This is a genomic window from Vibrio hippocampi (assembly GCF_921292975.1).
Lineage (GTDB): Bacteria > Pseudomonadota > Gammaproteobacteria > Enterobacterales > Vibrionaceae > Vibrio > Vibrio hippocampi.
This window is the reverse complement of sequence record NZ_CAKLCM010000003.1, coordinates 288,357-519,042: the sequence shown is the minus strand read 5'-3', so window position 1 is coordinate 519,042 and position 230,686 is coordinate 288,357. Positions and strand designations below refer to the sequence as shown.

Annotated in this window: 219 protein-coding genes, 4 tRNA genes and 1 pseudogene (2 of these 224 only partly in view); 108 read left to right on the top strand and 116 right to left on the bottom strand. The window is 45.7% G+C overall.

The window, feature by feature from the left end; all coding sequences use genetic code 11:
* A protein-coding gene (locus L9Q39_RS15445; protein WP_237485997.1) for a DMT family transporter crosses the window boundary here: on the bottom strand, nucleotides 1-803 show its 5' portion. The gene continues 85 nt to the left of window position 1, outside the view; only the first 803 of its 888 coding nucleotides appear in the window; the start codon lies at nucleotides 801-803; its stop codon lies off the left edge, out of view.
* A 105-nt stretch (nucleotides 804-908) separates the two neighbouring features.
* On the opposite strand from L9Q39_RS15445, the gene L9Q39_RS15440 reads away from it, so the two are divergent.
* Nucleotides 909-1,493, top strand: a complete 585-nt coding sequence (locus tag L9Q39_RS15440; protein WP_237485996.1) for a TetR/AcrR family transcriptional regulator — start codon at nucleotides 909-911, stop codon at nucleotides 1,491-1,493.
* Nucleotides 1,494-1,609: 116 nt separating this feature from the next.
* Here the strand turns inward: L9Q39_RS15440 and L9Q39_RS15435 are convergent, their stop codons facing one another.
* Nucleotides 1,610-2,836, bottom strand: a complete 1,227-nt coding sequence (locus tag L9Q39_RS15435) for a DEAD/DEAH box helicase (RefSeq protein ID WP_237485995.1) — start codon at nucleotides 2,834-2,836, stop codon at nucleotides 1,610-1,612.
* Nucleotides 2,837-3,154: 318 nt separating this feature from the next.
* Here L9Q39_RS15435 and L9Q39_RS15430 point away from each other — a divergent pair, with 318 nt between their 5' ends.
* Both L9Q39_RS15430 and L9Q39_RS15425 read left to right on the top strand, forming a co-directional pair.
* Entirely contained in the window at nucleotides 3,155-4,153 is a 999-nt protein-coding gene (locus L9Q39_RS15430) for a cytochrome-c peroxidase (protein WP_237485994.1), read from the top strand.
* A gap of 169 nt (nucleotides 4,154-4,322) precedes the next feature.
* Nucleotides 4,323-4,664 carry a DMT family transporter gene (locus L9Q39_RS15425; RefSeq protein ID WP_237485993.1) on the top strand — a complete coding sequence of 114 codons (342 nt, stop codon included), beginning with the start codon at nucleotides 4,323-4,325 and terminating at the stop codon, nucleotides 4,662-4,664.
* A 130-nt stretch (nucleotides 4,665-4,794) separates the two neighbouring features.
* Here the strand turns inward: L9Q39_RS15425 and L9Q39_RS15420 are convergent, their stop codons facing one another.
* Nucleotides 4,795-5,244: a hypothetical protein gene (locus tag L9Q39_RS15420; RefSeq protein ID WP_237485992.1), complete on the bottom strand. Its 450-nt coding sequence runs from the start codon at nucleotides 5,242-5,244 to the stop codon at nucleotides 4,795-4,797.
* A complete protein-coding gene (locus tag L9Q39_RS20705) occupies nucleotides 5,196-5,594 on the bottom strand; it encodes a nucleotidyltransferase domain-containing protein (protein WP_354004656.1) in 399 nt (132 codons plus the stop codon). The genes L9Q39_RS15420 and L9Q39_RS20705 overlap by 49 nt, the downstream gene beginning before the upstream one ends.
* Before the next feature lie 319 nt (nucleotides 5,595-5,913).
* Between L9Q39_RS20705 and L9Q39_RS15415 the strand changes: the two genes are divergently transcribed.
* From L9Q39_RS15415 to L9Q39_RS15405, 3 genes are all read left to right on the top strand, one after another.
* Nucleotides 5,914-7,449, top strand: coding sequence for an inorganic diphosphatase (locus tag L9Q39_RS15415; RefSeq protein ID WP_237485991.1), 1,536 nt, complete (start codon nucleotides 5,914-5,916; stop codon nucleotides 7,447-7,449).
* Nucleotides 7,450-7,693: 244 nt separating this feature from the next.
* Nucleotides 7,694-8,008: a N(4)-acetylcytidine aminohydrolase gene (gene yqfB / locus L9Q39_RS15410; RefSeq protein WP_237485990.1), complete on the top strand. Its 315-nt coding sequence runs from the start codon at nucleotides 7,694-7,696 to the stop codon at nucleotides 8,006-8,008.
* A 239-nt stretch (nucleotides 8,009-8,247) separates the two neighbouring features.
* Nucleotides 8,248-8,778, top strand: coding sequence for a DUF6515 family protein (locus L9Q39_RS15405; RefSeq protein ID WP_237485989.1), 531 nt, complete (start codon nucleotides 8,248-8,250; stop codon nucleotides 8,776-8,778).
* A gap of 102 nt (nucleotides 8,779-8,880) precedes the next feature.
* Here the strand turns inward: L9Q39_RS15405 and fdxB are convergent, their stop codons facing one another.
* The 10 genes from fdxB to L9Q39_RS15355 form a co-directional block, all read right to left on the bottom strand.
* Nucleotides 8,881-9,138, bottom strand: coding sequence for a ferredoxin III, nif-specific (fdxB, locus tag L9Q39_RS15400; protein ID WP_237485988.1), 258 nt, complete (start codon nucleotides 9,136-9,138; stop codon nucleotides 8,881-8,883).
* 20 nt (nucleotides 9,139-9,158) lie between these two features.
* The gene (locus L9Q39_RS15395) at nucleotides 9,159-9,641 is read right to left on the bottom strand and encodes a NifB/NifX family molybdenum-iron cluster-binding protein (RefSeq protein WP_237485987.1); all 483 of its coding nucleotides are present in this window, start codon (nucleotides 9,639-9,641) and stop codon (nucleotides 9,159-9,161) included.
* Nucleotides 9,628-11,088 carry a nitrogenase iron-molybdenum cofactor biosynthesis protein NifN gene (nifN, locus tag L9Q39_RS15390; RefSeq protein ID WP_237485986.1) on the bottom strand — a complete coding sequence of 487 codons (1,461 nt, stop codon included), beginning with the start codon at nucleotides 11,086-11,088 and terminating at the stop codon, nucleotides 9,628-9,630. The genes L9Q39_RS15395 and nifN overlap by 14 nt, the downstream gene beginning before the upstream one ends.
* Nucleotides 11,085-12,569: a nitrogenase iron-molybdenum cofactor biosynthesis protein NifE gene (gene nifE / locus L9Q39_RS15385; RefSeq protein ID WP_237485985.1), complete on the bottom strand. Its 1,485-nt coding sequence runs from the start codon at nucleotides 12,567-12,569 to the stop codon at nucleotides 11,085-11,087. The genes nifN and nifE overlap by 4 nt, the downstream gene beginning before the upstream one ends.
* Nucleotides 12,570-13,020: 451 nt before the next feature.
* A complete protein-coding gene (locus tag L9Q39_RS15380) occupies nucleotides 13,021-13,707 on the bottom strand; it encodes a dinitrogenase iron-molybdenum cofactor biosynthesis protein (RefSeq protein WP_237485984.1) in 687 nt (228 codons plus the stop codon).
* A gap of 10 nt (nucleotides 13,708-13,717) precedes the next feature.
* Nucleotides 13,718-13,939 (bottom strand): putative nitrogen fixation protein NifT, encoded by a 222-nt coding sequence (gene nifT, locus L9Q39_RS15375; protein WP_237485983.1) that lies wholly within the window; start codon nucleotides 13,937-13,939, stop codon nucleotides 13,718-13,720.
* Between the two features lie 105 nt (nucleotides 13,940-14,044).
* Nucleotides 14,045-15,616 carry a nitrogenase molybdenum-iron protein subunit beta gene (nifK, locus tag L9Q39_RS15370; RefSeq protein WP_237485982.1) on the bottom strand — a complete coding sequence of 524 codons (1,572 nt, stop codon included), beginning with the start codon at nucleotides 15,614-15,616 and terminating at the stop codon, nucleotides 14,045-14,047.
* A gap of 82 nt (nucleotides 15,617-15,698) precedes the next feature.
* Nucleotides 15,699-17,165: a nitrogenase molybdenum-iron protein alpha chain gene (gene nifD, locus L9Q39_RS15365; protein ID WP_237485981.1), complete on the bottom strand. Its 1,467-nt coding sequence runs from the start codon at nucleotides 17,163-17,165 to the stop codon at nucleotides 15,699-15,701.
* 55 nt (nucleotides 17,166-17,220) lie between these two features.
* Nucleotides 17,221-18,102 (bottom strand): nitrogenase iron protein, encoded by an 882-nt coding sequence (nifH, locus tag L9Q39_RS15360; protein WP_237485980.1) that lies wholly within the window; start codon nucleotides 18,100-18,102, stop codon nucleotides 17,221-17,223.
* Nucleotides 18,103-18,323: 221 nt separating this feature from the next.
* Nucleotides 18,324-18,965, bottom strand: coding sequence for a DUF2959 domain-containing protein (locus tag L9Q39_RS15355; protein ID WP_237485979.1), 642 nt, complete (start codon nucleotides 18,963-18,965; stop codon nucleotides 18,324-18,326).
* Between the two features lie 293 nt (nucleotides 18,966-19,258).
* Here L9Q39_RS15355 and catB point away from each other — a divergent pair, with 293 nt between their 5' ends.
* Nucleotides 19,259-19,891, top strand: a complete 633-nt coding sequence (gene catB, locus L9Q39_RS15350) for a type B chloramphenicol O-acetyltransferase (protein WP_435532844.1) — start codon at nucleotides 19,259-19,261, stop codon at nucleotides 19,889-19,891.
* A 143-nt stretch (nucleotides 19,892-20,034) separates the two neighbouring features.
* On the opposite strand, the gene L9Q39_RS15345 is transcribed toward catB, so the two are convergent.
* The 13 genes from L9Q39_RS15345 to L9Q39_RS15285 form a co-directional block, all read right to left on the bottom strand.
* Nucleotides 20,035-20,562, bottom strand: coding sequence for a chromate transporter (locus L9Q39_RS15345; protein WP_237485978.1), 528 nt, complete (start codon nucleotides 20,560-20,562; stop codon nucleotides 20,035-20,037).
* Nucleotides 20,563-20,564: 2 nt separating this feature from the next.
* Nucleotides 20,565-21,191: a chromate transporter gene (locus L9Q39_RS15340; protein ID WP_237485977.1), complete on the bottom strand. Its 627-nt coding sequence runs from the start codon at nucleotides 21,189-21,191 to the stop codon at nucleotides 20,565-20,567.
* 36 nt (nucleotides 21,192-21,227) lie between these two features.
* Entirely contained in the window at nucleotides 21,228-22,082 is an 855-nt protein-coding gene (locus L9Q39_RS15335; protein WP_237485976.1) for a DUF5718 family protein, read from the bottom strand.
* Complete coding sequence (locus L9Q39_RS15330) at nucleotides 22,072-23,316, bottom strand: allantoate amidohydrolase (protein WP_237485975.1); 1,245 nt, start codon at nucleotides 23,314-23,316, stop codon at nucleotides 22,072-22,074. Before L9Q39_RS15330 ends, L9Q39_RS15335 begins: the two co-directional genes overlap by 11 nt.
* Nucleotides 23,317-23,340: 24 nt before the next feature.
* A complete protein-coding gene (locus L9Q39_RS15325; RefSeq protein ID WP_237485974.1) occupies nucleotides 23,341-24,570 on the bottom strand; it encodes a pyridoxal-phosphate-dependent aminotransferase family protein in 1,230 nt (409 codons plus the stop codon).
* Nucleotides 24,567-26,138: a gamma-glutamyltransferase family protein gene (locus L9Q39_RS15320; protein WP_237485973.1), complete on the bottom strand. Its 1,572-nt coding sequence runs from the start codon at nucleotides 26,136-26,138 to the stop codon at nucleotides 24,567-24,569. Before L9Q39_RS15320 ends, L9Q39_RS15325 begins: the two co-directional genes overlap by 4 nt.
* A complete protein-coding gene (locus tag L9Q39_RS15315; protein ID WP_237485972.1) occupies nucleotides 26,138-27,319 on the bottom strand; it encodes an amidase in 1,182 nt (393 codons plus the stop codon). The genes L9Q39_RS15320 and L9Q39_RS15315 overlap by 1 nt, the downstream gene beginning before the upstream one ends.
* Before the next feature lie 36 nt (nucleotides 27,320-27,355).
* The gene (locus L9Q39_RS15310; protein ID WP_237485971.1) at nucleotides 27,356-28,162 is read right to left on the bottom strand and encodes a MurR/RpiR family transcriptional regulator; all 807 of its coding nucleotides are present in this window, start codon (nucleotides 28,160-28,162) and stop codon (nucleotides 27,356-27,358) included.
* A 38-nt stretch (nucleotides 28,163-28,200) separates the two neighbouring features.
* Complete coding sequence (locus L9Q39_RS15305) at nucleotides 28,201-28,929, bottom strand: amino acid ABC transporter ATP-binding protein (RefSeq protein WP_237485970.1); 729 nt, start codon at nucleotides 28,927-28,929, stop codon at nucleotides 28,201-28,203.
* Entirely contained in the window at nucleotides 28,916-29,566 is a 651-nt protein-coding gene (locus tag L9Q39_RS15300; protein ID WP_237485969.1) for an amino acid ABC transporter permease, read from the bottom strand. Before L9Q39_RS15300 ends, L9Q39_RS15305 begins: the two co-directional genes overlap by 14 nt.
* A gap of 12 nt (nucleotides 29,567-29,578) precedes the next feature.
* The gene (locus L9Q39_RS15295; protein WP_237485968.1) at nucleotides 29,579-30,247 is read right to left on the bottom strand and encodes an amino acid ABC transporter permease; all 669 of its coding nucleotides are present in this window, start codon (nucleotides 30,245-30,247) and stop codon (nucleotides 29,579-29,581) included.
* A gap of 15 nt (nucleotides 30,248-30,262) precedes the next feature.
* Nucleotides 30,263-31,054 carry a transporter substrate-binding domain-containing protein gene (locus L9Q39_RS15290; RefSeq protein ID WP_237485967.1) on the bottom strand — a complete coding sequence of 264 codons (792 nt, stop codon included), beginning with the start codon at nucleotides 31,052-31,054 and terminating at the stop codon, nucleotides 30,263-30,265.
* Between the two features lie 311 nt (nucleotides 31,055-31,365).
* Nucleotides 31,366-32,805: an NCS1 family nucleobase:cation symporter-1 gene (locus tag L9Q39_RS15285; protein ID WP_237485966.1), complete on the bottom strand. Its 1,440-nt coding sequence runs from the start codon at nucleotides 32,803-32,805 to the stop codon at nucleotides 31,366-31,368.
* Nucleotides 32,806-33,166: 361 nt separating this feature from the next.
* Between L9Q39_RS15285 and L9Q39_RS15280 the strand changes: the two genes are divergently transcribed.
* The 8 genes from L9Q39_RS15280 to L9Q39_RS15245 all read left to right on the top strand — a co-directional run bounded on the left by L9Q39_RS15280 (nucleotide 33,167) and on the right by L9Q39_RS15245 (nucleotide 40,088).
* Nucleotides 33,167-33,844, top strand: a complete 678-nt coding sequence (locus tag L9Q39_RS15280) for a GntR family transcriptional regulator (protein ID WP_237485965.1) — start codon at nucleotides 33,167-33,169, stop codon at nucleotides 33,842-33,844.
* A gap of 3 nt (nucleotides 33,845-33,847) precedes the next feature.
* The gene (locus L9Q39_RS15275) at nucleotides 33,848-34,585 is read left to right on the top strand and encodes an aspartate/glutamate racemase family protein (protein ID WP_237485964.1); all 738 of its coding nucleotides are present in this window, start codon (nucleotides 33,848-33,850) and stop codon (nucleotides 34,583-34,585) included.
* 48 nt (nucleotides 34,586-34,633) lie between these two features.
* On the top strand, nucleotides 34,634-35,575 hold the full coding sequence (puuE, locus tag L9Q39_RS15270; protein ID WP_237485963.1) for an allantoinase PuuE: 942 nt from the start codon (nucleotides 34,634-34,636) through the stop codon (nucleotides 35,573-35,575).
* Nucleotides 35,576-35,970: 395 nt separating this feature from the next.
* The gene (locus L9Q39_RS15265) at nucleotides 35,971-36,681 is read left to right on the top strand and encodes a spondin domain-containing protein (RefSeq protein WP_237485962.1); all 711 of its coding nucleotides are present in this window, start codon (nucleotides 35,971-35,973) and stop codon (nucleotides 36,679-36,681) included.
* Nucleotides 36,682-36,690: 9 nt separating this feature from the next.
* Nucleotides 36,691-37,389, top strand: coding sequence for a spondin domain-containing protein (locus L9Q39_RS15260; RefSeq protein ID WP_237485961.1), 699 nt, complete (start codon nucleotides 36,691-36,693; stop codon nucleotides 37,387-37,389).
* A 195-nt stretch (nucleotides 37,390-37,584) separates the two neighbouring features.
* Complete coding sequence (locus L9Q39_RS15255) at nucleotides 37,585-38,319, top strand: response regulator transcription factor (RefSeq protein WP_237485960.1); 735 nt, start codon at nucleotides 37,585-37,587, stop codon at nucleotides 38,317-38,319.
* Nucleotides 38,320-38,334: 15 nt separating this feature from the next.
* Nucleotides 38,335-39,720: a sensor histidine kinase gene (locus L9Q39_RS15250; RefSeq protein ID WP_237485959.1), complete on the top strand. Its 1,386-nt coding sequence runs from the start codon at nucleotides 38,335-38,337 to the stop codon at nucleotides 39,718-39,720.
* A gap of 47 nt (nucleotides 39,721-39,767) precedes the next feature.
* A complete protein-coding gene (locus L9Q39_RS15245) occupies nucleotides 39,768-40,088 on the top strand; it encodes a YqfO family protein (RefSeq protein ID WP_237485958.1) in 321 nt (106 codons plus the stop codon).
* A 143-nt stretch (nucleotides 40,089-40,231) separates the two neighbouring features.
* On the opposite strand, the gene L9Q39_RS15240 is transcribed toward L9Q39_RS15245, so the two are convergent.
* Together L9Q39_RS15240 and L9Q39_RS15235 are read right to left on the bottom strand one after the other, a co-directional pair.
* Entirely contained in the window at nucleotides 40,232-41,164 is a 933-nt protein-coding gene (locus L9Q39_RS15240) for a sodium-dependent bicarbonate transport family permease (RefSeq protein WP_237485957.1), read from the bottom strand.
* On the bottom strand, nucleotides 41,158-41,394 hold the full coding sequence (locus L9Q39_RS15235; RefSeq protein ID WP_237485956.1) for a hypothetical protein: 237 nt from the start codon (nucleotides 41,392-41,394) through the stop codon (nucleotides 41,158-41,160). Before L9Q39_RS15235 ends, L9Q39_RS15240 begins: the two co-directional genes overlap by 7 nt.
* Nucleotides 41,395-41,974: 580 nt before the next feature.
* On the opposite strand from L9Q39_RS15235, the gene L9Q39_RS15230 reads away from it, so the two are divergent.
* On the top strand, nucleotides 41,975-42,421 hold the full coding sequence (locus L9Q39_RS15230) for a hypothetical protein (RefSeq protein ID WP_237485955.1): 447 nt from the start codon (nucleotides 41,975-41,977) through the stop codon (nucleotides 42,419-42,421).
* Nucleotides 42,422-42,424: 3 nt separating this feature from the next.
* The gene (locus tag L9Q39_RS15225) at nucleotides 42,425-42,967 is read left to right on the top strand and encodes a coiled-coil domain-containing protein (protein ID WP_237485954.1); all 543 of its coding nucleotides are present in this window, start codon (nucleotides 42,425-42,427) and stop codon (nucleotides 42,965-42,967) included.
* A gap of 210 nt (nucleotides 42,968-43,177) precedes the next feature.
* Here L9Q39_RS15225 and L9Q39_RS15220 read toward each other — a convergent pair whose 3' ends face one another.
* The gene (locus L9Q39_RS15220) at nucleotides 43,178-43,462 is read right to left on the bottom strand and encodes a hypothetical protein (RefSeq protein ID WP_237485953.1); all 285 of its coding nucleotides are present in this window, start codon (nucleotides 43,460-43,462) and stop codon (nucleotides 43,178-43,180) included.
* 378 nt (nucleotides 43,463-43,840) lie between these two features.
* On the opposite strand from L9Q39_RS15220, the gene L9Q39_RS15215 reads away from it, so the two are divergent.
* Complete coding sequence (locus L9Q39_RS15215; RefSeq protein WP_237485952.1) at nucleotides 43,841-44,773, top strand: LysR family transcriptional regulator; 933 nt, start codon at nucleotides 43,841-43,843, stop codon at nucleotides 44,771-44,773.
* On the opposite strand, the gene L9Q39_RS15210 is transcribed toward L9Q39_RS15215, so the two are convergent.
* A complete protein-coding gene (locus tag L9Q39_RS15210) occupies nucleotides 44,768-45,319 on the bottom strand; it encodes a sugar O-acetyltransferase (RefSeq protein WP_237485951.1) in 552 nt (183 codons plus the stop codon). The genes L9Q39_RS15215 and L9Q39_RS15210 overlap by 6 nt on opposite strands.
* A gap of 209 nt (nucleotides 45,320-45,528) precedes the next feature.
* Complete coding sequence (locus L9Q39_RS15205) at nucleotides 45,529-45,822, bottom strand: hypothetical protein (protein WP_237485950.1); 294 nt, start codon at nucleotides 45,820-45,822, stop codon at nucleotides 45,529-45,531.
* A gap of 225 nt (nucleotides 45,823-46,047) precedes the next feature.
* Here L9Q39_RS15205 and L9Q39_RS15200 point away from each other — a divergent pair, with 225 nt between their 5' ends.
* Nucleotides 46,048-46,413, top strand: coding sequence for a hypothetical protein (locus tag L9Q39_RS15200; protein WP_237485949.1), 366 nt, complete (start codon nucleotides 46,048-46,050; stop codon nucleotides 46,411-46,413).
* Nucleotides 46,414-46,602: 189 nt separating this feature from the next.
* On the top strand, nucleotides 46,603-48,066 hold the full coding sequence (locus L9Q39_RS15195) for a coniferyl aldehyde dehydrogenase (protein ID WP_237485948.1): 1,464 nt from the start codon (nucleotides 46,603-46,605) through the stop codon (nucleotides 48,064-48,066).
* A gap of 89 nt (nucleotides 48,067-48,155) precedes the next feature.
* On the opposite strand, the gene L9Q39_RS15190 is transcribed toward L9Q39_RS15195, so the two are convergent.
* On the bottom strand, nucleotides 48,156-49,220 hold the full coding sequence (locus L9Q39_RS15190) for a methyltransferase (protein ID WP_237485947.1): 1,065 nt from the start codon (nucleotides 49,218-49,220) through the stop codon (nucleotides 48,156-48,158).
* A 176-nt stretch (nucleotides 49,221-49,396) separates the two neighbouring features.
* On the opposite strand from L9Q39_RS15190, the gene L9Q39_RS15185 reads away from it, so the two are divergent.
* The 18 genes from L9Q39_RS15185 to L9Q39_RS15100 all read left to right on the top strand — a co-directional run bounded on the left by L9Q39_RS15185 (nucleotide 49,397) and on the right by L9Q39_RS15100 (nucleotide 66,137).
* Entirely contained in the window at nucleotides 49,397-50,116 is a 720-nt protein-coding gene (locus L9Q39_RS15185) for a beta-ketoacyl synthase chain length factor (protein ID WP_237485946.1), read from the top strand.
* Nucleotides 50,116-50,883 carry a lysophospholipid acyltransferase family protein gene (locus tag L9Q39_RS15180; RefSeq protein WP_237485945.1) on the top strand — a complete coding sequence of 256 codons (768 nt, stop codon included), beginning with the start codon at nucleotides 50,116-50,118 and terminating at the stop codon, nucleotides 50,881-50,883. The genes L9Q39_RS15185 and L9Q39_RS15180 overlap by 1 nt, the downstream gene beginning before the upstream one ends.
* Nucleotides 50,884-50,932: 49 nt before the next feature.
* Entirely contained in the window at nucleotides 50,933-51,199 is a 267-nt protein-coding gene (locus L9Q39_RS15175; RefSeq protein ID WP_237485944.1) for a phosphopantetheine-binding protein, read from the top strand.
* A gap of 17 nt (nucleotides 51,200-51,216) precedes the next feature.
* Nucleotides 51,217-51,474, top strand: a complete 258-nt coding sequence (locus L9Q39_RS15170) for an acyl carrier protein (RefSeq protein WP_237485943.1) — start codon at nucleotides 51,217-51,219, stop codon at nucleotides 51,472-51,474.
* Complete coding sequence (locus tag L9Q39_RS15165) at nucleotides 51,474-52,064, top strand: COG4648 family protein (protein WP_237485942.1); 591 nt, start codon at nucleotides 51,474-51,476, stop codon at nucleotides 52,062-52,064. The genes L9Q39_RS15170 and L9Q39_RS15165 overlap by 1 nt, the downstream gene beginning before the upstream one ends.
* Before the next feature lie 5 nt (nucleotides 52,065-52,069).
* Complete coding sequence (locus L9Q39_RS15160; protein ID WP_237485941.1) at nucleotides 52,070-53,464, top strand: AMP-binding protein; 1,395 nt, start codon at nucleotides 52,070-52,072, stop codon at nucleotides 53,462-53,464.
* Nucleotides 53,465-53,469: 5 nt separating this feature from the next.
* The gene (locus L9Q39_RS15155; RefSeq protein ID WP_237485940.1) at nucleotides 53,470-53,844 is read left to right on the top strand and encodes an ApeI family dehydratase; all 375 of its coding nucleotides are present in this window, start codon (nucleotides 53,470-53,472) and stop codon (nucleotides 53,842-53,844) included.
* A gap of 4 nt (nucleotides 53,845-53,848) precedes the next feature.
* On the top strand, nucleotides 53,849-55,597 hold the full coding sequence (locus L9Q39_RS15150) for a glycosyltransferase family 2 protein (RefSeq protein WP_237485939.1): 1,749 nt from the start codon (nucleotides 53,849-53,851) through the stop codon (nucleotides 55,595-55,597).
* A complete protein-coding gene (locus tag L9Q39_RS15145; protein WP_237485938.1) occupies nucleotides 55,578-57,131 on the top strand; it encodes an HAL/PAL/TAL family ammonia-lyase in 1,554 nt (517 codons plus the stop codon). Before L9Q39_RS15150 ends, L9Q39_RS15145 begins: the two co-directional genes overlap by 20 nt.
* Nucleotides 57,131-57,583: an acyl-CoA thioesterase gene (locus L9Q39_RS15140; RefSeq protein WP_237485937.1), complete on the top strand. Its 453-nt coding sequence runs from the start codon at nucleotides 57,131-57,133 to the stop codon at nucleotides 57,581-57,583. The genes L9Q39_RS15145 and L9Q39_RS15140 overlap by 1 nt, the downstream gene beginning before the upstream one ends.
* Nucleotides 57,583-58,224: an outer membrane lipoprotein carrier protein LolA gene (locus tag L9Q39_RS15135; protein ID WP_237485936.1), complete on the top strand. Its 642-nt coding sequence runs from the start codon at nucleotides 57,583-57,585 to the stop codon at nucleotides 58,222-58,224. Before L9Q39_RS15140 ends, L9Q39_RS15135 begins: the two co-directional genes overlap by 1 nt.
* 69 nt (nucleotides 58,225-58,293) lie before the next feature.
* On the top strand, nucleotides 58,294-60,627 hold the full coding sequence (locus L9Q39_RS15130) for an MMPL family transporter (RefSeq protein WP_237485935.1): 2,334 nt from the start codon (nucleotides 58,294-58,296) through the stop codon (nucleotides 60,625-60,627).
* 40 nt (nucleotides 60,628-60,667) lie between these two features.
* Nucleotides 60,668-61,282 carry a DUF3261 domain-containing protein gene (locus L9Q39_RS15125; RefSeq protein WP_237485934.1) on the top strand — a complete coding sequence of 205 codons (615 nt, stop codon included), beginning with the start codon at nucleotides 60,668-60,670 and terminating at the stop codon, nucleotides 61,280-61,282.
* Between the two features lie 47 nt (nucleotides 61,283-61,329).
* A complete protein-coding gene (locus tag L9Q39_RS15120) occupies nucleotides 61,330-62,517 on the top strand; it encodes a beta-ketoacyl-[acyl-carrier-protein] synthase family protein (protein ID WP_237485933.1) in 1,188 nt (395 codons plus the stop codon).
* Nucleotides 62,510-62,974 (top strand): hotdog family protein, encoded by a 465-nt coding sequence (locus tag L9Q39_RS15115; protein WP_237485932.1) that lies wholly within the window; start codon nucleotides 62,510-62,512, stop codon nucleotides 62,972-62,974. Before L9Q39_RS15120 ends, L9Q39_RS15115 begins: the two co-directional genes overlap by 8 nt.
* On the top strand, nucleotides 62,971-63,696 hold the full coding sequence (fabG, locus tag L9Q39_RS15110) for a 3-oxoacyl-ACP reductase FabG (RefSeq protein WP_237485931.1): 726 nt from the start codon (nucleotides 62,971-62,973) through the stop codon (nucleotides 63,694-63,696). The genes L9Q39_RS15115 and fabG overlap by 4 nt, the downstream gene beginning before the upstream one ends.
* Nucleotides 63,693-64,922, top strand: a complete 1,230-nt coding sequence (locus tag L9Q39_RS15105) for a beta-ketoacyl-ACP synthase (protein ID WP_237485930.1) — start codon at nucleotides 63,693-63,695, stop codon at nucleotides 64,920-64,922. The genes fabG and L9Q39_RS15105 overlap by 4 nt, the downstream gene beginning before the upstream one ends.
* Nucleotides 64,923-65,177: 255 nt before the next feature.
* The gene (locus tag L9Q39_RS15100; protein WP_237485929.1) at nucleotides 65,178-66,137 is read left to right on the top strand and encodes a transposase; all 960 of its coding nucleotides are present in this window, start codon (nucleotides 65,178-65,180) and stop codon (nucleotides 66,135-66,137) included.
* A gap of 242 nt (nucleotides 66,138-66,379) precedes the next feature.
* Here the strand turns inward: L9Q39_RS15100 and L9Q39_RS15095 are convergent, their stop codons facing one another.
* From L9Q39_RS15095 to L9Q39_RS15040, 12 genes are all read right to left on the bottom strand, one after another.
* The gene (locus L9Q39_RS15095; protein ID WP_237485928.1) at nucleotides 66,380-67,321 is read right to left on the bottom strand and encodes an esterase/lipase family protein; all 942 of its coding nucleotides are present in this window, start codon (nucleotides 67,319-67,321) and stop codon (nucleotides 66,380-66,382) included.
* 291 nt (nucleotides 67,322-67,612) lie between these two features.
* Nucleotides 67,613-69,181, bottom strand: coding sequence for a protein adenylyltransferase SelO (locus L9Q39_RS15090; protein ID WP_237485927.1), 1,569 nt, complete (start codon nucleotides 69,179-69,181; stop codon nucleotides 67,613-67,615).
* 182 nt (nucleotides 69,182-69,363) lie between these two features.
* Nucleotides 69,364-69,969 (bottom strand): sulfotransferase family protein, encoded by a 606-nt coding sequence (locus tag L9Q39_RS15085; protein ID WP_237485926.1) that lies wholly within the window; start codon nucleotides 69,967-69,969, stop codon nucleotides 69,364-69,366.
* A 363-nt stretch (nucleotides 69,970-70,332) separates the two neighbouring features.
* Nucleotides 70,333-71,340: a TIGR03842 family LLM class F420-dependent oxidoreductase gene (locus L9Q39_RS15080; RefSeq protein ID WP_237485925.1), complete on the bottom strand. Its 1,008-nt coding sequence runs from the start codon at nucleotides 71,338-71,340 to the stop codon at nucleotides 70,333-70,335.
* Nucleotides 71,341-71,363: 23 nt separating this feature from the next.
* Nucleotides 71,364-72,044 (bottom strand): NADPH-dependent F420 reductase, encoded by a 681-nt coding sequence (npdG, locus tag L9Q39_RS15075; protein ID WP_237485924.1) that lies wholly within the window; start codon nucleotides 72,042-72,044, stop codon nucleotides 71,364-71,366.
* Nucleotides 72,041-72,988, bottom strand: coding sequence for a coenzyme F420-0:L-glutamate ligase (gene cofE / locus L9Q39_RS15070; RefSeq protein WP_237485923.1), 948 nt, complete (start codon nucleotides 72,986-72,988; stop codon nucleotides 72,041-72,043). Before cofE ends, npdG begins: the two co-directional genes overlap by 4 nt.
* A complete protein-coding gene (gene cofC, locus L9Q39_RS15065) occupies nucleotides 72,981-73,604 on the bottom strand; it encodes a 2-phospho-L-lactate guanylyltransferase (RefSeq protein WP_237485922.1) in 624 nt (207 codons plus the stop codon). Before cofC ends, cofE begins: the two co-directional genes overlap by 8 nt.
* Nucleotides 73,604-74,563, bottom strand: a complete 960-nt coding sequence (locus L9Q39_RS15060; protein WP_237485921.1) for a 2-phospho-L-lactate transferase CofD family protein — start codon at nucleotides 74,561-74,563, stop codon at nucleotides 73,604-73,606. Before L9Q39_RS15060 ends, cofC begins: the two co-directional genes overlap by 1 nt.
* Entirely contained in the window at nucleotides 74,560-75,789 is a 1,230-nt protein-coding gene (gene cofH, locus L9Q39_RS15055; RefSeq protein ID WP_237485920.1) for a 5-amino-6-(D-ribitylamino)uracil--L-tyrosine 4-hydroxyphenyl transferase CofH, read from the bottom strand. The genes L9Q39_RS15060 and cofH overlap by 4 nt, the downstream gene beginning before the upstream one ends.
* A 16-nt stretch (nucleotides 75,790-75,805) precedes the next feature.
* Nucleotides 75,806-76,939, bottom strand: a complete 1,134-nt coding sequence (gene cofG / locus L9Q39_RS15050; protein ID WP_237485919.1) for a 7,8-didemethyl-8-hydroxy-5-deazariboflavin synthase CofG — start codon at nucleotides 76,937-76,939, stop codon at nucleotides 75,806-75,808.
* Between the two features lie 357 nt (nucleotides 76,940-77,296).
* Nucleotides 77,297-77,959 (bottom strand): TetR family transcriptional regulator C-terminal domain-containing protein, encoded by a 663-nt coding sequence (locus L9Q39_RS15045; protein WP_237485918.1) that lies wholly within the window; start codon nucleotides 77,957-77,959, stop codon nucleotides 77,297-77,299.
* Nucleotides 77,960-78,095: 136 nt separating this feature from the next.
* Nucleotides 78,096-79,082 (bottom strand): LysR family transcriptional regulator, encoded by a 987-nt coding sequence (locus L9Q39_RS15040; protein ID WP_237485917.1) that lies wholly within the window; start codon nucleotides 79,080-79,082, stop codon nucleotides 78,096-78,098.
* A 132-nt stretch (nucleotides 79,083-79,214) separates the two neighbouring features.
* Here L9Q39_RS15040 and aptA point away from each other — a divergent pair, with 132 nt between their 5' ends.
* From aptA to L9Q39_RS14980, 12 genes and pseudogenes are all read left to right on the top strand, one after another.
* The gene (gene aptA, locus L9Q39_RS15035) at nucleotides 79,215-80,537 is read left to right on the top strand and encodes an omega-aminotransferase AptA (protein ID WP_237485916.1); all 1,323 of its coding nucleotides are present in this window, start codon (nucleotides 79,215-79,217) and stop codon (nucleotides 80,535-80,537) included.
* A 19-nt stretch (nucleotides 80,538-80,556) separates the two neighbouring features.
* Nucleotides 80,557-82,053, top strand: coding sequence for a CoA-acylating methylmalonate-semialdehyde dehydrogenase (locus L9Q39_RS15030; protein WP_237485915.1), 1,497 nt, complete (start codon nucleotides 80,557-80,559; stop codon nucleotides 82,051-82,053).
* A gap of 227 nt (nucleotides 82,054-82,280) precedes the next feature.
* On the top strand, nucleotides 82,281-83,591 hold the full coding sequence (locus tag L9Q39_RS15025) for a Zn-dependent hydrolase (RefSeq protein ID WP_237485914.1): 1,311 nt from the start codon (nucleotides 82,281-82,283) through the stop codon (nucleotides 83,589-83,591).
* Between the two features lie 43 nt (nucleotides 83,592-83,634).
* Complete coding sequence (locus tag L9Q39_RS15020) at nucleotides 83,635-85,119, top strand: NCS1 family nucleobase:cation symporter-1 (RefSeq protein WP_237485913.1); 1,485 nt, start codon at nucleotides 83,635-83,637, stop codon at nucleotides 85,117-85,119.
* Between the two features lie 61 nt (nucleotides 85,120-85,180).
* Entirely contained in the window at nucleotides 85,181-86,620 is a 1,440-nt protein-coding gene (gene hydA, locus L9Q39_RS15015; RefSeq protein WP_237485912.1) for a dihydropyrimidinase, read from the top strand.
* A 153-nt stretch (nucleotides 86,621-86,773) separates the two neighbouring features.
* Nucleotides 86,774-86,890, top strand: a pseudogene (locus L9Q39_RS15010) (ABC transporter ATP-binding protein); the annotation flags it as partial.
* A 226-nt stretch (nucleotides 86,891-87,116) separates the two neighbouring features.
* The gene (locus tag L9Q39_RS15005; RefSeq protein WP_237485911.1) at nucleotides 87,117-87,884 is read left to right on the top strand and encodes a DUF3450 domain-containing protein; all 768 of its coding nucleotides are present in this window, start codon (nucleotides 87,117-87,119) and stop codon (nucleotides 87,882-87,884) included.
* Nucleotide 87,885: 1 nt separating this feature from the next.
* Complete coding sequence (locus tag L9Q39_RS15000; RefSeq protein WP_237485910.1) at nucleotides 87,886-89,274, top strand: MotA/TolQ/ExbB proton channel family protein; 1,389 nt, start codon at nucleotides 87,886-87,888, stop codon at nucleotides 89,272-89,274.
* Nucleotides 89,274-89,831 carry a MotA/TolQ/ExbB proton channel family protein gene (locus L9Q39_RS14995; protein ID WP_237485909.1) on the top strand — a complete coding sequence of 186 codons (558 nt, stop codon included), beginning with the start codon at nucleotides 89,274-89,276 and terminating at the stop codon, nucleotides 89,829-89,831. The genes L9Q39_RS15000 and L9Q39_RS14995 overlap by 1 nt, the downstream gene beginning before the upstream one ends.
* Complete coding sequence (locus tag L9Q39_RS14990) at nucleotides 89,828-90,232, top strand: ExbD/TolR family protein (RefSeq protein WP_237485908.1); 405 nt, start codon at nucleotides 89,828-89,830, stop codon at nucleotides 90,230-90,232. The genes L9Q39_RS14995 and L9Q39_RS14990 overlap by 4 nt, the downstream gene beginning before the upstream one ends.
* Nucleotides 90,232-90,870 (top strand): energy transducer TonB, encoded by a 639-nt coding sequence (locus L9Q39_RS14985; protein ID WP_237485907.1) that lies wholly within the window; start codon nucleotides 90,232-90,234, stop codon nucleotides 90,868-90,870. Before L9Q39_RS14990 ends, L9Q39_RS14985 begins: the two co-directional genes overlap by 1 nt.
* The gene (locus L9Q39_RS14980; protein ID WP_237485906.1) at nucleotides 90,867-92,048 is read left to right on the top strand and encodes a tetratricopeptide repeat protein; all 1,182 of its coding nucleotides are present in this window, start codon (nucleotides 90,867-90,869) and stop codon (nucleotides 92,046-92,048) included. The genes L9Q39_RS14985 and L9Q39_RS14980 overlap by 4 nt, the downstream gene beginning before the upstream one ends.
* Before the next feature lie 162 nt (nucleotides 92,049-92,210).
* Here the strand turns inward: L9Q39_RS14980 and L9Q39_RS14975 are convergent, their stop codons facing one another.
* The gene (locus tag L9Q39_RS14975; RefSeq protein WP_237485905.1) at nucleotides 92,211-93,056 is read right to left on the bottom strand and encodes a DUF3037 domain-containing protein; all 846 of its coding nucleotides are present in this window, start codon (nucleotides 93,054-93,056) and stop codon (nucleotides 92,211-92,213) included.
* The gene (locus L9Q39_RS14970; RefSeq protein ID WP_354004655.1) at nucleotides 93,053-93,769 is read right to left on the bottom strand and encodes a HipA family kinase; all 717 of its coding nucleotides are present in this window, start codon (nucleotides 93,767-93,769) and stop codon (nucleotides 93,053-93,055) included. The genes L9Q39_RS14975 and L9Q39_RS14970 overlap by 4 nt, the downstream gene beginning before the upstream one ends.
* 74 nt (nucleotides 93,770-93,843) lie before the next feature.
* Here L9Q39_RS14970 and L9Q39_RS14965 point away from each other — a divergent pair, with 74 nt between their 5' ends.
* From L9Q39_RS14965 to L9Q39_RS14945, 5 genes are all read left to right on the top strand, one after another.
* Nucleotides 93,844-94,056 carry a hypothetical protein gene (locus tag L9Q39_RS14965; RefSeq protein WP_237485903.1) on the top strand — a complete coding sequence of 71 codons (213 nt, stop codon included), beginning with the start codon at nucleotides 93,844-93,846 and terminating at the stop codon, nucleotides 94,054-94,056.
* A gap of 190 nt (nucleotides 94,057-94,246) precedes the next feature.
* A complete protein-coding gene (locus tag L9Q39_RS14960; RefSeq protein WP_237485902.1) occupies nucleotides 94,247-94,684 on the top strand; it encodes a hypothetical protein in 438 nt (145 codons plus the stop codon).
* Nucleotides 94,685-94,894: 210 nt separating this feature from the next.
* On the top strand, nucleotides 94,895-95,599 hold the full coding sequence (locus L9Q39_RS14955) for an HNH endonuclease (protein WP_237485901.1): 705 nt from the start codon (nucleotides 94,895-94,897) through the stop codon (nucleotides 95,597-95,599).
* Nucleotides 95,600-95,761: 162 nt separating this feature from the next.
* A complete protein-coding gene (locus L9Q39_RS14950) occupies nucleotides 95,762-96,127 on the top strand; it encodes a hypothetical protein (protein ID WP_237485900.1) in 366 nt (121 codons plus the stop codon).
* 55 nt (nucleotides 96,128-96,182) lie between these two features.
* The gene (locus L9Q39_RS14945) at nucleotides 96,183-96,848 is read left to right on the top strand and encodes a hypothetical protein (RefSeq protein ID WP_237485899.1); all 666 of its coding nucleotides are present in this window, start codon (nucleotides 96,183-96,185) and stop codon (nucleotides 96,846-96,848) included.
* Between the two features lie 117 nt (nucleotides 96,849-96,965).
* On the opposite strand, the gene L9Q39_RS14940 is transcribed toward L9Q39_RS14945, so the two are convergent.
* On the bottom strand, nucleotides 96,966-97,262 hold the full coding sequence (locus L9Q39_RS14940) for a HigA family addiction module antitoxin (protein WP_237485898.1): 297 nt from the start codon (nucleotides 97,260-97,262) through the stop codon (nucleotides 96,966-96,968).
* Nucleotides 97,262-97,381, bottom strand: coding sequence for a type II toxin-antitoxin system RelE/ParE family toxin (locus tag L9Q39_RS14935; protein ID WP_290369177.1), 120 nt, complete (start codon nucleotides 97,379-97,381; stop codon nucleotides 97,262-97,264). Before L9Q39_RS14935 ends, L9Q39_RS14940 begins: the two co-directional genes overlap by 1 nt.
* Nucleotides 97,382-97,727: 346 nt before the next feature.
* On the opposite strand from L9Q39_RS14935, the gene L9Q39_RS14930 reads away from it, so the two are divergent.
* From L9Q39_RS14930 to ylqF, 3 genes are all read left to right on the top strand, one after another.
* Nucleotides 97,728-98,585 carry a LysR family transcriptional regulator gene (locus tag L9Q39_RS14930; protein ID WP_237485897.1) on the top strand — a complete coding sequence of 286 codons (858 nt, stop codon included), beginning with the start codon at nucleotides 97,728-97,730 and terminating at the stop codon, nucleotides 98,583-98,585.
* A gap of 103 nt (nucleotides 98,586-98,688) precedes the next feature.
* Complete coding sequence (locus tag L9Q39_RS14925; RefSeq protein ID WP_237485896.1) at nucleotides 98,689-99,408, top strand: hypothetical protein; 720 nt, start codon at nucleotides 98,689-98,691, stop codon at nucleotides 99,406-99,408.
* A 271-nt stretch (nucleotides 99,409-99,679) separates the two neighbouring features.
* Complete coding sequence (gene ylqF, locus L9Q39_RS14920; RefSeq protein WP_237485895.1) at nucleotides 99,680-100,627, top strand: ribosome biogenesis GTPase YlqF; 948 nt, start codon at nucleotides 99,680-99,682, stop codon at nucleotides 100,625-100,627.
* Nucleotides 100,628-101,552: 925 nt separating this feature from the next.
* On the opposite strand, the gene L9Q39_RS14915 is transcribed toward ylqF, so the two are convergent.
* A tRNA-Gly gene (locus L9Q39_RS14915) sits at nucleotides 101,553-101,627 on the bottom strand.
* Between the two features lie 212 nt (nucleotides 101,628-101,839).
* Nucleotides 101,840-103,264, bottom strand: coding sequence for an oligosaccharide flippase family protein (locus tag L9Q39_RS14910; RefSeq protein ID WP_237485894.1), 1,425 nt, complete (start codon nucleotides 103,262-103,264; stop codon nucleotides 101,840-101,842).
* Nucleotides 103,265-104,045: 781 nt separating this feature from the next.
* Here L9Q39_RS14910 and L9Q39_RS14905 point away from each other — a divergent pair.
* From L9Q39_RS14905 to L9Q39_RS14880, 6 genes are all read left to right on the top strand, one after another.
* The gene (locus tag L9Q39_RS14905) at nucleotides 104,046-105,011 is read left to right on the top strand and encodes a glycosyltransferase family 2 protein (protein WP_237485893.1); all 966 of its coding nucleotides are present in this window, start codon (nucleotides 104,046-104,048) and stop codon (nucleotides 105,009-105,011) included.
* 357 nt (nucleotides 105,012-105,368) lie between these two features.
* Complete coding sequence (locus tag L9Q39_RS14900; RefSeq protein ID WP_237485892.1) at nucleotides 105,369-106,316, top strand: polysaccharide pyruvyl transferase family protein; 948 nt, start codon at nucleotides 105,369-105,371, stop codon at nucleotides 106,314-106,316.
* 381 nt (nucleotides 106,317-106,697) lie between these two features.
* On the top strand, nucleotides 106,698-107,057 hold the full coding sequence (locus tag L9Q39_RS14895; RefSeq protein WP_237485891.1) for a glutaredoxin family protein: 360 nt from the start codon (nucleotides 106,698-106,700) through the stop codon (nucleotides 107,055-107,057).
* A gap of 298 nt (nucleotides 107,058-107,355) precedes the next feature.
* The gene (locus L9Q39_RS14890; protein WP_237485890.1) at nucleotides 107,356-108,390 is read left to right on the top strand and encodes a hypothetical protein; all 1,035 of its coding nucleotides are present in this window, start codon (nucleotides 107,356-107,358) and stop codon (nucleotides 108,388-108,390) included.
* A 271-nt stretch (nucleotides 108,391-108,661) separates the two neighbouring features.
* The gene (locus tag L9Q39_RS14885) at nucleotides 108,662-111,727 is read left to right on the top strand and encodes a hypothetical protein (RefSeq protein WP_237485889.1); all 3,066 of its coding nucleotides are present in this window, start codon (nucleotides 108,662-108,664) and stop codon (nucleotides 111,725-111,727) included.
* 161 nt (nucleotides 111,728-111,888) lie between these two features.
* Nucleotides 111,889-113,901 (top strand): hypothetical protein, encoded by a 2,013-nt coding sequence (locus L9Q39_RS14880; protein ID WP_237485888.1) that lies wholly within the window; start codon nucleotides 111,889-111,891, stop codon nucleotides 113,899-113,901.
* A gap of 79 nt (nucleotides 113,902-113,980) precedes the next feature.
* Here the strand turns inward: L9Q39_RS14880 and L9Q39_RS14875 are convergent, their stop codons facing one another.
* The 10 genes from L9Q39_RS14875 to L9Q39_RS14830 form a co-directional block, all read right to left on the bottom strand.
* Complete coding sequence (locus L9Q39_RS14875; protein WP_237485887.1) at nucleotides 113,981-114,955, bottom strand: glycosyltransferase family 2 protein; 975 nt, start codon at nucleotides 114,953-114,955, stop codon at nucleotides 113,981-113,983.
* The gene (locus L9Q39_RS14870) at nucleotides 114,948-115,904 is read right to left on the bottom strand and encodes a glycosyltransferase family 2 protein (RefSeq protein ID WP_237485886.1); all 957 of its coding nucleotides are present in this window, start codon (nucleotides 115,902-115,904) and stop codon (nucleotides 114,948-114,950) included. The genes L9Q39_RS14875 and L9Q39_RS14870 overlap by 8 nt, the downstream gene beginning before the upstream one ends.
* Nucleotides 115,905-115,977: 73 nt before the next feature.
* On the bottom strand, nucleotides 115,978-116,670 hold the full coding sequence (locus L9Q39_RS14865) for a sulfotransferase family 2 domain-containing protein (protein ID WP_237485885.1): 693 nt from the start codon (nucleotides 116,668-116,670) through the stop codon (nucleotides 115,978-115,980).
* 14 nt (nucleotides 116,671-116,684) lie between these two features.
* The gene (locus L9Q39_RS14860; protein WP_237485884.1) at nucleotides 116,685-117,212 is read right to left on the bottom strand and encodes a serine O-acetyltransferase; all 528 of its coding nucleotides are present in this window, start codon (nucleotides 117,210-117,212) and stop codon (nucleotides 116,685-116,687) included.
* On the bottom strand, nucleotides 117,160-118,467 hold the full coding sequence (locus L9Q39_RS14855; protein WP_237485883.1) for an O-antigen ligase family protein: 1,308 nt from the start codon (nucleotides 118,465-118,467) through the stop codon (nucleotides 117,160-117,162). The genes L9Q39_RS14860 and L9Q39_RS14855 overlap by 53 nt, the downstream gene beginning before the upstream one ends.
* A 3-nt stretch (nucleotides 118,468-118,470) precedes the next feature.
* A complete protein-coding gene (locus tag L9Q39_RS14850; protein ID WP_237485882.1) occupies nucleotides 118,471-119,589 on the bottom strand; it encodes a glycosyltransferase in 1,119 nt (372 codons plus the stop codon).
* Nucleotides 119,590-119,593: 4 nt separating this feature from the next.
* Nucleotides 119,594-120,676 (bottom strand): glycosyltransferase, encoded by a 1,083-nt coding sequence (locus tag L9Q39_RS14845; RefSeq protein WP_237485881.1) that lies wholly within the window; start codon nucleotides 120,674-120,676, stop codon nucleotides 119,594-119,596.
* A gap of 25 nt (nucleotides 120,677-120,701) precedes the next feature.
* Nucleotides 120,702-121,472, bottom strand: coding sequence for a WecB/TagA/CpsF family glycosyltransferase (locus tag L9Q39_RS14840; RefSeq protein WP_237485880.1), 771 nt, complete (start codon nucleotides 121,470-121,472; stop codon nucleotides 120,702-120,704).
* Entirely contained in the window at nucleotides 121,469-122,491 is a 1,023-nt protein-coding gene (locus L9Q39_RS14835; RefSeq protein WP_237485879.1) for an NAD-dependent epimerase, read from the bottom strand. The genes L9Q39_RS14840 and L9Q39_RS14835 overlap by 4 nt, the downstream gene beginning before the upstream one ends.
* 27 nt (nucleotides 122,492-122,518) lie before the next feature.
* Nucleotides 122,519-124,777, bottom strand: coding sequence for a GumC family protein (locus L9Q39_RS14830; RefSeq protein ID WP_237485878.1), 2,259 nt, complete (start codon nucleotides 124,775-124,777; stop codon nucleotides 122,519-122,521).
* Between the two features lie 639 nt (nucleotides 124,778-125,416).
* Here L9Q39_RS14830 and L9Q39_RS14825 point away from each other — a divergent pair.
* The 5 genes from L9Q39_RS14825 (at nucleotide 125,417) to L9Q39_RS14805 (ending at nucleotide 129,420) form a co-directional block, all read left to right on the top strand.
* On the top strand, nucleotides 125,417-126,148 hold the full coding sequence (locus L9Q39_RS14825; RefSeq protein WP_237485877.1) for a glycerophosphodiester phosphodiesterase family protein: 732 nt from the start codon (nucleotides 125,417-125,419) through the stop codon (nucleotides 126,146-126,148).
* 74 nt (nucleotides 126,149-126,222) lie between these two features.
* Nucleotides 126,223-127,386: a threonine/serine exporter family protein gene (locus tag L9Q39_RS14820; RefSeq protein WP_237485876.1), complete on the top strand. Its 1,164-nt coding sequence runs from the start codon at nucleotides 126,223-126,225 to the stop codon at nucleotides 127,384-127,386.
* A 433-nt stretch (nucleotides 127,387-127,819) separates the two neighbouring features.
* Nucleotides 127,820-128,029 (top strand): cold-shock protein, encoded by a 210-nt coding sequence (locus L9Q39_RS14815; protein ID WP_237485875.1) that lies wholly within the window; start codon nucleotides 127,820-127,822, stop codon nucleotides 128,027-128,029.
* A gap of 318 nt (nucleotides 128,030-128,347) precedes the next feature.
* Nucleotides 128,348-128,884, top strand: a complete 537-nt coding sequence (locus tag L9Q39_RS14810; protein ID WP_237485874.1) for a YaeQ family protein — start codon at nucleotides 128,348-128,350, stop codon at nucleotides 128,882-128,884.
* Nucleotides 128,881-129,420: a hypothetical protein gene (locus L9Q39_RS14805; RefSeq protein ID WP_237485873.1), complete on the top strand. Its 540-nt coding sequence runs from the start codon at nucleotides 128,881-128,883 to the stop codon at nucleotides 129,418-129,420. The genes L9Q39_RS14810 and L9Q39_RS14805 overlap by 4 nt, the downstream gene beginning before the upstream one ends.
* A gap of 87 nt (nucleotides 129,421-129,507) precedes the next feature.
* On the opposite strand, the gene L9Q39_RS14800 is transcribed toward L9Q39_RS14805, so the two are convergent.
* The 3 genes from L9Q39_RS14800 to L9Q39_RS14790 form a co-directional block, all read right to left on the bottom strand.
* Nucleotides 129,508-130,521: an acyltransferase gene (locus L9Q39_RS14800; RefSeq protein ID WP_237485872.1), complete on the bottom strand. Its 1,014-nt coding sequence runs from the start codon at nucleotides 130,519-130,521 to the stop codon at nucleotides 129,508-129,510.
* A gap of 279 nt (nucleotides 130,522-130,800) precedes the next feature.
* Entirely contained in the window at nucleotides 130,801-132,879 is a 2,079-nt protein-coding gene (locus tag L9Q39_RS14795) for a DUF4962 domain-containing protein (protein WP_237485871.1), read from the bottom strand.
* Nucleotides 132,880-133,070: 191 nt separating this feature from the next.
* Nucleotides 133,071-133,814 carry an AraC family transcriptional regulator gene (locus L9Q39_RS14790; RefSeq protein ID WP_435532859.1) on the bottom strand — a complete coding sequence of 248 codons (744 nt, stop codon included), beginning with the start codon at nucleotides 133,812-133,814 and terminating at the stop codon, nucleotides 133,071-133,073.
* Between the two features lie 409 nt (nucleotides 133,815-134,223).
* Between L9Q39_RS14790 and L9Q39_RS14785 the strand changes: the two genes are divergently transcribed.
* The 3 genes from L9Q39_RS14785 to L9Q39_RS14775 all read left to right on the top strand — a co-directional run bounded on the left by L9Q39_RS14785 (nucleotide 134,224) and on the right by L9Q39_RS14775 (nucleotide 136,226).
* Nucleotides 134,224-135,117 (top strand): DMT family transporter, encoded by an 894-nt coding sequence (locus L9Q39_RS14785; RefSeq protein ID WP_237485869.1) that lies wholly within the window; start codon nucleotides 134,224-134,226, stop codon nucleotides 135,115-135,117.
* 122 nt (nucleotides 135,118-135,239) lie between these two features.
* The gene (locus L9Q39_RS14780; RefSeq protein WP_237485868.1) at nucleotides 135,240-135,746 is read left to right on the top strand and encodes an acyl-CoA thioesterase; all 507 of its coding nucleotides are present in this window, start codon (nucleotides 135,240-135,242) and stop codon (nucleotides 135,744-135,746) included.
* Between the two features lie 231 nt (nucleotides 135,747-135,977).
* Nucleotides 135,978-136,226: a hypothetical protein gene (locus L9Q39_RS14775; protein ID WP_237485867.1), complete on the top strand. Its 249-nt coding sequence runs from the start codon at nucleotides 135,978-135,980 to the stop codon at nucleotides 136,224-136,226.
* Nucleotides 136,227-136,252: 26 nt separating this feature from the next.
* On the opposite strand, the gene L9Q39_RS14770 is transcribed toward L9Q39_RS14775, so the two are convergent.
* The 3 genes from L9Q39_RS14770 to L9Q39_RS14760 form a co-directional block, all read right to left on the bottom strand.
* The gene (locus L9Q39_RS14770) at nucleotides 136,253-136,930 is read right to left on the bottom strand and encodes a LuxR C-terminal-related transcriptional regulator (protein WP_237485866.1); all 678 of its coding nucleotides are present in this window, start codon (nucleotides 136,928-136,930) and stop codon (nucleotides 136,253-136,255) included.
* Between the two features lie 363 nt (nucleotides 136,931-137,293).
* Complete coding sequence (locus L9Q39_RS14765) at nucleotides 137,294-137,788, bottom strand: fasciclin domain-containing protein (RefSeq protein WP_237485865.1); 495 nt, start codon at nucleotides 137,786-137,788, stop codon at nucleotides 137,294-137,296.
* A gap of 206 nt (nucleotides 137,789-137,994) precedes the next feature.
* Complete coding sequence (locus L9Q39_RS14760) at nucleotides 137,995-138,195, bottom strand: restriction endonuclease subunit S (protein ID WP_237485864.1); 201 nt, start codon at nucleotides 138,193-138,195, stop codon at nucleotides 137,995-137,997.
* A gap of 484 nt (nucleotides 138,196-138,679) precedes the next feature.
* Here L9Q39_RS14760 and L9Q39_RS14755 point away from each other — a divergent pair, with 484 nt between their 5' ends.
* The 7 genes from L9Q39_RS14755 (at nucleotide 138,680) to L9Q39_RS14725 (ending at nucleotide 146,268) form a co-directional block, all read left to right on the top strand.
* A complete protein-coding gene (locus L9Q39_RS14755) occupies nucleotides 138,680-139,636 on the top strand; it encodes an AAA family ATPase (protein ID WP_237485863.1) in 957 nt (318 codons plus the stop codon).
* Between the two features lie 15 nt (nucleotides 139,637-139,651).
* Nucleotides 139,652-140,650 (top strand): DUF58 domain-containing protein, encoded by a 999-nt coding sequence (locus L9Q39_RS14750; RefSeq protein WP_237485862.1) that lies wholly within the window; start codon nucleotides 139,652-139,654, stop codon nucleotides 140,648-140,650.
* Nucleotides 140,647-141,141 carry a DUF4381 domain-containing protein gene (locus tag L9Q39_RS14745; RefSeq protein ID WP_237485861.1) on the top strand — a complete coding sequence of 165 codons (495 nt, stop codon included), beginning with the start codon at nucleotides 140,647-140,649 and terminating at the stop codon, nucleotides 141,139-141,141. The genes L9Q39_RS14750 and L9Q39_RS14745 overlap by 4 nt, the downstream gene beginning before the upstream one ends.
* The gene (locus L9Q39_RS14740; RefSeq protein WP_237485860.1) at nucleotides 141,138-142,103 is read left to right on the top strand and encodes a vWA domain-containing protein; all 966 of its coding nucleotides are present in this window, start codon (nucleotides 141,138-141,140) and stop codon (nucleotides 142,101-142,103) included. Before L9Q39_RS14745 ends, L9Q39_RS14740 begins: the two co-directional genes overlap by 4 nt.
* A complete protein-coding gene (locus L9Q39_RS14735) occupies nucleotides 142,096-144,012 on the top strand; it encodes a VWA domain-containing protein (RefSeq protein WP_237485859.1) in 1,917 nt (638 codons plus the stop codon). The genes L9Q39_RS14740 and L9Q39_RS14735 overlap by 8 nt, the downstream gene beginning before the upstream one ends.
* Before the next feature lie 8 nt (nucleotides 144,013-144,020).
* Nucleotides 144,021-145,640, top strand: coding sequence for a BatD family protein (locus L9Q39_RS14730; protein ID WP_237485858.1), 1,620 nt, complete (start codon nucleotides 144,021-144,023; stop codon nucleotides 145,638-145,640).
* A gap of 160 nt (nucleotides 145,641-145,800) precedes the next feature.
* Nucleotides 145,801-146,268, top strand: coding sequence for a type II secretion system protein (locus L9Q39_RS14725; RefSeq protein WP_237485857.1), 468 nt, complete (start codon nucleotides 145,801-145,803; stop codon nucleotides 146,266-146,268).
* Between the two features lie 29 nt (nucleotides 146,269-146,297).
* Here L9Q39_RS14725 and L9Q39_RS14720 read toward each other — a convergent pair whose 3' ends face one another.
* From L9Q39_RS14720 to L9Q39_RS14700, 5 genes are all read right to left on the bottom strand, one after another.
* Nucleotides 146,298-147,815 (bottom strand): efflux transporter outer membrane subunit, encoded by a 1,518-nt coding sequence (locus L9Q39_RS14720; RefSeq protein ID WP_237485856.1) that lies wholly within the window; start codon nucleotides 147,813-147,815, stop codon nucleotides 146,298-146,300.
* Nucleotides 147,816-147,827: 12 nt separating this feature from the next.
* Complete coding sequence (locus tag L9Q39_RS14715; RefSeq protein ID WP_237487035.1) at nucleotides 147,828-150,899, bottom strand: efflux RND transporter permease subunit; 3,072 nt, start codon at nucleotides 150,897-150,899, stop codon at nucleotides 147,828-147,830.
* 9 nt (nucleotides 150,900-150,908) lie between these two features.
* Nucleotides 150,909-151,997: an efflux RND transporter periplasmic adaptor subunit gene (locus L9Q39_RS14710; RefSeq protein WP_237485855.1), complete on the bottom strand. Its 1,089-nt coding sequence runs from the start codon at nucleotides 151,995-151,997 to the stop codon at nucleotides 150,909-150,911.
* Nucleotides 151,998-152,092: 95 nt separating this feature from the next.
* The gene (locus tag L9Q39_RS14705) at nucleotides 152,093-152,977 is read right to left on the bottom strand and encodes a LysR family transcriptional regulator (protein WP_237485854.1); all 885 of its coding nucleotides are present in this window, start codon (nucleotides 152,975-152,977) and stop codon (nucleotides 152,093-152,095) included.
* Between the two features lie 105 nt (nucleotides 152,978-153,082).
* Complete coding sequence (locus L9Q39_RS14700; protein ID WP_237485853.1) at nucleotides 153,083-154,120, bottom strand: porin; 1,038 nt, start codon at nucleotides 154,118-154,120, stop codon at nucleotides 153,083-153,085.
* A gap of 726 nt (nucleotides 154,121-154,846) precedes the next feature.
* Here L9Q39_RS14700 and L9Q39_RS14695 point away from each other — a divergent pair.
* The gene (locus tag L9Q39_RS14695) at nucleotides 154,847-155,863 is read left to right on the top strand and encodes a porin (RefSeq protein ID WP_237485852.1); all 1,017 of its coding nucleotides are present in this window, start codon (nucleotides 154,847-154,849) and stop codon (nucleotides 155,861-155,863) included.
* A gap of 113 nt (nucleotides 155,864-155,976) precedes the next feature.
* Here L9Q39_RS14695 and L9Q39_RS14690 read toward each other — a convergent pair whose 3' ends face one another.
* Genes L9Q39_RS14690 through L9Q39_RS14680 form a run of 3 tightly spaced genes read right to left on the bottom strand, consistent with a single transcriptional unit; the run spans nucleotide 155,977 to nucleotide 159,959 of the window.
* Nucleotides 155,977-157,539: a hydantoinase/oxoprolinase family protein gene (locus L9Q39_RS14690; protein ID WP_237485851.1), complete on the bottom strand. Its 1,563-nt coding sequence runs from the start codon at nucleotides 157,537-157,539 to the stop codon at nucleotides 155,977-155,979.
* Between the two features lies 1 nt (nucleotide 157,540).
* A complete protein-coding gene (locus L9Q39_RS14685) occupies nucleotides 157,541-158,674 on the bottom strand; it encodes an S-methyl thiohydantoin desulfurase family protein (RefSeq protein WP_237485850.1) in 1,134 nt (377 codons plus the stop codon).
* The gene (locus tag L9Q39_RS14680) at nucleotides 158,664-159,959 is read right to left on the bottom strand and encodes a cytosine permease (protein ID WP_237485849.1); all 1,296 of its coding nucleotides are present in this window, start codon (nucleotides 159,957-159,959) and stop codon (nucleotides 158,664-158,666) included. Before L9Q39_RS14680 ends, L9Q39_RS14685 begins: the two co-directional genes overlap by 11 nt.
* 111 nt (nucleotides 159,960-160,070) lie before the next feature.
* On the opposite strand from L9Q39_RS14680, the gene L9Q39_RS14675 reads away from it, so the two are divergent.
* The 3 genes from L9Q39_RS14675 (at nucleotide 160,071) to L9Q39_RS14665 (ending at nucleotide 163,516) form a co-directional block, all read left to right on the top strand.
* Nucleotides 160,071-161,057: a LysR family transcriptional regulator gene (locus tag L9Q39_RS14675; protein ID WP_237485848.1), complete on the top strand. Its 987-nt coding sequence runs from the start codon at nucleotides 160,071-160,073 to the stop codon at nucleotides 161,055-161,057.
* 374 nt (nucleotides 161,058-161,431) lie between these two features.
* Entirely contained in the window at nucleotides 161,432-162,376 is a 945-nt protein-coding gene (locus L9Q39_RS14670) for a porin (RefSeq protein WP_237485847.1), read from the top strand.
* A gap of 537 nt (nucleotides 162,377-162,913) precedes the next feature.
* Nucleotides 162,914-163,516, top strand: a complete 603-nt coding sequence (locus tag L9Q39_RS14665; protein ID WP_237485846.1) for a glutaredoxin — start codon at nucleotides 162,914-162,916, stop codon at nucleotides 163,514-163,516.
* 71 nt (nucleotides 163,517-163,587) lie between these two features.
* Here L9Q39_RS14665 and L9Q39_RS20675 read toward each other — a convergent pair whose 3' ends face one another.
* On the bottom strand, nucleotides 163,588-163,719 hold the full coding sequence (locus L9Q39_RS20675; RefSeq protein ID WP_290369164.1) for a hypothetical protein: 132 nt from the start codon (nucleotides 163,717-163,719) through the stop codon (nucleotides 163,588-163,590).
* Between the two features lie 422 nt (nucleotides 163,720-164,141).
* On the bottom strand, nucleotides 164,142-165,524 hold the full coding sequence (locus L9Q39_RS14660; RefSeq protein ID WP_237485845.1) for a GGDEF domain-containing protein: 1,383 nt from the start codon (nucleotides 165,522-165,524) through the stop codon (nucleotides 164,142-164,144).
* 382 nt (nucleotides 165,525-165,906) lie between these two features.
* Between L9Q39_RS14660 and L9Q39_RS14655 the strand changes: the two genes are divergently transcribed.
* A complete protein-coding gene (locus L9Q39_RS14655; RefSeq protein ID WP_237485844.1) occupies nucleotides 165,907-166,647 on the top strand; it encodes a dienelactone hydrolase family protein in 741 nt (246 codons plus the stop codon).
* Between the two features lie 200 nt (nucleotides 166,648-166,847).
* Here L9Q39_RS14655 and L9Q39_RS14650 read toward each other — a convergent pair whose 3' ends face one another.
* Entirely contained in the window at nucleotides 166,848-167,801 is a 954-nt protein-coding gene (locus L9Q39_RS14650; protein ID WP_237485843.1) for a GGDEF domain-containing protein, read from the bottom strand.
* Nucleotides 167,802-168,452: 651 nt separating this feature from the next.
* On the opposite strand from L9Q39_RS14650, the gene L9Q39_RS14645 reads away from it, so the two are divergent.
* Nucleotides 168,453-168,671, top strand: coding sequence for an FxsA family protein (locus L9Q39_RS14645; protein ID WP_237485842.1), 219 nt, complete (start codon nucleotides 168,453-168,455; stop codon nucleotides 168,669-168,671).
* A 200-nt stretch (nucleotides 168,672-168,871) separates the two neighbouring features.
* Here the strand turns inward: L9Q39_RS14645 and L9Q39_RS14640 are convergent, their stop codons facing one another.
* The 3 genes from L9Q39_RS14640 to L9Q39_RS14630 form a co-directional block, all read right to left on the bottom strand.
* Nucleotides 168,872-169,903: a glycosyltransferase family 9 protein gene (locus L9Q39_RS14640; RefSeq protein ID WP_237485841.1), complete on the bottom strand. Its 1,032-nt coding sequence runs from the start codon at nucleotides 169,901-169,903 to the stop codon at nucleotides 168,872-168,874.
* Nucleotides 169,903-171,012, bottom strand: a complete 1,110-nt coding sequence (locus L9Q39_RS14635) for a glycosyltransferase family 9 protein (protein WP_237485840.1) — start codon at nucleotides 171,010-171,012, stop codon at nucleotides 169,903-169,905. The genes L9Q39_RS14640 and L9Q39_RS14635 overlap by 1 nt, the downstream gene beginning before the upstream one ends.
* Before the next feature lie 221 nt (nucleotides 171,013-171,233).
* Entirely contained in the window at nucleotides 171,234-172,244 is a 1,011-nt protein-coding gene (locus L9Q39_RS14630; protein WP_237485839.1) for an AraC family transcriptional regulator, read from the bottom strand.
* Between the two features lie 122 nt (nucleotides 172,245-172,366).
* Here L9Q39_RS14630 and L9Q39_RS14625 point away from each other — a divergent pair, with 122 nt between their 5' ends.
* The 8 genes from L9Q39_RS14625 (at nucleotide 172,367) to L9Q39_RS14585 (ending at nucleotide 181,344) form a co-directional block, all read left to right on the top strand.
* Nucleotides 172,367-172,687: an MFS transporter gene (locus L9Q39_RS14625; protein ID WP_237485838.1), complete on the top strand. Its 321-nt coding sequence runs from the start codon at nucleotides 172,367-172,369 to the stop codon at nucleotides 172,685-172,687.
* Nucleotides 172,681-173,904: an HlyD family secretion protein gene (locus L9Q39_RS14620; RefSeq protein WP_237485837.1), complete on the top strand. Its 1,224-nt coding sequence runs from the start codon at nucleotides 172,681-172,683 to the stop codon at nucleotides 173,902-173,904. Before L9Q39_RS14625 ends, L9Q39_RS14620 begins: the two co-directional genes overlap by 7 nt.
* Before the next feature lie 513 nt (nucleotides 173,905-174,417).
* The gene (locus L9Q39_RS14610; protein WP_237485836.1) at nucleotides 174,418-175,806 is read left to right on the top strand and encodes an ATP-binding protein; all 1,389 of its coding nucleotides are present in this window, start codon (nucleotides 174,418-174,420) and stop codon (nucleotides 175,804-175,806) included.
* 391 nt (nucleotides 175,807-176,197) lie between these two features.
* Nucleotides 176,198-177,637 (top strand): hypothetical protein, encoded by a 1,440-nt coding sequence (locus tag L9Q39_RS14605; protein WP_237485835.1) that lies wholly within the window; start codon nucleotides 176,198-176,200, stop codon nucleotides 177,635-177,637.
* A gap of 363 nt (nucleotides 177,638-178,000) precedes the next feature.
* Nucleotides 178,001-178,723, top strand: coding sequence for an amino acid ABC transporter ATP-binding protein (locus L9Q39_RS14600; RefSeq protein ID WP_290369163.1), 723 nt, complete (start codon nucleotides 178,001-178,003; stop codon nucleotides 178,721-178,723).
* The gene (locus L9Q39_RS14595) at nucleotides 178,723-179,514 is read left to right on the top strand and encodes an amino acid ABC transporter permease (protein WP_237485834.1); all 792 of its coding nucleotides are present in this window, start codon (nucleotides 178,723-178,725) and stop codon (nucleotides 179,512-179,514) included. Before L9Q39_RS14600 ends, L9Q39_RS14595 begins: the two co-directional genes overlap by 1 nt.
* Before the next feature lie 28 nt (nucleotides 179,515-179,542).
* Entirely contained in the window at nucleotides 179,543-180,397 is an 855-nt protein-coding gene (locus tag L9Q39_RS14590) for a transporter substrate-binding domain-containing protein (protein ID WP_237485833.1), read from the top strand.
* Nucleotides 180,398-180,432: 35 nt separating this feature from the next.
* Entirely contained in the window at nucleotides 180,433-181,344 is a 912-nt protein-coding gene (locus L9Q39_RS14585; RefSeq protein ID WP_237487033.1) for an amino acid ABC transporter permease, read from the top strand.
* Between the two features lie 31 nt (nucleotides 181,345-181,375).
* On the opposite strand, the gene cyoE is transcribed toward L9Q39_RS14585, so the two are convergent.
* The 4 genes from cyoE to L9Q39_RS14565 form a co-directional block, all read right to left on the bottom strand.
* Nucleotides 181,376-182,344, bottom strand: coding sequence for a heme o synthase (gene cyoE / locus L9Q39_RS14580; RefSeq protein ID WP_237485832.1), 969 nt, complete (start codon nucleotides 182,342-182,344; stop codon nucleotides 181,376-181,378).
* Nucleotides 182,341-183,510 (bottom strand): COX15/CtaA family protein, encoded by a 1,170-nt coding sequence (locus tag L9Q39_RS14575; protein ID WP_237485831.1) that lies wholly within the window; start codon nucleotides 183,508-183,510, stop codon nucleotides 182,341-182,343. Before L9Q39_RS14575 ends, cyoE begins: the two co-directional genes overlap by 4 nt.
* Before the next feature lie 70 nt (nucleotides 183,511-183,580).
* The gene (locus L9Q39_RS14570; RefSeq protein ID WP_237485830.1) at nucleotides 183,581-184,162 is read right to left on the bottom strand and encodes a redox-active disulfide-containing membrane protein; all 582 of its coding nucleotides are present in this window, start codon (nucleotides 184,160-184,162) and stop codon (nucleotides 183,581-183,583) included.
* The gene (locus L9Q39_RS14565) at nucleotides 184,159-185,034 is read right to left on the bottom strand and encodes an SURF1 family protein (RefSeq protein WP_237485829.1); all 876 of its coding nucleotides are present in this window, start codon (nucleotides 185,032-185,034) and stop codon (nucleotides 184,159-184,161) included. Before L9Q39_RS14565 ends, L9Q39_RS14570 begins: the two co-directional genes overlap by 4 nt.
* 25 nt (nucleotides 185,035-185,059) lie before the next feature.
* Between L9Q39_RS14565 and L9Q39_RS14560 the strand changes: the two genes are divergently transcribed.
* Complete coding sequence (locus L9Q39_RS14560) at nucleotides 185,060-185,284, top strand: DUF2909 domain-containing protein (RefSeq protein WP_237485828.1); 225 nt, start codon at nucleotides 185,060-185,062, stop codon at nucleotides 185,282-185,284.
* Nucleotides 185,285-185,306: 22 nt separating this feature from the next.
* On the opposite strand, the gene L9Q39_RS14555 is transcribed toward L9Q39_RS14560, so the two are convergent.
* The 6 genes from L9Q39_RS14555 to L9Q39_RS14530 all read right to left on the bottom strand — a co-directional run bounded on the left by L9Q39_RS14555 (nucleotide 185,307) and on the right by L9Q39_RS14530 (nucleotide 191,891).
* Complete coding sequence (locus L9Q39_RS14555) at nucleotides 185,307-186,188, bottom strand: cytochrome c oxidase subunit 3 (protein ID WP_237485827.1); 882 nt, start codon at nucleotides 186,186-186,188, stop codon at nucleotides 185,307-185,309.
* A complete protein-coding gene (locus L9Q39_RS14550; protein ID WP_290369162.1) occupies nucleotides 186,181-186,810 on the bottom strand; it encodes a cytochrome c oxidase assembly protein in 630 nt (209 codons plus the stop codon). Before L9Q39_RS14550 ends, L9Q39_RS14555 begins: the two co-directional genes overlap by 8 nt.
* 10 nt (nucleotides 186,811-186,820) lie before the next feature.
* A complete protein-coding gene (ctaD, locus tag L9Q39_RS14545) occupies nucleotides 186,821-188,461 on the bottom strand; it encodes a cytochrome c oxidase subunit I (RefSeq protein WP_237487031.1) in 1,641 nt (546 codons plus the stop codon).
* Nucleotides 188,462-188,463: 2 nt separating this feature from the next.
* Nucleotides 188,464-189,648 (bottom strand): cytochrome c oxidase subunit II, encoded by a 1,185-nt coding sequence (coxB, locus tag L9Q39_RS14540; protein ID WP_435532843.1) that lies wholly within the window; start codon nucleotides 189,646-189,648, stop codon nucleotides 188,464-188,466.
* Nucleotides 189,649-190,271: 623 nt separating this feature from the next.
* A complete protein-coding gene (locus L9Q39_RS14535; RefSeq protein WP_237485826.1) occupies nucleotides 190,272-190,889 on the bottom strand; it encodes a fumarylacetoacetate hydrolase family protein in 618 nt (205 codons plus the stop codon).
* Nucleotides 190,890-191,141: 252 nt separating this feature from the next.
* Nucleotides 191,142-191,891 (bottom strand): TrmH family RNA methyltransferase, encoded by a 750-nt coding sequence (locus tag L9Q39_RS14530; protein WP_237485825.1) that lies wholly within the window; start codon nucleotides 191,889-191,891, stop codon nucleotides 191,142-191,144.
* Between the two features lie 466 nt (nucleotides 191,892-192,357).
* On the opposite strand from L9Q39_RS14530, the gene L9Q39_RS14525 reads away from it, so the two are divergent.
* Together L9Q39_RS14525 and speB are read left to right on the top strand one after the other, a co-directional pair.
* On the top strand, nucleotides 192,358-192,567 hold the full coding sequence (locus L9Q39_RS14525; RefSeq protein WP_237485824.1) for a cold-shock protein: 210 nt from the start codon (nucleotides 192,358-192,360) through the stop codon (nucleotides 192,565-192,567).
* A 259-nt stretch (nucleotides 192,568-192,826) separates the two neighbouring features.
* The gene (gene speB / locus L9Q39_RS14520; protein ID WP_237485823.1) at nucleotides 192,827-193,753 is read left to right on the top strand and encodes an agmatinase; all 927 of its coding nucleotides are present in this window, start codon (nucleotides 192,827-192,829) and stop codon (nucleotides 193,751-193,753) included.
* 70 nt (nucleotides 193,754-193,823) lie between these two features.
* On the opposite strand, the gene L9Q39_RS14515 is transcribed toward speB, so the two are convergent.
* Nucleotides 193,824-193,991 (bottom strand): hypothetical protein, encoded by a 168-nt coding sequence (locus tag L9Q39_RS14515; RefSeq protein WP_237485822.1) that lies wholly within the window; start codon nucleotides 193,989-193,991, stop codon nucleotides 193,824-193,826.
* A 246-nt stretch (nucleotides 193,992-194,237) separates the two neighbouring features.
* Between L9Q39_RS14515 and L9Q39_RS14510 the strand changes: the two genes are divergently transcribed.
* From L9Q39_RS14510 to L9Q39_RS14480, 7 genes are all read left to right on the top strand, one after another.
* Entirely contained in the window at nucleotides 194,238-194,972 is a 735-nt protein-coding gene (locus L9Q39_RS14510) for an IclR family transcriptional regulator (RefSeq protein ID WP_237485821.1), read from the top strand.
* Nucleotides 194,973-194,979: 7 nt separating this feature from the next.
* Entirely contained in the window at nucleotides 194,980-195,840 is an 861-nt protein-coding gene (locus L9Q39_RS14505; protein ID WP_237485820.1) for an arginase family protein, read from the top strand.
* A gap of 212 nt (nucleotides 195,841-196,052) precedes the next feature.
* Nucleotides 196,053-196,781 (top strand): arginine ABC transporter ATP-binding protein ArtP, encoded by a 729-nt coding sequence (gene artP / locus L9Q39_RS14500; RefSeq protein WP_290369161.1) that lies wholly within the window; start codon nucleotides 196,053-196,055, stop codon nucleotides 196,779-196,781.
* 62 nt (nucleotides 196,782-196,843) lie between these two features.
* On the top strand, nucleotides 196,844-197,575 hold the full coding sequence (locus L9Q39_RS14495) for an arginine ABC transporter substrate-binding protein (protein ID WP_237485818.1): 732 nt from the start codon (nucleotides 196,844-196,846) through the stop codon (nucleotides 197,573-197,575).
* A gap of 1 nt (nucleotide 197,576) precedes the next feature.
* Nucleotides 197,577-198,269: an arginine ABC transporter permease ArtQ gene (gene artQ / locus L9Q39_RS14490; RefSeq protein WP_237485817.1), complete on the top strand. Its 693-nt coding sequence runs from the start codon at nucleotides 197,577-197,579 to the stop codon at nucleotides 198,267-198,269.
* Nucleotides 198,266-198,937 carry an arginine ABC transporter permease ArtM gene (artM, locus tag L9Q39_RS14485; RefSeq protein WP_237485816.1) on the top strand — a complete coding sequence of 224 codons (672 nt, stop codon included), beginning with the start codon at nucleotides 198,266-198,268 and terminating at the stop codon, nucleotides 198,935-198,937. The genes artQ and artM overlap by 4 nt, the downstream gene beginning before the upstream one ends.
* A gap of 317 nt (nucleotides 198,938-199,254) precedes the next feature.
* Nucleotides 199,255-200,493: a cyclic di-GMP phosphodiesterase gene (locus tag L9Q39_RS14480; protein ID WP_237485815.1), complete on the top strand. Its 1,239-nt coding sequence runs from the start codon at nucleotides 199,255-199,257 to the stop codon at nucleotides 200,491-200,493.
* 37 nt (nucleotides 200,494-200,530) lie between these two features.
* Here L9Q39_RS14480 and L9Q39_RS14475 read toward each other — a convergent pair whose 3' ends face one another.
* From L9Q39_RS14475 to L9Q39_RS14425, 11 genes are all read right to left on the bottom strand, one after another.
* The gene (locus L9Q39_RS14475) at nucleotides 200,531-201,019 is read right to left on the bottom strand and encodes a GNAT family N-acetyltransferase (protein ID WP_237485814.1); all 489 of its coding nucleotides are present in this window, start codon (nucleotides 201,017-201,019) and stop codon (nucleotides 200,531-200,533) included.
* A 63-nt stretch (nucleotides 201,020-201,082) separates the two neighbouring features.
* Complete coding sequence (locus L9Q39_RS14470) at nucleotides 201,083-201,943, bottom strand: hypothetical protein (RefSeq protein ID WP_237485813.1); 861 nt, start codon at nucleotides 201,941-201,943, stop codon at nucleotides 201,083-201,085.
* Nucleotides 201,943-203,049, bottom strand: a complete 1,107-nt coding sequence (locus L9Q39_RS14465) for a methyl-accepting chemotaxis protein (protein ID WP_237485812.1) — start codon at nucleotides 203,047-203,049, stop codon at nucleotides 201,943-201,945. Before L9Q39_RS14465 ends, L9Q39_RS14470 begins: the two co-directional genes overlap by 1 nt.
* A 397-nt stretch (nucleotides 203,050-203,446) precedes the next feature.
* Nucleotides 203,447-203,653, bottom strand: coding sequence for a hypothetical protein (locus L9Q39_RS14460; protein ID WP_237485811.1), 207 nt, complete (start codon nucleotides 203,651-203,653; stop codon nucleotides 203,447-203,449).
* 2 nt (nucleotides 203,654-203,655) lie between these two features.
* On the bottom strand, nucleotides 203,656-204,378 hold the full coding sequence (locus L9Q39_RS14455; protein ID WP_237485810.1) for a hypothetical protein: 723 nt from the start codon (nucleotides 204,376-204,378) through the stop codon (nucleotides 203,656-203,658).
* A gap of 66 nt (nucleotides 204,379-204,444) precedes the next feature.
* A complete protein-coding gene (locus L9Q39_RS14450) occupies nucleotides 204,445-205,317 on the bottom strand; it encodes an IucA/IucC family C-terminal-domain containing protein (protein WP_237485809.1) in 873 nt (290 codons plus the stop codon).
* 77 nt (nucleotides 205,318-205,394) lie between these two features.
* Nucleotides 205,395-206,315 (bottom strand): energy transducer TonB, encoded by a 921-nt coding sequence (locus L9Q39_RS14445; RefSeq protein WP_237485808.1) that lies wholly within the window; start codon nucleotides 206,313-206,315, stop codon nucleotides 205,395-205,397.
* A gap of 11 nt (nucleotides 206,316-206,326) precedes the next feature.
* Nucleotides 206,327-206,743 (bottom strand): ExbD/TolR family protein, encoded by a 417-nt coding sequence (locus tag L9Q39_RS14440; RefSeq protein ID WP_237485807.1) that lies wholly within the window; start codon nucleotides 206,741-206,743, stop codon nucleotides 206,327-206,329.
* Complete coding sequence (locus L9Q39_RS14435; protein WP_237485806.1) at nucleotides 206,736-207,356, bottom strand: MotA/TolQ/ExbB proton channel family protein; 621 nt, start codon at nucleotides 207,354-207,356, stop codon at nucleotides 206,736-206,738. The genes L9Q39_RS14440 and L9Q39_RS14435 overlap by 8 nt, the downstream gene beginning before the upstream one ends.
* Entirely contained in the window at nucleotides 207,346-208,350 is a 1,005-nt protein-coding gene (locus L9Q39_RS14430) for a putative transporter (RefSeq protein WP_237485805.1), read from the bottom strand. The genes L9Q39_RS14435 and L9Q39_RS14430 overlap by 11 nt, the downstream gene beginning before the upstream one ends.
* A gap of 3 nt (nucleotides 208,351-208,353) precedes the next feature.
* Nucleotides 208,354-211,140, bottom strand: a complete 2,787-nt coding sequence (locus L9Q39_RS14425; protein ID WP_237485804.1) for a M16 family metallopeptidase — start codon at nucleotides 211,138-211,140, stop codon at nucleotides 208,354-208,356.
* A gap of 180 nt (nucleotides 211,141-211,320) precedes the next feature.
* Between L9Q39_RS14425 and L9Q39_RS14420 the strand changes: the two genes are divergently transcribed.
* Both L9Q39_RS14420 and L9Q39_RS14415 read left to right on the top strand, forming a co-directional pair.
* Nucleotides 211,321-213,789, top strand: coding sequence for a TonB-dependent receptor plug domain-containing protein (locus tag L9Q39_RS14420; RefSeq protein ID WP_237485803.1), 2,469 nt, complete (start codon nucleotides 211,321-211,323; stop codon nucleotides 213,787-213,789).
* Nucleotides 213,790-213,957: 168 nt separating this feature from the next.
* Nucleotides 213,958-214,278 carry a heavy metal-binding domain-containing protein gene (locus L9Q39_RS14415; protein ID WP_237485802.1) on the top strand — a complete coding sequence of 107 codons (321 nt, stop codon included), beginning with the start codon at nucleotides 213,958-213,960 and terminating at the stop codon, nucleotides 214,276-214,278.
* Between the two features lie 227 nt (nucleotides 214,279-214,505).
* On the opposite strand, the gene L9Q39_RS14410 is transcribed toward L9Q39_RS14415, so the two are convergent.
* The 11 genes from L9Q39_RS14410 to viaA all read right to left on the bottom strand — a co-directional run bounded on the left by L9Q39_RS14410 (nucleotide 214,506) and on the right by viaA (nucleotide 226,266).
* Nucleotides 214,506-216,722 (bottom strand): transporter substrate-binding domain-containing diguanylate cyclase, encoded by a 2,217-nt coding sequence (locus L9Q39_RS14410; RefSeq protein ID WP_237485801.1) that lies wholly within the window; start codon nucleotides 216,720-216,722, stop codon nucleotides 214,506-214,508.
* Between the two features lie 480 nt (nucleotides 216,723-217,202).
* Entirely contained in the window at nucleotides 217,203-217,640 is a 438-nt protein-coding gene (locus tag L9Q39_RS14405; RefSeq protein WP_237485800.1) for an RDD family protein, read from the bottom strand.
* Nucleotides 217,641-217,825: 185 nt separating this feature from the next.
* Complete coding sequence (locus tag L9Q39_RS14400; protein ID WP_290369160.1) at nucleotides 217,826-218,470, bottom strand: class I SAM-dependent DNA methyltransferase; 645 nt, start codon at nucleotides 218,468-218,470, stop codon at nucleotides 217,826-217,828.
* A 351-nt stretch (nucleotides 218,471-218,821) separates the two neighbouring features.
* A complete protein-coding gene (locus L9Q39_RS14395; RefSeq protein WP_237485798.1) occupies nucleotides 218,822-219,664 on the bottom strand; it encodes an ABC transporter ATP-binding protein in 843 nt (280 codons plus the stop codon).
* 10 nt (nucleotides 219,665-219,674) lie between these two features.
* Nucleotides 219,675-220,643 carry an ABC transporter permease gene (locus L9Q39_RS14390; RefSeq protein ID WP_237485797.1) on the bottom strand — a complete coding sequence of 323 codons (969 nt, stop codon included), beginning with the start codon at nucleotides 220,641-220,643 and terminating at the stop codon, nucleotides 219,675-219,677.
* A gap of 63 nt (nucleotides 220,644-220,706) precedes the next feature.
* Nucleotides 220,707-222,080, bottom strand: coding sequence for a CmpA/NrtA family ABC transporter substrate-binding protein (locus tag L9Q39_RS14385; protein ID WP_237485796.1), 1,374 nt, complete (start codon nucleotides 222,078-222,080; stop codon nucleotides 220,707-220,709).
* A 463-nt stretch (nucleotides 222,081-222,543) separates the two neighbouring features.
* Nucleotides 222,544-222,630 (bottom strand) — tRNA-Leu (locus L9Q39_RS14380).
* A 62-nt stretch (nucleotides 222,631-222,692) separates the two neighbouring features.
* Nucleotides 222,693-222,782, bottom strand: a tRNA-Gly gene (locus tag L9Q39_RS14375).
* Nucleotides 222,783-222,800: 18 nt separating this feature from the next.
* Nucleotides 222,801-222,874 (bottom strand) — tRNA-Cys (locus L9Q39_RS14370).
* A 174-nt stretch (nucleotides 222,875-223,048) separates the two neighbouring features.
* Nucleotides 223,049-224,704 (bottom strand): ATPase RavA domain-containing protein, encoded by a 1,656-nt coding sequence (locus L9Q39_RS14365; protein WP_237485795.1) that lies wholly within the window; start codon nucleotides 224,702-224,704, stop codon nucleotides 223,049-223,051.
* A 68-nt stretch (nucleotides 224,705-224,772) separates the two neighbouring features.
* Entirely contained in the window at nucleotides 224,773-226,266 is a 1,494-nt protein-coding gene (viaA, locus tag L9Q39_RS14360) for an ATPase RavA stimulator ViaA (RefSeq protein ID WP_237485794.1), read from the bottom strand.
* Between the two features lie 366 nt (nucleotides 226,267-226,632).
* Between viaA and L9Q39_RS14355 the strand changes: the two genes are divergently transcribed.
* A complete protein-coding gene (locus L9Q39_RS14355) occupies nucleotides 226,633-227,151 on the top strand; it encodes an NUDIX hydrolase (protein ID WP_237485793.1) in 519 nt (172 codons plus the stop codon).
* A gap of 13 nt (nucleotides 227,152-227,164) precedes the next feature.
* Nucleotides 227,165-228,172, top strand: coding sequence for a low-specificity L-threonine aldolase (gene ltaE / locus L9Q39_RS14350; RefSeq protein ID WP_237485792.1), 1,008 nt, complete (start codon nucleotides 227,165-227,167; stop codon nucleotides 228,170-228,172).
* A 70-nt stretch (nucleotides 228,173-228,242) separates the two neighbouring features.
* Here the strand turns inward: ltaE and L9Q39_RS14345 are convergent, their stop codons facing one another.
* Entirely contained in the window at nucleotides 228,243-229,532 is a 1,290-nt protein-coding gene (locus L9Q39_RS14345) for a DEAD/DEAH box helicase (RefSeq protein WP_237485791.1), read from the bottom strand.
* A gap of 78 nt (nucleotides 229,533-229,610) precedes the next feature.
* On the bottom strand, nucleotides 229,611-230,231 hold the full coding sequence (locus L9Q39_RS14340; RefSeq protein WP_237485790.1) for an acyl carrier protein phosphodiesterase: 621 nt from the start codon (nucleotides 230,229-230,231) through the stop codon (nucleotides 229,611-229,613).
* A 324-nt stretch (nucleotides 230,232-230,555) separates the two neighbouring features.
* On the opposite strand from L9Q39_RS14340, the gene L9Q39_RS14335 reads away from it, so the two are divergent.
* Nucleotides 230,556-230,686, top strand: the beginning of a protein-coding gene (locus tag L9Q39_RS14335) for a YitT family protein (RefSeq protein ID WP_237485789.1). The gene runs 475 nt beyond the window's last position; the window shows 131 of its 606 coding nt (coding positions 1-131); its start codon is at nucleotides 230,556-230,558; its stop codon lies off the right edge, out of view.

The window sequence follows — 230,686 nt, the reverse complement described above, 5'->3', positions numbered from 1 at the left end:
GGTATCTCGGCGAAGAATAAAAATCCCCACACTGGTGCCAGCACCGTTTCCAGCATCAACGTCATCGACACCTCTGCAGCGGTGATATAACGGGTCGCTACCATCGACATCACTCTGCCTAATGGCGCGGTAAACAGCCCCATCGCAGCCATAATCAGCCAAGTATTGACACTGTAATTGATCGGCTCTGCGAAAAACGACATCACAACTGCGAGTAGTAAACCGCCTAAGGCAACGCTCGCCAATCTGCTGACATCCTGATATTTGCGCAGCAAGGTAAACATCAACGACAAACAGATGACCGAGAACACAGCCAAAGCATCACCAAGCCCATTCCCTGAGCTAAAAGAGCCTGACACAACAACGCCAATACCAATCATCACGGTAATGATTGCGATCACCGTTAAACGGCTGGTTTTCTCACGCAGTAATAACCAACTAAAAATCGCAGCCACGGCTGGTGAGGCGCTCAGAATAATGAAGGTATTGGCAATCGAGGTATTCTTGATGCTAAACACCAACCCCGTCGCACTACCAAGCATCAATATCCCAGCGAACATTAGCGGCCAACCACTCTGAATGACGGACTTTGTTATGCCCCGTTTGTCGGTCACTTTGAGCAAAATCGGCATTGAAATCGCACTAAACAAACCGAAAAGAAAGGCGGTATCGAAGCCACTAACCCCAGCAAAACGGATAAATATCGGGTCGATACTCATCAATGCAGCCCCCAGAAGCGCGACCACAAAACCCGTAGTGCGGCTGTTGTTTACTGCCAAAGAAGAGAGTGTAAAAGCAGTCATAATCTATCCTTATTAAAAATCATACTGGCGAGTATGATTTTTAAGTGTTATCGTGTCAACATAAATCATACCGGATAGTGTGATTTTTATTTTCTGAGGAATGCAATGAGTAAAATTGAACAAAACAGAGAAAAGAAAAAACAAGCGATTCTGGCGGCTGCCAAATCGGTCTTTTTATCTGAGGGATACACATCGGCTAGAATGGATGGTGTTGCTGCACAGGCGAAGCTAACAAAGCAGACGCTATATCGATACTTCCCGTCCAAAATCGAACTTTTCCAAGCAACTTTGCAACAGATAGGTGAAAGTTATCACGACCGATATTCACAACATCTTGCGTTAGACAATACTCGAGACGCATTGATTGCGTTTGCCACTGAGTTTATGCGATTTCATTTATCGCCAGAACATATTGCAACACAGCGACTATTAATTACCGAAGCGACCCAAGCACCTGAAATCGTCGAGACCTTTATGGGTATTGGTCCCAACGACACCAACCGAGCTTTGAACCTGTTTTTTGCTGAGCGGTTTGATGTACCGCAGCCAAATACCAAAATTGAACTTTGGCTCGGCATGCTACTGGCACCACGCTCTGGGGCACTTTTAGGAATAGCCGCCCTCACTGACCAACAGATCGAACAGCATGCCATTGAAGCAACCGACTTGTTGCTTTGCGGGATTCAATAGAGCGCATGTCGGTCATGTATAAGAAGCGATTGCGTATAGGGAGCGATTGTGTGGGAGATACTTTGTAAAAGAGAACCGACTATCGCCCCCTTGTCTGCAACAAGATTGAGAGGGACTTAACGCTTGGTTTTACCCTGAAATTGTTTGATGCTTTTCTTCTTATTCGTTCTGCGATTGGCTTGTTTATCCCTCGGAGCCCGTTTACTTTCACCCGTAGAGGGTTTGTCGGTTACAGGAAAGCCGTCCAGTTCCTTTAGGGGAAGTTCACGTTGGGTGGTCTTTCTGATAGCGGTCAGATAATCTGTCTCACCATGACAAACCAGAGAAACGGCGACGCCTTTTTCACCAGCCCTTGCGGTGCGACCAACTCGATGAACATAGGTCTCCGCATTTGATGGCAGTTCAAAGTTTATCACCACAGGTAAACTGTCCACATGAATACCACGAGCCAGTAGATCCGTGGCGATAAGCACATTCACTTGTTGCTGTTTAAATCGATCGAGCGTGGCTTCTCTCTCCGCCTGATCTTTGTTTCCATGCAATGCTGCAGTGGACAGTCCCGCCTTGCTCAGCTTCTTACATAATGCATCGGCGTTATCTTTGGCTCCGATGAAGACCAATACCTGACGCCAGTCGTTGCGGGTTATTTGATCAATCAACGCTTTGGTTTTGCTCCCTTTATTGACCAAATACAGCGTCTCTTCGATCGCTTCTGCTGTATCTGCCGCTTGTTTTGCCTGAATCATTAACGGGGAAGTCAGTAACGTTTTCGCTTTTTGTTCCAACGGCTCAGGGAATGTCGCCGAAAACATCAACGTCTGGCGTTGCTCTGGTAGCATTTGAATGATGCGCTGAACGTCTGTCCAAAAACCCATCTCTAACATTCGATCAGCTTCGTCGAGCACCAAGGTACTGATATTACTCGCATCGAATGCGTTTTCACCTAAGAACTCAAGAAGTCGACCGGGTGTCGCGACAATCACTTCACAGCCGGTAGCAAGCTCGTCTTTCTGCTGTTGTTTATCAACACCACCACAAAGACACAGTGACCTAATATTGGTGTTTTTCGCAACCAACTTCAGCGCGTCATTCACTTGTGTCGCAAGCTCGCGAGTAGGCACAAGGATCAGAGCTTTGAAATGCGATGGCTTTGCTATGATCTGCTCTAAGACTGGTAATCCATATGCCAATGTTTTACCACTACCCGTCTGAGCGATTGCCAACACATCGCTCTGATTTAAAATCGCAGGAATAACGAGCGTCTGGATTTCGGTAGGCGCACTGAACGAAACAGGCAGCGCAGCAACCAATTTTTGATTTAGGGATAGCTTAGTAAACGGCATAGTTGATGTCTTAATCTTTGTTGTTTTTAATGCGAGAGTACGCTTTATATTGACCTAACCACTTCAGCTCATATCAAGAGTGGTAGAGTCAAGGCAGTTAACTGCCCAGTTGTTGGGTTGCACCTTACCACAGATGAGCATGAATTTATCCGACAAACCCGAGACTGGCATAATAAAATCAAGAGCGTGTAATTGTCGGAATGGAGTAACCTTAGATACGCTTATTGATCACGATCATCTAACGTAAATTTAACCCTTGGTAATCTTTTGTTTGCATGAGCAATCGAATAGAACAACAATAAATATAAGGGGCGTTATATGAGATCAACAAAAACACTCTTGTTAACTTTACTGCTACCAAGTTTGGTATTCGCAGCCAGTTCCGACCGACAGTCTGTAGAGCCAGTTAAAATCATCGAGCAAGCCAGTAACATAAATGAAGTTCAAGCTGAGTTAGGAAAAATGCTCTTTTTTGACCCTCGTTTATCGAGTTCAAATTACATTAGCTGTAATTCTTGTCACAACCTTGCGACTGGCGGGGTTGATAATCTGAAATCAAGTGTTGGGCACAAGTGGGTACTTGGACCAATCAATTCGCCAACCGTACTTAACTCCGAACTGAATTTTGTTCAATTTTGGGATGGCAGAGCGAAAGATCTTCAAGAGCAGGCCGCTGGTCCTATCGAGAATCCAAAAGAGATGGCTTTTACGCACAACCTCGCCGTGGACACCATTTCGACGATTCCTCAGTACCGAGCTAAGTTTAAACAAGCATATGGTAGTGAAACAATTACGATGACCGAACTAACCCATGCCATTGCTGAATTTGAAAAAACTCTCCGCACCCCAAACTCTCGATTCGATCAATGGTTAATGGGGGATGATTCGGCGATCACCAGTACTGAGTTAGCCGGTTACAACACCTTTAAAGCGAAAGGATGCACAGCTTGTCATAATGGTAGCCTCTTAGGTGGCAATATGTATCAAAAGATGGGGATAGTTAAAAAATATATTACTGATAACGAAGAAGTTGGTCGCTATGCTGTCACGAAGAATGAATCTGATAAGTTTGTTTTTAAAGTGCCGACGTTAAGAAACATTGAACTGACCTATCCCTATTTCCATGACGGTGCAGAGTGGGATTTGACGCAAGCTGTAATTACAATGTCAGACATCCAACTTGGACTGCCTATAACGCAAGAGGAAGCGGAAAGCATCACTGCATTTCTAAAAACGCTTACCGGAGAGATACCACAAGTTACACTGCCACACCTACCTCCTTCAACTATAGAAACACCAAGACCGACGGTTAATTGATTTTTACTAAACGTTCTGCGTTATCCGTAGACATCCTTTCACTATTCTGGATGTCTACGCTTTACTGGTGAAAGAACTAGTTTTCCCCATTAGCATTTTTTGCACATTCCTTAATATGATTGTCATTTAGGGAGAAGAAAATGTATCTTTTGTTACTTTTAAGGCATACATGTTTTCCCTACCTCCTTTTGTCACACTATCTCTAGCCATTATTTTTGAAGTCTTTGCCACTTCTTACCTGCCAAAAACCAATCAATTTACAGCACCGATTCCAACCTTGGTGGTCTTAGTTAGCTATGGATTGGCATTTTATTTGCTGTCGATCGCAGTTCAAAGCATGTCTCTTGGCGTGGCCTATGCAATTTGGTGTGGCGTCGGTGTGGTCTTCGTCGCTTCGATCTCGTGGTTGCTTTACGGGCAGAAGTTGGATATCTATGCGATTGCTGGAATTAGCCTAATTTTAATCGGAACAGTGATCATAAATTTGTTTTCAACGTCTGTTAGTCATTGATCTGCAACATAACTTTATTAACACTGAAAAGATAGCATAAAAGGACAGGCAAATTAAAAAGTAGCGCTCACTTACTCCCAATTTCGTGCGTTGCGCAATTTTTTGTCTGTTGATTAAGACGCATACCTAATCAGTTTTTCATAGTTGGGCTGAGCGTATGCGTACCTGTTTTAATAGAAAAAAGTAGACTGGAAACGGTTTTCCCATAATCCTCAATTAGGTTAGTGACTTGAGAGAAGCTATCTATCTTGCCCTGTGAGATCTGCAAAGCTTCCTTTATACATGCAGATTGATATGGCTCAAAGGATATTAAGACTTCAGCTATTTTATAAAGATCTGAGTAAAAACTATTGTCTATCTGGCAATATAAAGAATAGTGAGTTCTCAGTATTTTCTTTGCTATAGATTTGCCTTTCGCAACATAGTTCTCACGTGTAAGTCCATTGCTGCGCAGATCAATCCACTCTTCAATATCTTTGTTCATCTCTAGACCAACATTGATTGAGGGACGATACGGTTTAATAGTAGATCTTAGGTCTTTTCCCCAAACACACACATGTGCTTCAGCCAGAAACGCCATTCAAAATCGTTCTGAATGTATGATTCCTCGAATGTACCAATGTCAAACTCAAGTTTAGAGATCGCGTCAAGTTCACTGCACAGTTCCACTTCTAGTTTTTGAAAGGAGTCTTTCTGACGCTCTGTTAGGGGTTTAAAAACTATTACGCTCAAGTCCAGATCTGATACAGCATAAACTGCTGTTCCGCGACCAACGCTCCCGTATAAATAAATCGAGTGTATGAGACTTCCTAAAGACTCGGTAATTCGCTGGATTACTATATCTAGAGTAGACTTAAACCTTAAATTTACATTGCTAATCGAAATATCGCATGAGATAAACCCAGATTCGTCTATATTTCGTCCATTCACGTTTGTATTTCCATTTAGATTGAGAGTAGAACCTATAAGAAGATAAGTTCGTAGTGTACCTAAGAATATTAGTGCTCACTGACTTAATCAAGATGAATCATATGGTTAGATTGTTGTTGAGTTGAACCTGTCTTACAGTCGTATGCCTGTCCTTTTGGTTTTCGCTAGATTAGGGTGCTCGGCTCCCCGCTAAGATCGACCACAAGCAATCCTCTATTTAATGTAACCAATTGTTAAATCGTACATTTTGTAATATTTCCATCATCATTTTTTCCTACTAATAGACATCACTTCTCTTGATAGATTTAATGGAATAACAATGAACAAAGTCTACCTATTACCTTGGGCAATGGTCTTGTCTATGCCGACCTTTGCTTACCAAGTCGGCGATGTTGTCAATCTGCCTCTTGCAGACCTCAAGCCAACTCAACCTTCTATCGGTTACGACCAAGTCATGTATAAGCTAGGACGCTACCAGTTCGATCAGAAAAAGCAATTCGATGAGATTTGCGAAGCCTCTGGTCAAAAAGGACTAAAGCACTATTCTGACACCTCGGTTCCCGGTGTGCCGAGCTCGTTTGAATGTGAACAAGAGGTTGGCGCGAACAAAAAAGACATGAAAACCGTGGTATTGGCACCCAATGGCGATGTCTATCTTACCGATGGTCACCACACCTTCAACACATTTACCCATATGCAAGGGGGCGGTCTAAACTATCGCGTCAATGTCTTGGTGGATAAAGACTACCGTGACTTAGACAATATGCCGCAGTTTTGGGATGCGATGATTAAGGACGGCAATACGTGGCAGTATGATCTTAACGGCGAGCCTATCACGCCCGCTGATCTGCCGACTCGTCTTGGCATGAGCAATTTTGACAACGACTTGTATCGCTCGCTGATGTACTTCTCTCGCGATGTCAGTTGGAATAAACCGAAAAATCCCGTTCCCTTCCTTGAGTTCTATTGCTCAAAGGAACTGCGCCAACTGACCGATGCGAGCCAATATGACCTAGCTTCATTAACGGGTTATCAATTTGCGATTGAGGACGTCGCCAAACACCTATTGTCCATTGATAGCGATAACATTGGTGGCTCGGGCAAATCTGCCTCTGAAATGGGGCTATTTAAACAATTTAGCGACAAAGGGCTGAAAAAACTCTCTAAATCAAAAGGGAAGCTCGACTATATGTTGCGCTACAAAACAGTCCAATCCGGTCATGGACTGGCGTATGATGCCACCACCATCACTCCTGCGAGCTTGAGTCTGGTTGATAGCTTTACTTTACAGCAGAAACGTAGCTTTAATGATTATCCGGTTGTCAGCGCTGACGGTTCAATTAATGCCATTGTCGAGATCCCAACAGGCACCTCAGCCAAGTGGGAACTGAATAAAGACAACGACAAACAGATTATTTGGGAACTTAAAAATGATGCGCCGCGCATTGTGAACTATCTAGGCTATCCGGGTAACTACGGCACGCTGCCGCAGACCGCGCTACCCAAAGAGCTTGGTGGCGATGGTGACCCGCTGGATGTATTGGTGTTAGGGCAAGCAATCCCTCGAGGTCAGGTGGTGAATGTTCGTCTTATCGGTATTCTGAAAATGCTTGATGATGGCGAGCAAGACGATAAGTTGATCGCCGTGCTGACCCAAGATTCACCGTTCTCTGAGATCCAAACCATCGCTCAACTGAATCAAGAGTTTATTGGCGTGAGTGATATTGTCAAAATCTGGTTCGAGAGCTACAAAGGCAAAGACGGCGGTATGCAAGTGACTGGCTGGGGCGAAGCAGATCAAGCGATGCAGGTGTTGCAACAAGCGAAAGCGAGCTACGCCACTTTAGCGCAATAGGCGATTACTGTGCTTTCTGTTGCCGTATTGTCTGCTGCTGTACTGTCTTTCACTGCACTATCTTTTACTGCACAGCCCTTTGCTGCAATGTGCTGTGATCGAGGGCGGTGAAAGCGACGGCTACATTTCTAATGGGATAAACAATAAGGACGAGCCCGCTCGTCCTTATTAATTTCTTGGTTGATTCCTTAACAAACAGCCACTACTATCCGCTCACTATTCTCTATTGAGCCGAACCAAAGCGATGTCATTAACCAAAATCACCTTCTTCCAACGCTTCGAGACCGATATTCTGTCTGGAAAAAAGACCATTACTATCCGCGATAGCAGCGAAAGAGATTTTGCCATCGGCAGTGTGGTGCAGGTTTCGACCTATGAAGACGACCGCTGGTTTTGTCAGTTCACCATTACCGATGTCCAAGCCATTACTCTAGATCAACTATCTGAAGAACATGCGCGACAAGAAAATATGACGCTAGAGCAGTTAATTGCTGTGATTCAAGAGATTTACCCAGACCAACAGCAATTCTACGTCATATCTTTTGATGTTAGGTTTTAGAATCTAGATTTTAGGTTCTAGGTTCTAGACTCTACCCCTAGTTCCTAGCCTCTACTTCCTAGTCTCTACCCCCTACTTCCTATTTCCTAACTCATTAATGAGAACCAACGCATCGCAGGTATTCAAGTCGGCATAAAGCAACTACAGTTTACGGAGACACATTTTAAGCCTATGTGTCTTTATCGCGCGCAACTTGGCAGCGCGGTAGTCCTTAGAGTTTGAAAACAAGGTGACCTGAGATGAATTATTCGCTGTCGATGAAAACACTCGCTATGTGCGCGTTACTAGGGATGGTTGCCCCTACCATCAACGCTAAACCGCCGGCACAGCCGATTCCGAATTCGGGTTCAGGATCCGGTTCGGGTGCCAAACCCAATAACCCCGGAGGTAACTCTGGTCGGTCTCCTGTCGTGGTGGTTAAGCCTGGATACAAGCCCAGCAATAAATCCCCCTCGAAAACGGTTTACAAAAAAAGCAATCTTCCCGAAACCGCTGCATTCGCGATTATTGCTGGTATAACCTATGCCATTGTTGACAATGCTTACTACCGACAAGATCAAGATACTTACACCTATGAAGCGTCACCACCCGTGGAGAATCAGAACATCAGCAACTCATCGCAGATGTCGAAAGGCGATATTGTTGAGTTTGTGCCTTCTAACGCCACCACAGTAACCGTGAATGGTGCGACGTTTTACGTTATTGGCAAGAGTTGGTATGCGCCTATTTCTGGCACCAATCAGTTTGTCGTTGTTGATCCTCAGCTGTAAACGCTATTGGATTTTATGTAGTGAAGAGAGCACACTCTTCACTACTTCACCATTTCACTAGTCACAAGCGCAGTAGAGTTCCTATCTGCACCGTACAGTCAACTACGCCGCGAACGTGTGGCAGCGTTTACTGCACACCTTGCTGCATGATTGGCAACCAATACAGTCGCTGTCGTCTTTTATCTTCATCACCATCATCACTTGGTCATCGCCATAATCGTCTTCAAACTCGGCTTCTTCCAAGTCGAAAACATCGCGTGAACAGACCTTAAAACAGCGACCACAACCAATACAGGTGGTTTGATCTAAGCTCTGTATAAACATCGGTGCCCAAGTTGCACCTCCTTTTGTTAATCCCATTGCGTTCCCTCTTGTGAATATTATTCGGTTTGATTCCAAGGCTCATCAAGTAACAAGTCCAAGTCTGATCTCGACTCACTCTTGACGGCTGATTTTTTATTGGAAGATTTTATCCAACGCACACTGCCCATTGATAATTCATGGTGTAGCGTCGCTAAACAAACTTTGATTGCCATGCCCTGCTCGACTTTGATCGGATAGGTATCCTGAGCCAATAACTGCCGTAAAGCAGAGACGCCACAGGCGTTGCAATACACCGCATCACAATCTTCCAGCATCTTGATCTTATCCGCTAAATGTTGATGTCCCCGCTGCTCACCAGAGACAAAGTCGATAGCATCGACCAAATGATGACTCTCTTTGTTTACTTCATAGATCACCAAGCTCTTAGTCTGACCAAAATGTTGATCAACATGCACTCTATCCGCGGTAGCAAACGCGACACGCGCGATTGCCGTAAATTGGTTATCATCGCTTTCTACATGCAATTTACGCACGACCATTCCACACTACCTCCTGCGCACTAAACGCATAACGACTGACATGGGGCGTCACTTCTTCTTTATGATGACGCAAGCATAAATTCGCCATTTCAAATAGGCAGGCTCGTGCCCCTTCGTAGCCTAAATAGAGCCGGTCGCTGTTGCCGAATTGGTCATAACATGGAAAGCCAATACGCATATGAGCCAAGTCGTGAGGAACAAAATCTGCCAGATGAGAGTTGCCAAGTACTAGGTCTAAATGGTGATACTCTTGATCCAATTCCGCCATATCGCCAATCACCACTTGGAACGGCGTGTCAGCACACCACGCGCCCTGTTTGGTGGTTACCATATGCACATATCCCGCGCCAATTTCTTGTAGCAAGCGAGAAAAACCGGCTGCCTGATCCGATTCCGCAGCGACCCCATAATGCGCATCAGAAAGAACAAAGTGGCTATCGAGCATCGCATCCAATAGACGCTGACGGCTGCGCTCGATCCATTTGGGGACGGGTTTCTTGCTGTAAATCGTGAGGTGGTGGATCAGCTCGTCGCACGATTCCAATCCCATCGATAGGGAGAGCATCGGAATAGCAAATCGCTGATTTAACCATTTCGCCAGTGGCAACATCGACTCACCCAAACACAGGGTTAAGCCACTCGCCGACACAGTGGCAAGCTGTTCAATAGTGGTGCCACCGGTTGAGGTTTGCGACAGGTCGTCGCTTTGCAGATGACCATCTAATGACTGTGAAATGTCCGGCAGAAAAAGCCCTTCAAGACCAAATGCCTCTAAATACCGGCTAATCAGCTCAATATCCGCCGGCGTTGTCGTGACCGAACACAGCACATTGACTTGCTGCTTAAGTATTTTTGTCGGCATCGGATCGGCACATTGCTTGACCACCGCGCTGACCATTGCAGCAAAGCCTGACTCCATCGACCCCTTAAAGTCTGGGGTTGAAACTGGCACCACCTCTATCTGGGCATGTTGGGGGAAATCTCGCTTAAAATTCTTTATCGTTAGCCAGATATCGCTGCCCTGCATCTCCGTCAAACCCGTAGTTAATACCGCAATGCATTGCGGTTGATGTTTCTCACACAGATTATTCAACGCCACGATAAGGTTCTCTTCCGACCCCATCACCGCCGCCACTTGGTCAATGGCGCTATTTTGAATTGGAAACGGCTCGCGAAAGTGCGAAATCAAGTAAACCTTACTAAAGGCGCTGCATCCCTGAGAGCCATGAATCAGCGGAATACTGCCCGCAAACCCCATGGTCGCCAGCGCAGCACCGGTGGATTGACTGGTTTTTAACGGTTTGGTCACCAACGCATTCTGATGATTCGTCACATGACTGATGACAGGCTTTTTCGTTAACTTTTTATTAGCTAAACCTTTATTGGCTAACTCTTTATTAGTTCGATCTTTATTGGTTAGATCTTTACTCGTTATAAACTTGCTCATTCCATCTCCTCCGTCGTGGTTTGGCTCGGCTGCAACGCGACACAAGACGATGACTGAGTGTCAGCACTATGCAGAGTCAGCGTTGGCGTCGAATCGGCTAACGGCTCTCGCTGCCAAGGGGCAACGCTTCGCCCATGCTTCCAAACCGGACTTTCGATGGTGCGCAGCAACTCTTTCGCTAGGGTTAACATGCCCTGATAACCGGCGTAGGCGTGTTCACGCTCTTGGTTAATATCGAGGAAAGGGATCTTGGCTTTTATCGCGGTGTACATATTTCGACCGCCAGCAATCATGATATCGGCGTGGTATTGATAACAGGTGTCCAATAGCAGCCTTGCGCCGCCCTCCTCGAGCATTAAGGCGTCTTCACCCATAATATTGTGAATACGTGCCTTGTCAGCCAGAGTCGATTTCTTGGTGCCAGTCGCAATGACCTGTATCCCCAACTCTTGCAGAGCGGCGACCACCGACCAAGACTTCACCCCTCCGGTATAGAGCAATGCGCGCTTACCGCTGAGTTTGTCTTTATAGGGTTTCAGTTGCGCGCGAATCGCCTGCTCTTCTTCGGCGATCAGCTGTTCGGTTTCTTGGGTTAGCTTGTCGTCACCCAGTAGCGAGGCAAACTGACGCAACGCATTCGAGGTATCTTCAATGCCATAAAAGCTGCCCTCAAACCACGGGATCTGCCATTTTTCTTCCAGACGTCTTGCGACATTAATTTGCGCCCGCGAGCAGACCACCATTGCGGCGTCAGCTCTATGCATGGTCGGAATTTGATGAAACTGAGTGTCCCCCGCTAAACAGCAAAGCATGCGGATACCTAAGCGTTCAAACAGTGGCGTTACATGCCAAATTTCACCCGCAATATTGTATTCACCAATCATCACGATATCGTGAACCAAGCGCGTTTCATCATGCAACATGGCTGGCTTCGGTGGCGGCTCGGCTCGACCTACCACCTTATCAACAATCACCTCACCAGCGATTCGGTTACCCAAGTTTTTGCTGCCATAAAACCCTGCGGCATCGACACAAATCACCGGGACTGACCACTTATCTTCCGCCAGCTTACAAATGGCTTCCACATCATTGCCCTCTAATGAAGGCACACACGTGATATAGACAAATACCGCCGGCGGGTCGTAACGCTCTATCAGGTCTTTGATTGCGTGGAGCAGGCGTTTTTCTGCCCGCCCCATAATGACATCTTGCTCGTCGAGGTCGGTGGTGAATCCATAGCGAAACAGATTTGAGCCAACCGCTTTGGTGCCACGATTGTTCCAACTGTTTCCGGCACATCCGATGGGACCATGCACAATGTGGGCGGCGTCAGCAATTGGAAATAGACTGATTTGTGCGCCATCTAAGCTGCATCCGCCCGCCGTCGCACCCGGTGTGGGTCGTGAACAGCCCGATTTTTCTCCGCTGTTATGCTCGCAAGCTGGCTCATCCTGCAGCTCGGCTATTCTCTTCGCATCCATTGCAAACCTCTAAATTTTGCTGTTGATGCGTTAAGCATTGCAAGCTTTGAACCAAACTCGATCCCTTGTTAATCGAGGCTTGATCGCTATGCGTCGCTGTCAATTCGTTACAAATTGTCGGGTTTGTGACAATTTATTCGACTCGTGTTGTATTGCTAGGTTACTGATCTATTTAGGGGCTAGGCTCTAGGTTCTAGGTTCTAGGGGGCTAGGGATGGTGATTAAAGTTTATCCTTGGATTGATCTCGCTTTTTGGCGTAAAAGGCTATCGATAGGATCCACGCTTCAATGGCTTTGAAATGGTTATCGGGAATAAAGCTATTTTTGTAGATCTGCAAGATGGTGGGGATTTTTTGGGGAAACAAAAACAACAAAACCCAAGTTACCTCAAGGTGCTGGGTTTACTGCCACTTGAGGTAATTTGGGCTTTCTAACTGCTGGGGCTTAATGATTATTTGAGTCGGTTCACCATCCATTTGGGGGCACCGCTACTCAGCGTTTGTTGTAGGCGGGTGAGTTGTTCTTGTGCCAGTTGCGGTGTTGGTACTTTAACCGGATGAATATTGGCGCGTGTGACTTTGGCAGCGGCGGGACCACCGATAGAAAGGGTAAAGAGAATGTCACAGCCTTCGAGCAAAGACACTAGGTAAACCGTTCTTAACTCGCCTTTTGCTTCGCTGTCCACGGTGCGAACGTCCACCAAGCGATGCTCTTTATGATTGACCTCATAAACCAAGATTCTGAGACAAGAACCGAAATGTCCATCCAGCCATTGAGAGGCATTGGACGTCACCGCGACGCGCAATTTTAGGGTATCGAGTGGCGGTTGCAGCGTCAGGTCGGAAGTCTCGTCTTCCACCAGCACCGAGCTAAAGGTCGCATAGGCATTATCAGCCTGCTGGCGAGTGTAGCTTTGCGGCAGTTTCGCTAACATACCGCGCCATCGCTTTGGACTCAGTGCCGCCAGCTTTTGCTCCGTCAAAGGCAGCCCGAGGTTGGTGATCAACAGATCCACCACTTCACGGGGCTGAGTCTCCGGCAATGCGCTGACCGCTTTTGCTAATCGTTGTGCAACATTTGGCGCAATATCAACCTGTGACGTTGTCGGATTATTGTGCTCAAGCGTATCCTCTGTCATCTGTGCCTCCTTACGCCGCTTTGAGTCGGCGAGCCCGCACAGAGATGGGTAACTTGGGCTTATTGCCGAAAGGTTCGATAAAATAAACCGCGCCATTGGCTAGCTCAAGCTCTCCTCCCCATTTGCTGTCGCTATCAAATTCAATTGATGTGATGTGTTCTTCGAGATCTTTTTTTGCAAGATACAGAGACAATTGACCTTGTTCAGTATATTGGATCATTACATTTGCCATTTCGATTCCTTACTTTCTGTCCATCCTTGGGGCGCTGATCGGTGGTGATCAGTCATATCGCAATCAATCATGGCGCTATCCAGTAGCGCCATGATTGGACTTGGGTTAACGGACTAAATCAAAGCCGTAATCGGTAACACCAAGTTGATTAGTGTCGCGGTCTAGTTTGCTTAAGACTTCGTTCACTAATGTGGTCAACATCTGCATACCGCCTTCATAACCCAAGGTGGTGTTGCGATGTAGATGGTGACGGTCGAAGATTGGGAAACCAATGCGCACAAGTGGCACCTCAAACTCTGCACCTTTGGCAAGGGTGTCGCGCTCAATAAACTTACCGTAAGAGTTACCAATCATTAGATCCGGTTTCTCGGTAAACATTAATGAACGGAAATGCCATAAGTCTTTACCGACAAATACCTTCGCCTCTGCGGAATATGGAGACTGAGCACACAATGCCTCCATCTTTTTACGCCAGCGTTTGGTCGCGTTATGACAAAGCACATGCTTGATTTCACAACCTAGCTCAGTTAAGAACTTCACCATCCCCATCAAGTAATCTGGATCACCATAAAGTGAGAGGGTTACGCCATGCAGCCAAGTATGAGAATCTTGCATCATGTCGACCAAGCGACCACGCTCTTTCGCTAACTCTTCTGGGATGGCTTGTCCGGTGATTTCCGAGACTTTCATTAAGAACTCATCAGTCCAATCAAGACCCATTGGCAGATTGATCTCTGGTGCGTCTTGCTCCCAAACCGTCTTAACAAACTTACGGCTTTTCACCGCATGTTCCCCTTGCAGGAACAGCGTCGCTTTGGCATTCGGTGCCGATTTCACATCAGAAACAGGAGTACCACCAGCGTACATGCGATATTCACCATCGGCAGGCGTATCTAACACCTCAGATGGATCACTCAGCATGGTGTAATCAACGCCCATCTGCTCAAGCATACGCTTGATAACACGGTAGTTACCCAGATAGGTTTCAAAACCCGGTACGATGTTGACCTTATTTTCACTCGCGACTTGGTAGTTACCTTTCTCAGCTTTAGTAAAGTAGCTCAACATACCTTCAAGCATCGCGTCCCAACCGGTTAAGTGGCTACCCACAAAGCTTGGCGTGTGCGCAAAAGGCGTCGGCACATCTTTAGGGATAAACTCTTTCTCTTTGGCGTTACCAATAAAGGCATTTAAGTCATCACCAATGACCTCCGCCATACAAGTGGTCGAAACGGCAATCACTTCTGGCTTATACAAGGCGTAAGCATTTTGCAGTCCGTAGAAGATATTATCCTGACCACCAAATACCGCCGCGTCTTCGGTCATCGAGTCCGAGACACAAGCCACGGGCTCTTTAAAGTGACGGTTAAAATAGGTTCTAAAATACGCCACACAGCCTTGTGAACCATGCACATAAGGCAAGGTATTCTCAAAACCAAGGGCACAAAGCACACTACCAAGAGGCTGACACGCTTTAGCGGGGTCAATCGTGATGTGCTTACGCTCAAAGTTAAGGTCAGCGTATTCTTGGGTTGTGGTCCAGTCAAAGACTTCGCGGACTTTGGCTGTGTCGACCGATTGTTCGAAATTAGCCTGCTTATTGGCTAACATCTCCTGATATTCCGGCTCGCTAAACAGCGGAAAGCCGGGTTTTATTGCATCTACATTCTGAGGCATACTCATCTCCTACCACGCCACTCATCCGTGAACTGTGGTTCGGTTAATTTTGCTTCACTCATCTGTACCTTAACGGTGCAGATTACGCGCTTTTCGCTAACTCTTGGGTGTCATCTTCCGTTTTCATCCAAGGCGGCTCTAGCTTGTCCCAGCAAGGGTTGTTTAGGGTGAGATCCATATCTCGGGCAAAGATCGCAAAACCATCAACACCGTGATAAGGACCGGAGTAGTCCCAGCTGTGCATCTGACGGAATGGGAAGCCCATTTTTTGGAATACATACTTCTCTTTGACACCAGAACCAATCAGATCAGGATTCAGCTTTTTCACCATCTCTTCTAATTCATAGCTGCTTGCATCATCCACCAGCAATGTGGCTTCTTGCATGTCTGGAATGGTTTTGACATAGTCATCGTTGTGAGCAAATTCATAACCCGCACCGACAATCTCCATGCCCAAATCTTCATAAGCACCGATAATGTGTCTTGGACGTAAGCCACCGACATACAGCATCACGGTTTTACCCTCAAGGCGAGGACGATACTTATCGATCACCGCTTGCCATTCTTGACGATAGCGCTCAATCACTTGCTCGGTTTGTGCTTGGATCTTTTCGTCGAACATAGCCGCAATCTTGCGCATCGACTCTTCGATCTTAGTTGGTCCAAACAGGTTGTACTCTACCCAAGGCACGCCGTGTTTCTCTTCCATATAACGAACGATATAGTTCATTGAACGGTAGCAGTGAACCAGATTCAGCTTCACTTTTGGCGTGTTTTCCATTTCCGATAACGTACCGTCACCAGACCATTGCGCCACAACTCGCAGACCCATATCTTCTAGGATAATGCGCGAAGACCAAGCATCACCACCGATGTTGTAGTCACCAATAATAGCGACGTCATAGTCTGTGGTTTCAAACTCAATCTCATCCGCTTTATCCAGTACATGGTCACGAATGGTATCGTTAGCGATATGGTGACCCAGAGATTGAGACACACCACGGAAACCCTCACAACGCACAGGCACAATTGTTTTGCCCAGTGCCTCGCTTTGCGTTTTCGCGACCGCTTCAATGTCATCACCAATCAAGCCCACGGGACACTCAGATTGCACTGAGTAACCTTTGGCTAACGGGAACAGCGCATCAATTTCTTGCAGTGCTGCGGTCAGCTTGTTATCACCACCAAAGACGATGTCGCGCTCTTGGAAATCTGTAGTGAAGTTCATGGTGCCGAAGCTATCTACACCTGTGGTACCTGTGTAGTAATTTCGACGACCCGCACGGGAGTATTGACCGCACCCAACCGGACCATGCGAGATATGAATCATATCTTTCACCGGTCCCCACACTACCCCTTTCGAGCCTGCGTAAGCACAACCACGAACCGTCATAACACCGGGTAGTGACTTACGGTTTGAGGTAATACATTTCGAGCTCTCGGCAGCAGGATCGTTTACAGCTAAGTGCTTTTTACGATCTTCCCTTGCCACCTCGGGATAGACTTCCAAGATCTCATCGATAATGGCTTGCGTATCTTGTTTATTCATCGACATCCTTGCCTCCAGATTGTCGTTGTTGCCTGTGTTTCCCTACTCGGGGCAATTATGCTGCTGCTTCTTGGCTTGCAGTTTTACCGATGATGGTTTCATCTTCTTCATCAATGATGCCGAATTCCATCAACAGATCTTCCAGCCCGTCCATAGACACTGGAGTTGGAACCACAAACAGCTCGTTGGCAATGATCTTCTGAGCTAGCGTGCGATATTCATCCGCTTGGTTACAAGTTGGATCATACTCAATCACGGTCATACGACGGATCTCAGCACGTTGTACGATGTTGTCACGAGGTACAAAGTGAATCATTTGCGTACCGATCTTGGCAGCCAGTGCTTCAATCAACTCATCTTCACGGTCAGTATTACGTGAGTTACAGATAAGACCTGCAAGACGAACGCTACCGGAAGTGGCGTATTTACAGATACCTTTAGAGATGTTGTTGGCAGCGTACATCGCCATCATCTCACCAGAACATACGATGTAGATTTCTTGTGCCTTGTTTTCGCGGATTGGCATAGCGAAACCACCACATACCACGTCACCAAGAACGTCATAGAACACAAAGTCGAGGTCTTCTTCATAAGCACCCTCTTCTTCAAGGAAGTTGATAGCGGTAATAACACCACGACCCGCACAACCAACACCTGGCTCAGGACCGCCAGACTCAACACAACGAACATCACCGTAACCGACCTTGAGTACATCTTCTAACTCAATGTCTTCTACCGAACCTTGTTCAGCCGCCGCTTCCATAATGGTGCTTTGCGCTTTAGAGTGAAGAATAAGTCGAGTTGAATCGGCTTTTGGGTCACAACCGATGATCATGACTTTTTTGCCTGCTTCAGCGAGTGCTGCAACTAAGTTTTGCGTAGTGGTGGATTTACCGATACCACCTTTTCCGTAAATTGCACATTGACGAATTGCCATGGTCTATCTCCTTTAAATGTTTAGACTCATGGCTTACATTGCGAGAACCATACCAAGCCGACAAAGCATTTAAATTCAATAACTTATCATTCCACCAACACAAAAAAAGCGGACAATTGTTGATTTATTGTCCGCTTTATTACATACAAAATGAGCGATTTTGAGGTAAGCCTATGTCGTGAATTGTGTGGTTGTTGTTATTGTTACTGCTACTGCTGCTGTTATTGCTGATTAAGTTGACTTAAAAATTTATCCGACTCCGCAATGGCGTCGTTCATCTGCTGAATCGCATATTCAATGTCTTGCTCTAGGTTGGCAAACTCGCCCTGTAGCGACCCGATGGCGCTGGCATTGAGGTTGTGTTTTAGATAAAGCGTATTGTCGCGCAAGGTGTCTAACACCGGTTGCATCTTCTGTTCGGCTTTTTTCATGGTCGTCAGCATGGTGTTGTACGACGCCTTGGTGTCACGAAGCTTCTGTTCACTGGAGCGACGTAGATTGCCACTTGAATAGAGCTCTAGCTCTTGTTGCCATTCATCAAACAAGGCATCCGAGACACTTTCAATCGCCTCGATACGATCCGCGACCTCTTGCGCCGCGTCTTCACTGGCTTCATATTTGGCGTTAATGTTGTTGTAAATGGTTTCTAACTCACCGCCATTAAAATTGGTCACCGCCGATAACGCCTCCAAGGCGCTGGTAAACTCTTGCTGAGCGTCTTGTTGTGACTCTTTGGCGTCTTCAACCCTATCCACCATAATATCTCGTTTATGGTATCCCACCTGTTCCATCGCCGAATAGTAGGTGGACTCACAACCCACCAAGGTGACGATAGACAAAACAGTGGCTAATAAATATCGCATTCCTATTCCCTCATGCGCAATGTGTAACGACAGCACTCAGCCAACGGATTTATTAGCGAGCTGAGTCGCTCTATGTCCCCAATGGATTCAAATTACCTCAAAATGCCATATTTTGAAGTTATCGGGGTATATACAAATGTAGACGATAGTGACAGATTAAGCGGTTAACAGTGAGTAATGGGCGTCACTTTGATACCATTGAGACCCGCTGCGACATTACTTGTCAGTCGTCCAAATATTCAGGAGCTTACCATAGTGTTTATAAGCGTTATGTTGTTTGCAAGAAAATTGAAATGATGAATTATTTTGAATCGCCTTTTTCGGGAGTACCGCTCCTAGAACAAGTCACCAACCCCAACATTATCGTTGGTAAACACAGCTACTATTCCGGCTATTATCATGGTCACGGCTTTGATGAATGTGCGCGTTATCTCAACCCGGACAGGGATGATGTCGATAAGTTAATCATTGGCAGTTACTGCTCCATTGGTTCTGGTGCTGTGTTTATGATGGCAGGCAACCAAGGTCACCGAAACGATTGGATTAGTACCTTTCCATTTTTCTATCAAGACCATGCGGACTTTGCTGAAGCGCAAGATGGCTTTTTGCGTGCAGGTGACACCGTGATCGGCAACGATGTCTGGATTGGCTCAGAAGCGATGATTATGTCTGGCGTCAACGTAGGACATGGCGCCATTATTGCCAGTCGTGCCGTGGTCACTAAGGATGTCGCGCCTTATGAAGTGGTGGGTTCTAATCCGGCGAAACACATTAAATATCGATTTACCGAAACGGAAATCGCCATGCTGCTAGAGATGGAATGGTGGCACTGGTCAGAATCCACTCTCAAGCACGCGATGAAACATCTTTGCTCCAGTGATATTGCAGGTTTGTATCAATATTGGCAGTCGGAAGTGCGTATATAAGCCTACCTTTGGTCACGCTGCGGTATGAAAAATGGCACATATTTATACTACTTCCTTGCGCCCTTTCCATCAAAAAGCCCATTACATACAAGCCCATTACACATAAGCGCAATGGGCTGTTCATTCACGTTGTTTTGCAACCACTAAAGCAGAATCGCCCCATAGGCTAAACTGGCGCATATCACATAGGTTGGATGAACCTTTAGCTTTTCCAAACAGATGCCAGCGACAACAAACAGCAGCACAAAATGTCCCCAACCTGCTTGTGTGCCTGACAACACCAGTTTGTAGCTCAGCAGTGCCATTAGGGTAAAAATAATCGGCAGAACCCAAGCACTTAACGCTTTGACTTTTGGCGAGTTGCGGTATTTGTACAGCACACCCATCGCGACCAGCATGATGATAATGGTCGGTGCCACCGTGGCAAAAATGGCGATGCATGCCCCTAAAGTCCCGCCCATTTCATAGCCAATATAGCCCGCCATTTTAGTTGCGATAGGTGAAGGTAGTGCGTTACCCAGCGCTAATACTTCAGCAAATTGTGCCGCGTCCATCCACGCATAATGCCCCACCACTTGCGCCTCAATCAGTGGAATGATCGCAGGACCGCCACCGTAACCGACGATGTTGGGAATAAAGAAGGCAAGAAAGATATCAAGATAGATCTGCATAGTTATCCCTTATTGTCTTCTGTGTTTAACTTTTGAGTTGTTTCTGGCTCAAGCTTAGCTTCTTGTTTGGGCTCAGATTCTGGCTTGGGCTTAGACTGGCTTGGCTTGCATAGAACGGCAACGATGACCGCGCCCACCACCAATCCGGGATGAACATTAAGCCAAGCGATCAGCGCTATCGACGCCACGACGCCAAAAGCCATCGCGACCATGCCAAGCGCTTTATGACCTTTTAACAAAAAGTCATAGCTCAGCTTGACCATCATCCAAGTCACTACAGGAATCACCCCTTGCGCCATCCCCGCAACCCAAGGCTTATCACGATATTCGTTAAGCAAACCTAAGCCCGCAATCATCACGATGATAATAGGAATAATGGTCGCAATCACGGCATTAATGCAGCCGATGGTGCCGCCTACTTTATAGCCAATATAGCCTGCCATCTTCGTCGCGATAGGACCCGGCAGCGTATTACCAATGGCGAGAACGTTGGAGAATTCATCATCCGACATCCACTTATAATTATCGACCACTTCCTTATGAACAAGCGGGATCATGGTCGGTCCCCCACCAAACCCAAATATGCCGATGCGGAAAAACGCCGCGGCGAGGTCTTTTTGTTTTTGCATTATATCCTCATACTTCTTAACGCACTGATAAATAAGTTACTTCACTGATTCTTGATCGCTGATCACGCGCTGTCGCAACACTAACTTATGCTGGCAATCGACACTATCTAGCTCGGGTTCTGTTATCTGCGTCTGTATTTCATCAAATTGGTAACGGCGCTGATCATAAAGACAGACGACCATCTCATCACCGTGTTGCAGTTGATGGTCACGGCACGCTTCGGTGTAACTGGGCGCACCAATGGCGACCGTAATAGAACGAGGGCAACCGGCTTGCACCAAGAGTTGACCGATATCATCCAGTACCGATTCATCGCGCTGCTGCGCAATACGCTGAACCAACCAGTCGCACAGTGCCTGAGAAAACACGGTATATTGTGACACCGAGACATCCTCACTGCATTGATGCCACTGCCCTTCGCGCCCCAGAAAACCGCAAATCCGATAGTGTTCCATGCCCTCAATTTGCAGCGAATCAATCGCTATTTGCTGTTCAAGTGCGCCTTTAGACTGTGGTCCCCAATTTTTCTTTTGTGCTAACTTGGTCACGACACGGTTTCTATGGGTTGCGTCGTTAATCAAGCTCAGCGCAAAGGGGCGCAGCTCAGCAACGTCTCCCGCTTGACCATACTCTACCTTAAATCGTACCGCCAACTCAGGTTCCATTTGCGTTACCGCCTCTCGCGACGCAGGCAAACGTAGTTGAACTTGGCAAAAAGGCGCGGTGCCCAGAAAGCTATCATGCCCTTTCACATAAATAGGAAACAGGGCTTTGGGTCCATGCTGTTGCCGTTGATTGGCGCTAAATGCCTTAATCTCACCTGTTTGCGCCAAATAGCCGGGAGAGTTGCCAGCGATCCCCAACACCAAATCGTCACTGCTATTGATCACTTTGGTCACCATAAGCCCTTAACTGAGCCAATAACATCTGCTTGGTACATTCCAGAGCAACCGCCACATCTTCTTGCATCACCGACTCTAACGGGTGATGGCTGATGCCTTTTTCGCAGCGTACAAACAACATACCGACTTCGGTTAAATGCGCCATCGCCAAAGCGTCATGACCCGCACCGCTTGGCAAGAAAGTGACCGATTTATCGGTGACTTTTGCCACCACATCACCCCAAGCTTGCTGCAAACGTTCGCTGCACGGTACGGCTTGCGCCTGATAAAACAGTTGATGGGCAAACGTCAGTCCTCGTTGCTCAGCAATCACACTTAACTCAGTAAGCAGGTCGTCGCACGCTTTCTCAAGGCTATCTTGCTCTAAGCTACGAATATCGAGGGTAAAATTGACCTCGCCGGGGATCACATTGACAGAACCCGACACCACATCGCATTTACCCACCGTCGCCACCAAATTGTGTTGCTTGGCATACGCCTCAATCGCCGAGGTCATCTGCGCAGCGCCACACATGGCATCGGCGCGCATACCAATCGGCACCGTGCCAGCATGTCCCGCCATACCTTTAACGCTCAATTGATAACGCTTCGCCCCAGCAATGCCCGTGACCACACCGACGGCGCGATCAGCGGCTTCCAATACCGGTCCTTGTTCAATATGAACCTCAAGATACGCCAATACCTTTTCGCAGGCTAAGCGATCTTTGCCTGCCTGTTGCGGATCAAGACCAAAGGTTTGCATCGCTTGCGCCATAGAGATCTGTTCGCCATCTTCAATCGCTAACCAGCGCGGGTCGAATATACCCGCCACGGCGCTTGAGCCAATCAAGGTGGTGTCAAATCGTGTGCCTTCTTCATCGGCAAAAGCAACCACATCAATATGAAACGGAAACTCAACGTCTTGCAGCTGTTCCAGCGCCGATATCGCCAATAGAACCCCAAGATTACCGTCGTATTTTCCGGCATCCGCGACCGTGTCGCTGTGAGAGCCGAGGATCAAAATCGGCGCGTCTAGATTGCTGGCGGCTTTGCGTCCCCACTGATTGCCGACGCTATCTTGCCACGTGGTTAAACCTGCGGACGTCATCCAATTCGCCAACTGCTGATGCGCTTGCTTATGTTGCGCGGACAAGTAGGTGCGAGTTAATCCCCCTTGCATAGAGGTAAACTCGGCTAACTTGTCGGCTTGCTGCATAATCCTAAATGCCTTGCTATGATCCATCCGTGTTGTACTCCTTGGCGAGTGTTAAGCGTAATATTCCATCGCTGCAATCACAGCTTGTCCCTGAATGATTTTCGCTTTGTTGCGCACTAGGATGGCTTCCAGCGCCGCTAATGTGGTTAACACCGCTTCTTGACGAGCGTTGTAGCCCATAGTGCCAATGCGCCAGATCTTGCCGTGTAGCGGACCAAACGAGGTGCCGATTTCGATACCAAAGCTGTTCAGTAGCTCTTGACGAACCTTGTCACCGTCCACTTGTTGCGGAATATAAACGCCAACCACGTTATTCATTTTGTAATTTGGGTTACCAAACAGCTCAAGTCCCATAGCTTGCAGACCTCTTGCCATCGCATCACCCGCCGTCTTATGGCGAGAAATCACCTCATCCGCTCCCTCTTCAAGGAACAGTCTGGCGCACTCGCGCGCGGCATATAACATACTGGTCGCTTCGGTGTGATGGTTAAGGCGCTCGGGACCCCAGTAATCCATAATCATGGCAAGGTCGAAATAGTTAGAACGAATAATTTCATCGCTGCCATTTTGGTGATGGTCGGCTTTGATGCCAGCTTCAACGTGCTTGCGGCGATTAATCACTTCAGCACAGTGATCGCTTAACGTGATTGGCGCACTGCCCGATGGCCCACCTAAACACTTTTGTAGCCCTGCCGATACCGCATCAAGATGCCATTCATCGACTTTTAATTCGTTGCCAGCAATAGACGCCGTTGCATCACAGTAGAACAGCACATCGTATTTTTGACATAGCTCGCCAAACTCTTTAAGCGGCTGATTCATGGTGGTTGAGGTGTCGCCCTGTACCGTCGCCAGCAGTTTAGGACCAAAGGCTTTGATCTCTTTTTCGACTAACTCAGCCGGACACACTTCGCCCCACTCAATCTCAATCGTTCGTACCACGGCACCGACACGCTCGGCAATCTCACACAATAGATGCCCAAAGCGACCAATGATCGGGATCAGCACTTTGTCACCGGGTTTCAGCACCGAAACCAGTACCGCTTCAATACCCGAACGCGCCGTTCCATCCACTAGCATGGTTTGTTGATTCTCGGTATGGAACACACCGCGATATAGAGACTGAACTTGAGTCATATAACCCGTCATCACCGGATCGTACTGACCAATCAAAGATTGCGAGATCGCTTGATGAACCCTTGGGTAAGCGTTGATTGGACCCGGTCCCATGAGTAAACGCTGCGGTGGGTTAAGGGTTTCAAACAGTGTATGGGTGGTCATTCTTCTTCTCCTACAAAACTTTCGCCATCGCTGCGTGGATCGCTAGTTGCGGTGGCTTTTCCATGTTTATCGACAGCAATCGCGCCAGCGTGCCCCATTAATTCATTTAAACTGTCGACCTGAGACACTTCGTGTCCCAGGTCAGTCAGTGGTGTTGCGTAGACCGAATAAAGGTCCTCTTCCAAACGCAAATTGTTGCTGCTATCGCCCCATGTTCTGCCCAATAGCCAGCGCGGCAACGAGACCGCTTGCGACAGGGGCATGTTTTGATACAGATGACGACTAAACAGACAAGCTTGCGTCTGTGGTTGCCCCTCGCCTCCCATGGTGCCGTAGACCATGCGCGTGCCATCATTAAGCTCAGCGTAAGCGGGGTTTAGGGTATGAAACGGTTTCTTATTGGCGGCAAGAACGTTGTGGTGCTCCGGATGCAGAGAAAAACTCTTGCCACGCACATTCCACAAAATACCGCTAGAAGGCAGTACCACACCGGAACCAAATTCCCAGTAGATACTTTGAATAAAACTGACCATGGTGCCGTATTGATCGCTCGCCCCCATCCAGACGGTGTCGCCGGGTTTGGCGTGATGTGGCCAAGGCAGTGCTTGCGTCATCGACACTTGATCTGCACAACCACGAATCACCTCTGGCGTCAGATACGTGTCGAGAGGTTGCGACAAATGATCTGGGTCAGTGATCACCTGATCACGAATAATAAACGCTTGTTTGGTTGCTTCGACCAATAGATGAATATGATCGAGTTCGCTGTCGGCTTGCTCGGCCAGTTGATCGTAGATGGCAATAATCAGCAGCGACGCTAAGCCTTGTGTCGGTGCGCCAAGGTTATAAAGCTGTCCCTTTGAGGTTGATACCGTCAATGGCTCTGTAACTACCGCATCGTGCTGATGAAAATCCTCAAGAGTTAATGGACTGCCGAGTTGCGCCAATTCTTGCGCCGCTTGCTGGGCGATCTCGCCGCGGTAGAAGTCATCTAAGCCAACCTGAGCCAAGCGACTCAAGGTGTTTGCCAACGCGACATTACACACCGTATCGCCGACTTTCAGCGGCTGTCCCTCGTTAAGAAACAGTTTGGCAAACTCAGGAAGATGCTGTAATCGCATCAAGGTTTTCTTACTGGCATCAGCCAAGCTTTGCGTGACCTCAATACCTTCTCGCGCCGCTTCAATGGCAGGCGCAAGCAGATCGTGCAGTGACGCAACACCCGCATTAAGTTGCAACGCTTTTTGCCAACCCGAAATGGTGCCAGCCATGGTAATTGAAGCTTCACCGCCACTTTCTGGCAGTTCATCGCCCCGTGTTCGATAGTCATCGACGTCCAGTTGTGACGCCGAACGCCCGCAGGCATCAATCGCCACCGGCGCTTGTCCTTGACGACAAATAAGCCAAAAACCATCACCGCCAATACCGTTCATATGCGGATATTGCACCGCAACCATCGCCGCCGCCGCAACCATGGCTTCACTCGCCGTTCCGCCCTGATCCAGAATGCGCTGACCGACTTGAGCCGCCTCATAATGCGGCGCAGTAAAAGAGGTTTGAAACGTCATTATGCGTCTCCTGTGATTAAGCGGCTTGCCGTGGCAATCAGCGATACTTCACTGTTTGCCGAACCCAGCAGTGAAAATCCTGCCGGACCTTGTGCCAAGCTGTGCAAAGGAATATGTAATTGAGGTAAGCCTGCAAGTCCCGCCAAACTCGTTAATCCCATCAGATCGGAGCGATACTGCGCAAGCTCTGCCTCTGGCATGGTAAGTTTAGGTGGTGCGCCCGGTGTCGTGGGCAACAATAACTGAGCATTTTCATCCGCCAATACGCCTGTCAGCCATTGGGTAAACTCGGCTTGCTGCTTTTGAGCACCAAGGTAATCGTCACGGGTTAATTGGCGTGACCAAGCCACACGCTCTTGAATGGGTGCTGCCAGCGTATGTTGCCACTGTTGCAACCACGCTTCATGGCGTTGGATGATTTCGTAGCCTTGGATGGTTCTAAACATAAAGCTTAATTGCTCCAAACCGTAATCCGCTTCAGCCAACAGCTCTTTCTCTACAAGCTGGATATCCGCCTTGTCCAGCAGATAACTCAGACGCGCTAATCTTTCCGGTCCCATCAATGACTTCATGCGAGTATCGAGCAGTACTCTCGATGCGGCGGAACCTGCTGCTGATTCGCCTCGCAACGTCTGGAATACTTGACTCAAAATCGTCAGTTCACGACTGAAGATGCCCGCGGTATCGAAGCTTTGTGACAAGGTAAAGCTATGCTCAAGAGACAAGCCGCCCAAAGTGGGGCGTAAACCATATAAACCACAATAACTGGCAGGCACGCGAACCGAGCCTCCGGTGTCTGTCCCAATAGCAAAATCCACATCGCCACTCGCCACCGCGACCGCGCTGCCACTTGATGAACCTCCGGGTAACGAATCGGGAGCGACGGGGTTAATAGGCGTACCATAATGGACGTTAATCCCGTTTAAGCTGTAGGCGAGTTCATCCGTCTGAACTCGCCCTTGGCAAAGTGCTCCGTCTGACAGCAGATCTAAAATCAATGGCGTGGTGGATTGGGCGTGATCGTGGCTATCAAGCCATGCCGGATTGCCAGCACCCGTCACATAGCCTTCTACATCAAACAGGTCTTTAAACACAAAACTCAACCCATCCAAGCGACCAGATTGAAGCGGCTCCAGCCGTTCTGGACCTTGTGTGCAATAGACTCGGCGATCCCTTTCCATATTATTGATTCCTTTGTATAGCCAACGTGTTGTTAATTATTCTAATTCGTTCAAAACTGAGTAGGTTTGACTGACCGACTCACTGACCTTTGTCGCTTTGCGTCCCAATTTGTCGTAAACACGGTTGCTCAAATAAGAGATGAGCGCCATCGGTGCGGCATAGCTATCCAGTGGTCGGTCGTTGCCCATTGGGCAAACTAAGGTGCAGGCAGCCTGTGATTGGTAATGAATGCCAGTTTGGTCGGTAATCAACAGCGTTTGATGGCTCGGTAATCGTTCAATCAACTCGGCAAAGCCATGGACACGACGGCGAATACCAATTAATACGATGAAATCTTGCTCATCAATTGAGGCTATATCTTCGCCGATGGTTTGTCCCGGCAATGGCAAGAGATCCACCTGCTGGCGACACTGCAACAGTTGTTGCCTAAAGTGCATAGCGACCGGATAGCTATTGCGATAACCAATCAGTTTGATTCTTTTGCTGTTCATCAAAGCGTCAATGATAGGCTCAAGATCGATGCTTTCAATTTGTGCCCACATGCTTTCTAACGCGGCGAGTTCGGCGTTAAAACCGGTGGCATCCGATAACGTGGCCATCGGTGTGCCTTTATCACGCTCATCGAGCAATTCAGTTCGCAAACAGCCATGATCTTGATAGCCCAATTTACGGATAAAACGACTGACACTCGCCTTGGAGACCGAACACTCTTGAGCAATTTCATTGGTCGACAACATCAAGATCTTTTCTGGATTCACCAGCAAATAGTCGGCGATGCGACGACTATTTTGCGTCAAATCGGCATAATGTTGTGCAATGCGTTCGGTCATAGGGTTGGTCATAAGGTCGCTTTCTCCGTCGGTTTACTTTTTATCTGTCATTAACGAACCGCAGACAGGAACGCTTGTAACTCTGCAGTTTGTGGATCAGCAAATACCGCTTGGCTATCGCCACTTTCCCACACCTTTCCTTGGTTCATAAACACCACGCGATCACCCACATCTCGGGCAAAATTCATTTCGTGGGTCACCAAAATCAGCGTCATGCCCTCGGCTTTTAATTGTTCAAGTACGCGCAGCACTTCACCGACCAATTCGGGATCCAGTGCGGAGGTGATCTCATCACACAGTAATACTTTAGGTGACATCGCCAGAGAGCGAGCAATCGCCACGCGCTGCTGTTGTCCACCGGATAAGTTGCTTGGGTAAGCATCAAACTTGTCGGCTAGACCCACTTTTTCGAGCAGTTCTTGAGCCAGCACTTTGGCTTCTTCACGACTCTTTTTCAGCACCAGCATCGGCGCTAGCATGATATTTTCCCCTGCGGTCTTGTGGGGAAAGAGATTAAAGCTTTGAAACACCATTCCGACGCTGCGACTAAGGATTCGCAACTTGTAGTCATCATCTTCCACTGCCTGACGGTCAACGACGATGGCGCCCTCTTCATAGCTTTCTAAACCATTCAAACAGCGCAGCAAGGTGCTTTTACCAGAACCGCTTCGACCTATAATAGACACCACTTCTCCAGCCTTAACCTTTAGGTCAACGCCTTTCAATACGTGGTTTTCGCCATAATATTTATGGACTTGATCGATACTAACGAGTGACATGGTTTTTATTCTCCAAATAACGAGCGTAAACAGACAGCGGAAAGCACATCATGAAGTAGAGCAACGCGACAAAAGCGAACACTTTAAAAGGTTGAAACGTGGCGTTATTGAGCATCGTGCCCGCTTTGGTGAGCTCGACAAATCCGATAATGGACGCCAACGCGGTTCCTTTAACGATCTGTACCGAAAAGCCAACGGTGGGAGCGATAGAAATCTTAAACGCTTGCGGTGCAATCACATGCTTCATGGTATTAAAATACGTCAATCCCAAGGTCTTTGATGCTTCCCATTGACCTTTAGGTAACGCTTCAATACAGCCGCGCCAGATATCATGGAAGTAGGCGCTGCTAAATAGCGTCAGTGACAAAATTGCCGCCGTCCACGGGCTGACCTCAATACCGATAAGCGATAGCCCGAAAAAGGTCAAAAACAGCTGCATTAATAGCGGAGTGCCTTGAAATAGCTCCACATAAACCTTAATCAACGCAGTGAAAAATGTGTTTTTGGTGCTGTGCAAAAAAGTCAATAACGCCCCTAATGCCCCACCAAAAAGAAACGCCAACAGCGACAGCAATAGTGTCCACCTTGCTGCTAGCAATAAGTTACGTAAAATATCCCAATCAGAAAATTCGACCATGGTATAAACCTCTTACAACGATGGGTTTTTAAAGCTAACTTGCTTAATGGTGGAAAACACAAACCGCATCGCCACTGCGAGCAACAAGTAGATGGCGGCCGTTAACATATAGGATTCAAAGCTCAAAAAGCTTCGAGACTGGGCAAAGTTGGCGGCAAAGGTCAGTTCTTCAAGCGAGATTTGTGATACCACCGCCGAACCCAACATAACGATAATGCACTGACTAACAAGCGCGGGATAAACCCTCTGATAAGCAGGCGACAGCACGATATGGATCAAGGTCTGAGTTTTGGTAAGACCGAGCGCCTTACCCGCTTCCCACTGCCCTTTCGGCGTAGCGTCGATACCCGCTCGAATGATCTCTGCACTGTATGCACCAAGATTTAACACCATGGCCAATACGCCTGCTTCCCACGCATTAAGGCGTAAGCCGAGTGCCGGTAATCCAAAAAAGATAAAAAACAGCTGAACAATAAATGGGGTATTACGCACCAACTCAATGTAGCTCGAACACAGCACTTTGAGCCATTTTGCTCGGCTAGTGCGACCCGCCGCACATAACGTACCGAGCAAAAGCCCTACAACTGTGGACAATACCGTGAGTTTAATCGTGGTCCAGACACCTGCCGCAAACTGCGGCAGGTAAGGAATAAGCCCAGCAAAATCCAATGAATAATTCATACCGAGGTTCCTAACTTAAGCACCTAAATCTGCTGGGAATGAAGCCTTAAGCCATTTCTGAGAAATTGATTCTAGTTTGCCGTCTGATTTTGCTTTGCTGATCAACTCATTGATCGCTTGCTGCAATTCAGTATCGCCTTTCATCACACCGATGTAGCATGGCGAGTTTTTCAGCATAAATTTCACTTCTGGCGCTTTGCTTGGATAACGGTTGGCAATTTCTGTTACCACTAAGTTACCTGTCGCGATAAGGCTAACCTGACCCGAAAGATACGCAGACAGTGTCGCGTTGTTATCTTCATAGCGCTTCAATACTGTGTCACCGGATACCAACTTGCTTAGCTCGATATCTTCAACAGAACCTCTTGTTACGCCAACGGTTTTGCCTTTTAGCTCCGCAGCAGAAGCCACGTTTTCACTACCCTGACCAAAGACACCGAGGAAAAATGGCGCGTAAGGCGCAGTAAAATCGATCGCTTTTTCACGTTCAGCATTTTTACCTAGACTTGAAATCACCAAGTCCACTTTGCGAGTTTGCAGATAAGGAATACGGTTAGCACTGGTTACAGGCACTAAGTCCAACTTAACGCCTAGTTCATCCGCGAGATATTGCGCCATGTCGATATCATAACCTTGCGGTTTGAGGTCGATACCGACAGAGCCAAACGGAGGAAAGTCTTGTGGTACCGCCACTTTAAGGACGCCTTGCTGCTTAATTACATCAAGCTGAGAGGCATTCGCGACCCATGAAGTCACGGCAACAGTACAGGTTAGAGCAACACCCATGATTAATTTGAGTACTTTCATACTTTAAGTCCTTTAATTTATGAAACGATTGAAACATCTAAATTAGATAGTGCAACGAATGTGCCAAAATAAAGTAAATTAAAAGAACCCAGTGTTTATAGGGATTTAGTGCCGACATGAAACAAAATATGTCCAAATTCAGTTAGATAACATGGTCTAATATGGTGCTTCTGCACCAAGTTTGTACAAATACAGCGCTATTCCCTAATCGTGCAATCTCGCCCTATTTAGAAAAATATCCATATGACTTTGATGAATAAAAAAAACAGGTCAGAGCACCAAAGCACTGACCTGTTTTGAAGGGGAAAGGTTTATTGTTGTTTGGCTAGCGAAGACTGTGATGCCCACGCAAGGCGTTTTTCCATGAGAATACGATATACCAAGGCAGAGACAAAGCCACCGATAAATAATGCGTAATTCGCTAATTCAACCACGAAGAAGGTCGCAATAATCGCTACCGCACTGGCGACTAATAACGCATAAACACTGTTCATATTGATGCCGTTTTTATACCAATACTGACCGTTTGGTGATTCCGTATAGAGCGACGGTACGTGAATCTGACTTTTCTTAATAATATAGTAATCAACAATAATAATGCCGTACAGGGGACCAATCATCGCCGCTAATACATCCACGGTATAGTGAATCACTTCTGGATTATTAAATAGATTCCAAGGCGTTAATAACACCGAACCAAAGGCAGCAATAAAACCGCCCATTTTAAAGCTAATTTTTTGCGGCGAGACATTCGAGAAATCAAACGCTGGCGCAACAAAGTTAGCGACAATATTGATGCCTACTGTGGCGAAAATAAAGGTGAGCGCTCCTAATACCGTGATCATCCCTGAATCAAGGCGTTTTACGGTTTCAACCGGATCAACAATCATTTCACCAAACACAGGAATCGACGCGGAAACGATGATGACACTAAATAGAGAAAACAGAATAAAGTTAACCGGTAGACCAAGAATGTTACCAATTTTCAGCTCTTTATAGCTCACACAGTAGCGAGAAAAGTCACTGAAGTTAAGCGTGGGACCCGCAAAGTAACCCGCCACTAAAGCGGTGGCAATCAACATCTGCACAATCGCATCCGAGCCTACTAGGCTTTGTTTGCCAAGGTTGAAACTGATGTTTTCCCAACCCGCGAGGTTAATCATATAGCCACACAGTGCAAACATCGCCAGATAAATCGCCGGACCCGACCAGTCAATGACCTTGCGAATCACGTCCATACCGAACATAAACACAACGGCTTGCAGTATCCACATCGAGGTAAAGCCAACCCAACCAAGGTATGACAAACCAAGGAATGAGTGCTGAGCTAATTGCTCGGTCGACGGAAAGAAGTACAGCAACAAAATAATAAACGAACTCGATGCCAGATAGGTTTGAATACCGTACCAAACCACCGCTATCAAGCCACGGATCACCGCGGGTATATTAGCGCCAAAAACACCAAACGACATACGAGCCACAACCGGAAACGGAACACCCGCTTTCTGACCGGGTTTACCCATTAAATTAGCAAACACCAAAACAATTGAAATACCGGCTAATAAACTAATAAATACCTGAATGCCATTTAAACCTAATGCAAATAAGCTCGCGGCAAATACATAACCACCGACGCTGTGAACATCAGACATCCAGAAAGCAAATATGCTGTACCAACCCCATTTTTGTTTTTGCTCTGGTGCCAGATCTTCATTACTGAGTCTGGGACTTACTGGTAATTCCTTTTCCATCTCTATGTCTCCATTCATAATTGTATACAATCATAAATACAATTAGCATGCCATAATGTTAATCCCTTATTTAATAAGGGTTAAACAATTCTACTGATATAAATAAACCATATAGCTCGCACTGTCGTGACGCAAAGCGCCTCATTCTGGTGCTTAGAAATATAACTTCAACGGTATTTTATCCATAACTAACGATGCGCACCGATAACCAACACGCCAATGACTACAATGACTGAAAATATTGTATACAATTAACCCTTAAGATTGGCTATATTTGGTATACAACTTGCTTTATCCATCTCTATAAAGAAAAAGAAATAACGGGCAGCCCTACCATGTCGAGTGATGAGAATATCGAGTGATGAAAATGTCGAGTGATGAAAAAATCTACCAGCAAATATTAAAAGCCATTGTGGAACATAAATTAGAGCCGGGCGTACGCTTACCGGAAGATAAATTGTCGGAAGCATTTGGCATTAGTCGAACCGGTATTCGAAAAGTTCTACAGCGTTTAGCCCTTGAACGATTCGTTGTGATTCAGCCAAACAAAGGCGCACATGTTAACAACCCGAGTAAGCAAGAAGCAGAAGAGGTTTTAGACAGTCGCATCCTGCTCGAACCACTGATGATTAGCGATATTTTGCGTCATTGGAGCAAAGAAGCTTCTAATCACTTTCGCGATATGGTGAAGGAAGAAAAACAAGCGGATGAAAACGGTGACTTGGCAGCCTCGATACAGCTCACTGCTCGCTTCCACTTTGAGCTCGCGAAACTGGCGAATAACTCGGTATTAGCCGAATTTATCGAACAACTGTGCTATCGCTCGTCACTGATTATTGCTGCTTATGGTTCAAAACACAGCGTGAGTTGCGATTGCGGCGATCACTCGCAACTGCTTGATCTTCTCGATGACAATCAAGCCGACAAAGCCCAGCACTGGATGCAGCATCACTTACAGATGATTAAGTCCTCGCTGCAACTGGATGAAGAACCCGACCCAGAAATTAACTTTCAAACCCTTTTTGCCCAAGTGAATTAAACCATGAAAATCAATCTAGTAAATCCCAATACCTGCCAAGGGATGACCGACAAGATCGCCCTTAGTGCGGCGCAGATCGCTCAGCCTGGCACCGAGATCCGCGCCATCTCACCCGAACATGGTCCCGAAAGTATCGAGTGTGCTTTTGACGAAACCATCGCTGCGGCAGCGCTATTAGAAGAGATCCGTAAAGGCGAACAGCTGGGCGTTGATGCGCATATCATCGCCTGTTTTGGTGATCCCGCGCTGGATGCCGCAAGAGAGATCGCCACTAAGCCGGTGATTGGGATTGCGGGCGCCGCCTTTCAGCTCGCTAGCCTTGTGAGCTACCGATTTGGCGTGGTCACCACCATGACTCGCACCCTGCCAGCCAGCGAACATCTGTTGCAACGTTACGGTTACCAGCATTTGTGCAGCGGTGTGCGTGCCACGGATATTGCGGTTCTCGATCTCGAATCCATTGATCGCGATACCTATAACCAGCTCAAGCATGAGTGTGAACTGGCGATTCAACAAGATGGCGCTGAAGCGATTGTTTTGGGCTGTGCGGGGATGTCCGATCTCGCCAATGAGTTATCCGAGCAGCTCAATGTGCCTGTTATTGATGGCGTGGTCGCGGCCGTCAAATTGGCGGAATCACTCCACCAATTGAATCTCACCACGTCTAAATCGGGTCAATATGCCTCGCCGCTCGCCAAAAAATTTACTGGTCAATATCAACACTGGACTCGACTTGCCTAAGCGCAAGAGTCAGCTTAAAAAAGCATTAAGGAAGATAAGGTTAGCTTTATGGAACAAAACAACCCAAGAGATTATGTCGGTTACGGACGCAATAACGTCCCAGATGCCAATTGGCCCAATAAGGCAAAAGTGGCGGTGCAGTTTGTGCTCAACTACGAAGAAGGTGGAGAAAACTGTGTGCTGCATGGCGACTCGCACTCGGAAACCTTTTTATCTGAAATCGCCAATGCCGACGCCTATCAAGACCGCCATATGAGCATGGAGTCGATGTACGAATATGGCTCAAGAGCGGGCGTCTGGCGTATCCTGAATGAATTTAAACGCCGCGAATTACCCCTCACCGTTTTTGCCGTCGCGACCGCATTGCAACGTAACCCAGAGGTAACGCAAGCCATTGTCGAAGAGGGTCATGAAATCGCCTGTCATGGATTAAAGTGGATTCACTACCAACATATGCCGATAGAGCAAGAACGTGAGCATATGATCCAAGCGCTCGATATTATAGAAAGCCTGACAGGCAAGCGTCCTATTGGCTGGTACACGGGGCGCGATTCTCCCAATACCCGTGCGCTGGTCGCAGAGCAAGATGGGCTGCTTTATGACTCCGATTATTATGGTGACGACCTGCCATTTTGGACACCATTACCCAGCGGTGTCGATAGCGCTGGACAAGCGGTCAATCGCTCACATTTGGTGATTCCTTACACCCTCGATACCAACGATATGCGCTTTTCTTCTCCGTTTGGATTTAGTCACGGCGATGAGTTCTTTCACTATCTTAAAGACCATTTCGATTGTTTATATAGTGAAGGCGCAGATAAACCAAAGATGATGTCAATTGGTCTGCATTGCCGAATCATTGGCAAACCGAGTCGCTTTATGGCGCTGAAACGCTTCTTAGATTATGTGCAAAGCCATGAACATGTTTGGGTGGCGACCCGAGAGCAGATCGCCAATCATTGGATTGAGCAACACCCGCCAAGCAACTAATTTCAACCTGCAATCCTTGGAGGTGGGAGGGATTCTGTCCACCTCCAGTTGGTGATTCCCAGTCTCTCACTTGAACAATTGTCGCTGAGCGTTCATCCTTAACCAGTCATCCTTGACAGATCATCCATCCTTGACACTCTTCCTTAACTAATTTTCCTGTTTATCAACTAAAAATCAACACGTTACAAAAAGACGAAATCCTTTGAGAATTTTGTGAGAATTTCGTGACCCTGCTAATAGATTCAAGCTTCATCATTAATCACATCGACACCAACAACCCGTTATGAACGCTCGTTTATGACCGTTCATTTATAAAAAGCAAAACCACCAAGATGGATTGGGTGCAGTATGCCAAAAAACTTGGGATCACAACTCGCAAATAGGATGGATTCAAGATGAAACAATGTAAGTCGCTAAACTCACGACACCTCGGAAAGAAATTAGGGCTAGTCGCCACCTCGACCGCACTGCTTTTGGGCGCAAGCCAACTGCACGCCGCCGAACTCGAAGTCACCATAACCAACGCCACGAAGGGCATCTACTTTACTCCGCTTATCGTCGCGGCTCACGACTCGGATCTCTATATGTTCCGCACTGGTGAGCAAGCCTCTAGCGAACTGCAATCCATGGCGGAAGGCGGGGATATTTCGGGATTATCCAGCGTAATTAGCAATGCTGGCGGTGTGGTGGTTGAAAACCCCGCCTCTGGTCCATTAGATCCCGGTGCGACCACCACCTTTTCTATTGATAGCGGCGAGTTTGGCTATCTCTCCCTCAGCGCGATGTTGCTGCCAACCAATGATGGTTTTGTCGGCTTAGACAGCTGGGCAATTCCAGAGCAAGCCGGCACCTACACCACGACACTGCGCGGCTATGATGCCGGCACCGAAGCCAATGACGAACTGGCGTCAAGCATTCCTAACCCGCCATTTCTGACCTTTGGCGCTAATGGCACTGGGGTCGAAACCAGCATCAGCAATGACAAGGTTCACGTCCATCCGGGTAATATTGGCGATGCTGACGCAACCGCCGGTATCAGTGACTTGGACAACGCAAGCCATCGCTGGTTAAACCCAGTGGCGACCATCACCATCGTGGTTAAATAGGAGGTCGTGATGAAATTACCCATCTTAACCGCAGCGATAGCCGCAGCTCTGCTCGTCGGTTGTAGCGATGACGACAATGACAGCAGTTCAACACGCAGCAGCGATGAGGCTCAATATCGAATCTCGTTTATTAATCTGACTCCTAACCAGCCAATGTCGCCATTAGCCATTGTCACCCATAACGAAGATTTCTCTCTGTTTACCGTCGGTTCCAGTGCCTCAGTAGAGTTGGAACACCTTGCCGAAGGGGGCAGTAATGCTGAGGTCATCGCCTTGATGAACAGTGATAGCAATGTCGATTTCGCCGTCTCAGGAAACGGTCTGGTGATGCCTGGCGCGAGTGATGAAGTAACCGTTACCGTCAGTTCCGGTTATCTATCGCTGGCCTCGATGTTGGTCAATACCAATGACGCGTTCGTGGGGGAAACCGGACTGTCTTTGATGTCTCTTTCGGTTGGTGAAAGCTACCAAATGACCATGAATGTGTGGGATTCCGGAACGGAGCTAAATGATGAGCTGGCTTCCACCATTCCCGGTCCAGCAGGTGGCGGAGAAGGCTTTAATTCGGCTCGCAATGACACTAGTGACATTGTCACCTTTCATTCCGGCGTCATTTCTGCCGATGATGGACTCGCGAGCTCAGCACTTAGCGCCAACCACCGATTTGTTAACCCCGGTGCGCAAATCACCATTACTCGTCTCGATTAAAACCCGTTGCGATGTAATCGACAGCTAAGGTAATCGACCGTCAAGTGAATCGAAAGCTAACGTTGACGCAGTAAGTGACCCAATACTCTGCCCTTGTATTGGGTCACTTTGTCAATAATTGCTCGCGATTTGAAACTAATTTCTGTTTGCTCCGGTCTTGTGTTCAGTGTGGCTCTAATCACAAGGACAATTACCATGACAATGCAAGCAGCCAATTCCATGGCGCACATCTTGTTGGTTGAAGATGATGACGATCTGGCAGAGCTTATTCAGATGCAATTAAAGTTTCAGGGTCACCAAGTGGTAAGAGTGACGAATATTCGCGATGCCGAGAGCGAATTTAGCCAACAACCATTTGATATTGTGGTATTAGATCGCGGTCTTCCTGATGGCGATGGGCTGACGTTTTGCCAGCAATTACGCCAGCATCAACATTGGCAACCCGTGCTTATGCTGACCGCAAGAGATTGCGAAATGGATAAAGTCGCTGGCTTAGAAGCGGGGGTCGATGATTACATGACCAAGCCGTTTAGCGTGCTTGAGTTTCAGGCAAGGGTTCGCAATGTGCTGCGTCGCGTTGCCCAACTCTCCTCCCTTGACGAGCCCCAAGCCGAGCAAGAGAACCGCATGGTATTTGGTCCTTTGCAGATTGTTCCTGAGCGACATCAAGTCTCGCTCCAAGATCGACAGATCACCCTGACCGCCACCGAGTTTACGCTACTGCGATTTTTAGCCTCGCGACCGGGACGCGTTTACAGCAAGGACGAACTGTTAGACCACGTCTGGCAAACCAATCATAGCGGCTATCATCATACGGTTTGTAGCACCATCAATCGCTTACGTGGCAAGTTGACATTGGAACAAAGCGAGCATCATTTTATTCAAACTGTCTGGGGAGTGGGCTATAAATTTCAGCCCCTTCCTCATTAACTTAAGGTGAGGCTTATGGCTAAAACCACCAGCTTTAAATTTCGCTTAGTCATGTTTACCAGCGTCTGGTTTCTGGTTGCAGTGATTGCTATCGCCCTGACCTACAACTGGCAAAAACAGACCATTGAACAGCGAACTAAACAGAGCCTGCACCAATATCTTGCCAGCCATATGCGCGATGATAATCCGCTGATGATTGGCACCGACTATAACCCTAAAGCGCTGAAATCCATATTCCACACTCTGATGCTGATGGGGCCGGATTTTGAAATCTATTTTCTCGATAGCCAAGGGAAAATCACCACCCACGCAGCGCCCGACGATGCGCCGATGATGGATCATGTCGATCTGGCACCGATTCATCAGTTTCTAGACCAAGCCCCCTTTCCTATCCTTGGCGACGATCCGAGAAACCCAGAGCAACATAAAGTGTTTTCTGTTGCGGCGATTGAAGAGTTAGGCTCTACCGTTGGCTATCTGTATGTGGTGATTGGCAGCACCAAACACAGCGCGATTGCCGATGCGCAGGTCGATACCCCTTACCTCGCCCTCGGCGGGTTGGTTTTGCTCTCAATCTTGGGTTTTGCGGTGGGCAGCTATGCGCTGGTGAAAATGAGCCTTCTTAATCCGATTCATAGAGTCACGCAGCAACTCGAACAACAAGCCGAGCATGACTTTCGCTTAAAGCCCGATTTCAGCGACCAAGTGCCGGAACTCGTGCCGATTGCGCGTTCCTATCAATTAATGGCGAAATATATTCAGCAGCAGTTCTTACAACTGCAATATCAATCATCCAAGCGTCGACAAGATCTATTGCAACTGAGCCATGATCTCAAAACGCCGCTATCCAGCGTACTGGGTTATTTGGAAACGTGGCGCATCCAGCACCACAGCGACGACCCTCTGATTGAGGTCGCGTTTCGAAATTGCCAAAAGCTGTCGACGCAACTGCATCAGATGTTAGAGTCAGCAAGAGAGTCAGATGCTGCACCTGAATATCAACCCACTCCGATAGAGTTTGCCAGCGTGGTTCAAGAGTGTGCCGAGACCATGCAAGCCGCCTTTAGCCAACAGCAACGCAGCCTCACCTTAGAGGTGGACAACAATCTGAGCACAGTCGGAGACAAAGGCTTACTAGAGCGAGCGATACTGAATCTGTTAGAGAACGCCTTAAGACATAGCCCGTTAGATTCCGAAGTGATCTGCCGAGCGCACTTGAATCCGAGCAACGCTTTGATTGAGTTTTCATTACACAATAAGGTCGATCACCAAGCGCAAAGCGGCGCGCTGGGTATCGGCACCAAGATCGTTCAATCGATCCTTATGCTGCATCATAGCTATCTACAAACCGACGCCAGAGAAACAGAGTACTTGCAATCTTTTGCGCTCAAGGCAGTATGAGAAGATTAACCAAGCTAAGTCCAAGCTTTAATCGTCGAGTTTAGATCATGAAGAAAATTGTATTTTTTGTACCAGTGAACGATGCCGAAGCAGTAAAAAACGCCGTATTTGACGCCGGAGCCGGTCGCATTGGCGACTATGACCGCTGCTGCTTTCAACTCGAAGGACAAGGGCAGTTTCGTCCTTTAGCTGGCGCTAACCCACATATCGGTTCCCACGGCGAAGTGGAAAAAGTGCGCGAGTTACGAGTCGAATTAGTGTGCGAAGACCACCTCGTCAAAACCAGTATTGAAGCCTTGCTGGCTGCGCATCCTTATGAAGAGGTCGCGTTTGAAGTCATGGAGATATTGGATTGGCAGACTCTGTGACAAAGGGATCTGTGACAAGCGAGATGGGACAACTATCTTGAAAAGCGCCAAAGATAGTGACAATGGCAGTCGATCCCCATTGTCACCAAGCAAAGTTCACCGATGCGCGTTGCATTGTTTGTTCTATACCACAATCCCCCCGACTACGCCGTGATATATTGACCCAGCGCGATAAAGAAAGGCACACCCAGTAACACGTTAAACGGAAAAGTGATCCCCAGTGAAGTGGTGATCGACATACCTGCATTGGCTTCTGGCAAACTCTCTTTCATGGCAGCAGGCACCGCAATATAAGAGGCACTTGCGCCCAGCACCGCCATTAATGCAATACCACCCGCACTCAAGTTAAGCATCCAGCCCAACGCCGTCCCCGCCAGACCGCCTAGCATCGGCATCAACATCGCAAAGCTCACCAAGAACAGACTGTGTTTTTTCAGCGTCGACAATTGCTCACCCGCCACCATCCCCATTTTTAACAGAAACAGCGCCAATACGCCGGAAAACAGCTCAATAAACAGCGGCGACAACTTCTCAACACTGTTGCCTCCTAAGTAGCCAATAAGCAAGCTGCCCAACATCAGTAAAATACTTTGGTTCGCCACCAGTTCATGTTTAATAAATTTGGCGTTAATAATCTTAAGGCTGCCCTTGGCAAGAACCAAACCGACCACAATAGCGGGCATCTCAAGCAACACCACAAACAGTGGAAAATACGCCTCATATTGAATATTGTTGGCTTCCAGCAGCGCCACCGCCACGGCATAGGTCGCAACACTAACCGAGCCATAGTGCGCAGCAACCGCTCCCGCGTTAATGCGGTCTAAGCCACCAAAATACCTAAGTAAAGGAAACGCGATTAGAGGCAGCAACAATCCAAATACGATGACAGCGCCCCCCATCAGAACTAGCTGCGGATCGATATGCTTCTGTAACGCCAAGCCTCCCTTTAAGCCAATCGCAATCATTAGAAATAGGCTTAGCGATTTATAAAGGCTCTCCGGAAAAGCCAGCTTTGCCCCGAGCAGTTGACTCACAGCACCAAGAATAAAAAAGGCAACAACAGCATCCATCACCATGACGACTTATCCCCAACCATAATGGCTGAGTCGCCCGTCTGATGACTAGGTCGAGAGTTTCGCCACATCTGTATCGACACCATCCCCGACAGCCCAGCAGCCACAAAAGCAAACCCCATAGACTGCATTCCCATTGCCTGCCCCATTACAAAAAACACCAATAACGTTAAAGTTGTCATCACTGGTAGAACAAGCTGCCTACAACGCATATCTTTTTCTTTTAACTGCATCATTACCTCCAAAAACCGCCCATGTAGGGTAATCAAGATTGAAGTTAGATAAAAATAGATATTAATTATGATTTACATAGAGGATTATCTAATCATCAATTTGCTCGGATGGAAGTGGCTTGGCTTGGCGTCACGGTGATATGTTTATATTGGAACCGTTTGGTAGCTTGAGGATTTGCTGGTGGTGGGGTTAAGGCGGAGGGTGAAAGTTTGAAGGTCAAGCATGGTGGGTATTCGCGTGTTGTCGCTTATTTTTGGATACTTCTGTGTTACGAATGGGGAAGGCATTAATCCATTTTGTATGAAAAAATGTATGGCAAAACCCTACCTTTTAGTCGACCTTGATGAATCATCACTGCGACATTAAGTCGTTTCATTGATATTGCGGTCTACTCCCCTTGTTGTTGAGCTATGACCAATATATCGAGATTATTAGCATATGAGCACAAGGCTAATGTCACACTAGAACTAAAGCAAATTTGCCTACACCTATGTTATGAACTAGCGTTAATACAATTAGGAAAGAAAAAACGATTTTTTGTAATTTATGCAATTAGTTACAAAAACAAGGAAATGTGTAATGAAATACATGCTGATTTTCACCTTGCTAATTACGCCTTTTTATAGTTGGTCAAACGATACTATCACACTGAAAATCTTGGATAGCTTTGACCAAAAACACTTCACTCAAGCAAATGGTGTCGCTAGTGTAAAAACAAACAACGGCATCGTAAAAATATGGGCTTGGGTTAAATTTAGCTCCAAAACACCTTTAATAAAAGAACAGAAGTATTACTTTGAATGGGAATACCACGATGGTAATGGCACTATAAAGTTAGAGAACCACACTGATAATGCCGATGTCTATACCCGTCAAAGACGAGAAGATCGAATTGATGATTACACATGGCTCGTAAAAAGAATTTGGCCAGTCAACAAGGGGAAGTATACCTTCAAGGTTAAAGTTTTCGATCCTAGTTCTCAAAAACTTGCAACTTTAAAATCCTCAACAATTTATGTGGAGTAGAAAATGAAAAAAATAGTACTTTCATTTTTCATTCTAGTATTTTCGTTCACCAGTTTTGCTAATCAGGATGAAAACCAACTTTTACTAAATCAGCTTGATCAAACTCAAATAAAGTTAGAGCGCGATATTCAATCCCTGGATTCAAATTTAAAGGATCTTGAGAATCGCGTGATTCGCTTTAACAAAAACATCTCTCAGATCAATAGTATTAAAGACGGTGTAGACGAAAAGCATAAAGAAATTGCTTCCGTCGAGGCTAAGTATCACAATATTTTTGAACAAATTAGTGAACAAAAGTCGCAGAATAGTCGTTTAAATGAAAAAATAAATAGCTTAGAAAAAGAAATTATTCGTATTCAGGGAGAAATCGGTTCTTCCGAACAACTTATTGCTTGGATAACGGTAATAGTGTCCATTATTATCGTGCTAATTGGGCTCTTTTTCTCCAAGCTATTTTTAAATTTGTATACTAATTATCATGTGGTCTGCTCTCATTTACCAAAAGATGTATTAGATAAAGCTGAAGGTCGTTTTTCAAAGGAATAGCAAATTATATCTGACGAAATCAGGGCAGGCAGAACAAGCTGCTTGAGCAACTTTTCGTATCCCAAACCATCAAAGATTACCGCTGTCAGCGGTGGTCGTTTTTTACGGGACTGGAGAATTGCCGTGCGTTGCACAATGACCTTGTTGGAAAGACCTAACCGCATATGAATGCTACGGTTAGAGCGTGTTCACGGTTATTAGAAATAACCTCTAAGATTTGCTTTGACGAATCCACTTCCACAAAGCTACCAACCCCATGATAAGAGTGTAGGAAACACCCGCTTTCGCTTGTTCCTGACTAACTCGGGAAAAATTGCAGTTATACTTTTCTACAGCCTCTTGTGCACTATCAGCCACAACTGGGGCTCCATCTAGTTCAAACCGTTGCTCGATCAACGCTTGCTTATTAATGATGTAATCTTTTGAATCCACATCTAAATACGTAAAGTCGGTTATTTGATTATATGGATAAGTAAAGAACTGGTATCTAGACATAGAACCTCCGATGTTTACCAACTATCTTTTATTGATAATTTGTTATATATCAGAACATTAACTAAACATTATAATGGTTGATTCTTCAAGTACTCGTCAAGTAAATAAAATTTAAAACTTGTCTTTTGCAAGCCCGAATAAACCTCGATATGTACAAGGTAACTGTCTCCAGTTTCTGTGTCGAATAGAAATTCAATTGTAAGAAACCACCACAAAAAACTCTCTACACACATATCTTTATCCTTTAACTGCATCATTAATCCCAGTAAACCAACCGCGCAGGGTCATCAAGATTGCAATTAGATAAAAACAGATATGAATTACGATTTACATAGACAATAATCTAATAACAAATTCAGTCGTATGGAGTGGCTTAGCATGGCATCACGGTTACATGCTCATATTGGAACCTTTCGGCAGCTAGAGATTTTGCTGGCGGTCTTTGATGGCGGTAGCGTTAAGGCGGCATCGGAAACTCTGTTTTTGTCCCAGCCCACCGTATCAATGCAGTTGAAAAAGTTAACCGAGGCGATCGGTTTGCCTCTCTACCAACAGGTCGGTAAAAAGCTCAAATTTACTGATGCTGGGTTAGCGACCGTGCAAACGGCAAGGGCGATTTTACAAAGTTGTGAAGATCTGGATATGCAGCTTTCTAGCTTGCGAGGACTAAAATCCGGTACGTTGCGGTTAAGCGTTGTCACCACCGCTAAATACTTTATTCCCCATTTGTTGGGACCTTTTTGTCAACGCTATCCCGGCATCGATATTCAATTTACTATTGCCAACCGCCAGCAAGTGATTGAACGCCTTGAGCAAGGGCTGGACGATTTCTATGTGTTTAGTCATCTACCCAAGGGGCTTGATCTCGAAGTCACTGAATTTATGTCAAATGACTTGGTCGCGATAGCCCAAGCGGATCATCCACTGACACAAAAGCCCAAGGTCACGCTTGATGAGTTCTGCCAGTATGACTTCCTAATTCGCGAGATTGGTTCGGGAACTCGTCACTCAATAGAGTCCTTTTTTGAGCAACACAGCTGCCAGCCGAATATCAAAATGACCATTGCCAGTAATGAAGCGATTATTCACTCGGTATTGTCGCGATTGGGCGTGTCGATTTTATCCGCTCATACCTTAGCGTTCGGCGAGATTTATGATGTGAAAGTCATCAATGTGGAATCGCTGCCTATTCGCTCTCAGTGGTCGTTTTCATGGGCGAAAAACCAGAAGCTTTCACCCATTGCGCAAGTCTTTTTAGATTATGTTGAGACGGAAGGAAGAGACATTATGCAGCAAGCGGTCAAGCTATAACTGGCGTATTACTTTGGCGGGCACCCCTGCTACAACGCAGTTCGCCGCCACATCCTTAGTGACCACCGCGCCAGCGGCAACCACAACGTTATCGCCGATGGTGACATCAGATAAAACGGTCACCCCTGCGCCAAGCCAAACATCATTGCCAATGGTGATCGGACCGCAAGTTTCGAGACCTTGGGCACGTTGAACCCGATCCAAAGGGTGGTTGGCTGTGGACAGAGTTACGTTAGGTGCAAGCAAACAGTTGTCGCCAATCGTCACGGGGGCACTGTCTAAAATTGTGCAACCATGATTGGCAAAGAAGCCCTTGCCGACCTTTAAGTGATAGCCGTAATCGACAAAAAACGGTGCTTCAATGTGCAGATCGATTCGACCAAACAACTGCTTAAGAAGCTGCGAACGCTCAGGTGTATCTGGCTGGGTATTGTTGATTTGCATACAGAGGTGTTTGGCATAGCGACGCTCCTTCACCAATCCCTTATCATTAGCATCAAATAGGGTCACATTATCGGCAAGTTGCATTTTTTGCTTTTCGTTCATGGTCACTACCTCACGTCTGTTCGCTTCTCAGCGCTCGCTTATCCACTGAGTCCATAGCTATAGAATCTAGCACAATGGTCACAAGGTAATATCAATTAAGTGTCAGTGCCAACGTCATTCTTGATTGATGAGAAAGCTAGGTAGGATAACTCACAACAAAAAAGCACTCCGTGTTTGAGTGCTATTTTAATCTCAGTGACTTGCGAAAATTAGTTATAACGTATTGCGTCTTTATCAACAAACACGTTATCACCTAGCATGGTTTTCACTCTCACGTATCCTTTATAGCGAACCTTCACTTCGCCGATTCGCTTGCGATCAATAGAACGGCACTCTGACGGTAAGCCCTTTTTAAGGCGGTTTGTTGCTTTGCGAGCTAAAAACGTTTTCATCCCTGTTTCTGTCTGACAGATAACACGATCTTTTGGAATCGTGACTTTAGCGCCCGCGGCTGCGCCAGTGGAGATAACCAAGGTGGTCAAAAGTATAATCGCTTTTTTCATAATAACGTCTTAGGTTGCATGATGACTGCCTCATTATACAGAATGTCATTCCATTTTAAAGGTATTCACTCGATCAGTATTTTAGAAAGGTTTGCCGTTTCAAGTGGAACATTCGGTCTCCTTACTCTAATTTACAGATCATTAAATTTACAGGACGTCATATTGCAAAATAATTCAAGAGTGGTTATTCTCTAGGCTATTGAACTCACTCCAGAGAGAAATAACATGAAAAAGTCTATTCTATCCGCGGTATTAGTAAGCGTTGCGTTGGCTGGATTCAGCGTCGCTGGCACTGCTGAGGCTGCGCCGTATGTGAAGAAACACAAACGTGTTATTGGTAAGCCTGTCCCACACAGACCTGTTTACCGAGCACCCGTTCGCAAAGTCTATATTGGCAAGCCATACCACCGAGCGGGTTGGTCATACTGGGCACACCCAATCGCTTCAGCCGTTGCATTCGCTATTGTTGTCGATGCCGTAACTGGCGACTTGCAAGATGAACAAGGCAATGACGTTGTTGTGCTTGGAGATGGTGGTGAGGTAACCGCTACTTATGAAAAAGATGGTACGGTGTACATTATTACTCAGTAGTTGTAAGCTATTATTAAGTTGAGTAAAAAGGAGTCCGATATGGACTCCTTTTTTATGCAGTGAATACTAGCCTTTGATATCGCGATTTTTCCACTCCATTTCACGCAAAAACTGCATCAACGAGCTTCCAACTCTGTATCGCTTAAACCTAATAAAATAATAGACACAACAAAACTAAAGAGAAGTGCTATGTCCGTCATCAGCCCAGCTACCGCTCAAGAACGCCTGTCCCCACAACAATTCCCACAACAATTGTCCCCACAGCAGTTAGAGTCTCAGTTCTCTGCGATGAAAGCCGCCTATCACGCCCATCCAGCACCGAGCTATCAACAAAGAGTTGACGTATTAAAGCGCTTAAAACAAGCCATCATCGCCAACGAACAAGCTATCTACGACGCCCTCAAGCAAGATTACGGTTACCGTAGTGAATTCGATACCTTAATTGCCGACATTTTGCCTAGTGTCGCCAGCATCAACTATGCCATTAAGCACCTTAAAAAATGGATGAAGCCCTCTAAGCGCCATTCGGGACTGATGCTCGCGCCTTCCAAAGTGACGGTACATTATCAACCGCTGGGAGTGGTTGGAGTAATCACGCCTTGGAACTTCCCGTTCTTCTTAGCGTTTGGACCAACGGTGCAGGCTATCGCCGCAGGCAACCGTGTGATGATTAAAATGAGTGAGTTTACGCCCCATGCCAATAAGACGCTGGCAAAAGTGGTGACAGACGCAGAGTTGGAGCAACACATTCAAATCATCGAAGGGGAAGCCGATATTGGTGCGGCTTTCTCCGCCTTGCCTTTTGACCATCTTATTTTTACCGGGTCGTCAGCGGTGGGCAAACAGGTGGCACGCGCCGCGGCCGATAATCTGACGCCCATTACCCTAGAGCTTGGTGGCAAGTCTCCAACCATCATTGACAGTGATATCGACATCAATGTTGCTGTTGATGCGCTTATTTTGGGTAAGTCCCTTAACTCGGGTCAAATATGTGTCGCACCGGATTATATTTTTGTGCCTAAAGCACGGCAGCAAGAGCTTATTGATGTCTTTATTCAGCGTTACACCGAATACCATTTAGACAGCAAGGACAGCAATACGCAGACTCATATTGTCTCTGATCGACAATATGAGCGCTTAATGCACTTGTTAAATGACACTCAACAAAAAGGCGGGCAAATCCATCCCGTCAAAGAGATCGAGGCAGATCAAGGTCGACGTCTCTATCCTCATTTGGTGACCAATGTCACTGAGGAGATGGCGATTTTACAGCAAGAGATCTTCGGCTCAATTTTACCCATCATAAGCTACGACTCGATTGAAGAGGTCATTGATTACATCACCGCTCGACCAAGACCGCTTGCGCTCTACATTATGTCGGATAACCAAGCGTTGATTGATACCTTGCTCAGTCGCACCCACAGTGGCGGTGTCGCAATCAATGATACCGTGATGCACGTTGCTGCGGATGATGCGCCGTTTGGTGGTGTTGGCAATTCGGGGATCGGTCATTACCACGGCTTTGAAGGGTTTCAGACTTTCTCAAAGGCAAAGACCGTATTGCGCTCACGTTCGAAAATACCAAAAAACCGCTTTATTTTGAAAAACCGCAGCTTTGTCGCGAAAACCCTAAGAAAGTGGTTGCTTAGATAGCCAAGCTATCATTAAAAAGTACCTGATAAAAAAACGCCAACTTGTTGTGAGTTGGCGTTTTCTAACTGGAAAATGGTCAAACTGGCGCGTTAAATCGACAGCTTTAACAAGGTATGACCCAAACCAATATCATCGGTTCTTTCAACCAGTTTTAGACCCGCTTCTTCAACGATTTCTAGGAAGTCATCACTGCGATAGAAACGGCTGTTACCATTCGCTAAACAGGTGAAATAGAGTGAGGTGGCATTCAAGCTGTATTCGGCTGCTTGATATTTTTGCGCGTCAGGGAATAACTCAAGAATGTAGACCGTATCCCCTTGCTGTAACTGAGCTCTCACTTTCTTTAGAATGTTTAAGATCTCCATCGGCGAGAAACAATCCAAGAACTGACTCATCCACCAGACATCGGCACGTTCAGGTAACGTCTGAGCTTTATCCAACATATTGGCTGGGTGAGGTGTAACGCGACCAGCAAAACCCTGCTGTTCAATATTGTTCATCGCCACTTCAAGCTGCTGAGGAAGATCGACGATGGTAACTGCGACATCTGCATCGTGATGACAACACTGCAAAGCCCATTTACCGGTATTACCACCAATATCAACCAATCTTTGTGGTTTATCGGCAAACACCTTTTCCAGTAGTAGTGGGAAAGAGCGATCGGAATAGAAGTGATCGAACTTAAACCAACTCTGCTTCGCTTGTTCTGGCAATCGAGACAAACCTTGATAAATCGTGTCCCATTCGCCCAATTCTTTCAGACCGGCCGGTGTGCCCTCTTTGATCGCTTCCGTTAGATGCATCATTGCGGCGTAACAAACGTCGGCGGTAAAATCCATATTTGCCTGAGTCATACCATCGTGCAGCAAGAAGTGACCAAGGTTAGCCAAGGCATAGCTCGGTTTATCCCAAAGCACAATATGTGCGCTCACTGCCATGTCTAACAGTACTTTAACGCCATATTCTGAAACGCCAGTCGCGTCAGAAATCGCCGCAGCGTCTAAGCCAGACTGACCCGCTTTATCCAAAGCGTCTAGAATACCCAAATCTCTTAAGGTACGAGCGGTGTGAAAGACAATGGGAGCAAAAGAAAGCTTTTGAGCTTCCGTTTTTGCCTGAAATGCGTTGAACGGGTCTTGATTGTAATACGACACAGAGAAACCTAACTAATTATCAGAATGTATAGAGAAACGCGATCACCCACGTCAATTATTATCGTGAGTCAAGTCATCCAATGCGACAAGATTTTCATTTCTCTTTTGAGTGTATTGTGAAACTCATATATTATTCCGTTTAATAAGATAAAGTTCAATCTTTAACAATAGAACCTATGACAAAAATTAACCTAAATATAGATTGTTGGCGCGCGAACGCAGCTGGATTAAATACATTAGAACAGTGGAAAGATTGGACAAATAACAACCAATGGCCACAAGATGAAAAGATCGCAGTGGATAAAATACCCGCGATGATGCGTCGTCGAATGAGTAATTTAAGTAAACTCGCGACACAAACTGCGCTACAACTTTTAGAAACACAGCGTGTTGATTATATTGTTTTTTCTAGTCGACATGGTGAATTAACCCGCACCGCTAAGTTGATCGAAAGTATTTTGCAAGGCGAAGATGCCTCACCAATGGACTTCTCTCAGTCTGTGCACAACACGGCTGCGGGTCTGACGACAATTGCGGCCAAGCAACCTCTGCCGGTATCCTCCATCTCCGCTTCTGACAATAGCTTCCATATGGCATTGGTTGAAGCTTATATCTATCTTCACAATAATCCTGATCACAAAGTGTTATTGGTGGATTTTGATGAACCGTTACCTGAAATTTATAAGCAATTTGATTCTCACTACCATCAAGGATACAGCTTAGGCTTAATTCTTTCCTATGGTGATGAATTCACAATCAATAATATTATTAATTCTGCAAAAAACACTCTTCCACAGAGCCTAGAATTCTTGCATAATTACCTAACTGACAAATCAACATGGACCGTTCATTCATCCCATCAAAGTTGGCAATGGATTAGAAAAACTCGCAGTTAATGGATAAATTAAATCAGTATTGGCGTATTTGTAGCACGGGATTTTGCTTTTTTATCTTCGGATTAGGAGGCTTATTTCTTAGCTTTATTGTCATTCCTATAATACACATCATCACTTCTGATACTGTCTCAAGAGAATATCGCGTTCAGGCAGCCATCCAGTTCTGCTTTGACGCTTTCTGTCGTTTAATGAAGTTCACTGGCGCTATAGATTATAAGATCATCGGTGCAGAGCTTTTGCAGCAAGATCGCGACTGTCTTATTGTCGCCAATCATCCTTCGCTGATTGACTATGTGCTCATTGTTTCGCAGCTAAAACGCTGTGATTGCCTAGTAAAATCGGCGTTATGGTCGAACCCTTTTATTAAACACGTTGTTAAAGCGGCCGGATATATACCGAATGAAGCCTCGGAAGATCTCCTGAGTACCTGTAAAGAGAGACTGGCTAAAGGTAATGTACTGCTGCTCTTTCCTGAAGGGACTCGCACCACTCCGGGCGTACCCTCTAAATTGCAACGTGGTGCGGCGCAAATTGCGGTGCGAACCGTCACCGATGTCCGCATTGTTCACATTACGGTTTCAGAACCATTTTTAACCAAGCAAGGCAAGTGGTACCAAGTGCCCGCTAAAAAGGCGACATTCACCATAGAAGTAAAGGATAAGGTTGAGGTTGCTCCGATTATCAAGCAAACTACCCACCATTCAATCGCTGCAAGACGCCTGCAGCAGCAACTGTCCGATGGTCTTTTCCCCGAACAAAACGAGTGACCTGAACCAACATTTATAACCCGAACAACACTGACAAAGAGCAAACACTGTGGAAACTTTACACAACCAAATCAAACAACTAATCATTGACGCCCTTAATCTAGAAGATCTCTCTGTTGACGATATTGAAACAGAAGCACCACTTTTTGGTGACGGTGGTCTAGGTCTTGACTCAATTGATGCGCTTGAACTCGGTTTGGCGATCAAAAAACAATACAACATTGTGATTGATGCCGATGACAGTAATACTCGTGTGCATTTCGCCTCAGTCGCTAATCTTGCAAGCTATGTAAGCTCTCAGACATCTGACGCGTAATTGATAGGAACAATAAGATGACTGAAGTAACCAAAGAACAAGTATTTAACCAAGTCAAAGACGCCTTGGTAGAACTCTTTGAAATCGACGTTGAAGACATTCAGCCGGATGCTCACCTTTATCAAGATCTTGACCTTGATAGCATTGATGCCGTTGACCTTGTGGTTCACCTGCAAAATGTCACAGGTAAAAAAATCAAACCTGATGAGTTTAGCGCTGTACGCACCGTTGATGACGTAGTTGAAGCGGTCACTGAGCTACTCAAGGAATCCTAATGCGTAAGCTTTTGACAGCGCTCTCGGCGCTTGTCTTAGCTGTGTATCCCTTTGTTATCTACTTAGGCATCGAGCAATACGGTTTAAATATCATTGGTGGGGTTCTGATTGGTGCCCTACTACTAAGATTGATATTTGCTCGTCAGAGCAAAGTGGCGCAGCTCAAGTATTTCGCAGGGGTAAGCGCCATTATCGGCGTGTCTCTGGTCGCTCTCGATCTACTGCTAAAGCAATATCGTTTAATGCTGTTCTACCCCGTCGTGGTAAATGCCTGCATGCTAATGGTTTTTGCGGCAAGTTTATGGCAAAAGCAGAGCATCATTGAACGTTTGGCTCGGTTACAACAACCCGACTTAGCTCCGTCCGGGGTTCGCTACACTCGCAAGGTGACCCAAGTTTGGTGTCTGTTTTTTATTGTTAACGGCGCTATTGCCTTCTATAGCTGTTTTCAATCTCTAGAAGTATGGACGCTCTATAACGGCTTAATTGGATACCTCGGTGCTGGCACTCTGTTTGTGGTGGAATGGCTGATTCGTCAAGTGGTACAGAAAAAACATCAAGCTTGCGACGACAAGCAAAAAGCAAGGTGAACAGTGTGACTCATCCTCGATTCAGCTCTCTGGCTGATTTGCTCAATTCACAACGCCGACCAGAAACCTTGGTGGCGTTTGAGTCTGATAAAAACTACACATGGCAAGCACTGCAAGCGGATGTATTGTTTGTTTGTGAACAACTCGACAAATCCACCGCTCAGCGTGTCGCTCTCTGTTTTGCCGATAGCTACCGGTTTTCTGTGGCATTTCTTGCCTGCTGTTATAGCGGTAAGCAGTTGGTTTTGCCCGGTAACTATCAACCCGAAGCCATTAACGAGCTACAACAAGAGTTTGATCTCCTGCTCCATGATGATGCCATTGCAACCGATAAACTCACGGTGGCAACACAAGCTTTAACGCTGTCTCTATTGACGGATACCGCCGTCAATAAAACAGCTGTCACAAAAACATGGCCAACACTTGAGCCAAAGAGCATCAGTTTGACCCTATTTACCTCGGGTTCAAGTGGCAAGCCGAAAGCCATTGTGAAAAGCCTGCATCAACTCGATGCTGAGGTACAGATACTGGAATCTCTTTGGGGCGAGAAAATTGCCCAAGCCCAGATCCACAGTACGGTTTCGCACCAGCATATCTATGGCTTGCTGTTCAGACTGCTTTGGCCGCTCTGTACCGGACGCCCTTTTTATAGCAAAAATCTTGAATTTCCTGAGCAAGTTGTCGCCAATGCCAATAAGGATACCGTCCTTATCAGCAGCCCTGCGCTATTAAAACGCCTGAGTGAAGAACACAGCTCACGCCCGATGGGAGCGATCTTTTCTTCCGGCGGTCCGTTGCATAACGTTGCCGCCAACCACGCTTTCAAAATATTCGGACAACTGCCGATTGAAGTGTTTGGCAGTACCGAAACAGGCGGTATCGCCTATCGCAGTCAACATACTGCCAGCGAGCTTTGGACGCTGTTCCCGACGGTGGCAGCGGTGCTAAACGGTGAAAACTGCTTGCGACTAAAAGCAGAGCACATCAATGGTGACCAGTGGTATCAAACCGCCGATCAGTGCCACTTTCATGATGAGCATCACTTCGAACTGCAAGGTCGCACCGACCGAGTCGTGAAAATCGAAGAAAAGCGCATTTCTCTGGTTGAAGTCGAAAAGCGATTAGAGCAGCTTGATTGGATTGCCGAATCAGCGGTAGTGACGATGGAACAAGGCACTCGCCTCGCTTTAGTCGCCGTGCTCGTCATGACACCTCAAGGTCAACAGCACCTCGATGAGATAGGTAAAAGCCAATTTTGGCTACAACTTCGCGCACAACTGCGGCAGTGGCTTGAGCCTATTGCGATCCCTCGGCGTATTCGCATCTTAGATGCGATTCCTCTCAATAGCCAAGGTAAACGTCAATTGGCGATGATTGAATCTCTTTTTAAGGGCCAATAATAGATATGGATAAACGTAAACCGACTCTTATTCGCCACACCGTGCAAGACAACCATGCTGAGCTTGAGTTGCGGGTCGATGGTGACATTCTCTATTTCCAAGGTCACTTTGATCAATTTAAATTGCTTCCTGGCGTCGCTCAAGTCGATTGGGCGGTGTTTTACGCCCGCCAATATCTCAATACCCCCAGCGCATTTAAAGGTATGGAGGTGATCAAGTTCCAAGAACCGATCCTGCCAGATGCTGAAGTGACACTGAGCTTGACTTGGGATGAGGACAAACAGAAATTAGCGTTCAAATATACGTCGATGGATGGTGAGCGCCTTGCCGTTCATGCCTCTGGAAAAATGAAACTCGCTCAGCCAGACGCAGAGGAATAGCGACGTGAGTAACTACCAAGCCTGTTTTTTGATTCCATGCTACAACCACGGCAGCACAGTGGCTGACGTGATCGCCTCTCTGCAACCGTTTGAATTGCCCTTTATTCTTGTTGATGATGGTAGCGATTTGCCCACCCAACAAGTACTGGCGTCTCTGGCAGAACAAAGCAATGTGGAATTGGTGCGTCTGGATCAAAACCAAGGTAAAGGTGGCGCTGTGATGGCAGGGATCCGTCAAGCGCAGACATTGGGCTATAGCCATGTGATTCAGATCGATGCCGATGGTCAACATGATATTGATGCGCTACCCAAGCTCATGCAGGCGTCACAACATCATCCAGAGCGTCTTATTTCTGGGCAACCGATCTATGATGACAGCGTACCGAAATCTCGCCTTTATGGTCGCTACGCAACCCACATTTGGGTCTGGATTGAAACCCTTTCTTTTTCAATTAAAGACAGCATGTGTGGTTTCCGCGCCTACCCGGTCAAGCAAACCGTCGTGACACTCGATAAGTATCAAATTGGTCGTCGTATGGATTTCGATATCGAGATCTTGGTTCGTATGTATTGGCAAGGGGTCGATATCGACTTCGTTGAAACTCGAGTCATCTATCCGGAAGGGGGCATTTCTCACTTCGATGCGCTGTGGGATAACCTGAAAATCAGTTGGATGCATACGCGGCTGTTTTTTGGCATGCTGCCTCGAATTCCTGCGCTACTGGCTCGTAAACGACCACCCGCGAGTTCACAAGATACGGCAACACAAGGTTCGGCAACGCAAAACACGACTAGCACACACTGGTCAAAGCGAAGCGAACAAGGCACGATTATCGGCATCAAGTGCCTATTGACCATCTATAAACTGTTTGGTCGTAAGGCATTTGATTACATACTTAGATTGGTGATTCGCTATTACCATATGACGGGTAAACAGTCCCGAGCAGCCTCTGAGCTTTACTTGCAACAGCTACAAAGTCATGCAAAGCAGCAACAGATTGAACTGCCTCAACCGCTTGATAGCTATCAGCATTTGCTATCTTTTGGTCGCACCATGCTCGACAAACTCGCGGCTTGGAGTGGCGATTTCAGTTTTGATAATCTCACCATTCATGGGCAGCAGCATGTTGACCAGATCCTAGCGCAAGACCAAGGGGTTTTGATTCTTGGTTCGCATCTCGGCAACCTAGAACTATGCCGCGCATTGAGCAAACACTACAGCAGTGTCAAGATCAACGCGCTGGTGTTTACCGAACACGCCGAACGCTTTAATTCGGTGATGAAGGCGGTCAATCCTGACTCTGAACTCAATCTTATCCAAGTCAGCTCCATGGGACCTGACACTGCCATTATGCTGCAACAAAAAATTGAGCAAGGGGAATGGGTGGTGATTGTTGGTGACCGCACCTCCACCACTCAAGAAACTCGCTCGATATATAGCGACTTTTTAGGTAAACCCGCTCCGTTTCCAACCGGTCCATTTATGTTGGCATCGGTACTGGAAGCGCCGGTTTATCTTCTTTTTGGATTGCGCGACGACAGCAGCGAGCAAGCGCATTTTGACGTCCACTTTGAACCGTTTTGCGATAAAGTGACGCTGCCTCGAAAAACTCGTCAACAAGCGCTGCAATCGGTCGTCGACCATTATGCGCAACGACTCGAATATTTCACCCTGAAAGCCCCGCTTCAGTGGTATAACTTTTTCAATTTTTGGACCTTAAGTGATCAAAGCGATGAACCAACAAAAAAATAACTGTATAACTTTTGGCGCAGACCGATTAACGATTGAACAGATCGTTGCTATTGCACAAGGTGCTAACGCCAACCTCAACTCATCGCCGGACTTTATTGCCAAGATCGACCGTGGCGTCGCGTTCCTTGAGCGTCTGCTTAAAGAAGAAGGCGTGATTTATGGTGTCACCACTGGCTACGGAGACTCTTGCACCGTGGCGATCCCGCCAAGCTTGGTCGATGAGCTACCACTTCATCTCACCCGTTTCCACGGTTGTGGTCTGGGTGAAGTACTGAATCATGAACAGGCGCGTGCAGTATTAGCCACGCGTCTATGCTCACTAGCGCAAGGTGTATCGGGTGTGACTCACGATCTGTTGAACCAAATCGTTACCCTGATCAATCAAGATATTGCGCCGCGTATTCCACAAGAAGGCTCTGTAGGTGCCAGTGGCGATTTGACGCCACTTTCTTATCTAGCAGCGGCGCTGATTGGTGAGCGCGATGTTATCTATAAAGGTGAGGTTCGCCCGACGGCTGAGGTGTTTGCTCAACTCGGTATTAAACCGATTCAGCTTAAGCCAAAAGAAGGTTTAGCGCTGATGAACGGCACTTCGGTCATGACTGCACTGGCTTGTTTAGCCTATAAACGCGCTGAGTATTTGGCTCAATTAACCACCAAGATCACGGCGCTCGTGTCTGTTGGGATGCAAGGCAACGACTTCCACTTCGATGAAGCGCTGTTTGCCGTGAAACCTCATCCGGGTCAACAACAGATTGCCGCTTGGCTGCGTCACGATCTCAATGCAGAACGTCCACCGCGTAACAGTGACCGATTACAAGATCGCTACTCATTGCGCTGTGCTCCGCATGTCATTGGTGTGGTGCAAGACTCGCTGCCTTGGCTGCGTCAGTTGATCGAAAACGAACTAAACAGTGCCAACGATAACCCAATCATTGATGGTGACAACGAACGCGTATTGCATGGTGGACACTTCTACGGTGGTCATATCGCCATGGCAATGGATACCTTAAAAACCGGTATTGCTAACCTTGCGGATCTATTAGACCGTCAGATGGCACAGCTGATGGACTACAAGTTTAACAACGGATTGCCGTTTAACCTCACTGGTGCAGAAGGTGAGCGTAAACCGATCAACCACGGCTTTAAAGCGGTACAGATTGGCATTTCAGCGTGGACAGCAGAAGCGCTGAAACACACCATGCCTGCCAGCGTGTTCTCTCGCTCGACCGAATGTCACAACCAAGATAAAGTGAGCATGGGCACCATTGCCGCCCGCGACTGTTTACGTGTATTGGAGCTAACCGAACAGGTAGCATCCGCATCGCTGCTGGCTAGTATTCAAGCGATTGAGATACGTCGCCGACATAACGAACTCGATGAACACCATATGAGTGACAATCTAAAGTCTATCCGTGAGGCAGTGCTGAGTGAGTTTGAATTTGTGTCAGAAGACCGCCCACTAGAGCATGACCTGCGCCACTTTATGCAACGAATTCAAACGCGTCATTGGGCGCTTTATCCGGAGGCTTAATGGAGAAGCAAGCTGTCGCGTTTCCATTGCAAGCAGAGGTCACCTTGGTTACCTCGTTTCAGGACGCCGACCCGATGGGGGTCATTTATCACGGCAACTACTTCCGCTTTTTTGAGGAAGTTCGCCGCGTCATGATGGATAAATTGGAATACGGTTATCTCGCGATGAATGATTCAGGCTATATGTGGCCGATTATTGATACCCGAGTAAAGTACGTTAAAGCCATCCCGTTCAATCACACTATCCGTATTGTCGGCACACTGACCGAATGGGAAAACCGATTGCGTATCGACTTTGTGATCTATGATGCCGATACAGGTCAACGCATGTGCAAAGCCTACACCACTCAGGTTGCGGTCTCTGTAGCCGATCAAGCCATGTGTTTTGCTTCGCCTAAAGTGTTTATTGATAAGGTAGAAACTTGGCACCGTCACGGGAGTATCAACCCATAATGCGTATTCTAGTCACCCTATGCACCAGATTGTCGCTGAGTCTGTCAATACTGAGCCTATTAATGGTAAGCCTGCCAAGTTGGGCTCAGGTGTCAGATTTGAACTCATTGCAGCAGCAACTGGCAAAACATAGCGTGGTTCGGGGTGACTTTACTCAACTGCGCCATCTTGCCATGTTCCAGCAGCCGCTTTCGTCTGAAGGGAATTTTCTGCTAAGTAAAGAGTACGGTCTGTTGTGGCAGCAGCAGACGCCCTTTTCTGTGCAACTGACACTGACTCAAGACAAGCTACGTCAACGGTTTGCTAACCAAGAGGCGCAAGTGGTCACGGCAGACGCCAATCCAATGGCTTTCTATTTTAGTCGCGTCTTTCTTGCGGTTTTTCAGGGTGACACTTCAGCGCTAGAACAAGAATTTACCTTGCAGTTTACAAGCGACAATGGTCAATGGCAGTTGCAACTCACGCCGATAAAAGCACCACTCAATGCGGTGTTTGCCAGCATTGAGTTGTCAGGCAGTGACTATATCGACCGACTGGCGTTGGTTGAATTGCGCGGCGATAAAACCGAGATACTGTTTAGCCAGCAAAGCCATGAGCCAGCGCAATTAACGCCTCAAGAAAGCGAACAATTTGGACTTTAATGGCATACTCAATCAGATATTAACGTCTGGTTTTACTCACCCCATTAGCTGTTGAGAATAACGACTAGGATGAAGCGACTCCCTTTACCTTCCATCACGGTTCGAGCCTATACTTGGCTTGGTTTGGTGCTACTTTGCATCGCTCTGTTGATCAAACAGTGGATGGGCGCTGTGACGCCGATTGAAACCGATATTCTCAAGCTATTGCCGAAAAGTCAGCAAAATCCCATCGTTGATCAAGCGTTTCAATCCGTGGCCGACAATCTGAGTAATAAGGTCGTGTTTGCCCTCACCGCCCCAAGTGAACAACAGCTATTCTCAGCAGCGGAGCAATTCACCGCTCAACTGGGTCAAAGTGCTTGGTTTCATGGCGTAACGGGTAAGGTAGACCAAGAAAAACAAGCTCAATGGAGCCGCTACTATTTTCAACATCGGTTCCAAAACCTGACTGAAGCACAACGCACTCGCTTACAACAAGCACCTGAGCAACAAGTGACCGCGGTGATTCAGCAAGTTTACAATCCGTTCTCTGGCGTCACTGGCAGTGAACTTAATAGCGACCCTTTCTTATTATTTCGTGAATACTTGGGGCAAGTGAATCAACTCTCGCAAAGTTTGACGCTAAAAAATGACTACCTTTATCGCGAGTTTAACCAACAACCCTATATCATGGTGATGGCGCAACTAACGCCCTCTCCTTACAGTACCCAAGGCTCAGAAGCGGTGGCTTTTATTTCTGAGCTAGAAACGCAGTTACAACAGCAATTTCAAGCCAGCGTCAGTCATACTGGCGTAGTATTTTATGCTGACTTCGGCACGCAGAGCGCCAAATCCGAAATCAGTACCATTGGCGTCGTCTCTCTGCTTGGGGTGATCTTGTTGATCCTCAGCGTGTTCCGCAGTGCCACGCCGTTATGGCTGGCTCTGCTGTCCATTGGCGTCGGTCTACTTCTGGCACTGACCGCGACGATACTCGTTTTTGGTAAGGTTCATCTGTTCAGTTTAGTGTTTGGTGCCAGTCTGATTGGGGTGTCAATCGATTACGCCTTCCACTATTTGACTGAACGCTTAACCGCCGGAACATCTTGGAATAGTGAAGCTGGCTTAAAGCACATTTTTATTGCCATTACTCTTGGTCTGCTCACCAGTTTAGTGGGCTATCTCGGTATGCTGATCGCCCCTTTCCCGGGTTTGCAGCAGCTAGCGGTATTCTCTTCTGTTGGCTTAATCGCCGCCTACGCCACGGTTGTCTGTTGGTATCCGGTATTAGCTCGCCGCGCAAGTAAGCCTCATCAAGCGTTGGGGACGACGTTGTGGCAATCTTGGTTTCAGTTTTGGTCAAAGCCGAGTGTGAGAGTCGTGCTTCCCGGCACGGTTCTATTGATTGGACTGGTATTGTTAACGCAAACTCACTATGACGATGATATTCGTCAGCTGCAAGCGTTGCCAAAATCGATCAAACAGCAAGAGCAGCTTATCGCGCAGATTACCGGTCAAGATGCCTCGCAACAGATGTTGCTGGTAACCGCAGCGGACAATGAAACCTTGTTAACCAAACTGGAATCGTTACAGCCTCAACTGACCCAATGGCAAGCGCAAGGTGTGATCCGCGGTTATCAGTCGCTAACGCAGTACATCAAATCGGTAGAGACTCAGTTGCAAGACTATCAACTGATCCAGTCACTGTATCAAACGCAGGGTGAGCGTTTAGCGACATCGCTTAATTTGACCCAAGCACCGACGCTAGAGCAAACCTTTAGCCCGATGACACTATCGGATTTTATCGCCTCTCCCGTCTCTGAGCCGGTACAATTTCTCTATTTAGGCCAGCTAAACAGCGACTCAAACCCGTCCAGTATCGCTGCGGCAATCACATTAAATAATCTCACCGACAGCGCGGTGATGAAACAATTTGCTCAACAACAGAGCGATATTTTCTATTTGAATAAAGCTGAAGAAGTGTCGAGCTTATTTGCGGAGTATCGAATCAAAATATTTGAGCTGTTAGCCATTGCGCTGGGGGTTATTCTTATCGTGCTGTCACTGCGCTATAAAATAAAACATGCGCTGATGATTCTGCTACCCTCTGTGATCGCCTGTGTCGCCAGTATTGCCATCACGGCCTTGACTGGCTCAACACTCAATTTATTTAATTTGCTGGCGCTGATATTAATCGTCGGTATTGGCGTGGACTACACGTTATTCTTTGCGGAAAAACGACAAAGCTATAGCACACTGCTTGCTGTCACTCTGTCCGCTATCACCACTATGCTCTCTTTCGGTTTGTTGGCGCTCAGTGATACCCACGCTATCCACAGTTTCGGCTTAACCGTATTGAGTGGCATTTTCTTCGCTTGGTTACTGGCACCGTTGGCGATTTTACCTAAACGGTTGGAGTCATAGGTTGGCGTCATATGTTGGAGCCATATGTTGGAGTAATAGTATGTTGAAAAAAATGGCACATTCATCGCTGCTGCTTGTGTTGCTATCGCTGCTGATAGCATGCAGTTCGCAACCCAATCAGTCTGCACCAGAGGTCGAGATTAGCCCCGGAGTCTCGGTGGCTCTGCCCCAACCGCAGACGTTAGGCTATTCTCTGATCGCCAATCAACTCATCACCGCCACATGGCATGAAGGTGACAAGAGCAAAAGTGAACAACTTCCGGTCTATTTGGAGCTTAAAGGCAATCGCTTAGTGTTGGCCGGCTTCTCCTCTTGGGGAACTCGACTGTTATCCCTGAGCTATCAAGATGATCAGTTGCAAACGGAAGTGATGTCAGGATTAAGTGGCGTACTGCCGCAACCGGAGCAGGTATTATTTAACCTAATGCTCACGCTATGGCCAAGTTCTACTTGGGAAGCGCCTTTAAATAAGGTAGAGTGGCGCATCGAAGATTATAACAAACGTCGTATTATTACCGATCAACAAGGCAATAAATTGATTGAGATTGAGTATGCCAATATTGATCGCTTATCGGGAAATATTCGTTTCCAACATATCCGCCAAGGCTACACCATCGAAATTAATACGTTAAATTATCAGATAATCGAAAATTAAGCTTATTTCACTCACCACATAAGTACACATTTAATACGATAACCGGCATGACAACGCAAACCTCACTCCCTATTTTTATCCACGCTTGTGGATTTGTTTCCGCAATGGGCGAAGACCATGCATCGATTCACCAGTGCTTGACGGCGAACAAACCCTCGAACATGGTGATGGATGACGCTATCCTCAATAATGGTCGACCAACCGTGATCGGACGTGTCAGTCGTACATTGCCCGTTATCCCAAGTCATTTGTTGTCGTTTGATTCTCGCAATAATCAACTTGCGCTGGCGGCTCTGTTACAGATAGAAGCCCCACTCCAACAAGCTATTTCGCGTTTTGGTGCGTCTCGGATCGCCGTCGTTATTGGCACCAGCACTTCGGGAATTTCAACCGGAGAGCAAGCCTACGAGGAAAAACTGAAAACTGGCGAGTTTCCCGCGGATTTCGACTATCGCAAACAAGAACTGGGCAATTGCAGTGATTTTATTGCAGCGTATCTCGGTCTTACCGGAATCAATTACTCCATTTCAACCGCCTGCTCGTCCAGCGGACGTGTATTTCTTACCGCTCAACGCTTACTAAATTCTGGGCTGGCGGATGCGGTCATTGTTGGCGGCGTCGACTCTGTGTGTCGCCTGACACTTAATGGCTTTAATGGATTAGAAGCGCTATCCAATCAACTCTGTCGTCCGTTTGACCAGAATCGCAACGGTATCAATATTGGTGAAGCGGCCTCGCTGATGCTGCTCAGCAAAGAAACCCGCAAAATCGCTCTGCTCGGCGCTGGTGACAGTTCCGACGCGCATCATATTTCTGCACCGCATCCAGAGGGTAACGGCGCTTACCAAGCGATGCAAAAAGCCTTGCTGGCGGCTAATTTGACCACCGATGATATTGGTTACATCAACGCCCACGGTACGGCAACCAATCTCAATGACAGTATGGAAAGCAAAGCGATCCATCGACTATTCGGTGATAGCGTACCAGTGAGTTCCACTAAACCGCTCACCGGTCATACTCTCGGAGCAGCCAGTGCTACCGAAGCGGCTATCGCCTGGCATATTCTGAATTATCAACTTCCTTTGCCTAAGCAAAACTGCGAGCAAAAAGCGCCAGATATCGAGATAACGCTAGTTGAACAAGAGCGACACTTAGGCAATAAAGCGATCATGAGTAATTCTTTTGCTTTTGGTGGCAACAATATCACTCTTATTTTTGGTTACGTTCATGAGTAATTACCCCGCTATTGAACAATTAGTGCCGCACAATCGACCAATGATTTTGGTTGATAGAGCGTTGCAAATCACGGCAGACACCATTCATTGCCAAGTGGATATCGGAGAACATAATCCTTTCTTTGATCATCAAACTCAGTCTATTCCTGCCTATGTGGGTATCGAATTTATGGCGCAAACCGTTGCCGCTTGGTCGGGCTACCACTCGCTGCAACAAGGGAGCGAGCCGTCGATAGGTTTTCTATTAGGTGGACGTCGTTATACCTCCGAATGCGACGTTTTCCACCACGGACAAATCCTCGATATCCATGCAGAAAAAATGATGGAAGATAACGGCATGGCCGTATTCACCAGTCAAATAATTTGGCAAGGTACGCAAATCGCCTCATGCCAATTGAATGTTTATGTACCATCAGATAAAAAATTACAAGAAATGAAAATCAGGAGTCAACAATGACCCAACAGGTTTTGGTGACCGGTGCGAGTAAAGGCATCGGCAAAGCCATCGCTATCCAACTGGCGAAAGACGGTTTTACTATCGCCGTCCACTATATGGGCGATCAACAAGGCGCTGCCGACACACTTAAGCAGATCGAACAATTCGGCGGTCAAGGGCGCTTGATCCAGTTCGATATCAGTGATCGCGAACAGTGCCGCAACACCATCGAAGCGGATATTGCGGAACATGGTGCCTACTACGGTGTGGTCAACAACGCGGGGATTACACGCGATACGGCATTCCCTGCGATGACCGAAGAACAATGGGACGGCGTGATCCACACCAACTTGGACAGTTTCTACAATGTTCTCCATCCTTGTGTGATGCCGATGGTACAAAAACGTAAAGGCGGTCGCATTATCACTCTGGCGTCGGTATCGGGTCTGATGGGCAATCGTGGTCAAACCAACTACAGCGCGGCAAAAGCTGGCGTGATTGGTGCCACTAAGTCTCTAGCCTTGGAACTGGCGAAGCGCAAAATCACCGTCAACTGTGTTGCACCCGGTCTGATTGATACTGGCATGGTGGATGAGCACGTCAAAGAGTACGCATTACCACAAGTCCCTCTGCGCCGCATGGGTGAGCCGGAAGAAGTGGCGGGCTTAGTCAGCTATCTGATGTCCGATATTGCGGGCTATGTGACACGCCAAGTGATTTCAGTGAATGGAGGTCTAATATGACCCGTCGAGTTGTGGTAACAGGCATGTCAGGTGTCACCGCTTTTGGTAACGACTGGCAAGCGGTCGAGCCAAGACTGCGCGCTTGCGAGAACGCGGTTCAATATATGCCAAGCTATGAGCAGTACGATGGTTTAAACACCAAGCTTGCTGCCCCCGTCGATCACTTTGAATTACCAAAGCATTACAAACGTAAGCAAGTACGTGGGATGGGTCGTGTGTCTCGTCTCGCAACCGTGGCAACCGAAGATGCGCTGCATAACGCAGGCTTAATTGGGCATGAGATCCTCACCAATGGTCGCAGCGGTATCGCTTATGGCTCATCGACTGGCAGCACAGACGCGGTCGGTGCTTTTGGCGTCATGCTTAACGAGAAATCAACCCGTGCCATTAACGCGACCACGTATGTGCAAATGATGCCGCACACGACGGCGGTTAACGTCGGGCTATTCTTTGGTCTCAAAGGTCGTGTTATTCCGACCAGCAGCGCTTGTACTTCTGGCAGCCAAGCGATTGGCTACGCTTATGAAGCGATCAAGCATGGCTATCAAACCGTGATGGTTGCTGGTGGTGCGGAAGAGTTGTGTCCGACTGAGTCAGCGGTGTTTGATACCCTATTTGCGACCAGCTTAAAGAACGATAACCCCAAATCAACCCCCAGTCCTTACGACCAAAATCGAGATGGTCTGGTGATTGGTGAAGGCGCAGGCACTTTGATTCTTGAGGATTATGAACACGCGAAAGCGCGCGGAGCTAAAATCTATGCGGAAATCATCGGTTTTGCCAGCAACTGCGATGCGGCTCATGTGACGCAACCGCAGATGGAAACCATGCAGATCTGTATGGAAATGGCGCTTGAGCAGGCGGGCATCTCCCCAAGCCAAATCGACTACGTTTCTGCTCACGGCACCGCCACCGAGCGCGGCGATATTGCCGAGAGCAACGCGACAGCCAATGCGCTAGGCAAGGTGCCGATTAGCTCTCTCAAAAGCTACTTTGGTCATACTTTGGGCGCATGTGGCGCGATTGAAGCTTGGCTAAGTCTAGAGATGATGCATACCGGTTGGTTCAACCCAACACTCAACCTCTCGCAACTGGATCAACAGTGCGGTGATCTTGACTACATCACCGACAGCGGTCGTGAGCTAGAAGTTAACTATCTAATGAGCAACAACTTTGCCTTCGGTGGTATTAATACCTCGATCATCTTTAAGAAACTCGCTGACTAGATTCGCTGACGAAAATAAGGGCTCTCGATGAGCCCTTATTGTTTTAACCTTATAAGTAACCTTATAAGGACAGCCAATTTAAAACCATTCATTATTTTTATAAGGACAGTCCATTTATTATAAGGACAGCCAATATAATGAAAATTAATGAGCTATTTCATTAAACTTCAAACTCACTCGTAAAATTCTGTTGTGATTCAGCTTTCTATCAAGCGGTAGGCTATATTGGTGAAAATTCCACCGCCGGAGCCCATCATGACCCAAGCCAGAAGTCAGCAAGTTTGTTTAGACGCCACGCCTTACTATCATTGCGTCTCCCGCTGTGTTCGCCGTACATTTCTGTGCGGTTATGATGAACAATCACAAACAAGTTATGAGCATCGACGGGGCTGGATACAGTCCAGAATCAAACAACTAAGCCAAGTTTTCTGCATCGACATCTGTGCTTATGCAGTGATGAGCAATCACTATCATGTGGTGGTACATATCAATCAACAACAGGCAGAAGCATTGTCGGATTTTGATGTGATTGAGCGATGGAGTCAGCTTCATACAAAACCTTTGCTAATACAGCGTTTGCTTTCAAACCAGATCAAAAGTGTTGCCGAGTTAAACGCAGCTCATGAAATCGTGGAGCAATGGCGAGAGCGCTTATACAGCCTTAGCTGGTTTATGCGCGAGCTGAATTTTGACATTGCGATGAAGGCGAACCGAGAGGAGGACTGCACAGGACACTTCTGGGAAAGTCGCTACAAAAGTCAGGCGCTATTAGATGAAAAAGCGCTGCTTGCCGCTATGGCTTATACCGACTTGAATCCTGTTCGATCTGGGATCGCTAAAAAGCCAGCAACATCAGACTATACTTCAGTTCAAGATCGCCTCAAGGCTCTAAATCGTGGGCAACCCACCGCTCCGTGTCTTCACCCATTTATTGGACACTCAACCCATGAAACGTTCGCTGGGATCCCTTTCAGACTGATGGATTATCTTGAACTAGTCGACTGGACTGGACGAGAATTTAGGCAAGGAAGAGCGAGCATTAATAGCGAGTTACCGCCACTTTTGGAAAGGCTAAACCTGACTCAGCAAGAGTGGTTCAAAGTGTGTACCCAACTAGAAAGACAGCGGGCAACCTTAGTCGGCAGCAAAGCCAGCTTCCCATCAGCGATAGCAAAGATGCAACGGCAGCGGATGTGTGGCTACTCGCTTGGATAACGTAACGTCATTGATAAACCGTCTAACTGGCATCAGCAACGAAAGCTGAGTTTTCGCGTGGCTGGTATTTTGGCGTTTCCCTCAATTTCCTTCATTTTCGACGGTTAGCGTTTCAACCTTGCTCATAAACACCATACCTTAACGCCTAGGAAGGTTAGTTTGACGTTGTTGTCAGATCTGCTTTTTTGATAAGACTGTCCTTATTTCTTGATATGCCTGTCCCGAATTAACACGAGTTAACATTAGCCTAAGGGATAGTTAAGATAAATCGCCTCGACCATTGAAGTAAACGTTGCACGTTCGCCCTCTTTGGGTTCCGGCATCACCTTCTGTTGTTGTAATACCTCAATCAACTTCCACGGTACTACACTCTCACTACCGACAATTTCTGCATGTCCAGCATGAACAACCAAAGGCGTGCTAACTTGGCTGTCGTCAACCTTGCTCTGGGTTTGCTCTTGCAGCGAAAAAACATAGTCATCTTTCACACATTGCCCTTGGCTATTTCGAGTACGACATGTCTCTGTTTCATCGGTTTTGATCAGTAAATGACGCTGTAACTGCGTGATCAATGGCTCGGGTTGATTAATAAAGTCCGCTTGCGGTGGAATATCCAAATACTTCGCGCCCGTGACCAAATAACAAATGCCGTCGACAATCCCAAGTGACGCAACACGTAGCCAACCGATACCACAATGCGAGGACGCTTCAATGCCGTTAAAGGGAGAAGAAATGGTGACCAGTTCAATATTGTTATGGTCGATATTTTCCGCGCGATCCGCAACCTGTGCATGTGCTTTGCGGGCGATCAACCCCCCTTGGCTATGAGCAATAACGGTTAATCGCTGCTCATCGAGAATGGGGCTAAGGCGGTTAATGGATTGAACCAGTTCATTAGCAACGGCATCCAACCCGCGTCGGTCATCGTACTCAAAACACGCGGTCTGCACCCCTAAATGCTCATAGACACCCGCGAGCGCTTTAAACTGCTGGGCTGAAGCAAAGCAGCCATGAACAATCAGCACCAGTGGCTGATTCGGCTCAATCGAAGCCAACGAATCCGACGCATCGCATTGAGTGATCGCCTTGTCTTGCACAACAATCGTCTCCTGCGCTAAAGCGGTCACAGAAACCAAGCCCAGCACAGCCATAACCGCTAACCGCCAACATGGAAGCTTATACATCTTATCTCCATATAATACTGTCGTGTATCAAAACCTAACTCACAACCACTTCGCCTACCATTGATACCACGTCAACGATTGGCATGAACAACCTCAACCATTTAGTGGTGATTATCTTGTTGTTAAATATAGCAGAATTGACATAGGTGATACATTGAGTCACGGGATAAAAAAGGACTGTCCTCATATTCAGCCGTCCTCATATGCAGCCCTCATTCACATTGTCATCGACGTGCTTGCAGTTATCCCCTCAATCTGTCCCCTACTTCAGTAATCGCTGTTGGCGATTGTCTAGGTGCCACAAAATGTACGGAAAGGTCCAAACTCCTCTGGCGCGGGTTGTGCAAACTCCTCACATCCCGACTGTTGCACAAAGGGCTGTTGTAGCACTTTAAGTAATTGTTCAAAGGGTTCAAAATCCTGCTGTTGTTCAGCGGCGGCGATCACTTGCTCGACGATATGATTGCGTGGAATATAGATAGGATTATGTTGGTTCATTAAGGTTGCTCTTGCATCAACCGACATAGGGTTATGCTCCAAACGCTTCTGCCATTTAATGCGCCAATGCGCCCATCCTTGAGAGTCATTAAACAGCGCTTGAGTTACGGTCTGATCGTCAGACAATGACGAAGAGAGAGAGCGAAACAGTTGGGTGTAATCCACCTTATGATCTTTAAGTAGCGTTAACAGTTGCTCTATCAGTTGGCGATCACCTTCTTGTTGGTTGGTGATCCCTAGTTTTGCCAACATGCCGGTGAGCCACAGGTCGTGATACTGCTGCATAAAGTCATGCAAGGTTTGTGTTGCCAGTTCGACCGCTTGCTGTTCATCTTCGGAAATCAGAGTCAATATCGTCTCAGCAAATCGAGCCAAGTTCCACTGCGCAATTGACGGTTGATTACCATAAGCATAGCGACCCTCAGAATCTATCGAGCTAAACACGGTCGCCGGATCATAACGATCCATAAAAGCACAAGGTCCGTAATCAATCGTCTCTCCACAAATTGCAGTATTGTCTGTGTTCATCACTCCATGGACAAAACCGATCAACTGCCATTGCGATACCAATTTTGCTTGCTGCTCGCACACCCGCTTGAGCAACGTTAAATAAGGCGAGCTTGATTGTGTCGCGTCTGGAAAATGGCGGGCAATAACATAGTCAGCCAGTTGCTTCACCTTTTCCGGCTGATCGTTATAAGCAAAGAATTGGAATGTCCCGACGCGAATGTGGCTGGAGGCGACTCGGGTTAAAATCGCGCCCGGCTTCGCTTGCTCTCTCCACACAGACTCGCCGGACAGTACCGCCGATAAGGCTCTGGTTGTCGGTACGTTTAACGCAAACATCGCTTCAGAGAACAGATACTCACGCAAAACCGGACCCAATGCTGCTTTACCATCACCGCGTCGTGAAAAAGGCGTGGTTCCCGAACCTTTTAATTGAATATCATACCGTTGACCCGAAACATCCAGTGTCTCGCCCAAAAGTAACGCGCGGCCATCACCGAGCTGTGGATTGTAATGACCAAATTGATGACCAGCATAAGCTTGAGCCAAAGGCTGCGCACCTGCCAATAAGTGATTACCAGAAAACGCTTGGGCAATCTGCGCTTCACTCGCACCTTGGAGATCAATCTGCAATTGTTGAGCAAGCTCATGATTAAACTTAATCAAGCTTGGAGAAGGCACATAAGCCGCTTGTTGCGCGTGATAGAACTCTGGCAACTCTCGGTAGTAACTGTTATCAAAAGAGACGGTGATTGGGTTTGAGTCACTGGCGCTGTTGTTATTAATACTATCGTTATTAATGCTATCGTTGTTAAAGCTGTCGTTACTGGCGCTGTTCTCAGTGTGAGCAGACATGGCAACATTCCTTTTGTTAACTGGCTTGTTACCTTACTGTTAATAAAAAGGAAGAGCAACTATGTCACTTAGTATCGGTGTGTGCTGCTGAATCACAAAGTCTGTTGAATCATAGCCTGTTGATGACATAGAAAGAGGCTTCACATATCATGTGAAGCCTCTGCTTATCGACAACGGGCTAATTAGATTCCAATCAAGGTTTTCGTCGCTTTCTTTACGCGTTGAGACAGTCCGTTGCGTTTGCTGCCTTGGTTAGAATGGGGAAATTCGAGACCGTCAATATCCAGATCTAAGAATGCACCTAGCTCTGGCCAACCATCGCCATTCTCCCAACAGACCTCTAATAACGACCCCGGCTTATCTTTAAAAAATTCTCGGACATTAGCGTTATGTTCTAGATACTTATTGATGTGTAATGGCTTGTTATCATCAGGGTTCTCGTATCCGTAGATATACTCCCTGAACTTAAACCCGTCACCATCACCACGCTGCACATGTTTTGATAAGCTTCGAAACCAAGTTTCCTCATCTTTACGCGTTGTTAAAACAAATTTAGCGTCAGGAAAGGCTTTGTATGCCTCTTTGTAGATAAAAGGCCACGGCCAGTCTTCAAATGAATCAAAATGAGACATCAGCTTTATCATGGCATCAATTTCATTGTCGTAATAAAGCAAAAACGCTTCTCTGTTATATGAGATATGGTTGTAACCTAGCATCTCCATGCATGTTCCCAAGGTTGTCGTTCCCGTTTTGTGGAAACCAATCCCTATCACCTTTGTTCGTTCCATAATCATCCGATCCCTTTCAACTCGTTTATCGACAAACTAGTCAAATAGTAATCACATTAGTCTGAACACTGTGTCTAATTACTGAGAATGATTCTTTGATACATAGGTTGCAGAAAAACTTGAGATCGAAACGACCTTTTTGATCATTGTGTCACTGGTACTTTGCTAAATGCTTCGTCCTCAACAAGGCAACTCATGCTCAGCACCAAAAACACTAGTTTAAGACCGATAAGTAAACTGACTAAAAGTTCACTCCTATAGACGGAAAAGCCCCGATAAAATCGGGGCTACGAGATGCAAAAACCTTTAGGGGCGGAGGGGTTCATAAAAAACAATCACACTCACTAAAAACAACCACACTCACTACTTATTAAACTCGGGAATAATATGCTCACCATACTTAGCGATAATATTTTCCTCATCGCCGTTATCTAGATAGATATTAAACTGGGTAACACCCGCTTCTTCAAGTTGCTTTATTTTGGCAATATGATCATCCGGGCTGCCTAATACCGAGAAGCTTTCAATAATTTCATCTGAAATAAATTCTAGATAAGGGTTATCACTCTGCCCATGTTTGGAGTAGTCATAGCCTTTACGCTTTTCGATATAGTCAGTCAAACTCGTCGGGACCAAACCGGAGTCTGAACCATATTTCTCCACGATATCGGCGACATGGTTGCCCACCATAGCAGGGAACCAACGTGTTTTGTCTAAGCACTCTTGTTTATCGCCAAAATAGGCTGGAGCCGCGGCTTGTATCTTAAAGTCACTCATATCTTTGCCCGCTTGTTCGCCCGCTTGCAACGCTTGGTCGGCAAACCACTTCACTAAGCTTGGGTCGGCTATCTGTAAAATCAGACCATCGCCATATTCTCCCGCGGTGGCAAGCGCTTTGGGTCCATACGCCGCAATCCACACTGGCAGATCATAACCAGCCGCCCAAGGGAACTGCACTTCCGACTCACACTCACCATAGCTGACTGGCTCATCGCCTTTTACCATGGTTTTCACTTTTTGCGTAAACTCGGCGACACGCGCTAGCGGCGCGGGCTTCTTACCCATCACTCGCATTGACGAATCGCCACGACCAAGACCGATATCGAATCGTCCGTCACTCTGCAATGCCAGACTCGCATACAGACTGGCGGCGAGAGACCAATCACGAATATTCGGGTTGGTCACACATGGACCAAAGCGCATCTTTGTCGTGTGTTCCATACACATCGCCATGGCAACAAATGACTCGCGCCACAAGATATGTGAATCATAGAACCAGCAATGGGTAAAGCCGGCCTCTTCTGCTTGTCGTACCAAGTTTCTCGCTCGGTTAGGGCTTACAAAGCCCTTAAACGTAATCGCAAATTCCATCTCAATTTTCCTTTTTAAAGTGATTAATGAACAGGGGGCGCGATAGTGACACCCGCATGGCTAAACGGCACCTCTTTGGAGATATTTAGCCTAATCAATATTGGGGTCAGGGCTTCGATACAGCGGGCGCTTTCAGCAAGCCCGGCGTTGTAGGCCTTCACCCCTAATTTCTCAATCAATTCCATGACCGTTTTCTTAGCTTGTAGATTGTTACCGCACACCAGCACATCACAATTGATCGGCTGATCAACATTATTCAGTGTTACCGCTGACACGTTATGCAACGCACCCACTACCGGGATCGCTTCCCCTAACATGGCCTGAGCCGCCTCCGTCACCGACCCTTCCGCTGGCATTACGACTGCCTTAGGGTTTTTAGGCGCTAATGGCACAACAATATCAATCAGGATTTTGTCTGTTAATTCTGCCTTGATGCTCTCTAACGTCGCGTCATGAGCCGAATAAGGCACCGACAGAATCACCATCTTTGCTGCTGTCTGTGTGGCGGCGATATTGTCCATCCCTTCAATCATGGCGCTCCCTTCCGGTAGGCTCATGTTCATTTCCATCGCACATTCCACCGCGCGTTCTCTTTGTCGAGAGCCGATGACAACCGGTACGCCCGCAGCAGCAAACCTCAACGCCAGCCCTCGCCCTTGAGGTCCAGTGCCTCCTAAAATTGCTACCTTTTCACTCTCTATCATCGGAATAGATCCTCCTTGATCGGTCTTAATATTTGTTGGGCTGAACTGGCGGTTGCTTGCCAGTTCAAGCCACGAAAAATAATCACAGGGCATTTACCACTTTTGCCCATAAGCAGCCCCGAAGCGGCCGCTAATTCATCCGCAAACGCCGGAGCCGTGACTTTTAAAGTTCGCCCCCATGCATCGCCCTCTCCAAACATTTCCTGCACCGCAGGCACCTTGGCGAGTCCTATCGCGACATTGGTTTGACCCAAACGCCAAGGACGACCAAAGGTATCACTGACCACCACGCCGAGTTGGCAATCGAAATACGCTTCCAACTGCTGACATAACGCCACTGCACTGCGATCAGGGTTCTCTGGGAGAGTGATCAGCTGTCCCTGTTGATCCGTGTTGGACTCATCGACCGCCGCATTGGCGCAGATGAAGCCCAACTTATGTTCGGCTATCAGCACCCCTTCTTGTTGTTCAGGTCTTTTAATGCTGCGCACAATACGTGTCGATTGATCGAGTATCACCTGCACTTTTCGTGGGTCTTTGTTGACGGTTTGCGCGAGTTCGATGGCCTGTTGGCTCGCTGTCATCTGCTCAATATCCACCACGGCACCCTCACATTTAGAGACCACCTTATGGGCGACGACCAGAATATCGCCTTGTTGTAACTGAACCCCTTGCTTGTTGAGCGTATCAATCATATGAGCGCCCAAATCCATGCCAGGATAAAAGTCCGGTAATCCCTGTAGGGTGAACATGTGCATTGAATCACTGACCTGTTGGGGCTCAGATTGCTTCACGGCGGACGGTTGCAAGGTGGACTGTTTCACGGTAGATGCTTCCAAGGTAGATGACCTCAAGGTGGATTGCTTCAAGGTGGGCTGTTCCAAGGTAGATTGCTGCAAGGTGGACAGCTTGTTGGTAAATGGCTTCACGGCGACTTCACTCATAACAACACTCCCTCTGTTGGTAGGCAGGATAAGACCTGAACAGATCTTCCGGCAGATCAATGTCTTGACTCAGCTCTGGCAAATCGAGAACCTCAACGGTAAGTTGATTGGCATGAGCCTGTTGCGCATGCGCTAACGCAGACTGGCGACCATATTGGAAGTCGATCGCATCAGGGGGCGAGGTAAGCAGTGCATTGGTACCGGAATCTTTCGCTCGGGCTATCACCACTTGATGCCCGCTCTTGAGTGCGTGAAATAAGGCATCAAATTCATCGCAATCCAACGTTGCAATATCCGCTGGCACCACCATCTGACATTGATATCCAGCCGCGATACTCCACTCGGTTGCCGACTCAATAGCAGCATTTAGCCCCGTTGATTGATTTTCTAGCAACGCACTGGCTCCATAGTGTGCCGCGATATTGGCGATTTCTCGGCTGTCCGTCACCACCAAACAGTGAATGTCCGGATAATGACGAGCAAAGAAGCTCAACGTTTCACGATATAAGTTGACGGCGAGTTGCCTACGTTGCGTGACGCTCAGAACGTCCATAAGACGCTGCTTAGCGCGAATCGGTGCCTTCATTGGAATCACAATATTCAATGTCTGTTGCATCACATCGCCCTCTTCACGCCTAGGCTCAGTGAATCATCCACCACCTTGGTCATCACTTCGACTTTGCTTGTTTCATCGTCCATGTAAATATTTCCCATCAACACCTTAATACCCAACGCCTCTATCTGATCCGCATACGCGGCGTCGGCATTGTCGATATACAAGACATCAATAACATCTTGATAATATTGCGCGATCCCCAACACATCCGGTCGCAAACCGAGATCGCTCATCAGCTGAATCGCCGGACCTTTAATCGCCTTGCCGGCAATTAAAGGCGATACCGCAACAATCGGCACTGATAGTTGACTCAGTTGCGTGCGGATCGCCTCTACCGATAAGATGGCGCCAATACTCAATAAAGGGTTACTCGGTGCGATCACCACAAGATCTGCGGCGGTTAGTGCTGCAATCGCTTCAGGTGTGGCTTGTGCTTGCTGACTAAAGCGATAATCCATTTTTTCCACCTTCGGCTGGCAGCGTAACCGAACAAAATAGTCCTGAAAGTCATACCAACTGCCATTGCACTGCAACTGCGTCTGTACCACATCATCGGTTGGCAGCACAATCGACGCCTGAACGCCATTTACCTTAGCGATATGCTGAGCGATCACCTGAGGTCGAACCCCTTGCGCTCGCTTCTCGGTGCGATAAATATGAGTCGCAAAATCCATATCGCCCAACTGCATCCAAGTCTCGACACCCAATCTATTCAAACCGGTTAAAACCTGTTGCGTGTCGTTGGCTAATCCCCATCCTTGAGTCCGGTCAATGCGCTCGGCTAAGGTATAAACCAAGGTGTCGATGTCCGGTGAAACCCAAAGACCATGAAAGCTCTGGTCATCAGCAATATTGCCGATAACCGACAACCCATTGCCATAACCGCCTTTTGCCAGCCCCTCAGCCGCTTTTGCGCCGCCCACGCCTCCGGCTAACAGAGTCACTTTGAGCGAACTCATAGCGCCGCTCCAAAGCGAGCGATCTCTTGCGAAGGAAGAATGAGCGAACTGGCGTTTTGTGTCGCCAATCGATACTGTTTCAAGGGGCGATAGAAGGTCGAGCGCTGAACCGCATCAAGACCCGCATTGTGGATAAACTGCACCATATCTTCAGGTTGTAACTCCTGACCATGCTCGCCACCTGCTGCACGTGAGATACTCTCATTCATCAATGTGCCCCCCAGATCATTAGCGCCGGAACGTAACATCTGTGACGCCACATCTGAGCCCATCTTGACCCATGACGCTTGAATATTGTTGATTTGTCCTTGCAACATCAGACGCGCTACTGCATGCATTTTAAAGTGCTCGCCGCGCGTTGGACCGGGTCGCACCTCGGTGGGATTTTCTTGATACAGTTTGGTCTTGTAGTGAACAAAGCCGAGCGGTACAAACTCGGTAAAGCCGCCCGTCTCTTTCTGGATATTCCTTAACAGCTCTAGGTGATTCGCCCAATGGTGAGGTTGGTCGATATGACCATACATGATGGTCGATGTGGTTCTAATGCCAACGTCATGGGCGGCTTTGACAATACTCACCCATTGCTCGGTACTAAGCTTGTTTTTGGTCAGTTGTTGACGGATTTCAACATCCAATATTTCCGCCGCCGTACCGGGCATCGAATCCAGACCACACTGTTTCAAGTCCTGCAAAAATTCTCGATGAGACATCTTGGCTCGACGTGCGCCATACCAAATTTCAAAGGGCGAAAAGGCGTGAATATGCAGTCGAGGCAAACGCGCTTTTATTGTCAGCAAGATATTGCGATAGAAATCCGCACTCATTTTCGGGTGCAAGCCCCCCTGAATACAGACTTCGGTCGCGCCTCTATCCCAAGCCTGTTGCGCTCTATCAGCGATTTCGGTCAGAGACAGAAATTCCGCCTCAGCATCCTTAATCGGTTTAGCAAAATTACAAAATTTACAGCCCATGTAGCAGACATTGGTAAAGTTGATATTGCGCGTAATAACAAAGCTGCCCGTATCGCCGCAGAGATTTTGTCGAACTTGATCGGCGACATTGAGCAGTGATTGATACTCTGCGCCTTGAGCCGTAAAAAGCTCGCCCGCCTGTTTAGCGGAGATCGCTTTGCCATCGAGAGATTGCTTCAAAGTGTCTCTGATCGTCGGGCGTAGTCGGCTCAACTTGAGGTCAGTGTGTTGCGATTTGTCATTCCATGACATCATAATGTCTCTCCTTATACTAAACAGCGTGGGCTTGAAGCTTGGCTAAACCATCAACGGAAGCCTGCGAACAAATTCTGCTCTCAGCAAGACTCGCACTGGCTTGATTGTTGACTTGATAATTGGGGTAGACCGTTAAACGTTCCTTCAATGCATACCCTGCGCTGTGACATTTTTCGGCTAAGCGAGCGATCTGTGGCCACGCGCGCTCGGGATTAATAAAGTCTTTGGTTAGGGGCGAAATTCCCCCCCAGTCATTGATGCCCGCCGCCAAATAGTCGTGGTAATCCTGCTCTAGATTGGGTGGAGCCTGTAGGCTGATATCAGGGGATAAAATAATTCGAGCCGCTGCTAAGGTACGCAGCATGTCCTGCTTGCTTGGCTCAGGGTGATCACTCATCGCGGTGCCCGCTTTGGCACGGAAATTTTGAATGATGACCTCTTGGATATGACCGTACTTTTGATGCAGACGCTCAATCTCAATCAGGCTAGCTAACCGCTCATGCCAAGACTCACCAATGCCGATAAGCAGTCCGGTGGTAAACGGGATGCCCAGTTCACCTGCGGCTTGTAATGTTTCTAGGCGGCGTTGCGGCGTCTTATCGGGGCAACCATAATGCGCGCCACCTTTTTTGGTCAGTGCCGGACTAAGACTTTCCAGCATCATGCCCATTGAACCCGCGACAGGCTTAAGAATTTGCAACTCTTGATAGGATAACGCGCCAGCATTGATGTGCGGTGTCAGCAAGCTGTGCTGCAACACCAATTCCGCCATATCTCTTAGGTAGTCAACCGTGCTGGTATGTCCTTGCTCAGCCAACAACTCACGCGCCAGTTTATGGCGTTTTTCCGGTTGCTCGCCTAGGCTAAACAACGCCTCTTTGCAGCCCATATTTTGGCCTTGTAGCACCGTATGCAACACCTGATCAGGGGTCATCAATCTTGCTTCACCCGAATCTGGGGTTTTAACAAAAGTGCAGTACCCACAAGTATCACGACACATATTGGTCAAGGGAATAAACACTTTACGCGAATAGGTCACCTGACGCCCCCAGTGGGCATCACGGACTTCACGGGCTCTCTGACAAAGGGCACTCAACGACTGCTGCGAGTCATCACTGTTTAGCGCTAATTCGGCATCCATGCTCAGCATAATTTCCTCTCCGATGACTTGTATAAACGGACTCAATCCATGAGCCATCATGCAAGTTTTGACCAAATGGTATAATTATGATTAGCATGTTTTTGACCAAATGGTAAAGAAATAAACGCATGTTTTTATTGGTGCAATTGCCGCCCATTTTGGGGAGTTTTTTCCGTCATTGACGAACAAAAAAACCTCAAATAGTGGCTAATTTTCACCCTACAAAAAGAGAGGAAAAGCCTGATAGAAAAAGCGAGGGAGTAAACTCAAACGATAATCAAACGCCGCTCAGTCACGGCAGAACATTATCGGGTGAATCCGCAAGCAAATTGCGCCCAAATTCACCCGAAAAAAATATCAACTGCATCAGTTTGGGGCAGTGACGCCACGAATCACCATCTGAGTTAAAAAGGTGGCAGCCTGTTCAAAATCTTTGTTATCCAGCTGCTTTTTATCCAAAAGCAATTCAATTTGCGCCGCAAAATCCGCATAGGTTTGCGTCATTGCCCAGATAGAAATAAACAGATGTTCCGGTTCGATATCGCGCAAATGCCCAGCCTCTACCCAGCTTCGCACTAACTGGACATCGCGCTCAAACAAAGGCTTAAGGTGACGCTTAAGGTAATCTCGAATCACTGGAGCGCCAGAAATAATCTCCAATGCAAACACCTTGGAAGCATTAGGAAAGTCATGTGACAGTTGTAGTTTGCCTCGGATATACGATTCAATAACCTGTTCCGGTGTGGCATCGTTTTGTTGAGCAAACACCATTCTTTCGAGCCATATATCAACAATATTTTGCAGCACGGTATGGTACAACTTCTCTTTAGAGGGAAAATAGTACAGCAAATTCTGCTTTGAAATTCCGCACTGATTGGCAATGCGATCCATGGTTGCGCCCTTGTAGCCAAACTCGGCGAACACGACTTCTGAGCCGCGAATGATATTGGCTTCCATGGCAATACGCGCCGATGCTTGCTTGGTCAGTTTTTTGACATTTGACGCTGTTTTGAGAGCCGTTTTGCTCATGCATAATTCCTTGGCGTTGGCCGTTTTATTGGTTCTAATTTTGTTCTTGGTTGTTCTTGGTTGTTCTTGGTTGTTCTTGGTTGTTCTTGGTTGTTCTTGGTAGTTATCTTGTTATTAATTGCTATGTTATTAATCGCTATTTTGCTCGAGTTCGCTGCAAAGCATCTAAAAACTCGGTCACAATACGCGTCGGTTTCGGTGATTTGCGATGAATCGCCGTAAATTCACAGTAATAAGTAAATTTGTCATTGGGTATTTTAGCCAGTTGACCTTTTGCCACCATGATATCGGCAAAATGATCGGGGAGAAATCCGATATATTGACCAGACTTAATCAAAGTGGTGATGCCTTCTTGATTACTCGCCGACGCACTTTTTATTAACCCGAGTGTTCGTCCCGTCTCCATATTTGGGCTGTTGAAACTCAAGCCAACATACTTTTGTGCCATCACCTTGCTATCGCTAACGGGTGGTACTGTTTTGTTTTGAGCTGTTTTATTTTTAACTGTACTGGTTCGAACTGAATTGTTTTGAACAGCGTCGTTTCGCACAGCATCGTAAAGGGGATGTCCTTTGCCACAGTAGAGAAACATCGTTTCCCCAAACAGCGGCAGGTATTCCAAACTGGCAGAGCGTCGATGGGGGGGAATAATACCGACATGATAGCGCCCTTCCAATACGCCTTTCTCAATCTCATTGACGGGAACCACATGAATATCAATCGCGACTTCTGGTGCCTTTGCCACATATTCCGCAATGGCTTGATCCACGCGGCAGTGATCGTTACTGACCGTGGTATCAAACATCGCTATCACTAAATGCCCTTTCAAACTGCTGTGTAAGTCATTGACCTCATGACGAAAATCATCAATCGAGACTAACAAGCGCTGAGCGGATTCGTAAATATGCTGCCCCTCTCCGGTTAAGGAAAAACCCGCCCGTCCGCGGTGACAAAGTACTAGCCCCAGACGTTGCTCTAGGTCTTTCAAATGGCGGCTGATCGTAGAGCGACCGATATTCAATTCCATCTCTGCTGCGCTTAATCCACCACTGTCCACCACCGCCATAAACACGCGAAGTAAACGAATATCGAGGTCAGATAGCTGGCCTAATAATGCTTTCATTGTTTCATAAAACTCCATGTTTACTTCGATTATTTGTTATTTATCAAACCAAATTCACTGCTTAAAGTAAAACGTAATGATGGTTTTTTATTCATAAAAGCTGGTTTTACAATCTCAGGAGACGCTGATCATATGGATATGCAGCACAAACAAATGGCGATGGACGCCTACTGGATGCCTTATACGGCCAACCGCCAGTTCAAAGCAGACCCACGAATTATTACCGGAGCAGAAGGCGCGTATTACATTGATGACCAAGGTCGAAAAATCTTCGACGGTCTGTCCGGTCTTTGGACTTGCGGCGCTGGGCACAACCGTCCGGAACTGGCGAGCGCGGTTGAACAGCAATTACGTCAACTCGATTACGCCCCCGCGTTTCAATACGGGCACCCAAAGGTGTTTGAGTTAGCCGAGAGAGTCGCTGAATTGGCTCCGGATGACATTAATCGCGTATTTTTTGTCAACTCAGGTTCGGAAGCCAGTGACACAGCGACCAAGATTGCCCGAGCATACTGGCGTCAGAAAGGACAAGGAACGAAAACCCGCATTATCGGGCGCAGCAAAGGCTATCACGGCGCCAGTTGGGGAGCGATCAGTTGGGGTGGCATCGGAGGAAATCGCAAGTTATGGGGTCCTGCGATCGACGCCGATCATCTGTCTCATACCCTGCAACCCGATATGACGTTTACGCCAGGTATGGCACCAACAGGCGCAGAAATGGCCGATGAACTGCTTGAGTTAATCACCCTACACGACGCGTCCAATATTGCTGCCGTCATTGTTGAACCTTTTTCTGGTTCCGCGGGCGTTATTGTGCCCCCTGAAGGTTACTTGCAACGACTGCGAGCCATCTGTGATCAACATGATATTTTACTTATCTTTGATGAGGTGATCACTGGCTTTGGTCGAGCGGGTCGCTACTTTGGCGCTCAAGCTTTTGGTGTTACGCCAGATATGATTTGTGTCGCCAAACAGCTCACCAATGGCGCTATTCCTATGGGAGCCGTTCTCGCCAAACAGGAGATCCACGACCTGTTTATGCAAGCAGGCGGTGCAAACCATAATATCGAATTGCCGCACGGCTATACCTATTCCGGTCACCCCGTCGCCTGTGCCTGCGCCTTAGCCACTTTAGACTTATTGGAAAAAGAACAACTTATTCCCCAGGTAGCAGAAATGGCACCAAAATTCGAACAGGCGATTCACCAGCTTAAAGGAATCGAACATATCCTAGATATTCGTAATTTCGGTTTTGCCGCGGGTCTAACTATTGCACCTCGTGATGGCGATGGCGCAATTCGACCGGTCGAAATCGCCACTCAGCTTTGGCAACAAGGCTTTTACGTTCGCTATGGAGGCGACACGATTCAACTCGGCCTGCCATTTATTACCCAACAACATGAAATAGACAGCTTGATCAACGCCATGGGCGATGTCATCAGAAAAACAGATTAAACATCACAAGGAAGTACACATGTCAGAATATATTGGTCACCTAATCAACGGTGAGATTCACAACGATGACGCCAACGTGCAAACGGTCTTTAACCCCGCAACTGGTAAGCCCTGCGCCCAAGTGGGCATGGCTTCGCCCGAGACCGTTGCTCAAGCGATTAGCGCAGCCAAAGCCGCCTATCCTAGCTGGCGCAACACGCCGCCTGCTGCACGAGCACAAGTGATGTATCGCTATAAAGCGTTGCTTGAACAGAATCAAGACACCATCTGCGAGTTAATATCCCGAGAGCATGGCAAGGTGTTAAGTGACGCTAAAGGTGAATTAGCGCGTGGGATTGAAAACGTTGAGTTCGCTTGCGGCATCCCAGAACTGTTAAAGGGTGAACATAGCCGCAATGTGGGTCGCAATATTGATGCTTGGAGCGAGTTTCAACCACTGGGTGTCGTCGCGGGTATTACACCGTTTAACTTCCCCGCGATGGTGCCGCTTTGGATGTGGCCGAGCGCGATTATGTGCGGTAACACCTTTATCTTAAAGCCTTCGGAAAGGGATCCTGCCAGTGTGCTCTACATCGCCCAATTAGCCGAAGAAGCGGGCTTACCCGCTGGAGTGCTTAACGTGGTAAATGGTGGCGTCGATGTGGTCAATCAACTCATTAACGATGACAGTGTCGAAGCAATTAGCTTTGTCGGTTCAACACCCGTTGCCGAAGCGATATACCAAAAAGCGTCTGAAAAAGGCAAACGCTGCCAAGCACTGGGGGGCGCTAAAAACCACGCTGTCGTTATGCCTGACGCCGATTTAGATAATGTGACCAACGCGTTAATGGGGGCGGCTTTTGGTTCCTGTGGGCAGCGTTGTATGGCGATATCGGTAGCGGTCGCCGTGGGTGATCAAGTCGCTGACGCCTTGGTCAGCAAGCTTAAGCCGAGAATCGAAGCTTTGAAAGTGGGTCCGGGCAGCAACAATGACAACGACATGGGTCCTTTGATCACTTTAGATCAAAAGCAAAAAATCACCCATTTTGTCGATGAGGCCGTTGCACAAGGTGCTGATATTATCACCGATGGTCGCACCAAAGTTGTGCCGGGATATGAAGATGGCTTCTTTTTTGGAGGCACACTTTTCGATAATGTCACCCCAGATATGACGATTTATCAACAAGAAGTTTTTGGTCCCGTGCTTGTTGTCGTTAGGGTTAACACTCTAGAGCAAGCCGTTGAACTGATAAACAAACATGAATATGGGAACGGAACCTGCATATTCACTCGAGATGGTGAAGCAGGACGCTACTTCTCAGACCAAGTGATGGTCGGAATGGTCGGTATTAATGTGCCCCTTCCTGTGCCTGTTTCTTATCACAGTTTCGGTGGTTGGAAACGTTCACTGTTTGGTGATCTTCATGCGTATGGCCCGGACTCGGTGCGTTTTTATACCCGCCGTAAAGCCATTACACAGAGATGGCCTTCGGGTGATGTCAAGGATGGAACCTTGTTTTCATTCCCGAGCTTATAACAATTAATTGCCTCTAATAACAGTCACTGGCTTAGGTTCAAATGCACCGCTAACCGTGCTAGACCGAAGCCAGATTTATTTTGCTTATAACTTTTACCATTTGGTAAAAGAAATCATGGAAAGAGAGATGAGAGCGTTCTCATCCAATATGCGCCAGTGCCATTGGTTAACGGTCGCATTGGTTAACGGTCTCATTGGTTGACGAAGGCTGACGATGGACTGGCACGATGTGGATCGGCAGTGCCGCTAAACAGATAAAGGGAATGAATATGCAAGATTTACGTGTAAATGGCGATAGACTTTGGCAAAGCTTAATGGAGATGGCGCAGTTTGGACTGACACCAAAAGGCGGATGTGCAAGGCTGGCCGCGACAGAACTGGATGGTCAGGCGCGCGACCTTTTTGTTGAATGGTGCAAAGCCTGTGGTTGCAGCATCAGCGTCGACAAAATGGGCAATATCTTTGCTCGCAGAGAAGGGAAAAATAACGCCCTACCTGCCGTAGCAACCGGCAGTCACCTTGACACTCAACCAACGGGTGGAAAATTCGACGGCGTCTTTGGCGTTCTCGCTGGCGTCGAGGTATTGCGCACTCTACACGACAATAACATTGTCACCGAAGCGCCCATGGAATTTACCGTCTGGACCAATGAAGAAGGCTCACGTTTTCAACCTGCGATGCAGGGCTCAGGTGTTTACGTCGGACGCTTTGACCTAGAAACCGAACTGAATAAAACCGATGTCGATGGCATTCGCCTTAAAGATGAATTAGACAATATTGGCTACTTAGGGGAAGACGAACCCGGTAGCCGTCATTTCGGGGCTTTTTTTGAAGCTCATATCGAGCAAGGTCCTATTTTAGAAGACCAAAACAAAGCCATCGGTGTTGTTCGTCTTGGTCAAGGGATCCGTTGGTATAACGTCACCATCAAAGGTCGCGAATCCCACTCAGGCACAACGCCAATGTATCTGCGCAATGACGCCATGGTCGCCAGTGCACATATCATCGCGGAAATCGAACAACTTGCCCATCGCTATGAGAATGGTTTAGGCACGGTCGGGTTTATGCAAGTCTATCCCAATTCACGCAATGTGATCCCCGGAGAAATCACCTTTAGTGTCGACCTACGCAACCCAGATGCCGAGGTGCTATCCGAGATGGACAAAGTGTTTACTGGGTTTTGTCAAAAGGTGGCAAGCGAACGAGATATCGAGATTGAAATCGATCCATTTTGGTACTTTGCACCGGTCGAGTTTAATGCCTCGGATGATGTAAAAGCCGCCGCTGAATCGCTCGGTTACTCGCATATGGATATCTACGCCGGAGCAGGTCACGACGCTTGCTACATGGCCGATATCGTCCCAACAGGCATGATTTTCACCCCTTGTGAAAACGGCATTAGCCACAACGAAATTGAATACACCTCCCCGCAAGAGTGTGAAGCAGGCGCAAATGTGCTGCTCCACACCATGCTAGAGGCCAACTCGCGCATTGCAAAGGAAGCTGCAACCAAAGCGCTTTGTGAACCAGCAGAGTAACTCTGCTGCTTGCATCGAATCTCAACTGGATGAGGATCCCATTATGAAATCCACCATGAAAAAAATCGGCGACTTCTATGAACTGGATGTCGCTCAAGACCTAAATGACAGCCAATACTTCAACGACGATTTAGCCCCAACTAAGGTATCAGAGCGAACTTGGAATAAAGTCAACATTGCCGCCCTTTGGGTCGGCATGTCGATCTGTGTACCGACTTACACTCTGGGAGGCGTATTAACCGCCTATTTCGGTTTGTCGGTACTGGAAGCGCTGTTTACCATTTTGTTGGCGAACATTGTGGTACTGGTTCCGCTCACACTTAACGCCTTTCCCGGCACCAAATATGGTATTCCGTTCCCGGTATTGCTGCGTTCGTCGTTTGGTATTTTTGGCTCCAATGTCCCTTGCCTGATCCGCGGCTTAGTAGCCTGTGGTTGGTTCGGTATCCAAACGATGTTTGGTGGTCTTGCGATTCACCTGTTGCTGTCTGAATTATCGAGCGGCTGGGCCAGTTTAGGGAGTGTCGGTGAAGTGTTAGGCTTCTTTATTTTTTGGGTGCTCAATATCAGCATCGTTATTAAGGGTTCAGACTCAATCAAATGGCTCGAAACCCTATCCGCTCCGTTGCTACTCGCGGTCGGTTTAGGCTTGATGTTCTGGGCAACGGATAAAGTCTCCTACACCGAAATCATCATGACCCCAGCCAACCGACCAGAAGATGCTGGACTTGCCAGTTACTTCTTTGCCGGTTTAACTGCGATGGTCGGCTTTTGGGCAACACTGTCACTGAATATTCCTGACTTTAGTCGCTACGCTAAATCGCAAAAAGACCAGATCATTGGTCAGATCGTCGGTCTACCACTGACCATGTTCTTCTTTGCCGCACTGGGCGTGATCCTAACGTCAGCATCATATACGCTTTTCGGCGAAACCATCTCCGATCCCATCACCCTGATTGGTAAAATCGAAAGCCCATTTTGGGTCATGATTGCGATGGTTCTGATCATCATTGCCACCCTGTCCACCAACACGGCGGCGAACGTGGTCTCACCAACCAATGACTTCCAAAACATCGCGCCAAAACAGATCAATCACACCCGTGGTGTGCTGCTAACGGGTATCGTCGGTATTTTGCTGATGAGCTGGGAACTGCTTAAAAAAATGCATTGGATCGAGTCCGATGTCAGTGTTGAAGCCATGTATTCTAACTGGTTATTAGGCTACTCAAGTTTATTGGGTCCTATCGCAGGCATCATGATTGTTGACTATTTCTTAATCAAAAAACAGCAACTGGATATTCCAGCGCTTTACTCAGATAAAGAGTTAACACCGTCGATCAACTGGGCCGGCTTTATCGCCTTTTTCATCCCAGTTGGCTTCACCATTATCGCCATCACTTTTGATGTGATGACATGGTTTTACAACTACGGCTGGTTTACTGGTGCCTTCTCCGGCGCGGCACTTTATTACTTCGCTTCAACACTTCTAGTCCAACCGATTGCGACCGCCAAACCGGAAAAAGCATAAAGGAATAACACCGGCCGATTGGACACAAACCCATCGGCCTTTTCAACGACAAGGAGTCGCTATGAATTTATTGATCAAAGGGGGTGACGTCGTCACTCACGAACAAACCTACACCGCTGATGTGTTGTGCATCGACGGTAAAATCAGTCAGATAGGAACCGACCTCGATTATCCCGAGAATACTGAAATCATTGATGCCTCGGGCAAACTCCTTATGCCGGGCGGTATCGATCCGCATACCCACATGCAACTGCCGTTTATGGGAACCGTAGCATCCGACGACTTTGCCTCAGGCACTGCCGCCGCACTGGCGGGAGGGACAACCACCATCATTGACTTCGTTATTCCATCCCCGCAACAATCTTTACTTGAGGCTTACCATCAATGGCAAGATTGGGCATCGCAATCTCAGTGTAACTACAGCTTCCATGTCGCCATCACTTGGTGGGATGATTCGGTAAAACAAGAGATGAAAACCTTGGTTGAAGAACATGGCGTCAATAGCTTTAAACACTTTATGGCCTACAAAAACGCCATCATGGCAACCGACGATATTCTGGTATCCAGCTTTAACACCTGCCTAGAGTTAGGCGCAGTGCCGACGGTTCACGCAGAAAATGGCGAGCTGGTTTATCACCTGCAACAGAAGTTACTGGAAAAAGGCATTACCGGTCCAGAAGCCCATCCATTGTCACGACCACCAGCGGTCGAAGGTGAAGCCGCCAATCGTGCCATTAACATTGCTGGCACGCTCGGCGCTCCTCTCTATTTAGTTCACGTCTCGACCGAAGAAGCGGTCGATGCCATCAAATACGCAAAAGACAATGGTCAAATCGTGTTTGGTGAATGCCTTGCAGGGCACTTAGTGATTGATGATAGCGTGTATAAAAACCCCGATTGGGACTATGCCGCGGGTCATGTTATGAGCCCTCCATTTCGTCCTAAAAAACACCAAGACGCACTGTGGAAAGGGTTACAAAGCGACGCTATCCAAACCACAGCTACTGACCATTGTGCATTCTGCGCCTCGCAAAAAGCCATGGGTAAAGACAACTTCACCATGATCCCCAACGGCACTGCCGGGGTGGAAGAGCGCATGATGGTGCTATGGGACAAGGGCGTTAACCAAGGCAAACTTACCGAGAATGAGTTTGTTGCCATTACCTCCACCAATGCAGCGAAAATATTCAACCTTTATCCAAGAAAAGGCGCGATTGCGGTTGGTTCGGATGCAGATATTGTGATTTGGGAAAATAACCAGAAAAAGACCTTGTCTGTTGACAGTCAGATGTCGAAAATCGACTTTAGCATCTTTGAGGGAATGGAGGTTCAAGGCAAACCGGTCACCACCATCTGCAACGGCAAAGTCGCATGGGACAACGGTGAACTGAAAACCGCTCCCGGTGATGGTCAATACATCACCCGCCCCGCCTATGCCAACTTCTACCAAAGTCAGCTCAAACGAAACGAGCTACAAACCCCGCAAGCCGTTAGTCGCTAGTCGATAAACGATAGCGCGCTTTTTGCACCGACTTCAGGTTTAGTGTTAGTGAAGTCGGTGCGAAATGGATGACTCATTGGGCTACATACCTTTTATCCTAAATATTAAGTCCTAACTCAATACCTGTTTTCAGCGTTGCAAACTGTTTATATACTCTGGCTAATTCAGGACGCATTATCTGATTTGTATCACTCCCCTATCCGATTAATTGAGCATCCAGTGCCTGCGCAGACTTTAGCAAGTGGGAAAGTCGCGGTAGTCTGTGCATGATTAAAGTGAGATTTAAAAATCGGTGAACATCAAGCATCATCAAGTTGCGTGTGTTTAGCTTGGAGGGGCGCGCTATCTTCCGCTATTAATATGAACCGAAATCCGTATAATACAGGCGATAGGATAATACGAACCATTATCAAAAACACCTGATTCCAAGATAATACAATACCTTAGATAAAAACTCGTATTTTATAAAAAACAACGGAAATTAATTAGAATCCCTATGTTTAGACAATATTTGTGGGTTAGCTTGTTTGTAGCAACCTCAGCGTCAGTGAACGCATCCAGTCTGGATAGCGCTCAAGGAACTCAAAATAGCACCCATGTCGCTGCGGCAGCCAGTCAACAACGTATCGACACCAGCGCGACCAACGCACTGAGCTTGCAAGGTGAAATTGAGCAATTGCAGCAACAGGTCAACAACCTTGAGGTTTATGGTCAGCACCTGACGGCGCTTATTGCCAGCCAAAACAGCGAAGTCTCCAGCCTTAATGCGCAAATTGATGAGATAAAATTCACTCGCCAAGGGATCGTTCCCTTGATGTATCAGATGATTGCCGACCTAAAACAACAAGTTCAAGCGGGTATGCCAATCAAACAAGCGCAGCGTCTAGAGCGAGTGGAAAAATTAGACACCATGATGGTGCGGGCTGATGTCAGTGATGCGGAAAAATATCGTCGTATTTTAGAGGCTCATCAAATTGAGTTGGATTATGGAACCAAGCTGTCTACCTATCAAGGTGAGATGCAACTTGGGGAACAGTCCATCGAAGCCAATATGCTGCATCTCGGTCGCCTGTCTCTGGTAGCGCGTAGCCTTGACCGAACTCAATATTGGGCGTGGAACGCGGCAAATAATCAATGGCAAGCACTCGACAATCACTACGCAACGGATATTGACCACGCGTTTTCTGTTGCCAACAAGCAGACCGCTCCGAGTCTGATTTCATTACCTATTTCAACCCCAGTCACCACCCAGCAGGAGCAATAAGATGAAGAGACTGTTAACTTCCTTGCTGATCTTGGGTGGCTGTTTGAGTTTTCAGGCGCTCGCCGTCGATTCAACGCAACAATTGGCGACACAAGCAAAACAAGAGCGTGTGACGCAGAAAAAGTACAACCAACAGCGTGAAGCACTGTTTAATAAGAGTGAGCAAGAACTCAAGCAATTGAAAAGTGAGCTTGAAGCAAAAAAATCCGCGTTGGATGCCCAGAATACCGCATTAGCTCAGACTTTTAGTGCCAATGAAGAGACGCTTGCCAACCTTGAGCAGCAACTAAGATTAGAAACCGGCAGCTTGGGTGAAGTATTTGGCGTGGTGCGTCAAAGCGCAAAAAGCTTACAGGCAGAGCAACAGCTGTCGGTATCCTCTATTGATGCCAATCAATATATTCCGGTGGTGAATGATATCGTCGCCGCCACAAAACTGCCGTCTATGGATCAGCTAACGGGGCTCTGGTTCGCCTTTAATGAACAGATCCAAGCGAGCGGTCAAATTCGCCAAGTTATGCTGCCATTTCGTACTGGCACAGGAACGCTAGAAACCGTCCCGGCGGCGCGTCTGGGGGCTTATGGCGTCGTGGGCGAACAAGGCTATTTGCGATGGAGCAATGAAAGGTCTGACGCGCAAGACTACAGCAAACAACCAGAACCAACGCCTACCTTGACGCTGTTGTCTGATGCGACGCCATTCTCCATGCAGAGTGTGGTCATCGACCCCTCGCGTGGCGTTATTTTAGAGCAACTCGCCCTATCGCCAACTTGGCAAGACCGTCTTGCCGCTGGTGGTGTGGTGGGTAAAATCATCTTAGGTCTGCTGATTGTTGGATTGTTGATTGCGCTGATTCGAGGTGTGGCACTGACACTGACTCGTATCAAGATCAAAAAGCAGTTAAAAACACCGCAACAGCCGGGTAAAAACCCACTGGGTCGAGTGCTATCGGCTTACGATAAAGACAAGGTTCACTCCGCAGAAGCATTAGAACTGCGTCTGCTAGAAGTGGTCGTCGATGAGCAAGCTGACTTAGAAAAAGGCTTATCCATGCTCAAGCTTCTGGCAGCACTGGCACCGATGTTAGGGCTTCTTGGCACGGTAACGGGGATGATTGAAACCTTCCAAGTGATCACGCAATTTGGTAACGCGGATCCAAAAGTAATGGCGGGCGGTATTTCTATGGCGCTGGTGACCACGGTGTTAGGTTTGATCGCCGCAATGCCGCTGCTATTGGCACACAATATCTTGTCGTCGCAAGCGGAATCCATTCGCAACGTATTAGAAAAACAAGGCATTGGGCTTGTGGCTGAGCAAGCAGAGCTTGACCACAGCCAGCCGATGGCGATTAAACAGGATCTTGAGGTGCAATCTCAAGGAGCGGCGTAATGGACAGTATTTGGGCGTGGTTGCCACAAACTTTATTACAGCATCATTGGCTGGACTCCCTGCGTTATTTTATGCAACAAGGCGGTCAGGTTTTGTGGTGGCTGGCGGCGGTTGTCGCCGTCTGCTGGGTACTGATTATCGAGCGTATCGCCTTTTTGTGGCTGCAATTCCCACGTCAACGCAAAAGCTATACCCAAGTTTGGCATCAAAGAAGCGAACATGACTCTTGGTACGCTCGCTCGATCCGCGATAGTTGGTTATCGCAAGCTCATGAGTCACTGTTTCAGCATCTGAATATGATTAAACTGTTAGTCGCCATTTGTCCGATGTTGGGACTGTTAGGCACCGTAACCGGAATGATCTCGGTGTTTGATGTGATGGCGAACCAAGGCAGCAGTGACCCCAAATTAATGGCGTCGGGTATTTCGTTGGCAACCCTGCCGACAATGGGCGGAATGGTTGCGGCACTCACTGGCATGTTCGCTCATTCAAGACTGGTCAAAGCCTGCCAAAGCCGAGAAATTAAATTAGAAAAATCACTAAGGAGTCGTCGATGAGATTAGGTAGACGGAGCCATCATCAGCAAGAAGCACAGGTCGATTTGACCTCGATGCTGGATATTGTGTTTATCATGCTGATCTTTTTTATTGTCACCAGTTCCTTTGTGCGCGAATCAGGGGTTGAGGTCAACCGTCCGCAAGCATCCAATGTCGTCAGCCAAAAAGAGGCGGGGATTTTTGTCGCCATCACCGCCGCCAATGATATCTACATCGACAAACGCATGGTCGACGTCGAAAGGGTTGAAGCCATTCTGGAACATCTACTACTGGATAAGCCACACGTTTCGTTAGTGATTCAGGCGGATGAACATGCCTATAATGGCACGGTTGTTAAAGTGATGGACGCAGCCAAAAGCGCCGGGGTACAGAACATTGCACTAGCGGCGGAGCAGCAATAGTGTTTCGTTGGTTAATCGCAATCCCCCTCGCCTCCCTTGTTATGGTGCTACTGTTTACCTTTATGGCGACGATGATCGACCATCGACAAAGCGCGGCTCCCAAAGTCAATGCACCGTTGAGCTTTAATATGGTGATGCTGGAACAGGAGCAAGAGCTACAGCGCAGAAAACGTACTGTCCCCGAACCTCCTAAGCCGCCAGAAATGCCACCCGAAACTCCGCTGTCTCAAACGAGTACAGCCAGCAACCAAGTCTCCTCAATGGCGGCGCCTAGCGAGTTAAATCTCAATACGGCGGTACAGGGGCTTGCGATTGCCGTGCCCGCGTTTGGTGAGTTTTCGGTGCAAACGCCGATGCAGACCAATCAACAAGCGATGCCCCTGTATCGCGTCGAACCCAACTATCCGGCACGCGCGTTGAAACGCAAAGTCGAGGGTTATGTGTTGATGCGTTTTACTATCGACGCCACGGGTCGTGCCACCGATATTCAAGTGGTTGAGGGCAATCCCGCAAGAATGTTTGATAGAGAAGCGATACGAGCGCTGAAGAAGTGGAAGTACCAGCCAAAAGTCGAGGGAGGCAAAGCCGTGTCCCAACCCAATCAAACCGTTAAGTTAGAGTTTAGGTTCGCAAAATGATACAGAAGATTGGGCGTATTGCGTTATATATTGGACTGCTTTTAACGGTGTCCGTCAGCCATGCGCAGCAACTGAGTCAATACACCGCGCGATATGTACAAAAGGCAAATGAACTGGCTCAAAATGAGCAGCTTGAACAAGCCATTGGACAATTGCTTAAAGTAGAAACGAAAAGAGCGTTTGATAAAGCCTATGTGTCACGCATGTTGGGCATCTTGTATTGGCAGCAAGGCAACAGCAAAAACGCAATCAATTACCTGTCACAAGCGGTTAAATCGGGCGCGTTGCAAGATGATCAGGCATGGATGACCGAAAAGATGCTGGCGGATCTCTATCTTAACGCGCACAAGTTTCAAGATGCGATTAAACACTATACCGCCCTGCTCAGTTATGTCCCTGAAAAGCAGAGCCAGAGTGAAATTTGGTGGCGCTTAGCACAATCGAACTACCAGTTATCGCAATGGAAACCGGTGCTCTCGTCCATCGAACACTATAAAAAGCATCGAGGCAAAATGGCACAGCCACAGTTGTCGATGCAGTTAGGCGCTTTGCTGCAACTTAAGCGCTGGAAAAGCTCGTTACCGGTATTGGAAGCCCTTATTGAACTGGAACCTGACAACACCGCTTGGTGGCGTCAACTCACCAGCCTACAACTGCGATTGGGTCGAAATAAACAGGCACTGAATACCTTGGCATTAGCCCGTCTCGGTAATATTGAGTTATCCGATGGCGATCTGCGCCTATTAGCTCAACTCTATGCCCAACAGAAAATCCCTGAGCAAGCAGCGTTGACGTTGGAGCAATTGGATCCCAACAATCAACAGCAAGATCTCGTTATCGCCAAGGCAAGTTATTGGCAGCAAGCCAAAGAGTGGCAAAAAGCCACGGATTCTTGGTTAGTCGCCGCAAAACAACAGCCCAAATACTACTGGGAAGCATCTCAACTGATGCAACAGCAGCGCGCTTTTGCAGACAGCCTCAAAGCCCTCTCTCACCTCGACCCAAAACAAGCCAAAGTCGCCTTAGCCAAAACGCAAGCCTATTTTAAATTAGGCGACGTCGAGAATGCGCTGATTGAAGCGAAAAAAGCCGATCAATATGCTGCTAATAATGGGGACATTGAGCAAGCAAAACGTTGGGTGACCTATCTTGAGGTATTGCGTAAGCAGAGTCAGTAGATTGAAGGATTTTGTTAGGACAGGCATATCAAAAAGCAGCCCCGATTTTTATGCTCTACGCTAAATCATTGCGCCATAAATACAAAACCCAACGCGAAGCTGAAAATGGCAAGCGTTGGGAATCGGAATGACTCTAAAATGCTTTGTAGCTAAACCTGTTTGTCAGTGAGCTAATTTAAAGTTCTCTGCTTTTTCTGACTCAAACCTTGCAAAATTTTCAATATTACGAAGGTCACGAACATCATAAACATTAACACCTAATGATTTCATTTCATCTTGTAAAGAGTTAAATGCAGCCTCAAGATTTTTATCTTTGTACTCAGGACGATCAATTGCAAAAAGAAAGTCGCTAGCATCAAGCGTTTTTGAATTGAGTAAATGCTTCACTCTTGAAATCCAAAACTCACCATGATCAATCAACTTTAGAGGCTTATCTTGGTATAAGCTAAGCGGTTTAATCGCTTTCGTGGTAACGCTATCTGTAGCGACCAATGGTAACTCGAAAGAAACATAATTCGCATTAAGTTTACTCTTAGTAAACTTATACTTTGTTATGCCATCTAATTGTTTTTTTAGACTTTTAACTAAAAGTGTCTCTCGATGCGCTTTAGTGTGAAAGCTTCTACCAACGTATTGCTCGAACAATTTTTCTAAAACAACTTCAAGGGAGTCATTCGTCAAAAGAGCAGCAGTTTCACTGAAAGTAAGGAAGCCTTCTCTTTGTCTGGTAACTTCATCCATGAAACCAGCTAACTCCTTTCCACTCATTCCTTTAGCAAAATCTTGAATGCGCTTAAGCTCGAAATTAAACATTTCGATAGCATTAGAGTATAACTGACCATCAAGGTCATCAAAAAACTGAGAAACTCGACCAAACTTTTTATTTGCTAACCTAAATAACACACGACTAGATTGAGGTGCGTGAATCACAATACCGACGTTAGCGAACTCTTGAGTTTCAGTAAAAGGCATAAAACGTATTACTGAATAACGTACTAGATTTTTCATTTCATACCCTCCCAAAATTCAGGTGTTCTAAAGCGTGATAATGTTACTCGAATACCTTCCACAATACCATCATCACCGCAGTTTTCGAGCCACTCTTCCGGTATCGACTCTAATATAGAGTTTAGTTCACTGAAGCAATTTTCCAGTCGTTCTTTGTAGTACTCATGGTCTAGTAAAGATCGTTGTTCAGAAAACCAAGCACTTGAACCCACATGGAGCTCTTTCAGCTCATCAAATGTCTCATCATAGTCTGCATCAAAGGCTAGATTGTGGTCTAGAACAATAAAAGACTTAAGATCCGAGCAGATAAATAGATTAGGGTTACCGCCACTTTGTGTAAGATTGCGATCACCATTTTTTATCCAGTAGTCGAATAGAAACAGCAGCTTCAGACCATCTGAATCAAGTTCACATAGTTTTTGGTAAGGGACATCTTGAATATTCTCTTCGTACTTAGACGCAAACCAATCCCCTTCGCTGAGCTCGTAATGCCCAAACTCAAGTAGAGAACGGTCAACGTAAGCAACTTCAAAATCGGGGACAGGCAAGCCAATAGCCTTTCCTAACTTTCCACATACCCATTCATTGATTAGCCCGCGATATGTAGTCTTAGGCCCTTTTACAATATACTGATTACTGTCATCGCCAACACAGAGGTAAGGTCCCGTTTGACCTTGTTTCATCTTCCTAATTATTCTTTCGATGTAAACCATATATCGCTGTAACTATGTAAAGTTGATGATTGTAAATTACCACAACCGGTACAAAAGTCGACTCTGAGAGAATCTTGTTAGGACAGGCATATCAAAAAGCACACCTCGACCCAAAACAAGCCAAAGTCGCCTTAGCCAAAACGCAAGCCTATTTTAAATTAGGCGACGTCGAGAATGCGCTGATTGAAGCGAAAAAAGCCGATCAATATGCTGCTAATAATGGGGACATTGAGCAAGCGAAACGTTGGGTGACCTATCTTGAGGTATTGCGTAAGCAGAGTCAGTAGATTGAAGGATGTTGTTTGCGGATCTTGTTAGGACAGGCATATCAAAAAGCAAATGACAGCAACATAGACGAAATACAAACACGGAAAATTTCATCTATAAAGCGTGATGTGATTATGAAGAAATAATAGGTTACGGATATTTATTATATGGTATGATATTCCGCAACTTATGACTAATTACGTATAAATAATGAAAAAGCTACTTCTTTCTCTTGTCGCAGCATCGGTTGTTACTGGCTGTACTACACCACTGGACGAAATTTATGAGACAACATCCTCAGATGTGAATGTTGATAATTTCAAAACAATATGCATTTTTGACTACACTCCAAACATCGAATATTCGAGCATCAAGTATTATAAATCAGGTAGTAATTTGATTGGTCCGGTTAGTCGAGTAATGCCAAAGTTTTTGAACTATGCAGACAGGCTAGACGGAAATACGATCATTAACTTTGAAGGGAAGCAAAAGTTTGGTTTTTGGCCTTGGCGTTTGGTTAGACCTGTCGTTTATGGGACTGCGGTTGAGTGGGCGGAAAAGAGTGATACGTCCTGTAAACAGTTAGGCGGCAGAGTGTACGCTATCGAAAATCATCAAAAAGTCATAGATATTACGGGGCAGATATAAGCCCTCACATAACCCACGATTTAGTCAGATTCGCAACGCTTGGCACTTTCAGTTTGAATCAGCGCCAGTGTTTACGGCACAAAGGCTTAGGTAAGTGGTAGCGTTGCTCACTACTTAATTTGGCGTTAGGCGTCAATGGCAAAATATCACACCTTAAAGTACTGGTGCTTTTACTTAAAATAGCAAACTATTTAGCTCGGATATTTAATAATGATTAAGTGGCAAAGAAAAGTGAGTAAAGGTGGTCAAAAACCTTTTTATACATTTGAAGAAGTCGGCTCGTCTATTTTGAGAGTGACACGTTTCAATGACAGCGAGGAGTTCCAGAGAGACTTCTGTATTGGGCATCGCTTTACAACATATAACGGTTTACCTGTTGAGATGATCAGCTTAAATCCAAATGGTGGTAGTTCAGACTTTGGCTATTATTTGATTGTACGTGAAGTGACTAGCTCAGGATTAGGCAAAAAAACTGATGTTAGTGCTGCAAACCAGATCGACAAACTATACTTTAATCGCGACTTTACGTCTGAGGTGATTTCATCTCATGAAGTAGATTCTAAAAAGGTATATCTAGAGGGGGCAGTAAAACAAGTTCTTGTAAACCAATATGAACGCGACCCAAAGGCTAGAGAAGAATGTATTGAGCATTTTAAGTGCGTCTGCAATGTATGCGGCTTTGATTTTTCTAAGAATTATGGTCGCCATGGTGAGGGATTTATTGAAGTTCACCATATCAAACCGTTACATCAGATTAAGTCTAGCTATACAGTAGATCCAATTAAGGATCTGATTCCTGTATGCTCAAATTGCCATTCGATGCTCCACAGGGGACGTGAACCACTAACGGTTGAAGAGTTGCGAGCCTTATTTAAAGGCGAAGTCATGAACACCCATACAAACAAATCTTGTTAGGACAGGCATATCAAAAAGCACAAGAGTTAGGGTTTGCGAAATAATGAATAATGATAATTTGCTAAATGAGTAGCGAAACAAAATGTATCATGCTTGCTCTAACCCAAATTTGCGGTAGCGCTGCTAACACCTTAATACAGCGTCAGATGCTAGGAGAAAATTATGAAGGAGTTTGTAAAAGATAAGGATTTGATCAAAGAGGCGTTTCAAGCTTTGGCATACTTTGTTTTTTTAGTTGGGGTCATTAAGTTAGCATCACCAGAAATACACGACAGTTCAATACTTTATAGGGTTGGATTTCTTCTTGTTTTGTGGTTACTGTTCTTCCTCGCTATTTGTTACGCAATGCTTCATGTAAGCGTTGAGATCACAAAAAAATACTACCCAGACTTTGAATCACCGATGTTTGGAGGCAAAAGTGTTCCTTTTAAACAAGCTATTAGATCACCTAGTTACTGGCTCTGGTTTGGAGTTAGTATCCCATATGGTTTTATGGCCTGGGCGATTATAAATCTGGGGTTAAATTGAATCTTGTCAGGACAGCCATATCAAAAAGTAACAATTACAAAAAGCAGGAGGCAGAATGAATCACTTAAGAAAACATCCACTATATAATAAAGCAATTAGCTTAATAACAAAACTATTATTTATCATTTGTTTTATATCCGCTTTCTTTATGTTATTAACATTTGACTTCGATGAGTTAAATAACACTGCAATTGTTTCCTTTGTCGTTATCTTCGCTATTCTTCCACTTATAATTATCTACATCAGCTTTGATTCACAATGGATGCTTGAAGAGGAACAGATAGCAAAAATTAAAAATATTTACAAAAACATTAAAGCTAACACTCCTAGTGAGCAATATAATATTATCGTTAGCTTTTCAATTGAAACAAAATATATTGAAGTATTTCAAAGCAACGTTACACAAAGAGCTATTATCATTTATAACGATAATGAGATGATGTTATTTATAATTAGTGGTGACAATATTTCAAATGCCATAACTATTCCATTTACTGACCTTTCTAGAAGTACACTTACAGGTAATAAAAAATCATATACACTAAAATTAAATAATAATTTAGAGTTAGAGCCAATAGAAATAAAGTATCGTAATATTCAAAGGTTCTGTAGTTTATTTAGTAGTAATGAGAAAAATACACATAAGAGGCTTTATCAGCTGTTCAATAAATATGCAGTCAAAAAACACTATTTTTATCATGATATAATTTCCAATCGTTAAACCGCTTTTTCGGGCGAAGCCAAGACAGGTATATCAAAAAGCAATATGCGAGCCGCAAACACCGTTTAAAAGTCGCAATTAACGCCATACAATTAACGCCATAGTGGTTTGTTAACTTTATGTCGTTAAAGCAAAATTGATCGTATGTACTTTAGTGAGACTAACACTTTTTTTTGCTTGCCAGAGATCATAGTTGTCCTGCATTGTTAGCCAACTTTCCGGAGTTCTACCAAGTGACTTTGACAGACGTAAAGCCATTTCCGGTGAAACGGCACTTTGCCCTTTAAGAACACGATTCAGTGTAGATGGCGATACATCAAACTGTTTTGCAACAAAGCGACAGCTATAACCAAACGGTTCCATATAGACATCATAAATAAACTCACCTGGGTGAGGAGGGTTGTGCATACTCATTAGTGATAATCCTCATAATTCAAAATATATGCATTGCCGTCAAGAAATTCGAAAGTAATACGCCAATTTCCATTGACTGTGATTGACCAAATGCCGTCTCTATCCCCTTTCGGGAGAATCTTGTCAGGACAGGCATATCAAAAAGCAAAGTATACATTCAACTGTGTTGCGTAATTGCGAGTGTAAGCCAACACTCTACAGACGGAACCTTTCCGCACTCACATTCCACCAATGCTGCAATCATTCATCATTAAAATCTATATTATCAATACATTACGTGATCCTATGGCGTATTTTTCAGGAGAAAACCTGATAACTCAAAGAAGTCCGAAATTGGGACAGGCATATTACTGACTGCACGTTATGCTAACCTTTAGGCAGTTTTGATAATTTGTCGGGTCAACACCATTACCCAATGTTTTGATACACTTGTCGTTACCCAAAGGTGCATCATAGGAGCGTTTCTTGGACTTAAATCTACTCACAACTTTTTTGGCGGTTTATAAACATCGCTCTATCACCGTCGCCTCTGAAGAGTTAGACCTCACGCAGCCTGCGGTGAGTGCGGCGATTAAACGGCTCGAAGCGGTTTTGGGAAAGGTATTATTCGTTCGAGAAGGACGCGGGATCGCGCCAACAGGGGCAGCGGTATCGTTGGCGCACAAAATAGAAGATCCACTCGATGTGATAAACAGCATTGCTGACAGCAACGATGAGCTTAATGTCTACTGTACAGAAAGTTTGATCACCTTTTTTACTCATATTCAAGGCGTCAACTTTATCGAAGCCCCTTTGGGTGAAGACCAATTGTTTGACGCGTTAATTGCTCAGAAAGTTGATCTTACGATTGATGTTATTTCGAACAAAAGGAATGCGTTAATTGAGGAAGTGTTATTTGAAGACGAAGCGGTCTGTTTAACCAGACAAAACCACCCACGCATTGGGGACTCACTGAGCTATGAGCAGTATTTTGCAGAAAAACATATCGCGCTAAAAGTCAGGCGTTCACAAATGAATACCATCGACTTTCTATCCGATAAACCCACGCCACCAAGAAAGGTCAGTATTGAAACCAGCTCTATTTCTTCAATGCTCATGCTGGCAAGTACCACCGATTATATTGCTTCATCCACCCGCTCTCTCGCCGAACTGCTTGCGCCTAAATTAGGGTTGAACATTCATCCAATCCCTCTTGAACTTCGCCCAATTACCTTTCGGATGCTCTATCACCGACGATACGCCAATGATAGCCAACACTCACAAATCAGAGAGGCGATCAAAACCGCGATCCCAAATTCACTATCCCACTACAAAGATACATAAATCTTATTAATACCTCATCATAAGTGCGCTTTGTTTATTCCAAGGCTCGATCATTAAATAATCTCCAGTACTTGTTTACAGTTAGAAACTACTGGAGAAAATCATGAAAATATTCCGCCTATTACCCTTGTCTATGATATGTGCAAGCAGCGCGGCGTTTGCAACATCGACACAAGTGTACTTGGAGCAAAATATTGCCTCTAATGCTGCTGATGAAGGAACCTATACCACCGAAGCGGGTGCGCTGATTGACACATCGGAAAACGGTCAGGTTTACATTGGTTTCGATGACCAAGGCTGGTTAGCGGTGGGTTACGGGCACAATTTCTCATTGTCAGAGAGTTGGGAATTAAACCTTTACGGTGAACTCGGCAGATGGGATACGGGGGAAGAGATGTTGGTTGAAGCGATTGTCGACTTTAAAGCAACCGAAAACCTCAACCTTTTTGCGGGTTATGGCTACAACCGTTCAAGCCAAACCTTAGAACAACTCAGTGATACTGCTATCAACACCAACCAAATCATTGCTGGTTTAGGATTGACGATGGGGGATTGGGCGCTAGATTACACCTACACTCACGAAAATCGCGATGGCTCAAATGGGGGCTTTACGCACGTCGGTGGCGACTTCTACTTTAGCCAAGACTCCTACCGCACCAATGAACACGAAGTTATTCTTTCTACTTCCATTGACCAGTGGACACCGTACATAAAATACACTTACTTCAATACTCATGAAGGTGAGCTATCAACAACCAGTTCGATGAGCAATATTGTTGAAAATGACAGTATTTGGACGCTGGGTGTGTCTTATAACTTCTAATGATCCCGAGTCGCCAACGGCAGAAGGAGTTGCCGACTTAAGATAATAATATGATGCCTGCCTCTAAGCCAAGTTACCTCAAGATACGAGGTTCAAGAAAGTCCTCACATTTTAGAACCCAGAATAAAGTGTTAAGATGCCCACATCGTTGCTGCTGTGGTTACTGATGGTGCTCGAAACCGATTTGGTTTCCTGTTTTACAACTTCACCTTTTAATGCCCGATGGGATAACCACCAGCTTAACCATAAAAACTAAAGGTATATTTTTCATATGGTTAATAACAACATTCAATGGTTTCCGGGCCACATGCATAAGGCGCGTAAGGAAATTGAAGAAGTCATCCCTCAAGTTGATGTGATTATTGAGGTGTTAGATGCTCGCATTCCTTTTAGTAGCGAGAACCCGATGATCTCTCAACTGCGTGGTGATAAGCCTGTGGTTAAAGTGCTTAACAAGCGAGATTTAGCCGATCCAGAAAAAACGCAACTCTGGATTGATCACCTTGAAAAAGAGCAAGGTGTTAGGGCGATTGCCATCACGACGAGCCAGACTCACGAAGTCCAACAAATTCTTGATTTGTGCCGTAAACTCGCGCCACATCGTGAAGAGATTGGTAAAAACATTCGTACCATGATTATGGGGATTCCTAATGTGGGCAAATCCACCATCATTAATACTTTAGCTGGACGCACTATTGCGGTAACAGGCAACCAACCTGCCGTTACCCGCCGTCAGCAACGCATTAACCTACAAAACGGGATTGTGCTTTCGGACACCCCGGGGATTCTGTGGCCTAAAGTGGAAAACCCACACAGCGGTTTCCGTTTAGCGGCAACTGGCGCGGTTAAAGATACTGCGATGGAATATGATGAAGTGGCTTTCTACACCGTGGAATATCTTGCGGCTCATTATCCAGAACGACTGAAAGAGCGTTATCAGATTGATGAGGCGTTGCCTGAGTCAGATATTGAACTGATGGAGTTGATCGGTCGTAAGCGCGGTGCATTGCAATCGGGTGGTCGTGTGAACCTGCACAAAACCTCGGAGATCTTACTGCACGAACTTCGCGGAGGCACGCTAGGACAGATCACGCTGGAACTGCCAGAGATGATCACACAAGAGTTGGTCGAAGTTGAACTTGAAGCAGCACGCAGAGCGGAAGAGAAAGCGAAGAAGAAAGAAGAGCGTCGTAAGCGTTACTTGAAAAACAAGCGCTAGTCAGCAGCTTGCAAGGGCTACGAACCGATTCGCAATGAAAGATAGGGCGTGAATAGCAGATATGTTGTTCGCGCCTTTTTTGTATGATTTTATGGTGGGGTTAAAGGTGCCTGTCCTGATAACGAACCCCAACAACGCACCAACAAAGCAACGTCAACAATGAACAAGAAATGACACTCCCTGCAACGTCTCCCCTTCGGAGGAAGGGGTCTACTTATGGGCGGTGCTTGCTGGTAGTAGATTCCTTCCTGCGAAGGAATGACGGCGTGGTTGAGGAATGACACTCCTGCAACGTCTCCCCTTCGGAGGAAGGGGTCTACTTATGGGCGGCGCTTGCTGGTAGTAGATTCCTTCCTGCGAAGGAATGACGGTGTGGTTGAGGAATGGCGGAGTGGTTGAGTAATGACACCCCTACAACGTCTCCCCTTCGGAGGAAGGGGTCTACTTGCGGGTGGTGCTTGCTGGTAGTAGATTCCTTCCTGCGAAGGAATGACGGTATGGTTGAGGAATGGCGAAGTGGTTAAGGAATGACGGCATAATTGAGGAATGACACCCCTGCAACGTCTCCGCTTCGGAGGAAGGGGTCTCTTGCGGGTGGTGCTTGCTGGTAGTAGATTCCTTCCTGCGAAGGAATGACGGCGTGGTTGAGAAATGACACTCCTGCAACGTCTCCCCTTCGAAGGAAGGGGTATACTTGCGGGTGGTGCTTGCTGGTAGTAGATTCCTTCCTGCGAAGGAATGACGGTGTGGTTGAGGAATGGGGCAATTAAAGATGCCCAATTAAAGATGCCTGTCCCAATTGCGCAGACAGTACCCACATATGAATAATTGAAACCGATATTTTTAAACTAACAGACACACAAAAAACCACAACAAAGTGGTTAATTTTCAAAGTATTGGGATTGGTATAACAGACGTAAAAACTTGGAGCGTGCAGCGGGAATCGAACCCGCATCATCAGCTTGGAAGGCTGAGGTAATAGCCATTATACGATGCACGCACTTTGGTAGGAGCAGGTCTAATATGCCACACTGAAACTAAAAGGGAAGTGGATTTTCGTTTCATGCGTTTGATTGCTCACTTTTCACACGACAGGTTGAAAACTTAACCAAAATAACGACCTATCCCCAAGTCACCTCAAGGTGCAGCATTCAGAGGTAGTTTAGGAATAGTGGCGCAGTTTGGGTTTACGTTACTATCGAGTTATAACTTTTAGCCGTTGACCAAGAAGGCTTTCAATTTTTTTGGCCAGCGTATATCAAATATCAGAAGCGTAATGTTATAGCTCACGATTCCGGACAAAATCAACAGCGCAAATGCCTGCCAAGACATACCTAACATTGGTTGCAGAGACAAAATTACACTCGTCATCACTATGCCTGCGACCACCGATTGGTAGATCAAATCAAACATAAACGTCAATCGGACTTGCAACAGTTTGCTGATGGCCAACAGATTGAAAGGGGCTCCAAAAATGTATTTGGCACACATTGCCAGTGCCGCGGCCATTGCGCCGTATGTGCCACCAAAAACCGACAATACAAGCAAGGCGACGAAGGACGAAAATAGTTGAGCTTTAACGGTTAGTTTCGGCTGTTTGGTTGCAATCAATAAGGCGGGGACGTAAGCGAAAACAATGGAAAAAGCCGCCAGTAAAGAAAGCACTTGCAGAATTGGAATCGCGTCTTGCCATTTCTCACCAAAAATCAATAACACAACGTAAGGTGCAAGTAACGCAAGACCGAGAAAACACGGGAACAGTATGAGATAGGTGTAACGGCAGGTATCTGCAAAGAAGGGTTTTAGGTGATCCTGCTCGGTTGAATTATTGTACCGCCTTGAAAATACGGGTAACGCATAGCTCGACAAACCAAATAAAATTCCGCTACGAGGCAAATCCACCAAACGGGTAGCAAAATTGTACATCGCGACTTCTACAGCCCCGGCGACAGAACCTAGAATAAGACTGATTCCGCGGATCAACATATCCACATTTAATGCATTGATTGATAAAGGGATACCAAGGCGCAATAGGTTTACCATGTATTTATAGTCGATATATAGCGGGAGCGGTCTTCTGTCGATGTACATCAATACTGCAAGTGAGACAAAATCTATGACCACACCTTGAATCACTATCGCCCACGCTCCGCCACCGTATATAGCCATTGTGATACCGGCAATCGTCCCTAGGACTTTACCAAAAATGGTCCGTATTGCGATGGATTTGAACTGACCCTCTCGGCGCATATTGGCGATATAGACTCTAGCACCAATAGACATCAGAATTTTTAAACTCGCCACGGAAACCAAGATCAAGAAAAACATATCGGACGTCACTAACCAAGTGATACCAATAACTAACAGTTGCCCTAATACCGCTAAAATGATCGAGGTCCAAAAGAAAGAACCATCGGTTTTTTTATCGGTCTTTTCCGCGCAAACGTAGGGACCTTCCAAGGCAGCATTAATCAGCACGGCTATCGCTTCCACTGCCGCAATAGCCAACACACCCAAGCCCAACTGCTTTGGCGTAAGTTGAGAGGCTAAAACATAAAAAGAAATGATGGACAAAAAGATCATCCCGAACTTTTCAATAAATATCCATATCAGTTTGGCTAATCGTTCTCTTAACACGAATCACTCCCTGTTGATTCCATCGAACATAGGTTAGGTATTCGAATCTTCCCTAAGCAAACTCACTTGCTCTCGAAGTACCCCTTTCCTTTATATACCCAAGTTACCTCAAGATGCGAGGTTCAGCGAGATTTGCTTGGTTTGTGGACAAGGCAACGACTCGAAGATTTAGTGGTTCTAAATAAAGAGTCGTTAACGCCGGCCACGAGCCAAGCAAACTCGCCCGAAGGGAGGTCCTAGATGACTTTATCTCGGCGTCAAATATGCTTGAAAGGATTCACCATTCCTTCACATCTTTTCCTTGATATAAAGTCATCTAGGACCTCTGAACTCTGCATCTTGAGGTAACTTGGGTATACGCTCTGTGAATAACCTCATCATTGAATATTAATCATCAATGAACGCTACCAACACGACTTATTACCATCTCATTCATTAATTTGACACTTTGAGCAAGTCATTAATATTATTCAAATTTCAACGTCTATTTGATTACATTACTCATCGAATAGAAACTTATAATCAATATGCCATAAAGGTGAGGATAAAAAATGACATTCCATGTATCAACTATGAGACTTGGCAAAAAAAATCCAATTGCTGTTTAATTGTTCACACCTGACAAGGTTAGCATTAAACAATAAAAGAGATTAAGTTGTTATTGTAATATGTTCACACACAGACATGCCCTTAGGACGCAGTAAAAATGGGGCAATGAAAAAAGATAACAGCATGGATTATGAGCTGTTTTAGGAACACTTAGTTTAAAAGGAGACTAAACATGATAAGTGTCGATACCACCATTTTATCTTGGGATAGAAGTGACGATACCCTTGCTGCGATATCCAGTGCACTCACGCAAAAAGACATTATCAATAAGGTGATCGTGGTTGATCAAGGCTCTAAACCTGAGAACGTCACCAAGCTAAGGGATTTTTCTCGAGACAAGCACAATCTTGCCATTGTTTACAATGATGAAAATTTAGGCGTCCCAGGTGGGAGAAACTGCGCGGCACGACAAGGGGACGGAAAGTACGTTGTGGCTCTCGACAATGATGCGGAGTTTATTAATGAGTCTCAACTGAAAAAAGCAGTAGATATCATGGAGGAAAACCCTGATATCGCGGTGTTGGCGTTCCGAATTTTGCGCTTTGGTTCTAGTGAAGATGATTGGAGTAGTTGGCCTTTTGGTTCCACAGACAAGTGGCCGTCTGACTCTTCTTTTTACACCACGAAATTTGTTGGTGCGGGTCATATGATTCGACGTGAAGCCTTCGATGACATAGGTGGATATGACGACAAACTCTTTTTCATGCATGAAGAAGTCGATCTGTCTAAACGACTGATCAATAAAGGTTACAAAATTCGTTACACGCACGAAGTCGTGATCGGTCATAAGGTATCGAAAGAGCATAGAGTGCCATGGAACAGTACTCGAGCGATGTATGATGTAAGAAACAGCCTCTACCTTGCGGTTAAATTAGATACCAATAAAGGGGCAATCAACACCTTGCTGTTGCTGTCGCATCAACTCAAACGCGACTTTAAATTAGGGGCATTTAAGAGTTCATTGAAAGGACTGTTTCTTGGATTAGCGCTATTCCCCAGAGCGATTAAGTTGAAAAACAACCAACCCGAGAATAAAACCACCCTGAAAGCCGAAGAATATAACAAGATGTATTCGTGTACTGTCAGCAGAACATTCTTCCAGCGCGTGGCAAGGAAGGTGGGACAAACTTTTTCTTAACGTTTTGGTTCTGTTTTCCTTTGCATTTATTTTTCGGCATAAGGAAATGAGTCACTTCACCAGACTGACTCATTATCCGCTAATTAGTCAACGTTATTCGTTGTTTTATATTAACGCTATAACCCTCTTAATTTAGAAAATGAAACCATAACTGTCTGCGTAATTAGGGGAGATAGCAAGCTATAATGAATGACACCTTACAGTCGGTCATATAATTTTAATATAAACACAATAAAACATATTTGAAACCAGTAACGGCTATCGAGGGTTAGGCTGTTAATTAAATCGATCATTCATACGCTAAGAATATCGAATTTTTACCTAGTTAAATGAATTAAAAATGGACAATACACAGATATGAACAATTGGATGGAAAATCTGCGTGAATTAAAAGAGATGCACTTACAGATTGCAGAACTGTGCATCGGCAAAAAACTGGCATACGTGGATATACCTTTTCACGGTAACGTTGGTGATCACCTAATCTACATGGGTACGGAAGCGTTCTTTGAACAACACCAGTTAAATGTCATCTACCGAGCATTTGATACCAATGTTTGCGATAAAAATCTCGACGCCGCGGATGTCATTGTCTGTCATGGTGGCGGTAATTTGGGGGATATTTATCATATCCACCAAGCACTCAGAGATAGAATCATAGAGAAGTATCCCAATAAAAAAATCATTGTTATGCCACAAACCATTCATTTCAACTCACAACATAATGTCGACGCTTGTGCGAAGAAATGGAGCCAACACAAAGATCTACACCTTTTTGTTAGGGATACCAATAGCTTAGAGATCGGCAAACAATTCACTCCAAACTGTACTCTGATGCCAGATATGGCTCACAGCCTGCATCCTCTGGTGGATGTTTCTGAGGTATTATCTGCGGATGTTACCCTTAATGAACTTAGAATATTAAACTTGAGACGTGTCGACGTTGAAAAAGTGCAGCAACAAACCACGATCAACAAACAACCCTTTGACTGGGTTGACCTAACAACAACGCAAGACATCGCAACCACTAATTTGGTGGGAAGAATTCGCAATAAGCCATTTTTAAAACAGAAATCTAACCAGATATGGTTTAAACACTCTAAGTCTCTCTGTTTCCGTGCGGTACAACACTTTATGAGCCACAATGTTGTCTACACTGACCGACTGCACGGCATGATTCTTTCTTATCTTCTCGGTAGAAGAATCAAATTGATGGACAACTCCTACGGCAAAAACCTCAACTACTTTAATCAGTGGATAAAACAGAGCGATTTAGTCGAAGTGTTGCCACAAAAAAGTGATTAACTTCATTGCATTAACTTCATCGCATTAACCTCAAAGTCAGTCGTTCAGGCTGACTTTGCTTTACATCCATGATGGCAGTCCCGTGTCACTCTCTGTAGACATAAGTTCCCCTTAAGCGTTACCAAGCCCCCTAGTTCTGGAGAAATCACTGATGGATCAGTCTTCGAACTGGCTTGCCTCTTTTTGTATTAGCCAAACCTGACTTATATCCATACAATACAAAGCGATTCCCCATGTCTACCGAGCGACTAAACTAAGAACAACAGCGCGAGTAGGTATGCGGGCAACACAATATTCAATTCTAAAAACTCGGTTTATCGATCTGGTCGCAAACTAAATTAGTTACAAACCAAATCTAATCGCAAACCAAAGAGGCTCAACATGAAACTGATTCGAATTTTCCTTGGCAAAGTCATTTTGCTTGTTAACTCGCTATTCTCTCCTAAGGGCGTGACTCGCACTGATGAAGCACAAGCCGCGGCTGATAGCAAAGCCAAACAACTCGCTTTGTATCAATTTGAAGGCTGTCCTTTTTGCGTAAAGGTTCGTCGTGAACTGAAGCGCCAATCGATCAACGTGACGTTAAAAGACGCTGCCAATGATCCTCAAGCTCGTTCCGAATTACTGGCGGGTGGAGGTAAAGTGAAAGTTCCCTGCTTGCAGATCAAAGATGGCGAACATACACAGTGGATGTATGAATCGTCCGATATCGTTAACTATTTAAAGCAAGAATTTGCCTAATGCAGAAGCGGAGCCAGTCGAGCTCCGCTTCTTACTTATACCCAAGTCACTCAACTTAAGGGCTACTCGTTAAGCCTGCCGCATAAACCATCCAATACATTCCGAGCCATGCAGTACCACTTGCTGTAAGCCTTGCTCTAAAACTGACGTCTCGACATTGAGATCCTAAACAGCTCACTCACGATACTCGATTCGCTTTCTGCTCACCTATCTATAATCACGCCTTGTCAGTGCAATAAAAATCATGAGCTACGCATCAATAATTTCGTATGCTCAACAAACACAAAAGGACATGGACATGAAATACAGCTTTTCAACGCATAGCACCTGTGGCTTTAACATAAAGTGGTCTCCCCTCTCTTGTTTTGAAAAATTTCGCTGTAAAAAGGAGTGCGATGAAGAAGATAGCATTATCCTTGCAGGTACCACCAACACGGACGGAACCGGTTCCGCAACGAATCTCTCTTTAGACAACGCTGATATTTATTTGGTGGGCGAAGGCGAGATCATTCAAGACGATATTGTCGTCATCCAGTCCGATGAAGACGGAGGCTCAACGTATGTCGTCCCTACCTTTTGGAATAAAGACGCCACTGGGTTCGGCTATAAGGAAGTGAAAGTCACCAACGATGATGCGGTGGTGTTTGTTGCCGGTGTCGTGGATGTTGATATTAACAATTGCTATAACTATGGATCGCAAATCACGGTTGTCGATGCAAAACGTGGGGAAATCCATACCGGAAAAGGCGATGACACGATTAACGTCACTATTTTGTCAAACAACACTCTGTGGTCGAACCATTTTGAAATTGATACTGGCAAAGGCTCCGATACCATCACACTGCAAGCGTTCCAGAACTCACAAAACACCTCTTATACTATTGACGCTGGTCGAGGTCACGATGTGATTGACGTTGCTAGCCTATCACCAGCCAGTGACGACCCTAGTTTAGATATCGTGCGCTCGGTTGATGGTGGCAGAGGACTCGACGCCCTGTTACTTGGTGACACTCAAAATACGACTTTTTCTAACTTTGAAGCGCTTATTGGTAATGGCACAACATCGCTGATGATTGATGAATCCATGCTCGAAAATAATGGTTCTAAGTGGCTTGGACTCGTCATCGCCAACTGCGATATCGAATTTTCGGATGGGTTATCCGTTGAAAGTGTCAGTGCGAGCCTATCCAGTGTTGAGACACAGTTTGTCGATTCATTTGATAGCATTGCCCTGAGTTTGGCAAAAACAGCCGCTGATTTTAGTGTTGTTGAAATCAACAATGGTGACCAGAGTTATTCACTGCTTGTCGACGATATTAGTGCATTCATTTAGCGTCCAATACGATATTGAAAACACGCAATGTCACTTGCCACCATTGGCTTTGTTCCATGCTGCTGGACCTCCGACAGCATGGAATTTTCATTCTAAAATAGTACTTTTTGTTGGCTATCTAAACTTTTGCATCAAAATCATATTCATCATTGTCACCCTTTTATCTGTACTAACCTCTACTATGCAGCAGTGAGTATTTCTGCCCAGATACAGTCTTCAAAATAAACAACTATCATTTGCAACAGAGACGACAAATACGGAGCCGATATCAATGGGAATCCATAAACGCAGCGACCAAATTATTTTCCATACATCTAGCCTATACCCTATTATCTTAGCTTTGTTAATACTGATGTTAAGCGCATGTTCTAAAGATGAAACCGACACAAATATACAAACATCTAAAGACACACCCGTCGAATCGGACTCAGCAGGTAGCATGCTATCAGCCATGGATATCATCGAAAATCTGCAACAAAATCAGCGATTGTCCGAGCATGATGCGCGCAAGTATCTCACCGAGCTCGCAAACCTAAACCGTCTCTCTTCTCCTCTACAACAGAAATTTAGCACTTCACCGCAGATGGTCAGTTACATGATTTCAGAGCGGGCACGCAATGTTCCAATTGAACAGAGCATTGTATTGGGGCAAGACTACTACTTTGACCTTGAAGGCATGCTAAGCATGGCCTATTTGCTGTTTGACGATAAGTTACTGCTCACCGACAACTTACTTTTTATCCCAACGTTGGATTCGGATACGATACGAGATGTTGCCATACTCAGTGGTGTCGATCCGTCATACGTGACCAGTGCGACCGCGACTGGAGACATCAGTTACCGAATTACGCCACTACTCGAATCCGTCAGTCTCTCTCTATTCAATAAAACCGAAAGTGATCACGCCAGTGTGCAATATCGAGAGTTAGGTTCTGATGAATGGCTAGAGGGTGTGGATTTGCAATGGAATAGTATGGATAGTGCCCTATCCGGCAGCATTGTCTATCTTAAGGAACAAACGGAATACGAGCTTCAAGTAACGGCAACCACCGAAGGCGTTGAACAGCAGCCTGAGATATATACATTTTCGACATGGGATTCCCAGCCAAACTTTGACCCTAATAAGATCTATTATTTAAAAGATATCTATTTTGGTGGTCAACTTGACCTTGATGCACTCCAAATCGAAGGCAGCGCCGATGGATGGGCGAAAATTATTGGCGATGAAGACACCCCCATCATAGTCGAAAATAACGAATACGATTCTGCCATCAACATTGGCAGAAATAACTACATTTATTTTGAAAATATTACCGTACAAGGCGGCAGATTAAATGCCATCGAGAGTTTAACCAGCCAGAATTTATGGTTTAACGGTTGCGACATTTCTCAATGGGGTCGGACGCCGAATTACATCATAGATGGACTGCCCTACGAAAACGAAAATGACTCGACGCCCATTAATTATGATTCCGCCTTTGCTCTTAAATACAGTGGCAAGATAGTCATTGAAAACTGTGTTGTGCATTCTCCAGTCCCCTATGCCAACAGTTGGGAATCAGGACACCCTTATGGCCCGAACGCTTTCTTAGCATTAGCGAATCATCCAGATCTTGAGCATCAAGGGCAGGTCGTGATTCGCAATAATCGTTTCTTTGGTACCCCTGAACACCGATTCAATGATGTGATTGAAAGTTACTTCAATGGCGAAATTAATGGCGGCTTTGTTCGTGATTCCGCTATTTACAACAATTATCTCGCTTATGCCAATGACGACATCATCGAGCTTGATGGTGGTCAAAACAACGTGCTGTTTTACGACAATGAACTTGAGCAAGCTTACGTCGGCGTCAGCGCTATTCCCAATCGCAAAGGACCTAGCTATATCTTCAATAACTACATCCACAATTTAGGTGATGATCGCAATGTGAAATGGGCCGCTATCAAAGTCGGCGGGTTATTAAAAAAACCTGAGGGGGTCACCAATATCTATAACAACTATATTGCCAGTAGCGCCAACGGGATTGGGGCGTCATCCTTTTATGGTGACTACACATTCTGGGTCAACGCCATCAATAACGTCATGATTCACAATCAATATTGGAAAGTCATGGGGTACAGTATTTATGATCGCGAGCAGCATTATAGGTCGACATTTATCAATAATTATCTGTTTAACCTGAAACAAAAATCGCCTGTTTATCAAGCCGATAACCTCGTGAGCTATTTCGACGCTAGTATTGTCAATGCAGACTTTGCACAAGATCTTTGGGACCAAGAGCAATCTTTTGTATTAATGGATATTCCGAAAGATCTTCATGTACCAAACTTCACCAATACCGATAAAGACGGCAAAGTCATCATAGGTCGCTACTCATGCGATCAAAATATATCCGATAGCGCTATTTGGGTTGGTGCTACGAATAAAGATGGCACAGGTTCGTCTAAAAATCTGTCTAATGAAAATGCAACAAAGACATTAATTGATGATGGTGAGGTCACTAACACAGCCATCATTATGCAGCGCAGCAACGCTAATGATGGTAGTACTTATATTGCCTTCACCCCCGGTCACGCAAGTACTCAATATAAAGAAGTCAAAATTGATAACGCGGATGCGTTAGTTGAGGTGTCTAATTTAGTGGATGTGGATATCAACAATACTAACCAGTGTGGAGCAAGCATCAATATCGTCGGTGCCAAAAGAGGTCAAGTCACGACAGGCGGTGGTAACGATACCATCAACACCACGATCTATACCACAGGGGGAAGTTGGTCCAACTTGTTTACCTATAACACTGGCGCAGGCGATGACAAAATAGTCGTATTACCAAGCACTAATTCACAATACTCATCGTTTGAGATTGACACCGGTAGCGGTAACGATCTGGTTGACTTTTCATTGGTTAATAGCGCAACTAAGGAGGCGTTTATTGAGCGAGAGATTCATGGTGGTGAAGGCAAAGACACCTTGATTCTGGGATCCAGTGATGCCTATACATTTACAGGTTTTGAGATACTAATCGCAGACCAAGCATTGCCTCTGACTGTTAATCAAGCCATGCTTGATGCCAACGGCTCGCAGGATGGTGAAATCATTATCTCTGGCTTCCAAGTCAACTTTAGTGACGACATCAAAGTTCAAAATATAGATACTGCTTCAGCAAACGCTGATAGTAAGCTTCTTAATTCATCAGAAGCTTCGGAATATAATCTATCCGTCAGTGATAACGGCTACTACACCATAAATGTCACGACGAACAAAGGGACTTATCAGCTACACATTCAGGCACAAGACAGTGCCGACGGTTGTAATTGCTCAACGCAATCATTTTAGTGTTGAGCCTACCTTTTTTGAATAGAATAAACCGAGTGCTTTGAATAAAATAAACCGATAGTTAGAAGGAATTGACTATTTTGCGACCTATTTTTTTATTTCGTTTCAGCTCCAGTTTGAGTGAACTTAGACTTTGTACTTCTCGACTGTTGACTTGTGTAATGCTCGTGTTGAGTATCACCTCAATTGCTATTACCCACGCTAACGCGAATAACTCTAAACCCAGTCAACTCTCAGCCTCACAATTCGTTTCATATTTAGCTAAAAAACAGCCTCTGAATGAAAGCGATGCGCAACGGTATCTCTCAGCAGCATTCAATGACGGCAAACTTAATGAGCAACTCAACCGTACTTACCTCAAAGATAAGGCATTAACTGGGTATCTGTTGCTTCGAGCGGCGAAAGGCATCTCCGCTGAATACACTCTAGATGTGGGGTTGAAACGAGGCTATGATCTGTCCACTATGCTAGAACTTGCCTACCTGACGACGCAAGACAAAAGCCAACTCACTAATAACCTCCTGTTTACGTTACATATCGATCACGACCTGATACAAGATACCGCCATACAATATGGCGTTGACAAAGATGTTGTTAACAAAATGGCGAGTAAGCATCCGGCGGACTATCGCATCACCCCTCTGTTCGAATCGGTGAGTATTTCTGTGTTTAACCGATTAGAGTCCGATCACGGTATTGTTGAATATCGACCATTGGACGCTCAACAATGGTTGCCTGCATCTGATTTGCAGTGGAACAGCATAGAAAATGCGCACACCACAAGTATCGTCTACCTTAAACCCGAAACCGAATACCAGTTACGCGTTACTTTCACCGTCAATAATCAACCTGAATCACCACAAGAGTATGCCTTCAAAACTTGGAATGTCTTACCAACGTTTGATCCTAACAAAATATTCCACCTCAAAGACATCTACTCTGGTGGCCAGCTTGACCTTGAGGCACTCAATATTAAAGGTAAACCCAATGCTTGGGTTAAAATCATTGGAGACAACACCACTCCAATCGTTGTCGTTGATGATGAATATGACTCGGCGATCAATATTGGCGCTAACGGTTATATCTATTTTGAAAATATCGTGGTGAAAGGTGGCAAGCTCAATGCCATTTCCAGTGATAAAAGTCATCATCTCTGGTTCAACCATTGTGACGTTTCTCAGTATGGGAGAATCCCCAAGGTTATCAAGAATGGCAAGCGCTATGAGAAAGAAAACGATAAATGGCCAGTCAATTATGACTCTGCATTTGGTTTGCGACGCACTGGTAGGGTTGTGATCGAGAACTGCTCTGTTCACTCTCCCAATATGGCAGCGAATAGCTGGGAGTCAGGTCATCCTCATGGTGCCAATGCCTACTTAGCTATGGCCAATCACCCTAATCGCGACTTTCAGGGGCAAATTGTATTACGGAACAACCGTTTTTTTGGTACCCACAACCACCGTTTTAATGATGTGATTGAGAGTCGCTTCAATGCCTACGCGTCTGGTGGGTTTGTGCGTGACAGCGCTATCTATAATAACTACCTAGCTTATGCCAACGATGATTTGATCGAACTGGATGGTGGACAGAATAACGTATTGTTTTACAACAATGAGTTAGAACAAGGGTATGTCGGCGTTAGCATCATCCCAAATAGAAATGGACCAAGCTATATATTCAATAACTACATCCATAACCTCGGCGACGAACGAGGTGAAATGTGGGCAGCAATCAAAGCGGGCGGACTTCTGTCTCGCCCAAAGGGCGTAAGCACTATCTATAACAATTTAATCCTAACCAACGCAAATGGTATTGGTGCGGCGGGTTTCGAACAAGACTATACTTTCTGGGTCAACGCAATTAATAATGTGATGATCCATAACCAGCACTGGAACGTTCGCGGATACAGCATCTACGAAAAGTCACCCTACAAAGCGTCCGTCTATAAAAACAACTATATGTTTAATTTAGTTGCCAAAAAGCCCGTTTACCAAGCCAATGGCGTCGAGCCATTTTATGATCAGAGCCTGCTAAACCTTGATTATGCCAAGAAGCTTTGGGACAGCAATACTCGCTCGGTTAGCTTGAATATTCCGGCACAATATCGCCTACCAAACCTGACGCATGAGAATGCGGAAGGCGAAGTGGTTATTGGAAAATTGACCGATGAGTAAAACCATCACGTAGAGTCCGTCAACCAAAGGGGCGTACACTAACATACGTGCCCCTTGGTCTATTCACTTCTCAGTGACGTTACTTGGCTAACTGTTTAAAGCAAGCAAATAGAGCTCGACTGTTATCTTTGGTAAATAGATGTGGTAATGAAGATAGAATCTCGACCAATGACTGACGATAGTTTTTATTTACAATCAATAACCTAGCATAACCCAAACGATAATTGACAATACGTTGGCTTAACTTAGGTGTTTTTAAACCTACTCCATGGGCATAGTTTCTATGCTTTGTCAGCACAGCGATAGTATCTAAATAGAACCGCTCTTTAGGTTGCGCAGTAATACTGCCTTCGTGTTGGTGATACTCAAACACGGGGGTATTCACCACACCGACTCGACCTCGTTCCGCCACGGTCAACCATAGATCTGTATCTTCTGCGTAAATATAGGACGAATTGAAACAGCCGACTTCAATCAACAAACGTCGTCGAACTAAAGCCGCTTGAGTCATCGCAAACCCTCTTTGATAAAGTGCTGACAAAAATGACTCACGCTGAAAACTGTATCCTGCGTCATGATGCGATGCCTGTTCTAAATCCAGTAATTTCCATACTTTGAAACGAGAAAAAAAGGACGCTTGTTCCTGTTTGCCTTTGCTGAATATACTGTAGTCTCCGACCACTAAATCAAGGGGGCTTGCCAACTCTTCACATTGATTCACTAACGCGATTTGTTGTGCCAGTTTATCTTCACTCCAAACATCATCCGAATCTAAAAAGGCAACCCACTCGCCTTGAGTTAAAGCGATACCACTATTACGTGCAAGGGAAGGCGAACCCGAGTTCTCTTGATAGACGTAACGAATACGTTCATCGTCCAAATAACCCCGAATAATCTCAGCAGAACCATCAGTACTGCCATCGTCCACTACGATCAATTCATAGTCGTGAAATGTCTGCGCCAAGATACTCTCTATCGCAGTAGCCACATATTTGTCGCGGTTATAAACCGGCATCACTATCGAGACTAGTGGTTTAGTTTTGTGTTCAATCATAGGCTTCAATTTCCTTATGATGACCACCTCCTAACCTTGACATTAGCACTGAGATTAAGAAACCAATGGTTGCTTTCCCTTTATTGAAAAACAGCACCCGCCACGACCTTTTGAACATTTTTTTATAGACAAAGATGACATTTAAGTAGTCTTTTTTGTCAAAGAAAGAGCGCTGAAATTCATATAAATTATTAAAAACGAAAACACTGAGCTGATGATCGGTAAACTGAGACTGATACTTGGCGATGAACTTTTCAACAAATTGTTTTTTGTGAGTGAAGTATTTGGAAGGGTTAGAAGTGATGTTGCCATCACCAATGTGACGATAAGACAGAACCTCCGGTACGGTATGGATCTGATAAAACTCAGCAATTTGTGTCCATAACCAACGATCCTCGGCAAAACGTATTTCGCTATCAAATAGACCCACCTCGATTAGCGACTGACGCTTAACCATGACACAACTTGTGCCATTGATAATATTCCTAACGATAAAATCGTTAAAATGCTCACCATGCTTAACACGGTTACATAGATGGTTTTTACCATCATTGCTCAGTATCTGTTCGAAGCAATCAATAATACCGACAGCATGCCCCTTGTCAGTCAATTGTTGGTACAGGTTCAATTGCTTCTCTAGCTTTGTGTCTATCCATTGGTCATCAGCATCTAAGAAGCAGACCAGTTCTTCTTCCGCTGCGGTGATACCTCGGTTTCTCGCCGCTGATGGACCTTGATTCTCTTGGCTAATTAGGTGCAGTTCGTAAGGAGCCTGATATTTCGCCACCAACTCTGGACTACTATCCGTCGACCCGTCATTCACCACCACCACTTTATCCGGCAGACGTGTTTGAGCCGAAATCGACTCTAACGCTCTGATTATGGTGTGCTCTGAATTGAACATCGGCATGATGACACACACGGTTGCCTGAGACGCACTGTTGTTCATAATTTGTATCCATCCCTACTCTTCGCAATGGCTTTATTAATCCATCACATAAGCCCTGACTGCAAATATCGGACTACTTATTGGCATAGCCAAATAATTCAATATCTTCCCTGTACACTTTGCTAATTAACGCTCTGGTTTCATCACACATCAGTGCGTCATTGTTCGAACCAGTACCTTTTATCTTATGAGGCAGTACCGTATTTGACATTCCTAAATCGTTAAATACCCGCTGCATGTCGTCAGCAAGATTTTCAAACTTGCCCACATGATCTAACTCGACATCACCAGCAAAGTTTTTTAACCAATAAACTTGAGGCCTTAACAGACCTTTACCTGCAAACCTACACATGAATTCCTTAAAAGAAATATCTGCACTAACACGCAGCTGTCTTAGGTGGTGCTCATCGCGAATCACGTTCTTGTACCAAGATAACGCGCGATCCCATGGGTCACGAACAATAGAAAACTTGTAGTAAGATTCGTATTGCTCTCGAGACAGTTCCATTTTATTTTTTTGATTGTGGCTCTGGAACATGTATTTGTTTTTCTGACGCCGCAGCAATTCCTCAATGTTTTCTCTCGAACGGAAAGACTGAAACCTAAGCCAGGGTTGCTCCAACATACGCATGCTTCTATGATCTTGTGCCCCCCTCCCTTGGTGACCATCAAGATGCCCAAATACCGTCTCTACACTCGTCCCAGCACACTTGGGTATATGAATAAAAATACACCTATGTTCATGTGAAATCATAATAGCTCTCATCCAAAGTCCTTGATTTAAATCCTTTTGGCTGGGATACCTACTACTGTACAACCTCCCTCAGGGAAAGACTTATTGACCACGGCATTGGCGCCGATGATCACATCATTCCCTATGTTAATATTGCCAAATATTTTCGCCCCTGGTGCGATGTAAACATTGTCACCAAGTGTCGGCACCTCACTCGTTACCTTATCCGCACCAATATTGACGCAGACATGGATTCGGCAGTTTTCTCCGATGGTTACTCGACCATTGATAACCACGGTTCCAACATGAGGCAAACTCAAACCTTTACCACAAACATTGGGGGGGATAGTAAAGCCCAAACGTTCGCCTATGCGCTTTCTTCTTAGTCGAATAAACAGCAACATAAGTTTTCCCCACAAGGATTGCTTACAGTTTAAGTAATACTCTTCTTGCCGTAATAACCTCAGAAAACGCCAAGTACTATTGAACAATCGACCCTGTATACTTGGCTGATAGTCTGCGTTATCTAAGTCTGATTTTAGGTATTCGAGATAATCTGCTTTGCTTGCTATCATAGCTTCCTTGCCTAGATCCAACATACTTGGTGGATAATAGAACGATATAACTGAAGATAAAGAAATCGACAGCGTTGTGATTAGGGAGGGTATATCCGACAAAATTGGCAATGGTATAAACAATAATCAAACTAATACAGATGTAATTTTCTAGGGGTCTCTGTCGCAAATTTTGATACTTGAGGAGTTGGTATAATGCCGCGATGATGGTAATCACTAACAGCACTAAAAAGGGGATCCCACCGTGGAGCAAGGTTTCAATAAACCCATTATGTGCGTTTCCAATGTAACCCCACCTTTCCATGAACTCCTGAACGCCCCAACTCGCCCAATAAGCGCCAAACCCCCAACCAAGCGCTAACTTGTCATAAACTGAGGGCAGTATCAGCTCCCAAATCAACGTGCGATTGGTCAATGTTGCATCCCGTCCGACCAATTCAAGCAGCACCGCATACATTAAATAAGCGACCGTCAAACCCGATATGTAAGTTATTAACGCAAACCTGACTTTGTAGCGAACTAATGATTTATTGAGAGCTCCGGATAGCGTGATGTAATAAAAGTATCCGGTCGTCGCCAGCGCGATGAAAGTTAAAAATATCCCCGAAACCGAGCGTGTCGCAAAAAGCATGATTGCCATACACGCGCTAAAGAAAATGGCTTTTCTATCACGGTTTAATACCAAGGGCACTAGCATAGCCAGTCCCGCCATATAAGTACGTGCGGCTCCATTTTTATCAACAAAGATGCCCTTGACCGCGCCAGCCCTAGGACCACTTAAAATCGTCACTTTTTCTGGAATTATCACCATGGTGATAAGACTAAATAAAGCACAGGCTCCGATGGTATAGCCGATAAAACGAAAAACGGTTTTATAGCTATACATTTCCACTAAATAGTAAGCAAAAGCAACGACTGCGAAAAAAAATATCACCCTGCGCATACTCACCGCTGGCTCGACAGACCAAATGACACTCGCCAATGCATAGAGGCAGAACAGAATAAATGCCAAGTTCTTACCATCCGTCAAGATGGGTTTCAAACGCTTATAGCGAAAAGCTAAGATCAAGCAAACCAATAAGATAAAAGATCCGAATGCCTTGTTCATCAAACTGCCAGCCGCATTTTCTATATAGGGCTCAGTACCACCAGACGATACCAACATATCGATACCGTTAATCAACTTGGTAAAGAAGGCAATGCCAAACAGTGTAAACGCCGTTTTTAATGTTGATATTTTTATCTGATAATTCATGCTTTATCCTATCGCCTCTACGATCAAGTGTCGGTATCGAACACTGGCATTCTGTGAGGTATAGGTTTGGGCTCTTGCCAATCTCAATGAACGCTTAGTATCTTCTTGGCTCAATTGTTCAACGATCGCTCCAGCCAAATTCTCCGCATTCTCCATTTTGGTCAAAGGACCAATCTGCCCGCCATCCAATATTTCGTCTGGACCGTAGGGACAGTCGGTGGCAATCACAGCAACTCCGGTCGACATCGCTTCAACTAGCACATTCGGTGAGCCTTCAAATCGAGAAGAGAGAACAAACAAGTCAGCATTGGCCATCTCGGTCAAAACATCTGACGAATAACCGGGTAAGTCGACATTATTGCCGAGTTGCAATTGCTTAACTTGATCTTCGAGCTTAGCCCTATCTTCGCCCTCTCCAAAAATAATTAAGCAACAATCCATCTGCTTGCGTACCATCGCCATCGCATCTATGAGTACATCAAAGCCCTTTTGCTCAGCCAATCGACCAACGGCGACGATAATGGGTTTATGTCTATTGGCAAGCCAAGGGTGTTGGGAATCGGAGTACTGCTTATCGACAAAGTTGTTATCCAATACTGGGTTGGGCGCAGTCACAGTGTCACTCTCACGAACAACGGTGTCTCGCACCAACTCATCAGCGACGCCTTGCGATACCGCAATGACTGGGTTTGGCTGCCAACGATAAAAATAAGGGGCTAAGAAATAGGCCAGCTTGACTGACAAGTCTGAATTCACCAATTTATCTCGAGAAAACGCATTACGCTCACTGGTATGCAGTTGCTTCAACATCCCCGTCAATAAACACGCAATCGTCGCAATGACGTTAACATGTGTCAGTGCAGACAAAACTCGGTCAGGGCGACTTTGCTTTAGGTACTTCACCAGTCTGGGGACGCTGGTCATCGTTCTTGGGGCATTAAGATCAATAATATTCACTTTGCTGGATACGTGCTTCTCGGTCACACCCCGCTCCGTCAGTAGTACCAAGTCTATATGATCGCCACCCTCTGCTAGCTCGTTAGCGAGTCGCACCATCATTTTTTCTGCACCACCACCTCGCAAGTCATGCAGTACAATCGCTAGTTTGATTGGCGTTGTCATCTTATTATGCTCCACTAAACACTTTGTAATACTGCTCGGCAGCGACTTTATATCCATACTCGGACGCCGCTGTTGCTGCATATTTTATTGGCGCTTTGTAAGCTTTGACTATGCTACGCGCTAGCGCATCCACATTGCCATTCTCGACCAAGTACCCCAATTCTCCTTGCTTTAGAATCTCTTTGGGTCCCGTAGGGCAATCAAATGACACAATGGCAGATTGAAGCGCTAATGCTTCAATCAATACGGTGGGTAAACCTTCATGGCGAGAACTTAAAATAAAGCCTTCAGAGTGCTTCATAATAAAATAGGGATTGCGATTAAAACCGGCAAAGAATACGTTTCCCTCCAACCCGAGTGAACGACTCAAAGCCTCTAAGCTTTCTTTGTCCGGTCCTTCACCCACAATCACCAATTTCGGCAGTTCTGGATTCTGCTGCTTCGCTTGCGCGTAAGCATGCAGTAGTAAGTCAAAACCTTTCTGCTCACATAGGCGACCTACTGAACAGTAGTAGGGCTCATTGAACTGAAAGTTCTCGGTATTATTTTGTGCTAGGTGATAAATTTTGTCTGACACCACGGGATTAGGACAGTATGAAACTTTGGATTTGTTGAAGAAGGTATTATCACGAATATAGTCTTGAAGAGCCTTGGACACTGACACAATTTTAATGCCGCTCGCCGCATACACGTTATACAAAAGCTTCAGCATTCGTGGCGAGAGCTTTTGATCACTCACATCGAAGGCACAATGCCGTGCAAGCACAGGAGTAAATCGGCGATTCTTTAAATAACAAGCCCAGATCAAGATATTTGCCTGCTCTTTCGCTCCCACGACCACATCAAACTTACCGCGTTCTATAAAACTCGATAGCTTTCGCACTTTAGCAAAAAATCCGCCTGTCGCCGTGACATAGTCAAAATCATTAATAATCTCGACTTCTTGCTCAGTCAGTGATGAGCTAATAAAAAAACTTACCTTATGACCATCTTCGCGAAACTGATTCGCTAAGTTCAGTGTCACTCTTTCAACACCACCAGAGGTGACGAAATCCTTGTGAACAAACAGTATTTTCTTACTCTTCATGATCCCTCACCATTCCTGAAGTTAGTTAAGATTGCTTTTTTGCAAACACACAGTAGATAGCGTGAGGGTTGGTCAGTAGATAGCGCATAAACAGTTGGCGCGGATTCGTGGCCACACGATGGACCCACTCAATACCCGCATTTTGCATCCAAATTGGCGCTCTAGGATAGTCACCCGTAATGTAGTTATAACAACCACCACAGGTAATCACGACGGGTACATCAAGGCGAGATTTATTCCTGATGCAAAAAGCTTGCTCTTTTGGCTTACCCAATCCAACCCAAAGCACATCCGGCTTAGTTTGGTTGATCAGATCACAAATTCTCTTTTCTTCGTTTTCAGAAAAATATCCATGATGCAAACCGGCAACAGTAAAGTTAGGGTGTTTATTATCCAATAATTCAGCTGCTTGAGTTACGACGTCATCTTTGCCTCCCAGCAAGAAATGTCGTAGCGGTCTATTTTGCATCTCTGCGATATCGTGGATCATATCGGTTGTGGCACTGCGCTCAGGAATCGCGTGCCCTTTTAGTCGTTTGGAAAACGAGACAATACTTTGACCATCCGCATGAACCAGATCGGCCATTGCCAGTTGCTGCTTAAATTCCGAATTAGTATTGGCAAATGAGATAGCATGACCATTGTTGTCAAAGATCAGATACGGTGTCCCCTTGTTGGAGTCATCCGCTCGGTATTGAGTGGCGATGTTCATGATAAGATCTGTGATCTGTTGACGATCAATACATGCCGTCTCAATCCCACCCACATTAACGTTATTAAATTGCTTTATATTCATGCGGATTTCCTCTCTGTTAGGTAGAAAGACTTATACCAATCCACAAACTGTTGAGTGCCATATTCAATACTTGTCTCAGGCTTAAACTCAACCTCATTCGCAAGATCATCCACATCGGCATAAGTGGCTAATACATCGCCAGGCTGCATGGGCATATAGTCTTTCTTCGCCTCTTTGCCAAAGGCTTTCTCTACACACTCAATAAAGTAACCTAACTCAACCGGAGTATTGTTTCCGATATTAAATACCTTAAACGGAGCCTTAGAGCTATCAGGGGTCGGATCTGCAGCAGACCAGCTCTCTGAGCTTTGGGCAACCTTATCTTGAACCCGAACCACACCTTCTACGATGTCATCAATATAAGTAAAATCGCGTCTCATTTGACCATGATTAAACACTTTTATTGGCTGTTCATCGGCTATCGCTTTGGTAAATAGATACATGGCCATATCCGGTCTGCCCCAAGGACCATAGACCGTAAAAAAGCGCAAACCCGTGGTTGGTAATCCATATAGATGGCTGTAAGTATGCGCCATCAATTCGTTGGACTTCTTAGTGGCTGCGTAGAGTGATACCGGATGATCAACCGCATCCTTGGTAGAAAATGGCATGACTTCATTCATACCATAAACCGAACTGGAGGAAGCATAGACAAGGTGCTCTACATTATTGTGTCTGCACCCCTCTAAGATGGTCGCCATACCGACGAGGTTTGAGTCGATGTATGCCATTGGGTTCTCAATGGAGTAACGTACACCAGCTTGTGCCGCAAGATGAATCACACGTTGGAACTGTTCTTGAGCGAACAAGGTTTCAATCCCTTCTCTATCTGCGACATCCATCTTGAAAAAACGAAAATTATCTAGGTGCTGTATTCTCTCCAAACGGGCGATTTTTAGCTTAGGATCATAATAGTCATTCAGGTTGTCTATCCCTACTACCTCATGACCATCTAGGCACAATCTCTCGGCAACAAAGTTTCCAATGAACCCCGCTGCGCCAGTAACTAATATCTTCATATTTATCCCTATATCAATCAATTAGCTTTATGAATGTTGACGAATCTCTTCCTTGGTATATCCGTAATCTCCATAGAGATATTCGCTTTCCGCTTTTTTGTGACTGGTTCGGTTAACGATCACACCTTCGATGGCAATATCACGCTCTCTAAGTTTGGTGATTGTTCTCATCACCGTTTGCTCTTTAGAGAAGTTCGCACGTGTTACCACAAGCGTAGAATCCGCAAGTTGGCAAATAATTCGTGAGTCTTCTACTGGCAAGGTTGGAGGTGTATCGATAATAATCCGATCATATTCCTCAGCCATCTGAGACAGCAGACGTTCAAATACTGCTGAGTTCAAAAGCTCTTGAGGATTGGTGGTTAACTTACCCGCTGGCAACACGGTTAAACCTGATGTTTGATGGGTATATAGGCACTCTTCTAGAGGGGTACCCAACACGAGATGATTGCTCAACCCCTGTTGGAACTTTTTAAATCCAAATCTATCGGCAACGGCTGGTTTACGCAGATCACAATCGATTAATAGCGTGCGTTCTATTTTGGCAAAGGATATGGCTAAGTTAACAGAGACTGCTGTTTTCCCTTCGCCCTGCAATGAAGAGGTCACCACGATGGTTTTGTTTTGAGTCTGACGATTTTTTTCATTCAAACGTATGGTGGTACGAATCGCATTTAGGGATTCTGAAAAACTCAGTCCTTTGTCGTGGTTTTGCACTTCAGCATCGATCGGTTGTTTACGATATTTTCCAAACTTAACATTTGGCACACCACCAATCGGCATAAATCCAAATCTATCTTCAAAGTTACGGACTGAGTCAATGGTCGTATTGGTGATAACAAACAAGCATACCATTGCGACGGCGAATGCTAGGCTCCCTACCAATGTCGCCATTGCCAAAAATCCTTTTTTAGGACCACTCGGAATTGGCGGTATCATTGCCATATCGGTAAAACGGGCGTTCGCAGAGTCAAAATTACTGGTTGCTGTTGTCTCTTTTTCACGCGTTAGGAAAACGTTAAGTATATTGCGGTTAGTCTCTATCTCGCGTTTCAGCTCTTGATAACGACTCTTCTTAAGTGTGATCGATTGGAACTCATTTTTCTGAGATTCAATCTCACTGGTGATAAGTACTTCCTGCTTACGCACCGCTTGAAGTTCTTTGCCCATACCACTGACAAGCTTTTTCGTTACCACGGCCGCTTGATTTTGGACAGCATTAAGCTTGGCATTGGCTTGAATCATAAGATCATGCTTAGGACCATAGCGCTTGGATAAACGTTGTACGTCGTTGATGGCACTGCTCTCTGCTTGTCGAATACTTATCACCTGAGGGTGAGCAGAAATACTTGGAATCGTTGCCAATGAAGCCAAATCTCGGCTATTCGATGAACGAAGAGCGGCGTACGCGGCCTCAAGTTCGATTCTTTGATCTCTCACCAGTGCCAAACGTTTAGTTAGATTGAGCAATTCTTGGCTCGCCAATTGGTCAATACCGCTATCATCAATCAACTTCTCTTGGATAAGGAAATCACTCAGCGCTTGTTCTGACTGCTCCAATTTACTTTTGAGTTCATCTAAACGACTAGTCAACCAACTTGACGCGTACTGAGTTGCAGACAATCGGGCTTCAAGATTGATGTCGATATAGGCATAGCCGATTGCGTTTGCAATTTCCGCCGCCAGTTTTGGGTCCTCTGAAGTAAACTGAATTTTGACCAACTGAGTATTTTTCACAGGAATAATCGAGCTTCGGCTTTTAACGGCATCGAGAATCATTTTTCGACTAAACGCTTGTTGCAACTCCTGCGCTAGTTCATCAGCACCGCCTTGAACTATGCTTGCGTCGCTAGTGGTCGTATATTGCTTCACTGATGCTTTCACTTCAGAAATCAATTGTTTTGGCAGTGATTTGATTTGAGCGAGTAGGGTTGGATTGTCTCTTAAGGCGGGGTTAAACTCTGGCATACTCGCCAGTTCAAGCTTATCGATTACGTTTTCAGCAATTTGATTCGATCTCAAAATCTCAAACTGAGTCTGGTAGTACTCTTTTTGACTGGAGTCGATACCCACAACCTGCTGAATAGAGACGGCCTTTTTGTCTTTTGCTTCAATCAATAGCGTTGCTGTAGCCGTATATTTCGCAGGAATAGACATGAGAAAAAATACAGCAATTCCAGTAACAAACGCACTGAATAGCAATATTAAAAACCAACTCCTTTTAAGCTGTTTAACATAAGGATATAAATCAAAAACCTGCTCTGATTGATTTTTTTTGTCTTCCATTACGTGGTCCATAATATACTCGAGATATTCCATTATCATTACAACTTGCTACTCACAAGTCATTTCTACAGACAAAGCATAATGCTCACACTGCTCTACATCAGTTACAGCGCATACCCTCGCTGTGACAACTTCAACCTAAGCAACTGAAAAAGAAGATAGTTAGGCAGAAAACCGACTCTAGAACACCATCACTTATCAACCACAGACTTCTAACAGGATGCTGATATTCCAGAATACTATTGATCACTACTAACGACTAAGTCGTTCTATTTGCGCTTATATTTTCTTTTGAAAAAACACAAATCACAATTATGAAATAAAATCACCACACTTCTCTCTATGTAGTGCTATAAATATATTTCTTTATTGTTGAGCGTAATAATCAACCATGCTTGCTATCTAATCTAAAGTTTAAACTTGGCTTTAATCAAGCGTCTTCGATCTACAGCGGTTAGTTTGAGCCGAGCTTTCTCATATTCGAAACAGATCACGCCCTTTGTCCCCCACCTTTGTAGACAAAATCACTTACAATTTCGAGTCGCGTGCTCTCGTTTCAGATTCACACGAAAATCTAGTCACACCCCAATATCAGCGCTAAACTAACCGTCATATTTCGCTATCAATCAGGAATTAAATATGCCACCAATCGTTGTGGGACATCGAGGCGTCTCGGGTCATTTTCCGGAAAACACAAAGGTGAGTATTGTTGCCGCGATCGAGCTTGGGCTGAAATGGATTGAGGTCGATATCCAACCGAGCAAAGATGATGTATTAGTGGTCTGCCACGACCACACCGTAAACCGATGCAGTAATGGTATTGGGAGGATTGATGACCTCACCTTTGACCAACTCCGAAAGCTCGACTTCGGCGCTTGGTATGGTTCACGATTTAGCGGTGAAGTCATCATGAGCCTCAGCGAGTTGTTAGCGTTAGCCGATACTCATAAGATTGGTATCAATATTGAAATCAAAATTGACCGACATAATGCTGCTCATGTGGTTGCATTGCTAAAAGCTCAACTAGAGAGCTCTCGCCACGACAAAGAGAGGCTTATCTTCTCAAGCTTTGATCATAACGTCATGCGTCAACTCTATCAGCAACTCAATGGCTACAAACTGGGTGTACTTAGTCGACGTCTGCGCAAAGCTGACCAACAACTGCTCAACGAAATAGACGCTTTTAGCTGCCATTTAAACTTTCGCTGGACGACCAAACGACACGTCGAAATGTTGCATAAGAGTGGGTATCAAGTTTGGTGTTATACCGTCAATAGCCCAAAACGTCTTGCCCATCTCAGTACCCTAGATGCCATATTTAGTGATTACCCAGAGCGATTTATCCACAGCGCACTTGGTCGGATCGGTTAGCGAGTATCTTGACTCGTCAAAGCTCGACGAACCTGTTATCTTTGCCACCGCCATCCCTTGATTGATCACGAATTATGCCTTCAAAACAGATCATTAAAAAAATTGTCGACATCGGCGATACCCTGCACAGAAGCGGTTGCGCGCCTTATAAGGTCGAAAAGTACGCTCAATATTATGCTCAAAAGCATGGTGTCGATGTGATGGTTCAGGCGACGCCCACCGCGATCAATTACCAATTTACCGATGATAACAACACCGTCGTGATGAAGCGCCTAAAGCCCGCTTCTATTAACTTAGGTTTGCTGGCGAATACCATTATCCGTATCAACCAACCCAGCAACGAGCCTATTCCCGAGCCTATTGGCTATGCTCCATGGATAGTTGCATTAGCTAATATGGGAATTCCTCCCGCTTATCTTATGCTGGTCGGTAGTACCTTTGAAGCGATTGGTTTTGCGGTATTACTGGGCTTTATGGTCTGGGTATGTCAACGGGTTTATCGTGGTCACAATGCCATTGCCGTTGAGTTTATTGCGTCGCTGATTACTGGGGTAAGCGTGGCATTTATTGCCAGCACTGGCGCACCGATTCCTATATGGGCGCTCTGTATTGCCAGTGTGGTGCTATTTGTGCCCGGTCTGGCTATTGCCAACTCTTTAGAGTGCCTTGCCTTTAACGATTTAGTATCAGGTACTGCGCTGCTCGGGCAAAGTGCCCTTACTCTGATCAAGTTGTTTATTGGTGTCATCATAGGATTAAACATTGGCGAAGGCATATGGGGTCAAGCGTATTCCATCTCTTACACCAATGATGTACCGTTCTGGTTACACTGCTTTGGTCTATTGCTTATTTCAAGTTGTATCGGCGTCATATTTAACGCCCGCCCTAAAGATATCCTGTTTGGTTTGCCTGTCGCTGTCTTGGGGATGTGGGGACCTTTCTATCTTGGATTTGAGAGCGGTTGGATCGTCGGCACATGGATAACCACAGTATTGATTACTTTTTATGGAACCTGGCTGGCAAAACGTTTCGAATTAACCGGCTCAATATACATAGTACAAGGCATCATTATATTGGTTCCGGGTAGTCGCGTACTGGTCAGCGCTAGCCAATCGGTATTTGAACAGTCCATTTTACCTATTCCAGATATTGGTCTTTCTGCTCTGTTCATGTTCTCTGCCATTGTCGCTGGTCAGATCACTTCATATTCTCTCTATCCACCTAAAATCGAAAAATAAAATTGATCCGTGCTGGATCACAAATAACGAACGACATTTTCTATGCAAGCTAACATCTTGTTGCAAATTTACAGTAACTTGACACTAATGAGAAAAAATCATACAAATATAATAAAAATCAAATAGTTATCAAAGAGTTGCTTATTGTGTAATTTCTAGATAAATAATGACATTTCTATGTATTGTTTAATCTTTATTCAAAAAACGGGTTAAACTTCAAATATTCCCAATTCACTTTATTGCATATCATTGACTTCATACGTCAGTATCTTATATTAATTCTTGGCTAGGGATAACGCTCCATTGTGAACAAATGCTATCGTTGAATTTAGTAAATTCTGCCATCGTGTTGAACGCAATAGCAAGTGACCATTCCATGCTATGACAGCCCAAGCGGCACATAAGATACAAAAAAGATAATTTAGGAAAAAATATGTCTAACACAGTTACTGGCACAGTAAAATGGTTTAACGAAACTAAAGGCTTTGGTTTTATTCAACAAGAGAATGGTCCTGACGTGTTCGCTCACTTCAGCAACATCAAAGCAGATGGTTTCCGCACTCTTGCTGAAGGTCAGCAAGTTGCCTTTAAGGTAACCCAAGGTCAAAAAGGTCCACAAGCTGAAGAAATCACGATTGTTTAATTAATAACAAAGTGACTGGATGTGGGTATTGTAATTGACCTATTATTTTGATCAGTAATTGTACATTGCAGCCAGAATCGGCTTAAAACGCTTAAGACCCTCCGTAGCCAGCTCCTTAGCTGGCTACTTTTTTATCATTCCGTCGCCACAACTATACCTTTCTCCCAGTAACAACGTATGATATACCCAAGTTACCTCAAGATGCAGAGTTCAGAGGTAACTTGGGTATAGAACAAACTGGATTCTCAGCGCTTGATTTCACTTTTATCAAGCCAACTTATTAATTGACGAACCTACTATTTAATCCACGGACCTACTATGGCACTCAAACCAACAATCTATAAATTCCGCCTTGCGCTCACTGACATGAACCGTGACTACTACGATTCTTTCAACCTGACTGTCGCCCTGCACCCATCAGAAAATCATCCTCGTATGATGGCTAGGCTAATGGCTTTCTGCCTCAATGCGTCGCAAGAATTGCAATTCACTAAGGGGCTCTCTTCCATCGAAGAACCTGATATTTGGCAAAAATCTTTGGATGATCAAATTATTGAGTGGATCGATGTAGGCGAACCTGATGTGGATAGAGTGAAAAAATCCACTCGCCTTGCCAAAGCGGTCAAAGTCTACAGCTTTAACAGCAAAAGCGACGTCTGGTGGCAGCAAAATAGTGGTAAGTTTGGTTTTCTTGATGCGGATATCTATCGTTTAAACAGCGACGCTATTGAGCAGCTTGCCAGCTTAGTGAATCGAACCATGGATCTTTCAGTAATGATTACTGGCAATTCGCTGTTTGTCGACGGGGATGCAGGCTCTGTTGAAGTCACCTTTGAAGCATTACAACAAAAATGACTCCCTTAGAGCAAGCCTTGAGGAATTTGGGAGTCGTTGAGTTAGCGTATGTAGCTGAACATCAGAAACTTTTATTGCAAGTCTGCGAGCGTAACAATACCACCTTCGTCGCGACTCGCAGCAACAAGCCAGATTCATCGGTACATCAAACTCTTTTAGGTCTGTTTACCAAACTCAATATTGACGCTGTCAGCGTGTTATCGCGACACTCTGAGCAGATCCAAACCATGCAGCAGACCTTTGAGCAACACTTGGGTAGAGACCATGGATCTCGCTTTAAACTTGAACAAGTCGTAGAACTGGTTTTAGTCACTCATATCTGGTTGTACATTCAGGGTTTATTGGGCATGGATTATAGTCTAGCGAACGATCATGCTCGCCAGTGCAGTGAATTGATTGCACAATTGACTCAACAGGACATCGAGACCTCACGTACTGCATTCAACCAAAGTTACTACTTAGGGATTCGACAATATGAATCCACTCGACCAAAACGGTCGCTATTGATGCGCCTATTCGAGAAGTGGTTTAATTGAGCCGCGACTTCATAACTCGTTACGCTCAGAAAACGCCCGATCAAGGGCGTTTTACCTAAATACCGTCAATTTGGGTATCGGTATCCTTTAAATACAGCGACTCAAATATCGGCTCTTGCTAAAACTCAACGCGACGGCATAAGAAAGCAGAAACACCATCACACTTGCCAACGGAATATAAATATAGATATCCATTCTATCTAACAGCCAACTTCGTCCCGCAAACGATAAAATATCTAGGAAGATAGGATGTACTAGGTAGATACCAAAACTGAGCTTGGCAAAGGAACTAAACTTAAAATCTCGGTCACAAAACGTTTGGATTAAGAAAAACAGGGCGACTGATGACAGAATCGTGCTAATACTATTGTTTGAATGAAAATAGCCGGTGACTAGGAAATACTTACCAAAAATCGCCAGACTCCAGGCAGTAATTAAAACGATAGTACTAAGTATTGAATTCACCTTTACATCATACTTAGCAATATAGCCTCCTAAGCAATAGTAACCAATATACATCAAAAAGTTATTGGTAAATAAACTGAGTTTGGCGTTCATATCAAGATAAGAGAAAACACTCGTTGCCAAGCTATTGAGAATAGTTAGAGCAAAATTGAACAGAATAAAAACAAAAAGCTCATGCCTCGATAGATTATTAAATAGTGTCCTTAGAATGGGCGTAATAAGGTACAAAAAAGGAATCATAAACAAGTACCAAAGATGGACATAGGGCTTGCCCAGTATCCAAGCTTTCACGAGCGCCTTTGGTGCACTGGCAACATCATCATAAACAACATGATACTTCAAGATCGTCCACACACTAAAGAACAGCGACCAAAACAATAAGGGGATTAGTACTCTACTTAGCCGTTTCTTAAAAAAGGTGGATGGTGACTCGTCCTTATTTAAAAGAAAGTAACCACTGATCATGATAAACAAGGGAACACACCAGCGAGTGGTCGATTCAAAAATATTCCCTGCCCACCAATTATGCACTGATACCTCTGGATTCGAAACGTCTAATCCTGTAACAAATCCAGCCGCAACATGGAGCATAATAACCGCAAATGCAGCAAACACCTTTAGATTATTTATCCACATACAATATCCCTATATTAAATTCCATCCTGGTATCTTTACGTCATTGTATATACCGGATAAACCTAAGCAAGATATCAGAGAATATTATATATGCGACTTATCAAATTCGAGACACTAATAGGTAAGCTATCTATAATGTATATACCCATATCTATAACGTATATACCCAAGCTACCCGCCGATTTAGTTGTCAAAACAAAACGAGTTAAATACGTCTCTTTAAACTAAAAAAGCCCCTAGATATCGCTATCTAGGGGCTTTTATCACTATCGTTTGCGATTACAGTTCAATCGTCACTGTTTCGCCGTCAACCGTTAGCTCAAGCGTGTTGCCAACCAGTTTGTGGGCAACTTCAACTTGCTCACCTTCGTTCTTGTTTGGAACAAGAAGCGTTAGGATGTTGTGTTGTTTAGCCGCTTTAAACTCAGTTTCAACATGGCGGTGAATTTCTAGATCCTCAAACTCATAAGGGTCTACTTCACCGAAACCTTCAACATTCTTAACTGAAAGGATGTTGTCTGCACTTTCGTTGATGAAAGAAACATTTAGGTTGGCTTTTTCGCCTTGGATTGCGAAAGACTTGTCAGCACATTCGGTACCGAAAGTCGTGTGCATTAGCCAAGTTAGGTCTTTCTCTTCAGTGAAAGAAGCCTTGTCTTGCATTACAAACACTTTACCCTTCACAAACCAAATCTTACGCTTGTATGATTCGATTTCAGGAGTGAAGTATTTGTAAGATGCCGTTGCATCACCTTCAACGAATTTAACATCAGACTCGGTATCGAAATCTGTGATGTTACCGCCCGCTTCAATACAGAAACGATCTTGGTGACCTTCGTATTTAGTGTTTTTGTTCTCACCGTACTGACCTTTACCACCAAACAGTGGAAGGTTTTTAGAGAACGTGTGACGACGCCATTTAATGTGCATGTCCACACCGAAACCACCGTAGTAACCAGTGATAGAAGCAAGCGTCTCACCAAATGCGTGTAGCGTGAATGCGTTCTGGTCACCGTGAGAGTGACTGATAGAACCAAACGGGCTGCACTTGTAAACCATGTGAATGTGCTCATCACGCTCACACATCTTGTTGTGGAACGCCGCCCAACCTGTGATTGGGAACACTTTCAATAGTGGATCGTTTGAAGGTGCTTGCTCTTCTGGCGCATCCCAAAGGATGTTGAAGCGAAGATCGTCGTAGCCAAAGTCCCACCAACCGTAGTTATAGAACTTAGTATGTGCTTCAGTATCACGACCTTTCAGTTGGTTGTAGTACCAAACATACTCTGGCTTCTGGTTAACACCCGCATAGTGCTTGATGTTGTAAGCCAGTTTTAGACCAGGGAAGTCTCCGATTGATGACTGGTCACAGAAGCTTGCGCGCTTAGAGTGAACAGGCATGCAGTATAGTGGGAAGTCACCCGTGTTCTCATAGAACGTCTTGTTGAACAGGTTAACGCCAGTGTAGCTCTTCATTAGGTCGAAAGCTTCGCCTAGGAATGCTGTTTGCGTATTCCAGTAGTCTGGACCTTCTGCCCAACCACCGTCTTCACCGCCCCATGGTGGGTAGTGAACTGCGTAGTATTCCATCGCGTACGCAAGGTACTCGCCCGCTTTCGGGTGATCGTGGAATAGCGCGATACAAGTTGGTACAACCGCAGAACTGATAGAACGTACACCGTGGCTGTTTAGTGGGTTTTCTAGTAGATCAACCGTCACTTTTAGGTGGTGCATGATTTCGTCAAGACGAGTAACCAGTGCAGTACGAACAGTTGCTAGCTCTTCTTCAGAGAAATAAGCGTGTAGCCAGTCGTAACCCCAAGCCATTGCAGCGATAACGCGGAATGCCGCTTCATCGTTGTAACCACGAGACGTTACGCCATCTGGATCGTAAGTTGCCAGTTTCAAAGTCCAAGCTTTTGCTTTAGCGATAAGCTCTTCATCATCTTTCACGATACCCGCGATCGCTAGGTTACGTGTTGCGTTCATTGCCATTTGGCAATCAACGTACATTTGACGCCAGTAAGGACGCCATAGTGATGCTTTGCCTACCGTTTCTTCTGGGTACGGTTGTGGTTCTTCATACGGAGCTGTATCTAAGAATTTCTTAGTTGAGTTGTTGAAGAAGTCATCAAACATGCAGAAAGAGTCATCTGCTTTAACTTTCGCTTTAAACTCAGCGAGGTCTTCTGACTGGATAAGTAGGCGTGGACGTGCTTCAGATAGGTTATCTAGGAAAGACAGGTCAAAGTCTCTCTTTTGCACTTCGATAGGTAACAGATCAACAAGGTTTCCTGCTGACGTGTCATTCTCCAATTTAATCGCTCTAATAGCGTCTAGCGATTTATTGTCACTCATTACGAACTCCCGTGTAAAATACGTAGTGTTTAGGGGAACAAATACAAAGTATGCCTTATTGTAATACAATAGTGCCTCAGAAAGCGACTAGCCCCCGATTTTTTTACACGGTTTTGTGACCGTAACCAATAAGCGATTGAGTTTGACACAACTATTACACAGGTTAACGGTTAGTCGTAACTGCTGACAAATCACTCAAATAATCGATTTTTGTACTGTTCTGGCGTTGAACCGGAGTATTTTTTAAACATGGCAATGAATGGGCTGGCTTGATTGTAACCAAGTGTAAATGCCACCTCTTTTACCGACTGCCCGCTGCGTAAAAGATCCATCGAGTACAAATAGCGTACTCTTAAGCGCCATTCGGTGAAACTCATTCCAAGTTCGCTTTGGCAATAACGCGCCAAAGTGCGCTCAGTGGTGTGGACTTTTTCGGCCCATTGTTTGAGCGAAACGTCGTTAGTGGGATCATCTTCAATCGCTAACAGGATTGGGGCTAGGTATTTGTTTTTACTCGACGGTAGAAAGTGATGTTGTTCTGATTGCTCTGCTAATTGATCGAGCAACACCTGTACCAAGCGCTGGTCTTTTTCACTATGCGCCACATTGATCTCTCGCCCACGGAAATCTTCAATAATAGCGGAAACAATCGCCGGCACTTTTATCAGACTGGTTGTCTTAGGAAATGTATCGGTAAGATGGTGGGCAATATTTAACGAACAATATTGTAGTGGCTTGCGATTATAACTTCGGTGCATCACGCCCGATGGCACCCATATCGCCAAATGAGGCGGAGCCAAAAATCGTGTGTCCTGCGCTTCCATCTCCAAAATACCACCGCTGATTAACTGCACCTGTCCCCATGGGTGACTATGTTGTCTGGTTTCTGTATTGGATAAAAAGGCATCAAAATTCATAAACACATCGGACGGCATGGTGTTTATGGTTAATGAGGGGTGAAGATTGGTATTTTTTTTTCGCAATTTGTCTTCCTATCACTTCTAATGTCGCTTTACCGATATCTATTATTATATACCCAAGTCACCTCAAAATGCAGAGTTCAGAGGTCCTAGATGACTTTATATCAAGGAAAAGATGTGAAGGAATGGTGAATCCTTTCAAGCATATTTGACGCCGAGATAAAGTCATCTAGGACCTCCCTTCGGGCGAGTTTGCTTGGCTCGTGGCCGGCGTTAACGACTCTCTATTTAGAACCACTAAATCTTCGAGTCGTTGCCTTGTCCACAAACCAAGCAAATCTCGCTGAACCTCGCATTTTGAGGTGACTTGGGTATAACAACCTGCGACACTATCGCTCAATTCCTTTCCCTCGTGAGATCAAAAATGGCGTACCTGTTCGCATTTTTTACCGTTCTAATCTGGAGCGGTAACGCTATCGTCAGCAAACTAGCCGCAACGTCTATCGAACCCAGTGCGATGAGCTTTTATCGCTGGTTCGTTGCTATCTTGGTAATGACACCGTTTTGTCTAAGAAAAGTGAACACCTACAGAAGCGTTATTCGCCACAATATCAATAAAATCGCTTTTTTGGCGCTATTAGGTATGGTGCTAAACCAATCTCTGGGATATTTTGCCGCCTTAACGACAACCGCCTCTAACATGGCGCTCACTTCTTCTCTCGTACCACTACTGAGTGTGTTCCTCTCTGTACCGCTGCTCGGTAAGCGCATTTCTGCTCTGAGTATTATTGGTGGTTTGATCTCTTTATTCGGTCTTGCCTATATGCTTGGCCAAGGTAATGTGCTGTTTTTTATTCATCAGTCCGTTACCGAAGGCGATATTTTAATGGTCTTCGCTGCGATCACCTATGCGGCATATTGCGTGTTATTAAAACGCTGGAAGTTACCGCTACCCAACTCGGTATTCATCTACATGCAAGGTTTTTGTGCACTGGTTATGTTAACACCCATGTTATTTAGCAGTGAGCAAACTCTACCGACAGTAGCCTCCGTGCCGCTCATTGCCTACGCTGGTCTTTTTGCTTCCATTGTCGCACCACTCATGTGGGTAAGAGCGATCGATATGATCGGTGCCGACAGCAGTGCAATGTTCATGAACCTGTTGCCTGTGATCACCCTGATCTTGGCTAGTTATTTTTTAAACGAACATATCACGCGTTTCCATATTACTGGCGGGATGTTAGTGATTGGTGGGGTCATCATGTCTCAAATTAAGCTATCGAGGCTTTCTCCACGGCCTCCTGCTCCTGTCGCCTAGTGCAGTTAAGCCGTTAGCATCGCACATTAACACCAAAATGTAGCATCTGATTTACAAGTTTGTCATACTTTATCTCAGTTTTATCCATGACCATTTACCCATAACGACAAGGAATCAGCACTATGGGCCGTGATAATAGAGAAGTAACGTTACGTTTTTTGGCCGAACCCGGGGATGTGAACTTTGGTGGCAAGGTACACGGTGGTGCCGTGATGAAATGGATTGACCTTGCGGCCTATGCCTGTTCTGCCGCTTGGAGTGGCAAGTATTGCATCACTGTGTATGCGGGTGGTATCCGTTTTGTGCAGCCTATCTTGGTGGGTAACTTAGTCGAAGTGAGTGCTAAGGTGATTTACACCGGAAGTTCTTCAATGCATATTGCCATTGACGTTCAGGCGAGTGATCCAAAAGAGTTAAATAATCGACTGACCACACACTGTATCGTCATCATGGTCGCAGTCGATGAACATGGCAAACCCACGCAGGTACCTAAATGGGTCCCAGAAACAGAAGAAGATGTCACTTTAGAAAGGTCAGCCATTAAACTCATGAAAATGCGCCAAGAGATTGGCGAGGAGATGGAAGCTCACGTTAAGCTACTAAAATCGAATCTAGAATCTAGGTTTTAAAATCTAGGCTTTAGGCTCTAGGTCCTAGGATCTAGGGATGCCCCCTCTAGCTTTACAGGGTCCTAGCGCCTATAACCTAGCACCTAGCACCTAGCACCTAGCACCTAGCACCTATAACAACAGCGATCTTAGAAACCGGTAACGCTGTCATTTTTCTTTCATCATTGTCTGATTTAATTCCGCAGTTCCCCTCGTCACGAGACCTCTCACAATAAGAACAAGGAGCCTGCGTTGAACCTTAGTGATATCACGCTTAGTGAGTCGACTTTAACCAACCTTAAGTCTGTTGAATACCAATGGATTCGAACCATGTATGTCGAAGGCTATTCCCAAGATGAGATTAACCACTACATCTGTACCTGTTTTGGTGGTGACCTTGTATTTGCCAACCTACTTCAAAAAGTCGCGCTTGAAAAGGAGAGTCTATACGTGTTACTCCGCTACCTCGAATGTGCCCCATCGAATAGAGAACTAGGCTAATACCGCAGACTAGCTCTGTTTATCGGCTAAACAAACTCACTCGACGCAATATTATTTTTCGCCCACAGCAATGCCTGCAATCGGTTCTTCACCTTTATTTTTTTAAAGGTATTGTGCAAGTGCGCTTTCACCGTATTTTCACTCACAAATAGCGCGTCAGCGATCTCGGTATTCGATGCCCCTTCTCCAAGCATCTTGATAATCTGTTGCTCACGTTTGGTTAGTTTTGAATAATAAGGGCTGGTTTTCGCGCATTGGCGACCACGATAAAATTTGATGTATTCAAACACTAACTTACGACTCATCCACATCTCGCCTTGCAGTATGCATTGAAAGCCAGACAGCAATTTTTCGATGGTATCGGTAGAATAAAAAATTCCGACCAACTGCTGCCACTTCAGCATTTCTGCGTGAGGTAAGTCGTCAGGGGTATTAATTAGGATCTCTTGGATATGGTCAGGAAGTAAATCACAGATTTCTTGATACTTTTCCAGCCTTTCTTCCGTCATCGCCGGAAAATCAATGATCACATAATCAAAATCAAACTGAGTTAGCTTGAGATTGGGCTCCACCAGTTTGTCTAAGGAGACCAATTCAATATCAAGGGCGAGATCTTGTTCAATAGCATCTTTCAACAAACTCGATTGCAGATTATTCTCTGCCAGTAGTATAGCTTTCTGATTGACGTCTACTTCATCCGTCATGAACCTCTCCTTGGTCATATTTTATTTGCCTTCACTTAAACGATACGGCGTTACCATTAAATTAATAACAATTTCAACATCGTCAAGAGACGATTTTGAGATGCGTATCACCCTATCATAGCTAACACATTATTATTCAATAAGTTAACTTACACTCTCACTATTGAGACAAGTGATATTCGATTGAGGCGCTATTCTTTTTTCAAAACAGGTGGTTGCCAGCATGACTTCGTCATCGCGACACTTATATTAATAGTAGGTAACAAAAGTGACATCGTACTCCTTTTAACCTATACGATCTCAAGCTAAAAAGCGAAGGGCACCCCCTTCGCTTCTATCATCTTAGCTCATACTGGATCTAAACTATGGCATCAATACCGTATCAATGACATGGATGACGCCGTTACTTGCCATCACATCCGTGGCAACCACCGTCGCGTTATCAACCATCACTTTGTCACCGTCCACTGTCACGTCAATGGTGCCGCCCTGAACAGTGCGAGCAGTGTCTAAACCAACGACATCTGCTGCCATCACTTTGCCCGGTACAACATGATAGGTCAGGACCGCAATCAGCTTGTCTTTGTTTTCTGGCATTAGCAGCATGTCTACGGTACCGGCTGGCAATTTAGCAAAGGCTGCATCCGTTGGTGCGAAAACCGTAAATGGACCATCGCCTTTCAACGTATCCACCAAATCCGCGGCTTTGACCGCGGCAACCAAAGTATTGAACGAGCCATTGGCGACGGCGACATCGACAATATCTTTTTTCATACCGTGATGATCAGCATGAGCAGGTAGTACAAAGCTTAGTGCCGCGGCAGCGGAAAGAACAAGTGCAGCGATTCGTTTGAACATAATAGTTTCCTTTTGCATCAATCCAAGTGGGGTTTCGCGATTTGATACGACCAGAGAGGCAAGTCGATCAATATTGGTAGCAAAGGAAAAAATGAGGTCGGTAAAAGGTCAAGTAAACGGTGCTGATGCCAGCACCGTTTATTGCATCTCAGTTCAAGAGAGAGGGCGTCAAGAAACGCGCAGATGATTAGTGGTATTAGTACAGATTAGTGAATTGGGGCTTGATTGTTTTTATTAAACTTACCAAAGTATTCCTCAAGAACTTCTGGCGTTAGCTTACCTTCCTGCTCCAATCGTTTCAGCTCTGCCGCAATCTCTCGCTGCTCTTCAATCGATGGAAGTGCTACCTCAGGCTCGCCTTCCGCTTCAACGGATATCTGCTCAAGTTCTTTTTCAAAATCACTCATTGGGAACTACCTTACTTTATTGATCTGCGCGAATTGTACTTGTTTTGCTCGCCATTCGCCAATAGTCAGTGCTGTCTATACCAGTAAGAATAATCGATAGCTGTAACACCAAATCGATACCTCTAGACTGACTCTGTGCCTTTGATTGCAAATTTGGAACTTTAATACTGAATTTAGAACTTTAATACTAAATGTAAGCTTCTAACACTCAACCATAGCCTCTTACACTCAACCAAAGCCGCTTACACTCAGCTAAAGCCAACTCAAACTTAAACCCGAAAAAACGACTGAGCGATATCATGCTAATTAATCACTATTTTTTGCTTGAAGAGAAACAAATCTGCCACAATATGGTCTTATATACCCAAGTTACCTCAAGATGCGAGGTTCAGGTTTAATCACTCTTTCTTGGTTACAGACATTTTTGGCTAAGACCACTTATTGGCGGCAACCATTGAAGAGGCGAAACAAAGGAAACGTATTTATGCCAGCTCAGGCTTTTCAACAACTGCAACACTATCTTGAATCTCAGGTCATTGGTCAGCAAGATCTTGTTAAACAACTACTGATTGCGCTATTGGCTGATGGACATATCCTCGTCGAGGGACCGCCTGGTCTTGCTAAAACCCGTGCAGTGAAGTCTCTAGCCGAATGTATTGAAGGCAGTTTTCATCGTATTCAATTTACCCCTGACTTATTGCCATCTGATTTGACGGGCACCGATATTTATCGTCCAGAAACCGGAGAGTTCCAATTTAAATCAGGTCCTATCTTCCACTCATTGGTGCTGGCTGATGAAGTCAACCGTGCCCCAGCCAAAGTCCAAGCCGCGATGCTGGAAGCGATGGCAGAGAAGCAAATCAGTGTGGGACAGACCACCTATGCTTTACCCGAACTATTTTTGGTGATGGCGACTCAAAACCCAATCGAGCAAGAAGGCACTTATCCATTACCCGAAGCGCAACTTGACCGCTTCTTGTTGCACCTTGAGGTCAGTTACCCTGATGCGGCCAGTGAATTAGAAATTTTACGCCTCAATCGCGGAGAAGCCCTTGGTCGTCACGAAGCACCAAAGCAACAAATTAGTCAGCAAGAAATTTTTGATGCTCGTACTCAAGTACTCAATATTCATATGTCTGAAACCATAGAGAACTATCTCGTCAGACTGGTCATGGCAACTCGTCACCCAGATCAGTACAGTGACTATTTAACCAAATGGATAGAGATGGGCGTCAGTCCCCGCGCAACCATCGCACTCGATAGAGCGGCAAGAGCAAACGCATGGCTCAGTGGGCGAGATTTCGTGACACCAGAAGATGTGCACACCATCATCTATCCCGTTCTGCGCCATCGTTTATTACTGAGTTATCAAGCACAAGCGGAAGGAGTGTCGGCCAATAAAGTGATCGAACAACTCCTATCGAGTGTCGCGTCGGCGTAAGGATTGTTGTTAGATATGTTGTCGTCATTAAAGTCATTGTTGCCATCGTCACCCAGCACACCGCCGCTCGCTGTCGCGACCAAAGAAGGATTGCTGCCCGAATTGACCAATGGTGTTGAAGTCACAGTGGATGAACTGGCTTTTTACCAAATACACAGCCAGAGGTGGCAACCACCGAAAAAAAGCGTGTGGTCACAATTGAATGGTCAACACGCCAGCCCCAAAAAAGGGCGTGGGATGACTTTCTCGGAAGTGCGACAGTATCAAGCGGGCGACGACGTCAGACAGATTGATTGGCGCGTGACTGCTCGTACCGGTAAGGTGCATACCAAGCTCTTTACTGAAGAACGAGAAAGACCAGTTGTGCTGTTTATTGATCTCAGCAGCAGCTTATTTAGCGGTACCACCTTGCTACTTAAATCCGTGCAGTTATGCCACCTTGCCAGTCTGTTGTCTTGGGTCGCTCTGAGCACCCAAGACCGAGTCGGTGCGGTGATTCGCTACCAAGATCAATTGATAGAAATTCGCCCCTCAAGCAGTCGCTGTGCCATCTTGCATCTGCTGCAACAACTGTGTCAGATACACAATCAGCATATCCAGCAAAGTGATATCACCACGCGTTCGCACACGACTTCGGATTCAGCGCTCAGTGCCTTGGTCAATCTGTGTAAAAAAGGCAGTGAGCTGATTATATTAAGTGATTTTTCCACCATCACAGACGACGAACTCACCGCGGTGACGCACCTGTCGAAGCACAACCGGGTGCGAGCTGTGATGCTTTATGATCCTATTGAAGTGGGCGAGAGTCCGGCAAAAGGTCAACAATCGGTACAGGGAAAGCGCCATGAAATTCAGCTCGACCTTTCAAATAAGCAAACCAGAAATGATATAAAACATTCTTTTGAGCAGCGCTTTGCTTATATTGCGCAAAGCCTTTTACCTTATGGTATTGCACTTTCTAAAATATCCAGTGGTCAGCCACTTCTTTTGCAGTTATTAAGTGATCAACAATGAGTCAATTATCCTCTTCCTCACTCTTACCTCTCAATGACATTCATCTGCCTGCAGAACCGACATGGTGGCCGTTTGCTATCGGCTACTGGCTTGTGTTGGGCATCGCTATCTGTAGCCTGATTGTTTCGCTAATCGCATGGAAAAAGCGCAAACAAAAACGTCGCGCCAAACGTGCCGCCATCACTTTATTGGCGCTTCATCCTGAGCAACTCACCCCCTCTCATGCCATCGAGGTGGTGCGCCAAGCGGCACTAAGCTATTTCCCTAGGCAACAGATTGCTAAACTCACGGGCGAGGATTGGCTTACCTTTCTTGATTCCCAATTGGCAGAGCCCGTATTTAGACCTAAATCCTCACAATGGTATCAAGCTCTGTATGCCCCTCAACAACATCAAGCGCAAACGGAACAGCAGATGATCCAAGATTGCCGACACTGGGTAACCTCGGCGCTACCACCGAAACGACGCTATAGAAACTGGGATCAATCATGACAGGCTTCACTCTACAATGGTGGTGGATGCTGCTCGCAATTCCTCTGCCCTATCTTGTTCATCGATTCAGCCATGCGCCGCAACAAGCCAAGGTGATTTTGCCGCACCTGACACAGCTGTCTGGTTCTGGTCAACGGCTCTCTTGGTTGGTTAAAGTGCTCGCCAGCATAAGCTGGTTGCTGCTGGTTTTTGCCTCTGCGCGCCCGGTCTGGTTTGGCGAACCGATAGAAATCCAACCCAAACACCGAGATATGATGCTGGTGATCGACCTGTCGTACTCGATGAGCAAACAGGACATGAAGCAAGGCTCGGACTTTGTTGATCGTCTAACAACGGTCAAGCAAGTCGTGTCTGATTTTGTTGACCAGAGAAAAGGCGACCGCTTAGGCTTAGTCTATTTTGCTGATCACGCCTATCTGCAAACGCCACTGACCTACGACCGTGAAACCATCAAAGCACAGCTTAACCGTACCGTACTTAAACTGATCGGCACACAGACTGCAATCGGTGAAGGGATTGGTTTAGCCACAAAAACCTTTGTCGATAGTGACGCGCCTCAGAGAGTGATGATCTTGCTCAGCGATGGCACCAATAACGCTGGTATTCTCGACCCGATTGAAGCAGCGAATATCGCTAAAAAGTATGGCACTACCGTTTACACCATTGGTGTTGGCGCTGGCGAGATGCAAGTACGTGAATTTTTTATGACTCGCACGGTCAACACCGCTGAAGATCTGGATGAAAAAACACTGATCGAAATCGCCAACCTCACTGGCGGTCAATACTTCCGAGCCAGAAACGCGCAAGAGTTAGCCACCATTTACGACACCATTAATGCGCTGCAACCAATACAAACCGCCACACAGACTTGGCGACCCCAAAACGAATGGTTCGCGTTGCCGCTGAGTATCGGACTTCTACTGTTATTGATCGCTGCGACCATAAGGAGGAACTATGTCTGATGTATTACTGCTGCACCCGCAAGCGTTGTGGCTGCTGGTTCCTATCTGTCTCCTGCTGGTTTGGCTCAAGCTATCAAGAAAAACCGTTTCTCTGATCGCCCCTCACCTTGCGAGCGCCTTAGCTGTTGTGCAAAATCGCACCAGCTATCTCACGCTACTGGGGCTTGCCCTGTTGCTCGGTGTATTTGCACTGTCAGGACCGAGTGTCGAACAACAAACTCTCCCCGCGGCACAAAGCGAGCAAGCTCAAGTATTGGTCATGGATATGTCGACGTCGGTCTACGCCACGGATGTTAAACCTAGTCGATTGTCTCAGATCAAATACAAAGCGCTCGACATCTTGCCCTACCTCAAACAGGGGCAAACCGGTCTTGTCGCCTACGCGGGGGATGGCTATGTTCTCAGCCCCTTAACCACAGACGCCAGCACATTGGCGGTACAGATACAAAATCTATCTCCGGCAATAATGCCCATCCAAGGCTCTCGCGCCGATTTAGCCGTAAAGCAAGCCATAGAAATGATGCAGCAGAGCAGTCAAAGACAAGGAGATATCCTGCTCTTTAGTGACGGACTGACCCAGCAAGAACAAGATGGCATTAGCGCTTTGCTAGAAGGCACTGCATGGCGTATTTCAGTTCTCGCGGTGGGAACCCCAAGCGGTGCGCCTATTCCACTGCCTAACGGCTCATTATTAACCGATACTCGAGGTCACACGGTTATCGCGAAGACACCCATTAATGAGATGAGGCAACTCGCGCGCAGCAGCGGAGGACAATTCGCGGCTTATCAGACTGATAATCGTGATATCGAAACGCTCACATCCCATTCGCCTGTTGCCAGTGTTGATACATCAAAGCAGCAGGATCTTACCGTCAGTGTGAATAATGGCTACTGGCTCATGCCTATCATCTTGCTTTTGATCTTGCCGCTGTTTAAAAAAGGCAGACTATTTGCCATTGTCACTGGGGTGCTCTTGCTGCAAAGCGTTCCTCAAACGGGCTATGCTAATCCAGTAGATAGCCTGTTTCTCAATCGCGACCAACAAGGTTATCAAGCCTACCAACGCCAAGAATACAGCCAAGCTGCAGAACGTTTTGCTTCAGAAAAATGGCGTGCTTCTGCGCACTATCAAGCGGGTAATTACGATCAAGCGATTGAGCTTTGGCAGCGATTTGATGATGTCGACACTCGCTATAACTTAGCCAACGCCTATGCACAACAAGGTGAATTGCAAACGGCCATCGACACCTATCAGCAGGTATTGAAACAGCAACCGAACCATCAGGATGCACTGCATAATCTTGAAATCGTCAAGCAAGCGCTCGAGCAACAGCAACAGCAACAGCAACAGCAACAGCAACAGCAACAGCAACAGCAACAGCAACAGCAACAAGATTCTGGCTCTGACTCCAAAAGTCAACAACAAGAAAGCCGTGATGAGAACTCGCAAAACGGTGAATCATCGGATCAAGGTGAGTCCCAACCAGCGGACACTTCTCAATCCGAAAATGAATCTGACAGTGAGCAGCAAGCCTCAGCGTCTGACGCACAGCGGCAGTCTCAAGAGCAGTCTCAAGAGCAGTCTCAAGAGCAGTCTCAAGAGCAGTCTCAAGAGCAGTCTCAACAAGATAATCAAGCTCAAACGCAGGATTCACAACAGCAGACTGAGAACAACAATGAGACACAAGCGGAGGCTCAAGCCTCGCAACCATCAGGCGAAAACGAAAGCGACCGTGAATCTCAAGCACAACAGGCTGTCAGCGATGCGCAACAGCAAGCGGTGGATCCTGAATTGAGAAAGTTAGAGCAAGTAGAAAGCATTCGTGATGCAAGCACCCTATTACGAGCCCAGATGCAACTGCAAGCTCAAGAACGTGAAAAGCCCGCGACATCAGGGCAGAATTGGTAATGAAGACAATGAAAACACATCACTCCCTCATCCGTTCCATGATTGTATTGACCGCTCTGTTGAGCAGTTTTTCCTCCTGGGCATTCAATCTGACCGCATCCGTCAGCAGAACCCAGATTAGCAAGGATGAAATCATTCAGTTAAAGATCGTTGCCGACAAAAAACTCGATAGCGACGACATACGCTTTGATGCACTGACGAACGACTTTTACCTAGGACGCCCAAGCTTTAGCTCATCAATGAACTTTGTTAACAGTCAACGTAGTGATAGCAGTATCTGGACAATCTCTTTGGCACCGCAAAAGCTCGGCACGCTTGTGATTCCCGCTTTTACCGTTGATGGAGTCTCGACTAAAGCTATCACGTTAAAAGTCTCTAAAGATGAAAAAGCGCCCACCACTGCGGATATGGTCGAAGTCCAAGCTCACTTAGATAAATCGGAACTCTTTCCTCAGCAAAGTACCCTGCTACACAGTCGTATCTTGGTCAAAGTGGACCCGCGAATGTTGCAAAACCCTAACCTCGTCCCGCCGGTAGCAGACGGGTTAGATATTCAAGCAGTGAGTGAGCCAAAGCAATATCAGAGTGTCGTCAATGGCATCGAAGTTTTGACCATCGATCAAACCTTCCGAGTGCAAGCAAAACAACAAGGTGATTTTGCTATCAAAGCGCCGACACTAAGCGGTGGCGTGCTCTATGGTGGTCAATTAAGCGGCAGCAGTAGAATTTTGACCTTGAGTGGTGAAGCTCCGCAATTGGCGCTTAATGTCTTGCCAATACCGGATCAATACCAAGGTCACTGGCTGCCAGCCGATCGCATTGAGATCCAACAAACATGGGAGTTGAACGGGAAAACCACAACCACTGAACCCATTGAAATGAGCAGTGGTGACTCGCTAACTCGTACCTTAACGATCAATGCATTAGGCATCACAGAACAACAGTTTCCCAATTTAGTTATTAACAATCCATCCAGCATGCGTGTCTATGACGAAAAGCCAACGTATCAGACCCACCGTGATGGCAGCGTATCAATGACACTAAAACAGGTATTGATTGCCAAACGTGCCGGTGAATTTCAATTACCTGATGTCAGTTTACAATGGTGGGATACTCAGCAGAAACAGCAAGCGACCAGTTCGGTCAACGGCGTAAACCTTATCGTCGCTCAGGGCGAAAGCTTTGTCTCAGCGGAGTCGAGTGCCTCAAATCATACCACCGAGATTGCTCCTTCTCCCACTAACGCCGGAATGTGGCCAATCTTAACCGGACTCTTTGCCCTCGCTTGGCTTTTTAGCACGGCGATGTGGATAAAAACCAAAAAGGCACCGACAAGCGCAACCCAACTACATAACACCCAAGCCGATAGTCCCTTTCATCAAAGATTGATCGAGGCTATTGAACGCTCGGATGTTGTCGCAGCAAAAACGGCATTTCATTTGTGGAATAAAGAAGTCGTGCTTGCCGAGCCCTTACAGCAGCAGATAGCCAGCGAACTGAGGAATATGGAAACGGCTTTACTTGGCAAACAACCAAAACCTTGGGACAAACAAAATCTGCTTGTGGTGCTTAAAAATCACCGTATTCGCCAAAGCAACGGCAGCAGTGACCCTTTAGCTAAACTGTAAAGAACTATGCTGTAAAGGCTATGTTGTCAAAGCTATGGCTATGCAGTAAAAAGCTTCGTTGTAAAAGCTAAGCTATCAAAGTGATGCTTTAAAACGCGTTTACAGCGAAGATAATAAACGGTATTATGTACCGTTTATTATCTTCGCTGTCTGTATTGGAATGAAAAAATCTAGAGGTTTCTCCTTGATAGAGCTGGTGATTATTATCGTCACCCTAAGCTTAGTTGCCGTTATCGCTATACCTCGCTTGATCAGTTTGACCAGTGCAGCCAAAACAAGTGCGCTTGAGAGTTTCGGCGCAACGTTAAGTTCAGCAAGCCGGTTGACCTACCACCAAGCCGTTATCGAAGATAAAGATAATCTTGACTCGTCCATTGACCCCGAAGTCAGCGGAATCAAAATACACTACGGTTTCCCTATCGCCCACGCTGCTGGAATTGGTACCTCAGTGCATGGTATTGGCTCCGACTTCTTTGAACTCTCTTCTCATATCGAATCCATAGACAACGAGGTGATTGTCTATGGATTTGCCAGTGACGACCCTCAAGATAAATGCGTGGTGGTCTATAAGACCAATGGCAAAAATCCTCCCACGATTCGGACACCCGACGAAACAGATTGCTCGTGATTGGTCGTCATCATTGACGACCAATCCCGTTACTCAGAATCGTTGGTTTCTGTAGCACTGGTTTCTTCTCTAGCTAAGCTCCAGTCCCCACCCAACGCTTTATGTAAGCCGATGGTTACTTGAGCGGTTTGCAGGCGAGCCACGATCTGTCTGTCTTCCATCATGCGCTTTTGACGCTGTGCATCAAGCACAGAAACATGGTCAATCAGTCCAGCCTGATAAAGGGACTCCGCTTTACCCAACGCTTTTTCTGCAGAAGCTAGCGCACGATTCAATCGCTGTTGGTTTTCTTGACTCTTACCATAGGTAAACAACAAGCTATCGACCTCGGTAAATGCCGAGTCAACCGCGTGTTGATAGCTCAGTAGCGCACTATCAAATCGAGCTTGATTGATATCAACCGCAGCTTTACCTCTGCCGCCGTCAAACACATTCCAACTCACTCCGACGGATCCAACCCAACCAAATGAATCGCTGGAAAACAGATCATCAAAGCTTCCTGCCGATAACCCCGGCGCACCCGTTAAGAAAAACTTGGGATAGCGGTTGGCAACGCTTGCCGCTAGCTCTTCATTCACCGCGGCCATTTCCCGTTCTGCCATACGAATATCGGGGCGACGCTGCAAAAGATCCGACGGCAATCCCACCGGTATAACGCCTGTCAGCTCTGGCAATGGCTGAGCATTTGCCACTCGGATATCGATTTGCGTTAACGGTTCACCCAATAACATCGACAAACGTTGCTTATGGACTTGCTGAGCAATTTCTAACTGTGGCAACAACGATTCTGTCGCAGCCAGCATGCTCTCAGCTTGGGCGATATCAAGATCAGAACCATAGCCAGCTCGAACCACCTTACGCACCAAATCTAGAGTCTTCTGTTGATCCGCCACATTCGCTTCCAATAGCTGATAGCGCTGCTGAGCGCCGCGCAACTGCAGATAGTTATGCACTAAATCAGCGGTGATTAACGTGGTTAAGCCACTTTGATAAATCTGCGCTTGCTCTACTCGAATCTCAGCTGCATTCGACTGGCGGTCAATTCGCCCAAACAGATCTAACTCCCAAGCAATGGACGCAGCGACAAAGCCGCCATCGTGCTGATTATCTAACAGAGTCATGCCTGATACTGAATCCGGTAAACCGGAGACTGAACTCCCCAGCGGATTCAATGCCGGACCGAGCAACGAGTCATTTTTACTCAACTGATAGTTTACATAGCCTGCACCAACACTGATGCTTGGTACTTTGAATGACTCAACCACCGTACGATAGCTATTCGCCATCTTAATACGCTGCGCCGCCAGTTTGAGCGGGATATTCTGTTGCTGTGCATCCGCGACCAACTGGTTTAGGGTTTCATCATGAAATTCATGCCACCAGTAATCCTGCTTAATCGCGTTATCAGTGGTTGAGTACAGATAAGCCTCTGCCATTGGGACACTGGGGGCTTGATAATCGGGTCCAACCGCACACCCGGTGAGCAGCAATGAACCCACGAATAAAGCGATAGGTTTAACTCGTGATAGCGAGTAATTAATGTTCATAGCATACTACCTTTAGATTGAACTCTGTGAGGGCGCCAACGTTGAGGTTTTATCCTTCGCTAACTCCGGTTGATCTTTGTATGACAAGCGATACATCGCAGGCATGATGAAAAGAGACAACACCGTCGCAGCCGCCAAGCCGCCGATAATGGTTGCCGCCATCTGGTCAAACAGACGATCACTTAACAGCGGGATCATACCTAGAGCTGTGGTTAACGCGCCCATTGAAATCGCCATCGTACGATTAATCGTCGCCGCTTTGATCGCCTCATCTAACGCTTTACCTTGCGCTCGCTCAAGCTCAATTTGATCCATCAGTACGATGCCATTTTTGATGATCATACCCATTAACGTAATTGCACCAATCAACGCCATAAAACCAAATGGTTTACTAAAGCCAATCAAAGCAAATGTGGCTCCGGTCGCGGCTAATGGGATGGTCGATAGAATGATCGCAGGCTGTTTAAATCCGTTAAACATCGCCACAATGATAATCACCATAATGATCATCGCCTTCGGAAGTTGCTTGATAATATCGACGACGGCTTTGTTTTCGTCGTAATATTCGCCGCCCCACTCCATGCTGTAACCTGGAGGAAGAGGAATCGCTTCTATTTGTTGTTTCATCGCATTACGGACAATCGCAGGGGTTGAATCTCGCGCGACACTGGCTTGTGCTGTAATAGTTTTAACGCGATCACGACGCCATATCATGCTCTCTTCGGGTTTAAGATCAACGCCATCCATAACCTGACCAAGAGGCACACTGTGCAAACCCAACAAAGAACGTACTGGCAATGTCTCTAGCGACGATAAGGTCGGATTAGAGCCACGGATCTGAATCGGAATCAATTCCTCGTTAAGATTCATTTGACCAATCGGCATGCCTTCTGAAGAGCGCTTTAATGCAAACGCAATATCGGTACGATTAATTCCCGCACGGCGTGCTTTGTTCTGATCGATAATTGGCGTCATGACTAAGCTAGGTTGGCGCCAGTCATCACGGACATACTTAGCATCGGGATGGGTTGCCATGATCGCTTTCGCTTGATCGGCAAGTTGATGCAGCACCTGAGTATCTGGACCGGAAAAACGCGCTTCTACGGCAAACTTATCTTTGGTCGCCAATTTTAACGCTCTAAAACGTGGTTCAGCATCTGGGAACTGCTCAGCAGCCCATTGATCACCGCGTTCGACTAAACCATTAATGGCATCATAATCATGCACGTTGATCAGAATTTGCCCATACGCAGAGTCTAAAGGCTCTGGCTCAACCGTCACGGAAAAGCGTGGGATACTCGCCCCAACCATTGAAGAGACATCGATCACTTCTGGCTGCTCTAACAACCACTGCTCAACACGCTTCATATCGGCTGATGTTTGCTCGATTTTAGCGCCATTCGGTAACCAGTAATCAAAGAAAACCAAAGGTCTATCCGACTGAGGCATAAAGTTGACCGCAACATACGGAACAGCAACGCCAGTAGCCACAATCAGTGGTATCAGCGCCAGCAAGGCTTTAGCCGGTTTAGCGACCGTCCAGCCAACCAGACGATGATAAAAATTGGTTTTTGTCGCTTGTCCCTGTGCTTTTGGCTTCAGTAGCATCCAACACATTAAGGTGGTAAACGTCACCGCAACAAACCAAGACAGCAATAGTGAAGAGGCCAGAATATAGAACATCGAACTAGAAAACTCAGCCGCATCGGTTTTAGAGAACAGCACTGGGCTCGCCCCCATTATCGCAATGATAGTCGCGCCTAATAGTGGCAATGCCGTTTCTTTGACCGACTCAAGTGCGGCCTGGGTTCTTTCAATACCTTTGTTGAGCTTCACCATAATCATATCGGTGATCACAATGGCATTATCCACCAACATACCCAGCGCTAGGATAAACGTACCCAAAGAGACTCGGTGCAAGTCAATGCTGGCAATGTTCATGTAGATCAGGGTTAACAATATGGTCAATAGCAGACTGGCACCAACGATAGTGGCACTCTTGAGCCCCATAAAGACCAACAGCACGATGAATACAATCGCCACACTTTCTAATAAATTGCCAACGAAGTTATCGATAGACTTTTGAACTTCTTCTGGTTGATAGGCAACCGTTGCGATCTTAACGCCCATCGGCAATTCAGCCTGATAGTCGTTGATGATGGCTTTAATGCTGCCACCTAAGCTGACCACATTAATACCACTGACAGGACTCACCGCCAGCGTGACAGCCGCCTCACCGTTGTAACGATTTTCGGTCAAAACGGGGGTTTGATAACCCATACGCACATCGGCGATATCACCCAAGCGCACCAAGCCGCCGGAGACGGCCCCAACGCCGCTCTTGATCACGAGGTTTTCAATATCGGCGATCGATTGGAACTCACTGCTTTGATTGACACGAATTCGTTGTGTACCCGCATCAAAACTGCCCGCTTCATAAGTCATATTTTGACTGTTCAGCTGACTCCACAGTTGCGCGCTAGACAGACCGTATTGCATCAGCCTTTCATCACTGATATCGACATAAACCGTGCGAGGCTGCACACCATGAAGCTCAATCTTTTTGATGCCTTCGATGGTCTTAATACGGCGCTGCAACTCCTCAGCATATTGACGTAACTCTTCTGGCTTGGCGTCATCGCCATGGATTGAGAAAAGCATGCCGTAAACTTCAGAAAATTCATCTTGCACAATGCTAATCTGAGCCGTACTCGGCAGTTGAAGTTTAACGTCGCTAACCTTACGTCTTAGCAAGTCCCATTCCTGAGGCAGGTTGGCTGAGTTGAGGCTTTCTTTAAGATCAACAAACACCATAGAGATACCGGGGCGAGTGAGTGAGCGCAACTTATGCAGTTGCCCCATCTCTTGCAACTTTGTCTCGACCGTATCGGTCACTTGTTGTTCCACTTCTTGTGCAGACGCGCCGGGATAAAGGGTCACAACAACCGCGGTTTTGACGGTAAACGTTGGATCTTCCAGCTTACCTAAATCAAAGTAGGAATAAAGACCAGCGATCACGCTCAGTACTGTAAAAAACAGCACAAAGGTTCGCTGACGAATAGCAAATTCGGCGAGTTTTAACATCATACTTCCTTACTGAGCACGAACGATCATCTGTTCAACCATGTCACCGGGTGACAAATAATGTGTACCACTCACAACAATGTGCTCACCGGCTTTCAGATCACCAAAAACACACGCTTGGTAAGCATCAATAAACTCAAGCTCCACCGGAACTTGTTCGATATGTTGATAGCGCACCACATTGATATGCATCGACTGATCGTCACCAGCAATAGCGGAGTAAGGGATGCAATGAGCCGAAACAGGCTGCGCAATATCGGCGGTCAAAGAGACCGACTTTCCAGAAAACAGACGATCGTCCGTTTGTGTGATGCGATAGGTGACTGGGTAGGTTTGTTTAATTAAATGCGGCAGAGGCGCAATTTCAGCTACCGTTGCGTCCAATTTCACGTCAGACTGATACCAAGAGACCGTGCCCGTTTGCCCCATCTCGAAATGGTGAATAAGACTTTCTGGTACATCTACTTCAATTTCAAACTCTTTATTATCTTGTATGGTTGCCACAGCAACACCCGCTAACGTCTGCTCATAGGTATCAAAGTTAACTCGACCTACTACGCCATCATAAGGCGCATAAAGGTGCGTGTACGCCAGCGTATCTTTTGCGCGTTGGATATTTTTTTCAACCACTTTAATTGCCGACTGACTGCGCTCATAGCCACTGATCGCACGATCAAGGTTAACCTGAGCAATCGCATCATCTTGCGCTGCTTGTTGGACTCGTTGTAATTCAGCCTTGGCTAATTTATGCGCCGACTGAGCTTCTAGCATTTTCGCTTCCAGCTCTTGCAGTACAACTTGGTAATCGTGATCGTCTAGTTGAGCAATGAGCTGACCTTTGACAACGCTGTCTCCCGCTTTGACGGCGATATTGTTGATGGTTCCGGGCACACGAAAAGATAAATCGACTTTTTCATGCGGCTTGACCACGCCACTGAAGTGTTTTTGAGAGGTAGCAGCAAGATCGCCTAGTTGAATGACTTGAACCTTAGTCTGAGAGACAGGGGCAGATTCCATCTCTGCGGTCTGTTGATTACAACCACTGAGTGAGACAATCACACCCATGGTCAGCGTGGTTTTATACCAGAATTTGTTCATATAAATAGCTCCATTAAGTTAGCGCTATTCTACTAATGAACAGTGTTCAAATAATCAACCACCCATATGACTGACTGTCACATTTTTTGAGACAATTAGATCAATTTAGGCACTTCTTGTAATAAAAATTGAATCAACTCACGACTGGCTTGGTTGAGTGTTTTGGGCTGAGGATAGAGCAGATAGCCCTGTTCTGCTATGGGAAGTTCATGTTCCAATATAGAGACGAGGGAACCAGTTTGTAATTCGCTACTCACTAATACCTTAGGTAAAAAAGCAATCCCCAAGCCCGATTTCGCCGCATCTTTAAGAAAGGCAATACTGTTGGACTCAAGTCGACTGTTGACCTTCACGGTCTGTCCTGAAAAATGCCATTTAACCTCAAGATCTCCCGATGGCCAGCGATAGCACAGCGCTTGATGTTGAGCTAATTCATCAACGGTAAAGGGGGTTCCATTTTTTTGCAGATAGCTTTGGCTTGCCACAACACAGCGGTCGAGAGCGAGTATTTTTCTGGCTACTAGCTCGGAAGAATCAACCAGTTCACCCCCATGAAAAGCAATATCCAACCCCTGCTGATACATGTCAGTAAAGCCGTTTTGTATCACTCGAAGATCGAGTTCAACGTCAGGATACTGTTGTAAAAATTGAAACAGAATAGGCTGCAATTTTTCGTTGGTTTCCGACAAGATACCCAGTTTCACCTTGCCTTTCATGGCGCAAGAACTTTGAGTGATCTCTTCGTTGGCACTATCAAATAGCTCGATAACTTGCAGCAGCTTATGGTAATAGATTTCACCTTGATTGGTGAGTGAGATCTTTCTGGTCGTGCGATGAAATAAGGGCGTGCCGACTTGCTGTTCTAACTCACTAATACGTCGGCTGACATTGGCTCGTGGTAAGTCCAACGACGTTGCGGCGGCGGTAAAGCTGCCAAGCTCGACTACCTTAACAAAGAGTCTTAAGTCTGCAATTTTCACTGTTCACACTCCCTAAGTGAGTCAACTGAATTTCATCAAACTAAAAATAGCAAAAAGCCCACTGAAAAATCAGTGGGCTTTTATCATTATGCTATAACCGAGTGATTATAGGAAGTAACGTACGCCAGCAAGCCATGCATTGTCACGGTTGCCTTTGTAAGTGCCTTCGCCACGTAGGTCAAATTGGTAACCTGCGTAAGTGCGTAGTTTTGGAGATAGGTCGTACTCAGCTTGGATCGCCGTGGTTTCAGTCACAGTTAGATCGTCTTTAGAGTCTTCTACTTTCTCGTAGTTTACGCTTAGGTTTAGGCTGTTCGCTAGGCTATAAGCCACTAAAGCTTCGTAAGCGCGAGTCTCTTCTAGAAGATCTTCATTGCCGTTCTTGCCGTTGTTCATATAGTCGTTCATTGCGTATACACCTGCGATGTATAGACCGTTACCGTATGAACCGTAGCTTGCAGAGAATACGTTAGATTGCGCTGTCTCAGTATTACCAGAAACTGTGATGTCACCACCAACGTATGCGTAGTTGATGCCGAAGCCAGCCACAGCGTAGCCAAGAGCTACTTGGTAACGGTCGTCAACTTTAACGTTATCAGTGTCACCTAGAGTATCCGTCTTGCTACCTTGCCAACCAACAGCAACGTTTAGGTCGCCGTTGTTGCCGAAGCTAACAGCGTTTGAGTAAGAAAGCATTTTGTCTGCACGACCAGTACCTAGCGCACCGTGGTTGTCATAGATAAAGTCGTTCGCGAATGCGATTGGCATATCTGCAACGCCTGCTGCGTTGTAGTAAGGTGCCCACTGCGTACCCGCAACAGCGCGACCAAACTCAGCGTGAGTAAGACCGATATAACCAAGACGAGTAGAGAACGTCTCTTCGCCACCGTCTAGGTAGTTTAGTGCCCACTCTGCTTTAGCGTCAGCAGTGAAACCGTTACCTAGGTCTTGAGTTGCTTCGATATTGATACGTGGAGAAGTCGCTTGCACTTCAGTATCTGATTCTTCTGAACCACCAACGCCCACAGAAACGTGACCGCCAAGAGAAAGAGTTGAACCATCGTTGTTGTATAGCTCAACCGCTTGTACCGATGTACCGAATGCAGCGGCTGCCACTGCTAGTGCAATAAATTTCTTATTCATTGTAACTTCCATTAGTAAAGTTAATTCACCACAAGGTCGTGGAGTATTGGGTTCCGCGCTACCGAGAAGTGTCTTCGCCCACTAACAAGTCCAAAAAACTAAAAGTGAACGTCGCACCATCGAGTCCCTGTAACGTCGGGTTAACACGATGGAGTCACTCTACCTTTAAAGTTCAACAAACTGTCATAAAACCTACTAAAACATTAAAAACAGTGTTTTCTAAATATATAAATCTCATATTTACAAACACTTAGACAAAAAACCTAAATTTCTAAATCAATATAAAAAGCATAAAAATGCAGATTTAATGATGATTTCTTTGATTTATTGAACAATTCATTCCCTTCACTGGTGACACTTATCACGATTACGGAACTAAATTGATTGAAATTCAGCCAGTTAAATAATCTTCTTTATATTAAAAGCAACGCCAAGTGTAACAAGAGGTTTACAGAGCACCCGTTCTCTCGTGTTTTGTTGAACATTTTAGATTTCTAACGCTTCAAGCTTGCCACTACATGAATTTGCCTAAGGTCCGTTATCGGCGCGACCGCGCTGCCCATCAAAATAACAATGTGACGCCCATCACATAACGGGCAGTTGTATTGAACTTTCTCTCAGATGTAAGACAAGGGTGCAGATCTGCGACTACGCTTTGACTTGAGTCATCCATGTAAAAGTGGTCTTGGTGATCTCGCAGTGGACTCTAAAACCAAGGAATAAATTATGAAAATGACAGCGATCGCTACGGCGATGACGACTCTAATCACAGGCTCTGCTTTAGCAGCAGAAGTGTATAACTCAGACGGGACTTCCCTTGCTGTTGGTGGCCGAGCAGAATTTCGTGGCGATTTTGCGGGCAAAGATAGCGGTGAAGAGCTAGATGGAACGATGAACAACAAATCACGTTTCCGTCTCAATGCCGATATGAACACCAGCATCACCAGTGATTTAGATGGCTTTGCCTTTTACGAAGCAGAGCAAACCGTCAATTCATCCAGTGGTAACGATTCAAACACTGACTTTAAACAGCGCTACATGTACGTGGGTTTATCCACTAATGGCAACAGCGTTTCCTTTGGTCGTCAGGATACCGCAGTCGTGCAGATCTCTCAGATGTCGGATATCTCGACCTATTCGGGGGATCAAAAGGCATTTATTGACGCGGGTAACGAGCAGATTAACAACACCTTCCTATATACCGGCGAATTCATGGACAGTCTTACCATAAAAGCGGATTACGTGGCGAGCGATGAAGACAGCGACGATAGCTATGGTATTTCGGGTGTTTATGTCACTCCCATTGGTTTAGGTGTTGGCTTGGGTTACGCGGCAGGTGAAGTTAATGGCAGTGGAGACACTGACCAGTTTATCGCCGGTCTAAACTACACATGGGAAGACCTATACTTAGCGGGAACCTACACGACGGGCTCGGCGGATGACGATGCTAACCTAGATTTTGAAGGTTACGAATTTGCCGCAAGCTATAGCTTTGCTTCTCACCTGACGGCGATTTTAGTTTATGGTAAGCAAGAAATCGATGACGAGGATTTTGGTAAGCGCATCAACAAAAACGATTATGTTGAACTGACGGGCGTCTACAAGTTCAACCGCTCACTTCGAGCTTATTTGAGTTATAAAATGAATATGCTTGAGGCTGATGACTGGAGTTACGATGGTACAACCTTATCTGATTACGATGCCGATGATTCTGTGCGTTTAGGTTTACGTTACGACTTCTAATGTTCCCAGCTAATAGAAACGACGCAAAGCTTCACCCAAAGTGGTGAAGCTTTTTTATGAAACTTTAGCTTTTAGCGTTTGCCAATCAGCTAATCAGCTGAGTAATCAAGCAACTAAGCAATCCTGCCCGCCGCCTTTATTTTAATATGGACCTGATTACCTTGGAGGTAACTAAGCGGGATCTCGGTACGCTCAATAACGGAGACTGTATTGGGACACGCGCCAGCTTCAATAGCTAAGTCAATTGCCTCTTGTTGCAACTCGCACATAATCGCCACTCGCTGACTGGCAGGAATTTCAACGATTTTATCCAACTGCCCTGAGATCTCCCCCAGCGCCACCCCGATGGCATTCGCTACCTCAAAGTGACCAGGACGAATCACCTCACTCACCCCCTCGAACAACTCCGGCATTAACGCACTACCGCCGCCGACTAAGATCAACGGAACTTTGTTAGCAGAGGTTTTCATTTTGTCGATTCCCTCTTCCACTACCGATACCATCTGTTGGTAAACCATCGCTGCGGTTTCCGGCGCTATCTCAATCGGAGTCAATAAATGTTCGTCCCCCCATTGCATCATGCCAGTTGATAATGCGATATCGGTGAGCGTTAAGGTGTCTCCAGCAAAGCTTTGTGAGTGTTCTAACAATCGATGCCCAAGACTTTCTGGTCCCAGTACTGCGCCCGTTTCGGAGAGTTTCACTATCGTTCCGCCACCAATCGCCAACGCTAAAATATCGGGCATCCTAAAGTTAGTTCTGACCTGTCCTAATTCCACTGCAACACTGGATTCTCGCGGGTAGCCATGTACTAGCGCACCAATGTCCGATGTTGTCCCACCGACATCAACCACGATGGCATCTTTAAGCTGAGTAAGATGACTGGCACCTCGGATCGAGTTTGTCGGTCCGCAAGCCACCGTCAAAATAGGGTATTTCAAAGCATGCTGCTGTGACATTAGCGTGCCGTCGTTTTGACCAAAGTAGGGCGTCGCTTGTATGCGATGTTTTTCTAATGCATGAACAAACCCTTGGACAAATCGGCGCGCAGTCCCTTGCAGGGCGGCGTTCAGGATGGTGGCATTTTCACGCTCCAACACGCCTAAACTGCCCACTTTATGCGACAAAGAGAGATGCACATCGGGAAGCTCTTGTTGCACCCAATCAGCGACTTGTAACTCTTGATCTGGATTGACCGGAGAAAATACACCGCAGATCGCAATCGAGTCCACATGACCTGCCATAGAGCGGCACAGTTGTCTTATTTCCTCTTCTTTAACTTCAGCAATCGGTTGACCATTGTATTCATAGCCACCGTGCGCTTGATAAAAGTGTTCACCCAGTTGCTGTTGCCACTCTTTGTCCCAACCACACAGCGGTGGAACAGCACTGCCACTAGGAAGCGCTAAACGGATCATGCCACAACGATCCAAGCCTCGTCTTTCTACAATGGCATTGGTACATTGCGTCGTTCCAAGCATGGCATATTGGATTTGTTCGCCTTTGGCATCGGACTGCAACAATAACGCCTCAATGACCCGATCAATGCCGCTGACGATGTCTTCGCTGGTCGGGACTTTGGCTTTAGCAACCACTTCCAGCGATTGGTCAAGAAGCACACCATCGGTATTGGTTCCACCAACATCAATGCCTAAACGATAAATTGCTTGCTCCAAACTAGACTCCTTGCACACTGTCAACCGTTACCAATTTCTCAATGGCAACAAACTCCACCGGATAACCAAAGTATCCCGGTCCCGCCACTTCGATCCCTTTCGGAGTGCGCCATTTTTGGTCGCAAGGATAGGCAATGACATCCACACGTTGACCATAGCGAAGCTGCTCCGTGGTAATAGGATGACCCGTTTCATGGTCCAAAATAGAGATCAGATCCGGCGTCGCTGCCAATAATGACGCTTGACTCATGTCACTGGCGAGTTCACCGCAATGGGCGACTAACAGTTCATTCTGAAAATGGACAAAAATAGAATCCGGCTGCTGATGAGTAGACGTATTGAGCTTATCAATACGCAACCCGCCAGTCACAAACCCGCCGCTGGTATTTCGGTCTATATCCATGATCTTGCCACTGATCAGACGATGACCAGCCACAATGTCCATCACCGCCTCAACCGCATTCGCGCCAGTTTCATTCGCTTGACGAATCGCGGCACCAATTTGCATCGCTTTGGTTAAGGTTGCTGGCAATGCACTGCGCTTGAGATTAATCCCTTTCATCGGATAATCACACATTGCTGCGGAACCGCCCATCTGCTCAGTAATCGGTCTCGCAAAGCGCTCTGACCAAACCCCATCAATGGGATGCAGCACCACCACATTGCCCTTTTCATCGGCAAGTGTGTTGGGAGCCGACGGTAAATCGTCGAGAAAGAACGTCACCATTTGCGATTCAGGAAACGCCCGCCCCATTGCGTCACAATCAACCACCGGAATACCTTTTTGTGCGGCAACCAGAATGGGGATAAGGGAGTTAAAGCCACCGACCTCAATCGGAAATGTTGCTTGGATCTGCTCATTCAGCGTCTGTTCCATCGCCTCAAATGCCACCAGCATCTGAGATTGAGAGTTGATCTTTTCTATCGCTACCGTTGGAGCGCCAATCATAGAAGACGGCACCGTCAACCAATCATCTTCTACCTGCTCAAGCGCAAGCAACTCAACGGGTTTTGTAGCGTTATTAATGGCGGCTTTTGCCATTAATGCCCCACTGTAAGGGTCGCCTCCGCCACCCGTTCCCAGTACCGTCGCACCTAACGCGATATCATCAATCATCTGCTCATTAATAATCACTCACGGCATCCTCTGCTGAAACAAACCATTTACTTAGTGCGTAATAAACCACGAGTGAAACTAAAATCCCATCCACTGCCGAGATTGAAGTCAACGTAAATAACCCAAAGAACTCAGCAGCAGTACATGCACTCACGAGTGAACCCATCGCCCAAGCAATCAGACCCCTTGCGATCCATTTTGGCGTACGCATGATCTGCTGATAATCAAGCGCTTCTTTATCAAGTAAATAGTATTGAGCGAGATAGACGCCCGCAGAAGGCGCAATGGAGACACCAAGCAAGGTCAAGAAAGCGGTAAACATATCCAACATGCCGAACTGGGCAATAAAGATACCGACAATCGTCATCAGTACCACAAGCAGTGGGCGTGATACGTTGGGTAATACCACCGCCATTCCAAGTGCACCTGACACAAGGTTGCTACTGTTGGTGGTCCATTGGGCGAATACCAACACAATGATGGCGGCCATTCCCATGCCGATGCCAAAAAAGATATCGACCAAATTGTCGCTACCAGTCATTTGAGTCAGTAATAATGCAACGACAATGATGGCACTATTACCAAATAGGAAACCAAAGCCCGCTCCCAGTATGGCGTCCTTACGCGTTTTCGCGTAACGAGCAATGTCTGGCGCGGCGACTGCTGCCAATATCCAGATAGACATGACATAAGAAATGGCTTCACCCATCGGTAAGGTTTCGGTCAACACTCGGCTTTCGCTAGATTGCGCTCCAGCAGCCATAAATAGACCGACAGTAATCAAAGTCACCATTAAAGGCACCGAATAGGTACTTAATTTGCCTAACGCTCGTACCCCAAAGATAGCCGTGACCATCATTAATAATGCGCCACCGATCAAAGCCGATAAATGGGACACTTCAACACCATAATTGGCTAAAGCATCAACGAGAATATAAGCAAAGAAATCCGCCTGAAACGCAAACCAACCGACCAAAGAGATGCCGTTAATCGCGCCAAGTATCTTGCCGCCATAACGACCAAACACAGAACTACTCATCAAGGGCGTAGAAACTCCTGATTGAAAGCCGATGTTGGCACACAACATCGCCAAGACAGCCAATATCGCAGACCCTGCAAATGTCGCGAACAATGCGTCTTCAATGGGTAATCCACTGCTAAGAAATGAGCCGAGAAATAGCCCGGAGATATCGATCCCTATCGCTAGCCAAATAAGACTAATCACATACCAAGAGCGCTTGGCTGAATCGGGAACGGGTTGGAGTTCAAAATCATCCATTTTTTGTTGCGTATTAGTTGCCATCCTTGCACCTACTATCTTTCCATATTGTGAATAATTCAAACTAGCAGCTTGTTATATTCAGATAAATACATAATATTGGATGCTAACATTTGAATTTACCTATGTATCACTATGCCACTTTCTATCGATAAACTCGACAAACGCGATTTAAGACGACTGGAATTGTTCTGCCAAATTGTTGAGCAGGAAGGCATTAGTAATGCGACTGTAAGTACGGGGCTGAGTCAGCCTGTGCTCAGTAACCAGTTGAGTGAATTAGAAAAAAGCTTAGGCGTTAAGCTGTGCCAAAGGGGGCGAAGTGGTTTTTTACTGACTGAAGCAGGTGAAACCGTATTTAATTATGCCAACGAATTACAACAATTAATGAGCGAATACGCGGTTAAGTTGAAAGGCGTTCAACACACACTGACCGGCTTAGTTCGTATCGGCATACTGGACAACACCATCACATTGCCCAACAACCCACTTCCCAAAGCAATCGAAAAATTTTATCAACTCAGTGATAAAGTTGAGATACATATCGAGGTCGGTGATTACACCCAGTTGTATGAAAAGCTCGTCAATCGGCAACTTGATATGATGATTGTGGTGGAAACTGAGCATCAATCCCATAACTTTACTCAGGTCATCCCCCTGTTTGAAGAAAAAAGCTACCTCTATGCTCGAGAAGATGTAGCAAATAAGCTTAAAAAACTGAATTGGTCGCTAGAAAAGCAACGCATAAATATTGGCGGATATTCTGCTGAACTAATGCACCAACTGCTCGACGTTAAGCAATATCAGAGTATAAAACTGATAGATGGATGGAATGTTGAATCTGGCGTTTTACTCACCATGGCGGGAACACACCTTAGCTTTTTACCAGAACATTTAATTAATAATAATCTTTTATCCCCCACCCTTACCGCGGTTAACCCCAAAAAGTGGCACTTTAGCAGCCAGTTCTGCTTAGTTACAAAAAATAGCAAAAAAAGCGCGTCTGCGGTTCATTGTGCCTTTATGGACTGTTTGCTTAGTTCTATACCCAAGTTACCTCAAGATGCGAGGTTCAGCGAGACTTGCTTGGTTTGTGGACAAGGCGACGACTTGAAGATTTAGTGGTTCTAAATAGAGAGTCGTTAACGCCGACCACGAGCCAAGCAAACTCGCCCGAAGGGAGGACCTAGATGACTTTATCTCGGCGTCAAATATGCTTGAAAGGATTCACCATTCCTTCACATCTTTTCCTTGATATAAAGTCATCTAGGACCTCTGAACTCTGCATCTTGAGGTAACTTGGGTATATATAGCTTACTCCTTGTTTTAAATCAGCAAGAGCTCACCAATTCATCAAGTTGCATAAAAAACTACCGATAGAAACCTCAATGAAATCAAAATGTAATTTAAGTCGCATTTCTCTGTCATATATAAATTTTACCTTACTCACAGCCCAAGAGACATGAAGTCAATTTTTATATTAAAGGTAAATTAAAATGAAAAAAGCAGTTTTAGCGAGTGTGGTAGCAGCGGTAATGTCTGGTTCAGTGATGGCAGCTGAAATTTACAACAGCGACGGCACTAGCCTTAAAATCGGTGGTCGTGCAGAAGCGCGTTTTAACGTTTCTGACAATAACGAAGTTGATGGCAACAGCTCTTTTGAAGATAAGTCACGTGCTCGTCTTAACATTAAGGGTAAGACCAAAGTTTCTGATGAACTATACGGTTTTGGTAAATACGAAGCTGAATTTGACGGCAAAAGCGACCTAACTAACCGTTACTTCTTCGCAGGTATCGGCACTAACTTCGGTGAGTTCTCATACGGTAAGCAAGATTCAGCTCAGGTAATGCTTACTGACTTTACTGATACCATGGCAACCTTTGGCGCGGCTTCAGATGATGCGATTGGCGATGCGATTGCCGGTGGTAAAGATAAGCGTACTAACAACTTCCTATATTCTGGTGAGTTTAACAACCTAACTATCCAAGCAAACTACCTAGCTAACGATGAAAAAGACACAGATAGCTATGGTATCGCGGCTATGTACAGCTTCGGTTCGTTCGACCTTGGTGCGGGTTATGTATACCAAGACATCGATGCTGACACTGATGCAAACCTATTTAATATCGCTGGTCAATTCAAACTTGATGCATTCACTCTTGGTGCGCTTGTTCAGCTCGCTTCTGGTGACGACGACGATGTGACCGCTTACGAACTATCGGCACAATATAAGCCAATGAAACAGCTGACTCTAGTGGCGGTTTATAACTACGCAGAGCTTGACCCAAGCAGCGGTAGCAAAGAAGATGTTGTTGACGAAATCGCTATCGAAGCCGTGTATAAGTTTAACAGCCACATCCGTACTTATGCAGGTTACAAGTTCCAGCAAATTGACGACTCTGATGATGAGCTACAAGCTGGTATCCGCTACGACTTCTAATTTGGTCTAGCCAAACGAATTTATTTCATAAAGTCCAATAAGATAAAGGTCGAATGTTAAGCATTCGACCTTTCACTTTTTTTGGGCAACTGCACCAATAAAAAACAATTCTCATGCTGTTCCTTAAAACCTTAAATGCGTATAAAGCCTTTATTTATCAGCTTTGTAGAGCGTTAACTCTTTTATTAAAAACTGGCACGGGTAATGCAATAGTTACTATGACAAATGCTGGCAGCATTTGCACTGAAAGGTCCTTGAGTTAATGAAGAACTGTTTTTTATAGAGGGAAAAAACCGTTTGTCATTATACACCCGATGGGGCTGAATAAGTGGTCACTATATTTGCCTCCCTTCCGTGAGGGAGGCCTTTTTTTTCCGATAACCTCTATATTCATAACACCGCTTAACACTGCCTTACTCTCACTTCACCTCAGTAAAGTAACAAGAAATCTGACTTTAATTTTCCTACAATGAAAGAATTCGTGGTATCAAACGTTCTCTATAGCTATACCCAAAGAGATTAAAGACTGAGGTGAGTATGACACAGCCGATTAAAATTACCCTTTACCGTTGGGCAGGCAGTTGGGGACCTTTTAAAGTGACCATTCCTTGTGGCGAATGCACGCTAACAAAAGATATTCTCCAAGACACCTTTGATACCGAACTCGACGGTATTCCCATTGAGCTTGAGGTGAAAGATTGGCTTTCCCATTGGTGGGAACCGCTTAAAGTTGGGGCGTGGCATGCGCCGATCGTGATGGTCGAAGGGAAGGTAGTGAGTCAAGGAGAAGCGTTAAACCGTGGAGTGCTGGTGCAGTCTGTGATTGAAAAATGGACTGAACGTGACCAGCTTAGAGGCAACATTGTTTTTGGTAAAGCAACCTGCCCTTACTGTGTTAAAGCAAAACAATTACTGGATGAAGCAGGTATCGCTTACCAGTACCATGATGTTGTTAAAGAGAGTGGCGCACTTTATCGAATGATACCGGAAGTTAAAGCCCATGTCGGTCAAAAAACACCCGTTACTGTGCCTCAGATCTGGCTTGATGGTGAATACATTGGGGGAGCGGACAACCTAGAGAAATGGCTCGCAGCAAGGACGGATAAAAACCCACCCGACAACATTTATGAATTTGGTTAAATTTAACCCGTTGTTAAAAAACCACAGATATAAAAAAATCCGCACTAAGCGGATTTTTTTATGAAATTCTATTACTTCATCTTTTTGATCATGCGTTGAACAAAAGATTTTTTCTTAGGCTGTGGTTTACGGTTGTCTAGTTCATTAAACATCTGTTTAGCAAGCATTTGGCCTAGATATGCAGCACCGAAATCGTAGTTCATAAGATTATCTCCTACTGTATGGGTGTAATGTAATTATTTTTCAATCTGTGTTAATCATAGCCGAAAACGAGACAAAAACAAGACTTGAGTCACATTAATTTGTATTAAAATTTCATCAACTGAGAATAACCGTGTTTTTGGTCACAACAAAAGCTCACCATAAAGTAATTAAATAACACACCAGCATAGAAGCGAATTTCGCTCTGTGATGAGATGTTATCATTTAAAATCAGATGGTTATTTTTATAATCAGGTAAATATGCGCAGCAAGGCTTGAGTAGCACTAGCAAGTTAAATCGCGTCTATGAGTGGTAAATCTTGCAGTAGGGCATTTTGTGATTAGCCAGTTTTTGTGATTTAGCCAGCTAAAGAAGAGCACTGACTAGGAAATCAATCGTGGTGGAGATAGAGAAAGTAATGGACTAGAACCCTTCCTTTTTGTCTCGCTTATCCTTGTAAAGCGATTCGTCTGCGCGCTTGATCGCCATCTCTAATGACTCATGTTCACGTATCTGGCTAACACCAAAACTAATGTCGACTCGGATAGACTCGCTGCCAAAAGACTGTGCGCCAACTTGGCGAGCTAATTTCTGAGCTAGGCGTCGAGCGGTAACACTGGTACAACCCGGCAGCAAGACTAAAAATTCATCGCCCCCATTGCGAATGAGGTAGTCGCTTTCTCTAAAGCAGGATCTCATCGTGTCTGCAATATAGACAATCGCCTCATCACCAGCATGGTGTCCAAACGTATCGTTAATCACTTTGAGCCCATCACCATCGATTGCGATAATCGCCAAGCCTTTCTTTTCAATCGCATATTTCAGGCTCGCATCACGCAAAATTGCTCGGTTATATAAACCTGTCAGCTCATCTTTACTGATTGCAATCTCAGCCTCAAGGAGCTTTTCACGCTTTGACTGTAACTCCTCAAATTTGGAGATGATAAAGTAGCCACCCATGACCATAAGACAGAAAATCCACATTGTCTTGGTCACGACACTGCCATAGGGAATACGGTAGCGAAGCTCAAAGTCTTCGTCGATCTTATAAGGTTGACTGTAGGCGATATTGTTTAAAAAGTATCTTGGCTCCTCAATGATGAGTGCCTCTTTGCCACGTTGAAGCTTTTGCAATCTAAATTGCTTATCAGCCAGAAGCGGATAGCGATCAAGTAAGATATCGATATTGAGATCACCTAACATCTGATTCTGGTAGTAGACTGGCGTAGAAATGGTGATCACTGCCTGTTCATTATTAATAGACTGGCTGTGGGTAATGGAAATTTCACGATGCCCATTCGGCTTTTGAAAAGCAAACCGTTGACAGCCTCCTTTGTCCAAACACATCTTCTGAGCAAAATTCTCAGCACGGCTAATATCGCTGTATTTAAAGGCTCGACTTGTGAAAATCTTCATCCCTTCATAGGAACGGTAATAGAGCATCGTTTTGTCACCGTTCATTAGCGATGGCAAATTGACAAACAGTGGCTGTGATTTTACATAGAGGATTTTTTCACTTTGCGTCAGCAGTGAATCAGGGTGTAAACGATAGGTTTCGCCAAGAGTGTGTGACGGGAGGGTGATCTCTTTATCATAGTTTGCCACGATTTCTGCTTCAAACATGGCGCCAAGCAGATAAAGAGAGGATTTATGCTCTTCTAACGAACTCGTCACAAGGTTGAACTTAGTCACCTCGCTCTTAACTAATTGATCTCGCCACTGATATAGCATGACGCTATAAAGGATCAAAGAGATAATCGCAGCCTTGCTTGCTATGATGACGATTCGTAAAAAAGGTATTTGCATAAATCAATAAATAGGCCAACTTGCCCGATGAACGTACTCTACAACCAATAAAACGACATCAGCAAAGCGCCGTGTCCGCTCAACACTATTTTATAGCGAGTGCAGATATTAGCCACTACCGACAAGATAATCAAATTTATCAATAACTCAATAAATTATACCTAAGTTACTCCGATACTTGAGGTACAGCGAGAATGACTTGCCTGTGGCAGGTAAATTCCCTCAAAAATTATTCGACACTCGATGGCGATGGCTTTGGTTCATTGTCTGTTTTTTCGGCAAGTTTGTGATAATTATTCGTATTTTCAACCCTTTTTGTTTTAACCATACTATCCTTTGCATACAGTAAGTTAGTTTTCAAAACGGACAAAAGGAAAAGGTCATGAATAGAACGCTCGTCGGATTTACACTCGGTGCTTGTTTACTTAGCTCTGCCGCTTTTGCAGGTGAGCATGTTGTCTATGATGTCAACGGAAAAAAATATGAGGGATACTGGTCAAAAGTCAGTGACACCGCGCCGCTTGTACTGCTCATCCACGATTGGGATGGTCTAACTGAGTATGAAGAAAAGCGTGCAGAAATGCTGAATGAACTCGGTTATAACGTCTTTGCTGCTGACCTATTTGGTCAAGATATACGCCCGACTAAGGTTGAAGATAAAAAGCAGCATACTGGCGAGCTTTATAAAGATAGAGCAAAACTGCAAGCGCTTATGGCTGGGAGCCTAGCAGAAGCGGGCAAACTAGGGGGTAACCTAGATAACACGGTGGTGATGGGATATTGCTTTGGTGGCGCGGCGGTACTTGAATCAGCGCGTGCAGGAATGAATGCTCGCGGTTTTGTCACCTTTCATGGCGGTTTAAAAACACCGGAAGGACAAAACTACCAACAAACCAAAGCCCCAATCCTTGTCCTACATGGTACTGCCGATACGGCGATCACCATGCAAGATTTTGCGGGATTAGCGGTAGAACTTGAACAGACTGAATTGGGTCACGAGATGATCACTTATGGTGGAGCACCGCATGCCTTTACTGTGTTCGGCTCTCCTCGCTACAGAGAAGATGCGGATAAAAAGTCATGGGACGCTTTTAAAACCTTCCTTGAAGCGAAAACCATGTAATTCTTCGTTTCAATATCAACGACTCAGAGTAAAACCAGTACAGATATAACCCCATGGGAGTCCAGTTTCACCTGACTCCCATTTTATTTTCAACGAGGTTATTGGAAAAATACCTACTTCCTACTTCCTACTTCCTACTTCCTACTAGACTAGCGAGTCGCAGAAAATGGGACAAAGACTCAGTCAACCGCAGCGCTTACTTAACGGCTACGCTTACACAAATACATCGCTTGGTCAGCGCGCTGCAGCATATCTTGATGACTGACCTCTTCCAACGGCGAACAGCAGACAACCCCAACACTATAGCTCAATTCATACGAAGACTTTTCGTTACGATTAAATTGACTGACATGCTCTTCAAAGCGAGAGAGCGGCGTCTGAGCCTCAATATCCGTCGTGCCCGACATCAAAACGACAAATTCATCCCCACCGATTCTGGCGATTACATCGGAATCTCGAAAATTTTCCGTCAATAAGCAAGCAAAGGTCGTGAGCGCTTCATCTCCGACACTATGCCCCAAGTTATCATTGATCAATTTAAACTTATCCAAGTCAAACAGCGCTAGGCTAAAAGGTTCGGTGCGGAAGCGGCAATTTTGAATGACTTTATCAGCCAGCGTGATAAACCCACGTCGATTTGAAATCTGTGTTAATTCATCAATCGTTGAATCCAGATTTGCCGCCAACTCACTTTCAGCAAGGTTTGCCAAATCCATTAAGTCAGAGACGTCTTGATCAGAGAAATGCCTCGGACGGCTGTCGACAATACACAGGGTTCCTATTTTAAAACCTTGTGCCAGTTTAAGCGGTACCCCAGCGTAAAAGCGGATGTTAGGTTCATCAACAACCTGTGGATTATCAAAAAATCGACGGTCTCTTGAAGCATCAGGAACAATAAAGGGTTCATCGCCAAGAATCGCATGTCCACAGAAAGAGATATCGCGTCCTGTTTGAGTGCCCTCAAAGCCCATGACAGATTTAAACCATTGAGTATCTCTATCAATAACAGTGACGAGAGCCATGTCCACATTGAACATTCGCTTGGCTAAACGTGTGATACGGTCGAAACGCTCTTCAGACTGTTGGGATATCCTCAGTTGCCTTATTGCTCTGATGCGGGATTCATCATCCTGTGGAATCGGCGCAGGTTGCATATAGATACATCTCCATCCATGCTCAGTGTTATAAAGCTAGCTGACTTCAAATTAATAATCCACTCAAGAAGTGCGGTTTCCTCGTGTTTTTTGTTTCATAATGATTAATATATCAGTCGCATTAAGCAATATTTTTGCAATATGCGAATTGCATATCGCGAATTAAGCGTAACTTTATCGATATTTTAACTTTAGAAAGCCCGGAGGTATCGAGGTATGGTCAGGGTTTTGGCGATCATTCGCCGACCGACCTCAGCAAAGTCGTTAGTTTTCGCTGTTTTTACGTTCCATATAAAATAATATGTATAAAAGTGATGACTTGTAACTGCACATTTCCAATGTTGGCACGATGTCTGCTTTATTAGAGTCGACCCTCTAATTTATTAGAAGGTCACCTAGCCAACTGACGTTGTTAGTGAACCAATTTGTTCACATATTTTTCAGCCACTTGATTATTCAAGTGGCTTTTTTTCTTTTTGGACGATCAATTATTTCCAACACATTCATGTTTGGTTCATGTTAATCGCATTATTGTAACGGCAGTCTAAAGGAGTTTCGTTACAGATTTAGTATTGTTTGGCAATGTCTTATTAAATACCCTTATCTCGATTCACGTTACTCTTATCTCCACCGCTCAAGAGGTCAAAGATCATGAGACAGTTACTCGTCACCATCACCGCACTTTTTGTTGGTCTATTTACCATGATATTTAGCTTGCTGCTGGCTATTCCATTGACAATCGCGGCGCTTATCGCCGGTAAAAGCATCAAGCAACAACTAAAAAAACAAACACAGAGCCCTTTCCAATCGCAATCGGGGACAACGCTCGAAGGGGAATATGAAGACGTAACTCGCCATCGTCAGAACTAATATTTCCAGTGCGACTATTGCTAGTACTAGCATTGACAGTAAGTACTAACATTTCCAGTACTAACATTGCCAGCGCTAAGACAGCCAACATTAACCTCGCCAAAACTAACGCCAGCAATCATTACTCTTATAATGAAACAACCCTAGCCGTTTGATTGCTAGGGTTGTTCGTTATCACTGATTGAATCGCGGAATGATGACTAGTTGTCAACGATAGCATCAAAGGTTTTCTGAACCTGATCGAGCGTAATTCTTTCCATCAAGTTTTTACCTTTAACTCTTGTCGCCCATTTAAGCTCACTAACGGGTTTACCATACTGTTCTTGGACAACTTGATCATAAACCGACACAACCCAGTGTAATGAGTTGTAGGGTCCAGTTCGCTGTGGGTTACTATGTGCGTAAAGTCCAATCACAGGTGTCCCTTGCGTTGTGGCAATATGTGCGGGACCTGAATCCGGCGCTATAACGAGTTCTGCCTGTTTCAATACCGAGCAAAGCTGCTTTAGATTTGTTTTGCCCACAAGATCAATTAACTGCTTTTGAGTGTCTTCACGGCATTGAGAAACAATATCCAACGCCAACTTGCGCTCTCGCTCTGCTGGTGAGCCACACAGTACCACGTGATAGCCTTTTTCAACCGCATAATCCGCTATCGCAGCGTAGCGTTCACTCAGCCAGTTGCGCTCATCCTTGCTCGCTGCTGGGCTGATCACCACGTAAGGCGTTGCCTGCAGTGGTAATGGCGAGGGTTCCGTGGGAATAAACCAACTCGGATCCGTGACCTGACAACCCAGATAGCCCGCAAAATCGGCAAAGTTATCCAAAACATGAGATGAATGGCTATTCGGTAGCTTGCGATTAGTAAATAACCACTGTCCTTCTTTGGCGCGCTTCCAACTAAAGCCTAATTTAACCTTAGCTTTGATCCCAAGCGTTAAAACACTGGCACGCAGCGCTACCTGCATATGAAGCAAATAGTCGAACTTGCGACCCGCTAGCTGACGCCAAACCGCTTTCATCCCTTGTAGACCCTGAGATTTATCAAAAACAACCACCTCAACATCCGGTAGGTCACCGAGTAATTGCGCCTCTATCTTTCCCATGATCCAAGTAATCTTAGTGTCCGGATAAGTACGTTGAATCAGTTGCACTGTTGCCAATGCGTGGCAGACATCACCAATCGCAGAAAGCCTTAATACGCAAATTGAATTAGGGGAAGCTTTTATCATCAATGGTTCTCTAGTGGTACAGCATCTAACACGGCAGCAACCACACGTTGCGGTGTAATGTCGTTTAAGCAGGGTGAATGTAGATCATCGCTTATCTTACAACTATTACCTGAGCACGGAACACAGTCTCTATCAGACTGTAAAACCGTCACATTACCGATCACCTGTTTCACAGGAATACGGTTGCTCCATAGGTTTTTATTGCCATCGATAGGATGCTCATACGGCCAAGGAGACCACTCACTCGCCGCTGCAACACTAATAATGGAAATAATCGGTACATTGTAACTCGATGCCAAATGACCGGGACCACTATCTGTACCGACAAAGCCCATGCTTGCTTTAATCAACGCCGACGTTTGAGCCAGTGTCAGCTCGCCAATTAAATTGAACAACTGCGGGTGCTCTCCATACTGAGAAGCAATTTCACCGACAATCTCACCAACAATCTTGGCATCGCGCCCACCAGGTGCCCCGGTCAGTACCAGATTATATCCTGCCGCGATCAATTGCTTAATGGTTTCAACCCAATAATCGACCGACCATTGCTTTATCTCATTTGAAGCAGGTGTGTGTATAACCAGATATTTTTTCGGTAATTTCGCTAAAACGGATTCGGGAATGGCTTCGTAAGGAGAGACTAATTTGGGCACGACAGGCACATTGATCGCCTCGAGCATTCTCGCCATACGGCTCATTCTATGCTCTCTATTACCATGCTCAAAAATGGCGTGGGTGTTGATCTTGCGGCGAAATTTGGCGACGGCGGGAGGTTTAGGTAGAACCCCAAGGCGCTCTCTTCCAAATAGAAAACTATAGAGCGTGGGGCGATCATTCTGGCGTTCATTAACCACCAAATCATAGCGACCATATTCACGTAAAACACCCAAGCATTCCTTAACATTAGGACGCCGAGAAAGCGAAATAACATTAGACACATCCGGATTAGTGCTAAACACCATTTTACCGCGCGTATCCACTAATACATCAATTTGAGCATCAGGATAACGTGCACGCAAGCTACGAGAAAAAGTCGTCACAAACAAACTGTCACCGATACAGTGGTTGGCGAGTAATAAGATCTTTTTATAGTTTTTTTCGTTAGACATAGTTTTTTTGGTTAAACATAGTTTTTACGTTAGACACAGGTTTTACGTTAAACATAGGCAGTAAGGTTGCTCAGCGAATTTAAGGTGCATTGTGCCATAAACAGCTTTATTTTTCATGAACAGCTCTATTTACCATTAAGAGCTCTATTTGCCATTAAGCGCTCTATTTTCCATAAACAGCTTTATTTGTCATTTAGAGCGTTATCAGCATACCGTATCACTTAATAGGCAGTAATGACATTGCGTCGATATTGAGCCGGTGTCACGCCTCGGTACTTTTTAAACATCCTTCCGAAGCTGGTGACATTGTTGTAACCCAAATTTTTAGCCACCTGCTCAACCGAAATACCCGCAGTAATTTGAATCACAGCCTCACCCGACAAGACAAAACCCACCACATAACTAAAGTTAAGACCCAAATTATGTAACCGACGCTGCAATTGTTGCTCGGATAACCCCAATAAGGCACTGACTCTTTCTAATGTTGGTAAACCAAAGTGTCGACTGTAATTGATGGTCTCGTACAGCACCTTGGCATAGTCGTTGGGATCGGGCATGTTGAGAAATCGATCAAGGTCTGAGAAACTCATCGCGAGCTTAGAGGCCTCTACGCTTGGCACTTTGTTGCCCTGTAACCGCATTTTATTTGGCAACCAAATCTCGGCTTGGTCGTGATTCCACTCTACCTCACAGCCAAAATAAGCCTGATACTTAGCATGATTCCTTCGGTTTCCAGGCAGGCAAACGCGGTCTGGAGAATAGTTCTCTCCAAGATAATGCTTCAAGGTTCGTAGCATAAAATTGACGACTCTAATCCCTTCATGCACTTTGTTATCTGAATCGATAGAGTCATTTTTATAGGTCCATTTAGCCAGCGGCCCTGCCATTTCACCCGCCAAAATAGCACCGGACTGAATACAGGTAATGCCAAAATTAATGCGACGTATTGCTGATGCAAGATCATGGCCTGATAAAAACCAACGCCCTAACGAACCCAGTCGTTCAAGACTGAGTTGACTGACTAAATTGAGCACGGCATCGGGGTCCCCTGTTTTCAGTTCTAATTCTCGATAGTAATCATTAAGAACAGAGACAGGAATTAACGTCGAGGGGTTATCCAACACTGACTTAGGGATCCCTAATTCATCACTCGTTAGAGAGTAAGTACTTTGTAACTCTGAGAATAATCCTTGTATTCCCATGGTTCTCACAAAATTCACATTGGTAAACATACATCACCCGCAACACTAAAAACATCAAATTGCCTTAATTTTTGATGAAATCTATCAATTTGTAAACCTTTATTCACCGTATCGCTAGAATCAACGCCTCGAAAAATTAATAAAGGTAAAACATGAGCTTACTGAGTGTTCCATTTGTTGGTACTGGCGCAGACACAGCACTGCATATTGTGTCTGGTGTGGTACTAATTGCCAGCGTTGTCGCCGCAGTCTACGGATTCTGGCGTATCCATGAGCTACCGATCAATAAAGCGCATAGCCGCGAACATAATCAACTTGGATTGATTACAGCCTTAACATGGATTGGCTTTATATGGCACTGGGTATGGGTTCTCGCGGTCATTATCGCGTTCGTTGATATGGAAAAAGCCATTATTCACTTACGAGATATCTGGAAAGCAACGCCACAACCGAAGGAGGATAAATCATGTTAGAAGGCTTAGCGGTATGGGCTCTATTTATTTATCTTTTGCGCTTGATCGGCATGCCTTGGAACAAGTTTTCTAAGGGCTTTGCTTACATCGGTGGCGTTGCTTGGTTGATGTTTGTTTGGGTTGGATTGATCAACTATACGCCAATGGATCTCTCCGGAGGCTCCTTAGTGCAATCTCCGCATATTCAACTGCGCCCTGATTCTTTAAATGTAAAGGGTAAGGTTGTTGCGCTGCACATTGAACCCAACCAAAAAATCAAAAAAGGTCAGCTTATCTATGAAGTAGACCCGACGTCGTTTGAGATTGCTTATGAGCAAGCGTTAATCGCTAATGATGCAGCAAAAGTCGCTCTTGATAGCGCGAAAGGCGATGTGCAAATTGCGCAAGCAAGCTACCAAGCGATGCAAAAGAGCGTGACCTCCACAGAGAGCCAATTGCAATCCGCACGAGTCGATTTGCAGTTGCAACAAAAAATGCTTAAGCGCTATCAACAACAGAACTCAGCGGTCAGCAACACCATTACTGAAAGCGACATCGACAAACAACAAAGCTTGGTCGATATTGCGGTTCACAATGTGGCGCAAATAGAGGCGGAACTTGATAAGCTCAAAGTCGATGTTGATAAATCAAAGCTCAACATCGCTAAATCAGAAATGACCGTCGACAATCGTGTTATCGACTTACGCTCTGCTCAAGAAGGTGTCGAAAAAGCGAAATGGGAATTAGATAGCACCAAGGTTTATGCACCTACCGATGGCTATGTGACCAACTTCATTCTGCGCGAAGGTCAACGTTTATCGACGATGCCGCGTATCCAGATGTATACCGATGAAAAGTACGTTTTGATGCGAGTTAACCATCAAGCGATACGCAACGTGAAACCGGGACAAGCAGCAGAGTTTTCTACTTCCGTTTATCCTGGACATGTGTTCTCGGCAGAAGTAGAAGGCATTGTAGAGGCGACCGGTGAATCGCAAGGTACATTGTTAGGGTTTGATGATTCTGTACGAGCAACCACGGGTAAGAACGTCAATAACAAACACCACTTTGTTCGTTTAAAAATCCACGAAACCGAAGGCTACGATATTCCTGTTGGCTCTGTTGGATTGGCATGGATTAGTGGCGAGAAACCTGTCGGGTTCTTGGCATTCCTTGATGTTATCCGAGGCATTATCCTGCGAATGAAGTCTCAATTGTACTTCTTCTATTCGATTTAACGCACTCGCTCTTTAAACCCTATTACTCACCCCACGAGTAATAGGGTTGTTTTCACTGCATCCAAGACAACCCCTACACTTCACCGCAAGGCACAGATGCCGATACAGGAAGCTTGGCTTAGCGCTCTAACTTTGGACTCTATCCAGCCCCGTCGGATACTCATAACTTATTTGTGATTTTTCATCATAACCGCATAGGAATGTGTTCGGCGAACACAGCGGGAAACGCGATGATTGTAAGGTGTGGCTTCTAAACAAACTTGCTGACTTCTGGCTCGGATCATTATGGGGTGCCTGTCCTTTCAGTGCCACTTCCCTAGTAAAAAATCATGTTTATCACAATATAACCCTAGTATTTTATCATTTAATACCATTAACTACCCTAGTAAAATATCAATTCGAGCACCAAAAAACCCTAGTAAAAAACCACCAAGGATTGCGCTTCATCTTGGTTTTCTCTATTATTCAGACATATAAACCAACACCAGCTAAAAGATTGCAATGGGGTGTAACGTGAAAAGAACGATGATGAATCACTTGATCGAATGGGCTAATAGAACCAATCGAAAACCATTAGTTCTTCGAGGGGCGCGTCAAGTCGGTAAGACCACGTTGGTGCGTATGCTCGCTAGCGAACTTGGCCTTACACTGGTGGAAATAAACCTAGAGGATAGCCATAGCTTTGAGTCGATGTTAAAGGATAGATCTAAGGCTCGTGATGTCCTTGAGTTAATTTTGTTGGAACACGGCATTTCTGAGTCACCTGAAAATGTGATTTTCTTTTTCGATGAGGCTCAGGAGTCAGTGGACTTATATCCGTATCTTCGCTATTTCTACGAGTTGGCACCCGAATACAAGATTATTGCATCTGGAAGCCTATTTGAGTTAGAGATTCATCGCTCTGAGAGCGCGCAGGGACCAACTGGGCGAGTTGAGTACGCCTATCTTGAGCCTATGACATTTAGTGAGTACTTAGAGGCTTCAAATCAAGTTGCGTACAACCGATATCAACAGATCGGTTTTGATGAGCCACTTCCTGAATCCCTTCACTCTGTATATTCAAAATTGTTTAGGGAGTATCTGGTTTCTGGAGGTTTACCAGAAGTGGTTCAAGCAAGTGTTAATAAGGAGAGCCCAAGAAGGATTGATCAGATTAAGTCTGACATCTTGAGAGGTTATATTGAGGATTTGCCCAAATATTCTGAGCTTGCGGGGGTAAAGCTCAATCCTAAGTTACTAGAGCGAGTGATGAAGTCAGTTTATGGTAAGCCGAGTAATTCACTGTCATACAGCAAAATTGCGGAAGGGTTTCGGGCAGAGGTAGTCAGGCAGCATATGGATGTATTACGTGATGCTAAGATTATACGTATGAGCTTTCACTCGGGTGAAAACACACCACCGCTATCCACATCTGTAAATCTAAAGTCGTATAAGCTTTTTGGGCTCGATATCGGCTTATGTTATACCTTCATGGGTGTTCCATTAACTCAAGTTTATTCCTCTAAAGATATAAATTCTGACTGCAACGGTGATATCGCAGAACAATATATTGCTCAGTCTATACAGGCGAACTCCTTGCCTTATAAGACAGGTTCACTTCACCACTGGGAGAACCCATCACGAACAGGTAAAGCTGAGGTGGATTTTCTAGTTGAAAGAAATGGCGTGGTTATCCCTATTGAATGCAAGTCTGGAAAGTCTGGAAAGATGAAGTCACTCAGAGTCATGCTTGAATCTAAGAAATACACACAGGCAGTAAGGGTTTATTCCGAGAATATTGAGTTTGAAGATATTCGTATTGAGCCCAAGAACAAGGCCGGTGATATTGACGAAAGCCGAGTATACACCTGTCGCTTACTGAGCATTCCTCACTATCTTATTGACAGGTATTTAACTAAGTAAAAATCGATCAACTACAGTGCAGATTGTACTTCTTCTATTCGATTTAGCGCACTCCTGCCATAAACCCTATTACTCGCTTCATGAGTAATAGGGCTCTTTTCGTCACAACTCAAACAACGACTCAGCGATTACCTAGTGACCAGTCACTGAATTAAAAGTCAATTTTTCAGCCGCTCTGTTGCACACGTTGCCCATACATGGGCATATGTCCATTTGTTCCTACATACAACGACTTTCTGATTGCTTTATCATCTCTTAATCTGAATGACCTATATGTCAGGCGCATTGGTTAGAGTTAAAAAGTCTTCTGCGCAAATATCTCACTATCTGTTTATACAGTTTAAAAATTGAATACAGGTTTGGATAAATCCCAGCAAGGAATGAACGTAGCATGTCTATAGAGGCAAAGAGCAAAGCATTACTCACCCTATCGTTATTACTATTCTTGAGTTCTATTTCGGTTCGAAGTTACGCCAACCTAATGTCTCAGCAAGAACGACAGCAATTCATTGATATCCAACAAAGCTATCATGTAAAACAAGAATACCGTCTTATCAATCAAGAGTTATCAGAATACAATGCGAAGGTATGGCAATTCGCCAATGATCAGGAACGTTCCAACCATTTAGCTCATGAGTTAACCAAATTGGTCACTCAACCCTACGTCGAGTCTGATGAAAATAATCTTGAGCAAGTTTCCACTCAAATTAATCAAGTACTGAAAGAGAAATCCGAGCTCGATAAAACAATTGCTGGCTATGGCGACTTACAACAAAGTTACCAAACCATTTTGGCGCAATATGACACCTTAGATGAGCTAAGAAAACGTGAACGCACCGACTTAATGAAGCTTTATAATCAAGTCCTTTCCCGTCTTAAAGTACAAATTGCCAACAAGCGGATCCGTGAAATCTATTCCGGTAGCACAACTTGCGGTAGAAATGACTCGGTTCATCAATGCATCAACCAGATTGAGCCTCAAATCAAAAGACAAATCATAAACGATGATCTCTACCTGACGAGTCGCAGTTCATTCACTGAATTCAATATTATTGATGCGAACTTAAATCTCAACGGTGCGTTAAGTTACCAGATTGAATATATCGCACAAGCGGTGTTAAACCCTAAGGTTATCCAACAACTTAACAAAGAGTTCGCGTTTGATATGGTGACTGTCTACCTAAAAAGTAACGTGCCTGCACAATGGTTTATTAACGGTAAACAAGTTGGAGAAGGTGAGCATGTCTCAATCTCCTTGCCAACAGGTTCACACGGTATTTTAGCGAGTTACCAAGGTCAGTCTCAGTCTTCTATTGAAGAGGTCATCGCGGGTAATACCTATCAATACCATATTGAAGATAGAGCGGTGGAAGTTGAGACACAGGATGTGTCGCCTGCAATCAAAACGTCCTCTAATCCCGACTTAACTCCTTCACATCAACAGAAAAGCGATCCCGCAACCACCCCACAACCCTCACCTCTGTTTCCATCTGAATCGACCGATGTGATAACAGACGCTTCGAGCTATCTAGAACTGGATTACACTTTGATTTTGCAACAAGGGGATACGGTCTATCACCTTATTATTGATGAACAGACTGCCCCTCTGCTTCATGAAACCCATAGTCAACATTGTGAGTCAATGTCAGTAGGTAGATTGGCTACATTGGAAGAATATATCGACTTGATGCACAACGATTCACTCGATCTCGTGCTGTCCAAATATAACTTCACCACGTCTAATCACGGTGTTGTTAGGGTAACTGATAAACAATTCATCAGGTTGCAAAAATCCGGGATTGGTATCTGCGTCCAGTCTTATATTAAGTAATCAATGGTGACAACAAATTGCAGTCAATGCTTTCTTCTATTCCCCAATTACCTCACACAGTAAGCTTTAGAGGTAATTCGGGATGCGCAAATTCGACTATTCCTCATGGTTTACTCAAATGAGCCAACTCTGCTATTCATTTAATTTATGTATGTTTCATATATTGAGCCACAGCACAACCTAAGCATACAAACACAACCTAAGCGTACTGACACAATTGCACCTACAAATGCTTGAGGCAACGCAACGATATTGTTACTGTATCAACATAATTCTAACGTCAGCGCTCACCTGTAACCCTAGAAAAAACAATCGGGTGATAGGAAGCAAGCTTGATAACAGTCGTCAGTCAATAGGTAGCACTTGCAAGCAATTACATTTCACCAAGTCAACAAGTGGTTTGGTTCCTTCCAAGCACTGAAAGACATCGAACTATCGGTTTCCCAAGGCGAAATCGTCGTCGTGTGCGGTCCTTCTGGTTCAGGAAAATCGACGCTGATTCGTTGCATCAACGGGCTTGAACAATACAACTCTGGTGATATTCAGGTATTAAATCACCCCGTCGGTTCCAATAAAATCGAACCCGGTAAAGTCGGAATGGTGTTTCAACACTTCAATTTGTTTCCGCATTTAACTGTTCTCGATAATCTTGCTCTCGCGCCAATGAGAACCCTAAAACTCTCCAAGTCCGAAGCTCAACAAAGAGCCATGACCATGTTGAAACGGGTAAAGATCGCCAATCAAGCGGATAAATTCCCGTCACAATTATCCGGTGGGCAACAACAGCGCGTCGCCATCGCTCGCTCACTCTGTATGCAACCACAAATCCTGCTATTTGATGAGCCGACATCGGCACTCGACCCTGAGATGATCAGTGAAGTGCTAAATGTGATGATTGAATTGGCGCAAGAAGGAATGACCATGATTTGTGTCACCCATGAAATGGGATTTGCCAATAAGGTAGCAGACAGGGTCATCTTTATGGACGAAGGACAAATCATCGAATCAGCGACACCTGACAAGATATTTAATCAACCCAGTCACGCTCGCACCAAAGCGTTTCTTGACAAGATCTTAAATCATTGATGATCGCGAAACTACTCAAGCCGATACTTTCGGCACTGCTGCAAATTGCCCTCGTTATCGCGGCAGCGGCGTTTGTCTTGGATGAGGGCGCACAAGCCATGGGCTATCAATGGCAATGGCAACGTGTCCCTGACTATTTCGCTTTCTACGAAGATGGCACTTGGTGGCCGGCAGAGCTTTTAGAGGGAACTCTGGTCACCTTGCAACTCAGTGCGGCTTCGCTCGCTTTGACACTCTGTTTCGGATTGACCGCGGCACTATTGAAAAATAGCACCTCGATGGTTGGGCGGGCTATCGCCAACGTCTATATCGAACTTATTCGTAACACGCCACTTTTGGTGCAAATTTATCTGCTCTATTTTGTCTTCGGTCCTATGATAGGTCTGGATCGATTTGCTACCGCCGTATTGGCGTTGGCCTTATTTCAAGGGGCTTACACCGCGGAAGTGTTGCGGTCAGGGTTGTATTCCATCCCTAAAGGTCAGTTTGAAGCTTGTAGAACGTTAGGTCTCACTCCGGTCTTTACCTACTGGGACGTGATTCTTCCTCAAGTGATCCGTAAAACCCTACCGCCTCTCACCAATGAAGTGGTGTCACTGATAAAAAACTCCTCAATTGTCAGTGTGATGGCTATATTTGACTTAACTACGCAAGGAAGAAACATCGTCTCAGAAACCGCGATGCCTTTTGAGATTTGGTTTACCGTGGCGGCGATCTATTTAGTGCTAACACTGACGCTATCGGCGCTCTCTGCGTGGTTAGAACATCGTATGCAACAAGCGCATCAATAATTTAAACACTGTTATCTAAGGAGCCACAATGATCAGGAAATGGAAAACCGCCGCCAAGGCGTTCGCAGCTTCAACATTGGGATTGTTATTAGCCTTCTCGGGACAAGCTTTCTCAGCGCAAGCTCTCTCGGAACAGGCAACCGAGACACCAAATCTGGATAAAATTAACGACAGAGGAACACTGAGAGTCGGCATGTCAACCTTTGTTCCTTGGGCGATGCGCGATAAACAAGGTGACCTGATTGGTTTTGAGATTGATGTCGCCACCCGTCTTGCACAAGACTCCGGCTGGAAAGTTGAGTTCGTACCAACGGCTTGGGATGGCATAATTCCTGCGCTGCTGGCACAGAAGTTTGACGTGATTATTGGTGGATTATCTATCACCCCTGAGCGTTCAAAAAGCGTACTGTTCTCTGAACCTTATTCTCACTCGGGTGTACAAGTTGCGGCCAGCAAAAAACTGGCGGGTGACTTCAAAACCTTTGATGATTTCAATTCTCGACGCATCAAAATCGCGGCACGACGTGGCGCTACGACGGTGCAAGTCGCCAGAGAAACTTTCCCGAAAGCACGCATCTTACAATTTGATGATGAAGCACAAGCCTTCCAAGAAGTGCTGAATGGCAACGCGCATGCGGTGATTGCCTCAAGCCCTAAACCGGAACATGAAACAGTCAAACACGCCGATGTGCTGTTCTTGCCATTTGCAGAAAGACTGGCACAAGGTAATGAAGCCTTTGCGGTACGCAAAGGTGAAGAGGATAAAAAAGCCTTCTTCGACCAATGGATAAAAGCTCGCACCGAGGATGGTTGGTTGCAGCAACGCTATGAATATTGGTTCTCTTCTTTAGATTGGCAAGACCAAATTGCGAGTGGTCAGTAGCCTGAAATATAATCCTATAGACAGTAAAGGTCATGATGCCAACTGCCAGAAATACTCAAACTGACTATCAAAAGCCTCGATACCAATGGCAACCTTTGGATAGCATTCTACTCGTTGTTGTGGGGTGTTTTATCGCTTGGTTGGTCTATCGGTCATCAGCAGGTATTCATTATCAATGGCGTTGGCATGATGCCGTTACTTTACTGTTTAGCGCTAAGGCTGACGGCTCGCTGCCTTATTTTGTTCAAGGCATCATCGCGACTCTTCGCTTAAGCCTTTGGGGAATGATGCTGGCGCTTCTGTTAGGCACTGCGCTGGGCGTCGCCAAATTCTCACGACTGTCGCTGTTAAACATCCCTGCCAATATTTTTGTGCAACTGGTGCGCAATATGCCGCCACTGGTGTTTATTTTTATTTTCTACTTTTTTATTTCTAATCAGCTGATTCCCTTGCTGGGTCTGCAATCTATTTTGCGCGAGTACTCTCAATCAACCAGTATGATGCAGGAAATACTGTTTGGACCGAGTGCTCTTTGGGAAAATCTACTCTCAGGGGTGCTCTGTGTCGGTTTATTGTCATCCGCTTACGTTGCCGAGATCGTTCGAGCTGGATTAACCGCACTACCAAAAGGGCAATGGGAAGCAGGACACTCGCTAGGCTTATCTCGCTGGAGTCAATTTCGCTACGTCATCGGTCCACAAGTGATTGCGCTGATTACTCCGGCACTGGCTGGGCAAAGTATCTCGTTAGTCAAAGATACCTCTATCGTATCACTGATCTCCATTCAAGAAATGACATTTGTCGGAACAGAGATCGCCAACTCCTCAGGCTTAATCTTTGAAATTTGGCTGATTATTGGTGCTTGTTATTTTGTTGCCTGTTATCTGCTGTCGCGTCTGTTCAGACGCATTGAGATCAAGAGCAATCAACACCTTAATCATCACTAGCCATTACATAAATTAATAACACGAACAAACACTATATGGCGATATAGTGATCCACCAGCAGCGCAACAAATAACAACATCAAGTGAATGATGGAGAACTTAAAGGTCTGAATGGCCGTCATCGCATCGGCGGCGTATTTGAGCTTCCATGCATAGTAAATAAACCCAGCGCTTAAACTGGTTGACGCCAGCAAATAGACGATGCCCGTCATGCCCACAAGTACGGGTAACAGACACACCAATGCCAGCAATATGGTGTAGAGCAGAATGGACGTCTTGGTATATTCAACACCGTGAGTCACGGGCAGCATAGGAATATCCGCTTTGGCATAATCCTCTCGCCGATGAATCGCCAGTGCCCAAAAGTGAGGTGGCGTCCAGATAAAGATAATCATCACCAGCAACCAAGCATTGGCGTCAAGTTCTCCCGTCACCGATGTCCAACCGAGCAATGGCGGCATTGCACCGGCAATGCCAGCGATCACGATGTTTTGCGGCGTAGCACGCTTAAGATACAGCGTATACACCACCGCATAACCTAGAAGGCTTGCAAACGTCAGCCAAGCGGTGAGCGCATTGACCCCGAAAACTAAGATTACAAACCCAACCACACCTAATGTCGTAGCAAATAAAGCCACACTCATAACATCGAGATGGCCACTCGGCAGAGGTCGTTTATGTGTTCTCGCCATCACCGCATCAATACGTCGGTCGATCAAATGATTAAAGGCCGCCGCTGAGCCAGCCATCAAGGCAATTCCGAAAAGACCGAGTATGCTTTGCTGCAAAGGTAACGCGCCCGGCACCGCCAGACACATTCCCACCAGCGCGGTAAGAATCATCAGCGCCACGACTTTTGGCTTTGTTAACGTCAGATAGAGCCGCCAGTTAAAGGTCGAGCTTGCGGCTAGGCTTTGAGTCGCCGGGTTTTGAGTAGCTAGGCTTTGAGTAGCTAGATTTTGAGTAGCTAGATTTTGAGTAACGGTGTTAGTTCGACTCATACAAAACTCTCCTTGTTATCAGGCAATGCGATTGGCGACAGTTCATGATCATCAGAAACAATAGTCAGGACAGGCTTATTCATTAAGGTATATCGGGCACGAGCCAGTCGGTAGTTGATATGAATCAGCACCAGCAGCAGCAATGCGCCGCCGAGGTTGTGAAGCACAGCGATAAGCAGCGGCAGATGAAACACCACATTACTTATTCCCAAAGCGATTTGCAGCGATAGCATGACGAACAGGTTGCGTCCCAATCGCCTGACTCTTTGGTTAGGATGTTTAAACAGAGCCATAATCAATATAAGCCCCGCCACCGTCACCAACATAGCGCCGACTCTATGGGTTACATGGATGGTCATTCGTGCCGAATAATCCAGTACGCCAAACTCATAGTTATCAAAGCCACGTTGTATCGGGTTAAATGCCTCGCTGAAATTCAGATAGGCAGGCCAATTGCCCTCACAAATCGGTAGGGTTGAGCAAACAACGGCGGCATAGTTAGAGGATGTCCAGCCACCGAGCATGATCTGCACCACTGTCATCACCAATACCAACAGCGATATTGCCTTTAGCCTTTTACTCGCCACCCGAGTGTTCACCGCCATATTGCAGCCTCGAATCAGGGTGGGTTTGAATTGTTGTAGACTGTTGGGTCTGATATTGGGAAATCGAGGAACGGGTCGGTAATAGGTTGGCTGGGGGCGCAGTCTAAGCAAGGTCAAAAACAGCAGTGAAAATAGTGTAAAGCCACCTAATAGATGCGCCATCACAATAATAGGCATCAGTTTTAATGTCACCGTCCACATACCTAAAGCCGCCTGAAAGACGATAACTAAGCTCAAGCTAACGGGCAATATCTTACCTAATTGTTTGCCGTGGACTTTAATTCCCAGCCAGCTAATGGCAAATACCAACAGACCTAACGTGCCCGCAAAGTAGCGATGAACCATCTCAAGCCACGCCTTGCTCTGCTCCACCGCTCTCTCTGGAAAACGAGCGTTCGCCAATTCAATGTCGAGTTGTGAATTGGGCACCGTGAGTTGACCATAGCACCCCGGCCAATCTGGACATCCTAAGCCAGCATCAGCCAAGCGCGTATATGCCCCCAAGGCAATCACAATCAGGGTCATTATCAGGCTAATTTTGAGTAAAACCGTTAACTTCATGGTGACTCCTGTTATCCCTTTGATGCTCGCTTTTTCAATCGACGTACTGTGTTTAAATAAGGTGCAATCTTTAACCGACTCGTGACAGTTTTAGTAACTTGCGTAAATCAAACAATAACCCCTTGCTCTGAGACACCTGTTGTGACTCAACCACAGGAGGAAAAAACATCACCAACTGCCCTAACGTATCAGCGATTAAGTAACCTTGGCTTGGCACCGATTGTAGAAACTGACGGTTAATCTCGACCACTGCGAAAGAGGAAGGCAACTCGGGCAGAACCTGATTGGGCAACACATAGACCACCGGCGTCACTCGTGATTGGTACTGACCCAGCGCGGTATGTGTCTGACCTAACAGATATAATCTATGTTGACACGACTGTTCGCAAGAGACTGGCAGCACAAAACCCAACTGCCACTGCTGCCCTTGTAAGGGATTATCCAGATTAAGTTGCTCAAAGGTGAGTCTCGGTTCGAGCAATTCACCATTATTCGTCACACCCGACTGATACCAATGTTGGCTCAAGATAGTTTTCGCCGCCAAAAAGGGCAGAGCAAAAAACAGCACTAGCGCGATTAAAACCAACCGCCCTCGCCAAGGGGAATGGTTAACGCCAACTGGGCTGACTGAAGTATGAGCGAGATCCTTCATTGTCTTCTCCTTACTGTTTTCCACCATTTAACACTGGCATAGCTCACCATCAGAGCGAACACCAATGCCATAACAAACCATTGAAATGCATAGCCAAAGTGCTTACTAGAGTGCATATTCACTGGCTGCCAAGGATGCGGATATGAAGTACGACTATCCGTCGGTTGAATCACCCAATGCATCACTTGTTGACCTATGGCATCAGATATCGAATCCATATCTAAGCTTTGGATGCGATAGCGTTGGATGCGTAAGCTCTGGATACGTAAGCTCTGGATGCGTAAGTTCTCAACGCCGCTGTTCTCTGAGGTAAACCTCTCTATCTCTTGCTGTGACAGACTATTGACTTGCTTGCTATAGAGACGCCCTGTTACCTCAATAAACTCTGGAGCTGTTTTTTGTGAAGCTGTGCTTTGTGAATCTGTGTTTTGTAAATCTATAGCTTGAGTACTTTGAGCATTGACTGGCAACATCATCTCCACCGCAGGTAATACACGTCTATCATGGCTAGCGGGAACAAATCCCAACTCAACCAGCACCGCGCCTACACCGTCAACCTGTACCAATTGCAACACCAAATACCCAACCTCACCACGGAATACCTGATTATCAACAAACAACAACGTCGCTTGCGGTTTCACCTTGGCGACCACGGGCACTCCCGTCCAACGTTGGTACAGTGCCGGTTCTTGATTAGGATTACGCAACGCTAAAGACGCAAAAGGAACGGGGCGCGAGTTCTGGCGCTGCTGTAAGCTGGTCTCCAGTTGCTGTTTTTGCTCGCCCCGCTCTAATTGCCAAAATCCCAGTTTGACCAAAACAGTAAACACACCCACAGTTAATATCAGTGCAAGCAAAAAACGGCCGGTCAACCATTTCACTGCATAAGGGGTTGTTATGTCAGCTTCGTTTCTGTTTAAAGTGGTCTTAGTATTACTGCTACTGTTCATTATCTTCAATTTAGCCCTTGCCCTATTTCAAATGGTGCGTGATAACCCCAACCAAACCAGACCTATGAGTCATTATTTAGGTCGTAGAGTGTTATTTTCCGCCATCGTCATCGTGCTGCTTATCATTGCCCTACAAAGTGGAGTATTGACCCCTAACCCTCGCCCTTATTGAGTCACGCTAAAGAATCATCACCTCAAAGCACATAAACAAAAACAAACAGACACAACCACACCACATCGACAAAGTGCCAGTACCAACTGCCGGCCTGAAAGGCAAAGTGCTCCTTCGGGGTAAAGTGATCCTTGGCAATGCGAACCAACAATACGATTAAGAAGATAGTGCCCATACAGACATGAAGACCATGGAAACCCGTCAGCATAAAGAACGTGTTGCCGTAAATTCCGGACTGCAATGTCAAACCGATATCTTGATAGGCATGAATATACTCAACCCCTTGGTAATAAAGGAAGAAGCAAGCGAGCACGATGGTGATTTCGAGCCAAACTATCAGGGCAGTGCGATGGTTTTTTTCCAAACTGGTGTGAGCAAGATGCAAGGTAATCGAAGAAAGCAACAATATAATCGTGTTGGTCAATGGGATCCCAGACCAGGGCATCGCTTGCGTTGTAACGCCTGACGGAGTGGTGGTTAGCGGCCAAATCGCTTCAAAGGCAGGCCACAGCACTTCATGGGTCATAACATTGTTGTCGGCTCCACCCAGCCAAGGCACAGACAGTATACGCGCATAAAATAGAGCGCCAAAAAAAGCGCCAAAGAACATCACCTCAGAAAAAATAAACCAGCTCATTCCCTGCTTAAACGAGCGACTCAGTTGCTCGGAATAGAGTCCCGACAGAGACTCTGTCACCACGTTCCCCATCCAACCGGAAAACATATACAGTAAAACCAAAAAACCCAAACAGAGCACCACACCGCCGATGACGCTGCCTGCTCCACCGCTCTCCATATGCTGCACCGTTAACCCTGCTCCCACCGCCACCAAAAACAGAGAAATCGCGCCAACAATGGGCCAACTACTTTGCGCGGGAACGTAATAGGTTTGATGTTTACTCATGGTGACTCTCCAAAGCTCGTGGTTGAGCAAAAGCCAAATAAACGAAAGAAGGGGCTATTTTCACACTCGCCTGTTGCTGGCTTGATAGGTTGTATAAGGTGTACGAAAGGGTCAGCGTATGGATGCTGTCTGGAATATCGAGCTCAATATAAAATATCAACGGCATTTCAGTGCTTTGCTGCGCTTGCAACGGCTGATGATTAAAACAGAAACACTCAATCTTGTTGAAATAAGAAGCGCCAAGACCCGGCGAAACCGATGGCACCGCTTGCCCAATCAGAGACGATTGCGAAAGGTTGGTGGCAAGATAGGCAGTTTGCACCACCTCACCAGGATGAACCTGCATCGTCACCGTTTTGGGTTTAAATAACCAAGGCATGTCAGGATTAATATGCGCCATAAACTCCACATTCACTGTCCGAGATTTGTCCGGCTGCATACCCACGGGTTGCACGGCAGAGATCGTGTTGGTTTTACCGTTAATACCCAATGCCTCGCACATAATGTCGTACAGAGGAACGAGGGCAAAACCAAAACCGAACATGGCGATTACCGAGAGACAAAGCAGAGAAATCAGGCGTTTATGGCTTGGTTTTTCGCTGTCTGGTTTATCAAAGCTCATACCCACTCCGCTAATCCACTTTTGGTGGCGTGGTAAAGGTGTGATGTGGCGCGGGACTTGGTACTGTCCACTCGAGTCCCTCTGCTCGCTCCCAAGGCTTGGCGGGGGCTGGCTCTCCGCCTCTTATGCACTTAATGACCACCCACAAGAACAGCAGTTGCGATAAACCAAACGCAAAGCCACCAATCGACACTATCTGATTCACATCGGCAAATTGAATAGCGTAATCGGGGATCCGTCGCGGCATACCGGCTAAACCAAGAAAGTGCATCGGGAAAAACAGCACGTTGACAGAGATTACCGAACACCAGAAATGCCACAAACTCAGCCTGTGGTCATACATATTTCCGGTCCACTTTGGCAACCAATAGTAGGCTGCCGCCATTATAGAGAACACCGCCCCGGACACCAGCACGTAATGGAAATGCGCCACCACAAAGTAGGTGTCATGGTATTGGAAATCCGCAGGTACAATCGCCAGCATCAGTCCAGAAAAGCCACCGATGGTAAACAGCACAATAAAGGCAATAGCAAACAGCATGGGGGTTTCAAACGTCAGCGCCCCTCGCCACATGGTCGCTACCCAGTTAAACACCTTAACGCCCGTCGGCACCGCAATCAGCATGGTGCAATACATAAAAAACAGCTCGGCAAAAACTGGCATACCCGTGGTAAACATATGGTGAGCCCACACTAAAAACGACAGTAATGCGATGCTGCATGTCGCATAAACCATGGAGTGATAACCAAATAACTTCTTGCCACTGAATGCGGGAACAATCGCCGAGATAATGCCAAATGACGGCAATATCATGATGTACACCTCTGGATGACCAAAGAACCAGAAGATATGCTGGAACATAACCGGATCACCGCCACCAGCGGCATCGAAGAAACTGGTGCCGAAGTACTTGTCGGTCAACACCATGGTTACCGCGCCCGCTAACACGGGCATCACCGCGATCAATAGAAATGCGGTGATAAGCCAAGTCCAGACGAACAGAGGCATCTTCATCCAAGTCATGCCCGGCGCACGCATATTAATAATGGTCACGATGACATTGATCGCCCCCATAATGGAACTGATCCCCATGATATGAACGGAGAACACAAACAGCGCAGTACTGTCTGGACCATAAGTGGTGGAAAGCGGCGCGTAAAACGTCCAGCCAAAGTTGGGGCCACCACCGGGCATAAACAGAGAGGCAATAAGAATCAAAAATGCGAAAGGTAAGATCCAAAAACTCAGATTATTCATTCGAGGCAGAGCCATATCTGGCGCGCCGATCATCATAGGAATCATCCAGTTGGCAAGCCCGGTAAAGGCTGGCATCACTGCCCCGAATACCATGATTAATCCATGCACCGTGGTCATCTGATTAAAGAAGTTAGGTTCCACCAGTTGCAAACCGGGCTGGAATAATTCGGCTCGAATCACCATCGCCATTGCGCCACCGGTAAAGAACATAATCAAACTAAACCACAGATAAAGCGTCCCAATATCTTTATGGCTGGTCGAATACACCCAACGCGCCCAACCTGAAGGCGCAGGGTCATGATGTTCATCAACCACGGTGGCGCTGTTTGCTCGCCCTAACTCACCATCAGTTGCAACTGTGGCTTTTACTTTTTTAATCGGTGGTGTCTTCATCATCACTCTCCAGCCGTTGAGTGTTTATCGCTTTGCGTTTTATGGGTATCGGTTTTATAGGCATTGATGTCTGACGCTTGTACGACATCTCCGGTGTCATTACCCCAAGCATTTCTTTGGTACGTCACCACCGCCGCAATCTCTTTGTCCGTTAATTGATTGGCAAAGGACTGCATCGCGGTGCCGCTCACCCCATCAACAATCTTACTAATATGGGCATTAATATCCCCGGTTGTGGCAACTGCACTTCCAGCAATCGCCGGAAAAGCGCCGGGAATACCTTGACCATTTGCCTGATGACACACCGCGCAGCGAGCGGCATAAATTTGTTCACCCACAGGCATCAAATCATCAATAGAAAGCGTGACATCCAGTGCTTTGGCTGCCTGAGCCTTTGCTTGGGCAATTTCTTGTTTTTTACCTGTCAGCCATTGTTGATAATCATCCTGCTCCATGGCGTGAACCACTATCGGCATAAAACCGTGTGCTTTGCCACAAAGCTCAGCACATTGACCGCGATACACACCCGGCTCATCGATCTTGGTCCACGCTTCGTTGATAAAACCCGGAATGGTGTCTTTTTTAACCGCAAAATCGGGCACCCACCATGAGTGAATGACGTCATCGGAAGTCATCAGAAAGCGAATTTTTTTGTCTATCGGGACAACAAGCGGGTTATCCACTTCCAGCAGATAATGGGCCCCTTTTTGCTCTAAACCGTCGATTTGCTTCTGAGAGGTGGCCAACAGCGAAAAGAACTCCACCTCCTCACCGAAGTAGGCGTAGTGCCACTTCCACTGAGAGCCGGTAATTTTGATGGTGAGATCCGATTTTGAGGTATCTTCCATCGCGACTAAGGTCTTGGTTGCTGGTATCGCCATCGCCACCAAAATAATAATGGGGATCACCGTCCAGATAACTTCAACCTTGGTACTTTCGTGGAAATTAGCGGCAACTGCACCTTTGGATTTTCTATGACGGAAGATGGAATAAAACATAATGCCGAAAACAATCAGGGCGATAGCACAGCAGATGTAGAAAATGAGCATGTGCAGATCATAAACTTCTTGGCTGATGGCTGTTACACCACGCGTCAAGTTGTAATCACTTGACTGTGAGAAGGTTGAAAAACTGACAAGCGTAGTGGCAGCGACGCCAACTCTTGGTGTGGCTAGCGATGTGTTCAAAAGATCTCTCCTTTGCCAAGCGGTCACCCCAAAAGGTGCCACCTCCCCTTAAACCTGTCACTACACCTAAGCGTCAACGGCTTGGCTGAGTGCAAGTAAATATGAAATCTACGCCACCAAATGAACCGCTTCTGTTGTCTACTGCTTAATTTCATCACAGATTGTTACAGCAGATGTTCAACCTCATTGGTACGGCAAATTTTCTGCTCTTCATGAGCACCAATTCAATGCTCAGCCCCACAAGTACAGGGTTGCTTTAACCAAAACCTGTTACTTATTGAGCCCTGCACAAGAAAATACAAAATTAACAACTTGTTATATTTTTGTTAACTAAATGCTAGTTTCTGTTACTTGGTTCTGCAAGTAGAAAGTGTGTCACGCTTTTGTGATCGGCAGGTAAAATCGTGCGGAATGTTGGGATATGAGTATTAACTGTCTGATTATAATTAAAAAAAAGAACTGCTCATACCTGACTCTGGAATCCACCAAAGTCAGGTATAAGCGTTCCTATCGCTGATCGTTTTTATGATGGTTTCTGAACTTAGTGGTAGCTTTGACAGCATTGTGTGGGGATATGGACGTTGATTCAGAATATGGATGACAACAAAACATGGGGCAGTAGCTTAAACAGCGACCCACTCCACCTCGATGATCACCTTACCGTCGCAGCGAATACGACCAAGGAAACGATCGTCTTTCTCAATGATACCAACACCTTGGGGGGTTCCCGTCATAATCACATCGCCATCTTCCAACTGGGTGTATTGCTGCAGTTCCTGAAGTACCGTTTCTGGCTTATACAGCATCTGCTTAGCATTACCTAACTGAACTCGGACACTATTAATAAACAATTCCACTTCCAAAGAGCTCAGATCCATATCGGTCTGAACAGGAACAAAGCGGCTAAATTTGGCGGATTGATCAAACGCTTTCGCTCGCTCCCAAGGCAACCCTTTGGTTTTCAACTTGGCTTGCAACGAACGTTTGGTTAGGTCAATACCAAACCCTATCGCACTTAGTTGCCTATTGGTGACGAGAAAACAGATCTCAGCTTCGTAGTGCAAAGGCTCTTGAGCAAAAGACAGTAGATCATGAGCAATACTTGAGTTGGGTTTATTAAACACCACCATCTCCTCGGGCATTTCATTACCCAACTCATGAATGTGCTCAACATAATTGCGTCCGACACAGAGGATTTTACTTGGATAGTAAGCTGTTTGCTCGACCATTACCGCTTTCATTGATCGTTCCTTGATAATTTGGCTGAAATAACGGTCAGTGAGTCTACCTCAACTCTATGACAACAATAGAATTTTTATTGATTTTTGAGACTATTTTCTCATTTGGATAAAAGGTCGCACCAGACTTCAATAAGCGAGCTAAAACAAAATTGAAGGTAAATCGATCGTTGGTAAATTGAGGGTTGGTAAATAGAGGGTGCATAAATAGATAGCGAGTAAAAATCGCTATCTATTAAATAACGCTCACCAAGCTTATGAGTATTGACGTCGATAGTTATCTAAAATAATACCGGTTGCCATCGCCACATTTAAAGACTCTGCACCACCAAAAGCCGGAATGGTGATTTTGTCTGTCACATACGCTTCAGCTTGAGGACGTACACCGTGAGACTCGCTGCCCATTAATAGAATACCTTGCTGTTTAAACTCACAGCGATGGATATTCTCTCCTTCCAGAAATGCACCATATACGGGAATATCGGCTTGTTGCAGATACGCAGGCAAGTCGACCAAACTGACATTCACCCGAGCAAAACTGCCCATCGTGGCTCGAATCGTCTTTGGATTGTAGGGATCAGCGCAATCCATACTCGCCACAATGTGTTTAATGCCATACCAATCAGCAAGACGAATAATCGTGCCTAAGTTACCGGGATCAGAAACCCCATCGAGAGCAATCATAAAGCCCTCGGCGGTTGGCGCTTCTATGCTCGGCATTTTTACCATCGCGACAGCCGCGTTATTACTCACAAGCGAACTGGCTTTACTCAAATCATCTAAACTGGCTTCAAAGCAGTCATAACCATGCAGTTTCGCCTCATGTTCCGATAAAAATTCAATGGTGGCAAAAAGTTGGGTGATTTCAAGCGTTGAGTTCAGCAACTCAAGAACATTTTTCTCACCTTCAACAAGAAACAAACCCTGTTGCTTTCGCTGTTTTTTTTGCCCAAGGGCACGAATGAGCTTTAATTGGTTTCTTGAGATCGGTGATTTGGCGTTCATGGCTGTTTGGTAACCTTATGGATGGCTAGTTGAAGTGATAAGCGCGAACATTATACTCAAGTCGCTTTAAGATTCTAGGCTACAAAAGTGCAAAACACTGGCTTAGCAGCATCATGTTCTAATGCAAGTATCACCTTGATATGCCGAAATTTGGCTTAAGATGGCAATATTTGTTGGTAATTGCGTCGCATTTGTAAAAAAAATGATGCATTAAATCAAAAAAAAGGTTTTTTTTGATATGTTCACAAGAATTTAATTTATTCCGTATTATGCTGTGTTACACTTACCTCGCTCTGGTGTTCAGAGTTATATAGTTAAGAGTAAAAGAGTACGAGTTGTATTGTCAGATAGTTCCACCGCGAGTATTTGCCATTCGTTTTATCCGTTTACACCTTGATTAAATAAACAGAACCACAAAGCGAGACCGCCGAAAGGCAACTTTAATCTAAAACGTAAGGGACACAAAATGTCTAACACAAATACTGGCACTGTAAAATGGTTTAACGAAGAGAAAGGCTACGGCTTCATCGCACAAGAGAACGGTCCAGACGTATTCGTTCACTTCCGTGCAATCTCTGGTGAAGGTTTCAAAACTCTAAAAGAAGGCCAAGCGGTTTCTTTTGGTGTTGAGTCTGGTCAAAAAGGCCCTCAAGCAGTTAACGTAATTCCTCAGTAATTACTTCTGCTACTCTTGATAGATAAAAGACCTCAATTGAGGTCTTTTTTGGTTTCTGCCCCCTACAACCTTTCTCCCTAACAAACTAACCCCGACAACCTAGTTCCTTAATCACCTTTTCTTTATCGAAACGACAACCGTTTTTTGTTAGACATCGCCTGCTATTTGTCCGTTAATGCCTGCAATTTACTTACTGGGCATCGCCTATCGTCACTGACGCGCGAAGCTTGGTTTAGCCAATTATTTTGCGGAAATTCACATGTTCGATTTATTTAGTAAACAGGACCATTCTCTTTACTCAAATGCGATGACCTTTATGCGTCGTCCTTACCAAAGAGATCCTATCGGCTCGGATGCTGACGTCGTGGTACTCGGTGTACCTCTCGATATGGCAACGTCAGGGCGTCCGGGCGCACGACTGGGTCCTGATGCGATTCGCCGAGCCTCTGTCAATCTAAGCTGGGAAGAGAAGAAATTCCCATGGCAGTTTAACTTGTTTGAACAAACAAAAGTGTTAGACGCTGGCGACCTCGTCTTTGATTGCGGTGATACTGAAGATTTTACCTATCGTTTAGAAGCCGCTGCGTGTGAAATATTGCGTGATGGTAAAACCATTCTTGCATTGGGTGGCGATCACTTTATCACTCTGCCACTACTTCGTGCTTATGCTAAGCATTATGGCGAAATGGCTCTGATTCATTTCGATGCACATACTGATACCTACGCCAATGGCAGCAGTTATGACCATGGCACCATGTTCTATCATGCACCCAAAGAGGGGTTAATCAGTGCGAAGCATTCGGTACAGATCGGTATTCGTACCGAATATGAAGTGAATAATCACAGCTTCAATGTCATTGATGCAATGCAAGCCAACGACATGAGCGCAGAGCAGATCGTCGAACAGATCCGCCAAACGATTGGCGATCGTCCAGTTTATATTACGTTTGATATTGATTGTCTCGATCCCGCTTTTGCACCGGGTACCGGAACGCCAGTCTGTGGTGGCTTAACCTCAGACAAAATCCTAAAAATCATCCGTGGTTTAGCTGGGATTAACTTAGTCGGTATGGATGTTGTTGAAGTCGCTCCGCCCTATGACAGTAGTGACATGACGGCGCTAGCAGGTGCAACCATCGGCTTAGAATTGCTATACCTTTGGGCATCGAAACCTAAAGACAAATAAACCGAAGTGCATGGAGAGGGAAGACAGTGCGTGGAAATAGCAGCCAAACAATAACGGCTGAAAATCGCCACTATGACTGTTTTTCCTCATTTTTAACCAGCGAAAATGACGATTTAGGCATCCAAAATTGGCACGCCTGACGTTTCATTGTTGTTGGGTTATCCCACGCACTACAAAGGTCTGATTGACTCTGCTTGTTACGAATAAACTGCCGACAGGTACCGCACACCATTTGCATATAGACACTCCTTGTTATTACGCGGAGATCAGGTTACTCGGCACACCGCTAACAATATTTGATATCAGACAAATACAACGCAAATAACGTTTCCGAACAATCACGTTTCTCGATAGCAAACCGTGAAAGACTGGAAACGTTCGCATTTTTATTACTGAATAAGAATACCCCTAATAACAATCGTTTGGTTTCTTACCCATTGAGAAATGCCATTGCGTAAAGGGGAAATAAAGTAGATAACACTCTATGGAAAACGCACCATCACCCGTAACACAAGTGAATGAGAAACCTCTGCAACTACTCATGCAGGTCGCTGTATCGGAAGTGCCAGTTACCGCGAAAGTGCTTAGTGAGCAGCTTGGGGTTCCTCTAAGCAGTTTGTACCGTCATCTCAAACTGTTGAAAGAGTGGAACCTGATTGAAGAGAGCCCAAACGACAAAACCCTAATTGTCGGTCCGGCGGCTTTAATGTTGATGCATAGTTACCAAAGTAGCCAGCATAACCTCGAAGCGATCGACTGCATTCTATCTAGGCTGCAAAAACAAACGAGTGAAATGGCCGCTTATCTTGTACCTGTTGGTTATCGCGCACTATGTGTCAGCTTAAAAGAGAGCCAGCAGGCATTACGGTGCAGCTATGTTATCGGTCAAAGTCAGCCCTTACTAGCGGGCGCATCTTCTAAAGTGATGCTGGCATTTTTACCTGAAAACCGCCGCAACAAAATACTGAGATACTTTGGTCATGCTTCACAACTCGAACAGTGGAATCTCGAACTTGAGCAGATCCGTAAGCAAGGATTTGCAGTGAGTACCTCAGAGATTGACTCAGGTGTTACCGGCATTAGCGCTCCAGTATTGAAAGGTACAAAGCTAATTGGTGCAGTTTCCATCATGGCGCCAGCTCATCGAGTTAAGGCACACAAGGATCGGTTTATCCTGCATGTTTTACAGGCAGCAAGAGCGCTGCCTCCGGAGAGGTAACAAGGTTATGTTGAATATCTTCAAACAGTTATGGCGTCCAACTAATTATGCGCCTCAGTCTTCCCCGCTCACGCTTACCACAGTGAATGAATGGTTGAAGCCTGTCAGTCGAGACCTGTTTGAAGATAGCGATGCTCTGTTAGAAACGGCGTCTGAGTGGTTATTAGAACAAGGCATCGCCGCTCGGATTCAACACACTGGTCACTTTTGTTTAGATAACGATATTCCCTCAAAGCTTCGAGAGCAGAAGCTGTTATCAGGGCTAATCAAACAAATCGAGCAACATCGACTTCCCCTGCTATTGTGTAATCAACACGAAGTCATATTGAGAGCTTTGCCATACTTTAGCCAGCAATACTCAGACGTTGGCATTGTGAACATCAACCTCAATTTGTTAATGGATCCGTGTGTCGATGTCAGTGCCAACTCTATGATTCATTTTGCACTGACTCGTCATCAACAGTGTCGCGCCTTTCATATTGGTGTTGATGTGGCGAGCAATAGCTTTGCAAATTTTGAGTACGCAGAAGACATGGGATGCGATTGGCTCACCTTAGAGGAAGTCACTCACCGCAATAAAGCGATGATCAAAGATCAATTGAGTCGCTTTATCTCACACTGCGACAAGTTGGTGGTCACTATCGACCTTGCCTCTATTGCTAACGTCAACGACAGGGTGCTGAAACAAAAAATCGATGCGAGTTTGGTCTTTAAGTTATTGCGTCAGTGCCTTGCTTCACAAAAAGTATTGACGATTCAACTCGTCGGCAGCAATGAACAAGATATCTACTCTCGCACCACACAACGTTTAGTGCAAGAGACAACAATTCACCATCGCCATTCCGCCTCGCTTCAAGCCGTCAGTTAATTCAAATACTCAGCTCATCTATCGCCATCAATTCAACACGATGGCGATACAATCCCCCGTCTCCCTCATCAACAGCATTTAACTAATTGTCTACTTTTAGAGCAAGTTACGACACAAAACTCCATCAATTGATATTTTTATACATTTTTATTGCATAAAATCGCAAGTAAAGTAGTATAAGCGAAAATTGAGTTTATATGCGGTTTATCAGCATGAGTATTCGAGTTAATCAAATCAACAAGTTCTATGGTGACACCCAAGTGTTGCACGATGTCAGCTTTGTCTGTGAGAAAGGTGAAACCTTAGTTTTGCTTGGTCCAAGTGGAGCAGGAAAAAGCTCGTTACTGCGTGTTCTTAACCTGCTTGAAACCGCTTCTCAAGGCTCACTCTCCCTTGCTAATGAAGCTTTTGATTTCTCTAAGCCTATCGCGGAGAAACAAGGATTGAATTTGCGTCGCAAGGTCGGCATGGTTTTTCAACAATATAACCTCTGGCCACATTTAACCGTGATGGAAAACTTGATTGAAGCCCCAACCAAGGTGGCGGGTCTATCAAAAGCGCAAGCTGAATCCGAAGCGATGGCGCTACTGGGCAAACTGCAACTTGCCGACAAAGCCAACGCTTGGCCGCTGCAACTCTCAGGAGGTCAACAACAACGGGTCGCTATCGCTCGCGCCTTAATGATGAAACCTGAGATCTTATTGTTCGATGAACCGACGGCGGCGCTGGATCCCGAGATCACTTCTCAGGTCGTCAACATCATTAAAGACCTTAGCCAAACGGGTATCACTCAAGTCGTGGTAACCCATGAAGTCGATTTCGCAAAAAAAATTGCCAGTCACGTCCTCTATTTAGAACGTGGTCATATTGTTGAACACGGTACAAAACAAGCGTTCGACAACCCTGAGACACAGGCTTTCGCCGACTATCTCACTCACTAAAACTAACTAAAATCAAACGAGCCTGCTTTGCCTCTTATACAAAGCACAACTGGAGAATCGTCATGAAAAAAATTCTACTCGCTTCACTTATCGGTTTCGCATCCACTGGTGCAATGGCACAGCAAACAATCAAATTTGCCATGGAAGCGACCTATGCCCCTTTTGAATACATGGATGAGAATAACCAGATCCAAGGCTTTGATGTCGATCTGGCTAATGCACTCTGTCAGCAGATAGAGGCAAAATGCAGTTTCCATAACCAAGCATTTGACAGCCTGATCCCAGCACTGAAATTCAAACGCTATGATGCTGCAATCTCTGCAATGGATATTACCGAAGCGCGTCAACAACAAGTGAGCTTTACCGATGCGTACTATGACAACTCAGCTGCCTTCGTCGCCATTGAGGGTCAAGTGGCGGATAAAGCGGCACTTGAAGGCAAGAAGATCGGTGTCCAAAATGGTTCAACACACCAAAGCTACCTGATCGAACAGATGCCGGGCGTGACTACCGTTCCTTACGCGAGCTATCAAGATGCCTTTATTGATATGCAAAACGGTCGTATCGACTCGGTATTTGGTGACACTGCGGTCGTCGCTGAGTGGTTTAACAAAAACGATAAGCTGACCTACGTGGGCGAGCAAATTACTAACCCAGCCTATTTTGGTAACGGTTTTGGTATCGCCGTTAACAAAGGTAATCAAGAACTCGTTGACCAGCTAAACCAAGCGCTTGCGGCAGTCAAAGCTAACGGCGAATACCAAGCTATCTTCAACAAGTACTTCGGTAACTAATATGGGTTTGACGGGTTATTCCGCCTCTTTGTTGCAAGCAAGCTGGGTCACACTCCAGCTTGCCTTTGTCAGCCTTTTGGTCGGTTTATTGCTAGCGGTACTGTTCGCTGCTGGTGAAATGTCACGTAAACGCGTCATTAGTTGGCCCACTAGTGCCATTGTGACTGTGATACGTGGCTTGCCTGAACTGTTGGTGGTTCTGTTTATCTTTTTTGGCTCGACTCAAGTCCTATTCTTGATCACTGGCGACTTTATTGAGGTCAGCCCATTTTTATCCGGTGTAATCGCGCTATCACTCATTTTTGCATCGTATGCCTCGCAAACTATCCGTGGTGCTCTAAAAGCCGTGCCTAAAGGTCAGCGAGAAGCCGCAAGCGCACTGGGTATCAGTCGCCCTCGCACTTTCTTGCGTATTGTGTTACCTCAAGCGGTAAAACACGCCTTGCCGGGATTAACTAACCAATGGCTGGTGCTCCTCAAGGATACCGCACTGGTTTCGCTTATCGGTGTCACCGATTTAATGAAACAAGCTCAGCTCACTTCTGCAGCGACCCATGAGGCTTTCACTTGGTACGCAACGGCTGCTGTGGTGTATTTGCTGATTACCTTAGTGACTCAAAAAGTAGTGAAGATCATTGATAAACGCTTCTCGATTCAAGAGCAATCCAGCAGTCACACAGGAGCAACCGCATGAACCAACAACATATTTGGCAACTGTTTGACGGCTTGGTAACCAGTTTGCAGCTCACCTTTGTCTCACTATTTGTCGGTTGCGTTCTCGCACTGCTGATGACCCTATCGCTGATATTACGCACGCCGATTGCCCATTGGTTGACACGAGGCCTGATTACCCTTTTCACCGGAACGCCACTTCTTATCCAAATTTTCCTCGTTTACTACGGACCGGGACAATTTGACTGGATAAGGCAGAGTTTCCTATGGACATGGTTTAAAGAACCGTGGTTCTGTGCCATGCTCGCGCTGGCTCTTAATACGGCGGCATACAGTACTCAATTGTTTAAGGGTGCCTATAACGCTATCCCATCCGGTCAATGGCAGGCATGCCGAGCGTTAGGGATGAATCGCAAACAGACGTTAGCGGTATTGCTGCCGTTTGCCATTCGCCGTGCAATCCCAGCGTATTCGAACGAAGTGATCTTGGTGTTTAAAGGCACGTCTTTAGCCAGTACGATCACCATTATGGACATCATGGGTTACGCTCAGCGGATCAACGCACAAACCTATGACACATTAGCGGTTTTCGGTACTGCTGGGCTGTTTTATCTTGCGGTAAACGGCTTGCTCACGCTGATTTTCCGTCGTGTTGAGCGCAAAGTGCTGGCGTTTGAGAACAGTCATTAATATTGAGGTACCGCAACCCAATCCTGTTGGTGAGTTGCGGCACCAATACCATTTAACTTATTGAATATAAAGAAGGGTTTACTCTTCAACTCGCACTCCCTACAATACGTTGAATTCCTGTATTTTGAACCATAGCCTTTAGTTTTTTTAGTTCTCAGGAACGCCAATCACGGCATATTGATATTGAATAATTCACTATCAATATGCCTTTTTTTAGGTTTTTTACAGTCACACATACAGTTTGTGACAACCAAGACATTTGTCTTTACTTGTGTCATCTAAAATAAACCGTAGTAAAACTAGAGTACGTTATAAAAATGCCTGCACCAAAAACACAAAAATTAGAGCTTTCTTACCTTATGCCTGGGATGTTTGTTTCCTCGTTGGAAGCATCGAAAGAGAGTCAACTCAAAGTGCAAGGAAGGATTTCATCATACAAGGACATTGCTGAGCTAGAAAAGCGCGGTATTCGCTTTGTTTGGGTAGATAAGTCACTCTCTGCCAAAGAGTGTATTTTTCCCAAGCCAGCACTAGAAAAGAGGTCGCCAGCCAAAAAGCAAAACGCGTCAGTCACCCGCACGCCTTCAGCGCCACAATCCCCAGAAGAGCAAACGGGTAATAGCGACGCATCACCTCATAAAGGCATGAACCACCCTGCGGTATTGGTACTCGAAACACGAAATATCGTCTCCAAGTTAATTGATAAAGACATTGCCAATCTGGAAAAAATGGCGGAGGAACTCAATGATTGGTCTGACTCCATCGTTGCAGCGGTGTCAGCAGATGAGAGCATGCTTCGTATTACCATGACGATGCGAGAGGCAAACACCTACTTGCTGGAACACTCCATCAGCACGGCGTTTTTGTTAGTCCGATTTGGTCATTTCTTAAAATTGGATCAACACACCCTTTCGCAACTTGCTATCGGCGGTTTAATTCATGATCTTGGCAAAATAGATCTAGACCAAGAGGTACTCAACAAGCCCTCAAAATTGTCGCCAAAAGAATTTGAACACATTAAGCAACACCCTCAACTAGGCTTCCGTCGAGCCAATAACCTGTCAAACATCAGTCGCATCAGCAAGGAGATCTGCTTACTGCACCACGAAAAGATCGATGGTACCGGCTATCCACTTGGGGTCAAAGGTGAACATATTCCTCTGTACGTGCGCATGGCAAGCATTGTTGATGTCTATGATGCTCTGACGGCGGAGCGCGTCTACAAGCGTGGTATGGACAGCATTGAAGCCTTTAAAATACTCACCAATATGGCCGCGGATGGCACCCTAGATCGCAGTTTGGTGTATAAGTTTATTAACTGTGTGGGGGTTTATCCGTTGGGCTCAATGGTGGAACTGACCAATGGGGAAGTCGGTATTGTCTGGAATTCGACAGCAATCGCGACTAAGCCCATGATTAAGTGCTTTTTTTCAAGCAAATTGGCGACAACTATCCCAGTAAAAATGGTCGATTTAAGCCTCTGTGACCAACGCATTGTGAGAAGTGTCGCCTGTGCAGACTTGCCCATATCAGTCAGCGAATACTATAAAGATTAACGAATGGCGAAGATAGCCAACCCACCTAAGGTGATCGCTATAACACCGATTTAAGATCCGCAGACATAATATGCTGCGGTCCTGCCGGTCCACCGAGATAGAGCTGTTCAGTATCAATAAAGCCCGCGTTTAAATAACACATCCGTGCAGCTGGATTGCGGCAGTTTACTGTGAGGTATATTTCTTTAGCATCAGGGTAATCATCCCCTAATTGCGACACCATTCGCTTTACCGACGCGGTTCCCAAGCCTTGACCTTGAAAGCGGTTGTCGATAGCGAACGAACGCAAACCGATCGCTCCATGGGAACAAAAATCGTATTGCTGAAAAAAGTCAGGCTCTACCTTAAAAAAACCGACTAACTGCCCGTCACTCTCAATCACATAGCGATCCACACCATCACTATCCCGATTGTTTAAAAACGCTTGTGGTGACGCCGCAAATTGTACCTGCGACGGAGTAAGTTGTATTGCGAGTAATGCCGGAGTATCACTATCTACAACAGAGCGAATTGTTACCATACTCATTCATTATCCTTAGCGTCACGACGGGTTGCCTGATGGTTCGAATATTAACGAATCGTTTGCATATTAACTGATACTTCGAATCGCACCATTCGCGTCGACTTGTTGTTTCAATTGACTGACTTTACCATCAAATAGCTGAAAAACCTCATCTAATGCCTTGGTTGCGGTATCGAAATAGTCACTCGCCTTAATATCGGGTTTATCCACCACAATGCGCTGTTCTATGATGTTCAGCAGTTGAGTGATCTCGCGGTAATTCTGACCTCGACTCTGTTGTACAAAGGCTTTGATAGATTGATGTAAGTACTTAAGTCGGATTCGGTCAACACTACTACATAACTTCTGAGCCGCAACCCCTGTACCGATAGCACGCGCCTGACCGATGTGTTCGGTGGCAACCAACCACTCTTGCCACAAAATTTTGATCGACTGAGCATTTTCGTCTTTCATCTCTCCCAAACGATAATGTTGGGCACAATCATCAATGACAAACAACAAAGAGAGAATTAAGGCATTGTGTTTGCTTAAGTTATGTTTGCTTAAGTTATCTTTGGGCGTCATGCCACTAAAAGCACGGTCTAACTCCGTCCAGCCTTGATCGACTTGACGCCAGCTAGATTTCTCCTGAACCGCATCATCAATAGCACGTAACTGACTTAAAGTATCGTGGATGTCATTTTTCAACCGAGGCAAGCGGGTTTTTAACTTGTCATCGCCACATAAAATACCGTTGGTGATGCCTCGATGTTGTTGAATCAAACTGAGTAAATTGCGTAACGTCTCTAGCCAGACTAAACCTTGTAAACGACGACTTTTCTTTTGCAAACGACTGCCAGTCATGATCATAGAGAACCATGCAACGAATGCCATCAAGGTAATCATCACGACTACCAGCGCAACAATCTGTGTGTGTTCGTTTTGCATTATGCCACCTCTTTTGCTGTTAGCGTGTCTAAATGAGCCGCGACCTGAGCGTTGTCAGTGGCGGTATTGGCGTTATGGTGAGCCGTGGTCGCGATCTGCTCCATGCTCTCTGATATTTCGTTGATGGCGATAGCCTGTTGCTCCGATGCAGCAGAAATGCCTGCCACTTGATCGGTCACAGATTCAATGGAAGCAACCATGTTTTGCAGTGACTCATAAGCAATGGTCACACGCTGTGAACACCGCTGATTGCCGTCAGACACCTCTCCCATCAACTCGGTGACATCGTTCATGCTCTGCGTCACATCATTGATATGAGTGGTAATCTCATTGGCTGATTCATGACTGCGTTTTGCGAGTCGCCCTACTTCTTCGGCGACCACACTAAATCCACGACCATGCTCACCCGCTCTTGCGGCCTCTATCGCCGCGTTCAAAGCAAGCAAGTTGGTTTGCTCTGCAATTTCACGAATAAACTGCGACATCTCGGTGACGGATTGCAACTTGTTATCGAGTTTCTCAATGCTTTGCTTGGTCGTTAGCACCTGCTGTTCAACGGTCTGCACGCTGCTACGAGTCTCCTCAAGAGCCTCACTACCTTGGTCACAAAGGGATTTACCTTGCTGCATAGATTGGCGGGTTTGTTCAAGCCGCTCTGAAACCTCTTCGATACTCATCGAGATCTCCGTTGCCGCCGAAGCTGACGATGAAGTGGCATCCGCTTGCTGCTGACTCGCGGTGGCAGCATCGGCAGCGTTCGCCGCTAACTCTTGTGCACAATAGGCCATCTCTGTAGTGATTGATCTTGCCTGATTGACCTTGCGACGCTCGACCAAAAGTAAGTCATCAATGGCGTGATAGAGGGACAGAGTCCATCGACTCTGTTTTACATCAGGTTCTTGATTTCGCTTGAGATGACTGACGAGAGTGCGCAATTCGGCGCACAACATCGTCAGCAGCATCACGGTAGATAAACTCAATGATGCCAAGAGATAGACGGTTATTTGTTGAGGGATGAATACGCCACACACCGTGACGACGAAAAACAATACCCAAAGTAACTTGGGTAGACTGGCCAAACTGCTGCTCTCTTTACGTGTCTCCATATACTTACCTTCCTTGGTTTTGGATTAACGTACCCATTTTTGTTCGGTATTTTTTATTTCATTTTCAAAGTGGCACCGAAGTTATCGCGTGATGCGAAGTAACTTAAGGGTATAAGCAACATCCATTCCATAACTAAATAGTTTATTTTTTTAACCAAGTCTAAGTATCTAGACGTATCTGCAACAGACCCAAGACCAAACTGAGCTGCGACTGCACCAAAAATGAGCAAACTCGCCCTTAAATAACCCAGACGACCAATTTATGCTGCTGTGCACTCATAACCCTATATTTGAAAAGGGATTAGAACAAAAAAGCCGAGACTGGAAACATTCCACGCCTCGGCTTTTCTGTAAATAACAAAGCTATCTATAAACAATAAGCACAATATCAGTGCGACTACTGTGTTTTAGCGGGACGACAAGCGAGCCAACCCCAGATTGGAATAATCATGGTCATGACCATAATCATTAGCACACTAAATCGACTCTGAGGGGCACATTGTGCTTTGTAGGCGTAACCCGCAATCATAGCGTTGACCAACAGCATGATGACGACAACGGCAAATAAGATAAAGCTCCCTACTGGAGTCAGTGTAATGTTCATGGCTATTCCTCATCCTTGGTACATTGATTAAACATTGGCTTAGATTGGTCTGTGCCTACTTGGTAGTCTCCTCCCAGCGGCTCTGGCAGCAACTGTGGAAATTGCTTCCACAACTGATTTTGTAGCTTGAGCACCTGCACGTGAGACCTAGATAGCATGCGATTTTGTTGTTGCTCATGTTCTTTGCTGCTGTGTTCTTTAACAAACAGCATCGCTTGGACTAAATCTTGTGATATCTGAAGTAATTGCAGATTTAATTGCTCAGCATCCGACTCAGACATCGTTTGCTGATAAGACTGAGCTAAACTCTGACACGCTTGCTCGGTAGACTTATTGCTAAATCTCCAAGAATAAGTCACACCACCTGATGCCGAGTATTGTGACTGCTTTAACGTAAGACTACCGCCATATTGGCTGAGATAAATGGCCTCTTTGTTATGGCTCACATCAAACTGACAGACTGGCGGATCTAAAATCAATGCATTTGGTGTAATTAGAGTGGCATCTTGGGCGCGAAGAATAAAAAAAGCGCCATAGCTAGGATAAGCAATGTGATCGGCAGCAACAGCGCGCATCTCTATCGATCCATCAGAGGTCTTAAAAGGCAGCTGTACCGATTCAAGATCTATCTTCAACTGCTCAACATCGACCGACTGAGCGTGTCCAGATAGTGGATAGCCAACTGAAAATAAAGCCAGCAAAGATAACTGTTTAAATATATTCATACCACAAATCATTCCCTTGATTATGACTATTTATATTAAGGAAGTTACAAATTATTACAACCCCAACTAAGCGTTAACTAATTTATTTGTATAGAATTTTTCCTGTTCACTTAGCTGTTTCAGGTTGCATGTCTGACACATGCGCACTTTATCAAGTTTGTATTTTAAACAGCAGGTCTTACGCCTAACGTAGAACATACTACGCGAGTGACTTTGTGCTAGCTTTACCTCAACCAATGAGGCTTCAGGCGGCAGTACCTGTGCCAGCCAAAGATTAATCTGGTCGCAATCCGCTTGAGTAAACGGCTGAGAATCACGAGGGGCTAGACGTGTAAAACCCTGTGCAAGGGCATTGCTTAGGTTGCCCCAAAAACGCTTGCTGTTCACTCTCTGATCCGCAAAAAGAGGCTGCAAACTCTCAGCAAACTGGGCAATGATGGTCTTAAATGCGCTATCAAGGGCGAGTTCATTCTCTTTATCGACCGTGCCCTCGGGGATTGAGATGGTATTAATTCTGCCATTGGGCTCAATATCCAAGCCGATCGCCAGTAAACCATCAGCGGGCACTAATCGGTATTGGAAACGGAGTGCAACCAAGGTAGGCATCAGCAACTCCACTAACTGCTTATGCCACAACGAAGCGCAGACCGCTTTTCCCAAGCCAGTAAAGTCGGCATGAACCGTCATTAATGCCTCAAAGTGCTCACCGAGCCAAGTCGTCAGTCGCACTGAATTTTGCGCTTTGACTGTGAGTTCGTTGCGTGGGTCATCGGCTATCAGTTGGGTTAATGCCTGCTGTAAATTCAAACCAGAAACCGATGTCGACCATAGCGCGGTTAGCTTGTCATGATCGACAGCCTTGGGATATGAGTGACTGCCCTTCGAGGTATGGCTCTTCAAGGTATGACTCGATAACGCGGAGAGAGATTGGATTTTCATAATGTTTCGTCAGGTTAAAGTGACCTCAAGCCGGGTTTGCTCTCTTGAGGTCATCAATTGTCTCGTGTTTTAGCTTGCTATTTAATTTGGTAAATAACATCGACGGTGAAAGTACGTTGCTGCCAGGTAATAAAGTCCGGCGCTTTAGGAAACGGCGCAGCTTTACGCCCTAGCTTAATGGCCGCTCGGTCAAAGTCGCGAATACGTGACGGCTTTACCAGCTTGTAACTCAGCACGTTACCATTTCGATCGATGGTGAATTCAACTTTCACCACACCCCGCTGGCGCTTTGACTTGAGCATCTTCGGCGCCGTTTTATGCTTAAGCAAGTGTTGATGAATCAAATAGTCAAACTGCTCATCATTCTGGATACCACCCGTTGCTTTACCAACACCGGTATCTTGTTGAGTCACCTCATTCGCCTTTGCACCATTAACCCCTTGTGAACCCAACTTCTGCGCTTGCATGTTAGGGGTTGCTTGCTGAGGTTTTAGCGGTTTGGGTTCTGGCTTAGGTTGTTGCTCTGACTTAGGTTGTTGCTCTGACTTAGGTTTAGGCTCAACCTTTTTCAGCGTTTTCTCGACCGATTGCTTTTCAACGGGCTTCTTTTTCACCGTTGGTTTCGGTTCAGGTTTTGGCTTAGGTTTTGGTTCAGGCTTAGGCGTTTCCACGGGTTTTGGCGCGAGAACGGGAACCACCTCTTCCACCAAGTGTTCTTGCTCCACCGGCTCTAAAGGTTCTTCCTGCTCTTCGAACTCTTGCGGAGGCTCAATTTCTTGTTCCACCGGTTCAAGTTTGGGCTGAGCAACCAAGGTTGGCGTCGCCACTTGAGCACCTGCCAGTGCCGCTTGCAAACCAACACTGATGTTTAAGGTCTCTACTTTTTTGGCTACGATAATGTCATCGTCATTGTCTAGCCACCAGATGGCAAATCCAGCGGCATGGACAACAAAGGACAGCAGTAAAAACTGTTCAAAGCCAAACCATTTCAACTTCATTCCGGTCTGCTCTAATCTTTCAGTGCCAGATGGGTCACATTAAGTTCTAATGCTTGCAGAGTCGCAAACAACTTGACGACTCTTTCCATCACCACTTGTTTGTCACTGTGAATCACGATACTTAACTGGTCGCCATGCTGCTGCTTTTCGGTCTGCAAATAGCTTTTTAGTTGCTCCAGAGAATCGACGGTCTCGTTGTTGACGATCCACTGCTCGCTATTGGGTTGTACCGCAATCGACACCACCTGTTTTTTCACCGCAGCCGTTTGCACTTTTTCCATAGCCTTAGGCAGATCCACTTCCATCGTCATCAAAGGCACGTTGATCATCAGCATCATAAAGGCGATAAGCACAAAAATAACGTCGATCATGGGTGTCATCGCGTCCTGTAGCGATGTTCCGCTTTCCGGTTCACTAAGATCAATCATTCTGGTTTTCTTCTTCGATATGAATACAGTGCGAGAAGTGGTTAAGTACGTCTGCCGCTTCCGTTAGATGAAGACGAATACGCGACTGAATCAAGGCGTGACATAACACGCAGATGACGGCGATGATCATCCCCGCCGCCGTCGTAGACAACGCTTGCCATAAACCATCAGCAACAATTGACGGGTTAACCGGTCCATCACTCAAACCAATATCGCGGAATGAGCGCATCAAGCCAACAATCGTGCCCAATAGACCGAGCATTGGCGCGAGAGAGGCAATCGTGGTCAAGCCTGATAAACGACGTTTTAACTGGTTCGAATAGCGCACCAGCATGATCTTAATCGCCTCATCACGCACCTCTTTGTCGCTCGCTTTGTGGTGAATGAGTTCATCGACCACGAATTGATAACCGGTATTTGATTTACCCAGCACTTCCAGCGCTTGTTTGATTTTGTGTTCATGAAGCGCGGTAAAGATCAACTTATTATCTGGCTTCGTCAAACCACGCTTGCGCATAACAAAAAACAGGCGTTCGAAAATCAGCGCCACGGCAAACGCTGAGCAGAGCACTAAGGGCGCACCCGTCGCGATGTTCCAAGTATCATTGAGCATAGTCGACTTCCTGCTGTGTATCTTGCTCATCGATCTGTTGTTCAAAAGCTTTCAAGCGTTTGTAAACCGAAATAAGCTCAACAATGGTTGACCAACTAAACACTAAATAATGCAGCGAACCCTCTACCTTGTTAAAGGCGCGAATGATTTGTTGCATGGTGCCAAATGTAATCAGACCAGCAATGATGGTTGGCGTTAACAAGATGTAAGGCAAAATCGCTGACATCTGTAAGAACGAGATCTTAAACAGGTCAAAATAGAGATAGTGGCGATACATGGTGACGTAGTTGGTTCTAACGTGAGAAAACAACTCTTTCATCGACTGTGGCTGCGCACGCTGCTCGTTATCTTCACCCAGCACTAATTCTTTACGCAGTGCGGCTTCCGCCTTCTGGTTGTTAAACTCAAGACCCGGCAGTTTGACGCCAACGGCTGCCAGCAGCACAGTACCGAATAGTGCTGACAAGATAGCGGCATAAATCAGCACATGCTCGACTTCGCCGAAATATGGCACGGTTTTCACCTGCTTGCTCAGTTCCCACAGCAGCGGTTGAAACGCCAACAGCGTCATAAATGAGCGCAAAAACGACACACCCAGACGTTCAACGATGTTGGCAAAGCGCATGGTATCTTCTTGTACGCGCTGTGATGCCCCTTCGATATGACGTAGCTTCGACCAATGCTGCATATAAAAATGGTGCATTGCGGTACGCCAGCGAAACACGTAGTGACGCATAAAGAACTCTAATAAGATGGCGACCACCACAAAGATGATGGAAATCTTAATAAAGGTAAAAAGGTGCGCATAGAGATCGCCGGCCGTCACCTCGCCCGGACTGGTCAAGGCTTGTTGGATGCTGTTATAGAAATCCCCAAACCACTCATTGACCTGTACGTCCAGTTGTACCTTATACCAAGTCGCCAGCAGAATAACTGCGCTGCCAATCCATGACCATGCGAACCACTGTTTATTTAAAAAGAAACTACGAAACATAAATTACAACTCTTGTGTGGGTTGATCTGCCGCCGCCTTTGGCTGCCCAATCAATACCGCTTGTTTGGATAATGGGAAAATGTGTTGAATAAAACCGTCTAGCTCGTCAGCGGTTACCCGTTGATCAAGGGTTTTCATACTGCGTAGATAGTCTGGCGCTTGATATTTCTCATAGCTCAGACTCAGACGACGCAGCCAGGTATTGGTGTCTTGTAGGCGCAATTGCTCAGCAAAACGAATATCTTCTTGGGTACGAGGATAGTTTTCCTCTAGCAGATGACTCGACAACTGGCTCATCACGTCTTGGTAAGCAGCAACAAGCATGTCCACCTTCTCTGGCGCGGTGGTAAAGCTCATATTAGTACGCACCGTGTTATCTTTATCCAGCGTCATTTCAAAGCGTAGTGAGTACACACCACCCAATTCATGGCGCAGCTTGTTTTTCAGTGCTTTCTGAATCATTGGGTTCAGCGTCGACACCAAAAAGCTCGACTCTGGAGACCACGTCATGCTGCTCTCGCCTTTGATCGTCACCGTTGATTTGTGGTCGTCATACATAGGCTGAGCAAGGGTGTGAGCACCCTCAGGCAAACGAGGCTTGTAGGTTTGCAACCCTAACTGACGTGGGTTCGACGCCATAAACGGCAGCACGTTGTTTTCAATCTGTTTTGCGCTGGTTTTACCGACGATAAACAGGGAAACTGGCTGCTGTTGCAACTCGCGAATGGTTTGGGTTAACTCTTCAAGGGTTAGCTGTTCAATTTGTTCAACCGTAGGAACAGCATGAGTTGGCTGACCCAACAGAGCACGACGGGCTAATGCCTGTTCATCTGGCGTTTCCACTAGAGAGTGCAAGCTCTGTTTGACATCCGATAACGCGTCTGCTTGCAGTTGCCACTCTTGCTGCATCACAAGGTAGTTGTTCATCAAGTTGCGCAACTTCTCTGGCGCAATACGTGCCGATAGATCCAAGCTTGAGCCTGTTTGCGCCCATTGCCACTGCATCTTTTCCTGCTGCTGCCATTGATTAAATTGCTGATTATTAAAGGTGCCATAATCCGCTTGTTGCCAAATCTGATAGGCGGTTTGTGATAACCATGGCTGCTGCTGATGGTTGTAGTAGCCCGCAGTAGAGAGCGCTTTAAGATAGAGTGCATTGCCATCTGTCTCGCGGTCTAACCAAACCACACGATCGCCATTTGCTAAGCGCCACTCGGTCACATCATCACCAAGATGGCGGTGTTTACTCAGTACTCGAGCGGATGCTAGCGATTTATCACTTGGCTTAAGAACGATCGTTTCTTTCTGTGGTTTTTTGCTGCCAAACGTTGCTTTAACAGGCGCTAAACGCGCTAGCTTCTCTTGCGACACTTGCTGCTGGACTTGGGCAACTTGCTGTTGCGTCGGCAGTGCTTGTTCTACGCCGCCTGGGATCTGATAAAACAGGAATTGGTCGGGTGCAGACAGTATCTCAACGAGACGCTGATTCAATGACTCAGCGGTCATTTCATCAATCCATTTCAGCGTACGCTGAGACTTAATGGAATAATCCTCTTCAATCGCACCCTGTACCACCGCTGCGGTGATCTTATCTTCCCATTTGGCAAAATCACGATGAGGGATCACTTCACGATTACGTTGCACCGACTCCACTGCTTTAGCCTTCAGCGCAGCAAGTTCGCTGTCAGAGATACCGGTTTGCTTTAAACGTTCAATCTCTCGCAGAACAATTTCCAGACCTTTCGGGTGATCGCTCACTTTCGCCGATAACGCTACAATAAGGCGCTCATTGGTTGGCTCACTTAAAGTGATGTGAACCGAACTCGCGTCTGCGGTATAGAGAGCTTTACTTGCGCGTACTTGAGACTTCACCAGTTTGCGCAAAAAGTAGTTTTGCAGTTGTTGGTATTCACCCTCGAAATTACCTTTCGGTAACATAGGGCTTCTAAAGCCATAAGTAACGGCGGAAGTCGTCCCCATTGGATCCTGAACTTTACCGATCACTAAACCGGCTTTCAGCGGCAGTTTGACATAGTCACGTTCAGGGACAGGGCTGGTTTTTTCTTTGCCAAAGGTTTGCTCTACAGCGTCAATAAAGCTGTCGCGCTCAATATAGCCACTGGCAACCAGAGTCATGTTGCCCGGCACATAGTAAGTGCTATAAAAATCGCGGATCTGCTCGACCGTAGTGGCACGAATATCCTGTTTCCAACCAATCGTCGGTCGATCAATATAGCGAGAGCCGTTTCTCACCACGACCTTCTTAGCCGTATTGACGCGCTTAGCCACACCGTCACCGCGACGCATTTCTTCTAAAATGACTTCACGTTCAATGTTCCAATCGGCTTCTAACATCTTGGCACCAAATGCAAGATCGTTGACCAACTGAATCGACTGAGTCAGATCAAGGGCATCATTGGGACGGGTACGCACCATATATTGGGTTTCGGTCTGACGCGTCAGGGCGTTTACCTGAGTACCGGTTTTCCAACCAAGTTGATCGAACAGACGATGCATGTCTTTGTCGTGGGCACGGTTAGCACGAAACACCATATGTTCCACAATATGAGCCATTCCGCGCATCTCATCATCCACCGAACCGGCGTTGACAATTAAGCGCAAATTAAACGGCTCTTGAGGGTTGCTGCTGGAATAAAATGCGTAACGGAAGCCGTTATCCAACTCCCCTTCGACCACCTTCGGATCCCACTGAATTGACTGGGAATATGCAACCGATTGAAAAAATATAAAACTTGCTAAAGCTAAAAAGCGAGCAAAAAACACTGCCATCTTAAACATCCTGATAACAATTGGCTAAAAAAGGAACTAAATCGCAACTCAAGTGATAATAGTTATCGTTTTTTTTATCAATAGTATTGACGAGGAAGGCAGGTTACTACATCATTCGCAACCTATCAAAACATAATTTTACAAATATTAATTTTTATAATTTTTTAAGTTGTATTGAAGATGCAGAAGAATGTAATTACGCTGACCATTTTGTCAGCACTAGGCTCCCCTACCGTCGTCCTTGCTGACGAAGCTGTAGATTTAGGGGAAATCGAAATTGTCCAAGGAAGCGACGCATCGGAATCGACTTCGCTGCAGACTAACTCTATCTATGAGAGCTATGACCCTCTAGATTCTGGTACCTCGGTCATCACCGAAGAAACCATCAAAAATAGTAAACCGGGTGGCATTGACACCACTCAGCTATTGAAAACCATGCCGTTCGTGCAAATGGATAACAGCCTTGATGATGCGACGCAGGAGAATATTCAAGATATTCGCCCGCAAAACTTTTCTATCTCTGGCGGTAACTACTACGACAACAACATCCAAATTGATGGCGTGTCAGCGACCTCAATCCATGATGTGACGGACCCAAGTGGCGGCGACTTAGACTGGAATAATGTGACTGGTCAAACGTCTCAATCTCTTTATGTCACCCCCGATCTTCTCGGTGATATCACGGTTCTTGATTCCAACATTTCCGCGGAATATGGCGACTTTGTCGGCGGTGTGGTGAACTACGAGATCCGCAAACCGAAAAAAGAATTCGGTTTTAGCATCAGCACTGGCTATCAGAACGACAGCATGGTGGACTATCACGAACCGACGAATCTTGATGAAGACGAAGAGGTCGATTCACCACCCGATTTCACTAAGACACAAACGACGGTGAGCTTTGATCTGCCACTGACGGAAAAGCTGAGCGTATTAACGTCCTACAGTTACAGTCAGTCGGATGTCACCTATCAAAGAGATGAAGACTACGGCGGTGAAGTCTACGGTAACTCAGACAGCTCAGAAAACTTCTTGATTAAAGGTGTTTATGAATACCGTGACGATCTGACCTTTGAAGCACAGATCATGCACAGCCCTTACGAAAGTGAGCGTGAGCGAGCTAACGCTATCGATGATTTGATTGTCAGCAACTCAAGCGGTACCCAAGGCTACCTTTCTGCAACTGGCTATTTTGATAATACCGACTGGAGCAGTAAGTTCTCGGTAATGCATAACGACGCCAGTCGTGAAGCTGAAAATGTACGCTATCAATGGGATGGTGATGAGTTAGATTGGTGTTATACCTCAAGCAGTTGCTATCAAGGAGGGATTGGTTCACTCGATCAACTGCAAACCGATTACACTTGGGGCACGTCTTTCTCGACCACGCTTGAATCTGGCACCATCAATTATGGCGCGGAAGTCAAATACACCGATGCGAGCAAAGCCCGCCCTGAAGATGTTTACTACTACTACTCAGCCAAGCTTTCTGAAAACGAAGACTTTATTTGTGACCCTGACGATTCCTCATGTACACCAGAAATGGCGACATGGAAACAGCTAAAGTATGACGCATATGATGCCGATGTTGGTGTTTATAGCCATGCATTGTGGAGTGAATATATTACTCAAGTGAGCTCTGTAGAGATGCGTGCCGGTGCGCGTTATTCTTACGATAACTTCTTGAATAACCATAACATTGCACCTCGCTTAAGCGCCAACTGGGAATTTATGCAAGACACCTACTTGACCCTTGGTGCTAACCGCTACTTCAGTAACAAAATGATTGGCTATGCGATTAAAGAGCAAGTGCCAAGCCACACCTGTTACCAGCGCGATATGAAAGATGAAAATGGCGACTGGGGCGGCGAAGTCGGTGATTGGTATGAGTGTTCTTCCCAACCGTCTACCGACCAATACAGTAACTCAGATCTCGACACGCCATACAGTGATGAACTGACTGCAGCTATCACCATTCCTACTATGTTGGAAGGTAACCTGCGCTTTAAGACTGTTTATCGTCAAGGCAAAGACCAGTTCGCTCAAAGTGACGAGCTAGAAGACGCCGATGGCAACGAGTACTACGAAATGACCAACAACGGTGAAACGGAATACATCGGTTACTCTATCGAATGGTCTGGTCGCTTCGAAAAGCACTTCTTCAATGCCAACGTGACTTGGTCTGAAACCAAAAACAATGGCTTGATTGACTACTCATCCGATCCAGAAGACGAAGCGGAGCTGATTTACTACAAAGGTCAAATCACCAGTATGGCGGATATGTGGGAAGACGATGCACGTCAAAACTATGCGGCGCCATTTAGAGCTTCTGTCTCTTGGTCTTCAATGTGGTTTGATGACCGCCTGATGACCAACGCGACACTCTATCACCGTGGTAGCTACGAATACCTTGATGATACAGGGGATAACTATTACGACGAAGATGGTTCACGCTATGACATTTACGACGTAGAAAAAGCCAGTTCCGTCACCTCGGTAGACCTGAACGCAACTTATCAATTCCTGAAATATGGTCAGCATAATGCGTTTGTCGATGTAAAGGTGAAGAACCTATTCAGCGATGTCTCTGGCAGTGCAACCAACTACCAGATCGGTCGAACGTATTGGATAGGCTTGCAATACAGCATGTAAGCAGAGAGTTAATTTTATCAGGGAGCTTCGGCTCCCTTTTTTATTGGCACACCACTCAAGACCTCCACTCCCGCTCTCTTTTTCAAGTTATGTCAGTCGCCTATCTCTTGCATTGTGACCACCTTAAGCGCATGCTAGGTTTCAGAGTTCATGTTAAGAGGTAACACTATGATTATCACCACAACACCTCAGATTGAGGGCAAGCGCATCCTTGACTACAGAGGGGTTGTCGCAGGCGAAGCCATCCTTGGAGCGAACGTTTTTAAAGACATGTTTGCCGGCTTAAGAGATATTGTGGGTGGTCGCTCTGGGACATACGAACGAGAACTTCAACGCGCCAGAGAGATCGCCATGCAGGAACTGCAACAAAGAGCCGCCGATCTAGGCGCCAACGCGGTGGTCGGCATCGACTTAGATTACGAAGTGCTTGGCAGTGGCAACGGTATGTTAATGGTTTCCGCCAGCGGAACCGCGGTGGTGATTGACTAATTAGATTAACGCCATCCGACGCCATTAGCTCAATCATTGGTCTTTAACTCAATGATTGGTCATTAACTCCATCATTCACTTTTAAATCCGTCATTGACCATTAACTCCGTCATCCACTTTTAACTCCGTCATCCCGCACCTGTTGCGGGATCTACCCACCACACCAGCCACAATCAAAAAATACGCATCGCATTAATTTATGCGCTCCAACATCAGAGTAGGAGGTTCTAACTTAGCTCGGAAGCTCTGGTAGATAAAAATGAGCACTCTAGCTCCATATTGACGACAGAATTTCGCCCAAGCTTCTTTGCCTGATAAAGCCCCCTATCGGCACGACCTAAAAGTGCTACCGTACTTTCTTCACTCCTAACCTGAGCCACACCCAAACTGGCTGTGACGGGTGTATTTAACCCGAAGTCGTGCTGTTCAATTTTATCCTTCAGATCCTTAGCAACGATTTCAGCCTGAGAGTGTTCTGTTTTCGGTAAGACAAAGAGGAACTCCTCTCCTCCCCACCTGCCGATATAATCGGACGAGCGGATTGCGCCAGTCAGAAGGGTCGCAAGCTCTTGGAGTATCTTATCGCCCGTTAAATGCCCATAGGTATCGTTAATCGTCTTGAAATAGTCAATATCGAGGAGCAGTACGGACAGTGGCTCATGAATTGTTCGCTTTTTCTTTAACTCCAATAATAACTGTTTTTCAATGCAGCGTCGGTTGGCTATCGCTGTTAAATGGTCTGTAGTAGCAATATGACGCAGCTTTGCGTTGAGTTGATTCATCGCTTTAGCATACTTACTGAGAGTGAATTGTCGCCAGAGCAGAAAAACCATAACGATTGCAACTAGGATAGCAATTCGTACAAGCCAGATACTGTCGAACAAGCTACGGCTGACTTCGATATCAAACCACTTTTTGTACAGCCCGACCTTCTCTTGCTCAGACAGGGACGAGATCCCTTTTTGAAAAATGGATACCAGAGGCTGTTTACCCTTGCCTACCCCAAGCTTCATGCTGTTTTCTTGCGGTACAGAACCTACTATCTTAATATTTTCCAGTGCTAGAGCTTCGACGCTGTTGACGACATTAGGAAGTCCATCGATTGTAGCAAAAACCTTTTGTCCACTAACTAGCTTTAAGGCCTCTCGAGTGTTTTCTACTTCAATGATTTCTATCTGTGGGTGGTGCTCACGAACATAGTCGGTAATAAAGTAGTAAGCCTGAAGGGCCACTTTCTTACCATAAAGTTCGGTGTAATCACCGATAAAGGAGGCGTCATCATGAGTCGCAATTACAGTTGGGAACTGAAAGTAAGCCTGAGTAAAATCAATATGACGCTTTGCTTCTTTCGTTTCATTCATCAAAGGGATGATATCGCATTTTCCCGCCTTAAGACTGTCTAAGGTCTCTTCCCACGTAGCCGTTGGGACTAATCTGAGACGAACGCCAATCCGTTTTGCTATCTTATTAATAAGATCAGCGGAAAGACCACTGTGTACGCCATTATCATCTATAAAATCAAGTGGTGGCCAAGAAGGGTCTACACAGATTTTTACTTCCGGATTTGCGAAGAGATACTCTTTCTCGGTGACGTTCAAGTTAACCATGCTTTGGTCATAGAGCTCATGTACCTTGAGTAACCATTTTTTACGAATCCGGTTTAACTCATCAGCCGTTATAGCGTTTAACCCCTTCTGAATGATAGAGAATAGAAGGACATTATCGACGCCGGTGGCAATGTTGAGGTTACTGATAAAGGGCTCGTCACTAACCTGAAATGCAAGGCGCAAATCGGAAACCATACGCTGCGATATGATGTAATCGACAACTCCGATTTCCTCCATAAAGGCGTCCGCACGCCCTGAATGAATAGCTTCTATGCACTCAAGTATATCTTTAACTGCGATTATTTTGATCTCAGGGTGATACTTAGGCAGATTAATTTCCAAATCGAACCCAGCCGGAACTGCTACTGTTTTCCCTTTAAGATCATTGAAGTTGAAGATTTTTTTACTGTTCTCGTTAGTTGTGAAAATACCACTGAGACTTTTGGCATAGGGGGTGGTAAAACTCAAATGTTGACGTCGTTCCGGTAGATCGACAATGTTCAGCATGACATCCAGTTGACCATCATGCATCATATCGAGAAACTCCTCCCAGCTAGGTCCACTTACATATTCTATTTTCAGACCAGTTACGTCAGCCACTCTGTTCATGACATCAATACTTAAGCCCTGTGCCCGACCACTTTCAAAAAAGTTGAAGGGAGGCCAATCGGTTTCATTGTGAACTTTTATCACTTTCTTCTGGGCTATATATGCCTGCTCATCGGCACTTAACTGAAGTGCGAGGGCACTGTTCGTTGTTAGAACTAAAATAAGGCATTGGAGAGTAAAACTGGCAATGTTCCTCAATCTCGATAACCCGTAGTAAATAATGTTCAAAGCTATTTCACCATATCCCTGCTAGATTGGACGGTTTTTGCCAATTTGTTGTTTTATAGTTAGTTATCTATAAATCCTGCCACACATAACATTAATTTTACAGTGGATTAAGCATGTTCTTAAAAATTCGATAAGGGCGACTAAGCATCAAAAAATCTAAAAGCGCCGCTGTTACGCAGGAGCATAAATTCAAGTATTGCAAAATAATCAGAATGAGCCACTGGTATATAACAACAATGGCAACTATAAATATCTCAAAACACCTATCACAAGGTCATTTATTCCACTAATAATTTCTGATTGTAGTTAGAGAATATAGCCTCAAGTCTATAACTTGGAACCATCGCGTATAACTTTTAGCATATAAAACTCACATGGATCGTGTGCCTAAAAAAAGCCCCAAGACTTTACACCTTGGGACTGTTCCTCAAACAGTAACGATTGACATATCAAAAGTTAACCAGTTCATTGATTGTATTGTTATAACTTCCTCACACGAGTATTAGAAAGCCTTTCATGAAGGAATAGCCGCTCTTTATTAAATAATGGATACAACAGCCCCAACCCAAAGGGCAAAATTGACAGAAACTTAGCTATGTTTCTTTTAAACGACTGCCTATAAGTCAGTTCATTGCCATCTATATCCTCAACTCTAATTCTTAGAATTGTCTTCCCTATGGTATTCTTCGTATTTGACCCTTCAAAAATAACAAAGTAAACAAGACATAAAATTGAAGCGACATTTCTTATTAAATTTCTTTCTTCTAGAAACATTGCTCTGATAGCCATATCTTTCTGGTTATCAATAAATAATCTAAAAGTTTCATCAAAACCTTGGAAATACCAAAAATATGCAGCCACAAATATTGTTATCGGTATGACATCTATAATATAAGCAATCAATCGCCTTATCTTCATCTGCTACTCCAGTTAAAGTTATTAATTAGTTATAACGCAACATAAGCGGAACCTTTCAGTGCTTACAACCCGCTCAATAGCTAGCGACTTGATAGATACCTTTTGAATGGACAGAAATTCGTTAGAATAAGCACCTAAAAAACTTCATTAAAATTCTAAAAGTATCTTTATACCCTAAGTATTTACTATGAAATTTTACGTGCGACAAACAAAAACAATGGGTACTCTATTTTAATTCCTTCGTAATTTTCCTGCCAAATTTCATAATATCTACCGCATTGTTCTACCGAAAAACCAACATTCTTGGCAAGCTCGGTTAAGTGTTCAACATCGAAACCATTGTGACCCACAAAGTTAGGGTTGTGCTTATGGAACGCCCCATCTTCTTTAAAGAGGTCAGCAATAATTAAACAACCATTTTCCTCCAGCTTATTGAATGCATTGAATAAGAACTCTTTGGTATCTTCAATATGATGAAGTGTCATCAATGTCATGATAACTGAGTGCTCTGATTTAAGTTCAGAAATGCTTGAAATATTATGAATTTCTGTATTATCAATCTTTGCCGCATCGATTTTAGCTTTTGCTTTATCCAACATTTTTGATGAAGCGTCGACTAGGTGTACCTGCTGAAACTCGTTATAAAACTGCAATCCTAGTAATCCAGTCCCACACCCAAAATCAACAATACTTTCATGCGAATGAAAGGCAATTTTCTTTATTTTATTTGCTGTGATTTGTGCTCTTTCAAGCTTTAAAGGACACTCATCCCAATTACTCGCTTGTCCATCAAAATATGTACCCATAATTCCCTCTTTTGAGCCGCGCACCTATAACATAAGGCTCACTAGGCAAATAAATTCCAAAATTCATCCAGTGAAATTCACACCTAACACCTAGTTGGTAACAAGGTTACCACTAAATCATTACTTAAACCGTAAGTTAGATTTGATATTTAGAGAAAGTATGTCTAATGAGGCTTTGATGTTATGAGTGCGCTCTCAATTAAAACAGTTTAACCCTCAGCTATTTACTATCCAATTCAATCAGCCAGTGTTATGTATAAACTTGGAACCATCGCGTATAACTTTTAGTATTGAAAACTCGCATTGACCGTGCGCCTGAACAAAAAAGCCCCAAGATATTCCATCTCAGGGCTCATCATCCAACAAAGCTCAAACTCAAGCCGTCTTCACTTCCTTAACCTCCGTGGTCTCTGCCTTTTTTTCTACGACAGGTTCCGGCTTAGACTGTTTCTCGTACAGGAATTTCAGAACCGCTTGGCGACACTTCTGATACTCACTGTTTTCAGCTAACGCAACGCGGTCACGGGGGCGAGGGAGGTTAATGTCTAAGACCTCACCAATCGTTGCAGCAGGACCATTGGTCATCATAACGATCTTATCGGATAGCAGTACCGCTTCATCCACATCGTGGGTAATCATGATGACCGTATTTTTCAATTCCGCTTGAATACGCATTAACGAGTCTTGTAAGTGGGCTCGGGTCAGGGCATCCAGCGCCCCAAACGGTTCATCCATTAGCAATACTTTGGGTTGTAGTGCTAACGCGCGGGCGATCCCCACACGCTGCTTCATACCACCGGAGATCTCGTCAGGTTTCTTATCCGAAGCGTGCGACATCTGAATCAGGTCAAGGTAGTGATGCACTTGCTCTCGAACCCAATGCTTACCCTTACCTTTCGCAATCTGTTTAACGGCTAATTCCACGTTTTCATACACGGTCAGCCAAGGCAAAAGAGAGTGGTTCTGGAACACGACGGCTCTATCAGGTCCCGGACCTGCGACCTCGCGACCATCCACAATAACACCACCATCGGTAGGAAGATGTAAGCCAGCGACCAAGTTCAAAACCGTTGACTTACCACAGCCCGAGTGACCAATCAGAGAAATAAACTCCCCTTCTTCTATCTGAAAATTGACATTTTTAAGCGCAATAAACTCACCGTTTGGCGTTGGAAAACGCATCCCTAACTGGGTTAAATCGAGTAATGGTTTAGACATAATGTTCTCCTTAACGCAACGCTTGTTGTTTATTCCAAGACAACCACTTCTGTAGTTGTAACATGCCACGATCTAGCAGTAGACCAACGAAACCGATAGTAATGACCGCCACCATGATTCGACCAAGCGAAGCAGAGCTACCGTTTTGGAATTCATCCCAAACAAATTTACCAAGACCGGGGTTTTGCGCCAGCATCTCTGCCGCAATCAGCACCATCCAAGCAATACCTAATGATAGACGTAGACCGGTAAAGATCATCGGAATCGCTGACGGCAGCACGATAGTCCGGATATGTTGCCACCAAGAAAGCTGCAATACTTTACTCACATTGATCAGGTCTTTGTCGACACTGGTCACACCTACTGCGGTGTTAATCAGCGTTGGCCACAGGCTACACAGAGCAACGGTCAGCAGTGAGTTAACAAACGATTTAGCAAACATCGGGTCATCACTGACATAAGTTGCACTGACCACCATGGTGACAATCGGTAGCCACGCCAGTGGTGAGACCGGTTTTAACAATTGGATAATAGGGTTAAAGGCTTGGTACGCACCGTTGTTGAGGCCAAGCACAATACCGAGCGGCACCGCGATCAGCGTCGCTAATAAAAATCCGCAAGCTACGGTAAAGAGACTGGTCACTATCTGGTCAAAAAAGGTAGGTTTACCTGTATAAGGGCGAATTTTTACCTTTGCATCTGGGTTTTTCGCCAATTTAGCCGCATTACGCTTCTCTTGCCTTTCGATAAATTTCTCTTCTTTCTCCCTTTCTTCCCAGTGCTCAGAAACTAAGTTACTGAATTGCTGGAAGGTTTGAACTGGGCCTGGCAGCGTACCCAGTGATGTCTCGACTTGTTTTGCACTTAAGTGCCAAAACATAAGAAACACCAAAATACCGATGATAGGAAAAAAGATAATTTTGCTTTTGTTAACCACAATCTTTCGACTGGGCATTAACGAAATGACATTACTCGACATAAGTTACTCCTGTTACTTCCCTGTAGCGAGCGCAGCAGCCCAGCGGCTACTGCGCACAGCGTCCTAAACTTTGTCTTTTCCTTTAAGACCGATTGAGAATTTCTCTATATACGCGTTAGGCTCACGACCGTCATAAACGATGTCATCAATGAAGTGAGTCTGTGGCGCTCTAAAGCCATCTTCTGACTTAAAGTCTGGGAAGTCCTTGCTGGTTAATACGCCATCTGAAACAAGCGCTTCTGCAGCCTGCTTATAGATGTCTGGACGATAAACTTCTTTCGCCACGTCCATGTACCATTCATCGGATTGAGCTTCTGGTAACTGACCCCAACGACGCATCTGAGTTAAATACCAGATCGCATCACTGTAGTATGGGTAAGTCGCGTTATGACGGAAGAATACGTTGAAATCTGGCACATCACGTTTGTCGCCTTTTTCGTACTCAAATGTACCTGTCATAGAGTTAGCAATTACTTCATAATCAGCACCAACGTATTGGCTCTTAGCTAAGATTTTCACTGCTTCTGGACGGTTAGCGTTGTTGTTTTCATCTAACCAGTGCGCCGCACGAATCAAGGCTTTCACAACACGGATATGCGTATTCGGGTATTTCTCAGCCCATTCTTTAGATACACCAAATACTTTCTCTGGGTTGTTTTTCCAGATCTCGTAGTCAGTCACGACTGGCGTACCAATACCTTTAAATACCGCTTGCTGGTTCCACGGTTCACCCACACAGTAGCCCTTGATAGTGCCCGCTTCCATTGTGGCTGGCATTTGTGGTGGAGGGGTAACACTGAGTAGAACATCAGCATCAACCTGACCACTGTTGTCGCCAGATTTAGGTGCGTAATAACCTGGGTGAATGCCACCCGCGGCTAACCAATAACGCAACTCATAGTTGTGCGTGGAAACTGGGAATACCATTCCCATGTTAAATGGCTTACCTTCATCTAGGTAACTTTCTACCACCGGCTTAAGTGCGTCCGCCTTGATAGGGTGAACTGGTTTACCATCTGCTTGCTTTGGAATGTGCGGCTTCATCTGCTCCCACGTATCATTTGATACCGTGATTGCGTTGCCGTTCAGGTCCATACTAAACGCGGTAATGATTTCCGCTTTGGTACCAATACCAACCGTCGCGCCTAATGGCTGACCCGCGAGCATGTGCGCACCTTGCAATTCACCGTCGATCACTCGGTCAAGCAGAACCTTCCAGTTCGCCTGCGCTTCCAAGGTGACGTAAAGACCTTCATCTTCAAAGAAACCTTTTTCATAAGCGACTGCGAGTGGCGCCATATCTGTGAGCTTAATAAAACCAAACTTGAGATCCTCTAGCTCAGGCTCACCCAACTCTGCCAATGCCGCTGGCATATAAAGAGAGGATGATAGCGCGATACAAGCCGCCGATGCTTTGATAGTTGATTTCCATTTCATTCGCTTTCTCCTTTTGGGGCGGTTATCTATGAATCAGTGCGGATAACTCACCTTTTCATTCTTGTAACCTTAAAAATAACAACTGGTAACACTTAACGATTGCTAGTTACAATCCAACAAACGTGCCAACTTGAAAAAGTCATTAAATACATAAGGTTAGGATTAACTAAAAAGCGATGCTCAATGAGCGTGCATGTTAATAGTGCGTCGCGCACCATATAATTTTTTTTCGGATAACCCTAAAGGGTTACTTCTTTGAGGAATAAGGGATTAGCTGGAGTAGTGATTAAATCGCAGCAATAGACAGAGCAAAATCGCGCTGTTTTTTCGATGAAATGGGACAATTGGTATAGAAATGTAGAACAGGACGGCGAAAGATTCTATCAGCACTGGCAAGCGAGGATATTTTATCAAATCCAGAAAACAAAAAAAGCTCCCAACCTAAGTTGAGAGCTTGAAGAGATGGTGCCCCGGGCCGGACTTGAACCGGCACAGCGCGAACGCCGAGGGATTTTAAATCCCTTGTGTCTACCAATTCCACCACCAGGGCACGCAAAACTTGTTGCGATGGAGACACCATCTTGGATACCGCTTTCGCCATATCTTTATATTTGGAGCGACACACGAGGTTCCTAATTTCAAGGCTTAAGGCGTGACCTCAACCTTGGCAAGGTTGCGCTCTACCAACTGAGCTAGTGTCGCAAATTCTCGAAGAGAGAATGGAGGCGCCTCCCGGAGTCGAACCGAGGTCCACGGATTTGCAATCCGCTGCATAGCCACTCTGCCAAGGCGCCTTATTTTTCAACACGTTAACGAGAGGCTCGTTGTTGTGTTCGGCGCTTACTTTAACGGTTAGAGAAAATTAGTCAAACAAAAAAATAAGAAAACAGACCTGTTTGACGATAAATGCCGCAATGTGTTTATCATTCAAACGCTTTTGTTATTTTTTCAACAACGCTGACATTCCACTACAGAAAGCTTGTCTCAAACTCGCTAATTCTTGCCGCTGATTTCTTCGCTTCTTCGATGGTATTGTCTAAATAGCTCGCTACTTGAGAAAGGCTCATTTCCATCTCGGTGGGTAAGTCAGCGCGGATAAAACCGTGAGGCAAGGCAGCGTGAAACTTAGAACGTACCAAGCGTAAATGGTGCTCTGTCTCTTCTAACTGTGCCACCAAAGTATTGGCAGTTTGCGCCCAGGCTTGTCGCTTGTCGGCGGCGACGCTCTGTGTCGATACTAGTGTTGCCAATACCGAACGATTGGCAATGTCTTTGACGGCGAGTTGATGATTAGCATCGACCTCAACCCGTAAACGGCATAGATGCGTGTTGTGATTAACATAACCATAAACATCACTCCCGCCCTCTTTAATCGCTCGACTCAGTTCGTCCTTGGCAACATAAACCCAACGGCTATCGCCCTTTTCATTTTCTGAAACCGACATATTGCTTTGCAGCAGCACTAGCTTAATTAGATTCCCGGCGGTCCCAACTTTATAGGTTTTAGCATGGCTTAAATTATACTGATAAGTATCTTTGCGTCTTAAACCTGTCCCAGCTTCCATAGAAAGAGAAATCGCTAACTCGGTTTCTATCTCGTCTTGAATATCTCGCATATCTTCTTTGATGCGTTCGATCGACATCGAGACGTCTTGCTGATCAAATGCATGATTGAGGGCAAATTCTTTTAGCGCGTTAGTGATGATCTCTAATGATTCCGGGCTGTTCCAGAGACAGTCCTGCAACAGTAAGAGATCGAGCGGATTGACCGCATCACGCCCATTAAAGAAGGCGCTCGCCTTAAGCAGTTTGACCGCTTTCTTCCAGCGTCTATCAGAAACATACAGTTCAGACTCCGCTAGGTGGTGATGCTCCGCGGCATTCTCAAGCATGGTTTTGAGGTGATAAAGCTTGTCGAACACGTCATCAGGTAAAGCAACGTCCTCAAGCTCTTGTTGCCACTGGTGATACTCTTCATCGGTAATCGCCAAACCGTCAGGGATTTTCGCCTCAAGGGGAGTGCCTACGGTCAACATGGACTTAAAGTTCTGTTTGTTCTGGATGCGATTCACGAACACTCGCACCAACATTCGATCATACAAAGCATCAAGACCACTGTCTTCATCAGGCAATTCATTCGATGCGGAGATCAACAGACGCATCGGCACGCGCTCAACATCACTGCCGTTTTTGAAGGTTTTTTCGTTCACTACGGTTAATAAGGTATTGAGAATGGCGGGACCCGCTTTCCAGATCTCATCCAGAAACACCACCTGAGCCGTTGGCAAATAGCCATCGGTTAAGCGCAGGTAACGACCATTGTCTTTGAGTTCTTGGATGCTTAATGGTCCAAACACCTCTTCGGGTGTCGAAAAGCGCGTCATCAGATACTCGAAGTAGCTATGGCTATCAAACGCTTGGATCAGGCGTTTGGCAATCAGACTTTTAGCGATCCCCGGAGGACCTAATAAGAAAACACTTTCGCCAGATAACGCCGCTAACAAACACAACTTGATGGTTTCTTGGCGCTCATAAACGCCATCGGAGAGCGCGGCTGCCAGTTTGTTAATACGTTCAGCGAGCAATGCTTTATTCGCGTGAGACACCATGGTGGGTTTGATCATTGTAATTCCTTTGTATTAACCGCACGGTCGACGTGATTGGATTGTTCACTCTAGCCTATCTTGTTTTATTACCCAAACTGCTGAGCAAAGAAACTTTTTGCTTTGTTGAAACCTTTGGCGGGACTTTGTGCGATACGACCCATTAGACTTGGATGGTAACGCCACTGGCAATCGAACAAGCTCATCAGTTCTGGATTGCCATATTTCGATAAGCAGAGTGAATGAAAACGGTTGTATTTGCCTTGTAGCGCAGTGACCTTTGCTACGATTTCGTCACTTTGGCTTGGGGCAATAAAGTCTGAAATCACAATCAAGTCTGCGTTGATATAACGCTCTTCAGACATCGCATCCACCGCATAGGAAAGCAATTTGCCAAAATCTGTGCCTCCCTTGAAGGTGTAGGAGAGAAAATCACTCGCCTCTTTTAAGCCGTTATCACTGGTAAAGTCATAAGTCACATAGCTTGAGGAGAACAAAATAAGCTGACATTCACGATCCTGCTCCGCAGCAATCTTAAGCAACGCATACGCCATCGCTTTCGCGCATTTTTCTGGGCTCCCCTGCATGGAACCGGATGCATCAACGGCAATCACAATCGGACCCTGCTCAATGTCTGCTTCTCCGCTGCTATGGGTGGGAGTGAGCAGTTTACGAATCGAACGCTGCTTGCCTTCGCTTTTGTAAGTCAGTAATCGCTTCTCTGCAAGATGTTGATAGAACACAGTCTCAAGCTCTGGAAATGCGAGATACATGGTCTCATTAGGGAGCAACTTATTGATATCGTTGCTGACATGAATACCGACGATATCATCGGTGGCAAAATCGCTTTGTACTTCAGCCTGTACCTGATTTTCGGCTTGCGCACGATTTAACTCCGGCGCATCGACCTCTTTCGCCATGCGGCCCAATTGGTTAGCGATATCATTGAGCTCAGAGTGTTGCGCCAAGTAATTCGAATATTGCTCGATCTGTTTCCAATCTTGTTTGGTTAGGCTTCCCCCAGCCAGATCCCATAAACGCCCCAAACTCTCGTCTTTACCGGTATCGGACAGGTGATCCATATCTTTCAGCGTTTCAATTCGTTTATATAGCTCTTTCAGTAACTTAGATTTTTGCTCATCAAGCGTCTGCTGCTGACCGCTTTCTACTGCCTGTTTGAGACAGTCATACCAATAACGACAAAATTGACGGGCGAAGATGGAGTTTGGCAAGGTGTCTTTGCTCGCGGCTAACTGATGGGCTTGTTGGTAGAAAGGCGATTCGCTGTCGATCTTGGCAAGAATGGTATCGAATTGGTACACAAATTCGTCTTCACTGAGATACACCACTTCTTGATACTGGTCTAAATCATCTTGCAATGTGTGGGTGTGATTGGAATGAATCAGGCGATGCTTTACATTTTCGGTCCACTTGGAAAGATGTTCAGTGACACTTTTCTTTACGCCCTCGTCACTACCGACCGACAATAAATCGGCTTGCATAACCACATCTCTGACTGCTGCATCAATGATTCCTGATTCCGCTACCATCATGGCAAGGTTTAGGCTATCAGCCCCAAGCATTGTACTCTCCAGTTAATCGACCAAATTGATGCTGTTTTTTTCTAAAGCTCGAAAGCCACACTTTGTTTTTAAACGCTGGTTTTTAGACGCTGGCTTTTAAACGGTGGCTTTCCAAACTAAAACTGTGAACAACATCTCACTAAGAGTGATATAACTTAATTATTTGTTACATCATAGTACGGTAAACTCTGTTTCCATTTTCGATCGTTTCTGCTTTCAAATTTGATACTGACCCTGTTGCCATATTCGCTCTTGCTTTTGCACTCTTGATTTAGCTACGCTGGATTGACAGACTCTTCACTGACAGACCAACTCTGGTGGTTGCCACTGCACAGCACATTTAGGGATAAACTTTAAGGATAGACCATGACCGTCCGAACTCTACATCAATGGAAAACCCTCGCTTTAGTTGAGGAAACCATCATCCTGCCCAACCATCAGCAAATCACGCACACCATGATTCAACATCCCGGTGCCGCGGTGATTCTCCCTATTGATAAGGCGGGTAATATTGTGTTGTTGCGCCAGTATCGTGCTGCTATCAAGCGCTGGTTAATTGAGATCCCCGCAGGCACAATGGAGCATGGAGAGAACCCTCAAGATTGCGCCTATCGCGAATTGATTGAGGAAACCGGATTAAAAGCCCAGTCGTTGACGTCATTAGGGGAAATCACGCCCCTTGCTGGCTTTTGCGATGAGACGCAATACCTATTCTTAGCCAAAGATTTGATACCTAGTAATGAATTTACTGCCGACGACGATGAAGTCATTGAACGCTTCACACTAACAAAACAGCAATTGCAACAAGCGATTATTGATGGTGAAATCACCGATGCTAAAACCATCGCTTGTTTTAGCAAAGCCGTGCTTTGTGGATTAATTTAGGAGAGATGTAGTCATGGATTTTCGTTCCGATACCGTAACCCAACCGACTGACGCTATGCGTCACGCAATGGCGAATGCACCTGTGGGTGACGACGTCTACGGAGACGACCCAAGCGTGAATGAATTGGAGCAGTGGGCAGCACAAAGACATGGTTTTGAAGCCGCACTGTTTACCAGTTCAGGCACCCAAGCTAATTTGTTGGCTTTAATGAGTCATTGTGAACGCGGCGATGAGTACCTTTGCGGTCAGCAAGCGCATAACTATAAATATGAAGCCGGAGGCGCGGCAGTATTGGGCTCGATTCAGCCTCAACCGATTGACAACGAACCAGACGGCAGTCTAGATTTCACCAAACTCGCCGCAGCGATTAAACCTGATGACTTCCACTTTGCTCGCACTAAACTATTGAGTCTCGAAAACACCATTAACGGTAAGGTACTGCCTTTAAGTTACCTCGCTCAAGCGAGAGAATTCGCCGACCAACATCAGTTACAGTTGCACCTTGACGGCGCTCGCGTCTATAACGCGGCGGTGGCACTAGAGGTTGACATCACTGAAATCAGCCAGCATTTCGATAGCATGACCATCTGCTTATCCAAAGGATTAGCAGCACCGATTGGTTCCCTATTACTGGGCAGCAAAGCGCTGATCGCCAAAGCACGTCGTATTCGTAAAATGCTCGGTGGCGGTATGCGCCAAGCGGGCATTTTAGCTGCTGCGGGTAAGCTCGCCTTAACAGAACAAACTCTGCGCTTGTCTGACGATCACGCCAACGCCAAAGCATTGGCGATAGGTTTGCAGCAACTTGCTGGTTTCTCTGTTAACCCCGATTTTGTGCACACCAACATTGTGTTCGCCAAAGTCGATCCGAGCATCGACATCGAAGCAGTATGCCAACAGCTCGCTACGCAAGGTATTTTGGTGTCACCCAGCAACCCTATCCGGTTTGTGACCCATAAAGATGTTGATTCGCAAGACATCGCGGTGTTGTTAGAAAAGCTAGCGGAGTGTCTAAACTAGTCACTGATTTCCTGTAAGTGAAAGACACAAAAAAACGAGAGCCCAACAATTGGGCTCTCGTTTTTTATGATTATCTCGACTTATGCTTACCGCGGTTGGCGTGAATTTTAAGCTTGGCTTTCATTTTTCTCTTATCTGCCGAGCGTCCACTTTTTCGTCGACCTGATTCATTCTCGACCGGAGGCTCGGGGCTTGGCTCAAATCCTTCTAGCCACTCTTGCGGTAGACGGGCATCTAATAGTCGCTCTATCGCTTCTAATAGATAATGTTCGTCGTGGCTCATCAGCGAAACCGCAAAGCCAGCGCGTCCAGCTCTACCGGTGCGACCGATGCGGTGAATATAGTCTTCTGCTTTGTATGGCAACTCATAGTTCACTACTTGTTCCAACTGCTGAATATCCAGACCACGCGCGGCAACATCGGTGGCGATAAGTGCACGCACTTTGCCTGATTTAAAGTCATCTAACGCTTTCTGCCTCGCGCCTTGACTCTTATCGCCATTAATCGAGACTGCATTAATACCATCAAGTTTCAGCTCCTTGGCTAAGGCATCGCTCCCTTGCTTAGTCTTGGTGAACACTAGCACCTGCTGCCAATTGCGTGAGCCAATCAAATACGCCAACAACTCATGCTTGCGCTTTTTATCCACCGGATACACCATCTGCTTGACCGTCTCGGCAGTGGAGTTTTCCGGCGTCACTTGAACCTCAACCGGATCTTGCATCAGACGATAAGCCAAGGTTTTAATTCGCGTTTCAAACGTCGCCGAGAACATCATGGTTTGGCGCTCTCGTGGCAGACGCTTAATAATGCGATTCAAATCCGGCATAAAGCCCATGTCGAGCATGCGATCTGCCTCATCAAGTACAAGATAGTGACACTCGGCGAGCGTAATGTTGCGTACGTGCTGATGGTCCAAAAGGCGACCCGGTGTCGCGACTAAAATGTCGGTGCCCCCTTTTAGATTTTTGGTCTGCACATTAATACTGGTGCCACCATACGCCGCAACAATTTTTAACCCTGTGTCTTTCGCTAACGGCTCAAGGTTGTCAAAGACTTGCTGCGCCAACTCACGCGTCGGGGTAATCACCAAAGCACGTACCGCATTATGCGCCGCGGATTCTGAGACTGGCGTATCGAGTAAAGCCTGTATCAATGGAATACCAAACGCCGCAGTTTTACCTGTTCCCGTTTGTGCACCCGCAAGAATATCGCTGCCCTGCAACAGATGCGGGATCGCTTGAGCTTGGATAGGTGTCGGTTGTTGATACCCTAAACTGGCGACATTGTGCTGCAACTTATCGTCAAGTGGGAAATCCTCGAAGCGGATCTCGTTATCGGTGGCATGTGTTGGGTTCATAAGATCCTATCTATCTTTCTGGTTAACCGGCGAGTGCTGATTGGGGTCGGCGAGTTTAACAGATCTTTCAGCTCAGCCTCAATCCGCATCGAACGCTTTCACCTCAATAAGTTGGGCATGATAGCGAGCTGACTCTGCCAGCAATGTGGGATACCAAGTGATAAATTGTGTCGAGAAATCGCTATAGTGACGCTCCAAGTCGGAAAAGCACAGCGCTAAGGGAGCCATTCTGGCGCTCCGTTGTGACATCCTTTTTAGAGCATAGTGTATATTGTCGAACTCCTGATAAGACAACAACCAATCTTGCTGCCACATTGAGGTGGAGACCGTCACAAAGCGATCCGGCAAATCATCCGTCGCCGCTTGCTGGCTTAACACTCGCGCCTGAGCCGATAACACAAATTGCTCTAAACTGTGTGGATGAAATCGATGCCAATACCTCGCCAGACAGTGATCCCAAAACATATCCAACGCAATACCCGCAAAGCGACGGTGAGGCGCAGAAAACTGTGATTTGCACTGTTTTACCATCGGATGAGCGTCGGTGAACGAGTCCACGTAACGGTGTAACCTGATCCCATTGGCGATGGGCGGTACAAATTGTGTGTCTGGGTTCCCTTTAACAAAATCCCCCAATAAATTGCCCATAAGGTCACTGTGACAGTGATGCGCGATATGCAGGTGTGCGAGAAAGTTCATACTGTTTTCTGTCGGTTAATCGGTGCTTTAGCTAATAAACGCTTTAGCTAATAAACGCTTTAGTTAATAGCCGCTTTCGTTAATGGTCGCTAATGAGCAAGTGATGATACATCGAGTGTAGCAAAGTCTGACTGCCCCGGTTACCCCTGCCCTTTTCTGGGTCATGAGTTGTAAACCTCATTAAACACCTTGGTGAGTGGCTGATTGATTGATCCATTGTCGACACTCGCTACTATAGAGATATATGATGCGCGTCACGGAATTTAGAGAACAATGTTATTTAAAGCCATACATTCTCAGACCAAACACAAAGGATATTGCCTTATGGACAAGGATCATACTGTTAAAGAAAACCTACTGGCATTGACTGTCGGTAGTGCACTCGTCTCTCTGGGCGTGATTATTTTCAACCATGTCGGCTTACTCACCGGCGGCACAGCAGGTCTGGCTATTTT

Coding starts and splice junctions, on each gene's coding strand:
- L9Q39_RS14510 (WP_237485821.1), top strand. CDS start 194,238: ATGGAAAACGCACCATCACCCGTAACACAAGTGAATGAGAAACCTCTG.
- L9Q39_RS15295 (WP_237485968.1), bottom strand. CDS start 30,247: ATGAATTATTCATTGGATTTTGCTGGGCTTATTCCTTACCTGCCGCAG.
- artQ (WP_237485817.1), top strand. CDS start 197,577: ATGGGTTTGACGGGTTATTCCGCCTCTTTGTTGCAAGCAAGCTGGGTC.
- L9Q39_RS14720 (WP_237485856.1), bottom strand. CDS start 147,815: ATGAACATTAATTACTCGCTATCACGAGTTAAACCTATCGCTTTATTC.
- L9Q39_RS14355 (WP_237485793.1), top strand. CDS start 226,633: ATGACCGTCCGAACTCTACATCAATGGAAAACCCTCGCTTTAGTTGAG.
- L9Q39_RS14415 (WP_237485802.1), top strand. CDS start 213,958: ATGATTATCACCACAACACCTCAGATTGAGGGCAAGCGCATCCTTGAC.
- L9Q39_RS14875 (WP_237485887.1), bottom strand. CDS start 114,955: ATGATTGAACACAAAACTAAACCACTAGTCTCGATAGTGATGCCGGTT.
- L9Q39_RS15095 (WP_237485928.1), bottom strand. CDS start 67,321: ATGTATAAGCTTCCATGTTGGCGGTTAGCGGTTATGGCTGTGCTGGGC.
- fabG (WP_237485931.1), top strand. CDS start 62,971: ATGACCCAACAGGTTTTGGTGACCGGTGCGAGTAAAGGCATCGGCAAA.
- L9Q39_RS15395 (WP_237485987.1), bottom strand. CDS start 9,641: ATGGTCGTGCGTAAATTGCATGTAGAAAGCGATGATAACCAATTTACG.
- L9Q39_RS14555 (WP_237485827.1), bottom strand. CDS start 186,188: ATGAGTAAACATCAAACCTATTACGTTCCCGCGCAAAGTAGTTGGCCC.
- L9Q39_RS15415 (WP_237485991.1), top strand. CDS start 5,914: ATGAACAAAGTCTACCTATTACCTTGGGCAATGGTCTTGTCTATGCCG.
- L9Q39_RS14995 (WP_237485909.1), top strand. CDS start 89,274: ATGGACAGTATTTGGGCGTGGTTGCCACAAACTTTATTACAGCATCAT.
- L9Q39_RS15275 (WP_237485964.1), top strand. CDS start 33,848: ATGAAAATCAATCTAGTAAATCCCAATACCTGCCAAGGGATGACCGAC.
- L9Q39_RS15005 (WP_237485911.1), top strand. CDS start 87,117: ATGTTTAGACAATATTTGTGGGTTAGCTTGTTTGTAGCAACCTCAGCG.
- L9Q39_RS14805 (WP_237485873.1), top strand. CDS start 128,881: ATGACTCCCTTAGAGCAAGCCTTGAGGAATTTGGGAGTCGTTGAGTTA.
- L9Q39_RS15105 (WP_237485930.1), top strand. CDS start 63,693: ATGACCCGTCGAGTTGTGGTAACAGGCATGTCAGGTGTCACCGCTTTT.
- L9Q39_RS15185 (WP_237485946.1), top strand. CDS start 49,397: ATGACAAAAATTAACCTAAATATAGATTGTTGGCGCGCGAACGCAGCT.
- L9Q39_RS14450 (WP_237485809.1), bottom strand. CDS start 205,317: ATGAAAATCCAATCTCTCTCCGCGTTATCGAGTCATACCTTGAAGAGC.
- L9Q39_RS15380 (WP_237485984.1), bottom strand. CDS start 13,707: ATGACAGAGGATACGCTTGAGCACAATAATCCGACAACGTCACAGGTT.
- L9Q39_RS14790 (WP_435532859.1), bottom strand. CDS start 133,814: ATGCCGTCCGATGTGTTTATGAATTTTGATGCCTTTTTATCCAATACA.
- L9Q39_RS15430 (WP_237485994.1), top strand. CDS start 3,155: ATGAGATCAACAAAAACACTCTTGTTAACTTTACTGCTACCAAGTTTG.
- L9Q39_RS14800 (WP_237485872.1), bottom strand. CDS start 130,521: ATGTGGATAAATAATCTAAAGGTGTTTGCTGCATTTGCGGTTATTATG.
- L9Q39_RS14745 (WP_237485861.1), top strand. CDS start 140,647: ATGAGTCAATTATCCTCTTCCTCACTCTTACCTCTCAATGACATTCAT.
- L9Q39_RS14725 (WP_237485857.1), top strand. CDS start 145,801: ATGAAAAAATCTAGAGGTTTCTCCTTGATAGAGCTGGTGATTATTATC.
- L9Q39_RS14895 (WP_237485891.1), top strand. CDS start 106,698: ATGAAACTGATTCGAATTTTCCTTGGCAAAGTCATTTTGCTTGTTAAC.
- L9Q39_RS15130 (WP_237485935.1), top strand. CDS start 58,294: ATGAAGCGACTCCCTTTACCTTCCATCACGGTTCGAGCCTATACTTGG.
- L9Q39_RS14695 (WP_237485852.1), top strand. CDS start 154,847: ATGAAAATGACAGCGATCGCTACGGCGATGACGACTCTAATCACAGGC.
- L9Q39_RS15200 (WP_237485949.1), top strand. CDS start 46,048: ATGAAAAAGTCTATTCTATCCGCGGTATTAGTAAGCGTTGCGTTGGCT.
- L9Q39_RS14530 (WP_237485825.1), bottom strand. CDS start 191,891: ATGAACGCCAAATCACCGATCTCAAGAAACCAATTAAAGCTCATTCGT.
- L9Q39_RS15230 (WP_237485955.1), top strand. CDS start 41,975: ATGAAATACATGCTGATTTTCACCTTGCTAATTACGCCTTTTTATAGT.
- L9Q39_RS14430 (WP_237485805.1), bottom strand. CDS start 208,350: ATGTTTCGTAGTTTCTTTTTAAATAAACAGTGGTTCGCATGGTCATGG.
- L9Q39_RS15085 (WP_237485926.1), bottom strand. CDS start 69,969: ATGGAACGAACAAAGGTGATAGGGATTGGTTTCCACAAAACGGGAACG.
- L9Q39_RS14955 (WP_237485901.1), top strand. CDS start 94,895: ATGATTAAGTGGCAAAGAAAAGTGAGTAAAGGTGGTCAAAAACCTTTT.
- L9Q39_RS14815 (WP_237485875.1), top strand. CDS start 127,820: ATGTCTAACACAGTTACTGGCACAGTAAAATGGTTTAACGAAACTAAA.
- L9Q39_RS14825 (WP_237485877.1), top strand. CDS start 125,417: ATGCCACCAATCGTTGTGGGACATCGAGGCGTCTCGGGTCATTTTCCG.
- L9Q39_RS14975 (WP_237485905.1), bottom strand. CDS start 93,056: ATGAAAAATCTAGTACGTTATTCAGTAATACGTTTTATGCCTTTTACT.
- ltaE (WP_237485792.1), top strand. CDS start 227,165: ATGGATTTTCGTTCCGATACCGTAACCCAACCGACTGACGCTATGCGT.
- nifD (WP_237485981.1), bottom strand. CDS start 17,165: ATGAATAAACAAGATACGCAAGCCATTATCGATGAGATCTTGGAAGTC.
- ylqF (WP_237485895.1), top strand. CDS start 99,680: ATGGTTAATAACAACATTCAATGGTTTCCGGGCCACATGCATAAGGCG.
- cofH (WP_237485920.1), bottom strand. CDS start 75,789: ATGATGTCATGGAATGACAAATCGCAACACACTGACCTCAAGTTGAGC.
- L9Q39_RS14860 (WP_237485884.1), bottom strand. CDS start 117,212: ATGATAGCAAGCAAAGCAGATTATCTCGAATACCTAAAATCAGACTTA.
- artM (WP_237485816.1), top strand. CDS start 198,266: ATGAACCAACAACATATTTGGCAACTGTTTGACGGCTTGGTAACCAGT.
- L9Q39_RS14765 (WP_237485865.1), bottom strand. CDS start 137,788: ATGTTCAAACGAATCGCTGCACTTGTTCTTTCCGCTGCCGCGGCACTA.
- L9Q39_RS14390 (WP_237485797.1), bottom strand. CDS start 220,643: ATGTCGAGTAATGTCATTTCGTTAATGCCCAGTCGAAAGATTGTGGTT.
- hydA (WP_237485912.1), top strand. CDS start 85,181: ATGAATTTATTGATCAAAGGGGGTGACGTCGTCACTCACGAACAAACC.
- L9Q39_RS14455 (WP_237485810.1), bottom strand. CDS start 204,378: ATGAATATATTTAAACAGTTATCTTTGCTGGCTTTATTTTCAGTTGGC.
- L9Q39_RS15235 (WP_237485956.1), bottom strand. CDS start 41,394: ATGCAGTTAAAAGAAAAAGATATGCGTTGTAGGCAGCTTGTTCTACCA.
- L9Q39_RS14730 (WP_237485858.1), top strand. CDS start 144,021: ATGAAAACACATCACTCCCTCATCCGTTCCATGATTGTATTGACCGCT.
- cofC (WP_237485922.1), bottom strand. CDS start 73,604: ATGCAACAGACATTGAATATTGTGATTCCAATGAAGGCACCGATTCGC.
- L9Q39_RS14980 (WP_237485906.1), top strand. CDS start 90,867: ATGATACAGAAGATTGGGCGTATTGCGTTATATATTGGACTGCTTTTA.
- artP (WP_290369161.1), top strand. CDS start 196,053: ATGAGTATTCGAGTTAATCAAATCAACAAGTTCTATGGTGACACCCAA.
- L9Q39_RS14495 (WP_237485818.1), top strand. CDS start 196,844: ATGAAAAAAATTCTACTCGCTTCACTTATCGGTTTCGCATCCACTGGT.
- L9Q39_RS14890 (WP_237485890.1), top strand. CDS start 107,356: ATGAAATACAGCTTTTCAACGCATAGCACCTGTGGCTTTAACATAAAG.
- L9Q39_RS15115 (WP_237485932.1), top strand. CDS start 62,510: ATGAGTAATTACCCCGCTATTGAACAATTAGTGCCGCACAATCGACCA.
- L9Q39_RS15210 (WP_237485951.1), bottom strand. CDS start 45,319: ATGAACGAAAAGCAAAAAATGCAACTTGCCGATAATGTGACCCTATTT.
- L9Q39_RS14385 (WP_237485796.1), bottom strand. CDS start 222,080: ATGAAATGGAAATCAACTATCAAAGCATCGGCGGCTTGTATCGCGCTA.
- L9Q39_RS14900 (WP_237485892.1), top strand. CDS start 105,369: ATGAACAATTGGATGGAAAATCTGCGTGAATTAAAAGAGATGCACTTA.
- L9Q39_RS15405 (WP_237485989.1), top strand. CDS start 8,248: ATGAATTATTCGCTGTCGATGAAAACACTCGCTATGTGCGCGTTACTA.
- L9Q39_RS14830 (WP_237485878.1), bottom strand. CDS start 124,777: ATGGAAGACAAAAAAAATCAATCAGAGCAGGTTTTTGATTTATATCCT.
- L9Q39_RS14535 (WP_237485826.1), bottom strand. CDS start 190,889: ATGAAAGCGGTAATGGTCGAGCAAACAGCTTACTATCCAAGTAAAATC.
- L9Q39_RS15030 (WP_237485915.1), top strand. CDS start 80,557: ATGTCAGAATATATTGGTCACCTAATCAACGGTGAGATTCACAACGAT.
- L9Q39_RS14735 (WP_237485859.1), top strand. CDS start 142,096: ATGTCTGATGTATTACTGCTGCACCCGCAAGCGTTGTGGCTGCTGGTT.
- L9Q39_RS14870 (WP_237485886.1), bottom strand. CDS start 115,904: ATGAACAACAGTGCGTCTCAGGCAACCGTGTGTGTCATCATGCCGATG.
- L9Q39_RS14570 (WP_237485830.1), bottom strand. CDS start 184,162: ATGAAGGATCTCGCTCATACTTCAGTCAGCCCAGTTGGCGTTAACCAT.
- L9Q39_RS15180 (WP_237485945.1), top strand. CDS start 50,116: ATGGATAAATTAAATCAGTATTGGCGTATTTGTAGCACGGGATTTTGC.
- yqfB (WP_237485990.1), top strand. CDS start 7,694: ATGTCATTAACCAAAATCACCTTCTTCCAACGCTTCGAGACCGATATT.
- L9Q39_RS15280 (WP_237485965.1), top strand. CDS start 33,167: ATGAAAATGTCGAGTGATGAAAAAATCTACCAGCAAATATTAAAAGCC.
- L9Q39_RS14365 (WP_237485795.1), bottom strand. CDS start 224,704: ATGATCAAACCCACCATGGTGTCTCACGCGAATAAAGCATTGCTCGCT.
- L9Q39_RS14710 (WP_237485855.1), bottom strand. CDS start 151,997: ATGAACAAATTCTGGTATAAAACCACGCTGACCATGGGTGTGATTGTC.
- L9Q39_RS14845 (WP_237485881.1), bottom strand. CDS start 120,676: ATGAAGAGTAAGAAAATACTGTTTGTTCACAAGGATTTCGTCACCTCT.
- L9Q39_RS15040 (WP_237485917.1), bottom strand. CDS start 79,082: ATGAAAGCATTATTAGGCCAGCTATCTGACCTCGATATTCGTTTACTT.
- L9Q39_RS14990 (WP_237485908.1), top strand. CDS start 89,828: ATGAGATTAGGTAGACGGAGCCATCATCAGCAAGAAGCACAGGTCGAT.
- L9Q39_RS14675 (WP_237485848.1), top strand. CDS start 160,071: ATGCCACTTTCTATCGATAAACTCGACAAACGCGATTTAAGACGACTG.
- L9Q39_RS14650 (WP_237485843.1), bottom strand. CDS start 167,801: ATGCAACCTGCGCCGATTCCACAGGATGATGAATCCCGCATCAGAGCA.
- fdxB (WP_237485988.1), bottom strand. CDS start 9,138: ATGGGATTAACAAAAGGAGGTGCAACTTGGGCACCGATGTTTATACAG.
- L9Q39_RS15300 (WP_237485969.1), bottom strand. CDS start 29,566: ATGGTCGAATTTTCTGATTGGGATATTTTACGTAACTTATTGCTAGCA.
- L9Q39_RS14670 (WP_237485847.1), top strand. CDS start 161,432: ATGAAAAAAGCAGTTTTAGCGAGTGTGGTAGCAGCGGTAATGTCTGGT.
- L9Q39_RS15195 (WP_237485948.1), top strand. CDS start 46,603: ATGTCCGTCATCAGCCCAGCTACCGCTCAAGAACGCCTGTCCCCACAA.
- L9Q39_RS15305 (WP_237485970.1), bottom strand. CDS start 28,929: ATGTCACTCGTTAGTATCGATCAAGTCCATAAATATTATGGCGAAAAC.
- L9Q39_RS15090 (WP_237485927.1), bottom strand. CDS start 69,181: ATGTCTGCTCACACTGAGAACAGCGCCAGTAACGACAGCTTTAACAAC.
- L9Q39_RS14630 (WP_237485839.1), bottom strand. CDS start 172,244: ATGTTTACCAATGTGAATTTTGTGAGAACCATGGGAATACAAGGATTA.
- L9Q39_RS15240 (WP_237485957.1), bottom strand. CDS start 41,164: ATGGTGATGGATGCTGTTGTTGCCTTTTTTATTCTTGGTGCTGTGAGT.
- L9Q39_RS15220 (WP_237485953.1), bottom strand. CDS start 43,462: ATGTCTAGATACCAGTTCTTTACTTATCCATATAATCAAATAACCGAC.
- catB (WP_435532844.1), top strand. CDS start 19,259: ATGATGAATTATTTTGAATCGCCTTTTTCGGGAGTACCGCTCCTAGAA.
- L9Q39_RS14970 (WP_354004655.1), bottom strand. CDS start 93,769: ATGGTTTACATCGAAAGAATAATTAGGAAGATGAAACAAGGTCAAACG.
- L9Q39_RS14700 (WP_237485853.1), bottom strand. CDS start 154,120: ATGAATAAGAAATTTATTGCACTAGCAGTGGCAGCCGCTGCATTCGGT.
- L9Q39_RS14505 (WP_237485820.1), top strand. CDS start 194,980: ATGTTGAATATCTTCAAACAGTTATGGCGTCCAACTAATTATGCGCCT.
- L9Q39_RS14560 (WP_237485828.1), top strand. CDS start 185,060: ATGTCAGCTTCGTTTCTGTTTAAAGTGGTCTTAGTATTACTGCTACTG.
- L9Q39_RS14680 (WP_237485849.1), bottom strand. CDS start 159,959: ATGGCAACTAATACGCAACAAAAAATGGATGATTTTGAACTCCAACCC.
- npdG (WP_237485924.1), bottom strand. CDS start 72,044: ATGATAGAGAGTGAAAAGGTAGCAATTTTAGGAGGCACTGGACCTCAA.
- L9Q39_RS15255 (WP_237485960.1), top strand. CDS start 37,585: ATGACAATGCAAGCAGCCAATTCCATGGCGCACATCTTGTTGGTTGAA.
- L9Q39_RS14465 (WP_237485812.1), bottom strand. CDS start 203,049: ATGGAGACACGTAAAGAGAGCAGCAGTTTGGCCAGTCTACCCAAGTTA.
- L9Q39_RS14605 (WP_237485835.1), top strand. CDS start 176,198: ATGTCTATAGAGGCAAAGAGCAAAGCATTACTCACCCTATCGTTATTA.
- L9Q39_RS15135 (WP_237485936.1), top strand. CDS start 57,583: ATGCGTATTCTAGTCACCCTATGCACCAGATTGTCGCTGAGTCTGTCA.
- L9Q39_RS14515 (WP_237485822.1), bottom strand. CDS start 193,991: ATGCAAATGGTGTGCGGTACCTGTCGGCAGTTTATTCGTAACAAGCAG.
- L9Q39_RS15320 (WP_237485973.1), bottom strand. CDS start 26,138: ATGACGTTTCAAACCTCTTTTACTGCGCCGCATTATGAGGCGGCTCAA.
- L9Q39_RS14940 (WP_237485898.1), bottom strand. CDS start 97,262: ATGAGTATGCACAACCCTCCTCACCCAGGTGAGTTTATTTATGATGTC.
- L9Q39_RS14945 (WP_237485899.1), top strand. CDS start 96,183: ATGAATCACTTAAGAAAACATCCACTATATAATAAAGCAATTAGCTTA.
- L9Q39_RS14475 (WP_237485814.1), bottom strand. CDS start 201,019: ATGAGTATGGTAACAATTCGCTCTGTTGTAGATAGTGATACTCCGGCA.
- L9Q39_RS15145 (WP_237485938.1), top strand. CDS start 55,578: ATGAACCAACAAAAAAATAACTGTATAACTTTTGGCGCAGACCGATTA.
- L9Q39_RS15205 (WP_237485950.1), bottom strand. CDS start 45,822: ATGAAAAAAGCGATTATACTTTTGACCACCTTGGTTATCTCCACTGGC.
- L9Q39_RS15420 (WP_237485992.1), bottom strand. CDS start 5,244: ATGGCGTTTCTGGCTGAAGCACATGTGTGTGTTTGGGGAAAAGACCTA.
- L9Q39_RS15000 (WP_237485910.1), top strand. CDS start 87,886: ATGAAGAGACTGTTAACTTCCTTGCTGATCTTGGGTGGCTGTTTGAGT.
- L9Q39_RS15310 (WP_237485971.1), bottom strand. CDS start 28,162: ATGACCAACCCTATGACCGAACGCATTGCACAACATTATGCCGATTTG.
- L9Q39_RS14950 (WP_237485900.1), top strand. CDS start 95,762: ATGAAGGAGTTTGTAAAAGATAAGGATTTGATCAAAGAGGCGTTTCAA.
- L9Q39_RS15325 (WP_237485974.1), bottom strand. CDS start 24,570: ATGACCACCCATACACTGTTTGAAACCCTTAACCCACCGCAGCGTTTA.
- L9Q39_RS14525 (WP_237485824.1), top strand. CDS start 192,358: ATGTCTAACACAAATACTGGCACTGTAAAATGGTTTAACGAAGAGAAA.
- L9Q39_RS14835 (WP_237485879.1), bottom strand. CDS start 122,491: ATGAAGATATTAGTTACTGGCGCAGCGGGGTTCATTGGAAACTTTGTT.
- L9Q39_RS14645 (WP_237485842.1), top strand. CDS start 168,453: ATGAGACAGTTACTCGTCACCATCACCGCACTTTTTGTTGGTCTATTT.
- L9Q39_RS14755 (WP_237485863.1), top strand. CDS start 138,680: ATGCCAGCTCAGGCTTTTCAACAACTGCAACACTATCTTGAATCTCAG.
- L9Q39_RS15245 (WP_237485958.1), top strand. CDS start 39,768: ATGAAGAAAATTGTATTTTTTGTACCAGTGAACGATGCCGAAGCAGTA.
- L9Q39_RS14340 (WP_237485790.1), bottom strand. CDS start 230,231: ATGAACTTTCTCGCACACCTGCATATCGCGCATCACTGTCACAGTGAC.
- L9Q39_RS15025 (WP_237485914.1), top strand. CDS start 82,281: ATGTGGATCGGCAGTGCCGCTAAACAGATAAAGGGAATGAATATGCAA.
- L9Q39_RS14665 (WP_237485846.1), top strand. CDS start 162,914: ATGACACAGCCGATTAAAATTACCCTTTACCGTTGGGCAGGCAGTTGG.
- L9Q39_RS15125 (WP_237485934.1), top strand. CDS start 60,668: ATGTTGAAAAAAATGGCACATTCATCGCTGCTGCTTGTGTTGCTATCG.
- L9Q39_RS14715 (WP_237487035.1), bottom strand. CDS start 150,899: ATGTTAAAACTCGCCGAATTTGCTATTCGTCAGCGAACCTTTGTGCTG.
- L9Q39_RS14435 (WP_237485806.1), bottom strand. CDS start 207,356: ATGCTCAATGATACTTGGAACATCGCGACGGGTGCGCCCTTAGTGCTC.
- L9Q39_RS15045 (WP_237485918.1), bottom strand. CDS start 77,959: ATGAGCAAAACGGCTCTCAAAACAGCGTCAAATGTCAAAAAACTGACC.
- L9Q39_RS14460 (WP_237485811.1), bottom strand. CDS start 203,653: ATGAACATTACACTGACTCCAGTAGGGAGCTTTATCTTATTTGCCGTT.
- L9Q39_RS15020 (WP_237485913.1), top strand. CDS start 83,635: ATGAAATCCACCATGAAAAAAATCGGCGACTTCTATGAACTGGATGTC.
- nifT (WP_237485983.1), bottom strand. CDS start 13,939: ATGGCAAATGTAATGATCCAATATACTGAACAAGGTCAATTGTCTCTG.
- L9Q39_RS14885 (WP_237485889.1), top strand. CDS start 108,662: ATGGGAATCCATAAACGCAGCGACCAAATTATTTTCCATACATCTAGC.
- L9Q39_RS15080 (WP_237485925.1), bottom strand. CDS start 71,340: ATGGAATTTGCGATTACGTTTAAGGGCTTTGTAAGCCCTAACCGAGCG.
- L9Q39_RS15165 (WP_237485942.1), top strand. CDS start 51,474: ATGCGTAAGCTTTTGACAGCGCTCTCGGCGCTTGTCTTAGCTGTGTAT.
- L9Q39_RS15060 (WP_237485921.1), bottom strand. CDS start 74,563: ATGAGTTCGCTCAAAGTGACTCTGTTAGCCGGAGGCGTGGGCGGCGCA.
- L9Q39_RS14880 (WP_237485888.1), top strand. CDS start 111,889: ATGCTCGTGTTGAGTATCACCTCAATTGCTATTACCCACGCTAACGCG.
- L9Q39_RS14850 (WP_237485882.1), bottom strand. CDS start 119,589: ATGACAACGCCAATCAAACTAGCGATTGTACTGCATGACTTGCGAGGT.
- aptA (WP_237485916.1), top strand. CDS start 79,215: ATGGATATGCAGCACAAACAAATGGCGATGGACGCCTACTGGATGCCT.
- L9Q39_RS14345 (WP_237485791.1), bottom strand. CDS start 229,532: ATGAACCCAACACATGCCACCGATAACGAGATCCGCTTCGAGGATTTC.
- L9Q39_RS15250 (WP_237485959.1), top strand. CDS start 38,335: ATGGCTAAAACCACCAGCTTTAAATTTCGCTTAGTCATGTTTACCAGC.
- L9Q39_RS15425 (WP_237485993.1), top strand. CDS start 4,323: ATGTTTTCCCTACCTCCTTTTGTCACACTATCTCTAGCCATTATTTTT.
- L9Q39_RS15290 (WP_237485967.1), bottom strand. CDS start 31,054: ATGAAAGTACTCAAATTAATCATGGGTGTTGCTCTAACCTGTACTGTT.
- L9Q39_RS14925 (WP_237485896.1), top strand. CDS start 98,689: ATGAAAATATTCCGCCTATTACCCTTGTCTATGATATGTGCAAGCAGC.
- nifE (WP_237485985.1), bottom strand. CDS start 12,569: ATGGATGCGAAGAGAATAGCCGAGCTGCAGGATGAGCCAGCTTGCGAG.
- cofG (WP_237485919.1), bottom strand. CDS start 76,939: ATGCTGAGCATGGATGCCGAATTAGCGCTAAACAGTGATGACTCGCAG.
- L9Q39_RS14865 (WP_237485885.1), bottom strand. CDS start 116,670: ATGAGAGCTATTATGATTTCACATGAACATAGGTGTATTTTTATTCAT.
- L9Q39_RS15155 (WP_237485940.1), top strand. CDS start 53,470: ATGGATAAACGTAAACCGACTCTTATTCGCCACACCGTGCAAGACAAC.
- L9Q39_RS14960 (WP_237485902.1), top strand. CDS start 94,247: ATGAAAAAGCTACTTCTTTCTCTTGTCGCAGCATCGGTTGTTACTGGC.
- L9Q39_RS14760 (WP_237485864.1), bottom strand. CDS start 138,195: ATGAGTGATTTTGAAAAAGAACTTGAGCAGATATCCGTTGAAGCGGAA.
- L9Q39_RS14585 (WP_237487033.1), top strand. CDS start 180,433: ATGCCAACTGCCAGAAATACTCAAACTGACTATCAAAAGCCTCGATAC.
- L9Q39_RS15285 (WP_237485966.1), bottom strand. CDS start 32,805: ATGGAAAAGGAATTACCAGTAAGTCCCAGACTCAGTAATGAAGATCTG.
- L9Q39_RS14635 (WP_237485840.1), bottom strand. CDS start 171,012: ATGTCTAACGAAAAAAACTATAAAAAGATCTTATTACTCGCCAACCAC.
- cofE (WP_237485923.1), bottom strand. CDS start 72,988: ATGAGTGAAGTCGCCGTGAAGCCATTTACCAACAAGCTGTCCACCTTG.
- cyoE (WP_237485832.1), bottom strand. CDS start 182,344: ATGAGTCGAACTAACACCGTTACTCAAAATCTAGCTACTCAAAATCTA.
- L9Q39_RS15435 (WP_237485995.1), bottom strand. CDS start 2,836: ATGCCGTTTACTAAGCTATCCCTAAATCAAAAATTGGTTGCTGCGCTG.
- L9Q39_RS14405 (WP_237485800.1), bottom strand. CDS start 217,640: ATGAAGATAAGGCGATTGATTGCTTATATTATAGATGTCATACCGATA.
- L9Q39_RS15340 (WP_237485977.1), bottom strand. CDS start 21,191: ATGCAAAAACAAAAAGACCTCGCCGCGGCGTTTTTCCGCATCGGCATA.
- viaA (WP_237485794.1), bottom strand. CDS start 226,266: ATGCTTGGGGCTGATAGCCTAAACCTTGCCATGATGGTAGCGGAATCA.
- L9Q39_RS14425 (WP_237485804.1), bottom strand. CDS start 211,140: ATGGCAGTGTTTTTTGCTCGCTTTTTAGCTTTAGCAAGTTTTATATTT.
- L9Q39_RS14840 (WP_237485880.1), bottom strand. CDS start 121,472: ATGAATATAAAGCAATTTAATAACGTTAATGTGGGTGGGATTGAGACG.
- L9Q39_RS15330 (WP_237485975.1), bottom strand. CDS start 23,316: ATGGATCATAGCAAGGCATTTAGGATTATGCAGCAAGCCGACAAGTTA.
- L9Q39_RS14770 (WP_237485866.1), bottom strand. CDS start 136,930: ATGACGGATGAAGTAGACGTCAATCAGAAAGCTATACTACTGGCAGAG.
- nifK (WP_237485982.1), bottom strand. CDS start 15,616: ATGCCTCAGAATGTAGATGCAATAAAACCCGGCTTTCCGCTGTTTAGC.
- L9Q39_RS14440 (WP_237485807.1), bottom strand. CDS start 206,743: ATGATTGATCTTAGTGAACCGGAAAGCGGAACATCGCTACAGGACGCG.
- puuE (WP_237485963.1), top strand. CDS start 34,634: ATGGAACAAAACAACCCAAGAGATTATGTCGGTTACGGACGCAATAAC.
- L9Q39_RS15100 (WP_237485929.1), top strand. CDS start 65,178: ATGACCCAAGCCAGAAGTCAGCAAGTTTGTTTAGACGCCACGCCTTAC.
- L9Q39_RS14655 (WP_237485844.1), top strand. CDS start 165,907: ATGAATAGAACGCTCGTCGGATTTACACTCGGTGCTTGTTTACTTAGC.
- speB (WP_237485823.1), top strand. CDS start 192,827: ATGTTCGATTTATTTAGTAAACAGGACCATTCTCTTTACTCAAATGCG.
- L9Q39_RS14810 (WP_237485874.1), top strand. CDS start 128,348: ATGGCACTCAAACCAACAATCTATAAATTCCGCCTTGCGCTCACTGAC.
- L9Q39_RS14470 (WP_237485813.1), bottom strand. CDS start 201,943: ATGCAAAACGAACACACACAGATTGTTGCGCTGGTAGTCGTGATGATT.
- L9Q39_RS15355 (WP_237485979.1), bottom strand. CDS start 18,965: ATGCGATATTTATTAGCCACTGTTTTGTCTATCGTCACCTTGGTGGGT.
- L9Q39_RS15120 (WP_237485933.1), top strand. CDS start 61,330: ATGACAACGCAAACCTCACTCCCTATTTTTATCCACGCTTGTGGATTT.
- L9Q39_RS14780 (WP_237485868.1), top strand. CDS start 135,240: ATGGGCCGTGATAATAGAGAAGTAACGTTACGTTTTTTGGCCGAACCC.
- L9Q39_RS15215 (WP_237485952.1), top strand. CDS start 43,841: ATGGCATCACGGTTACATGCTCATATTGGAACCTTTCGGCAGCTAGAG.
- L9Q39_RS14795 (WP_237485871.1), bottom strand. CDS start 132,879: ATGAGTGACAATAAATCGCTAGACGCTATTAGAGCGATTAAATTGGAG.
- L9Q39_RS14620 (WP_237485837.1), top strand. CDS start 172,681: ATGTTAGAAGGCTTAGCGGTATGGGCTCTATTTATTTATCTTTTGCGC.
- L9Q39_RS15140 (WP_237485937.1), top strand. CDS start 57,131: ATGGAGAAGCAAGCTGTCGCGTTTCCATTGCAAGCAGAGGTCACCTTG.
- L9Q39_RS14740 (WP_237485860.1), top strand. CDS start 141,138: ATGACAGGCTTCACTCTACAATGGTGGTGGATGCTGCTCGCAATTCCT.
- L9Q39_RS15225 (WP_237485954.1), top strand. CDS start 42,425: ATGAAAAAAATAGTACTTTCATTTTTCATTCTAGTATTTTCGTTCACC.
- L9Q39_RS14595 (WP_237485834.1), top strand. CDS start 178,723: ATGATCGCGAAACTACTCAAGCCGATACTTTCGGCACTGCTGCAAATT.
- L9Q39_RS14640 (WP_237485841.1), bottom strand. CDS start 169,903: ATGATAAAAGCTTCCCCTAATTCAATTTGCGTATTAAGGCTTTCTGCG.
- nifN (WP_237485986.1), bottom strand. CDS start 11,088: ATGAGCAAGTTTATAACGAGTAAAGATCTAACCAATAAAGATCGAACT.
- L9Q39_RS15345 (WP_237485978.1), bottom strand. CDS start 20,562: ATGCAGATCTATCTTGATATCTTTCTTGCCTTCTTTATTCCCAACATC.
- L9Q39_RS14480 (WP_237485815.1), top strand. CDS start 199,255: ATGCCTGCACCAAAAACACAAAAATTAGAGCTTTCTTACCTTATGCCT.
- ctaD (WP_237487031.1), bottom strand. CDS start 188,461: ATGAAGACACCACCGATTAAAAAAGTAAAAGCCACAGTTGCAACTGAT.
- L9Q39_RS14750 (WP_237485862.1), top strand. CDS start 139,652: ATGTTGTCGTCATTAAAGTCATTGTTGCCATCGTCACCCAGCACACCG.
- L9Q39_RS20675 (WP_290369164.1), bottom strand. CDS start 163,719: ATGAACTACGATTTCGGTGCTGCATATCTAGGCCAAATGCTTGCTAAA.
- L9Q39_RS14590 (WP_237485833.1), top strand. CDS start 179,543: ATGATCAGGAAATGGAAAACCGCCGCCAAGGCGTTCGCAGCTTCAACA.
- L9Q39_RS14550 (WP_290369162.1), bottom strand. CDS start 186,810: ATGAGCTTTGATAAACCAGACAGCGAAAAACCAAGCCATAAACGCCTG.
- L9Q39_RS14660 (WP_237485845.1), bottom strand. CDS start 165,524: ATGCAAATACCTTTTTTACGAATCGTCATCATAGCAAGCAAGGCTGCG.
- L9Q39_RS15260 (WP_237485961.1), top strand. CDS start 36,691: ATGAAATTACCCATCTTAACCGCAGCGATAGCCGCAGCTCTGCTCGTC.
- L9Q39_RS14785 (WP_237485869.1), top strand. CDS start 134,224: ATGGCGTACCTGTTCGCATTTTTTACCGTTCTAATCTGGAGCGGTAAC.
- L9Q39_RS14445 (WP_237485808.1), bottom strand. CDS start 206,315: ATGAAGTTGAAATGGTTTGGCTTTGAACAGTTTTTACTGCTGTCCTTT.
- L9Q39_RS15170 (WP_237485943.1), top strand. CDS start 51,217: ATGACTGAAGTAACCAAAGAACAAGTATTTAACCAAGTCAAAGACGCC.
- L9Q39_RS15315 (WP_237485972.1), bottom strand. CDS start 27,319: ATGGAAAGGGATCGCCGAGTCTATTGCACACAAGGTCCAGAACGGCTG.
- L9Q39_RS15440 (WP_237485996.1), top strand. CDS start 909: ATGAGTAAAATTGAACAAAACAGAGAAAAGAAAAAACAAGCGATTCTG.
- L9Q39_RS14575 (WP_237485831.1), bottom strand. CDS start 183,510: ATGAAGTTAACGGTTTTACTCAAAATTAGCCTGATAATGACCCTGATT.
- L9Q39_RS14855 (WP_237485883.1), bottom strand. CDS start 118,467: ATGAATTATCAGATAAAAATATCAACATTAAAAACGGCGTTTACACTG.
- L9Q39_RS14820 (WP_237485876.1), top strand. CDS start 126,223: ATGCCTTCAAAACAGATCATTAAAAAAATTGTCGACATCGGCGATACC.
- L9Q39_RS14625 (WP_237485838.1), top strand. CDS start 172,367: ATGAGCTTACTGAGTGTTCCATTTGTTGGTACTGGCGCAGACACAGCA.
- L9Q39_RS14395 (WP_237485798.1), bottom strand. CDS start 219,664: ATGTCTAAACCATTACTCGATTTAACCCAGTTAGGGATGCGTTTTCCA.
- L9Q39_RS14905 (WP_237485893.1), top strand. CDS start 104,046: ATGATAAGTGTCGATACCACCATTTTATCTTGGGATAGAAGTGACGAT.
- nifH (WP_237485980.1), bottom strand. CDS start 18,102: ATGGCAATTCGTCAATGTGCAATTTACGGAAAAGGTGGTATCGGTAAA.
- L9Q39_RS15265 (WP_237485962.1), top strand. CDS start 35,971: ATGAAACAATGTAAGTCGCTAAACTCACGACACCTCGGAAAGAAATTA.
- L9Q39_RS14420 (WP_237485803.1), top strand. CDS start 211,321: ATGCAGAAGAATGTAATTACGCTGACCATTTTGTCAGCACTAGGCTCC.